A 230,686-nucleotide genomic window follows, 5' to 3' on the forward strand; every position below is an offset into this window, starting at 1 on the left:
ACACCATCACCATGTTCAACGACCCGGCCAACGGCGCCACGGCAGCGGGCTGCCCGACGCCCTGCATGCCCACCCTGGACAGCCAGTGGGCGCCGAACCTCGACCGGTTCGACCTGGCCCCGATCAGGGTCGGCTGATCCTCCGATGACGGCCCGGGACGGGTCTCGGCTGCGGCCGGGCCCGTCCCGGGTCGCGGCGCGACCGGCACCCGGCCGCTCAGGAATCTGCTGCGGATTCGGGTGGCGGTGTCCTGGTCGGTCGGCGCCGGCGCCGACCGACCAGGACACCGAGCAGGTTCAGCCCGAGCGCGTACGCCCCGGCGCCCACCAGCAGGGCGATCCCGGCGCTGCTTCCCCCGTCGCCGACCAGCAGCGGGGGATCGGACCACACGTCCAGCGCCAGGCCGGCGAGCGCGACCGCCGTGCCCGCCGCGATCGGTGGGACCGCCCACAACAGCCAGGACGGCCCGCCGAACTCGTCGTCCTGGGCCAGTCCGACCTGCATCGCGGCGTACCAGATCAATCCGAGCAGGATCAGCAGCGCGCCGCGCTGGCTGGTCCGGCGGCCGGCCAGCAGGATCCCCAGGCCGACCCCGGCGGCGGCGAGCAGCGGATAACCGGCAAGCTCGTGCAGGAGCACCCGGACCAGCACCGGGTCGTCGTACGCCGGGCCGACGCGGTGGCCGGCCTCCCGTGCCCGGGCGAGCGGGTACGCCACCAGCACGGTGACCCCGGCCAGCAGCACCCCGAGCGGCGCCGCGACCGCCAGGGCGGTCGCCTGGGAATGGCGGCGGGCCAGGGCGGCGCCGGCCAACAGGGCCAGCAGTTGTCCGCCGAGCACCCCCGACGTGTACCGGAAGATCCGGGTGGCGTGCAACGATTCCTGCTGCTGCGCGTCACCCTGCGGGTCGTAGTTGACCCAGAACTCGTAGAGTTCGTCGTTGATTGGCATGGAGATCCAGGCCAGCAGGGCCATCACCGGAATCGACCAGACCACCGGATGCGTCAGCACGCTGCGCGGCGTAGGCATCCCGGGACGCGACTGCCTCGTCAGCATCCCACCAGTCTCGCCCACGAAGCCCCCCCGGCGGCAAGCGACCGTGGCGGCGGTGTGGGCCTGACGCCAAGCCGGTCCGCGCGCAACGACAATGGACCGGCGCGCACGCGGGCTTGCATCTCAAGCCGCTTGAGATCGCATAGTGGGCGTCGTGGACACGAACGAGTTGTACGTCATCGGGGATGTCGCCCGGCGGACCGGCCTCAGCGTCAGTGCCATCCGGTACTACGCGGACGCCGGTGTCGTCACGCCGGCCGCCAGCACCCCGGCCGGCCACCGCCGGTACGACGTGTCGGCCATCGCCCGGCTGGAACTGGTGCGGACGCTACGGGAACTCGGCGCCGGCCTGGACGAGATCCGGCGGGTGCTGGCCGGCGAGGCGACGCTGCGCGAACTGGCCGACACCCACCTGGCCCTGCTGTCCCGGCAGGAGGCACGGCTGCGCAGCCGCCGCGCCGTGCTGTCGGCCATCCTGCGTCAGGGCTCCACGGCCGAGCAGGTCACGTTGATGCACAAGCTGGCCGGCATGCCGGACGAGGAGCGCGACCGGCTGATCGACGAGTTCTGGACCGAGGTTTCCGCTGGCTGGGAGCCGCCGGAGCGGATGGTCGAGTGGTGGCGGGCGGCCCGGCCGCAGCTGCCCGAACATCCCACCGCGGCCCAACTGGAGGCGTGGATCGAGCTGGCCGAGTTGGCCCAGGACACCGAGGTCCGGCAGGCCGTGCGCCGTGAGCTGTACGAGGCCTGCAACACCGGAGTCGGCCCGCTGATGAGTTCGTCGTCGATGCTGGACAGCTTCGAGGCGGGCACGCCGATCGGCCAGGCGGCGATGGACGCGGCGCGGGAGCAGGTGCCGCCGGACTCGCCGCAGGGTCGGGAGATCGCCGACCGGTGGATCGGGTGGCTGACCGGCATCTTCGCGACACCGGACAGCCCCGGGATACCGGACACGCCCGAGTTCCGGATCCAGACCGCCGACCACATGTTGGCGGGCGCGGAATGGGACCGCACGCCGCCGGATCCGGAGGGACCGTTCGACCGGTACATGGCCCTGGTCTGCGCCGTCAACGACGCGTCACCGGAGCGGTTCCCGTACGAGTGGCTGGCCGCGGCACTGCGGGCGTCCGCCATTCCTGCTCGCTAGCCCCGCCACGTCGATCCGCACCGGCGGCGACCCGGTGGAGGACGCCGTCGGGCTGCCGGTCGACGTCGCGGTCGAGCCGGTGCGAAGCCCGGGTCAGTGCCCGCCGCGGCGAGCGCCCGGCCGCGCCCGGGCGGAAAAGGCCGCCGCACCGGATCGCGTCGGTGCGGATCGGGTCGAGGTGGTCGGTGCCGCCTTGCCGCCGCGTCGGCCCCGCCCGCCGTGGGCAGGCTGCGCCTCGGACCGGGACCCGGTGCCCTGCGTTCCGCGGCGCGATCCGGTGGCCTGAGCTTCGCGGCGCGATCCGGTGGCCGGCGCCGATCGGCGGGAGTCGGTGGCCGGTGGCGCCGGCTGGGGGACCAGCGTGCGTTCTCCCGGGGCGAGTTCGCGGAGCAGGGCGTCGCCCGGGCGCAGCCGGGTGGTGGTCGCCTTGATGCCCGCCTTGCGGGTCAGTTCCCGTACCTCGGGCACCTGCCCGTCGGTCATCAGCGTGACGACGGTGCCCGCCGCGCCGGCCCGGGCGGTACGGCCCGAGCGGTGCAGGTACGCCTTGTGCTCCACCGGCGGGTCGGCGTGCACGACGAGGGCCACGTCGTCGACGTGGATGCCCCGCGCCGCGATGTCGGTGGCGACCAGCGTGTGTGCCTGCCCGTCGGAGAACGCCTGCAGGTTCCTGGTGCGCGCGGCCTGGGCCAGGTTGCCATGCAGTTCGACGGCGGTCACCCCGGCCGCGACCAGCCGGCGGGTGAGCGTTTTGGCCCCCCGCTTGGTGCGTGTGAACACCACCGTGCGGCCCGGCGCGGCGGTCAGTTCGACCAGCACGGCGAACCGGTCGTCGGTGTGGACGTGCAGCACATGGTGCGCCATCGCGGTGACCGGCGACAGCGTCGAGTCGACGCTGTGCACGGCCGGATCGGTGAGGAACCGCCGCACCAGGACATCGACGCCCGCGTCCAGGGTGGCGGAGAAGAGCAGCCGCTGCCCGCCACGCGGGGTCTGCTCCAGCAGCCGCCGTACGGTGGGCAGGAAGCCGAGGTCGGCCATGTGGTCGGCCTCGTCGAGCACGGTGATCTCGACGGCGTCCAGGTGGGCGTGGCCCGAGTCGACATGGTCGGCGAGCCGGCCCGGGCAGGCCACCAGCACGTCGACTCCGGCGCGCAGCCCGGCGATCTGGGGCCGGGCGGCGACGCCACCGAAGATCGTCATCGTGCGTAGCGACAGCGCCTGTGCCAGCGGCGCCATCACGCTGTCGATCTGGGCGGCCAGCTCCCGGGTGGGGGCGAGGATCAGCGCCCGGGGACGCCCGGCCCGCCGGGGCGTGGCGGTGGCGGCCAGGCGGGTCAGCACCGCCAGCACGAAGGCGTAGGTCTTGCCCGAACCGGTGCGCCCCCGGCCGAGCACGTCCCGCCCGGCGAGCGCGTCGGGCAGGGTCGCGGCCTGGATGGGGAAGGGCCGCTGCACCCCGGTCGCGGCCAGCACGCGGTTCAGCGCGTCGGGCACGCCGAGGTCGGCGAAGGTGATGGTGTCGGACGAGATGGTCTGGCGTGGGCGGCGTGCCGCCATGGAGGCTCCGAACGTCGAAGGGACGTCCCGCCCGGCGCTGACCGTTTTCGGCCGCGGCGCGTGGCGTGGGACATCGAACCCGGCCGCCATGCTGGGCGGGCCGTGCCGCCAGTCTACTCGAACCCGCTGCCGGATCACGGTGCCCGCCGGTCTGGGGTGACCAGGCATCGGCGCCGACCGATCAGGGCGTCACCACCTGCCACCGACTCTGCTCGTCCATCCAGGCCCGGGCCAGGATCTCCGCCGACTGTCGGCCGGGGCACGGGTAGATCTTGGATCGGCCGGCATCGCCGCCGGCTCGGGCCTCCACCTCCCACGACTCGCCATCCGTTCGGATGTACACGTCGCGACGCCCTCGCACGGTGCGGTTGCCATTCCACCAGTGGCGCTCGGTTTTCACCCCCCGACCGTATAGCACCAGCTCCGAGGAGGGAATATTAGCGATCTTGGTGGCATCAGTTCCGGCCGGGCAGCGACACCGACAGCTGCTGCGGCCGGTGGTCGGAGGCGCCACGCCCGTCGCCGAAGTGGTACGAGTGCACCCGCACCTGGGGCGAGACGAACGCCCAGTCGAGCCGCCACCCATACGGCCAGCCGGGACGATGTGCCCAGCTCGCCGGGTAGAGCGACGGCATGGCGTAACTGGCGTCGCGCAGCCCGTCCGGCAGCTTACGCAGGTCACCCATTGCCGGTGTGGTGTTCAGGTCCCCGGCGAGCAGCACCGGGTGCGGATTGTCGCGGACGTCACGGGCCAGCGCCCGCCACTGCGGCTCCCGCTGGGCGTGCTGCCCACGCATGATCCGGTAGAAGTCGCCGTCGAGCAGGCCGTGCTCGGGCGAGATCTGTACCGGCAGGTGCACGTTGTACGCCGACAGCACCCGCCCACCGCCGACGTCCAGGTCGGTACGGAGCGTCTTGTAGCGCCACTCGTCGCCGGCCTCGGCGACCGCCGGCGGTAGCCCGACCGGCTCCACCGGCACCTGCCGCAGCACCGGTACGCGGGAGAGGGTCACCAGCTCACCGAGGACCACCACCTGGAACCCGGGGAACTCGGCGCGTAGCCGGTCGAGGGTCGCCTCGGTCGGCCGACCCCGCTCGTACCAGTACTCCTGCAACAGGTAGACGTCGGCGTCGGCGTCCCGCAGGACCCGGTACAACTCCTCGGTCTCGCCGCCGGAGTCCCAGTAGCCGGTGTTCCAGGAGAACACCCGCAGCGCGTCGACCGGTGGCTCACCGTCCCCGCCCTGCCACCAGCGGATGTTCACGCCGCTGAGTCCGGCGCCGAGCAGCAGCCCGACGGCGGCGAGCAGCGCCACGGTGCGGCGCCGCCGGCTCACCGCCGCGCCGACGCCCAGCACCAGGGGCACCAGGAGGAAGGCCGGCGGTGGCACGGTGTCCACCGCGAGCCAGAGCCACCACCGGCCGCTGAGGACCAGGTGCGCGGCGGTGAACGCGAGCCAGAGCGCGGCGCCGCCGACCAGGACCGCCGCCGGCCAGCGCCGCCGCGCCGGTGGGGCGGGCGACGTCTGGTCGGCGGCGGTGTCAGCCGGGGCGGCTGTCGTCACGCCGACTTCCACTGGCGGTTGCCGTCGACCGGGAACGAGGCGTCGTAGAGCTGCCGGAACGGCCGGGACAGCAGCCACTGCACCGCGCCGGTGGCCACCCCGGCCGTGATCGTCACGTTGACCACGAACTGCAGCCCGGCGAAGCCGACCAGGGACAGCAGCCCGTGACGGCGCAGGACGAATCGGTACATCCCGGCGTCGAAGGCCAGTGAGGCGGCGAGCAACCCGGCCGGCAGGACCAGCCCGGCGGGGCCGACCAGGACCGGCAGCGCCAGCGCCGGCAGGCTGAAGAAGGCGGCGAGACTGCCCCAGGCGCGGGAGGCGGTCTCGAAGCCCTTGCCGAAGCGCCGGGCCCGCGCGTACAGCGGAATTCTGAGCCGTCCCCGGTGGAACAGCTTGCGCAGCAGCCCGCGCAACTCGTGGTCGTGGTCGTGTCGCCCGCGCACCTCGGAGGTGAGCAGCATCCGGTACCGCCGGGTCAGCCGGTAGCCGTAGTCGACCTCCTCGGTCTGCCGCAGGGCCGGGTTGAACGGCCCGATCTCGTCGTACACGGCCCGTCTGATCATGCACACGGCGGGGAAGAGGAACGACACGTCGCCTTCCGAGCTGATCGACCAGTAGTGGTACTGGAGCCCACGGTAGCGGGAGACCACGGTGTCGTGGAGCAACGGCTCGGCGTCCTGGATGCCGCAGACCGCACCGATGGCGGCATCCGCCTGGAGGATCCGTACCGCGTTGGCGATCGCGTCCGGCGCCAGCGCCAGGTCGGAGTCGACGTAGCAGATCAGCTCGCCCTGGGTGTGCGCGGCGCCGACGTTGCGGGCGGTGCCGCAGCCGCCGTTCGCGCCGGTGCTGACCACGCGGACGCCGAGCGCCTCGGCCACCGCGACGGACTGGTCGGTGCTGCAGTCGTCGACCATCAGCAACTCGATGTTCGGGTAGGTCTGGTCGAGGATCGACCGCAGGCAGAGATCCAGGGACTCGGCGTAGTTGTAGTTGGGCACGATCACCGAGACCAGGGGAAGGGCGTTCATCGGGTGGCGACCTCCGGGCGGTCGTAGAGCCGACGGAATCGGCGTGAGGTCAGCCAGGCGACCACGCCGGAGGCCGCGGCGACCGCGATGACCAGGTTCAGGAAGAAGTGCATCGCAACGAAGTAGACCAGAAACACCCAGCCACGTTCGGCCCGGACGAACCGGTACATCGGCAGATCACCGGCGACGAAGGCGGCGAACGCGGCCAGCGGCACCAGCAGGAACGCCGGGCCGAGCAGCACCGGCAGTACGAGGGCGAGCAGGGCCAGTCCGGCGGCGATGCTGACCCAGGCGCGGGGGCCGCTGCGCAGCCCGCCGGGGAACTCCGGCTTGCTCGCGTACATCGGGATGTGCAGAGCCGTACGGGTGAACACCTTGCGGACCAGCACCCCGAGTTCGTGGTCGTGGTCGTGCACGCCGCGCACCCGGGGGGAGAGCAGGATCTCGTAACGCTGCGCGAGCCGCATGCCGTAGTCGGCGTTCTCGGTCTCCCGCAGTCGGGGGTTGAAGGGGCCGATCTCGTGGAACACCCGGGCCGGGATGGCCAGCAGCGCGGTGTACAGCGTCATGATCCGGCCCTCGTCGGCGATCAGCCAGTAGGACTGCTGGAGGCAGCGGTACTCCTCCAGCAGGCTGTCCCGGATCAGCGGCACCGGGTCGTAGTTGCCGCAGACCGCGCCGATCGCCGGGTCGGCGGTGAGCAGGTCGACCGCGTTGGCGACCGCGTCGGGGCGGGCCGCCACGTCGGAGTCGACGAAGAACAGGATCTCGCCCGACGCGACCGCCGCACCAAGGTTGCGGGCCGCGGCCGGGCCGCTGTTGCTCGGCGTACGCACGACCCGTGCCCCGTGGGCCTCGGCGACCGTGACCGAGTCGTCGGTGCTGCAGTCGTCCACCACGATGATTTCCAGTTGCGGGTACGTCTGCGCCCGCAGGGAGTCGAGGCAGAGGTGCAGCGCGCGGGCGTAGTTGTAGTTCGGCACGATGACCGACACCAGGGGAGGGCTCATCTTTCCGTCCAGGTCAGCAGGTGTGGATAACGGGCGTTGATCTGTGCCACGGCCAGCACGACACCGACCAGGACGGCGCACCCGACGATCGTCCGGTCGCGCAGCAGGATCCGGATCGGGTCGCCGCCGGTACGCAGCACGAGTACCGCCTGCAGGTACCGGAACGCGGCCAGCAGCCCGAGCGGTACGACGAGCACCAGGACGATCGGCGGGTAGGCGTCGATCGGCGCGTCGATGTGCAGGTAGAGCAGGAAGGTGGTGCCGGTCAGGGTCGTGGTGAGGCCGAGCAGGTGGTCGGCGAGCAGCAGGTTGTATCCGTGCAGGGCGGGTCGGTGCGGGGTACCCAGGGCGGCCAGTTCGTGTCGGCGTTTGCCGAGGATGAGTACCAGGCAGCCGCTGAACACCGCGGTCAGCAGCAGGCTGGAGGGCACCGTTTCGGTGGCGGCGTAGCCCTGTAGGACCCGCAGCACGAAGCCGGTGGAGACCACGCAGACGTCCAGCAGCGGCAGGTGCTTGAGCCAGCGGCTGTAGGCGGTGCTCAGGGCCAGGTAGGCGAGCAGCGGCCACCAGTCCATCGCCGGACCGCCGACGGTCAGTGCGACCAGCACGGCGGCGAGCAGGCCCGCGTACGCCCAGGCCACCGGGACCGGGACGTGCCCGGCGGCGATCGGGCGGTGTCGTTTCTGCGGATGGGCCCGGTCCAGGTGACGGTCGGCGATGTCGTTGACGACGTAGATCACCGAGGAGGCGAGCGTGAAGGCGGCCACCGCCCAGGCGCACCGCCACAGCGCCGTGGTGGTCCAGACCGGGGTGTCCACCAGGGCCAGCGGCACGGCGAACAGGTTCTTGACGACATGGCCCGGTCGGGCGAGGGCGAGCAGGTGGCGCAGCAGCAGCGGCAGGCGTGCGACGCGTTTGGGGGTGACCGGGGCGATCGGCTCCACCACGGTCTCGGCGGCGGTCATCGTGGCCCCGTCAGAAGAAGATTCTCGTGGCGGCCAGGGCACCCTGCCGCCAGGGGTCACGGCTGGTCCGGCCGTCGCGGGCCGGTTGGTCGCGGAGCCGCTCGACCCGCCACCATTCGTAGGTACGCAGGATGGCGTCCTGGTTGGACAGTTTCGGGCGGAAACCCAGCCGGTGCCGGGCCTTGTCGATGCTGACGTACGAGTCGGCCATCAGCTTGTGCAGCAGCCGGCCGTAGACGGGGGAGAGGCGGCTGCGTTCCAGCAGGCTGAGTGCGGCGAGCGCCGGCCGGGCGGGCAGCGAGACCACCCGCCGGCCGTGGCCGGCGGCATCCAGGACGGCCTGGAAATCCTCCCGCAGGGTGCCGAAGCGCTCGGCGGCGAGGTTGTACGTGTCGTTGGCGACGTCGTCGGGGGCATGCAGGACGGTGACCACCGCGTCCACGAGGTCGTCCACGGCGAACATCTGGATCCGGACGTCGCCACGCCCGAGGACCGGGAAGTTGCGGCCCTCCTCGGCCCACTCGAAGAGCATGGCGAACAGGCCCATCCGTCCGGGGCCGAGGAAGGTCTTGGGGCGCAGCACCGCCACCGGCAGGCCGTCGGCGCGGTGCCGCTCGGCGATCTCCTCGGCGGCGGCCTTGGCCGCGCTGTAGGTGTCGACCGGTCTGCGCGGATGCTCCTCCGGGGTGGGCACCTGTTTCGGCAGCCCGTAGACGGCCGTCGAGGAGACGTGCAGGACCCGGGCCACCCGGGCCCGTCGCGCCGCGTCGAACACGCTGCGCGTCCCGTCGACGGTGATCGACCGGATCTGGTCGGCGGGGTAGCTGGGCAGCGCCGCCGCGCAGTGGATCACGACGCTGGCGTCGGCGAAGGCCCGGTCCAGCAGACTGCCGTCGCGGATGTCCCCGACGTGGCTGACCGTGGTCTCGGGCCGGAGGTCGACGCCGTGGACCTGGTGGCCGTCGGCGGCGAGGCGTTCGGCGAGCCGGGAGCCGAGCATCCCGGCGGCGCCGGTGATCGTGATCACCACAGCGACCCCACCTTCTGCGCGACGAACCGGGTGACCAGCCGGGTCAGCCCCTGGCCGAGCACCTCGTCGAGGGCGTCCACCGCGCGCTGCGCGTCGGCCGGCTCGGTGACCAGCGAGGGGCCGATGACCAGCGGGTTGAGGCCGTTGAGCGTGTAGTAGGTGAAGATGTCGTGGTCCCGGTAGAGCGCGTTGATGACGGCGCAGGTCACCAGCTTCGCCTTGAACCGGGGGTCGCGGGCCATCCCCGCCGGGGCGAGCCGGGCCACCAGGTCGAGGATCTTCGGCCCGCCGTCGATGTGTACGCCCCAGAGCGCCCCGGCACCGGCCACCCGACCGACCGCCTCCGGGTGTTCCTTGGCCAGCCGGTTGAGGGCGGGTTCGAGGACCCGCTCCAGTGCCCGCGCCCGCGCCGGGTAGTCGTCCTCCACCACGATGTTGATGGCCTCGATGGCGGTGACGCACTCCTCGCCCATGCCGTAGTAGGTGGTGCTGGTGCTCTGGAGCAGCGCGTCGGTGAGGTTGTCGTACGCCCGGCGGAACACCGGCTTGCGAGCCACGAAGGCCGATATGGACGACTTGCCGCCGCCGAAGGATTTGCTCGTGGTGAGCACGTCCGGTATCAGATCCGGATAGCGCATGAAGTAGAAGAGGCTGCCCGTCTTGCCCCAACCGGTGTAGATCTCGTCGAAGATGAGCACGATGTCGTGCCGGTCGCACAGATCGCGTACCCCACGAAGGAAATCTTCGTCGCACCACTGAATGGTGGAGGCGCTGAACGGTTCGACGATGAGGGCATACACGTCGCCCGGATGCTGCTCGATAGCCGACCGGACGGAATCCAGATCCCCGTACGTGAATGGGACGATTCCCGGAATTGTCGGAAAGTTGAAGTGTGGCTGTCCGGTGAGTCCACCGGAACCGAGCAACTTCCCGTGGAAACCGCAGTCCGCGCGAAGGATGGTTCCGCGGCGACCGCCGTGGTATTTGTACGCGAGCTTCACCGCGCCCTCGACCGCCTCGGCCCCGGAGTTGGGCAAAAACGACATGGAGAGGTCGCCGGGCAACAGCTGGGCCAGGTTGTGGCCGAGCGCCGCGAGATAGGGAGAAAAGTACGTCTTGTGTACTTCCATCCGCCGGCGCTCGGCGAACCGTTGCCGGGCCGCCACGATCCGTGGATGGTTGTGGCCGTGGTTGAGTACCCCGACCCCGCCGGTGAGGTCGAGGATGCGTCGGCCGTCCCGTAGGACCAGGTAGGCGCCCTCGGCGCTGTCCACCAAATCCCGGCCGAACCCGAACGACGTCATCAGATTGACCTGGCTCGCGTTCACGTACTGCCGATAGAGGTCGTGCACCTCACGAACGGTGAACCGCTCGCATTCCTCGATACTGACGAGATTGGGCATGTCGCGACGCTATCTATTGGCCCGCGATCTTTCCTGAACCGGCGCTGGACGCAACCTTGACTACGCAAGGCAACCCTTGCGTGGCGGGGTGCCGCTCGATAGCTTGGTCAAGGCGCAACACAATTGCTGCCGGTCAATTCCTTCGCGCATTATCCAACCCCCCGTTGAGGTGCTCGTCATGCCGCCGACGGTGTCGGTCATCGTTCCCACCCACAACAGCTCGAAGACCCTGGGGGCGTGCCTCGAGGCGATCCACCGGCAACGACACCCGGTGACCGAGGTCATCGTCGTCGACGACGCCAGCACCGACGACACCCGCGCGGTCGCCCAACGGTTTCCGTGCCGGCTGCTGGTCACCGACCGCAACGCCGGGCCCGCCGCTGCCCGCAACCGTGGCATCCAGGCCAGCACCGGCGAGCTGATCTTCTTCCTCGACTCCGACTGCGCACCGGAACCGGACGCGTTGGGCAACGCCCTCGCCATCCTCCGCGACCAACCGGACGTCGCCTGCGTACACGGCATCTACGCGCTCGAACCACTGATCGACGACGGCCCCGTCGAGGCGTACCGGCTGGTGCACGGGCACTACTGGCGGCTGCGCAACGTCGGGCGGGTACGCACCACCCTCTTCGCGGTCTGCCTCATCCGGCGCGAGGTGTTCACCACGGTCGGCCTCTTCGACGAGAAGCTGCGCGCCTCCGAGGACGTCGAACTCGGCGACCGGATGGGCGACCGGTACGGCATCGTCCTAACCGACACGGTGGTCTGCCGGCACGACGACGACAGCCGGCTCGGCGCACTGCTGCGCAAGCAGTTCCGCCGCTCACAGCTGCTGATCCCGGTGGCCCTGGCCGAACGCGGGCCGGCCGGGATCCGCGCCAACACCATGGCCGGCCTGCTCACCGCGACGCTGGTGCCGGCAGCCCTGCCGACGGCGCTGCTCACCGGCGGCTGGCCGGTGCTGTCCCTGCTGTTCTTCGGGCTGTTCATGGTCGCCGAACCCGGCCTGCTGCGGTTCGTCCTGCGTCGGCGGGGGCCCGCGTTCACCGGCTTCTTCTTCGGCGTGCACCTGCTGGTCCAGCTCGCCGTCGTCACCGGAGCCGTGGTGGGCGGCTTGCGTCACCTCGCCGACCGTGACTTCGGACCGACCCGGGCGACCACCGCGAAGACGTCCCGATGAACGGCCGACGAGGACCTGCCCGGCTCTGTTCGCACCTGCACGCCCAGGCACTGCACTACCTGCTCTTCGCCTACCGTGGTGGGCAGGCGCTGCGCCGCCGTCCCACGCCCGGCGGCCCGCACTGGCCCGCCTTCGGCCTGGCCGGCGAGGAGATCGCGCTCACCGTCGACGACGGCCCGCACCCGAGGTGGACCCCGCCGCTGCTCGACCTGCTGGACCGGCACGGCGTACGGGCCACCTTCTTCCTCATCGGTGACCGGGTGCGGGAGCGGCCGGACCTGGCCCGCCAGGTGCAGGCCGCCGGTCACCTGATCGGAAACCACTCGATGTCGCATCCGCAGCCGTTCGCCGCGCTCACCCGGCACGAACTCCGGACGCAGATCGAGCACACCCAACGTGAGATCGAAGACGCCGTCGGGGTCACCCCGCGGCTGTTCCGCGCGCCCGGCGGCAACTGGTCGCCGACGGTCCTGCGGACCACCGCCGCACTCGGCCTCACCCCGGTCGACTGGACGGTCAATCCCAGCGACTGGCGTAGTCCCGGCGTCCCCCGGATCGTTCGGACCCTGTCGCGGACCCGGCCCGGGCAGATCGTGCTCTGTCACGACGGCGGCGGTGACCGCTCGCAGACCATCGCGGCCCTGGCCGAGGTGCTGCCGCGACTGACCGCGCGTGGGCTGCGCTTCGTCACCGTCGCGGACCAGCGGTAGCCGCCGTGGACGCCGCCATGGCCTCCTGGGCACGTCGGACGCCGATCACACGTCAATCCGTCGACTCACCGGTCCCGCCGATCCGCCCCCGACGCCGTGGGTGCCCGGAGCCCGGACAGAGCCGTCGAGAAAGTGCCGAGCCGGGTCGTGACACCCCGGCCGAGCTGGGTGGGAGAGACACCTGATGGCGCAAGATGAACTGTCCATACTGCTCCTGGGGCCGGTGCGGGCCTGCCGGGGCGACACTCTGCTGTACCTGGGCACGCCTCGGCAACGGGAAGTCCTCGCGGTGTTGGCGATGCGCAGCGGCATGGTGATGTCGGTCGCCCAGATCGTCGAGGCGATCTGGGTCGGCCGGCGGCCCGACTCGGTGGAGAACATGGTGCACACCTATATCGGCCGGCTGCGCCGAGCGCTCGAACCGCCCGGCCACCGGCCGGCCCTGGCCCGGGTGCTCCGCTCCACCCGACCGGGTTACACCCTCGACATCCCGGCCGACGCGGTGGACACCATCCGCTTCGAACAGGACGTGCGGGGCGCCCGCGCCGCCCGCTCCCAGGCGGACCTGCCCCGGTCGCTCTACCTGTTCCAGCGGGGTCTCACCCGCTGGTCCGGTCGGGCGTTGCACGAGGCCACCGGGCCGCTGGCCGAGGCCGAACGCATCCGGCTGGCCGAGCTGCGCCAGGACGTGCTGGAGGAGATGACCGGGGTCCGGCTCCTGCTCGGTGACATCGAGAACGTGGTCGCCGAACTGCGCTGGATGCTGGCCGAGCACCCGATGCGGGAGCGGCTGTGGGAGCTGCTGCTCATCGCGCTCGGGCAGACCTCCCGGCGGGCGGAGGCGCTCACCGCCTTCCAGGACGCCCGGACCACACTGGCCGACCGGCTCGGCGTGGAACCGGGACACCGCCTCCAGGATCTGCACCGCCGGCTGCTGCGCAGCGAACCGGTGACGGTGTGGCCGTGGTGGGAGCGGCGGGTCCCGGTCTGAGTGGCGGTCACGGCCCGGCGACGGCGGCGGGGGTGAGGACGAAGAAGGCACCGGGGCCGGCCTCGCCGGCCTCCGGCGGCTGCCAGGTGGTGACGTCGAGCCCGCAGCCCCGGATCACCGCCACGAACTCCCGGGACCGCTGCACGTCGTAGATCTGCACGAGGATCCGGCCCCGGGTGGTGAGCAGCCCCGGCAACCGGCGCAGCAGATCCGCCGCCTCCGCCACCGAGAGGTAGTAGATGACCTCGCGCAGCAGGATGGCGTCGTACCGGTCCGGTGGGACGTATGTCCGGATGTCGGCCACCGCGTACGACGCGTCCGCCCGGTCGAGCGACCGGGCCGTCTCGATCGCCCGGCGGCTGATGTCCACCCCGTGGTAGTGCCGGTACCGGCCGCGCGAGAGGGCGAGGTTGGCGCTGGTGCCACAGCCCAGGTCGAGGATCCTCGGGTGCGGTGCCCACGTCTCGATCAGGGACAGCGGCACGCCGCCGTCGCCGGTCTCGTCGAGGTAGCCCCAGAGACCCAGCGCGTACTGGACGTCCCAGAGGGCCGCGTTCAGCCGTGGGCTGCGCCGCACCAGCGCCCGGACGGGCGCGCCGACCCGACCCGCCATCGTCCTCAGCTTCGACACGATGTCACCGACCTCTCTCTGCCGCCGTGGCGATCCGGCGGTCGTAAATGCTGGCGGGGCCCGGTCAGCCGACCGGTGTCGGCCGCTCGACCGGGTCTTGTCGCGGCCCGGCGTCGACGCGCCGGTCGAGCCGGCGCCGACGGGTGTGCAGGTACTGGGCCAGCAGCAGGCCACCGCCGCCGACGGCCACCTCGCTGAGGGCGCAGACCAGCCGGCTGATCAGCACCACCGGGGTGGCCACGGCCACCGGCAGCACGGTGGCCAGCCCGATCATCAGCACCGCCTCGCGTACCCCCAGGCCGTCCGGGGCGACCACCACCGCCAGGCCGGCGACGGTGGCGGCGGCGAACCCCGCCACGCAGATCAGGTACGACCGCACGGGCGGTGCGCCGGCGGCCACCGCGAGCAGCCACAGGTGATGCCCGGAGACGACCCAGGACAGTGACTGGGCGGCGATGGCCCGCCGCAGGCCGGACGGGGAGGCGGCGACCTGCGGTGGCGGGCGGCGCAGCAACCGGGCCGCCCAGGCGAGCCCACGGTTGAACAGCTCCGGGCGGACCACCAGCACGACCAGCGGGACCGTGGCGAGCAGCAGCCACCAGGTGGCGCCGGACAGCAGCGCCGGCCCGGCCGCCAACGCGACCGTCATCCCGGTCATCGCCACCACCGCCCAGCTGAGCAGGAACACCCCGGCCAGCCGGACCGGCCCCACCTCGATCTCCTTGCCCATCCGCAGCAGCACCGGCAGGGCGACGAAGCGGCCGGGGACGAACTTGGCCAGGAACCCCACGAAGAACAGCCGGTACGCGGTCCACCGGTCGACCGGCGCACCGAGGTCGACGAAGAGCGCCCGCCAGGAGGCCAGCCCCAACAGCAACCCGATGGCGTTGATCAGCAGGGCGCCGACCAGCGCGGCTCCCACCCGCCACGGGTCGAGTTGGCCGGCCAACTCCGCCACCGGCGCCCAGTCCTGGGCGCGTACGAACAGCACCAGGCCGACGGTCAGGGCGACCACGAAGACGACGGTGAACGCGCGGTTGACCAGCCGCCACCAGCGGCCCTTCATCGGCGCGACGCCACGGTGACCGGCCGGGACCCCACCGCGCGGACCCGCCGCAGCAGCGCGCCGGACACCCCCAGCCCCATCCCGACGAACTCCGTCAGGTGAGTCAGCCACCGCAGGCCGGCGGCGTAGAGCAGGAAGCGCGGGCCACGGTGCCGCAACGCGAACGCCAGCAACTCCCGGTCCGCCACGATGGCGGCGCCGACCAGGGTCACCGGCAGGGCGGCCAGCCAGGGTGACAGCAGGATCAGCGGCGCGGTGCCCACGGTCAGCCCACTGGAGACCATGCCGACCACCGACCCGAGGTCGACCCGGTGCGGGGTCCGCGCCTCGCCGCCCGCACCGGCGGCCGGACGTTCCCAGCGCCCGGCGACGACCGCACCGGCGTACGTCACCGCGCGGCGGAACAACTCCGACAGGTACGGCCGCAGCCGGTCCACGTCGTCGTGGCGACCGACCATCTCGGCGCTGACCCGGATCGCGTAGCGCTGCGGCAGCCGGGTGCCGAACTCCACGTCCTCGGCGTCGCGTAGCCGCTCGTCGAAGCCGCCGACCAGGTCGAAGACCGCCTTGGGCACGGCGGTGAGCGCGAACATCGTGGTCGTCGTCAGCCCGGCCGCCCGACGTCGCCAGAAGTGCTCGAACAACGTCTTGTACGCCTCGACCGGGCCGTCGTCGTAGAGCGGGCGCAGATCGTAGATGCCCTGCACGACACCGCAGTCCGGGTACGCGGCGAGGGTGCGGACCGCGACCGCCAGGGCGTCGGGTGCCAGGGCGATGTCCGAGTCGACGAAGAACAACACGTCACCGGTCGCCTGGGCGGCACCGGCGTTGCGGGCCGCCGACACTCCCCGGTTGACCGGGAAGGCCAGCACGGTACAGGGGAACTCGGCCGCGATCCGCCGGGACCGGTCGGTGCTCGCGTCGTCGACGACGATCACCTCGGCCGGCGGTACGGTCTGGGCGTAGACCGCCGACAGACAGTCGCGCAGGGTCCGTTCCTTGTTGTAGTTGGGCACCACCACCGACACCCTCACCGGACCCACCCCTCGGTACCGTCGCCGCCGGCCCGTCCGCCGCTCGGGCGCAGCGCCAGCCAGCCCAGCGCCGCGAACCCGACCAGCACGTACAGGTTGGTGTGCAGCAACTCCACGCCCCGGAAGTGCAGATCGGTGCCGCGCAGCCCGATGAGGGTCCAGGCGGCGCTGGCCACGAAGCCGACCCAGAGCAGCGCGCCGGCACCGACGGCGACCCGGTCCCCGGCCCGCCGGCCGCGCACCACCAGCAGCACCAGGGCGGGTACGCACCACACCCAGTGGTGGTGCCAGGAGACCGGCGACACGAGTAGGCCGGTCGTCGCGCAGGCCAGCACGCCGAGAAACTGGTCACCGGCGCGGACACAGCGGACCGCGACCACGATCCCGGCCAACGCCGTCAGCACCGCCAGCGGCAGCCAGACGGCACGTACGTCGGCGGTGTCGCCGAGCCGGGCCAGCGCGCCGTGCAGCGACTGGTTCAGCACAGTTCGGGGGTCGCCGGTGACCCGGGCGGTGTCGAGTAGCCCGCCACCCCAGAACCGGACCGAGTCGACGGGCCGCCACGCGTAGCCGAGCCCGGCGGTGGCGAGAAACCCGGCCGTCGCCACCCCGGCCGCGCGCCACCGGCGTAGGCAGAGCAGGTACCCCACGAAGATCAGCGGAGTCAGCTTGATCCCGGCGGCGATGCCCACCCCCAGCCCACGCCAGCGGCTGTCCGGGTCGCCGGTCAGGTCCAGCAACACGATCAGCATCAGGAAGATGCCCACCTGGCCGACCTGGAGGTGACCGGCGACCGGGAAGACCGGCAGCACCGCGATCGTGCCGAGCAGAACGGCAGCGGCGCCGGTACCCGCGCCAGCGGCCCGCAGCGCCGCGCGCACCACGGCCGCCAGCGCGACGACCGTGGCCATCGACCAGATCCCGATGCCGGTCGTGGCGCTGACGTAGGCCAGCGGTTGCAGGAGCAGGGCGGCGAACGGCGGGTACGTGAAGCCCAGCACGATACCGTCCGCACCCTGGTGGGTGGCGTCGTAGAGCCGCCCGTCGCCACCGGCGGCGGCGATCGCGGCCGTCCGGTAGACGGCGAGGTCTCCCCAGAACCGGCCGGTGCTCCGGTGTACGACGACCGTGGCGGCGGCCACCAGGCCCGCGAGCACCAGCAGCGCGGTGGCGGGTAGTGCCGTGCGGAGCCGGCGATCCGGCCGAGGACCCGCCGCCGGCGAGAGGACCGTCACCGAATTCCCCCTTCGAAGGTCGGTGGGCAGACGGTAACAATCGATATGTCAATGCTTCCTGGAACTGACCTGGATTACCCACGGCCAGGGCCGACGGCGCCGATCCGGGCAGAGCGAGGTACAGCTCGCCGTTGCGGTGACATGGCGGTGTCCCGGGCGTCGCAAGTCCACCACTCCGCCGAAGCGGAGTTGATCAACCGGCGGGCGGTCGGCCATGTGGACGGCGTGCTCTCGTCGACCCGTCGCGCTGAGCGCTGGCGGGCGGGTCGCCTCCGCTGGCTCGCCGACTACGCGCCATAGAGTGACGTGCGTCAATTGAGTCAAAGCTGTGACGGCTTTGCGTCAAAGCGCTGGTTGCAGGGCAAATTGTGGCGACCGAATGATGCGTACGCCCAGGTCGTGGCGTGTTGTTGAGGTGCCCGTGATCCGACACGCTCTTTTCATTGCGATCAACGATTGTCAATCAATATGCTTCGAGTCGCTCCGTTGTGGAGACCAAGGACTAGGGAGGTCCTCTTGAAATTAACCCTGCGTTGGACTGCGATGGCTGGACTATCGGCAGCGCTAGTCCTGGGGGGCGCACCGGCCGCCAATGCAAATCCCACGACAATCGAGAACAACGGCAACACCAGCACCGTCGCGCGTACCAGTGACGGTCGCGCGATCACCAACGACAAGATTGCCAAGGAGGTCGCCGAGTTCTGGACGCCGGAGCGGATGGCCTCCGCCGTCGACCTGACCTTCGCCCGGCCCGGCGGAGCCGTCGAGTCGCCGAGCCGCGCGCCGAAGCCCACCGGGCCGGCGGGCACGGTCGCGCCCATGGCGCCGCGGGCGGCGGTGACCGGCGATGACGTCAGCACGCTGGTCAACGAGTCGCTGGCGGTCGGCAAGGTCTACTTCACCATGCCCAACGGTGCCACCGCCTCCTGCTCGGCCAGTACGGTCGCCAGCGGCAAGCGGCGGCTCGTGGTGACCGCTGGCCACTGCGTGCACCAGGGTGCCGGTGGACAGTGGTACAGCAACTGGCAGTTCGTCCCGCGGTACCGCAACGGCGCCCGGCCGTTCGGCACCTTCGTGGCGTCCAGCCTGAACACCCGCACCGCGTGGATCAACAGCAGCAGCTACGCCGAGGACATGGGCATCGCCGTCATGAACAACGGCGGCTCCTGGGGACTCAAGGTCGTCGACACGGTCGGCGGTCACGGCCTGCGCTGGAACTGGGGATACAGCGTTTCGGTGACGGCGCTCGGCTACCCGTCGAATCTCGGCGGCGGGGAAAGCCAGTACTACTGCCAAGGCACCACCTGGAATGCCGGCGGCCAGCAGATCCGAATGTGGTGCAACATGACCTACGGTTCCAGTGGCGGACCCTGGCTCCAGGAATACAACGACGCAACCGGTTACGGGTTCATTAACAGTGTCGTGAGTCACGGCGACAATCCGGGTAACGGTCAATTCGACGGCCCGTACTTCGACGACGACATCAAGAGCCTCTACGACTTCGCGGAAGCTATTTCCCCCGCGTAGGGCGGCGTGTGCGAGAGCCCTGGCCGAACGGCCAGGGCTCTTCACGCATTCCGACGAACACCGGAGCCCTCGGCCTGCGGAGGGTAACCGTGTGTGGGCGGGGTTGCGGCCGTCCGCCGGCAGACATCCAGGCCGATCGAACTGTCGTCCGGGTGCTGGTAGGTTGCCCGACATGGATCATGAAGCGGCGGGTGGGTTCACGGGGGTATCGGTGGATCTGCCGGTGGCCGCCGGCCGACGCCGGTATCCCGCCGCCAGCCGATGATGGTCGCGGCAACAGGTCTCAGCCAGTCGGCGGGGGCCTGGTGGGAGTGGGTGGCGATCCTCGGCGCGGGCTTCTGGGCCGGGATGATCAACGTCGTGGTGGGATCGGGCACCCTGGTCTCCTTCCCCGTTCTCCTGCTGTGTGGCTACCCACCGCTGGTCGCGAACATCTCCAACACCATCGGCCTGGTCGGCGGAAGCCTCTCCGGCACCATCGGGTACCGGCGTGAACTGCGCCAGAACCGCAGCCTGGCGCGGATCCTGCTACCCGCCTCCATCGTCGGCGGGGTCGGCGGTTCGCTCGCCCTGCTCGTGCTGCCGGCCGAGGCATTCGACACCATCGTGCCCGTGCTCATCGCCGGCGGAGTCCTGATGGTCGTGGCCGGGCCGCTCGTGCAACGCCGAGCGGCGCGCCACGCCGACCCGGCAGGTCGGGCGAGCACGATCTCCACCGGCCGCCTGGGCGGCATCGTCGGCGGCGTCCTCGTACTCGGGATCTACGGTGGCTACTTCGGCGCCGCCCAGGGCATCCTCGTCGTCGGGCTGTTGAGCATTCTCACGACCGAATCCATGCAGTCACTCAACGCCCTCAAGAACCTGCTGGTGATGACGGTCAACCTGATCGCCGCGATCGTGTTCATGCTGGTGGCGTGGAACTCGATCGACTGGCTCGCGGTCGCGCTCATCGCCAGCGGCGCCACCGTCGGCGGTATCGTCGGCGCCCGCGTCGGCAGGCGGCTGCCGTCGACCCTCCTGCGCGCCCTCATCGTCGTCATCGGCACCGCCGCGATCGTCAACCTGCTGTTTCTCCGCTGACGGCACACCGGCACCGAGCCGGCGGGGCACCGAGCCGGCTACCCCTGAGCCCGTTCGGCGCGCTGCCCAGCACGCAGGAACGTCAGGTAACAGCGTGCCACCCGGTCGCCCATCCGGGTGCGGATGCGCTCGGCAACGGCGTCGAGCAGCGGCTCACGGACGTCGCGGTCGAGCCGGCGATATGGCGAGGTCGAGCGAAGCAGATCGGCGAAGCCGTCCCCGTCGAACCACTGAGTGGTCGGGTACCAGCGAACGATGGTGGGGCCGAACAGGTCGCCGGACGCCTCGGCCAGTCCCCGACCCTCGTCGGTGCGGCGTACCTCGTCCGCACGTGGTGGATGCCCCCAGTCGGGGTTCCCGGGAGAGAAGTGCTCGTGGAGATCGGCGGTCTCGGCGTACACCTCCGGCTCTCCCGGCCGGCGGACGACGACGTGGCCGAGCAGCGCCAGCCAGCCGCCAGGACGCAGCACCTCGTACGCTCGCCGCCACCCTGTCGACGGGTCGACCCAGTGCCAGGCCGACGCGGCCACCAGGACGTCGAAGCGCGCACCGTGGTCGTCCCAGTCCTCGAACCTAGCCGTCTCGACGGTGACGTTGTCGAAGGCGGCGAGCCGTTGGCGAGCGAGTGCGGCCATGCCCGCGCCCGGTTCGACGGCGGTCACCGAACACCCCAGCGCCGCCAGCGACCGCGTCGCCTGACCGGTACCGCAGCCCACCTCCAGCACCGGCGAGCCATCGTCCACACCGGTGACGGCGACGAGGTCCGCGAACAGCTCGTCGGGGTATCCCGGCCGGACTCGGTCGTAGAGCTCCGGCACCTCGTTGAAAACCCGACCGAGGTCACGTCGATCCGAGCGGCCGGTCATGGCGCCATCCTGCCCGACACCGTCGCCGACGTGCGGGCCGTTCCACGAGCAGGGACGGCCGCGCGAGCACGGTCGGGTCATCCGGTCACAGGCCGGCCGCGGCGTCGTACCGGCGGCGTAGGTCGGCCATCTCCGAGGGGGCCAGCGCCTCCTTGAGCGCCGGCTCGGCGAACTTGGGCGGGAACATCTCCCGCAGCCGGTCGACGAACCGGACGTCCTCGGTCGCCTCGACCACCTGGATGCCCATCGGCTCGGTGGACATGTCGATGATCACCGGGCCGGCCAGCTTGACCGCCCAGTCCCAGGTGCGCTTCTGCTCGGCGACACCGCAGAGGTGGAAGCCGTACACCGTCCGCACGTCGGCGAGCGTGCTGGCCTCGGACGGTTCGTAACCGTAGACGTGGACCCCGCAGATCACCGCCGGCTTCGTCTGCTCACCGTTTACCGCCTGCTGAGGGCTGTGTCCCGCGTGGTTGTGCTGCTCCGGGTCGGCCTGTTCGAGCGTTACCCGCATCCGGGTCATGATCTGCTCCTGTAGATCCGCCGGCTCGGCCTCCCCGCCGGCCGAGTTGACCAGTACGGCCGTGCCGGTCGAGACCACCACCAGGATCGCCGCCACCCACACGTAGCGGTTCCGGTACCACCCCGCGATGCCTGCTCGGGAAACCATGATCGCTTCTCACCTCGTCGCCGGTTCTGGTGCGTTGGTAGACCCCATCGGACGCCCCGGCCAGCCCTGAATGGAATTGCCGGGGGGACACGTACGGCGGTGACACTGCCCAGGGAAGATGCGCCCGCCGTCGTGGCGATGGCCCGGCGATCCGGCGCGCGAACGCCTACCAAGCGGCGCGCTGCCGGCACTGCGATGCTCCCGTGCTTGCCGTTTCCCAGCACGGTTGCCCCCGTGCTGCGGCGATATGAGCCATTCCAGCACGCCTGGACCCGCTTCGGCAACATCGACGGCCCTCAGCGTGACGCCCCGGGTCGACGCCGCCCCGGCTGCCGGCACGGACCGGTTCCGCGTGACGGCGAGCGGTGGCATTGACACGCGCCGTCGTCCATTCCATGGTCGATGGATTCGTCTCTCCGTCGAAGGGCCGCAGGATGGTCAAGAACGAGCACGGGTACGTCGTCGTCGGGGCGGGGCCCGCCGGTGTTCAACTGAGCTACTACCTTCAGCAGCACGGTGCCGATTACCTGACGCTCGAAAGTGGCGACGCGCCGGGCGGGTTCTTCCAGCGGTTTCCCCGTCACCGCCGGCTCATCTCGCTGAACAAGGTGCACACCGACAGCAGCGATCCGGAGATCCGGCTGCGCTGGGACTGGAACTCGCTGCTCAACGACTCCCCGGAACTGCTGTTCCCGAACTTCAGCCAGGAGTACCTGCCGGCGGCCGACGACCTGGTGCGCTACCTCGCCGAGTTCCAACGGGTCCACCAGCTCAACATCCAGTTCGGCACGACGGTCGAGCGGATCACCCGGACCGACGACGGTTTCCGGCTGCGTACCAGCCGGGGTGAGGTGCGGGCGCGATGCCTCGTCGTCGCGACCGGCTGGGGCCAGCCGTTCGTGCCGGCCATCGCCGGCATCGAACACGCCATCGGGTACGAGGACATGGAGATCGAACCCACGGCGTACGACGGCAAGCGGGTCCTGATCATCGGCAAGGGCAACAGCGCCTTCGAGACCGCCTCGGCCATCCTCGGCCGGGCGTCCATGGTGCACCTGGCCAGCCGGCAGCCCCTGCGCCTGGCATGGAACACCAAACACCCCGGGGACGTACGCGGTCAGTACGGCGCGATCCTCGACAGCTACCAGTTCAAGACGCTGCACTCGGTGCTCGACTGCACCATCGACGAGATCCGGCCGGTCGACGGGCGGTTCCAGGTGTCGATCACGTACACCCACGCGCAGGGTGAGACCGCCGTGCTCGACTACCACACGGTGCTGCGGTGCACCGGCTTCCGGATGGACACCTCGATGTTCGACGAGACGTGCCGGCCCGAGATGGTGCGGGACGGTCGGATGCCCGGGTTACGCCCCGACTGGCAGTCCACAAACGTCGACGGCCTGTACTTCGCCGGCACCATCGCCCAGGCCCGGGACGTCAAACACGCGTCGTCGCCGTTCATCGACGGCTTCCGGTACAACCTGCGCACCTTCACCCGGATGCTGCGGGAACGGTACGACGACGTGCCGTTGGCGTACGCGACGGCCCCGGCCGACGCCGGGACGCTGACCAAGCTGATGCTCGACCGGGTCAACTGGAGTTCGGCACTGTGGACCCAGTTCGAATACCTCTGTGACGTCTTCGTACGCGACGACGCGACCGGCGTCTTCCACCACTACGAGGACCTGCCGGAGGACTACGCGGTGCAACGCTTCGCGTCCGCCACCCAGTGGTACACGCTCGCGCTGCGGTGGGGCCGCGACGACTACGGTGACGTCTTCGCCATCGAGCGGCACCCGACCCCCGACCGGGCCAAGGAGAGCGCCTTCATCCACCCGGTGATCCGGCGCTACCGGGGCGCGGAACTGGTCGCCGAACAGCACCTGTTGGAGGATCTGCTGGCCGAGTGGCGGCGCCCCGACCGGCACGTCGAGCCGCTGGTGGAGTTCCTGACCAAGGACCTCAACGACGGATCATGACCTCGTCGAGGGGCTTGCGGGTCAGGTCGGGGACCTGGGCGTCCGGCGTGGGATAGCCGACCGGCATCACCACGTACGGGCGCTCCTCCGGCGGGCGCTCACACACCTCGTTGAGGAACCGCATCGGGTTGGGCGTGTGGGTCAGCGTGACCAGACCGGCGTGGTGCAGCGCGGTGATCAGTAGGCCGACCGCGATGCCGACGGACTCCTTGACGTAGTACGGCTTCGGGCTGTGCGGCCCCTGGTGTACCTCGAACACGACGATGACGGCCGGTGCGGTCTCCAGGAACGGCTTCCGCCAGTCGGTGCCGAGCCCGGCGATCGCATCGAGCCACTCCGCTGAGGCCCGGCGGTCGTAGAACGCGCGCTCCTCGGCCTCCGCCGCCTCGCGTAGCCGCCGCTTGCGGGCCGGGTCGGTCAGCACGACGAACCGCCACGGCTGGACGTTGGCACCACTGGGTGCGGTCGAGGCGGCCCGGATCGCGGCCTCGATCACCCCGTCGGGCACCGGATCGCTGGCGAAGTCACGTACGGAGCGGCGCTGCGCCATCCGTTCCGCGAACGCCTCCGCCTCGCGCACCATGTCCGCCGGCGGCCTGCGGTCATGCCGGATCGGGACCTTCGGTAGCAGGTCGACGTCGGTCACCTGGGCCTCCCCTGAGCAGGTGTGCCGGTTGCCGCGCGGCGGACTGCCGGTCGCTGCGTTCGGCTCCTCCAGCATCGCGGAGGCCGGGGCGCGGCGTCGTTACGCAGGTGTGCTTTGTTCGCGCGCGGGCAGGTCAGGCGCGGTGTGCACGGCAATCTCGTCGACCACGTCGGCGAGCCGCCCACGCACCGCCGCGGCGGCCCGCTGGCGGGTCGCCCCGTCGCCGTCGGTGCTGAGCCGCGCCAGCCAGTCCTCGACCCGCGCGCGGTCGCCCGCCTCGTCCAGGGCTGGCCGGGCGAGCCCGACCAGTCGTTCGGCGAGCGCGGCAGCGGGCAGCGGTCGGCCGGTGGCGACGTCGACGCCGTGGCCACCCATCCCGTCGCGGGCGGCCCGCCAGTACGCCAACCGCAGCAGCTCCGGAACCAGCCTCGGCCCCTCGTCACCCCGGTCGACGGCCTCACCGGCGACGACCACCAGCGCCCGCACCAGGGCGGCCAGCGCCACCGACTCGGCGGCGGTGACCGGCACGTCGGCCACCCGTACCTCGAGCGTGGGGTGGTTCGCCGACAGCCGGAGATCCCAGAAGATCGTGCCGTGGTCGACCAGCGCGCCCGCCTCCAGCAACATGTCGACGTGGTCGTCGTACTGCTGCGCGGAGGTCAGGAACGGCGGGGCGCCGGCCACCGGCCAGCGGCCCCACGTCACGCTGCGCCAGCTCGCGTACCCGGTGTCGCGCTCGTACCAGAAGGGCGAGTTGGCGGTCAGGGCGAGCAACGCCGGCAGGTGTGGGCGCAGATGGTTGCCGATCAGCACGGCCCGGTCCCGGTCGGGCTGCTGCACGTGGACGTGCACGGCGCAGATCGCGAGTTCGTCGTGCAGGCCACGGAAGGTGGCGTTGCCCCGGTCCTGGCGCGGCCCTTCGGTGATGGGCGGCGGCACCGCCCGGCCGACCACCGGTGAACCGCTGGCGATCACCCGCAGGCCCGCCGACCGGGCGGCGGCCTGGACCACCCGGCGGCCCTCGGCCAACTGCGCTCCGAGATCGTCCAGGCTCTGACACGGGTCGGTACGGGTCTCGACGTGCAGCTTGGTGATCTCGCCGCCCACCCGGCTGCCGAGGGCTGGGCGGGCCCGGTCGACGACGGTGGCCGCCTCCGGCACGACCTCGCCCCGATCGGCGTCGACCACGAGGAATTCCTCCTCGACGCCGAGCAGGGGAATGGCTGAACCCGGGCGCTGTCCGATAGTCATGCCGCCGCCGACCCCTCGCTGCCGGTCCTCTGCCGGCGCTGAGCACGTTACGGGATCCGGCCGACGGCCCGCGCCCCCGAACACTCCATCGAGGACAGCGTGTCGACGAGTCCGGCCAGAAGTGCCGTCCGTTCCGGCATCCGGTCGAGGCAGACGTACTCGTCGGCGGAGTGCGCTCCGCCGCCGACCGCCCCCAGCCCGTCGAGGGTCGGTACGCCGAGCGCGGCGGTGAAGTTGCCGTCCGAGGCACCGGCGGCGTACGCGCCGACGAGGTTCGGGATGCCGAGCTGTCGGGCGGTCGACTGGGCCAGTTCCAGCAGCGGTCGGGCGAGTTCGGCGGACATGGGGTAGCGGTTGATCCCACCCCGCACCGCCAGCGTCGCCTCGGACAGGTGCGGCTCCAGACCGCGGATGGCGTGGTCGACGCGTTCGAGTTCGTCCCTGGTCCAGGCCCGGACGTCGACGGCCAGGACGGCACTGTCGGGCACCGTGTTCGTGGTGGTTCCCGCGGAGAGCAGGGTCGGGGTGACCGAGGTGCCACCGTTGCCCGCCGCGCCGAGCGCGCCGAGCGCGAGAACCTGGTGGGCGACCTCGACCGTGGCGTTGACCCCACGCTGCGGTTCGACGCCGGCGTGGGCGGCGCGACCCTGGACGGTGAGGCGGTACACCGAGCCGCCCTTCCTGGCCACCTTGACGTGTCCTTCCGGGGTGGCCGCCTCGCAGACGAGAACCGCGGCCGAACGCCGCGCCTCACATTCGATGAGTGGCCGGGACGTGCCGGATCCGCTCTCCTCGTCACAGGTGAGCAGCACCCCGACCATCGAGGTGTCCTCGATCAGGCGCAGCGCGGTGAACATCTGCACGATGCCGGCCTTCATGTCGCACACGCCCGGCCCCGTCGCGACGTCCCCGCGTACGGTGAAGGGTCTGGATCGGATCGTGTCGACCGGGAAGACGGTGTCGAAGTGGCCGAGCAGCAGCACCCGCTGGTTGGCTGCCGGCCAGAGCAGGTGCGGTAGGCCGTCGAGCACGACCCGCTGGGCGGGGCGGCCGAGCACCTCCTGTCCCCAGCCGGCGAGCAGGTCGGCACAGGACGTGAGGTGGGGCACCGAGCCCGGTGCCGACTCGCACGCCACGAGCGTGCCCAGCCGGTCGACCATGTCTGCCTGGAGCTTTCCCGCAGCGTGGCGCAGACGACGTGCGTGGTCCATCGATCCCTCCGACTTCACGGGTGACGGGCCTGGCCAGGCATGTCCATCGACCATCGCAGAGGAATCGGGGCGTAGTCACCCTTGTCCGTGCTAAGTGCTCAGTCAGCCGGCTCGGCTTCCGGCACCCGGATCGCCGCGCCGTAGCCGAGCTCGATGACCCGACGTGCCGACTCGGCGTAGGCGTCCCGACCAGCCGGCGCGAAGGTGCCGAGCCCGTCGACGTACCGGTTGTACATGCAGAAGGCGGCGGCGATCAGGACGGTGTCGTGGATCTCCAGGTCGGTGGCGCCCGCCGCGCGGGCGTCGGCGACCAGGTCGCTGGTGACGTGCCGGCCACTGACCTGTACCGCACCGGCGATGCGCAGCAGCGCCCGGAGCTTGGCCGAGATCGGCGCGGTGTCGAGATCCGCGCGCACCTGGTCGACGAGGTCGTAACCCTCGTCGAGCTGTGCGGCGGCGAACGCCGAGTGCGACGCGCAGCAGAAGTTGCACTCGTTGCGCCCGGACACGTACGCGGCGATCAGCTCCCGCTCCCCGGCGGAGAGCGAGTGCGGGGCGCGCAGCAGTACCTCGGCCAGTTCGTTGAGCGGCTTCGCCGTCTCGGGGCGGTAGCGCATCGGGCCGGTGATGCCGGGGAACTGCTTCTCGTCGATCCCGAGATCGATGTGCGCCATGCCCGTCCTGCCTCTCGGTCGTCAGTGTCGGTGGGGCGTGACCGCCGCCGCGCAGCCACGATCACATCCCCCGGCCGGTCGCGCTTCTTCATCCGTGCGCGTTGTGTCGCTAGATAGCTGCTTGCCTCCGTACGTTCCAGGGCTGTGGTGGACGACGGCCAGTGCCTGCCGATCGAGCGAGCGGGGCGCGGTGCGGCCCGTTGACTGCCCTGAGCAGAATGCCTCGCCACCGGCCGCGCACCGTGGGCAGGCTGTCGGAATGGCATCGGGCTTCCGTGGTGAGGTGGCAACGTACTACGCGCGGCACCGGCGCGGTTATCCGCCCGAGGTGCTCGACGCCCTCGCCACGGCGTTCGGCCTCGGCGGGGACGACACGGTGATCGACCTCGGCTGCGGCACCGGCCAGTTGAGTATTCCGCTCGCCGCCCGGGTGCGGGCCGTCGTCGGCGTGGACCCGGAGCCGGACATGCTGGCCCTGGCTCGCCAGGCTGCCGTCGATGCCGCGACCACCAACACCGCCTGGGTACTCGGCGCCGACCGGGATGTGCCCACGCTGGGCCACCTGCTCGGGGAACGGACGATCGGCGCGCTGACCGTCGCGGTCGCCATCCACTTCATGGATCGTGACGCGCTGTTCCGCACGATCCGGCCGCTGGTACGGCCCGGCGGTGGCGTCGCCGTGATCACCAACGGCGTACCCCTGTGGTCGCAGGACACCCGGTGGTCCGAGGCCCTGCGCGGATGCCTGGAACGGCTGGTCGGGCGGCCCGTCACGGCGACCTGCGACACCGACGCGGCCGGCCGTCGGCGCAACCGGAACGCCCTCGTCCGCGCCGGCTACCGGTACGCCGAGTCGGTGGTGCAGTACGACGCGCCGCTCACCATCGAGGACATGGTTGGCGGCGTCTTCTCCGCCATCCCGGCCGAGCTGCTGCCCTCGGCGGCGGACCGGGCCACGTTCACCGCCGAGGTACGCGACGCCCTGGACGGACGCGACGCGGTCACCGAGCGGGTCCGGGTCTGGCTACAGTTCGGCACCGCCCACGTTCCGGCGCGGTGAGCGCCGACCGGCCAGCTGCGCGGCGAACGGGGTCGACCTGCGCGCCCAGCCGCCGGACGTACCGTCGCCGTTTGGGACCGCCGCGCCGCGTCGCCCGGGTGCGGGCGACGCGGCGGCGGGGGTCAGTGGCCGACCCGGAAGGTGGCGTCCTCACGCCCGGTCGCGTCGGTGATCTGGTGCAGGTAGAGCCGGTTGGCCTGGTGACGGAGGTGGCGGTTCGGGAAGTTGTGCGACCGGAACGACGACCAGCCGGCGTTGGCGAGGCCGGCCACCCGGTGGAAGGTCGCGTCGGCGCGGAAACCGGCGGTGTTGTCGTTGGCCGCCAGCACCACGGCGTAGTTGGCGTGCCGCAGGTACCGTCCGGGCTGGTTGACCGACTCGAACGAGATACCCGCCGGGTCGGCGAGGCCCGGCACGAGCCGCCATTGGGAGTCCTGGTACGGGTCGAAGGGCATGGCCTGGACGCGCGCCACTCCGCCGTCGTGGCGCAGGTAGGAGCCGGGCAGGTTCCACGACTTCAACCGGTTCCACTGGGTCGTGCCGCCGTAGCGGTTGAGCAGGTTCGTGCGGTCGGTAGCGGAGATCGGGTGGATCGAGTTGTGCTTGGCGTTCAACGGAGGCGTGTAGTTGCGCTGGCTGACCGGGCTCCAGTTGCCGGTGACGATGTCGCCCTGCCAGGCCAGGAAGACGCTGTTGGGGCAGAACGTGTCGCCCCACAGCCACCAGGTCGACGAGGTCAGCGACCGCACCAGCGTCGGTGCCTCGATGCACCCGCCACCGGTGCCGTTGGTGTAGCGGACGAAGCTGCCCGGGTTCAGCGACGTCGACCGGGCGCCGTACAGCGTCGAGGGCGAGTTGCTCTTGTAGTACAGGTAGTTCATCCCGTTGACGCCGGTCACCACGTGGGAGTCGATGACGCCGTTCGGTCCACCGTCGAACAGCACGACCGGGGTGGTCACGTTGATGAAGTTCGTCGTGTAGACCACCATGATCACCGAGTAGTTGTAGCCGGTGGGCACGGTCGAGAAGGTGATCGCGTACTGGTTGCGGCCGGCGTCCCAGTAGATCGAGGGCGCCCAGGTGAAGGAGTTCGGGTTCGGCCAGTTGACGTTCACCAGCCGGTCGGCGGACCAGTTCACCAGGTCCCGGGACGTCCAGATGTGGATGTTCGGGTTCGCGGCGAAGAAGTTGCCACCGACCGGGATGTCGGTGGCGGCGACCACCCAGGTCCCGTCGTTGAGCCGGAACAGGAAGGGGTCGCGGATGCCCCGGGTGCCGACCGTCGGCGTCAGGATCGGCTGGTTGTTGTTGAGCGGCGTCCACTCCAGCGCGTCGGAACTGACCGCCAGGTGCACCGCGTTGACGTTGCCGGCGCCGCTGAGTGACTCCTTGAAGTAGGCCATTACGTACGCCGAGTCGGCGGCCAGCGCGGGGGCGGGTGCGACGACCGCGGCCAGCGCCGTCAACAGCGTGGTCAGCACTGCCGCGACCGATGCACGCAGTGTCCTCGGCCCTGGCCGGGGGATCGGTGTGCGGACTGGTCCGGGCATGGACGACTCCTCTCTCGCCCGGCGGTGTCCACCACGTGGACGAACCAGCGGACCGGGGCGGGATGGTGGCGAGTGTGAGCGATAACATAAACGTGCGTCAAGATTTAACGCCGTTGTTCAGGCCGGGACATCGCGCTGTGCGTGGCGGACCTGACCGGCCGGCGGGAGGCGCGGTCGAGGCCAACTACCGCCCCGCGTACGACATCCTGGTCCGGCCGACGGACAGCGTCCTGCCGCTGAACAGCAGCGCAACCTGGTGCAGGCCGGTCAACTCGCCGGATTGCGGGGGTGGGATCGGTGTCGAGGAGTGGCGGGAGATCCAGCGCCTGCCGGAGGTGTCGGTCGCCGCGCCGGTGGCCGGCTCGACCCCGACCGGACCTGAACCGATGTGCCGACCGGGATGGCGTACGCGCCCCCGGTCGGCACGCGTCAGCGGTGCAGGTACGCCTCGATCCGGGCGAACGCCCCGGCCCATGCCTTCTCGGCGAAGAAGTCCCGCAGCTCCGGGGCGGGGAAACCGGTCTGCACGACGGTGACGAGGGTGCCGTCGCCGTCGGCTGCGAAGGTGACCTCGATGTGGGTGGTCATGGTCGAACCGTCCGGACTGCTGCCGACCGACTCGGTGACCAACCGGTGCGGGCGTTCGATCACCAGGAAGGTCTGCGTCTCGCGGAACAGGTGGTCGCGGCTCGGCCCCCAGACCGCCGTCTGGGTGCCGCCGACGCGCAGGTCACTCTCGATCTCCACGATGCCGGGCTGCTCGTCGAGGATGCTGAACCAGATCTTCTGCTGCGCCGGATCCGTGTAGGCGTCGAAGACCTCCTCGGGGGAGGCCGGCAGGTGCCGGCTGAGGCGCAGTTGCAGGTCGGATGTCTCGGTCACTGCTCGATTCCCTTCCGCAGGGTGAAGTAGGCGTCGAGACCGTCGAGGCGACGCTCCCAGAGCCGCTGGTAGAAGCTGATCCATGCCATCGCGTCGTCCAGTCGCTCGGTGCCCAGCCGGCAGCGCCGTGACCGGCCGACCTTCTCGGTGACCACCAGACCCGCCTCCTCCAGCACCCGGACGTGTTTCGTCATCCCGGTGAGGGAGATGGCGAACGGCTCGGCCAGGTCGCTGATGGTGGCGGGTGCGGTGCCGAGCCGGGCGAGCACCTGGCGGCGGGTCGGGTCGGCCAGCGCCGAGAAGATCCGGTCGAGACGCGCGTCTTGCTGAACCATGTGGTTCACCGTAGCAATAGTGAACCATCTGGTTCAACGATTTGGGTCCCGGGATGTTCGGGGCGGCCGATGGCGGGGCGGCGAAACCGCGCCGCTTGCCCGATAGTGGGTCCAGCCAGCCCCCGGCCCGAGAACGAGAGGTGCCATGACCACCCAGCTGAGTGAGCTTCTGGCCAGCACGCTGCAAACTGGCCGGCTGCCCGGCCTGCACGCGACCGCGGTGGTCCAGGGCGGCCAGACCCTGCTGGAGTACTACGGCACCGGCCTGGACTTCGCCTGGGGCGATTCGCTCGGCGTCATCGAGTTCGCGCCCCGCACGCTGCACGACGTGCGGTCGGTCACCAAGAGCGTGACCGCCCTGCTGTACGGCATCGCGCTCGGCGAGGGCCGGGTTCCCGACCTCGGCGAGCCGTTGCTGCGCCACTTCCCGGCGTACGCCGATCTGGCCGTCGAACCCGACCGGGCCCGGCTCACCGTCGAGCACGCGCTGACCATGACGCTCGGCCTGCGGTGGCGCGAGGACCTGCCGTACGACAGCCCGGCGAACGCCGAGATCGCGATGGAGTTGGCGCCGGACCGGTACCGGTACGTGCTGGAGCAGCCGATCCTGGAACCACCCGGCACCCGATGGGGATACTGCGGTGGCGCCACCGCGCTGCTCGGTGGACTGATCGCGCAGGGCACGGGCCGGCGCTTGCCCGACTACGCCGAAGCGGTGCTGTTCGCGCCGCTGGGCATGACCGGCTTCGACTGGATGACCGGCACCGACGGGGTGGCCTCGGCCGCGTCCGGGCTGCGGCTGGCCCCCCGCGACCTGGCCCGGATCGGCGAGCTGGTGCTCGCCCGGGGCGCCTGGCAGGGCCGCCGGGTCGTCCCGGCCGACTGGATCGACGCGATGCTGGTGCCGCGTACCCGGACCACCTGGGGCGCCGGCTACGGCTATCACTGGTACCTCGAAACCGGCACCGGCCACCGGGTCGTCGCCGCCGTGGGCAACGGCGGGCAACGCCTGTTCGTCCTGCCCGAGTTGGACCTCAGTGTGGCGGTGACCGCCGGCAACTACGACGACCCCGAGCACTGGCGGACCCCGGCGACGCTGCTGGAACAGGTGATCCTGCCCGCGCTGAGCTGACCCGTGACGGGTCGCGTCGGGTCAGCGCTGCACCCGGGCCCCGGCGCCGCGCATCAGCGCCTCGACCTCCTTGCGGTTGGCCATCGAGGTGTCGCCGGGGGTGGTCATGGCCAGCGCGCCGTGGGCGGCACCGTACTCCACGGCGGTGGCCAGGTCGTGCTGCGCCAGCAGTCCGTAGATCAACCCGGAGGCGAAGCTGTCGCCGCCGCCCACCCGGTCCATGATCTCCAGGCCGGGGCGGTGCGTCGCCTCGACGAATCCGCCGGCCGCCCAGGCGATGGCACCCCAGTCGTTGACGGTCGCGCTGCGTACGGTGCGCAGCGTGGTGGCCACCACCCGGAAGTTGTCGAACTCCTTGGTGACCTCGTCGATCATCCGCTGGAAGTTGGTCACCTCCAGTTCGGAGAGGCTGGCGTCGGTGTCGGGCACCTCGAAGCCGAGCGAGGCGGTGAAGTCCTCCTCGTTGCCGATCATGACGTCGACGTACCGGGCGAGCCGCCGGTTGACCTCCTGTGCGCGGGCCTGCCCGCCGACCGCCTTCCAGAGGCTGGGCCGGTAGTTGAGGTCGTACGAGATGATCGTGCCGTGCCGGCGGGCGGCGACCATGGCCGCCTCGATGGTCTCCGGCGTGGTCTCCGACAGCGCGGCGTAGATGCCGCCGGTGTGCAGCCAGCGCACCCCGAGGTCGCCGAAGAGGTGATCCCAGTCGACGTCGTCGGCGCGTAGTTGGCTCGCGGCGGTGTGGCCCCGGTCGGAGGTGCCGACGGCGCCGCGTACGCCGAAACCTCGCTCGGTGAAGTTCAGACCGTTGCGTACGCTGCGACCGAGGCCGTCGTACGCCATCCAGCGGATGAACGACGGGTCGACGCCGCCCTGAAGGATCAGGTCCTCCAGCAGCCGTCCCACCTCGTTGTCGGCGAACGCGGTGACGATGGCGGTCCGCAGCCCGAAGCAGCGGCGCAGTCCCCGGGCCACGTTGTACTCACCGCCGCCCTCCCAGGCCCGGAAGGTGCGGGCGGTGCGCACCCGTCCCTCACCGGGGTCGAGGCGCAGCATCACCTCGCCGAGCGAGACGAGGTCGTACCGGCACTGGTCGGCGGGGCGCAGGTCGAGAATGGGCATCGCGGATCAGATCTCCCGGGCGGCGGTCACGGCGGCGGCGGTCAGCGTGGTCACGTCGTCCCACCGGCCCTCGGCGAGCAGGCTGGGAGCGACCATCCAGGTCCCGCCGACGGCGAGGACCGCGGGCAGGCTCAGGTAGTCGCGCAGGTTGTCGGTGTTCACGCCCCCGGTGGGGATGAACCGTACGGACCGGAACGGCGCGGCCAACGCCTTGATCATGGTGGTTCCGCCGAGCTGCCCGGCGGGGAAGAACTTGACCGTGTCCAGGCCGGCGTCGATGGCCATCTGGATCTCGGTCGGGGTGGCGGCGCCCGGGAAGACGGGGACGCCGACCTGCTGGCAGTGGGCGACCACGCGCGGGCTGAAGCCGGGGCTGACGATGAACCGGGCGCCGGCCGCGACGGCCTCGTCCACCTGGGCCGGCGTCAGTACGGTGCCGGCGCCGACGAAGAGGTCCGGGTCCTCGGACATGACCCGGATGGCGTCGGCGGCGGCGTCGGTGCGGAAGGTCACCTCGACGCTGCGCAGGCCACCGGCGGTCAGTGCGGCGCCGAGCGGGGCGGCGTCGCGGGCGTCGTCGAGCACCACGACCGGAAGGATCCGGCCCGCGGCGATGGTCTCCGACACACCGGCCGGCTGTTCAGAAGGATGAACGGCAGTCACATACGTGACCCTACTGCTGATCCCGGCGATGTCAATCCCGCTACAGTGACGCCATGACATCCGCCGAGGGGTTCCAGCCGGTCAAGTCGGCCGGGCGCACGCTGGAGGTGCTGGAGACCCTCGCCGCCTCCGGCGGCCGGCGATCCCTCGGCGACCTCGCCCGGGACCTGGGCATCCCGAAGAGCAGCCTGCACGGCATCCTGCGCACGATGATGCAGCGCGGCTGGGTGGAGGCCGACGACACCGGCACCCGGTTCGGGTTGGGCGTACGCGCCCTCCAGGTCGGCGCCGCGTACCTGGACACCGACGACGCGGTCGGGCTGCTCGCCGGCGTCCTGGACGACCTGTCCGGGCAGTTCGGTGAGACCGTGCACCTCGGCCGCCTCGACGGGGCGCACGTGGTCTACACCGCCAAGCGGGAGTCCATGCACCCGCTGCGGCTGTACAGCGCCATCGGGCGACGCCTGCCGGCACACGCCACCGCGCTGGGCAAGGTGCTGCTCGCCGAGCGCGCCGACGAGACGGTCGAGACGATCATCGGGACCTCCCCGGCGCCGCTGACCCGGCACACCATCACCGACCTCGCGGCCCTGCACGCCGACCTGGCCGTCAGTCGGGACCGGGGATACGCCGTCGACCACGAGGAGAACACCGAGGGCATCGTCTGCTTCGCGGTCGCCGTGCCGCTGCACACTCCCGCCGTGGACGCGATCAGCCTCTCCATCCCGGTGGCCCGCCTCGACGGGCACCTCGAAGAGCGCGTGGTGGCGGCGCTGCGCCGCGCGGTCGACCAGGTCCGCGCCGCGCGCGGTCTGCTCACCGTCAGCTGACCGGCGCAGCGCGGGCGGGCCGGTGGGCCGGTGGGCTGGTGATTGTCCTCACGATCAGCCCTCCTCGGGCGAGGGAAAACGCCCCTGACCTCCCTATGCTTGGCTTCGATGATCGTTTCGGGCCGGTCCGGCGTCAGCGGGTGGGCCCTGGGTGACGCGGGGGAGGAAGTGGCGAGCGATGACCGGTTCCACGCGGATCTGGGACGGCATGTCCATCCCCGCACCCGGCAGCTACGAGCTTGACGCCGCGCACAAGCGGGTCGGGTTCGTCGCCCGGCACATGATGGTCAGCCCGGTACGCGGCGAGTTCCGTACGGCGAGCGCCCACATCACGGTCGCGGAGAATCCCCTGGAGTCCTCGATCGTGGCGAGCATCCGGGCGGACAGCATCGACACCGCCAACGTCGACCGCGACGTTCACCTGCGCAGCGCCGACTTCCTCGACGTCCAGCGGTATCCGACCCTGGAGTACCGCAGCACCGGCATCGCCGCCCTCGACCAGACCGACCCGATCTTCTACTGGGCCAAGCTGAAGAACCACCGGCTCGGTCGCCGGGCGGTGCTGGACGAGCCGTCGCCGCCGGCGCACCCGGCGACCACGCGGTTCGTGCTGGCCGGCGAGCTGACCGTCAAGGGGCTCACCCGTCCGGTGGACCTACAGGTCGAGTTCGGCGGGGCCCGGCGCGATCCGTACGGGCAGGACATCTTCGGGTTCAGCGCCACGGCGGAGATCAACCGCGAGGACTACGGCCTGGTCTGGAACGTGGCCCTGGACAGCGGCGGCGTCCTGGTCGGCCGCAACATCCGCATCGAGATCGCCGGCGAGGCCATCCGGCAGGGGTAGGCCCCATCGGTCTTCACCTCGGGTTCACGGCCTTTTCCGGCGCTAAGACACTCATTGATCACGATGTCTGCGACAATCCGTCTGTCGCAGGCCACGCCCATCAGCCGGGCCACCCCCACCCGCCGTGGTCGGCGACAGTCAGGAGTCGACCCAATGGCTCGCCTACCCAGGGCCGCCCTCACCACGGCGGTCGCCGTCGTCCTGTCCATCGTGCTGGTCCCACCGCCGGCCCACGCCACCCCGCCCAACATCCCCTCGTACAGCACGGCGGTGAGCCGACTCAACGCGCTCACCGTCGCCGCCGAGTCGCACCAGTCCAGCTACAACCGGGATCTCTTCCCGCACTGGATCACGATCACCGGCACCTGCAACGCCCGGGAGCAGGTCCTCAAGCGCGACGGCACCAACGTCGTCGTCGACGCGAGCTGCTACCCGACCTCCGGGTCCTGGTACAGCCCGTACGACGGCCTGACCCGCACCAGCCCCTCGCAGATCGACATCGACCACATGGTGCCGCTCGCCGAGGCGTGGCGCTCCGGGGCCTGGGCCTGGAGCACCGCGCAGCGGCAGACCTACGCCAACGACCTCGGCGGCCCCGAGCTGTGGGCGGTCACCAGCACGGTGAACCAGTCCAAGGGCGACAAGGACCCGGCCGCGTGGAAGCCGCCGCGCGCGGCGTTCCACTGCACCTACGCCCGCGCCTGGATCCAGGTGAAGTGGTACTACGGGCTCTCCGTGGACAGCGCGGAGAAGTCGGCCCTCAGCTCGATGCTCGGCACCTGCTGAGCCGTACCGACCCGGACTGCCCGGGGGTGGCACCGATCGGCGCCACCCCCGGCGTCTGTCCCGCACGACTGACCCGGGGCGCGGCCCGGTAGGTCAGCGTCGCCAGGCCGCCCAGAGTTCGGCGTACCGGCCACCGGCCTCGACGAGGTCGTCCGGGCGGCCGAGTTCGACGATGCGGCCGCGCGACATCACCGCGACCCGGTCACAGGCATGGGCCTGGGTGAGCCGGTGGGCCACGACGATCGCGGTGCGGCCACGGATCACCGCCTGGCTGGCCAGCTCCAACTGGTGGGCGCCCGCACTGCCGGCCTCCGCGCTCGCCTCGTCCAGCACGACGATCGGCGGGTCGAGCAGGGCTATCCGGGCCAGCGCCAACTGCTGGGCCTGGCCGGGTGTGATCGGATGCTCGCCGTCGCCGACCCTGGTCGCCAGTCCGGCCGGCAACGCGGCGACCCAGCCGTCCGCGTCGACCAGGCGCAACGCGGCGTGCAACTGCTCGTCGGTGGCGTGCGGAGCGGCCAGCCGCAGGTCGTCGGCGAGGGTGCCGGCGAAGACGTGCACCTCCTGGGTGACCACGCCGACGGTGCGGCGCAGGTCGTCGGGGCCGAGGTCGCCGATCAACCGGCCACCGAGCCACACCGCGCCGTCGGCGGCCGGGAACACCCCGCCGAGGATGGCCGCGAGGGTCGTCTTGCCGGCGCCGCTCTCGCCCACGATCGCCAACGACTCACCTTCGGCGATCTCGATCGTCACGTCGTGTACGACCGTCGGACCGTCGGCGTAGCGGTGCCACACCGACTTGGCGGTGATGCCGGCCGGCGCCCGGGTGGCCAGCTCACCGGCCCGCCCCGCCGGTACGTCCACCTCGGTGACGCCGACCAGGCGGGCGAGCGCCGCGCCGGCCGACTGGATGTCGTTGAACGACATCAGCAGCATGCCGAGCGGGCCGAAGAGGCGGTGGAACAGCAGCGCGGCGGCGGTCACCTCGCCGACACTGCTGTCCCCGGAGCGGACCAGCAGAAACCCGGTGAACAGGACGGCGGTCAGCCCGATCGCCTCGGCGTAGTTCATCATGTTCGCGAACCAGAGGAACCCGCGTACCGCCCGGAGCCGGGCGTCGGCCGCGTCGCGTGAGGCCCGCTCCACCCGCTGGCTCTGCCGCTGCTGCATGCCGTACGCGTGCACCGTCCGGACTCCGCCGAAGGTGGTCAGCAGGTGTTGGGTACGGACCGCGGCGGCCTGCCGTTCGGCGGCGTAGAGCCGTTTCGCCCGGGGGGTGAACCGGCGCAGACTCAGCGCGTACACCGGGACGATGACCAGGAACGCGACGGCGATGCGCCAGTCCAGCGCCGCGAAGCCGGCGACGGTGACCACGACGGTCACCAGCGCGATGAAGACCCCCGCGGCCAGCCGGATCGAGTCGGTCACCTGTTCCACGTCCTCGGTGACGCGCGCGGCGACGTCGCCGGAACCGGCGTTCTCCAGCCGCGCCGAGTCCATCCGCAGCGCGTGGTCGAGGACCTCCTCCCGCAGGTCGGCGCAGGCCCGCATGCCCCACTCGGTGACCAGCCAACGGGACGCGCCGGTCAGCACCGCGGCGGCGAATCCCGCGCCGAGGATCCAGGCCGAGGTCAGCAGCAACGACCGGGTGGTGCCGGCGGCGACCACCAGGTCGACCAGCCGGCCGAGCAACAGCGGTACGACGACCGCGGCGGCGCTGGCCGCCAGCGACGCCGCGACCGAGGCCCAGCCGAGCATCGGGTGGCGCCGCAACGAGCGCCAGAAGGAGACCAGGGTGGCCCGGCCGGTGGCGACCGGAAGGATGGTGGACGTCGGGTCGCTCATCGCAGCACCACCTCGGCGTACGCGGATCGGGCGAGCAGGTCGCGGTGGCGTCCGACGGCCGCGACCCGGCCGGCGTGCACGAAGACGACCCGGTCGCAGCGGTCGAGCAGCGGTGCGCTGGTGGTGACCAGGACGGTGGCCCGCGCGTCGCCGGTGCGGTGCTCGCGTACCCCCTCGGCGATGGCGTGCTCGGTGACCGCGTCGACCGCCGTGGTGGGATCGCGCAGCACGGTGATCGGCCGGTCGGCGAGCAGCGCCCGGGCCAGGGCGAGGCGCTGCCGCTGACCACCGGACAGGTCCAGCCCTCGGTCCAGCAGCTCCCGGTCCAGCCCTTCGTCGCCGTCGGCGAGCACGTCCACGCAGGCGGCGGCGATGCTCCGGCGTACCGCCGCGTCGTCGTGGTCGTCTCCGGTGTGCAGCACCTCGCGCAGCGTCGCGCCGAACAGGTCCACCGCGTGCGGCTCGACGAGCACGATCCGGCGCAGCGCGGCGACGTCGAGGTCGCGTACCGGCGTGTCGGCCAACGTCACCTCGCCCCGGTCGGGGTGCCGCCCCCCGGCCAGCAGTTCGGTGATGCCGTCGGCGGTGACCGTCTGCTCGGTGACGACACCGAGCAACTCGCCGGGACGTACGGTGAGGCTGACGCCGTCCAGGCCCGGGGCGTGCACGTCGTCGAGGACCAGCGCGCCCGGCCGCGCCGCCGCGCCGCCGGACGGGGCCGGCTCGGGTGCGGCGAGCACCTCGGCCACCCGGGCCGCGCTGGCCCGGGCGGTCGCCAGCCGGAAGACGCAGTCGGCGAGGTTGAGCACCGGGTCGCTGATGAACGTCGCCAATCCGACGATGGTGATGAGTTCACCGACGGTGATCCGCCCCTGTAGGGCGAACCAGCCGGCCAACGCCGCCACCACCGTGACCAGCAGGCCGGTGGTGAACGTCGACACGCCGACGAAGGTGGCGCCGGCCCGGACCGCGCCGAGGTTGGCCCGCAGCGACGTACGGCTGGCCGCCCGGTAGCGGCGGGCGGCCTCGTCGACCCCGCCGAACCCGCGCAGCGGCCGGAGCCCGCGCAGCAGGTCGGACGCGGTCGCGGCGGCCCGACCGATGGCCTGTTGCTGTGCCGAGGTGTGCCGCTCCACCACCGGCCCGAGGGCGTTGAGCCCGAGCACCAGCAGCGGAACGCCCACCACCAGCCCGAGCCCGAGCGACCAGTCGATGCGCAGCAGCACCACCGTCGCCACGGTCAGGCCGATCAGCGCGGACACCATCCGGCTGCCCAGCTCCAGCATTTCGGCGGCGGCCTGGGTGTCGGAGGTCGCGATCGACAGCAACTCCCCGTTCTGGCGGTTGGTCCGGATTCCCCGTCCGGTGAGCACCCGCCTGACCACCTGCATCCGCAGGCTGTGCGACTCCTGGACCACCGCCTTGGACAGGAACCAGAACCCGAACCGCCAGCCCATGGTGAGCGCGACGAAGAGGGCGAAGATCCCCAGCACCGACCAGGCCATCGCCGTGGTCGACCCGGTTCCCACGGCCTGGTCGATGACCACGCCGATGGCCACCGGTACGAGCGCCTCGCACACCTGGTGCAGTGACCAGAATCCGGCGCACAACGCCGTGTCGCGGCGTTGGCGCCGGAACATGCCGCCGATCAGGCGGCCGGTCGGTGCCGGTGCAGGGGAGTCCGTCATCCGCGCCTCGCTTCTGAAGTTAGGCAAGCCTAACTTGTCGCGCCGGCAAGCTGAACGGGTGGTGGCGACCGCGACGACGCCCCGAACGGCACGCCGCCCGTCCGGTGACGACCGGACGGGCGACGTCGGCTGCCTTGCCGAGGTCAGCAGAGCCCGTTGCAACCGCCGGGGTTCGGTGGCGGCCCGCTCAGCCACGGCTGCGGCTGGCCGGGTACGTGCTCCGGCTGTGCCCCGGTGATCCGTGGCTCGGAGAAGACCGTGTTGTACGCGTTGGCGGTGTCGTCGACGTAGATGATGCCGGTCAGCTTGTTCTCCGGAATGGTGCCGTCGGCGTACTTCGGCGTCCAGTTGCGGACCGGCGTGATGTTCGTGCCGACGATCCGGGTGAACCCGTCGCTGCCGGTGAGGATGGACACCGCGTCACCGGTGTAGTCGGGGTCGACATAACCGTGATCACCCTCGGGATCGCCGTGTCCGCTGCCGTCGTCACCCCCGTCGTCGCCGTGTCCGCCGCCGGAGGAGTCGTCATCCCCGGAGTCGTAGTACATGTTGACGCCGTCGTCGCAGCTGCCGCTCGCGTCGCAGGTGGTGATGGTCTGGTTGCCGGAGGTGTGCGTCGAACTGTTGTAGATGACCGACTCCGTCCTGATGGTGCCGACCTCCTTGCCGTCCTCGTCGTAGACGTGGTAGATCGTCTCCAACCAGGTGTCCAGCTTCCCGTTCGTCGAGTGGGTCTTCGACGTGGTCTCGCTGACCAGGCGTCCGTGCGGGTCCCAGACCGTGGTGGTCTCCTCGATGTAGCGGTCGCCGTCCTTGCCCCGCTCCTCGTACTGGTGCAGGACGGTGTTGCCGCGCGAGTCGTCGGCGTTGAAGTGCTCCCGCACCGAACCGCCCGGCACCAGGTCGACGACGTCGCGGGACCCGTCGGCGTAGTGCAGCCGGTAGTCGAAGTCGTCGAACCAGCCGCCCTTCTCGGTCTTCACGACGCCGCCGTACGCGGCGGGGCTCTGCCCCGTCACGCCGGGGTCGTACTCGACGAAGTGCGAGTCGAACGGAGTCAGCAGGCTGCCGGTCAGCGAGTCGCCGACGGACTGCGAGATCTTGCCACGGCCGATCGCGACGCCGTCCCGCCGCACCGACAGCTTCAACTCGTCGAACTGCTTGAGGTCGATGCCCAGCCGGGTGTAGGTGTCCTGCCGGACCGGCATCGCGAAGACACCGATGGCCGGCAGGTTCGTCGTCTCCTCCTTGAGCTTGAGAATCTCCGCCGGGAAGGCGAGGAAGCTGCCGCGTCCGTACGAGAAGGACGGCAACTTGTTGACCGAGGCCAGCTCGACCGCCACCTGAAGGCTCGGCGTGCTCTGTGGGTCGTGGGGGTCGGTGCCGGCGGCCAACTCGTCGGCGTCGCTGAAACCGTCCTTGTCGCTGTCGACCACCCGCCAGGACAGGTAACAGCCGGTCGGGTCACAGATCCGGGCGTACGACAGCCGGGACCGCTCCGGCGCCTCCGTCGGCTTGTCGGCGGAAGCGGCGGTGCCGGTGGCGGTCAACGCGAGCGGTATGGCGAACAGTGGAGCGACGAGCATCGCCACTCTCTTGCGATTACGGAGGATCATGAGCCGTACCGTCGCACCCGCCGGGCCCGGCCCAGGTCACTGAGTCGGCAACCAGTCCGATCCCACCGTCGACCTGGGAAAGACCCCAGCTAGGGTGTGCCTGCTGAACCCGCCCGACGAAGGTGACGGACGTGGAGATCGACCGGCATGCCCATGGGCCGGAGGACGCCGACCGGCTGCTCGCCGCCGCCGACCGCGCCGGTGACCCGGTGACCGCCGCGCGACTGGTGGCCGAGGCATTCGTCGCGGTGTCCCGTACCGCCGACGCGGCCACCCTGCCGCCGATGGTCCGGCGACTGGCGATGCTGCGGGCCCGGTCGGCATTCCCGCAGGTCGAGCGCGAGCGCCGGCACCGCGAGGTCGAGTTCGTGTACCACGCCATCGCCTGCGCGGTCGGCGCCCGCACCGGCCGCCGGCTCGCCCGGCCCGAGCCGACCCACCAACGGCTGGCCGACCCGGACGAGGCGTTGCGCCTGTTCACCGCCGCCGGGCTGCACGACGACCCGCTGTACGTGGAGTGCGCGATGATCGCGATGCTCAGCGCGCAGCGACCCGACCAGGTCCGGCCGAACTTCGCCCACCTGGTCGAACCGTGGCTGGCGGACGGCATCGTGGACCCGGCCCGCCGGGCGCGACTGACCACCATGCTGGGCATGGGCGACGCCTGGTCCGGTGACCTGCTGCGCGGCCGGGCCACGCTGCGCCGCGCGTACGGGTATGCCGTCGCGGCCGGGCGGCTCGACCTACAGGCCGAGATCGTCTCCTGGCTGGCCAAGTGTGAGGCGCTCTGCGGCGACCTCGCGGAGTCCCGGCGCCGGCTGACCGAGGCGCGGGTGCTCGCGGCCCGCTCCGGCTCCGCCTGGGTGGGGTTCCACATCGCCGAGTGCGCCGCCGCACTGCACCTGGCCAGCGGCGACATCGACGCCTGGGTCGGCGTCATCGGGCGCCTCGTCGGCTCGGCGGTCGGCGCCAACTCGGGGCTGGTCTTCGAGCACCGCTGGGAGTTGGCCACGTACCACGCGCTGCGCGGTGATGCCGGCGCCGCGCGGTCGGTCATCGAGTCCATTGCGGATCCACCGCTGGACTGGCCCGGCGCACCGGCGCTGCCCGCCTGGCGGGCGTGGATCGCCGACCCGGACGATCCGGCGGCGATGGCCTGGCTCGAACGGGCCCTGTCCGGGCTCAACCGGCCGGTGGAACGGCTGTCGCGGGCCCGGCTGGCCTGGTTGCTCGGCGCGCGGCACGCCCACGCCGGCCGCCGGGCCGACGCGATCCGGTTGCTGGAACTGGCCAGCAGCGAGTACGCGGCGACCGGCGCCGCCGGGCTGCTCGCCCGCGTCGCCGTCGACCTGCACGCGATCGCGGAACCGTTCGCCGCCGCCAGCGGGCCGCCGAAGCGCGCGGGCGACGTCCCCGACCCGGCCGGCGCCGACCCGGCACCGGTGACGTCCTCCGGTCCTACCGGCTCGTCGGGGCCCGCCGGTGTCGCGCTGACCGCCACCGAACGCCGGGTCGCCGCCGCCGTCGCCGAGGGACTGAGCAACCAGGAGGTGGCCGGGCGGCTGTCGGTGTCGGCCAAGACGATCGAGTTCCACCTCGGCAACATCTACCGCAAGCTCGGCGTACGCAACCGCACCGAACTCGTCCGCCACCTGTTGCGCTGACCGCAGCGTGCCGATCGGTCGTCGCGCCGAACGCCGCTACGGGGCCAGCACGAACGCCACCACGACCGCCGCGACCAGCGCCAGCGCGGCCAGCACCGCGAAGGCGATCTTGGCTCTGCTGTACGGGCGATCGCCGATGACCTCGCCGGTGCGGGCGTTGACCAGCACCTGGTACGAGCGTCCGTGGTGCAGGTACGCGGCGATCCACACCGGCAGCAGGAGCAGCTTGTACGTGACGTCCGAGTAGCTGGTGTCCACGGCGCTGACCCGCTGTTCGTCACCGCCGATGTCGGACCGGCAGTCCTGCTCGATTGCCTGTGCCATCCGGGTCTTCGCCGTGGCCAGTCCCGCCTCCGGCTCGGTGTCGTAGCGCAACGCGTGGTACCCGGCCAGGTAGTCCCCGTCGTAGGCGACCGCCTCGGTCAGTGGCCACGGGGCCAACTGGTCCAGTTGGTCGGCCGGCAGGTGCGTCGTGGCGGGTACGAGCACGTCGTCGAAGTCCCGGCGGACCGTGCCGTTCGCCGGGTGCCACCGGGTGTGCCGCACCTGCCGGGTGCGGACCTCCGCCTTGCCGTTCACCGTCACCGTGTACGTCTCGGCGACGTAGTAGTGCTCGCCGCGCTGGCCCTGGTAGTCCGAGACGGTCCGCGCGTCGAACGTCCAGTGCGGCAGGTACGTGCCCCTGAGCGTCTCCGCCTCGCTGACCTTCTTCAGGCTGTTCGGGGCGAACCAGCGGCTCCGGCACCAGGTGCTCAGCGCGGTGCGTACGCCGGACCGGTCCACGGTGAACGGCAGCACCGCCTCCGGCGCGATGAGTTCACCCGCCGCGTGCTGCGCCACCAGGGGAGCGGCGCAGAACTGGCAGCGCTGGGCGAGGGCGTCGCTCTCGGTCCGGGCGCCGCAGCCCGGACAGCCGAACACGTACGCGCCGACGCTGGCGGCCGGCTTGCGGGGCAGGGTGGCCAGCTGGGCGTACGCGTGTTCGCGTACCTCACGTCCGGCGGCGGCGATCTGCTGCCGGTGCCCGCAGTAGGGGCAGTGCAGCACCGTCGTGCCGGGTGCGTACTGCACCCGGGCACCGCAACCCCCGCAGCCGTACGACGGCGTGTCAGTCATCGGCGTACCTTCCGATCCGGTGCCGGGGTCACTGGGGCGGCAGCGGCGGCGGCACGCTGGCCAGCACCGACGCCAGCTCCGGCAGTTGCCCGGCCGGCTGCCACTGCGCCATGCCGGCCCGCCAGACCAGCGTGTCCGGGCCCAGCGCGCCGGCACCCACCTGCGCGGCCAACCCACCGAGGTCGAACGGGCCCTGCCGCTGCCCGGCGACGCCGATGAACCACTGCGTCTGGTTCGGTAGCGGCGGCGGCTCGGCACCGCCCGGCGCCGTGGTGGCTGCCGTCTCGCCCGCCATGGACCTGGCCATCTGCTGGCCCATCGCCATGCCCATCCCCAGCCCGACGCCGGCACCCGCCTCGCCGCCCGGGTTCTTCGCGGCCTCCTCCAGGGCGGTGGCCGCCTGGTACCGGGTGAAGCGGTCCAGGTCGCCGACCGCGCCCATGCCGGTCCGCTTGTCCAGGGCCCGCTCCACCTCCGGCGGCACCGAGACGTTCTCGATGACGAACTTCGGGATGGCGATGCCGACCTCGGCGAGTTCGGCGGTCAGCACGTCGGCCAGCTGGCGCCCGATCGCGTCCTGGTGGGCCGCCAGGTCCAGCAGCGGCACCCCGGCCGTGGCCAGCGCGTTGCCGAGCCGGCCCACGATGAGCTGACGCAGGTACTCCTGGACCTCTTCGGTGCGGAACTGCGGATCGGTGCCGACCAGCTCCCGCAGCAGCCGCTGCGCGTCCACCACCCGGGCCGCGTACGCGCCGAACGCCCGCAGCCGGACCACCCCGAACTCGGCGTCGCGCAGGATCACCGGGTTCTGGGTGCCCCACTTCATCTCGGTGAACTGGCGGGTGTTGACGAAGTACACCTCGGCCTTGAACGGCGAGTTGAAGCCGTACTTCCAGCCCTTGAGGGTGGACAGGATCGGCAGGTTGCGGGTTTCGAGCGGGTACGTGCCGGGCGGGAAGGCGTCGGCGATCTGCCCCTCGTTGACGAACACCGCCGTCTGGGACTCGCGGACGACCAACTTGGCGCCCATCTTGATCTCGTTCTGGTAGCGGGGGAAGCGCCAGACGATCGTGTCCCGGCTGTCGTCCAGCCATTCGACGATGTCCACGAACTCGCCCCGGAGCCGGTCCATCAGCCCCATCGCGTCCCCCCAATGCCGAGATCATCTACGTGGCGGCGACGATAGCAACCCCGCGCCAGCTGCGGCTCCACCTGCCGTGCGGCGGGGTGACCCGCTCGGCGGAACCCGGGGCCCCCGAGTGGTGAGGGTGATCACCCGATATTCTCGCGCCGCTGCTGCGGGAGGAGATTCACATGTGGCCATTCAAGCGGCGCCGGCCGGAGCCGGTGCTGGTCGTCGACCCGTCGTACGGTGACCCGCGATCGCAGGCGTTGATCGACGCGCTGGGCGCGCGGGACTGGCGTACGGCCCGGGACATCTTCGACGCCGCGCCCGACCCGGACGGCCGGGCCTTCCTGATGGAAGCCGCGGGCACGGTCGACGGCGTGCAGGACTGGATCGGCGAGTGGATCGCCGCCGAACCGCACTCGACGCTTCCGGTGCTGGTACGGGGCTGCCACGCGGTCCACTGGGCGTGGGAGGCCCGGGGCGCGAAGCGTGCCGAGTACACCAAGCAGGAGCAGTTTCGGGAGTTCGCCCGGCGGTTGCGCATCGCCGAGAACTCGTTGGACGAGGTGGTCGACCGCGATCCGGACGACGTGACCGCGCGGACCTGGCTGGTCACCTCCTCCCGGGGGCGGCAGGTCGACGCCGACGAGGCCCGCGCCCGCTTCGACGAGGTGGTCAAGCGGCATCCGACCCACCTGGTGGCGCACGAGCAGCGGTTGCAGTACCTGTGCCCGAAATGGTTCGGCAGCGAGGACGAGATGTTCACCTTCGCCCGCCAGGCCACCGCGTCCGCCCCGGACGGCAGCCTGCTTCCGGAACTGCTGGCCGTCGCGCACATCGAGAAGTGGCTGCGCGAGCCGGCGGAGGACAGGTACATGATCGGCGACGAGGTGGCCGAGGACCTGCTGGCGGCGGCCGAGAAGTCGATCTTCCATCCGTCGTTCCAGCCCGGTCTCGGCTGGGTGCCCCGGGCGAGCGTGTTCGCGCTGGCCTTCGAGTTGGCCCACGAGTTCGAAGCCGCGGCGCGGGTCTTCGAGCTGCTCGGTGACCGGGTCAGCGAGTGGCCCTGGATGTACGTGGGCGACCCGGTCGAGTCCTTCGTCCGATCCCGGGACTGGGTGTACGAGAACCTCTAGGCGAACCGCGCCGGGTCGCCCGCGCCGATGCGGACGATCTCCGGCTCGCCGTCGGAGAAGTCGACCACGGTGGTCGGTTCGGTGCCGCAGTCACCCGCGTCGACCACCGCGTCCACGGCGTGATCGAGCCGTTCCTTGATCTCCCAGCCCTGGGTCAGCGGCTCGTCGTCGCCGGGCAGCAGCAGCGTGCTCGACAGCAGCGGCTCACCCAGCTCGTCGAGCAGGGCCTGGGTGACCGGATGCGCGGGGATGCGTACGCCCACGGTGCGCTTGCGGGGGTGCAGCAGCCGGCGCGGCACCTCCCGGGTGGCCGGGAGGATGAAGGTGTAGCTGCCCGGGGTGGCCGCCTTCACCGCGCGGAAGACCGCGTTGTCGAGCTGCACGAACTGGCCGAGTTGGGCGAAGTCGCGGCACACCAGGGTGAAGTGGTGGCCGCTGTCGAGCTGCCGGATCTCGCGGATGCGGTCCATGCCGTCCTTGTTGCCGAGCTGGCTGCCCAGGGCGAAGCACGAGTCCGTCGGGTAGGCGATCAGCCCGTCCCGGCGCAGGAGGTCGACGACCTGCCCGATGGTGCGCGGCTGCGGGTTGTCCGGGTGCACGTCGAAGTACCTGGCCATGGGCGGAAGCTTAGATCGCGTACGCGGCTGTCGCCTTGCCGACAGTGCCGCACGTCCGTAAAGGTCGACGCTCATCGTTGTCTGTATGGGCGTGCGTGGCTACCCAGACCTGCTCCGGTACCCCGTGATGCCGACCCCGGTACGGGTCACCGTGCTCGTCTTCGGCTTGCTGTCGCTGCTGTTCGCCCTGGCGACCGGGCACCGGCTGCTGACCGAGGGCGGCTCGCTGGGGGCCGCGGTCTTCTTCGCCGTGCTGGCCGTCGGGTGTCTGCTGGTGGCCGCCAGCCTGATCACCCGCCGCCCGTGGGCACCCTATCCGGCGTACGCCCTGGCGGGCCTGCTGGCCGCCGCCTCGCTCGGCCTCTTCGGCGCCATCACCTGCGTCGGGCTGGGCCTGCTGGCCTGGGTGCTCTGGGCGCTGAACACCCGAGCCTCCCGCGACTGGTTCGGCGGCCGGCGTCGGCTGCGCTGAGCCCAAGCCCTCACTCGGGTTAAAAAGGGGCCCCTATACCGCGCCCGGCGTTAACTAGGGGCCCTTCCTTGCTCGGGGTCAGGCGGCTGGGGTCGGGTTCTCGTCCTCGCTGTCCGGGTCGGCGGCCTCCTCGGCGGGCGGGTCGGCCTTCGGGTTGACCCAGGAGAACTCGATCTCGATCGAGAACTCGTCCTTGCCCTCCTGCTCGATCTCCAGCTCGCAGTGCACCTGGTCGGCGACGGCGATGGTGCCCGCCGCACCGTAGAAGACCTGGCCGGTCTCCAACTGGCTGGCCACCTGACGCAGCCAGGCGGCCAGATCCGCCCGCGACACGGTCCGCTCGTCCTCGTAGATATCCATGCCGTCATGCTGACATTCGCCGCGCGGGTGGCGTCCACAGGGTTGCCGACCGGAGCGGGGGAGAGTCAGGACCGTGCGCCCGCCGTCACCTCGCGCCGCCGCACCACCGCGATCATCGCCGTGCCGGCGGCCATCACCACACCGGCCATCAGCAGCGCCAGCGCGCCACTGACCCGCAGGGTGAGAATCGCGGCGGCCAACGCGCCCAGTCCCATCGCGACGATCGCCGCGAACCGGCGCAGCCACGCCGCCCCGGCGCCGCCGGCCACCCGGCTGTCGGTGGAGAGGTTCACCATCGTCATGGTCACCACCACTGTGGAGAGATCCCGGATGCCGATGTGCTTGACCGCCGCGGCCTGCGCGCCGAGCACCAGGGCGAGCAGCCCGGTGGTGACCAGCATCGCGATCGCGCCCGGTGCGCCGGTGCCGAGCCAGATCCCGGCCAGCAGCAGCGTCAGCACGCTCCCGGTGACCAGGACGGCCAGCCCGGACCGGGGCAGCTTCGCCGGGTCCGACGCGTGGCGGGTCAGTCGGGCGGCCAGCACCGCGCCGAGCATGAAGGCCAGCAGCGCCACCAGGTTGTTCAGGACCGGCAGGCCGGAGACGCCGGCCAGGCCGAAGCCGATGAACAGGACATTTCCCGTCATGTTGCCGGTGAATACCCGGTCCAGGGCGAGGTAGCTGACGCCGTCGATCGCCCCCGTCGCCACGGTCAGCACCAGCAGTGGCACCTCGTACGTCTTGGTCATGACCCTTCCGAACCGGCCGTGAGCTGGGCGATCATCCCGCGAGAGTCTACGCAGCGGCGCCCGGCGGGACCCCGCGAACCGCACCGGACGTACGGCCCGGCGGACCACACCCCCGCCGGGCCGTACGTCGCCGAGGCCCTACCGGACCGTCGCCGGTTCTCGATCCGTCGCCTCGCTCGGCGTCGTGACCGGCACCCCGGTTTCCGGCGCCTCGGTGTCGCGGGGCGCCTCGGTGTCGCGGGCCAGGTCCTCGCGCAGCAGCGCCTCGGTGTCCACGCTCGTCGGGTTCGCCAGCACGTAGGCCAGGCGTTCCCGGTCCAACTCGCCGGTCCACCGGGCGATGACCAGGGTGCCGATGCCGTTGCCGGTCAGGTTCGTCAGCGCCCGTCCCTCGGACATGAACCGGTCGATCCCGACGATCAACGCCAGGCCCACCATCGGAATGATGTGGTCGAAGGCCGCGATCGAGGCGGCCAGCGTCACCAGTCCGGCGCCGGAGACGCCCGCGGCTCCGTTGGACGAGACGAGCATGAACAGCAGCAGGGCGATCTGGGTGCCCAGCGGCACGTTGATGTCGAAGGCCTGGGCGATGAAGATCGCGCCCATCGTCATGTAGATCGCGGTGCCGTCGAGGTTGAAGGAGTAGCCGGTCGGGATGGTCAGGCCCACGACGTGCTTGGGCGTACCCGCCGCCTCCATCTTGACCATCATCCGGGGCAGCACCGTCTCCGACGAGGAGGTGCCGAGCACGATCAGCAACTCGTCCTTGATGTAGCGCAGGTACTGGAAGATCTTGAACCCGGCGAGCCGGCAGATCGGGCCGAGGAACAGCAGGATGAACACCAGGCAGGTCAGCCAGAACGCGCCCATGAAGGCGGCCAGGCTGCCGAGGATCTTGCTGCCGTGCTCGCCGATCGTGAAGGCGATGCCGCCGAAGGCGCCCACCGGGGCGACCCACATGACCAGCTTGATGACTCCGAACATGGTCTTGGCCACCGTGTCGAGGGCGGCCACCGCGCGTCGGCCCCGTTGACCGAGCATGGTCAGCGCGACACCGACCAGGATCGCCAGCAGCAGCACCTGGAGCAGTTGCCCGTCCACGAACGCGGACATGAACGAGGTCGGCACCAGCCCCAGGATGAAGTCCTGGATGCCGCTGCCGGCGGCGGCGTTCGCGTTGGCGATGGTGTCGTCGGCGGCGGAGCCGTCGAAGCTGTTCAGGTCGTACCCGAGCCCCTTGCCGGGCTGGAGCAGGTTGATGGTGAGCAACCCGAGGCCGAGCGCCACGACCGTGGTCAGGTTGAAGTAGACCACCGTACGCAGGGCCAGCCCACCGACCTTGGCGAGGTTGCCCAGGCCGGCGATCCCGACGACGACGGTGGCGAAGATGGTCGGCGCGATGACCACCTTGACGAGGTTGATGAACAGCGTCGCCAGCCAGCGCAGCTGCGCGCCCACCTCGGGCAGGGTGATGCCCACGACGATGCCGAGGCCGATGCCGACCAGCACCCAGAAGTACAGGTGCTGCCAGAGCCGTTTACGCCGGGTGGGCGCCGGTGCGGTGGGCGGCGCGGGCAGTTCGGGGGTGGTGGTGTTGGGCATTCTGTCCCTCCTTGGGCCGTGAGGTGAGTCACGGTGGGAGACAGCCTGGCGGCGGGTGACCGCCGTCACCCATCACGCCGGTGATTTCTTGACGTTGCCTTGGCATTGCCTGACGTTTCGTCAACGCTTCCTGGCGTTGCGTGTGGGTTTCCCCGCGCCGGCCGGGCCGGTATATTCGCCGGCCATGGCCGCGCCAGCTTCCCTGCCGACGTCGGCGTTCGCCCTGCCCGCGCCCACTCGGCGGGCGGTGCTCGGCGCGGGGCTGGGGGCGCTGGTGGCGCTGACCGGATGCACCGGCCGGGTGCCCCGGGCGCCGGAACCGTTGCGGCTGGCGACCGGGCCCCCCGGCGCGGTCTACCGCGAGATCGGGCAGGCGTACGCCGACATCCTCCGGCGCGCCTGGCCCGCCCGTACCGTCGAGGTGCTGCACACGGCGGCGGCCGTCGAGAACGCCCGGCTGATCGACGGCAGGGACGCCGAGCTGGCCTTCGTCAACTGCGACGTGGCCGTCGAACACCCCGAGATCCGGGCCCTGAGCCGGGTTTTCGACTCGGTCGTGCACGTGGTGGTGCCGGCGGACTCCTCGATCCACTCGGCGACGGACCTGCACGGTCGGGCCGTCGCGGGCGGTCTGGCGGAGTCCGGCACCCGGTTCGTCGTCACCCGGCTCGCCGAACTGCTCGGGCTCCGCCTGGACTTCCACGCGCTGTCCCAGGCCGACTCGGTGGCGGCCCTGCGCGCCGGGCGGGTCGACGCCGTGGTGAGCCTGACCGGGATGCCGACGCCGGCGGTGTCGCAACTGGCGGCCGGTGGCGACGTGCGGTTGCTGGACCTGACCGACGAGGTCGCCACCATGGCCGCCGAGCACCCACTCGACTACTTCCCGGTCACCATCCCGGCGACGATGTATCCACCGATGGCCTCGGTGGTCACCCTCGCCGTGCCGACCCTGCTCGTCGCCCACGCCTCGATGGCGGCCGACCTGGCGCGGTACCTGACCGGCCTGCTGTTCGACCACGCCGAAGAGCTGTCCGGGGTACGCCCCGAGGCGAGCCAGATCAACCCGCGGACGGGTGCCGCCACCGCGCCGGTGGCCCTGCACCCGGGTGCCCGGGACTGGTTCCGCGCCGCCAAGCCGTGACCACCCACGGTCAGGAGTCCGCCAGCGGCAGGTCGAGTACCACGGTGAGCCCTCCGCCGGGCGTTTCGCGAAGCGTCAGCCGACCGCCGACATCCGTGACGACCTGCGCCACGATGTTCAGGCCCAGCCCGGTGCCGGGCAGGTTCTGGACCCGGGGGGAGCGCCAGAAGCGACCGGTGGCGAGCTGATGTTCCTCGCCGCTCAGGCCGACACCGTCGTCGGCGACGGTCAGCGTGTAACGCCCGGCCTCGGACACCCGCCCGCGCAGTTCGATCCGCTGCGGAGCGGCCAACCGCAGCGCGTTGCCGAGCAGTTCGCCGAGCACCATCGCGAGGCCGCCGGACGGCTCGATCACCTCGGCGTCCGCGACGTCGACCACCAGGGTGACGTCGCGTTCGGCGCACTCGACGCGCCACCGTTGCGCCCGGCGTTCGAGCAACTGCGCGACGGACGACGCCCGTACCGGGGCGGCCTGGAGGCTGCTCGCCGTCAGCAGCCCGCCGACCAACGCCGACATCCGGTCCATGTCGGCGAGCGCGTCGCGGTAGGCCAGTTCCGCCTCGGCGCCGCCGTCCAGGTACGGCCGCAGGTTCTCCACCGCGATCCGGGCCGAGGCGAGCGGGTTACGCAACTGGTGGGAGGCGTCGGTGACGAACTGCTGCTGGCGTTCCAGGGTGGTGGCGACGGTGTCGACCATCCGGTTGAAGGTCTGGCTCAGCCCGCGCAACTCGGGCGGCCCGGCGTCGGCGACCGCCCGTGACCGCAGGTCGCCGCGGGCCACCGCGTCGGCGGAATGGGCCAGGTGCGCGACGGGTCTGAGCAGCCAGCGCGACATCGGCCAGAGCAGGTAGAGCGCGACCGCCATGAACGCGGTCAGCGCGGCGGCGAGGATGCCCCAGTCCCGCCAGGTCGCCGTGCGTACGGCGCCGGTCGGTACCTCCATGACGATGGCGGCGATCACCTGCGAGTCGCGGCCCGCCGGTGCGGCCAGCGTGATGGTGTCCGGACCCCAGGGCCACACCGTCGCCCCGAAACTGGTCGTCTGCCCGGACAGCACTCCGTCGAGCAGCCGGTCGCCCTGCGCCGTCGGTGGTGTCCCGTCGGCGGAGTAGAGCAGCGTCCGTTCCCGGTCGAGCAGCCACAGCGGGGTGTCGAACAGTTCGGCGTAGTGGTCGAACTCGGCGCCGAGCCGACGCATGTCACCGTCGGCGAGTTCGTCGAGCGCGGCTGCGGAGAACCGCGCCGCGTCGTTGGTCCGATCGTTGACCAGGTGCGCCGTACGCCGGCCGGCGATGGCCGACGCGGCCGGCACGCTGATCGCGAGGAACAGCACGGCGAGCAGCGGCATCGAGATCAGCAGCAGGCGTCGACGCATCAGCCGGCCTCGTCGAAGCGGTACCCCACGCCCCGCACGGTGGCCACCCGAGCGAGTTCGCCGAGCTTGGCGCGCAACGCCGCCATGTGGGTGTCGAGCGTACGGGAGTTCAGCGGCGACACCGATCCCCACACCTGGTCGAGCAGGTGTTCGCGGGTGACCACCGAATCCCTCTGCTCGGCCAGGATGACCAGAATCTGGCACTCCTTGGCGGTCAACGCGATGTCGACCGTCTCGTCGTGTTCGTGGCGTACCCGCCGCCCCACCGGATCGATGACCAGGGCACCGGCGTGCAGGTCGGGCAGCCCACCGGGGGGCAGGACCCGGCGCAGCTGCCGGGTCCGGCGGGCGACGGCCTCGATCCGGGCCATCAGTTCGGCCAGGCTGAACGGCTTGACCACGTAGTCGTCCGCGCCGGCCCGCAGCCCGATCACCCGGTCCCGTTCCTCGCCGCGCGCGGTCACGATCAGGATCGCGGTGCTCGGGTGCTGCCGGAGCCGGCGGACCACCTCGGCGCCGTGGCCGTCGGGCAGCGTCATGTCGACAAGCGCGATCTCCGGCACCTGCTCGTCGATCCGCTCCATCGCCTCGACCACCCCGGCGGCCCGGGCCACCTTGTAGCCCTCGCGGGTCAACGCCCTGCTCAGACCGCGCGCGACACCGTCGTCGTCCTCGCACACCAGCACCCGCATCCGGCTCACGATAGTCGCAGGTCGCGCCCGGCTGCGGTGGGCCGGACCGGCGAACCCGCAGGCCAACCAGCATCCGGCGACCCGTCGCCGCCGGACCGAGCGGCCCGCCGCCGCTGGCGGTGCGGACCGGTCAGCGTCGGTGACGGCGGGTGGCGATCGCCCGGCGGGTGGGCCGGCGGACCACGGCGATCCGGTCGCCACGGGTGCGTACGGACGTCCGGCCGCCCCGCCCACGCCGCACGATCAGGTCGACCGTGTGCCCACCGACCTGCACGCCCTCCAGCACGAGGTCGGGTAGCCAGGCGGGCAGGTGCGGGTCGACGAAGATCGTCCGCAACGGCGCGGCGGGACGCAGCGCCAGCAGGGCCTGGATCAGTGCGATGACCGAGCTGGCCGACCAGGCCTGTGGCGAACAGGCGCTCGGGTAGACCCCGGGGTGGGGATGGGCCTCGTCCCGGGGCAGCCCACTGAGCACCTCCGGCAGGCGGTGTTCGGCGAAGAGGGCGGACGCGGTGAACATCCCCTCGGCGAGCCGGTGCAGGTGTTCCCAGCAGCCGTAGCGGGCGAGCCCGATGCCGATGGTGCCCGCCTCGACCGGCCAGACGCTGCCCCGGTGGTAACTGAACGGGTTGTACGCCGGATGTGCGGCGGAGAGCGTACGGACCCCCCAGCCGCTGAACATGTCCGGCGCGAGCAGCCGGTCCGCGACCACCGGCGCGATCCGGGGCGGCACGATCCCGGTGGCGAGCAGATGGCCGTCGTTGGAGTTGACCGAGCGTACCGGCCGCTTGTCCGGCCCGAGCGCCATCGCGTAACAGCCCTGTTCGGGTAGCCAGAAGGCGCGGTGGAAGCGGCGGCGCAGCGCGGCCGCCCGGGCGGCCAGGCGGGCAGCGACCGCGGGACGACCGGCCACGGCGTACGTCCCGGCCGCGTGCCGCAGCGCGGCGTACCAGTACGCCTGGACCTCGCTGGTCGCGATCGGGTTCGGCACCACCGTGCCGTGCTCGTCGACGATGGCGGTGTCCGAGTCCTTCCAACCCTGGTTCTTCAGGCCGGCCGCGGACCGGCGGTGGTATTCGAGGAATCCGTCGTGGTCGAGGTCGCCGTAGCGTTCGATCCAGGACAGGGCACGGTCGGCGGCGGGCAGCAACTCCCGTACCGTGTCGAGATCCCCCGTCCAGGCGTAGTACTGGCCGAGGAAGACCAGGAAGTCCGGCGCGGTCGACCAGTCGCCGTGATAGTGGGCGAACGGGTCGATGTCGAGCTCGGACAGCGGCCCCCGGCGGGCCTCGTGCAGCGGTTTGCCGGGCTCCTCGTCGCGCCAGTCGTCGATCCGCCGCCCGAAGTGTCGGGCATTGAGCCGGAGGCTGTCGGCCAGCATCGTCGGCCCGGCGAGCAGCGCCTGCCACGACGCGGTCATCGTGTCCCGCCCGAAGATCTCCTGGTAGATGGGCAGGCCGGCGATCGGCGCGGTGGGGCCGGCCGGCTCGCCCAGGGGAAGCCCGGCCAGGTCCTCGCGGGCGCAGCGCCACGCCGCCGTGACGTCGAAGTTGGTGCTGGTGAGCCGGGCGAGTTCGGTGGTGAGCTGGCGGCGCGCCAACCCGGCGGCGTCACCGGGTTCGGTGAAGCTCGCCGGTGGCGCGATGAGTCGTTCACCGTCGAAGACCGGCTCGACGGCGAGTTCGACCTGGCTGCGTCCGCCCGGCGCCAGCGCCACCTCGACGGTGAACCCGCCGTCGGCGTACCGGATCGGTGCCTCGGCCCGGACCCGGATCGCCACCGCCCGGTCGAGCCCGTCGCACCGGTACGTCAGGCGTAGCTCCTGACCGGCGGGATCCCATCGGGCGTCGACCGCGCCGGACTGGACCCGGCGGCCGGTCTCGGCCTCGCTCGTGTCGGCGAAGTCGGCGGCGAGCTGGACCTGTAGGCGCAGGTCCAGGCGCTGGTCGGCGTAACTGAACAGGGTCAGCCGGCTGCGCAGCCCGGCCGCCACGAAACGTTCGACCGACAGGTACGCCGCCCGTGACGGCAGCGTCTCTCCGTCGCCGAGTTCGGCGTAGGAGAGCTGGGCGTGTCCCTGCACGGTCGCCGTGCTGAACGGCACCGGCTCCCGGCCGTCGACGGTGATCCGCTCGGTGCTGAGCACCCGCGTGTTGCGGGCGAAGAAGCCCTGCGGGCCGGCCCCGGTGATGCGACCGCGTACGTCGGTGACCAGGGTGCTCCAGCCGCTGGCCACGTAGAGCAGGTCCGGGCGGACGCGCAGATTCCGCACGCGGCTCATCCGAACCCCCTGACCAGCGGTGCGGCGCCACGCGAGCGGCTGGCCGGTGGCGTCGGTCGGCGGTTGTTACCCCCGTCGGGCCCCGATACACCCCACCCGACCGCCGGGGCGGTCAGTCCCGGGGCTGGCCGATGTTGACCAGCCACCCGATGCCGAACCGGTCGACGCACATGCCGAACTCGTCGCCCCACACCTGCTTGTCCAGCGGCACCGTCACCATGCCGCCGTCGGCGAGCCTGGCCCAGTAGCCGCGCAGTGCGTCGGCGTCGTCGCCGCTGATGCTGATCGACACGTTGTTGCCGGGCACATGTTCCATCCCGGGCGCGGTGTCCGAGGCCATCAGCGTGTAGCCGGCCGGGCTCTCCAGCATCGAGTGCATGATCTTGTCGGCCAGCGCGGGATCGTCCGTGCCGAACTCGCCGAACGTGCTCACCGCGAGGTCGCCACCGAACACGTGCTGGTAGAACTCCATCGCCTCCCGGGCGTTGCCGGCGAAGCTCAGATACGGGTTGAGTCGAGACGCCATGACACCTTCCTCAGTCCAGTCCAGGATCATCGTGACCAACGACCGGACGGCCCGTGACGACATTCTTCGCCCGGATCGAGGTGCGCCGGGCCCTGGTCGCCGGGCTGGCCGGTCGGGTGATCGAGGTGGGTGCCGGCAACGGGCGGATGTTCCCGCACTACCGGGCGGGACACCGCCACGGCGATCACCTCCGCTGGCTTCGACGTCGAGCAACTGCACCGGTTCCGCTTTCCCGAAACCGGCCCGGCCGGGCCGGCGGCCCCGCACATCGGGGGTCGCGCGCGGAATCCGGCGGACCCGGATCCGCGCTGACCGGCCAGCCGTCGCCGGCACCGTCGGGTACGGGACGCCGGGGCCAACCGTTCGCCTGATTGCGCCCGGTTGTGTGGGTGCTCATGCTCGGGCCAGTCGGGACGCTTGTGGTGCGGGGGTCGGGGATGGGCAGGACCGTCATGGTGAGCGTCGTCGGTGGGCTGGTCTGCCTGCTGGCGGTCCTCGTGATCGGTGCGGCGGTGCTGGCGTACAACCGGTTGGTCCGCCAACGTAACCAGGTGCAGGCGTCCTGGGCGCAGATCGACGTCCAGCTCAAACGCCGCTACGACCTGATTCCCAACCTGGTGGAGACGGTCCGTGGCTACGCGGCACACGAACGCGCCACGTTGGACGCCGTCGCCACGGCACGCAGCGGTGCCATCGCCGCGGCCGGTGTCCCCGGGGTGGCCGACCGGGCCGACGCGGAGAACACCCTCACCCAGGCGCTCGGCCGACTCTTCGCGCTCGCCGAGGCGTACCCGGACCTCAAGGCGAACCAGAACTTCGCGGCGTTGCAGGGCGAGCTGGCCCGGACCGAAGACAAGATCGCGTACGCCCGGCAGTTCTACAACAGCGCCGTGCAGACCTTCAACACCAGCGTGCAGTCCATCCCCACCAACCTGATCGCGGGCATCGGCGGGTTCCGGCCGATGGACTTCTTCCAGGCACTGGAGGGTGAACGCGCCGCCGTCCAGGTGCGGTACTGACGGCGGGAGCACGCGATGGATCCCCGGTTGCTTCTCGACCTGGCGGTGGGCGGGTCCGCACTCGCCGGGTGGTTCGCCGCCTACGGCGTCGTCCGGCTGGCCACCCGGCCGGCCAGCCCGACCCCCGCGCCGGCCACCATGGACCTCGGCGACGAACCGCCCGCTCTGGTCAGCCTGCTGGTCAACCGCTGGTCGCTCACCGAGGACGCCGCCGAGTCGACGCTGCTCGACCTCGCCGCCCGCGGCTTCGTGGAGCTGCGTCAGCCGGGCGACGACCCGATGCAGACCACCCTGCACCTGCCCCCGTCGCCGCCGGACGCGGCCGGGCTGCGGCCGTACGAGCGCCTGGTGCTCGACCGGGTGCGCGGCCTGGCGGTGCACGGAGTGCTGCCGCTGAGCGCCCTGACCTTCCGCAACGAGGCCCAGGCGAAGTCCTGGAACAAGCGGCTGCGCGCCCAGGTGGTGGCGGACGCGCGGGCGGCCGGACTGTCCCGGCGGCGCTTCGGTCCCAAGGTGACCACGGTGCTGTCCGCCGCCGCGCTGCTCGCCGGGGTGGTCGTCGGGCTCGCCGCCGCGCACTACGGCAGCTGGCACGCCGAGGAGGACAATCCGGGCCTCGCCGCCGGGTTCGTCACCTTCGCCGTGCTGTCCGTCATCGCCGGTGCGACGCCCGGCGAGCGGGACACCCCGCGGGGTCGTCAGGTGGCGGCGAGGTGGCTCGGGGTACGCGACTGGTTGCGCGGGCACGAGCAGTTCGACGAACTGCCGCCGGCCTCGGTGGCGATCTGGGACCGGTACCTGGGCTACGGCGCGGCCGTCGGCGCCACCCGGCTGGCCAGCGCCGTCCTCGACCTCGGCATGGGCGACCGGTCGCTGGTCTGGTCGTCGTACGGCGGCACCTGGCACCGGGTCCGGGTCCGCTACCCGCGTCTCCCGCGCTACGGCCGTACGCTGCCGAGACTGCTGCTCAGCGCGGCGATCAGCGGTGCGGTGGGCTTCTTCCTGCTGAAACTCTTCGGCCCGTCGGCCGATCTCTTCCCGACCAGCGACGACCCGGCCACCCGGATCGTCGCCCTGGTCGCCGCCGGCATCGTCGCCGGGGCGGTGCTGCTGCTGGCCTTCGGCGGGTACACGTTGGTGCGCGGCGTCGCGGACCTGGCCACCGAGCGCACCATCACCGGTGAGGTGCTCTGGGTGCAGGTGTGGAAGTCGACCGCCCAGGGGGAGAACCGGCCGGCCAGGCCCTGGCTGCACTATCTGGCGGTGGACGACGGCAGCGGCGAACGGACCACCGCCTGGGGGCTGCCCAGCCAGTGGGCCGGCGACTGCCACCACGGGGACACCGTGACCATCCGGGTACGGCCCTGGTCGCGGCGGGTGGTCCAGGTCGCGGTGGTCGGGCACGGCCGCCCACGGAGCCTGACCGAACCGGTCGTGCCGGAGGCCACGGGCCCGCGGGTCGCCCGTGCCGGCGCACCGACACCGGAGTCGCTGTTCACCACCGAGGAGATCGGGCAGGCTTTGGGCCTGCCGGTGGGCGCCGCCGAGGCGGTCGACCTGCCGGGCCCGCTGGTCGGCGTCCAGTTCCGCGCGGCCGGCGACGGCAGCCCGGTGCTGATGATCCAGGCGGTGTCCGGTGCGGCGGGGCAGTGGATCTGGCGACTCAACGCCCGAGGGCAGGAACTTCCCGGAATCGGCGACGGTGCGTACCTGGCCGGCGAGCGGGCCGTGCTCCGGCTCGGCGACCGTACGGTCCTGCTGACGCTGCTCGGCGTCGCCCGGGCCAGGACCGCCCACCTGCCGTGGCTGCTGGCCCAGGGCGCGCTGCGGGCATCGGCGAACCGCGACCAGGCGACCACCTGACCCGTGTGCGTCACCGGCGTTCGGCAGGCGTCGATCCGCACAGTGCCGCGCCGCGTGGCGTCTGCCAGTAGAGCACCTCCCGGCCTGAGCGGCGCTTGGTCACCATGCCCGAGTCGAGCAGCACCCGCAGGTGGTCGCCGACCGAGCCCAGGGACAGTCCGGTAACCGAGGCCAACTGCGAGGTGCTCAGCGGTGTGGTCAGCCGGACGAGGACGGCCGCCCGGTTCGCCCCGATCAGCCGGTCCAGTCCCGCCGGCACCGGTGTGGTGGTGTCGGCGAGGATGCCACTGGCCGGATAGACCATGCCGAACCGGGTGGGCTGGTCCCACAGCACCCAGCCACGCACGCAGTGAGCCGGGACGAACACCAGCTGTTCGGCCCCGTCCAGCGCCAGCGGTGCCGCCGGGTAGTCGTTCACCTGTAGGTAGCCGTCGCCCAACCACCGCACGCCGCGGTTGAAGTCGGCGACGGCGCCCACCCAGCCTGCGGTGCTCAGCCGGGCGGTGCGGGCCACGATGTCGGCCCGCAGTCGTCGCTCCCGGTCCGGCCACTCCGGCTGCACCGTGTGCGCCCAGACCCAGTCGAGCAGAAACACCGCCTGCTCGGCCAGCCCGTCGGCCCGCAGGACGTCCGCGAGGGGACCGGGCCGGGTCGCCCGAAGGTCGTCGCGGATCTGGTCGTCGCAACGGCGGGCGACGACCGCCAGTTCCTCGGCGAAGCTGGGCGCGACGGTCGCGGGGGCCAGGGTGAGAAAATCCGCGGTCCATCGTGGTCGGAACGACGCCGCGAGCAACGCCCGGAGCACCGGGCGTTGCGCCAGCATCTGTTGGTACGCCCCGAGGTAGGGCAGTCGCCAGGTGTGCTGCCAGGGGTGACGTGGGCTGTGCAGGGCCCGCAGCGCGGCGACGGTTTCGGTCATCGGCGAGACGACGAACCGGCTGCGTGCCAGCAGGTCCACCGGTATCCGCCAGACCGACATGTTTCGCCTCCAGCCGTAACTCTACGGGTACGCGCCGATGCCCGAGAGGATCGTGCGGTGAGGACGTACTCGGACCTTTTCGCCGTTGCCGAATTCCGCAATCTGTTCGTGGCCAACTGCGCCGGCATCGCCGCCCACACCACCTCGGCGCTGGCCCTCGGTTCGCTGACCTACGCCGCGACCGGCTCCGCTCTGCTCACCGCGCTGAGCATGTTCGGCGCGCCGCTGGCGGGCGTACTTGGCAGCCTGACCCTGCTCTCGGCTGCGGACAGCCTGCCGCCGCGCCGGGCGTTGACCCTCGTCGCGTCGGTGGCGCTTGTTGGTGCCGCCCTACAGGCGGTTCCCGGGCTGCCGTTGTGGGCACGGTTCGCCGTCATCCTGCTCGTCGCGTACGCCGGTTCGGTCACCGGCGGCGCCCGGTTGGCACTGATCAACGACATCCTGCCCGCCGGTGGGTACGTGTTGGGCCGCTCGGCGATGAACGTCAGCGTCGGTGTCATGCAGATCGCCGGTTTCGGGGCGGGCGGCGTACTGCTGGTCTGGCTGAGCCCGTACCAGGTCTTCCTGGTGGCCACCGCACTGCGGGCGGTGGCGCTCGTGGTGACCCGGTTCGGCCTGGTGGAACGGCCGGCACGGGCGGACGCCGGCACCTCCGCCCGCCGTACGCTGCGGGTCAACGGGCAGCTGTGGAGGGACCCGGGATGCCGGTCGCTCTATCTCAACCTGTGGCTGCCCAGCGGTCTGGTGGTCGGCTGTGAGGCGCTGTTCCTGCCGTACGCGGGGGAGCGGGCCGGATTTCTCTTCGCGGCCGGCGCCCTCGGCATGCTCGTCGGTGACGTGCTGGTCGGACGGTTCCTCTCGCCGGCTGCGCGGGACCGGTGGGTGCTGCCGCTGCGGTTGCTTCTTCCCCTGCCGTACCTGGTCTTTCTGGTGCGTCCGGAGTTGCCGCTCGCGATGGTGATCGCCCTGGTCGCCTCGGTGGGTTTCGCGGCCTCGTTGCCGTTGCAGGAGCGGCTGATCGCGCGGGCGCCGGTCGAGTCACGTGGCCAGGCGCTCGGTCTGCAACACAACGGGATGATGACCGGGCAGGCGGTGTTCGCCGCCGTCGCCGGAATGCTGGCCGATCTTCTTCCGACGCACTGGGTGGTGGTGGTGCTGGCCGGCCTTTCGCTGACCACGACGTTGCTGCTCACCCCGGGATTACGCGGTACCCGGCCGGGACCGGCGACGGTGCCGACGGCGGTCGCCGCGTCGACCGGGCGTTGACCGGTGTGGCCAGAGGCTTTGTGTCGGTGAATTGAGGTTGAGGATGGCGAGCGTATTGACTTTTGCCGCTTGTGGCAAAAGATAGATACGCCTGGACCAAAGCTGTGTCGTCGTGAGGATGATCAGATGCGTCGTCTCCCTCGGACCCCGATGCGTGTCACCTCCGGCCTGCTCGCGCTGGTCCTCGCCACGGCGGTCGCGGTGCTCGCCGCCGCACCACCGGCGGCGGCCCACGGCGGCCTGGCGATGTCCACACCGGCGGCCGACGCCACGGTGACCGAGCCACTGACGGCGGTGCAGCTCTACTTCACCGAGCAGGTGGTGCCGAACGCGTACTTCGCGGTCACCGCGCCGGGCGGCACCCGGGTCGACAACGGCTGGAACCACGGGGCGCCCCGGCAACTGGACCAGCCGGTGCGGGAGTACTTCCTGGTCGACGGCATGTTCCAGCCCCGCGAGTACACGACGGGCTTCCCGGCCGTGGTGAACCTGGCGCACCTGCCGGCGGCGGGGCAGTACACGGTCAGCTACCTCTCGGTGGCCTCCGACGGCGAACTGGTACGCGGCACCATGAGCTTCCGCTACACCGGGCCGGTGACCCCGGCGCCGGCAGGGTGGAGCCCGCCGACCGGGCAACCGGACCCGGCGCTGCTGGCCGCCGCCGAGCAGCACGGGCACGATGGCGGGTCGTCCTCGGCATCCGCCGCACCGCCGGCCTCGGCACCACCGGCGGCCGCTCCGGTGCCGGCCCGCGACGGCGGCCCCGGCGCCGGCACCTGGACCGCCGTCGCGGTGGCGATCGCGCTCGCCCTGACCGGTCTGCTCGCCTGGCGCCGACCGGCCACCGTGGCCCGGCTGCTCGGTCGACCCGGGGCTGCGGCCGGAAACGGTCGCCGCTCCGGCGCGGCCACCCGCAACGCGACGAGGAAGAACGCGGCGCCGCGCTCCGGCGGCGGCACCCGCACCGGCTCCGGCGCCCGTCGGGCTGCCACCGGTGCGGGCCAGAGCACGACGGCGTCGGGTCCGGCGGCGAAGGGTAAGGCCGGCAGTGCGGGCGCGGACGGCCGGCGGCGTACGGCGGCCGTGCCGGCAGCCCGTCGCGGCGGCGCGGCGGTCACCGCGAGCGTGGCCCCGGCGGCCCCGGCATCGACTGCCGGCCCGGCGGCGGCGTCGACCGCCGGCCCCGAGGCGGTGTCGTCGGGCGGTGTCGCCACCGCCGAGGCGATCCCGTTGCCCGCCATGACGGACGCGGGCGAGCCGGCACCGGCCGAGCGGTCGAGCAACACCCGGCTGGCGCTGCTCGTCGGTGGGCTGGTGATCGCTCTGCTGGCGGGGTTCGGGCTCGGCCGGCTGGGCGCCGCCGAGCAGCCGGGCGCCATCGGCGCGCCGCCGAGCGGGGCGAGCGGGGCCGGCGCGCCGGTCGCCGGGTCGGCCGGCGACGGACACCAGCACCCGCCGGGCACCAGTGCGCACGCGCACACCGGCGACGGCTCGGACCAGACGCAGGCCACCGGCGCCTGGGTCAGCGCCGCCGGGTACACCCTGCAACCGGTGCAGCGGTCCCAGCCGCCCGGCGTACCGGTGGACTACCAGTTCCGCATCGTCGACGGCAACCGGCAGGCGGCGACGGATTTCGCGGTGGTCCACGAGAAGCCGTTGCACCTCATCGTGGTGGGTCGTGACCTCAGCGGCTACCAGCATCTGCATCCGACCATGACCGCCGACGGGCGCTGGAGCGTACCGCTGGAACTGCCCCGGGCCGGTGACTACCGCATCTATGCCGACTTCACCGTCACCACGGCCGACGGCCGGCAGTTGCCGCTGGTGCTCGGCGTCGACCATCACGTGCCGGGCGTCTACACGCCGGCACAGCTGCCCGCGCCGACGCCGCAGGCCACCGCCGGGCCGTTCACCGTGTCGATCGAGGGTACGCCGACAATCGGGCTGAGCGCCCCGGTCGTGCTACGGGTCGCCGGGGCCGCCGGCTCGGCCGAGCTGGAGCGCTACCTCGGCGCGTACGGGCACCTGGTCGTGGTGCGTGAGGGCGACCTGGGCTACGTGCACGTGCACCCGGAGCCGGATCTGGTCGACGGGGCGGTGAAGTTCTGGCTGACCGTGCCGAGCGCCGGCCGATACCGGGCGTTCTTCGACTTCCAGGTCGACGGGAAGGTGCACACCGCCGAGTACACGATCGACCTGGGCTGACCGTCCGGTCGCTGTGCCGGGTGGCGCGGGGTCGGCGCCGCTGCCATGCAGGTCCGCCGGCTGGGAGCGATCACATCGGACTAACCGGGAGATGTTGCTTGGAGATTTCAACGAAGTATCGGCATGGGTCTTGACGATCGTTGTTAACGCTAACAGCATTAAGGTCCCGTCACGCTCGCGTCTGGAGCTCGCTATGCAAGTGTCCGTCGCCGCCGTCTCCGACCCCCGCCCCGCGTCCGGACCGTCCCGCCTCGCCACCCCACTTCACGTCGCCGTCCGCACCGCGACCCGCCTCGCCACCGCGTTGCGGCCACGTCGTCGCGGCCTCGCGATGGCCACCGCCGGCGCGCTGCTCGGCGCCGCTTTCGTTGCACCCGGTGCGGCGGCGCACGCCGCCGAGCCCTGGTCGCCCCGATCGTCGTACACCTCGACGGATCGTGGTGACGGCACCTACACCGTGCCGTTGCTCCGCTCCGACGTGCCGGACATCAGCGTGGAGCGGGTGCCGGCGGCCGAGAACGACGAGGGCCGCGACCTCTACTACATGATCAGCACCACCATGCACCTGAGCCCGGGTGCGCCCATCATGAAGTCGTACGACCTGGTCAACTGGGAGATCGTCAACTACGTCTTCGACCGGGCGAGCATCGGCGACTCGTTCTCGCTGCGCAACGGCCAGAACTCGTACGGCCAGGGCCAGTGGGCGTCGTCGCTGCGCTACCACGACGGCATGTTCTACGTCGCCTTCAACACCAACAACCTCAACGGCGCGTACATCTACCGCACCGACGACATCGAGAACGGCGCGTGGCAGCGTACGGCCCTGGGCCGGGGGCTGCACGACCCCTCGCTCTTCTTCGACCACGACGGTACGCCGTACATCTTCTATGGCAACGCGAACATCAGCGCGGTACGGCTGAACTCCGACCTGACCGCCATCGTGCAGGACTACCCGAACGTCTTCACCGCGAGCAACTACGCGGGACAGCCCTTCATCGGCGGCCTCTTCGAGGGCGCGCAGTTCTACTACATCGACGGCTACTACTACGCGGTGATCATCACCTGGCCCTCCGGCCAGGGTCGCCAGGTGGTCATGCTCCGGTCGCCGGAATTGCTCGGGCGGTACACCTCGGCCGGCGGGGTGAACACCTACGAGGCCCGGGGCGTGCTCAACTCCAACGGCTTCGCGCAGGGCAGTCTGGTGCCGATCTCCCGGGAGGGCGGCCAGACCGACTGGTACGGCATGTTCTTCCGGGACACCTTCCCGATCGGCCGCATCCCGGCGCTGATCCCCGCCACCTGGTCCAACGGCTGGCCGACATTCGGCAACAACGGCGTCGTACCGGTGGAGGGCCCGTTCGCCAAGCCGATCGCGTTGAGTCCGGCCGAGGAGCGGTTCGAGCGGCAGAAGAGCATCGTCGTCTCGGACGACTTCGCCAACGACGCGCCGCACAAGGCGTACCTGGACGAGCAGTGGACGATCCCGGCGGCGCCCGACATCGACGAGTCGCTGCTCGGTGTCGAACTGCTGGACAACTCCGGATTCGAGTCCGGCGCGCTGTCGCCGTGGGCCGCGCAGTTCGGTGCGACGCTCGCGCTGGACACCGCCGACCCGGCCGGTGGATCGGCGGCGCTGAAGGTCAGCGACCGCACCCTCAACGGCTCCGGGCCCAACCAGTACCTCAACGGCAAGATGCAGCACGGCGTCACCTACACCGTCTCCGCGAAGATCAAGTACACCTCGGGTCCGAGTAGCGTACGGTTCAACCTCGCCGCCGACTGGGGCTCGGGCGTGCAGGTGATGACCTTCGGCAACGTCCCGGCGGGGCAGTGGACCACCGTCACCGGCCAGTACACCGTGCCGGCCACGGCGAACCTGAACAACTTCAAGTTCGCGGTGGAGACGCCGTGGGCCAACCCGCAGCCGCCGTCGTCGAGCGTGGAGTACCTGATCGACGACGTGTCGATCGTCGGGCAGCGGCCCACCATCGAGCACCCGACCGAGGCCGAGATCAGGCCGAACGGGTCGCGGCTGGACATGGCCTGGGAGTGGAACCACGCGCCGGACAACCGCTACTGGTCGCTCACCGACCGGGAGGGCTGGCTGCGGCTGACCACCGGCAAGGTGGTCACCGGCAACTACATCTACACGAAGCTGTCCAACCGGTCGGAGTTGGCCTGGTTCGAGGAGGCCCGCAACACGCTCTCGCAGCGCACCTTTGGGCCCCGACAGTCGGCCGAGACCAAGATGGACATCTCGCGGATGAAGGACGGCGACGTCGCCGGCCTGGCCGCGTACAACCGGGGCTTCTCGTACGTGGCGGTCAAGCGCGTCGGTGGGGTGAACACGATCGGCGTGGTCAACCGCGGTCAGCCGTTCGCGGTCGACCTCGACCAGGCGACGCTGGAGAACTTCCTGCCGGGCACCACGGCCTCGCTGGGCGCCGCGACCGAGGTCCACGTCAAGGCGGACCTCGACTTCGCCTCGCCGACCGGGCAGCTCTGGACGACGTTCTACTACAGCCTCGACGGGCTGACCTGGACGCAACTGGGCAACCGGGTCGGACCGCAGACGCTGGACGGCAGCCTCGCCCACTTCATGGGCCACCGGGTCGGCCTGTTCAACTACGCGACCCAGCAGACCGGCGGGCAGGTCGACTTCGACCACTACCTGCTCAGTGACACGCTGACCGCGCAGAACCGGCCACTGAACACCGGCGAACTCGACGCGGCCATCGCGTACGCGGCAACGTTGCACGAGTCGGAATACCCGGCCGACGCCTGGGCCGCGATGCGGGCCGCGCTCGCGGCGGCGACGTCGGCGCGGGCCGGTGAGTTCGGCACCCAGAACCAGATCGACGCGCCGGAACGGGCGTTGAGCTTCCACCTGGCCCGGCTCGGCGTGCTCATGACGGACTCGCCCGAGGTGCCGTTCACCGCGACCGCGCAGGCGCGGTGCATCGGCGGCACGGCGTACCTGGCGGTGCAGGCGCGCAACGACCACGACGCGCCGGTGCGGGTCGTGCTGGAGACGGCGTTCGGCGAGCGGTCGGTGGCGAACGTCGCGCCGGGTGCCAACGCGTTCCAGCAGTTCAACGCCCGCGCCGCTTCGGTTCCGGCCGGCACGGCGACCGTCCGGGTCACCGGGACGATCGACGGCAAGGACGTGACGACCGCCCGCAGTGCCGAATATCCCGCCGTCAACTGCGCCGCCGATCCCCGTCAGGCGCAGTGAGCCGACATGACGACGCATTCGCGAAGGAAGGTCGGGCAGCGGAGATGACAGATGGCTCTCGATGGCGGCGCAACCTCGCGCTGTCGTCCACCGCGACACTGGTGGCCGTGGGCTTGGTTTCGGGGGGTGGCGGCCCGGTAGCCGCCGCCCCGGGCGACACCGCCGCGACCGGGCTCGCGGCGCAGGCACTGGATCTGATCACGATTCCCAACGCCGACGACGTCCGGGGCAACGTGACACTGCCGACGGCGGTGGCGGACGCGGTGGTCGAGTGGACCTCGTCGGATCCGGACGTCGTGTCCGACGAGGCGAACGGGGCCATCGCGGCGGGCGTGGTGACACGACCACCCGTCGGGGCTGAACCGGCGACGGTGACCTTGACGGCCTGCGCCACCGTCGGCGACAGCGAGGCGTGCCGCGCGTTCGCGCTCACGGTGCGCCCCGCGGTGGAACTCGCCCCGTTCTCCCGTTACGGCATGGCGAACTTCGCCCGGTCCAACAACCACGCGGGGCAGCAGATCTACATGGCCACGAGCGTCGGCAACGACGCGACCCGCTGGGTGGCCGTCAACAACGGTGAGATCGTCCTGCAGTCCACCAAGGGCATGCACGCCGTGCGTGACCCCTCGATCGTCCGGGCACCGGAGGGGGACAAGTTCTACCTCGTCGCCACGGACCTGAACGTCAACGGCAACGCGTACGGGTGGCGGGGCTGGGACTGGGCGCAGAGTGGTGCCAGCCGCTACATCGAGGTCTGGGAGTCCACCGACCTGCGTACCTGGTCGGAGCAGCGACACGTGCTGGTGGCTCCGCCGGAGGCCGGAATGACCTTCGCTCCGGAGGCCATCTGGGATCCGTCCATCGGGGCCTATGTCGTGTACTGGACGTCGTCGATGTACCCGACGGGTTCCTACTTCACGACCGACCGCAACGACCCGAACGGCCGGTATCCGCTGACCCGGAACCAGACCCTCTACACCACGACCCGTGACTTCGTCACGTTCACCCCGGCCCGGACGATGAGCAACCGGCCCAACCACGGGACGCTCGACGCCGTCATCGTCAAGGACGAGGCGGACGGCTCGTACCACCGGTTGGTCACCGACCGCACGTCCACCGGCCCCGGGACCACGAAGTACGTACCCTCCTGTCCCTCCGAGGACATCTACCAGGAGCGGGCTACGTCGATTCTCGCCCCGGAGGACGACTGGGAACTCGTCGCGAGCTGCATCACCCACTCGACGATGAACACCCGGTACGCCGAGGCACCGCTGCTGGTGCCGGCGAACCCCGGCGACGAGCGCGGGTCGGGCTACTACATGTACGTCGACCAGCAGTGGGCCGGCGCACCATCGGGCAACTACATGGAGCAGCAGCTCCATCCGTACTGGACGGATGACCTCTCGTCGGGTGAGTGGACGCCCATCGACTGGGGGCAGAAGCCGAACTACAACCTGGCGCTCGGCGTCATCCGGCACGGCAGCGTCTTCGCGTTGACCCAGGCGGAACACGCCGCCCTGCGCGGCGCGGACCTGTCGTCGGTATCGGTGCTGACACCCCCGACCAGGACCACCTACTCCGTCGGCGAGGCCCTCGACCTCACCGGCCTGGTGGTCACGGCCGACTACACCGACGGGGTACGCGACGAGGAGCTGTTGCGGGGCCACGGCGGGTACTCGGTGTCGGGGTACGACCCGACCATCCCCGGCGAGCAGACGGTCACCGTGTCGTACACGGTGGTCGACGTGACGAAGACCGCGTCGTTCACGGTCGACGTCGTCGGTCCGCAGGTGCCGGTCACCGTCACCGCCCAGGCCCGGTGCGTCGCCGGTAAGGCGTACCTGGCGGTGCAGGTGCGCAACGACCACGACGCGCCGGTGGACGTCGTGCTGGCCACGGCGTACGGCGAGCGGTCGGTGGTGGCCGTCGCGCCGGGCGCCAACGCGTTCCAGCAGTTCGCCACCCGGGCCGCGTCGGTGCCGGCCGGTACGGCGACCGTCCGGGCCACCGGAACGGTCGACGGCCACGACGTGACGACCATCCGCACCACGGATTACCTCGCCGCCTCCTGCGGCGGATGACAACCCATCTGATCTGCCCCGGGGCCGTTTCCCACGCCGGCCCCGGGGCGCCGATGAACTCCCCTGCCCATCACCACACCAAGGAGGACATCTCGTGACACAGCGTCGACGAAGTGCGACCCGTCGTCGGGTCGCCGCGATCGCGACGGCCGGCGTCATGCTGGCCGGATTCGTCTCGGCGGCACCCGTCCAGGCCGCCGACACGAATCTGATCGTCAACGGCGGGTTCGAGGACGGTCTGGCCAACTGGTTCGTCAACAACGGCAACGCGACCGACGGCGCCACGCTCTCACCCACCACCGACGCCTACTCCGGATCGAGCGCGGTGCTGGTCACCAACCGGGCGACGACCGGATCCGGGCCGATGCAGGACCTCTCCGGCAAGGTGCAGGCGGGACAGACCTACACCCTCAGCGCCCGGGTCAAGTACGAGAACCCGAACTCGCCCGCGACGAAGCAGTTCTTCGCCACCATGCACTACGGCGGGTCGACCTACACCAACCTGGTCAGCGTGACCGCGAACCGGGGCCAGTGGGCGCAGTTCAATGGTCAGTTCACCATCCCGGCGAGCCAGAGCGTCACCTCGGCGCGCCTCTTCTTCGAGACGCCGTGGACGAGCAACCCGTCGTCGGACCCGAACCTGCACCTGATGGACTTCAAGCTCGACGACGTGTCGGTGGTCGGCGCCGCCCCACCCCCGCCGCCGTCGAAGACCATCGAGGTGGTCGGCAAGCTGCCCGGCGAGCACAACCCGTTGATCGGGCACAAGTTCGGCGCCGACGGGTACGGCTTCGTGCACGACGGCCGGGTGTACATGTACATGACCAACGACACCCAGGGCTACGCGCCCGACCCGGTCACCGGGATCTCACCGGGCATCAACTACGGCCACATCAACCAGATCACGGTGATCTCCACGACGGACATGGTGAACTGGACGGACCACGGTGAGGTCCAGGTCGCCGGCCCGAACGGCGTGGCGCCGTTCACCGCCAACTCGTGGGCGCCCGGCATGGCCAAGAAGGTGGTCAACGGCCAGGAGAAGTTCTTCCTCTACTACGCCAACGGCGGCGGTTCCAGCAACGTGATCACCGGTGCCTCGCCGGTCGGCCCGTGGACCAGCGAGCGCACCAGCACCCTGATCGACGGTCGTACCCCTGGCACCGAGGGCGTCGCCTGGCGGTTCGACCCGGCGCCGCTGGTGGACGAGGACGGCGAGGCGTACCTCTACTTCGGTGGCGGTCCGGCGTCGACCAGCATGCCGGCGGTCGAGCGGTTCAACAACCCGAAGAACCTGCGCTCGATCAAGCTCGGCGACGACATGGTGTCGACCGTGGGCAGCGCGGCCGTGGTGGACGCCCCGGTCGCCTTCGAGGCGGCCCAGGTGTTCAAGCGTGAGGGCAAGTACTACCTCTCCTACTCCTCGCACTTCGGCGGCAGTGACTTCGGTGGCCCGCAGACGCCGCTGCCCGGCTACCCCGGCGGCGGCCAGATCGGCTACATGATCTCCGACGACCCGATGGTCTGGCCCAAGGAGACCTACGCCGGTGTGCTCTTCCCGAACCAGTCGCAGTTCTTCGGCGCCGGCACCGGCGGCAACAACCATCAGTCGGTCTTCGAGTACGAGGGCAAGTACTACTTCACGTACCACGGTCCGACGCTGAACAAGCGGATCAACGGCAACACCACCCAGGGCTACCGCAGCCCGCACATCCAGGAGCTGGCCTTCAACCCGGACGGCACCATCCAGCAGGTGGTCGGCACCTACGCGGGCGTGAACCAGGTCCGGGAGTTCGACCCGTACCGGGTGTTCGAGGCGGAGACCTTCGGCTGGAGCAAGGGCATCGCGACCGCCAAGATCGACGGTGGCTCCGCCGAGTTCGGTGGCTCCGCGCCGAACCTGGTGGTGCGGGACATCGACAACGGCGACTGGACCGCGCTGTCGTCGGTGAACTTCGGTGCCGGTGCCGGTAGCGTGACCGCGAAGGTGCGCCCGTTGGTGGCCGGTGGCCAGATCCAGGTCCGGCTCGACGAGGTCACCGGGCCGGTGGTGGCGACCATCCCGGTCGACGCAACGACCGGCGAGTGGACGGAACTCACCGCCCAGCTCGACGGCGTCTCCGGCGTGCACGACGTCTACTTCACCTACGCCGGTCCGGCCGGCGCGGACCTCTTCGAGATCGACACCTGGGAGTTCACGGCCGCCGCCGCCGAGCTGCCGGTGACGGCCACCGTGCAGACCCGCTGCCTCGGCGGGAACACCTACCTGGCGGTGCAGGCCCGCAACGACCACGACGCGCCGGTCGACGTCGAGCTGGACACCGCGTACGGCAAGCGGTCGTTCTCCGCCGTGGCGCCCGGGGCGAACGCGTACCAGCAGTTCAACACGCGGACCGCGACGGTGGCGGGCGGCTCGGCGACGGTCCGGGTCAGCGGCTCGATCGACGGCCGGGACGTGACGACCACCCACACCGTGCAGTACTCGGGCGCCAACTGCGGCGCCTGACACCCATCTCGCGCAGAAACGGAGCAACGTATGGAGACAGGGAAACGCACCCGACTGATCGCGGCCGGCGCCGCCGGCGCCCTGCTGGTCGGCTCGGTGGCGCTCGCCGGACCGGCCCTGGCCGAGCCGGGTGACAGCGCGGGTGTCGAGGTGACGGTCGACATCGAGGAGATCAAGGAACCGGGTGTGCTGGCGATGTCGATCGCCGGTGATTCGGTGGCGTTGGCCGAGGACGGCTCGACGCTGCTGGTGCGTCAGTTCGTGGGCACGTTGCCGACGGTGACGGTCACCGACACCCGGACGGCCGATGAGGTGCCGGCGGGTGCGGCGTGGGCGGTGCTGGGTAGTGCGACCGACTTCACCGGTGATGCCGGTCAGGCGTCGATCGGTGCCGGGCACCTGGGTTGGAAGCCGAAGCTGATCGATGGTGGTGACACCGGTCTGGTCAGTGAGGGTGAAGAGGTGGTGACGGTGTTGGACGAGCCGACGCAGCCGGGTAACAACGTGGGTCTGGTGGATCAGGAGTTGCTGGTCTCCACGTTCGATTCGGGTGCGGTGGCTGGTGACGCGTACACGGTGAACGCGGATCTGTTCCTGCGTACGCCGGGCGATGTGGCGGCGGGTGCGTACACCTCGACGCTGACGCTGTCCCTGTTCGAGTGAACACTGGTGGGGGTCGCCGCCCGGCGGCCCCCACCACAGTCGGATCCGTTGGCAGATCGACGCAACCAACCCGGGGCCGGCAACGTCAGATCCGGCATGAGAACCTCACGCTACGGGCGACTGGCCGTCGTACCCATGCTGTTGCTGACGTCAGCGGCCTGCGGCCAGCAGGCCGGCGCCACCGGTGCCGGGGACTCCGGCGCTCCCGAGAAGTCCTACTCCGCCGACACCGTGGTGTTCCGGATGGATCACACCGGCGGGTTCACCACGCCCGCCATGCTGGCCACCCGCCTGCCCGCCATCAGCGTCTACGGCGACGGCCGGGTGATCACCCAGGGGCCGGTCACCATGGCCTATCCCGGCCCGGCGTTGCCCAACCTCCAGGTCGGCAAGATCAGCGTCGGCGAGCTGGAAAACCTGATCAAGACGGCCCGGGAGGCCGGCGTGGGCAGCGTGACCGACCTGGGCAGCCCGCCGGTCGCCGACGTGACCTCGACCCGGTTCACCGTCTTCGACGGGACCAAGTCGGAGCAGTTGGAGGTGTACGCGCTCGAGGTGGGTACCGGTGACCTCGGCCCGGGCGCCGACCAGGGGGTGACCGCCGAGCAGCAGGCCGCCCGGGAGAAACTGCGCGCCTTCGCCGAGTCACTGACCGGCGAGTCGGGCCCGCTCGGAACGGCACACCTCGACACCCAGGCGTACGTGCCGACCGCGGTCGCCGCCGTCGCCGAGGCGTACGTCGCCAACGACGAGACCCTCAAGCAGGCCGAGGTGGCCTGGCCGGGCCCGGCGTTGCCCGGCGCCGAGCTGAACAAGGACCTGGGCCTGAGCTGTGTGACGTTCACCGGTGAGCAGGCCCAGCAGGTGCTGGCCGCGGCCGGGGACGCCAACGCGGCGACCCCGTGGGCCTCGGAGGGCAAGCGCTGGACGGTCACCCTGCGACCGCTGCTGCCCGACGAGAGTGACTGCGGCGACCTCGCCAGCCGCCGCTGACGCGAAGCGGGCGGTCGGGCCGCAGCCCGACCGCCCGACCGCCGAGCGGCTGGACCGCCCCGACTAAGCTGCCCCGCGATGAACCCGCCGTCGCGCATCCTGATCTACGGGATCCACGGGTCCGGCAAGTCCACCCTCGCCGAACTGCTCGCCGAGCGGCTCGGGCTGCCCTGGCACCCGGTCGACGACCTGCTCTGGGAGCCGGGCTGGGTGGAGGTGCCGGTGGCCGTGCAACGCGGCCGGATCGAGGCGATCTGCCGGCGTGAACGCTGGATCCTCGACGGCGCCTACCACGGCTGGCGGGACGTGCCGCTGTCCCGCGCCGACCTGGTGATCTGCCTGGACTATCCGCGCGGGCTGTCCTTCCGGCGACTGCTGCGACGCACCATGCGTCGGCTGTCCACCCGGGAGGTGATCTGCAACGGCAACCACGAGTCGTGGGGCAGCGTGCTGTCCTGGGACTCCGTACTGCGCTGGCACCTCACCGACTACGGCCCGGAACGACGGCGGATGCGCGCCTGGCACGCCGACCCGTCCGGGCCGCCGGTGCTGCTGTTCGATGCTCCGGCCGCCCTCGACCGCTGGCTCGCCGAGCTGTCCCGCTGAGCGCTCGGCCCGCCGGCCGGAAAGTCGGTGCGAGCGGAAAATCTCACAAGATGGGCGATCCGGTGTCCAGATAGGCTGGCCGACATCCCCGGTCCGACCGCCGGAACGGGACCGGTCAGCGCCAACGGCCTGCGGCGAACCGGAAGGCAGCTCGCGTACGCGCACCGCGACCGGTGAGGTGTTGGTGAAGTTCCGGGTTCTCGGCGTCCTGGCGGTCCACGACGATGCCGGGCTGCCGGTGGCGGTGCCGCCGGGACACCCCAGCCGGCTGCTGACCGGGCTTCTGCTGCGGGCCGGGCACCGGGTGCCGATCGAGGAACTGGCCGACCTGCTCTGGGAGGCCGACCCGCCGAAGTCCCACCGGGCCAACCTTCAGACACACGTGTCCCGGCTGCGCCGGCTGCTGCCCGGTGTGTCGATCCGGCGAGAGGTTGCCGGATACCGCATCGAGGTCGACCCGGCGGACATCGACGCGCACCTGTTCGGTCGGGAGGTCGACGCGGGGCTGCGCGCCGCCGACCGGGGCGAATACGTCCGGGCCGAGGCCCACCTCCGCCAGGCGCTCGCGAGGTGTCACGGGCCGCCGCTGGTGGCGTCGGGTGTCGGCGCCTTCGCCGCGGACCTGGCCCGACTGGCCGAACTCAGGCTCGTCGCCGAGGAGGCGCTGCTCGGCGTCGAAGTCGGCGGAGGACGGCACCGCGCCGCGATCGTCCGGGCCCGCGCCCTCGTCCAGGAGCACCCACTGCGCGAACCGATGTGGGCCCTGCTGATGGAGGCCCTGGCCCGCGATGGACGGTTCGCCGAGGCGCTCGACACGTTCCACCAGGTACGCGGAATCCTCCGCGACGAACTGGGCACCGCCCCCGGCCAACGGCTGACCGCGATCCACCGGGCGGTACTCCAGGGCAAGCCGCCCGCCGACCGTCGGACGACGGCCCGGCCGCCGGCCGGCGCCGACCCGGTGTGCCAGGTGCCGTTGGCCACCGCGGACTTCACCGGCCAGGACAAGGCCCTCAGCGATCTCGTCACGAGACTGACGCCGACCGACCGGCCCGCACCACCCATCGTGGTGGTCTCCGGGCCACCCGGGGTCGGCAAGACCACGCTGGCGGTGCACGCCGCGCACGCCCTGCGCGCCGATTATCCCGACGGGGCGCTGTTCATCCGGCTCTCCGGCGCGACTCGACAGGCCCGCGCACCCGGCGAGGTGCTGCTCGACCTCATCCAGGGCATCGGCGGCTCCACCAGTCCCGGCCGCGACAACGTCGAGACCCGGTCGGCCGCCTGGCGGGCGCTGGCAGCCGACCGGCGCCTGCTGGTGGTGCTCGATGACGCGGCCACCGGCAACGAGCTGTTGCCGTTGCTGCCCGGGACCGCCGGTTGCGCGGTGCTGGTCACCAGCCGACGCCGGATCACCGATCTACCCGGTGCCGGCCTGCTGCTGGTCCAGCCACTGACCGACGAACAGGGCCTGGTGATGCTGCGCCGCATCGTCGGGGTGGACCGGGTCGCCGCCGATGCGGCGGCGGCCGAGCGGATCCGTGACTACTGCGCCAACCTGCCGCTCGCGCTCCGGATCGCCGGTGCGCGGCTGGCCGCCCGACCTGACCTGTCGCTGGCCGACTTCGCCGAGCGGCTTGCCGACGAACGCCGCCGGCTCGACGAACTGTCCACCAGCGACCACGCGGTGCGGGGCAGCCTCCGACTCAGCTACCAGGACCTGGACCCGACCGCCCGGCAGTTGCTGCGACGGCTTGCGGTGCTCGGCACCCGGGAGGTGCCCGCCGCGGCCCTGGCGCTCCTCGCCGGCACCGACGCGGTGCGGGCGGACGCCGCCGTGGAACATCTGGTCGGCGCGAATCTGCTCGACACCACGACCACCGGCCAGGGCGAGCCGCGCTACCGGCTGCACGACCTGCTGCGTACCTTCGGGCGGGAGCGCGCCGTGCTGGAGGAGCCGGCAGCGGATCTCGACCTGGCCCTGAAGGGACTGGTCGCCGCCGCCGCCACGGCCGCGCGGGCGGCCACCGCCCGACTGCCGTACCCCTCGTTCAACCCGGCACCGCCGCAGGCCACCGCCGGTACGACACCGCCCGCGGTGCTGTTGCGCCAGGTCCGCAAGGACCCGCGCACCTGGCTGCGGACCGAGCGCAGCAACCTGGTCGCCGCCTGCCGGTACGCGGCTGCCCGTGGTTGGCTCGACCTCGCCGTCGGCCTTGCCGCCGCGCTCAACAGCCACCTCTGGACCGAGGGGCGTCTCGACGAACTGGCTCAGGTGCACCGGGCGGTCCGGCTGGCCGCCACGCGCCTCGGTGACCAGGAGCATCTGGCCTGGTCGGTGTTCATGAACGCGCGGCTGGCGGGGATGCGCGGCGAACTCGACGTGGCGCGGCGGGGATTCCGAGACGCCCGCGACCGGGCGGCCGGACGGTCGATGCCCCAGTTGGTGGGGCACTCGCTGGCGGCATCCAGCCTCTACCGGGCAGAGGGACGGGCCGGCGACGAGACCAGCGTGCGGTACGGAAGGCTCGCGGTGGCCGTCTTCCGGCGGATCGGTGACCGCGCCGGGGAGGTCGAGGCGCTGCGCGCCACCGCGCTCGCCCTGAATCGCCCCGACCGTCCCGGGGCGGCCCTGGCCGTGCTCGACGACGCGCTGCCGATCATCGACCGGCTGGACGACCCGATGGCCCGGGCCATGCTGCTCAACGCTCGGGCGGGGATCCTGACCGTCGCCGGCCGGTACGCCGAGGGCGCCCGGGACTGCCGGCGTTGCATCGACCTGCTGCGTGGCATCGGTGAACGGGTGTTGCGGGCGTACGCGCACAGCCAACTCGGCTACCTGCTGCTCGGCCTTGACCGGGTCGACGAGGCGGTGCCCGAGTTCGCCACCGCGCTCGACCTCGGGGTGGAGTTCGGCGACCAGACGCTGATCACCTGTATGGAGCGGAATCTGGCGCTCAACCTGTGTCGGCTCGGCCTGGACCGGCAGGCCGCCGATGTGGTCGGCCGGTGCGCGGAGACGCTGCGGCGACTGGGCAACCTCGGGCGGGCTTCGCTGACCCTGCGGCTGCTGGCGGTGGTACACGAGCGGCTCGGTGACCGGGCCGGCGCCACGGCGGCGCGGCTGGTGGCCGACCGCACGGCGGCGGCCGACCTGTTCAACGACGAGCGGCTCGCCCTGCTGCGCCGGCTCGTCGAAGGCCCGATCGGTGAACCGGCATAGCGCGGTGCGGGCGTCCGCCCCCTGGACACCCGCACCGCCGGAGCGGGCCCCGAGGGGCCCGGCCGGTACCGCTACCCGCAGTTGCCCAGCGTGGTCCGGCCGCCGCTGGCGAGGGTGCCGTTGCCGCCGGTCGGCGTGCTCCAGATCCAACCGAAGTAGGTGACGCAGCGGCCGGAGGCGAACCGGATGACGTTCGCGTAGTGCGAGAAGTCGCCGGCGTCGTCGTAGGTCACGATGCTGCCGTTGGCCTGCTGCACCCCGATCTGGGCCCGGGTCCGGGTGGGCGTGCCGTGGTACGAGGTCTTGCGGGTCACCACGCAGTTGTTGCCGTTGCTGCTGTTGTAGGCGAGGTGCACGTAGCCGTAGACCGTTCCGGACGGCGTGGTCACCGCCCGGGTTCCGTCGCTGACGATGCCGTACCCGGAACCGCAGGCCGCCGCGATCGCCTCCGCCTGTGAGTGGGCCGACGCGGGCGAGGCGGACAGGGTAACCATTCCGGCCACCGCCATGGCGAGCGCGCCCGCCGTGGCGAGCAGTCTGCGGCCGGTCAGGGAAAGTACTCGATTCACCGGAATCCTCCGTCCTGGTAGCGGGGCCGTCCCGCGTGGTGACGAGGTTCCCGGGGTCGCCAACAGTGCGGCCACATTCTGACCACATCGGCCCACACCGGGACCGGGCACGACCGCCCCGGGCCGCTGCGGTCACCGTCAGCGGCGGGTCACAGCCCCTGCTCACGGGCCATGCTGATCGCCTGCGCCCGGTCGGCGACCTGGAGTTTGGCGAAGATGTTGGAGACGTGGTTGCGGACGGTCTTGGTGCTCAACCCGAGCCGGGCCGCGATCTGCGGATTGGTCAGGTGTTGCGCGATCAACGTGAGGATCTCCCGCTCCCGGGCGGTGAGGTCGGGAAACGCCGGCTCGTTGTGGGCGAGCCCGGCGAAGTAGCCCATCAGCCGGGTGGCGATGGCGGGCCCGAAGATCGCCTCGCCGTCGGCCACCACCCGTACCGAGCGGATGATCTCCAGCCGGCGGGCGCCCTTGAGGACGTAGCCGCGCGCCCCGGCCCGTAGGGCGGCGAAGACCGAGTCGTCGTCGTCCGCCATGGACAGGATCAGCACCCGTACGTGCGGGCTCATCCGGACCAGCCGCTCGGTGGCCGCGATGCCGCCCATGCCGGGCATGGTCAGGTCGAGCAGCACCACGTCGGGCTGGAGGCGCCCCAGCACGGCCAGCGCCTCCTCACCACTGGCGGCCTCGCCACACACCTCGATGTCGGCGCTGGTGGCCAGCAACGCCCGCAGCCCCGCCCGGAACGGCGCGTGGTCGTCAACCAGCAGTACGCGGATCTGATCCATCGGATTCCTTCGTGCCGGTGAGCAGGGTCGCGGTCACCCGGGTACCGGTGTCCGGCGCCGAGCTGACGACACAGGAGCCGCCGAGTTCCTCGGCCCGCTCCCGCATCGAGTGCATGCCGACGCCGTCGGGCTGGCCCGGCCGGCGGCCCCGCCCGTCGTCGCGTACCTCAAGGTGTAACCGCCCGTCGGCGGCCCACAGCCGCAGCTCGACGGTGCTGGCGTGGGCGTGCCGGCGGGCGTTGTTCAGCGCCTCCACCGCGATCCGGTACGCGGCGACCTCGGCGGCAGCCGACAGCGCGGGCAGCGCCGCCGGGGCGTCGACGAGCACCCGTGGCCCGTCGGCCGGTCCGGCCGCGATGTGCGACCGCAGCGCCGCGGCCAGGTCCATGGTGTCCAGCGCGGGCGGTCGCAGGCCGTTGACCAGGCGGCGTACGTCGGCCACGGCGGTGCGGGCGTCGACCACGATCTCCTCCAGTAGCCGCCGGGTCGACTCACCCGGCCCGAGTTCCTGGGCCGCCTCGGCGCGCATGGTCAGCCCGGCCAGCGTCGGCCCGAGGCCGTCGTGCAGGTCCCGGCGCAGCCGGCGGCGTTCCTCCTCGCGGGCCAGCACCAACTGCTCGCGGGAGCGTTGCAGGTCGGCGGCGAGGGACTGGGCCCGGTCGAGGGCCCGGACCGCCTGCACGGCGACGCCGATGTGCCGGGCCAGGTCGCGCAGGAGCCGCAGTTCCCGGGCGCCGAGGGTGTGCTCCCCGGCCCGTGGGCCGAGCAGCAGGTGACCGACCGGTTCGCCGGCCGCCAGCGGCAGCCGTACCGGCTCGGCGGGTGGGACACCGAGCCGGTACGACCGGCCGTCCACGGTCGCGATCTCCACGTACGACAGTTGCAGCGCCTCGCGTACGGTCGCGGTGCTGGTGGCGAGTACGGCGGCGGCGTCCTGGGTCTGTTCCAGCCGCTGCCCGAGCCGGGCCAGGACCGCGTACGGGTCGTCCCGCTCGCCGTACACCAGCAGGTTGACCCGCCGTTGCAGCCAGTGCCGCAGCGGTGCGACGAGCAGCGCGGCCACCGCCGCACCGACGAACGACACCGGCAGGCTGGCCGAGGTGTCGAAGCCGGCCCCGAGCAGGCCGACGACCAGCACGTAGGTGCCCCCGACGGCGGTCGACAGGGCGACGAACACAGCGGTCCGACTGATCAGCAGGTCGATGTCGAACAGCCGGTGCTGCCGGATGGCGATGCCGATCGCGATCGGGATCAGCGCGCCGCTGATCCCGCCGGCCAGATCCCAGAACACGCTGCCGTACGGGAACAGGCCGGGCCGCCCGTCGGTCAGCCCGGCCACCAGTCGGGCGGCCACCACCGCGACCGCGAGCGCCACCGCGTACCCGAGCCACTTGACCTGCTGGCGGCGCACGCCCCGGGCCCGGCGGGCCTGCCAGACGAGCGCCGCGCCCGCCGCCACGAAGACCAGCGCGCTGGTCAGCGTGGCCGCACCGGCGGCCAGGTCGGCCACCGGCTGCCAGCCCGCGACACCCAGTGGATTGACCGCGCCGACCGGGGCGACCTGCTCGTTGGCGCCGGGCCGCAGCGCGCCGGTGACCATCGCCGCCGCGCCGGTGACCAGCACCGCCCAGATCGCCGGCCGCCATCTCGGCGACGGCGGCCGGCCGTCGGGGAAGAACACCGGGATCAGCGCCAGCGCCGCGTTGCCCGGCACCCAGAGCCAGTTCTGCGGCCAGGCCAGGGCGGCGGCCAGCGGCAGCGAGCCGGGCTCGACGATCACGCCGTGCGCCGCGTACTGACCGCACGCCTCCTGTAGGGCGAAGCAGAAACCACTGGTGAGGGCCAACCAGCCGATCGGGTGGTCCGGGCGACGCGCGGCGATGGTGGCGCCGACGACCGCGCTGGTGACCACCAGGAACAGATGCGTGACGTCGTTGACGGTGGCGCGGTTGAGCACGGCCAGCCCCACCGCGCCGACGGTCAGCAGCAGCGTGGTGACGCACACCGGCCACGCCGCCCGGCGCACCCAGGCCAGGCGGACGTGGTGGCCCGGGTGCGTCGCTACGTCGGCCGGTTCGCTGGCCGTGTGGTGGCTGGTCATCGCGCCGCCGACACTAGACGCCCCACCCGGCCCGGCGGATCGGACGACCGGCCCGGCACCTCGAACGTCACGCCGAGCCGGCCGCCGTGGCCCCGGCAGTTGCACGGTCAGTCCCGCCCGCGCTCCGGACGCTGACCGAACGCCAGTGCCAGCCCGGCCACGATCGTCCAGATTCCGGCCGGCACCAACGCGATGTACTGCACCGGCGTCAGCTGGGTGGCGGCGATCAACACGGCGATGACCACGCTGAACACCGCGAACCACCGGCTGACCGAGCCGTGCCGCAGCCCGCCGACCGCGATCGCACCGGCGCTGAGTCCGATCCCGCCCCACAGCCAGGTCATGGTGGCGACGATGGTCAGCTGCGGGGCGATGACGTCGGGGTCGTACTGCTCGGCCGCGCCGAGGGCGAAGAACAGTTCCGTCGAGATGCCGCCGCCGATGAGCAGCCCGACCAGCACCAGCCCGACGCCGGTCGCGGCCAGCGTCGGCACCAGACTGTCGGCCGGTTCCTGCGCGGCCAGGTACCGCCGCAGGCCGGCCGCGAAGACCGCCAGGCAGACGATGACGACCACGGTCACCACCTGGTGTGCCCAGACGTGGCCGGTGCGGTCGGCCAGGGCGGCGACGTAGCCGGCGTTGTCGGCGCGGAACTGCTCGGCGGGCGCGGTCAGCGTGGCCGTGGCGAAGATGCCGACCAGACCGACCAGCCCGCCGACCGTGCCGGCGAGCGCCCAGGCCCGTCTCGGCCGTACGGACTCCGTCGGCGCACTCCCGGTCGGGCCGGCCGGCATCGTGGCGGGGTACATGGTGGTTTACCTCCTCGGTCGGTGAACGGTTCGGGACCGACCCTGCCGCCCGGCCGACCCGGAGCACCCGGGTCACCCGGTCCCGACCGGTCGGGATCTGGGCCGGGACAGCCGTCCCCGCCGTCGGCCGGCTTCGTGGTCGGCGGCGGCCCGCCGAGCCGGCCGGACCGGGCGCGGTGCTGGCTGCCGGTGGTGGGTGGAGGATCCCGGCCCGGCGGGACGGGCGTCCCTGGTGACCGGGACCGGCTGCCGGCTCTACTGCTCCGGGGCGACACCGACCCGGTGTCGCCCCGGCCACTGCGGCGAAGGGAACGACAGCGATGACCCGACCCTGCCACCCGGACCGGGGTGTCGACCCGCCACGAGGACGGGTCCGATGGCGACGACCGGTGGCGGTGCTGCTCTGCGTCGCGGTCGTCGGCACCGCCTGTACCTCCGATCGCGACGACCCGACGCCGACCGGATCGGTCGACCGGGCGGCCATCGAGTCGGTCGCCGGTACGCTCCCGGCCGACCCGGTCGAGGCGGCCGAACGACTCGTCGGCGTGATCCACGCCGAGGACCCGGGGCGGTCCGCCGCCGCCACCGCCGAACTGCTGCGCCGCTCCGGGCACCCGATCGTGTCCGCGAAGGGACCGGTGGTGGCCCTGCCCGACCAGGTGACGCTCTACGACGCGCCGGTCTACGCCGAGCTGATCCCGTTGCTGGCCACCGCGACCCGGGCGCAGGACCGGTACACCGTGGACCAACTCGGCAGCCTGCTCCAGGCGGTCGGGCTGACCCCGAAGAAGCTGACGTTCGCCCAGCTGACCACGGCCGTCGCCGGATGGGCCAAGGAGCCCGACGACCACCCGATCTTCGTCTCCGCGGCGGCCGGGGTACGGGCCCTGTCGGCCCACCGCGACCAGGTGCTGTTTTCCGGTGCCGATCCGACGACGACCCACCTCGACCCGTTGCAGACGATCCTGCTGCTCGGGCACGCGACCAGCCGGCTGGCCGAGGTGCTACCGGAGGAGCGGGCGCAGGCCGCCGCCCGGCCGGGCCTGGTCGACCGGCTGCTCGGCGGCGGTGTCGCGTACGCCGGGTCCGACGACGGGCCGTGCCAGGCCATCACCCGCCGGACCAAGCCGCCCCAGGACCCGGTGGCCAAGGGGATCATCGACTCGTCGAAGGGCTACCTCAAGGACGGGCTCGTCAAGCTTTTCCCCAAGGAGACCCAGGACCGGATCGGCCGGGCGGACGAGGTGTGGGGCAAGTCGAGCGCGGCGGCGAGCGCGATCCTGCTGTTGTTGGGTGCCCGGCTGTCGCTGACCGCCGACAAGACCAGCACCCACTTCAAGCACACCGCGGGTAGCCGGGCCGAGCACATCACAATGACCGCCAAGGCGAGCTTCGACCTCGAAGCCGACAAGGACCTGTTGGAGTGCTACTCGCTGGCCGGGGTCACCATCCCACCGGCCGGCCCGTTGAAGGACTTCACCATCCGCTGGAACAGCGTCCAACCGCAGGCCCACACCATCCAGAAGGGCGGCATGCAGTTGCTGCGGGCGGTGTCGGCGGACAGCAGGAAGGCGACCCGTGGGGTGAAGACCGGCAGCGACGGCACGGCCACCCTGGAGGTCAAGCCGCCGGTGGAGGATCCGGACGGCGAGGGGGAGAAGCTGACCGGGTACGCCACCTACCTCGCCTCGCTGGACCGGGAGAGCCTTCCGTTCGAGCTCGGTGACGCGTACGGCCTGCTCAGCAACCCGGTCGGGTTCGGTGTGGGAAAGAACTTCGACCTGCTGCGTGACGTGCTGGTCAAGGTGGGTCTGCCGGAGCAGAGCATCACCCTTGAGGTGACCTACCACGGTGTGGACATCGTGCTGGCCCAGGGCGAGAACGAGGTCGACCTGATCCTGGCGAAGCTGCCCAGGGTCTACGTCGACCTGGTCAGCTGTGCCGGCGTCGGTGGGCCGTTCAAGGGCACCGCCGGCTACGACGGCGCGCGGAGCGGCCAACTGTTGCAGATGGCCGGCGCGGCGGCCGGGGTACGGGTGCCGAAGGACTTCTCCGGCAAGAAGAACCAGATCAGCGTCCTGCCGCTGCCCGACCATCCCGGGCCACATCCGTTCTTCATCATGAAGGGCGAGGGTGGCAGCCAGTTCCTCGACGGCGTCCTGCGCTTCTACCCGTTCCTCAACACCCGGGCGGTGGTGCTCGCCGACTACCGGATCGGCCGGCCGGTCGGCGACGTCGAGATCCTGCTCGCCGGAGACACCTACCCGTTCAGCAAGCTCTCCTGGCCCGTCGTGCGGGTCACCGCCGACCCGCGCTGCCCCAAGGTGAGGTACTTCCATGACGAGACGTGAGTCGTGCCGGCGGGCGGTGACGGCGACCGGCCTGGTCGCGCTGCTCGCCCTGGCCGCCTGCACCGGTGGCACCGGCCCACCGGCCGAAGGCCCGGTCCCGCCGGGCGCCGCCGCCGTCCCGCCGGGCGCCGCCGTCGGGCCGGACGCCTTTCCGGGCCTGTACGTCACCGGGGACGTGGTGCCGGTGTCCGCGTCGGCGAGTCAGGTCACGCTGGCCAGCGGGCGCTCCTGTCCGGAGCTGTCCGCGATGCTGGCCGCTGGCCAGTGGCGTACGGTCGACCGGCTGTCCTTCGGCAAGCTGGGGGAGCGGGAGGTCGCGCTGCTCGCCGGCTTCGGCGGGATTCCGGGTGACCTGCTGAGCCGGGGCGACCGGCTGGTGTTCGCCGGCTTGACGGGCGGTTCCGCCTGCACGGCGACGGTCAGCGAGACGGCAACGGGGGAGATCACCGTGGCCGGGGCCGGACTGCCCGGCAGGTCGCCGGGCTGGGTGGCGACCACCCGCTGCTACCGGTCGAAGTCCGACGGCACGCTGACCGTCAGCTTCTACTTCGACACCGACGGCAAGGTGGGTGGGCAGGGACAGATCGCGTTGACCCGGGACGCCGACCGGTACGCGGTGGCCGACGATGCCTCGGCGTCGACGCTGACCCTGCTGCGGCACGACAGCCGGTTCCTCGGTGCCATGTCCGCGGCGTACGCCGATCCACGGCGGCGACCGGCCGGGCTGCGTCAACTCGTCCCCGGCGACGCGTTCACCGGCACCGCCGAGGTACGGGACGGGTCGGCCGGCGTGATCGGGCTGGCCGGGCTGGAGGCCGAGGACGGCGGTCGCGGGGCGATCGAGGTGTCGCTGCCCTTCTCCTGCCCGGCGGTGATCGAGATCAGGTGATCCGGCGGTCACAGTGACCTGATCGACGGTCGGTTCCGGGGGGTACCGACCGTCGATCACCCTGCTGGCCGACATTTCTTCTTGACTCATTCCAGAAAAGCGGCAAGACTGCACGGCGTGCCTACGCCCGTGGACCTCGAACAGCTGCTGCGTACTGCGGCGCTGCGCGTGACCCGTCCCCGGGTGGCGGTGCTGAACGCGGTGTACGCGCAGCCACACGCCGACACCGACTCGATCATCACGGCGGTCCGTCGGGAACTGCCCGGAGTGTCCCGCCAGGCGGTGTACGACGTACTCCGGGCGCTGACGGCCGCGGCCCTGCTGCGGCGCATCGAGCCCCCCGGCTCGGTGGCCCGCTACGAGTCGCGGGTCGGTGACAACCATCACCACGCCGTGTGCCGGTCGTGTGGCCTGATCGCCGACGTGGACTGCGCCGTCGGTGCGGCACCCTGCCTCACCGCGTCCGACGACAACCGCTTCACGCTCGACGAGGCCGAGGTCATCTACTGGGGCCTGTGCCCTGGCTGTTCCACCGTCCACAGTTCCTGAACCGCCCTTTCCCGCAATCCTGGAAGGATCCCCGTGGCTGAGAAGCACGACGCAGTCGTAGGAGACATGCAATCGGAGGAGAGCGAGGGTCGCTGCCCGGTCACGTCCGCGCGTGCCCCGCACCCCACCCAGGGCGGGGGAAACCGCGAGTGGTGGCCCAACCGACTGAACGTGAAGATCCTCGCCAAGAACCCGGCCGTGGCCAACCCGCTCGGCGCCGAGTTCGACTACGCCGAGGCGTTCAAGAGCCTGGACCTGCCGGCCGTGAAGCGGGACATCGCCGAGGTGCTGACCACCTCGCAGGACTGGTGGCCGGCCGACTACGGTCACTACGGCCCGTTCATCATCCGGATGGCGTGGCACAGCGCGGGCACCTACCGCATCAGTGACGGCCGTGGTGGCGCCGGCGCCGGCCAGCAGCGCTTCGCCCCGCTGAACAGCTGGCCGGACAACGCCAACCTGGACAAGGCCCGTCGCCTGCTGTGGCCGGTCAAGAAGAAGTACGGCAAGAACCTCTCCTGGGCCGACCTGATGATCCTCGCCGGCAACGTGGCGCTGGAGTCGATGGGCTTCGAGACCTTCGGCTTCGCCGGTGGCCGGGCGGACGTCTGGGAGCCCGACGAGGACGTCTACTGGGGCCCCGAGTCGACCTGGCTCGGTGACGAGCGCTACACCGGTGACCGGGAGCTGGAGAACCCGCTCGCCGCGGTCCAGATGGGCCTCATCTACGTCAACCCCGAGGGCCCGCACGGCAGCGGCGACCCGCTCGCGGCCGCCCGCGACATCCGTGAGACGTTCCGCCGGATGGCGATGAACGACGAGGAGACCGTCGCCCTGATCGCCGGTGGGCACACCTTCGGCAAGACCCACGGCGCGGCCGACCCGAACAAGTACGTCGGCCCCGAGCCCGAGGGCGCCTCGCTGGAGGAGCAGGGACTGGGCTGGCGGAACACGTTCGGCACCGGCAGCGGCGGCGACACCATCACCAGCGGCCTCGAAGGTGCCTGGACGAACACCCCGGTCGCCTGGGACAACAGCTTCTTCGAGATCCTCTTCGGCTACGAGTGGGAGCAGACCCGCAGCCCTGCCGGAGCGATCCAGTGGAAGCCGAAGGACGGCGCCGGCGCCGGCACGGTCCCCGACGCCCACGACCCGACGCGCAGCCACGCCCCGACGATGCTCACCACCGACCTGTCGCTGCGGGTCGACCCGGTCTACGAGCAGATCTCCCGGCGGTTCCTGGCGAACCCGGCCGAGTTCGCCGACGCCTTCGCCCGGGCCTGGTTCAAGCTGACCCACCGCGACATGGGGCCGATCCAGCGCTACCTCGGCCCGGAGGTCCCCGCCGAGACGCTGATCTGGCAGGACCCGCTCCCGGCGGTGACGCACGAACTGGTCGACGCCGAGGACATCGCCGCCCTCAAGGGCCGGATCCTCGACTCCGGGCTGTCCGTGGCCCAGCTGGTCGCCACCGCCTGGGCGTCGGCGTCGACGTTCCGGGGCAGCGACAAGCGGGGCGGCGCCAACGGCGCTCGGATCCGCCTCGAACCGCAGAACGGCTGGGAGGTCAACAACCCGGACGAACTGGCCCGGGTGCTGCACACCCTGGAAGGCATCCAGGCGTCGTTCAACGCCGCCCAGACCGGCGGCAAGCAGGTCTCGCTGGCCGACCTGATCGTGCTCGCCGGCTCGGTCGGCGTCGAGCAGGCCGCCCGTGCTGCCGGCGTCGACGTCGAGGTGCCGTTCACCGCCGGCCGTACCGACGCGTCGCAGGAACAGACCGACGTGGAGTCCTTCGCCGCGATGGAGCCCACCGCCGACGGGTTCCGCAACTACCTCGGCAAGGGCAACCGGCTGCCGGCCGAGTTCCTCCTGCTCGACAAGGCGAACCTGCTGACCCTCAGCGCGCCCGAGATGACGGTCCTGGTCGGCGGTCTGCGGGTTCTCGGCGCGAACCACGAGCAGTCGCAGCTCGGTGTGTTGACCGCGACCCCCGGGGTGCTCACCAACGACTTCTTCGTCAACCTGCTCGACCTGGGTACGGCGTGGAAGGCGACCTCCGAGGACGCGAACACCTTCGAGGGTCGTGACCTCGCCACCGGTGAGGTCCGGTGGACCGGCAGCCGCGCGGACCTGGTCTTCGGCTCGAACTCCGAGCTGCGCGCCCTGGCCGAGGTCTACGCCAGCGACGACGCGCGGGAGAAGTTCGTGCACGACTTCGTCGCCGCGTGGGTCAAGGTGATGGAACTGGACCGGTTCGACCTGGCCTGATCCAACCTCGACGTCCAGGCCGGCCGGCACCCGGCCGGCCTGGACGTCGCTGTGGGTCCGGTGGGCAGGCCGCTGTGGGCGGTGCTGTGCTGGGCGTCGCTGTGGGTCCGGCGGGCGTGCCGCTGATTGGCCGTTGCTGTGGGCAGGCGGCTGTGGGTCGGCGCCGTGCTGTTTTCCGCTGTGGGCCGACCGGGGCACGTCGCTGTGGGTCAGCCCGTGCTGTTCCCCGCCTTTGGGCCGGCCTGGCCGTGGTGCTCGCTGGTGACCGGGGATCAGCCGGGGAAGGCGGCTCGGCGGCGGTCGTGCCCGCCGGGTGCGGCGCGGGCGCCCAATTCGGGTAGGGGCTCCAGCCAGGCCAGGTGACCGTCGGCGACGGCGATGGTCCGGCTACCGGTGGCGTCGGTGGCGGTCAGCCCGATGCCGGGCCGGCCGGAGGGCGCGACGCGCTGATCGTCCTCCAGCGCGAGATGCAGCATCGGCCCGTCCGCCGCGAACGCGGCGATCGCCGCGTCGAAGCCCGGCCGCTGTTCGACGGGCACATGGATGCGGGTCGCGGTGTGTACGACCAGGCGCGGCAGTCCGGGTGGGAGGCTCGCCGCGACATCGGCGCCGAGGTCGACGATGTCGCCGCGCAGTACCCGTGGCGGATCGTCGGCCACCACCCGCATCGCCGCCTCCAACAGCGCCGCCTGGTGCGCGTTCTCCGGCCACACCAGCGCACGTAGCCAGGCCCGGTCGTCGGCGTCGGTGAGGTCGGGCGGATCGAGGTCGACGCCCACGACGTCGGCGATGACCGGCAACCGGGCGAGGTCGGGCAGCAGGTGGGCGTCCGGCACGTCGGCGCGGATGTGCACCCCGGAGTCGGCCGCGCCGAAGGTGGTGCCGCCCACGGTGAAGGCGTATCGGTCGGCCCGCAGGTTCAGGCCGGCGCTGCAGCCCACCTCGATGACGCAGACCGGTGCCCGCGTCGCGCCGCGCAGCAGCGCCAACCCGAGCCGGGTCACCAGGCAACGCTGTACGTGGTTGGTCTGCACCAGCCGGGTGGCCAGGATCGCCGCGATCTGGTCGGCGTACGCGGCGCAGAACCGGGCGAAGGCCCGTCCGGTGTGCTCGTCGACCGGTCGGGCGCGGTCGCCGACCACCGAGGGGTAGTACTCGGCGAGTGGATCGGTCGTACCGGCGAGCAGCAGATAGTGGACGGCACCGAAGAGCGCGAACGTCGGCTGCTGGCCCGGCCGAGTCCGCGCCGCCAGTTCGACCAGCGCCGGCTCGTCCGCCACCACGGCAAGCAGGTGGCGGTACAACGGCGAACTGTCGAACCCACGCGCCTCCCGAAACGCCCCCACCACCGTCCCTTGGCTCCCCATCCAGCGAACTCTATCCGAGCATCCCTGTAGATCTTGGTGCGAAAGGGCCCTCGCAGGGGCACTTTCGTACCAACATCCACGCATCCCGCGGCGGGAGCCGCGCAGATCCAGGTGTCGCGCTAGGAAGGGAGGCGGTCGTGAGGGGGGATGGCGCAGCAGTACTCGATGACGCCAGCAGGAATTGATGACGCCAACAGCGTTGGCGGCGTACGACGCTGTCCACGGGGCGGGGTGCCCGTGGACAGCGTCGCTGCTCGTGCCTAGAGGTTCTGCTTGTTGAGCAGCCTGTTCGGGGTGCCGGAGAGGCTGCCGCCGACCACACCGGTGGTGGCGTTGTTCACGATCCAGTTGTGCACGGTGGCCTGGCTGGCGTCGCCGTACGTCGCCTTGTAGAGCGCGGCGACCCCGGCCGCGTGCGGGGTGGCCATCGACGTGCCGTTCAGGCTGGCGGTGGTGGAGGTGGGGTAGGTGGAGACGATGGCCGAGCCGGGGGCGTAGATGTCGACGCACGTGCCGATGGAGGAGTAGCTGGCGCGGGCGTCGGTGTTGGTGGTGGCGGCGACCACGAGTGCCGCGGTGAGGTTGCGCGGCAGCCGGTCGCAGGAGTTGCCGCCGGTGTTGCCGGCGGAGGCGGCCAGGAAGACGCCGCTGTTCATCATGTTGGTCAGCGCGGTGGCCAGGGTGGAGCTGTAGGTGTAGTTCCAGGAGGCGTTGGCCACGGCGGGCTTGCTCGCGTTGCGGGTCACCCAGTCGACCGCGCCGACGGCGGCGGAGAGGGTGCCGCCACCGGAGCAGTTCAGCCACTTCACGCCGTACAGTCGGACGTTCTTGGCCACCCCGTGGCTGGTGCCGCCGATGGTGCCGGCCACGTGCGTGCCGTGGCCGTTGCAGTCGGTGTTGTTGCTGTCGATCGAGTTGTACGCGAACGTGGCCCGGCCGCCGAAGTCCGGATGGTTGGCCTGGATGCCGCTGTCGATGACGTAGGCGTGCACCCCGCTGCCCGTCGAGTTGTAGGTGTAGCTGCGCGACAGGGGCAGGTTCGTCTGGTCGATCCGGTCCAGGCCCCAGGAGGGCGGGTTGCTCTGGGTCGCGTCGATCACGTCGTACTGGATCACGTCGCGTTCGATGCTCAGCACGTTGGCGTTGTGCGACAGTTCGGCGACCTGCGCGGCGGTGAGCCGGGCCGCGAATCCGTTCACCGCGCGACTGAAGTAGGCGGTGGGGGTGGTACGCAGCGCCCGGTTCGGTGCGCTCGCGTCGGTGCCTGGCTTCATGGTGACGACGTACGCCCCGGGGATGACGGTGACGTCGCTGGCGGCCTGCGGCGTGGTGATCGGCAGGGCGGCGGCCCGGTAGGGGCCGCCCGCGGCCATCGCCGGCTGCGGCAGGGTGAGCAGGGCGGCGACGACGGTGGTCGCGGTGATGCCGGCGGCGACCGCGACGCGGCGCAGGCGCGGTGGGCGTGCTTGTGACACGAAGCCTCCTCGGGGGTGGATCATCCGATGTGGATGATCGATGGCGCTGAGGGGAGGCTATATAGATGTCGAAAAACATATAAGCCGGCTGATGTTACAGATTGGTGTCACCTGCCCGGCGGTAGGTGTTACAGCGGTGGCGTGGGTCGGCCGCCGGGTGTGGTGGGTCGGGCCTCACCTTCGGCTGCGACTGCCGCCTCGCCGCCGGTCCCGGCCGAGCCGCCGATCCCGAGCGGTCGGTTCGTCGGCGAGCCGTGACGCCCGTCGGCTGAGCGTGTCGACCTGCCCGCGCAGCCGGCGTACGGCGGTCTCGTCGGTCGCCGGCACCGCCGTGACCTCGTCGAGCAGCTGCGTGTAGTCGCTGGCCAGCCGCAGGTAGGCCGGACGGGCGTCGGCACCGGACCGGCCCCCGAACCGCTGGTCCAGGTCGACGATCTGTTGGGCGAGCGCGGCGGTGGCGGCGGTGAGTGCGGCCCGGCCGTCGGCGTACCCGGCGCGGCGGGCCTGCCGGGCGTCGGCCAGCCGACCGGCCCGGCGCCCGATCAGCCAGAGCACCGTCGCGCCGGTGACCACACCGCCGACGGCCGCACCGGCCAGCAGGTACCGGGGCAGCGACGGGCTGACCGTACGGGCCCCGTCGGGCACGGTGCCGGCCCGCACCAACAGGTCGTAGTTGAGGGTGACCACCTTCAGCGCCTCCAGCGGCTGGTCGACGAAGGCGTCGATGCCCCGGCTGATCGTCGTCTCCATCACCATCGCCCGGCCCAGGTCCCGGTTGTCCCGTTGCGGAAAGCGGGAACAGCCGTAGGTGTCCCACTCCGGCCCGGCCCGGCTGACGGCCAGCACGAGGGTGCCCGACGCGGCCCGCGTGGTCTGCGCGCACGCGGCCCGCAGGTCGTCGCCGGACGCCATCAGCAGGACGACCAGCCGACGGTTGCCGATGATCCGCTCGGCGGCGGGCCGGTCCAGGTCGATCCCGGGTGCGACGTACACCGACGACGCGCGCACCTCACGGGCGATCGGACCGTCGAGGATCCCGCCGGACCACAACGCCCATCCGGCCAGCACCAGGCAGGCCAGCACGGCGCCCACGAAGGTGGTGCCGATCAGGTCGGCGAGCAGACGACGCAGCGTGGACATCACGACAACCTGCCCTGGAGGTAGTTGGCCGGTCGGTAGCTGGGGATGCCCACCACCGAGGCGGCCTCGTCCAACTCGGCCGTCGCGTCGTCGAGCAACTGCCACACGTGCCGCGCGGGCAGGCCCTCGTCCACCGCCGCACGGGCGGCCTGGAGCTTGCCGATGCCCCGGGTCAGGGCGGGATTGCTGCGGGCGTCGGTCAGCAACGACACCTCGACGGCGAGCGCGGTGAGCCCGGCCAGCCGGGCCGCCCCGGCACCCAGCCGTGGCTCGCCCGCAGCACCGAGAACCCCGGAGCGGCGCAGCGAGCGGGCCGACAACACCAGGAACCCGGCCACGCAGCCGGTGAAGATCCAGGGCAGCGCCGGCAGCGCCACCCGCAGCGGATCCAGCGGCCGGTACGGCAGCGGCCGGTCGAACAGGCCCGCGTACCGGATGTCGGTGACCTTGCCCAGGTACGCGCCGAGCACGTTGCGCTGCGGGTAGTCGAACCGGCTGAGCCGGTCACCGAACTGCGCGTAGAAACTCGCCCCGGCCAGGTCCGCGAAATCGGCCGCCGCCGGGCCGTGGTACTCGATCCACCCGCCGTACATCACCACCACCGGACGGTCCGGTGCGAGCCGGTTCAACGCCGGACCGTACGCCGGCAGCGGCTCGCCGTGCGGCTGTGCGGGCAGGGCGACGTACCAGGCCCCGTCGGGGAAGGCCGCCCGGGCGGCCTCCTCGGGCACCCCGTCGAGCGTGGCACCGGGGGCGACGTGTGACCCGCCGGCACGCAGGTCGGCCAGGACCCCGGCCAACTCCCCATCGGACGGTTCACGCCACCGCAGGTCGTCGCGCTCGGGCGGCGCCGGTGCGTCCCGCAGTTTGGCGATCATGGTGGTCAACGGGCCGGTCACGTCGCCGGTGGCGAACTGGGCCCGCCAGCCGGCCAGGGTGTCCGGTGCGGCCAGCAACCCCCCGCCGCCGACCTGCGTGCCGATCACCCGTACGGCGGCGTTCTCGACGTCGCGTACCCGCTTGCGTTCGGCCTCGTCCAGGCCGGGCGGCGCGACCAGGATCCGGATGTCGGCGTCGCCGATCGCCTCCCGCACCCGCTGCTCGTCCCAGTACGCCACGGCGCCCGGCAGCCGCACCACCGCATCGGCGGCCACCAGCGCGCTCATCTCCTCGGTCGAGGGCACGGTGCCCTCGCCCAACTCGCCGGCCGAGCCCTCCTCGATGCGTACCGACGGCGCCGGCGACTGGCCGTAGCTGACGTCGATGCTCTGCCGCTGGGCCAGCAGGAACACCACCAGGACGACCGTGGCGACGCCGAGCAGCACCCAGCGCAACAGGGTGAGGTGGCGGGAGAGGAATCCACCCGTCACGGCCGCGCCCGCCACAGCTCGTCGGCGCTGCGCGCGTGCGCGGTCGCCGCCCGCGCCGCCGCCGTACCGCCGCGTTCGGCGGCGAGCAGCTCGGCGCGGGCCAGCAGCCGTTCGGCCTCGGGCACCCGCACCGCCGTGGCGTCCCGGCTGACCGTGGCGCTGTCGATCGCCGCCCGCGCGGTCGACCAGGCCACCCGGGTCTCCCGGGTGCGGGCGCGCAGGCGGGGCAGCAGGGTGGTCACGAAGCCGGCGGCCAGCAGCAACACGCCGCCGACCAACCAGATCAGCAGGGATGGTGACATGCGCTCCCACCGTCCGAGGGGTTCCGGTACGGCTACCTGTCTAGCCCAGGCGTGCCAGTGCGCCCACGTCAGCCCCCTGCCGGAGCCGGGCGGGCGGCGAGGTAGTCGACCAACTCGGCCCGCTCACCCGGCAACCCGTGGCGGTGAAGTTGTCGAACGGGCACCCCGTCGGGCAGCAGGCTCTCGTCGTACCCGATGGCCAGCGAGGTCAGCAGGATCAGCACCCACTCCGGTTCGGGTGTGCCGGGGTCGGCGAGCAACGCTCAGCGGGCGGTGCGTCGTACAGTTCGACCATGCCGGGAATCGTCCAACTGCTGGCCTCGCCCGCGCACCGGTTCGTGGGCCGGCCCGCCGACGGTCCGGCGCCCGCCCCGGCCGGGGAACTGGTCGAGCAGATCCAGCTCCGGGCGGAGCTGGGCATCGTGGGTGACCGCTACTTCGGCAAGCCGGCGCACCGCGAGGCGAGCGTGACGGTGATCGCGGCCGAGTCGCTGCCGCCGGGTGTCGGCCTGGCCCAGGTCCGCCGCAACATCCTGACCAGTGGCATCGCCGTCGACGACCTGGTCGGGGCGGTGCTGGTGCTGGACTCCGGGCCGGGCCCGGTGCGGCTGCGGGTGAATCGCCCGGCGCACCCGTGCGCCTGGATGGACGTCACCATCGGCCCCGGCGCCTGGCGGGGACTGCGCGGTCGGGGCGGCGTGCGCTGCACCCCACTGACCGACGGTGTGTTGCGGGTCGGCCCGGTCGACGTGCTGATCGAGCGGCCCTCGGCCCCGCCGCAGCCCTGAGGCTCGCCAGCGGATGATCCGCGGCGTCGGTGGGCCGGCCCGAGCGCGAGGCGGAAGCAGCTGCGATCGGTACGCCCGACGGCCCGCTGATCGGCGCTGGGCGTCCGAGGCTCTGGCACTATGGCGGCGTGCTGGTCTACAAGATCCTGCTGCCCAGCGAGTGGGCAGAGCTCCAGGCGGTCGGCAGGTTCGACGGCTCACCGCTCGACCGGGACAGTGGCTTCATCCACTGCTCGTCACGGGCACAACTGCCCGCCACGGCGGCCCGCTTCTTCGGCGACCAGCCGCGACTGGTGGTCGTCGCGCTCGACGCGACGCGGCTCGGCGACGCGGTGCGGTGGGAGGACGCCTCGAACGGCGAGCGGTTCCCGCACCTCTACGCGGCCCTGCCGGCCGAGGCCGTGGTCGGCGTGCACCACCTCGCTGGCGCGGCCCGGATCGACCAGGAGATCCCGTGGTCAATCCAGTGAGTTCGCTATCCCGACCGCCTCGGCCGTCGTGAACTCGCCTTCGAGGCGGTAGGTGACCCCGTCCTGCTCCCAGATCAACGTCGCCGCCGCCAACCGCGCGCTCGCCGCCCGCACCGCGCCGGACCGGTCCACGTACGTCACCGGGTGCGGGCCGCGAATCCACACCGCCTGCGCACCGTCGACCTGCGTCCACTCCGCCCCGGCCCCACCGGCCTGCTTGGAGAAGACCGGATCCAGCCGTCCGTCGAAGGCGTCCAGCCGCACCGCACCGTCGCGGTAGAGCAGCGTCGCCACCCGGTGTGCGCCCGTACCGTCCGGATCGGCGACCAACACCCGCTCGGGCGGCCCCAGCGTCGCCGGCACCCGGATCGGGAAGCGGACCGCCCGCTGCGCCTGCTCCAGTTCGGCCGTGCGCTGCGCCGGCAGCGGTGACGGGGAACCGGTCGGCAACACCGGGTCCGGTGCGGTGCTGATGGTGATCCCGGCGAAGCGCAGCAGTCCGGTCACCGCGTCGGCGAGTGCGGCCCGGCCGGGTGGCAGCACCGCGACCAGCAGCGCGGCGAGCGCCGCAGCGAGCGCGTACCGCCATCGCCGCCGACCTCCGCCGGCCCGCAGGCGCGGCGCGGCGACGGGTGCGTCGGACGTGGCGGTCAGCCGGGCGCGGACCTGGGCGGTGACGTCCGGGGGGTCGGGGGTTTCCAGCCACGCGGACAGCTCCCGCAGCTCCCGTTCCAGGTCAGCCACGGCTCAGCTCCCCGACATCGAGCAGGCCGCGCAGCTTCGTCAGGGCGCGGGAGGTACGCGACTTCACCGTGCCCCGGGCCCAGCCGAGCATGGCGACTGTCTCGTCCTCGGTCAGGTCGAGGAAGTAGCGGCAGACGATCACCTCGCGGTCCTTCTCGGGTAGCTGCCGCAGCGCCCGGACCAGGGCGGTGCGCCGTTCCTCGGCGAGTACGGCACCGACCGCCCCGTCCTCGGCGGCCTCCGAGCCGGGTGCCACCCGGGCGGCCCGCAGCACCAGGCCGGTGCGGCGGTCCCGGGAGCGGTGCAGGTTACGGGTCTCGTTCGCGACGATCGCCAGCAGCCAGGACCGGAACGACGAGTCACCGCGATAGCGGGACAGCTTCCGGTAGCCCTTCACGAACGCCTCCTGGATGACGTCCTCCGCGTCCGAACCCGCGCCGAGCAGCACCGCCGTCCGGTACGCGGACGCGGTGTGCCGGGCGACGAGGAGTTCGTACGCCTCCAGGTCGCCCGCCTGCGCTCGGGTGACGAACTCCGCGTCGTCCAGTGGTACCTCCGGTGGAATCACCCTACTGACACCGGCCGGGCCGGGCGGGTTCCATGTTTCCGCGACGGAACCAAGCCTCGGCCGACGGTGTCATCCGGGCATGATGGCGAAGACGATGATTTCGCGCCGTACCCTGCTGGCGGCCCTCGGGGGCGTGGGTGTCGCGGCGCTGGCCGGTTGCGATCCGGCCGGGAACCGGGCGGCGGCGACCTCGGCGGGGCTGTTGCCGGACCCGCTCCTGGTCGACCTCGACGGCGGGCTCGGCGTGTTGCGTGGCGCTGAGCGGCAGGTGATCCCGCAGGCCGTCGCCACCGCCGATGGAAGGATCATCCACGCCACCGTGCCGGACGGGGCCGACACCGCCTTCTGGCGGATCGACGCCGCCACCGGCACCACCTCCGAGCGGGTCCGGCTGCCGGGGCGGTGGGTGCCGCAGACCGTCTCGGCCGACGGCACGCGGGTGGCGTTGACCACCGAGGAGGTGCACGTCACCAAGGAACGCCCCGGCGGGCGCGAGGTGACGCCGGTGTTGATCGCCGACGCCGGTGGGGTGCGGCAACAGGTGCGGTTGCCCGGGAACTTCGTGCCGGAGGCGTTCACCCACGACCACACCGGCCTGTTCGTGCTGGAGTGGCTGCCGGCGCAGGCACCGGACCGGTACCGGGTCCGGGTCGTGGACCTCGACAGCGGCGTGCCGGGCCCGCTCTACACCCGGCTCAAGCAGGCGATCCCGACCGGTGCGGAGGAGGAGATGCGCGGCGACGGGCGGCAGGCGGTGCTCGCCCCGAACCGCCGGGTGCTCTACACGCTCTACACCCACCAGCCCGACCACCAGCACACCCGGGACCGGATCAGTGGACGGCCGGGCAGCGACGTGCACGCCTTCGTGCACACCCTGCACCTTCAGGAGCGGTGGGCGTACTGCGTGGACCTGCCGCACCCGTTCGGGGAGGGCCAGCCCGTCGGGCACGCGATGGCGCTCACGCCGGACGGTAGCCGCCTGCTGGTGGTCGACGTCACCTCCGGCATCGTCGCGGACATCTCCACCGAGGAGTTGACCGTACGCGAGACGGCGAAGCTGGCCAGCGGCACCGGAGCGGCGTACGCGGCGGCCGGCGGTGGACGGCTGTTCGTCGCCGCCGGCAACTCCGTCTGGGTCTCCGACCTCGCCGGCCTCGGCGGTGGCATCGCGCGTCCGGTCGCTGATCCGGTCACCGGTCTGCTGCTCAGCCCGGACGGTGGCCGGCTGTACGTGGCCCGGGCCGGCGGGGTGAGCTGGCACGACCCGGCCGGCGGCGAAGAACTCGGCCGGCTCGCCGTGCCCGGCCTGACCGGGCTGCACAGCCTGGCGGCGCCGGCCTGAGGCGGCGGCGCGGATGCGGCGAACCGGTCGACGCGGAGACGGCGGCGACGGCACGCCGGGTGGATTCCGGTATCCGACCCGGCTGATCCGGTACGGTCCGGCCATCGTACGTTAGGAGGACCGGAGGCCAGGGTCGGCTGACGGTGCGGCTCGGAACGCCGGAGTGATCTCTGGTACGAACGTAGGAGCCTGCGGGGAACCCCCGGGGTCCGCCTGCCGTGAGGTCTGCCCGCCACGACCGGGCCGCTCCTGGCCGAGAGATGAGCGCCCTGACCACCGGTAGTGACCGGTTCGCCGTAAGGAAGGACAGCCCTATGCCCTCTGCCCTGATCGCCGACAACCTGGGCCGTGCACTGGACAGCCTGGTGAACCGGGTGCCGGGTGCCCAGTTCGCGGTGGTGCTCTCGCCGGACGGCATCATGCTGGGCGCGTCCCGGGGCATCGACGACGAACTGGCGGAGCAACTGTCCAGCATGGTCTGCGGGCTTCAGGCGTTGGGCACGGCCGCCGCCCAGGTGTGCGGCGAGGGCGAACTGCACCAGGTGGTCGTACACATGTCGCGGGCGTTCCTGTTCCACGCCACCACCGGCAACGGGGCGATCCTCACGGTCGGTATCGACGGCGAGGCCGAGGTCGGTGACATGGCGTACGAAGTCGCCATGTTCGTCGCCCAGGCCGGTGACCACCTGCCGGTCTACCTGGAACCGGCCGTGACCGACGCCTAGCGGGCGGGGCGGGCCCGGCTCACCCGTCGTACGGTGGGGCCGGGTTGACCACCTGCCACAGTTCGGCCGGCAGGTGCGCGATGACGTCGTCGTACTCGCCGGGCGTGGCGGTCGTGCGGATGGTGTCGAGCACCGCGCGGATGCCCGCCTCGGCCAGTTCCGGGTCGACGTCGGCCCGTCCGCCGACCCGCTGCACGAACACGTCGAGCCCGAAGCGCTCGGCGTCCTCGTGTGGGGCGAACGTGTACGCACGCAGCCCTTCGGGCAGTTGGTCGGCGAGGTCGCGGGCCTGGCCGCCGTCGATCCGCTCGGCCAGGGTGGTCAGTGTGGCCCGCGCGATGGCGGCCGCCTGCTCCGCTGACGCCCCGGTACGGCTCGCCACGGAGTCGATGAACTCGTTGTCGTCCACCTCGCCGCCCCCTTCTCACCACGGATGCGGCGTCTACCCACCCAGCGGCCCACCAAACGGCGGTTCAGGTCGGTGACCGCAGGCGTGCAGCTTCCGGAAGTACCTTGACCTATCTAAATAGACCACTACAATCTGCGCAATGCGACGGCATTGCCGGGGGCGCCGATGATCATCACCGATTCGAGCGACGTCCATCCGGCCTGGCTGCCGCCGGAGGCGTTGCGCGCCATCGGCACCCGCCGCACCGTGGTCTGCGGGGAGGGCCTGCTCGTCGACACCGTCTTCGCCGAGGTCGACCGGGCCGCCACCTGGTACGGCGGCACGGCACGGCGGGCCGGCGGCGATCCCGGCCTGCCCGCGGTGGACCTGGTGCTCGCCCTGAGCTGCGCGCTGCCGTCCCCCCGGCCCGGCCCACCTCCCGCCGAATCCGACCCGGACGGGTCGTCGGCCGCGATCGACGCCGTGCGGGCCGAACTCGGTGCGGCCGGGGCGGGTCCCCTCGGCGCCGAGGGCTTCGCGGTGGCCCGCCACGGTGCGGTGACCGTGGTGCTGGCCGATACGCCGGCCGGGCTGCTGTACGGACTCTTCGACCTGGTCCGGCTCGGTGAGTCGGGCTTCGGCCCGGCCCACCCGGCGCGGGTGCGTCGCCCGGCCATGGCCCGGCGGATGCTCGACCACTGGGACAACGTCGACGTGCACCCGGTGATGGGGCAGGTCGAGCGCGGTTACGCCGGTGGCTCGATCTTCTGGCAGGCCGGTCGGCCCCGGCGTGACGAGGCCCGGGTCACCGCGTACGCGCGGCTGCTGGCCGCCTGTGGGATCAACGCGGTGTCGGTGAACAACGTCAACGTGCACGCCACCGAGGCGCGGCTGCTGACCGAGCGGCTCGACGACGTCGCCGAGATCGCGGACCTGCTGCGTCCGTACGGCATCCGGGTGCACCTGGCGGTCACCTTCGCCGCCCCCGTCGTCCTCGGTGGCCTGCCCACCGCCGACCCGCTCGACCCTGCGGTGCGCGCCTGGTGGGCCGAGACCACCGAGCGGGTGTACGCGCGCATCCCCGACTTCGGCGGCTACCTGGTCAAGGCCGACTCGGAGGGCCAGCCGGGTCCGTTCAGCTACGGCCGTGACCACGCCGACGGGGCGAACGTGCTGGCCGAGGCGCTGGCCCCGGGTGGTGGCGTGGTGCACTGGCGGGCCTTCGTCTACAACCACCGGCAGGACTGGCGCGACCGCTCCACCGACCGGGCCCGGGCCGCGTTCGACCACTTCTCGCCCCTCGACGGCCGGTTCCAGGACAACGTGATCGTGCAGGTCAAGCACGGTCCGTTGGATTTCCAGACCCGGGAGCCGGTCTCACCGGTGATCGCGGCGATGCCCGGCACCCGGCTGGCCGTGGAGTTCCAGGTCACCCAGGAGTACACCGGCCAGCAGAGACACGTCTGCTACCTGGCCCCCTGGTGGAGCGAGATCCTGCGGTTCGCCCCCCGGGCTGACGACGGGGCCACGGTCGCCGAGCTGGCGGCCGGCGGCGGTGGCCTGGTCGCCGTGTCCAACGTGGGCGACGACGAGTTCTGGACCGGGCACCCGTTGGCCCAGGCCAACCTGTACGCCTTCGGCCGGCTCGCCTGGGATCCGGAGCTGCGCCCGCAGGCGGTGCTCGACGAGTGGATCGACCTGACCTTCGACCCGGCCAGCTGCCCCGATCCCGAGCTGCTGCGGCGAACGCTGCACGAGATCATGGACGACTCGTGGCGTACCTACGAGCGGTACACCGCCCCGCTGGGCGTGGGCTTCATGGTCCGCCCGGGCCACCACTACGGCCCCGACGTCGACGGGTACGAGTACACCCCGTGGGGCACGTACCACTTCGCCGACCGCGACGGCGTCGGCGTGGACCGCACCCGCGCCACCGGCACCGGCTTCACCGGCCAGTACCCGGCACCCTGGTCACAGGTGTACGAGTCGCTCGACCGCTGCCCCGACGAGCTGTTGCTCTTCTTCCACCACGTGCCCTACCACCATGTGCTGCGCTCCGGCAGCACGGTCATCCAGCACATCTACGACACCCACTTCGACGGCGTACGCGAGGTCGAGGCGATGTGCCGGCGCTGGGAGTGGCTCGCCCGGCTGGTCGACCCGGCGGTGTACGCCCGGGTGACCGAGCGCCTGACCGAGCAACTGCGCTGCGCGCGGGAGTGGCGCGACCAGGTCAACGCCTACTTCCACCGTAAGTCCGGGGTGCCCGACGCCCACGGCCGGCCGCTGCACTGACCGGCCGTGAGTGTCAGCGGCGCGTGGCGAGCACCACGCCGGTCAGGCAGAGCGCGCCGCCCAGCAGGGCGAGCGGTACCGGAACCTCACCCAGCACCGTCCAGGACAGCGCGACGGTCACCGGCGGCACCAGATAGGTCGCCGCGGTGGTGCGGCCGGCAGTCCAGCGGGAGAGCACGTAACCCCAGGTGAGGAAGCCGATCGCGGTCGGGAACACGCCCAGGTACAGCAGGCCGAGGCTGGCCGCTGGTGGGGCGGCGGCGAGTTCCCGGAGCAGCGTGGGCGCGAACGGCAGCAGGGCCAGGGTGCCGGCCAGCGCGCCGAGCCAGGTCATCGTCACCGCGTCCACCCGGGCCAGCAGGCGCTTCTGGAGGAGTACGCCGAAGGCGTACAACACGGCGGAGAGCACCGCGAGTGCGACGCCGAGCTGGTCGGCGTGGCCGGTGAAGCCGCCGGCGGCGATCAGGGTCACGCCCACGAAGGCGACCGCCACCCCGACGCCGAGGCGGCCGGTGAGCCGCTCACCCAGCACGAGGATGGCGGCCACCGCGACCAGGATGGGTGCGATCGCCACGAGCAGGGCCGCCGTTCCGGCGTCGACCAGCCGTTCGGCGGCGTTGAGCGCCACGTTGTACCCGCCGAACCAGGCCACGCCCCACACGGCGATGAGCCCCAGGGTCCGGCCACCGGGCCGTCCGGTGCGGCCGGGCGTGGTGCCGTCGACGGCCGGTGTGGCGGGCCGTTGGCGGTGGCGTCGGGCACCGGCGGTGAGCGCCACGAACACGCTCAGCGCGAGGCACGCCGCCACCATCCGGCCCAGTGCCATGGCACCGGGGGAGTAGTCGTGCCCGGCGAATCGGATGCCGACGAACGCCGACGCCCACAACAGCACCGTGGTCCCAGCGGCGGCCACGACCGGCCAGGAGTAATCCCGCCCGGCCGGCTCGGTTGGTCTGGCCGGCTCGGCTCGCTCGGCTGGCTCGGCCCGTTCCGGTGCGCGGCGGCCGGTGTCCGCGACGGCGGGGGCCCGGGTGGGCGCGGCGACCCGGATGGGGGTGGCGACCCGGATGGGGGCGGTGATGTCCGGACAGGTCATAGGGTGATTCTCATCCGGCCGACACTTCAGTACCAGCGACTCTTTCTTCACGACGATTAAGTCGCGCTTTATAGTTGCGGTGTGCTCGACGTTCACCGCCTCCGGGTCTTCCGTTCCGTCGTGGCCTCCGGGTCGGTCCAGGCGGCCGCCGCCAACCTGGGCTACACCCCTTCCGCCGTCAGCCAGCACCTCAGCGCACTGCAACGCGAAACCGGCCTCGCCCTGTTCGCCCGGGCCGGGCGCGGTATGCGGCCCACCGCCGCCGGGCACGCCCTCGCCGCCGAGGCGGACCGGGTGCTCGCCCGCGTCGGCGAGGCCGAGTCGCTGATCGCGGACCTGCGAGCAGGTCGTACCGGCGCGCTGTCCATCGCGTACTTCGCCTCGGTCGGCGCCGCCTGGATGCCCCACGTGGTGCGCCGGGTCACCGCCGCGCATCCGGGCGTCCGGCTCGACCTGGAACTGCGCGAACACATCCCCAACAGCCGGGAGGAACGCGCCGACGTCCAGGTGGTGGTCGCGCCCACCGGCTTCGACCCGGGTTCGGGCTTCACCGCCCACCATCTCGTCGACGACCCCTACGTCGCCGTGCTGCCGGCCGGGCACCGCTTCGCCGACCAGCAGGAGGTGGACCTGGCCGCGCTGGCCGACGAACGCTGGGTCGACAACGACTTCACCCGCGGCTGGTGCCGGGCCAACCTGATCGAGGCCTGCACCGCTGCCGGCTTCAATCCGACCTTCGGCGTCGAGGCACACGACTACCCGACGGCACTCGCCTTCGTCGACGCCGGCATCGGTCCCACGGTGCTCCCCGCACTCGGCGCGGTCCGGCTACCCGACGGCGTGACCCGGGTCCGGGTGGTCCGTCCCACGCCGGTCCGGTCGATCCACCTGCTGGTGCACGACGCGGTCGAGCACACTCCGGCGGTGCGTACGGCGATCGCCGCGCTGCGCGAGGCCGCCGCTGCCGGGCCCGGCCCGACGTCCCACACCGGCTCGGGCCACTGCCCGGGGTCGTAGTCCCCGCCGACCGGCACCTTGCCGGTGGCCGGTCGGCTCACGCGGTGAACTCCCGTCGGATCGCGGTGATCATCGGCTCGCCGCCACGGACCAGCGCCAACGCCAGCACCGAACCCAGCGCGGCGAGTGCGGCCTCCGAGGCGACCAGGGTGAGCACCGTCGCCGCGACCAGCAGCAACCCGGTGCCGACCGGCACCACCGGGGTACGCAGCACGAAGTACCCGGCCAACCGGAGCACGTCGCGCAGCCGGAAGGCGAACAACGAGGTGATCACCAGCGCGTTGACCCCGACCAGCGCCACCCCGGCGGCGACCAGCACCAGCGGCACGGCCCACCAGCGGGACAGCCCGATCGCCGGCAGGTTGACCAGGTTGATCGCGAGGATCGCCAGCCACATCAGCATCGGCACCCAGACCAGCAGCGACCCGACCAGGTTCACCCGGTAGCCGCGCCAGAACAGCCGGGCCGGGTGCAACTCGGTCAGGTCGAGGCGCTGATGGTGCAGCGCGTACAGGGCGGCGGACAGCGCCGGGCCGAGCGGCACCGCACAGACGGCGACCAACGGCAGGTTGCTCGCGTGCCGTTCCAGCGCGAACAGCGCGACCAGGCCGGGCGCCGCGCTGACCAGCAGCAGCACCTCGACCACCAGCAGCGTGTAGACCAGCGCGGCGACCCGCGACAGCGGACCCGCGCCGAACTCGCGCCGGGTCGCCGTACTCACGGTGCCCCCGCCCCGATGTGTCCGTCCGGATCCGGGTCGAGGCCGAGCAGGCGGCGCTCGTCGGACCAGGGTGGCGTCTCGTCGGTCACCGGGGTCAGCTCGGCCAGGGTCACCTCGTGCCGGGAGAGGTGCAGGTCGAGGTCGACCCGGCCACCGTGCACCGGCAGCGACCGGTGCCGGCGGGCCGGTTCGGCGGCCTCCCGCAGCAGGTCGAGTTGTCGGGGCGTCGGTGAGGCCGGCCGGCCCAGCTCGCACCACGCCCGCCGTACGTTGCCCACCTCCTCGCTCACCGAGGTGCGCAGCAGGAAGGCGGTGCGGGCCACCGGAACCGGCAGCGACAGCCGTACGGTGTGCCGGTCGACCGGGTCGGCGCCGGTGACGTCGACCGGCGCCCAGGCCAGCACGCTGATCCGGCCGGTGTCGTCGCGGGTGACCAGGTGGTCCGGGCCGCGGGCGAGCACCTGGTCGCCGAGGCGGCTCAGGAACGCGTACAGGTGGTAGGCGGGTTTCTTGAGCTGACGGTGGGTGAGCAGGCCGAAGCCGCCGTGCAACAGGGTGCTCGGGATGCCCTGCTCCTCGAAGACGTCGCTGAACGTCCAGTACGCGAACGAGTCGACCAGGTCACCGCCGGTGGCCAGCACCGGGGCGAGGTAGGCGGCGTGGAACGCGGTGTCGTGGATCGGGTTGTCCGGCCGGTAGGAGGAGTTGAACTCGGTGATGTGCACCGGCAACTCCGCCAGCGGGGTGCCGGCGAGCTGCCGGCGTGGGCTGGCGAACTGCTCCAGCAACCGGTCCGCCGGGGCCAGGGTCTGGTGCACACCGAACGGCACGTGCTGCGCCGGCCCGGAGGTGTACGCGTGCCGGCTGACGAAGTCGATCGGCACCGACCGGCCGGTGACGTACTCGGCGAACCGGGGCAGCCAGTCGTCCCCGGCACCGGGGGACAGCGCCGGCCCGCCGACCTGGAGTTCGGCGTCCACCTCCTTGACGGCGTGCGCGCTCACCTCGTACAGCCGGTGGTAGGCGTCGGCGTCCGCGCCCTGCCAGAAGTCGGTGAGGTCCGGTTCGTTCCACACCTCGATGGGCCAGCCGCGCACCTCGGCCAGCCCGTACCGGTCGACCAGGTGACCCACGGTGGCCCGGACCAACGCGGCCCACTCGGTGTGCGAACGCGGTGGCGTGACGTTGCCGCGCCACCAGAACACCGTCTGCTCGCCACTGGCCAGCCCGGACGGCATGAAACCCAGCTCCACGAACGGCCGGACGCCCAGTTCCAGGTACGCGTCGACGACCTGGTCGAGGTAGGTGAAGGCGTGCCGGACGTGCCGCTCACCCCGGTACTCGTACGGCCGGTGCACGCCGACGCCGTCGCTGAACAGACCGTGCCCACGGATGTGCCGGAAGCCGATCTCGCGTTGCAGCAGGGCCAGCGAGTCCTGGTAGTCACGGCGTAACGCCAGGTCGAACCGGCCGGTGCCGACGGCGAACCGCCACGCGTCGGACAGCCGGCCGCAGGGGTCGTCGGCAACGGTGATGCGCATCGTCGTCCTCATCCCTCGGCGCCGGGTTCGTCAGGGGGTGGCCGGTCCGGTCGCGCCGACACGACCGGACCGGCCGGACATCAGTTGTGCTCGTCCCGGTAGCGCTCGTACGCCTTGTTCACCGTGTCCAGGTAGGCGTCCATGTTCTTGCTCTTCAGCTCGTTGACGTAGGCGTCCCACTGGCCGAAGTCACGCTGACCGAGGGCGAACTGCAAGGTCGCCTGGTACACGTGGTCCTTCAGCGGCGTCTCCCAGAGCGACACCTGCTCCCGCTCCTCGTCGCTGAGCGGGAACGGCGGCGGCGGTGACTTCGGCGTACGGGCATTCATCACCTGCTGGAACTCCTGCTCCTCGGGGGAGAAGAACGCCTGCACCAGCTCGGGCTTGCCGCCGTAGGCGAAGACCCCGTTGGCGAAGCCGAAGTCCTTCTGGAGGTGCTTGGGCGCCCCCGGGTTGAGGCCGATCATGTCGACGTCCGCAGCGAGGGTGGCCTTGCCGGCGGCGTCCTTGACGAAGGTGGTGCCCTCCACGCCCCACCTGGCGAACTCCTGGCCCGCGTCGGAATACCAGAGCCAGTCGACGAACTGCATCATGGCCACGAAGTTCTTGCTGTCCCGGGCCTTCGAGGAGATCATCATGCCGTTCTCCAGCCGGCTGGCCGGGTTGATCTCACCGGCCGGGCCGATCGGCAGCGGGATCTTGGCGATCTTCGCCTTCGGGTTGGTCGCGGCCAGGTCCGGCCGGTAGTCGTTGACCACGGCCTGGGCGTTGGCGCCGATCACGAACGACTTGCTGTTGGCCAGCTTCTGCCGGGCCGCGTCGTCGGTCTGGGTGAAGCTCTCCGGGTCCAGCAGCTTCTCGGCGACCAGCTTGTTGAGGTACTGCAACAGCTGCTTGTACTGCTCGGTGGCGCCGGTGTACTCGAACTTCTGCGTACCGGCGTTCCAGCTCACGTGCTGGAAGTTCCAGCCCGCGCCCTCCAGGCCGTACGAGACGGCCAGCAGGTTGAGCAGGTTGCCGGCCGGGTTCGGCTGGCTCCACCGGTCGGAGAACGGGTAGACGTCCGGATAGGCCGCCTTCATCGCCTTGAGCACGGTGTAGAGCTCGTCCCAGGTCTTCGGGACCGCCAGGTTCAACTCTTCGAGGATGTCGGTGCGGACCGCCAGCGAATAGTCGTGCCAGGGCTTCTCGTGCAGACCGGGCAGCAGGTAGAACTTGCCGTCCTGCTGGCGCAGCGTGTCCATCTCAGGCTTCAGGTTCCACTTCTCGATCTTGTCCTTGAGGTTCGGCATCAGGTCGAGGTAGTCGCTGACCGGCAGGATCGCCCCCGAGGAGACGTAGGCGTGCACGTCCGGCGGGTAGGTCTTCGGGATGAGCAACGGCGCGTCGCCAGCACCGATCAGCAGGCTCCGCTTCTGGTTGTAGTCGCTGAGCGGCACGGCCACCGGCTCCAGCGTGACGTTGGTCCGCGACTTCAGCTCCGACCAGAACAGCCAGTCGTTCTTCAGCGGGTAGTTCGGGTGGTTGTTGTAGAGGACGGAGAAGGACACCGGCTCGGTGGCCTTGAACTGCGAGCCGATGGCGTAGTTCTCCATCGCGCCGACCCGGTTCTCCGAAAGATCCTGGGAGTCGGCGGAGTCGTCGCTACAGGCGACCAGGCTGGCGGCGGCGAGCAGGGCGGCAGCGGCTGTCGCCACGTGGCGCCACGATCTGCGGAACATGGCGGTCCTTTCCAGGTGGTGGTGGGGACGGGGGAACACGCTGGCTATCCCTTGACCGCGCCGAGCATGATGCCGCGGACGAAGTACCGCTGGACGAAGGGATAGACCAGCAGGATCGGCAGGGTGGTGAGCACGATGGTCACGGCCTTGAGGGTCGCCTCGGCCTGCACCTCGTTGGCCTCGGCGATGGCGCCGACGTTCTCCGCACCGGTGGCCCCGGCGATCAGGTTGCGCAGGTAGACGGTGACCGGCCACAGTTCCTGCCGGTCCAGGTAGAGGAACGCGGCGAACCACGAGTTCCAGAACGCCACCGCGTAGAACAGCACCATCGTGGCGACGATGGCCTTCGACAGTGGCAGCACGATCCGCCACAGGATGCCGTACGTGCTGAGCCCGTCGACGGCGCCGGCCTCCTCCAACTCGCCCGGCAGGCTCTCGAAGAACGCCTTCATCACCAGCAGGTTGAACACGTTTATCGCGTTCGGCAGCGCGATCGCCCACACGCTGTTCTTCAGGCCCAGGCTGGTGACCAGCACGTAGTTGGGGATCAGCCCGCCGGAGAAGAACATCGTGAACACGGCGATGCCGACCAGCACGCCCCGCCCCTTGAGCTGCTTCTTCGACAACACGTACGCGTAGCAGGTGGTCATCACGATCGAGATGACCGTCGCGGTGACCGTGTACACCACCGTGTTGCGGTAGTTCGTCCAGAACAGCGAATCGGAGAGCACCAACCGGTAGGTGTCCAGCGTGAACCCGCGCGGCACCAGGTTCACCTGGCCGGCGATGATGTACGCCTCGTGGCTCATCGACCGGGCCACGATGTTGACGAACGGGTACAGCGTCACCACCACGACGATGGTCAGGATGACCGCGTTGACCACCTGGAACACCCGGTAGCCCCGGGTCTGCTGGATGCCCCGGCGCCGGCCGGGACGCGGTGCCGTCTCGGCTGGCCGGGCGGCCTCGACGCTCACCACAGGCTCGTCCCCACCGTACGGCGGGCGATCAGGTTCGCCGACAGCACCAGGATCAGCCCGATCACCGCCTCGAACAGCCCGATCGCGGCGGCGTAGCTGAAGTTGCTGGACGCGAAGCCCATCCGGAACAGGTACGTGGAGATGACGTCGGCGGTCGGATAGGTCAGCGGGTTGTACAACAGCAGGATCTTCTCGAAGCCGACCGCCATGAACGTGCCGATGTTGAGGATCAGCAGCGTCACCATGGTCGGCCGGATGCCGGGCAGCGTCACGTGCCAGGTCTGCCGCCACCGGTTGGCACCGTCGATGCGGGACGCCTCGTACAGGTCGTCGTCGATGGTGGTGAGCGCGGCCAGGTAGAGGATCGTGCCCCAGCCGACGGTCTGCCAGACCTCGGAGGAGACGTAGATGGTCCGGAACCACTCGGGTTGTTGCAGGAACGGGATCGCCTCGCCGCCGCCCGCGCGGACCAACTGGTTGACCGTGCCGTCCATGGAGAGCAGCTGCATGACCATGGCCGCCACGATCACGATGGACAGGAAGTGCGGCAGGTACGACACCGACTGCACGAACCGCTTGAGCTTGCGGGCGCGTACCTCGTTGAGCAGCAGCGCCAGCACGATCGGCAGCGGGAAGCAGAACAGCAGCGTCAGCGCACCCAGTACCAGGGTGTTGGTGAAGACGTTCCAGAACGTCGGGTCGGCGAGGAACATCTTGAAGTACCGCAGCCCGACCCAGTACTCGCCGAAGATGTTGCCGCCGGGCTGGAACCGGCGGAAGGCGATGACGTTGCCGAGCATCGGCAGGTACCGGAAGATCAGGAAGAACAGCAGCGGCAGGATCGCCAGCGAGTACAACTGCCAGTCCCGGCGCAGCGCCCGGCGCCAGGTCCGGCGGGGTGCCCGGGGTGCGCCGGGTGGCCGCCGCGCTGGCGGTGCCGGTGGTGCCAGCGCTGGCGGCGGTGCCGCCGTACTCATCGCCGGTCCTCCGCCACGGGGCGCACCGTCGCCCGGGACACCAGCTCGCGATCGTGGCCGACCTCGCGTTCGTCGCCGACCAGCCGCAGCGCCAGCCGCGCGACGAACTCGTCGCTGGAGCGGCCGAGGCGAAGCTCCACCGCACCGGGCTCCACGATGCGTCGGCCGTGCACGCCGACGAACGAGGTGACGTCGGCCGGTACGTCGAAGGTGACCCGCGCCGCCCGGCCCGGCTCCACCGGCACCCGCGCGTAGCCGACCAGGCGGACCACCGGTCTCGTGGTCTGCGCCACCGGGTCGTGCAGGTAGAGCTGGACCACCTCGCTGCCGGCCCGTGACCCGGTGTTGCGGATCGTCACGCCGACCGTCACCTCCCCGTCGACCGGCCAGCGCACCGGCTCGGCGGAGGCGCCGGGCGGGTCGCCCGTAAGCTCGGCGTCTGTCCAGTCGAAGCTGGTGTAGCTCAGCCCGTGGCCGAACGGGAACGCGGACGTGGGATCCACCGACGACACCTGGGTGCGACGTCCGAGGATGGGGGAGAGGTAGGTGGCGGGCAGCCCACCGGCGTGCCGGGGCACGCTGACCGGCAGCCGTCCGGACGGATTCACCGCACCGGTGAGCACCTCGGCCAGCGCCTGCCCGCCGAGCTGACCGGGGAAGAACGCCTGCACGATCGTGGCGGCGGCGTCCACCTCCGGGCCGAGCGCGTACGGGCGGCCGGAGAGCACCACCAGTACCACCGGGGTGCCGGTGGCCAGCACCGCGCGTACCAGTTCGGCCTGCACCCCGGGTAGCCGCAGGTCGGCCGCGTCGCAGCCCTCGCCGGAGGTGCCCCGGCCGAACATGCCGGCGCGGTCGCCGACCGCGAGCACGCACACGTCGGCGTCGCTGGCCGCCGCGACGGCGGCGGCGATTCCGGAGGTGTCGTCGCCGGTGATGGTGGTACCGGGTACGTGGGTGAGGCGCGGGTGCAGTCGTTGCAACGCCGCGCGCAGCGACGGGATCTCCACCCCGACCCCGTGCTCCGGGTACTGCACCCCGACGTGCAGCGGGAACGAGTAACAGCCGAGCATCGCCATCGGGTCGTCGGCGACCGGGCCGACCAGCGCGACGTGCTGGTCGGCGGCGAGCGGCAACAGCGCGTCGCGATTGCGCAGCAGGATCACCGACTGGCGGGCCAGCCGCAGCGCCACCTGCCGGTTCTCGTCGTCGTCCAGGCACAGCTCGTCGACACCGGTCGGCAGCTCCCGCCAGTCGCCGTCGAGCAGACCCAGCTCGATCTTCTGGATCAGCACCCGGCGCAGGGCCCGGTCGACCAACTCCTCGTCGACCGCGCCACGACGTACGGCGGCGACCAGCGGTGCGCCGTAGGCGTCCATGGTGGGCAGTTCGACGTCGATGCCGGCGCGCAGCGCGAGCCCGGCCGCGGCGCTGGCGTCGGCGGCGACACCGTGCAGGGTCTGGAGGAAGCGGACGGCGAAGTAGTCCGCGACCAGCGTGCCGGTGAAGCCCCACTGCTCCCGCAGCAGCCGGGTCAGCAGGCCCTCGTCGGCGGCCACCGGTACGCCGTCGATCTCGGCGTAGGAGTGCATGACCGACCGTGCCCCGCCCAGCCGCAGCGCCATCTCGAACGGAGGCAGGATCACGTCGCCCAGCTCGCGGTGGCCCATCGACGTCGGGGCCAGGTTCCGGCCGCCCCGGGAGGCCGAGTAGCCGGCGAAGTGCTTCAGGGTGGCCACCACGCCGGCCCGCTCCAGGCCGCGTACGTAGGCCGCACCGGTGGTGCCGACCAGGTACGGGTCCTCGCCGATCGTCTCCTCGGTCCGTCCCCACCGGTAGTCGCGGGTCACGTCGAGCACCGGGGCCAGTCCCTGGTGTACGCCAACCGCCCGCATGGACCGGCCGATCCGGCCGGCCATCTCCTCGACCAGGGCGGGGTCGAAGGCCGCACCCCAGCACAGCGGCGCGGGGAAGACGGTGGCCCGCCAGGCGGCGAAGCCGGTCAGGCACTCCTCGTGGACCTGGGCCGGGATGCCGAACCGGCTGGCCGCCACGATCTGTGCCTGGGAGGCGGCAAGGGACCGCGCGCCACCGGCCGGGTCGACCGGCGCGGTGCCGAACGGCCTGGTCAGCTGCCCCAGACCGGCCCGGATCGCGTCCGGCCAGGGCGGGGTGTGCTCGACCATGTCGGTCTGGTGCGGCGCGACGCCGTCGCCGGAGGCGTCGGCGCCGACCCAGAGGCCCACCAACTGCGCGACCTTCTCTTCCAGCGACATCAGTGGGATGAGTGCCTCGGCCCGTTCCTCGGGCCGCAGCGCCGGATCACGCCAGCGCTCGGCATCCGATGACGCCGGTCGATCGTCGACGGGTAGCTGACTTGTCATGCGAACCCCTCCGGCCGCGCCCGGGAGGTCGTCCCGACGGCTCCACCTGCCGTCGCGGAGCACGGCGATCATCGAAAATTTCGGAAACCCGTATGACACCTGTGTCGGGAACCTAAGTGCGTCGATGAAGCCATGTCAAGGACTGGAAATCCACTGTCCACGGTGGCACGGTGGTGCGGGTAAGCGATTGCCTGTCGATCCTGGCCGTCGCCGATGTCATCGACCGACGTCATCGGCGATCGGTTGCGGTGCAGTTGAGATCCCGAAATTTTCGGGCCGGTTACAGAGGAGCCGATGACTGGGAACCGCTCGCCGGCGGAGCTCGGCGCCACGACGATCGCGACCATCGCGCAGGAGGTCGGCGTCTCCTCGGCGACGGTGTCCAAGGTCCTCAACGGCCGGTCGGACGTCGCGGCCGCCACCCGGGCCCGGGTCGAGGCCAGCCTGGAGCGGCACCGCTACCGCCGCCGGACCCGGCGTACGGCCGGCGACGGCCAGATCGACCTGGTGTTCCACGAGTTCGGCTCGGAGTGGGCGCTGGAGATCATTCGCGGGGTCGAGGCGGTCACCACGGCCGACGGACTGAACGTGGTGCTCTCGCAGCTCGACGGTGCGCGCCGACCGCCGCAGCCCTGGGTGGACGCGATGATCGCCCGGCGGCCACTCGGCGTGCTGCTGGTGATGTGCAACCTGACCGACCAGCAGCGGCGGCAACTGCGCCGACAGGCCATCCCGGTCGTGGTGGTCGACACCGACAGCGCGAGCGCGGCCTCGGGTCCGACCGTCGGGTCGAACAACTGGAATGGTGGCCTGCTCGCCACCCGGCACCTGTTGGATCTCGGCCACCGCCGGATCGCGATCGTCTCCGGGCCGCAGGACGTGCTCTGCGCCCGGGCCCGCACCGCGGGCTACCGCTGCGCCCACGAGGAACTCGGCGTGCCGGTCGATCCCCACCTGGTCCGCTCGGGAAACTTCCACCTCGACGCCGGCTACACCCACGGCATCGAGTTGCTGAGTCGCCCGGACCGGCCGACCGCCGTCTTCGCCGGTTCCGACCTGCAGGCGATGGGGGTGCTCCGGGCCGCCCGGCAGCTCGGTCTGGACGTACCAGCCGACGTGTCCGTGGTCGGCTACGACAACCTGCCGGTCTCCGCCTGGATCGGCCCGGCGTTGACCACGGTGCACCAGCCGTTGCGGGACATGGCCGGCACGGCGACCCAGATGCTGCTCGACCTCGCGCGTGGCGTCGCCCTACCCACCAGCCGGATCGACCTGGTCGCCGAACTGGTGGTACGCGAGAGCACCGCCCCGCCCCGGCGGCGCTGAGCAGAGAAGGTGCGAGGAGCGCATGCCCCTGTTCGACCTGCCCCTGGACCAGCTTCGGCAGTACGCCCCCACGGTGGCCGAACCCGGCGACTTCGACGCCTTCTGGCGTACCACACTGGGCGCGGCGGCAGCCGTGCCGGTGCTGGTCGACGTGCGTCCCGAGCCGACCGACCTGCGCCTGCTCGACACCTGGGACGTGACCTTCGCCGGGTTCGCCGGTGACCCGGTCCGGGCCTGGTACACCCGGCCGGCCGGGGTGGCCGACCCGTTGCCGGTGGTGGTCGAGTACGTCGGCTACGGTCGCGGCCGGGGCCTGCCGCACGAACGGCTGACCTGGCCCGTGGCCGGGTACGCACACCTGCTGGTGGACGCCCGGGGCCAGTCCGGCCAGTACGGCGTGGGCGACACGGCCGACCCGCACGGCAGCGCGCCGGGTGGGCCCTCGCCGGTCACCCGTGGCATCCTCTCGCCGGAGGGGTACTACTACCGTCGCCTCATCACCGACGCGGTACGGGCCGTCCAGGCGGCCCGGGCCCTACCGGCGGTCGATCCCCGGCGGGTGGTCGTCGCCGGCAACAGCCAGGGCGGCGGGCTGGCCCTCGCGGTCGCCGGGCTGGTGCCGGATCTCGCCGCCGTCGTCGCCACCGCGCCGTTCCTCTGCCACATCCAGCGCGCCATCGAGATCACCGACGTCGGCGTGTACGGCGAGATCGTCAACTATCTCGCGGTCAACCGGGAGGCCGAGGCGGCGGTACGACACACCCTCTCGTACGTCGACGCGGTGCACTTCGCCCGGCGGGCCAACGCCCCGGTGCATCTCGGCATCGGGCTGCGCGACATGGTCTGCCCACCGAGCACCGGGTTCGCCGCCTTCAACCAGTACGGTGTCGCCAGTGGGGGACCGATACCGGCGCGGACGGTGCACGTCTACCCGTTCAACGGTCACGAGCACGGCGACGCGGTCCACGTACGACGTCAGCTGGGTTGGCTCGCCGGGCTGCTCGGTGCGCCGACCGACGCACCTCGGCCGGCCGGGGCGACGATCACCGGCTGATCTGTCGGCGGGGCCGGGACCGAAACTTCCGGTCGCTGCGGTCCGGGTCAACTGAGCTGTCGGCTGTGGTTTACTGCGGATCGAGGCCGGTGCGGCTGAGTCCGCCTCGGTCCACAGAAGACAGTCGGGCACGTTGAGCTTACGGATGTGTTTCGATACTGTTTTCGATAGAACAGCCTCGATCTACTCATGGTGGCCGGCTGAGTGCGCCGGCCCGCGCGGCATCCGGGCGACCGCGCGGGCGACGGAAGGGTCGCCGTGTTGGGCAGTAGTCGGGGCCGGCTCCCATCAGCACGGCTTCGTCGAAAGGCTCATGCCATGAACAACGCCTTCGCCCGCGCCAGCGGGCGCCCGGCGACCCGACTGCGATCGCGCACCGCGCTGGTCTCGGCCGTGGTCGGTCTCGCCCTCGTCGCCACCAGCGTGGTGGTGGCCTCCAGCGCCAGCGCAGCGACCACCCTGGGTGCCTCTGCGGCGGAGAAGGGCCGCTACTTCGGAGCCGCGGTGGCGGCGAACAAGCTCTCCGACTCCACCTACGTCGGCATCCTCAACCGCGAATTCAACTCGGTCACCCCCGAGAACGAGATGAAGATCGACGCGACCGAGCCGCAGCAGGGCGTCTTCAACTTCACCAACGCGGACCGGATCGTCAACCACGCCACCTCGCGCGGCATGTCGGTACGCGGCCACACCCTGGCCTGGCACTCCCAGCAGCCCGGCTGGATGCAGAACATGTCCGGCACCGCGCTGCGCAACGCGATGCTCAACCACGTCACCCGGGTCGCCAGCTACTACCGTGGCAAGATCCACTCCTGGGACGTGGTGAACGAGGCGTTCGCCGACGGCAGCAGCGGCGCCCGGCGCGACTCCAACCTCCAGCGCACCGGCAACGACTGGATCGAGGCGGCCTTCCGCGCGGCCCGCGCCGCCGACCCGGGCGCCAAGCTCTGCTACAACGACTACAACACCGACGACTGGACCCACGCCAAGACCCAGGCCGTCTACCGGCTGGTGCAGGACTTCAAGCAGCGCGGCGTGCCGATCGACTGCGTCGGCCTCCAGTCGCACTTCAACCCCAACTCGCCGTACCCGAGCAACTACCGCACCACGCTGTCCAGCTTCGCCGCCCTCGGGGTGGACGTGCAGATCACCGAGCTGGACATCGAGGGCTCCGGCACCGCGCAGGCCGAGACGTACCGCCGGGTGGTCACCGACTGCCTCGCGGTCGCCCGCTGCACCGGCATCACCGTGTGGGGGATCCGCGACACCGACTCGTGGCGCTCCGGCGGCACCCCGCTGCTCTTCGACGGCAGCGGCAACAAGAAGCCGGCCTACAACGCCACCCTGGAGGCGCTGAACGCCGGTGGCACCACCCCGCCGCCCACCACTCCGCCGCCGACGACCCCGCCGCCCACCACTCCGCCGCCGACCACTCCGCCGCCCACCACTCCGCCGCCCGGCGGTGCCGGCTGCACCGCGTCCATCTCGCTGAACTCCTGGACCGGTGGGTTCGTCGCCACCGTCCGCGTCACCGCCGGCTCCACCAGGCTCAACGGCTGGTCGGTGGCGATCGCGATACCGGGCGGCAGCACGGTGACCAACACCTGGAACGCCCAGGCCAGTGGCAGCAGCGGCAACGTGACGTTCCGCAACGTCAGCTACAACGGCAGCGTCAACCCCGGAACCACGACCGAGTTCGGGTTCCAGGGCAACGGTGTCGGCCCCACCGCCACCCCCACCTGCACCGCCAGCTGATTTGAAAGGAAGGGCCCCTTCCTAACGCCTCGTGCATAGGAAGGGGCCCCTGTTAACGCGGCGGACCGCTCAGCAGCGGCTGATCGTCGAGTTGCTCAGCACCACGCCGCTGATGGTCAGGTTGGTCGTGCAGGGGCTCTCCAGGATCCGGCTGTTGACCAGGGTGAAGTTGCGCAGCGCGATGTCCCGGTTGCCGGGGAACTCGGTACGCGCGGCCAGCCGCACCTCGCCGCCGCCGCTGATCGTGCCGCCCCCGGCGGCGATGTCCACCCCGGCGCAGTTCTCGATGAGGATGGCGTTGTTGCCGGTGTTGGCGAGGTCGACCCGGTTGACCGCCAGACCACCGGACTCCGAGACGCAGAAGATTCCCCGGCCACCGCCGCGCGCCCGTACGGTTCCGACCCGGATGTTGGTCGGGTAGCCGGAGCCGACCCGGCCGGCCCGGTTGGCGATCCGGAACGCCGCGTACCCGGTGCCGGTCCCGGCGTTCTCGGCGTCGACCGTGGTCACCGTGGCGTTGATGGTCTCGTTGAGCAGCAGCCCCGATCCACCCACGTTGCGCGCGGTGACGTTGCCGACGGTCAGCCCGTCCACGCCGTAGGTCTCCACCCCGTGGCTGCCGGCCCCGGAGACGTACACGTTGTCGATCCGGACGTTGCGGCTCCACTGACTGGTGTCGCCCCGGTTGTCGATCCGTATCCCCAGCCCGCCGGAGAGTCGCAGGTCGAGTTGGCCGAGTACGACGTTGGTAACGTTGCGCAGGAAGACGCCGTACAGGGGCGAGCCGGTGACGCTGAGATTCTGCACCTCGACCTGGGTCGTGCCGCGCGAGTAGATCGGCGCCTGGTCACCGCTGCCGGTGCCGGTCACGTTGATGGTGCCGCACACGTCGATCGTGGTGTAGCTGGGCAGTGAGATGCGGGATCCCGCGCTGATGGAACCGGAGCCGCGGACGACGACCCGCTGCTTGCTGGTCCGGCCGGCGGCGAGGCTGTCCACCGCGGCCTGCACGGCCGCGCGCATGTCGCCGCCGGTGTACACCGTGCGGCTGCCGTTGCGGGCGGTCCAGGTGCCGCCGCCCCACACCGCCTCGGCGTGGAACGTGCCGCCGCCGCAACCGCTGGCACCGCCGAGGGCGACCAGCCGCCACTGCTGGTTCGCGCCGTTGAGGTCCTGGTACTGCGAGATCATCGCGCCGTCGGCGGTGGACCAGCCCCACAGGTCGAGCGCCTTGTTGGAGTGCCGGTTGACGAACCGGACGTGGCCGCCGTCGGAGTCGGCGAGCCGGAAGTGCTGGCGGGTGTTGCCGCTGGTCGCGGCGTTCTGCACGAGCTGTACGCCGTCGGTGGCGTTCGGCAGTTCGAGGACCTTGCCGCTGTGCACCGAGCGGATCTGGTAGTAGCCCCCGCCGACGTCGACGAAGCGCCACTGCTGCGCGGCGGTGTCGTTGCGGGTGAACTGGTTGATCGGGGCGTGGTCGGCAGTGGACCAGTTCCACAGGTCCATCGCCTTGCCGCTGTGCCGGTTGACGAAGACGTACGTGGCAGCCGGGTCGACGGTGGCGGCCTGCGCCGCCGGCGCGGCGACCGTCGCACCGGCGGCGAGCAGGGTCAGCGTGGTGCCGGCAACCAGCCAGCGGCGAGTTCTTCGTGGCGTCGTGCTGGACAGCATGCGAGCTTCCTCTCGGTACCTGGATCAGGTGGTGGAGTGGTCGGGGCAAGCGCTTGCCCCGACCGGCAGAGTCAGACGCCGACCGCGCGACGCCGACCCCGCGCGGCGTCAACCCCGCGCGGCGTCGACCCCGCGCGGCGGCAGGCCGGCGCGGCAGGCAGGCCGCGCGGCCTCGGCCCTCACGGCGGCGGGCGTCCGGGGCCGGGGAACCGTGCCGGTGCCCGCGCGGCACGCAGCCACGCGAGCACCGGCACCGGGTACGCCGGCTCAGCCGGCGCGGTCCCGGTCAGGCGATCGAGCAGGGGGTGCCGTTGAGGGTGAACGAGGCCGGTCTGGCGGTGTTGCCGGTGTGGTTGGCCTGGAACCCGATGCTGGTCGAGGCGTTCGGCGCGATGCTGCCGTTGTAGGAGACGTTACGTGCGGTCACCGCGCCGGAGGTCGGGGAGTACGTCGCGTTCCAGCCGCTGGTGATGGTCTGCCCGGCGGGCAGCGTGAAGGCGAGACTCCAGCCGTTGACGGCCGTGGCGCCGGTGTTGGTGATGGTCAGCGAGGCGGTCAGCCCGGTGTTCCAGGCGTTCACCACGTACCCGACCCGGCAGCCCGTGCCCGGCGGCAGCGTCGGGGTCGGCGGGGCGGTGGGGGTGGGCGTCGCCGTCGGGGTGGGCGTCGGCGGCGGGCTGGTCGGTGCCGTGCTGTCCAGGCCGAAGAAGCGGATGGCCTGGGCGGCGTCGACCGGCAGGTTGTGCGAGACACCCTGCATGCTGATCGCCTCGACCGGCGCCTGCCCGCCGGAGCCGCCGTAACGGGTGCGGGTGTAGCCGGCCTGCGGGCTGTCGGTGAAGGTGGGGGTCTGGCTCAGGCCGTGCACGTTGGTCCACTGCTTGACCTGCTCGCCGAAGTTCGGATAGCGCAGCACGTCGTCGTTGGTGCCGTGCCAGGTCTGCATCCGGGGGCGCGGGCCGGAGTAACCCGGGTACGCGTTACGGACCAGGTCACCCCACTGCTGCGGGGTACGCACAAGCTGCCCGTTGGCGCACTCGCTGTTCCACTCCGAGCCGTTGGTGGTGGCGAAGCAGCCGAACGGTACGCCCGAGAAGGCGGCGCCGGCGGCGAAGACGTCGGGGTAGAGCCCGAGCATCACGTTGGTCATCATCGCCCCGGACGACACACCGGTGGCGAAGATCCGGGCCGGGTCGACGGAGTAGCGGGCCCGGACATGATCGACCATCGACATGATGCCCACCGGGTCGCTGCCGCCGCCACGACGCAGTGCCTGTGGCGAGGAGACGTCGAAGCACTGGCTGCTGCGGGTCACCGACGGGTAGACCACGAGGTAGCCGTACCGGTCGGCCAGGGCCGCGAACTGGGTACCGGAGTGCAGGGCCGGGCCGGTGCCGGTGCAGTAGTGCAGTGCGACCAGCAACCCCGGCCGGGGTGCGACCCGATCCGGTACGTAGAGGTACATGCGTAGGTTGCTGGGGTTGGTGCCGAAGTTCGTCACCTCGGTCAGCGTCGCCGCCGACGCCGGGGCCGGCACCGACAGCGCGGCCAGCGCCGCGAGTGCGACGGCCGCCACGGCGGCCCAGCACAGTTTGATCGCCTTCTTCATGGAGCGTGCTCCCTCGGGACGGGAGTGGACAGGGCGGTGTTCCGATCGAGGGCTGCCCGGTGCCCGATCTCGTCCGGCTCAGGAACATCGATGATTATCAGTGTCGGAGGGCCGCGGTGACAAGCCGCCGACCCGCGTCGCGGGGGGCAGCCGGCACCGGCCGGTTCCCCTATCCTCGGTCCATGCGGGACCGACGGGTCGTACTGCTCTGGGCCGCGTTCACGCTGACCGCCCTGGTGTCCGTCGCGCTCGTGTTGAGACGCCCGGACCGCCTGTCGGACCTGCACATCTACTACGGCGCGCTGGCCGACCTGCGGGCCGGCCGACCCCTCTACGAGTACGCGGCGGCCAACGGCGGGCCGTTCACCTACCCGCCGTTCGCCGCCCTGGTGCTCTGGCCGATCACCGCCCTACCGCTCGGCGTGGCCGAGGCGATCTGGTTGGCGGCGACCTGCCTGGCCGCCATCGCCATCGCCGTGCCGGTCGGCCTTACCCTCGCCACCGGGGTTCCCGGCCGGCGGCTGGCGGTCCCAGCGGTGGCCGCCGTGCTGATGCTCTCCGCCCCGGTGCAGAGCAACCTGCGCTTCGGCCAGGTGAGCATCTTCATCGTGCTGATGGCGTTGCTCGACGCCATCGGCCGACCGTCGCGCGCCCGGGGAGTGCTGGTCGGCGTGGCGGCGGCGATCAAACTCACCCCGCTGTTGTTCGTGGCGTACTTCCTGGTGTGCGGCCGGTACCGGGACGCCGCCCGCGCGCTGGCCACCTTCGCCGGCTGCGCCGCCCTGGCCCTGCTCGTGCTGCCGCAGGAGAGCCTCACCTACTGGGCGGGCACGGTGGCGCAGACCTCCCGGATCGGCAACCTGGCGTCGCTGGGCAACCAGTCCGTGCACGGCATGCTGCTGCGCCTGGGCGTGGACCAGGGCACCCTGCCGGTGATCTGGGCGGCGCTGGTGGCCGGCATCTGCGCGGTGGCGTTGCTGCGGGCGCGGCAACTGGCCGGCCAGGGTCGACCCGGCCATGCCGCGGTGCTCGTCGGCTGCGCCACCGTGGTCGCCTCCCCGGTCTCCTGGACCCACCACCAGGTGTGGTCGGTGCTGGCGGCGATGCTGCTGGTCGGTGCCGCCGGGGTGGCCCAGCGGGTGGCCGGCGCCGCGCTGCTGGTGACCATGGTGCTCTCGCTGGGGGTGGCACTCGGGCCGATCTCGATGCGGCCCGGGGTGCAGTTCCTGCTGGAGAACGCCCGCACGCTCGGCGTGTGCGCACTGTGCCTGGCCGGCTTCGGCGCCGTCGCGGTCGCCGCCGGCCGACCGGACCGTCGTGCGGTCGCCGCGCGGGCCTGGCTGCGGGTGGGCGTCGCCGTCGCGGGCGTGCTGGCGTTCTTCGCCGTGCAGCCGCTGCCCGCCGGAGCGGATCCCACCTTCAAGACGTACCGGATGCAGGACGTGGTCAACCCGCGCTACTTCTTCGTCTGCCGGGACGCGGCACAGTGCGCCCGCTACCAGACGGCAGCCCCGGTCACCTTCGACACCCGCACCGAGAAGACCAAGGTACGCGTCAACGGCGTGGTCTCCGACCAGGTGCAACGCCTGGAATACCACTCCGCGCCCGGCGGTCCGCCGCGCGCCATCGCGCTGCTGGCGGCCTATCCGGGCGTACGCACCTTCTCGTTCCGTTCGGCGACCATGAACCACGGCCGGCTGGTGGCGTACGGCGCTGACGGGCGGGAACTCGCCACGTACGACGACGAACTCGCCGCCGCCCTGCGTGCCCGACGCCCCTGAGCCGGCACCGTCACTGTTCGTCGTCGACGACCTCGGTCTCACCGTCGTGGGAGAAGTGCACCGCCAGGTGCTCGTCGGGTTGCGGGGCCTGCGCCGGGTTGTGGTGCGGGTCGCCGTCCGGGGAGAACAGCACCGGGTCGACCTTCGCGCTCTTCTCCTGATCTTCCTCCGGTTCGGTCACCGACCCGCTCCTCACCTCGTGGCCCGCTGGCACCTCGACGCTACGGTCGCGCTCACCGGCGCCGCCCCGGCGGGCGTGCGCACCACCCGAACGGGGGCGCCGTCAGGGCCGTAGCAGGACCGGTCCCGCGTCGATCCGGGTCCGGAACAGCGCGTACGGCTTGCGCCGCAGATCCCGCCCCCGGTTGAAGGGCGGTTGCCGGTGCACCTGGTTGGCGATGACGTACAGGTGCCGGTCGCTCGCCACGCTCAGCGTGTCGGGCCACAGCAGGCGCGGATCGTGGACGACCGTCTCGTACTCGCCGTCGGGGCGCCGCCGCAGCACCGCGTTGTGCTCGTAGTTGGTGAGGTAGAGCCGGCCCGCGTCGTCGGATTCCAGCCCGTCGGCGCCGCCGCCCTTGTCGCCCTCGTCGCGCACGGTCGCGGCCACCTCGTCCTCGCCGACCGTGGGGTAGGCCAGCGCGTCCGTGGCGACGCTGTACCAGCGGCGCGAGGCGAGCGCGCAGTAGTACAGCCGGGAGCCGTCGGCGGAGATGGCGATGCCGTCCGCGCCCACGCCCACCGGCTGGGGCGGCCCCTGCGGCGGCCGGACCAGGAACGGGCGGCCCTCGACCACCGGACGGAAGTTCGCCAGCGGCTCCGCCTTGGTGGACGGGTGGTCGTTCAGTCGGCGCCACGAGGTGCCGCTGGCCAGGTCCACCACGATGATCCCGTTCGGGGCGCCGTCGGCGGAGTCGGTGACGTACGCCAGCCCTGCCGCCCCTCGGCGCAGGTCGAACCGCACGTCGTTGAGGTACGACGTGGGCAGCGCCACCTCGGGCGGGAAGGTGATCACCTGTGCGACGGTGTCGGTGCTGAGATCGATCCGTACCAGCTTGGGCCCGCCGGGGACGGTGGGCTCGAACATCGGGCTGCCGGTGTCGAGCACCCAGAGCCGGTCGGCGGGGTCGACCACCACGCTCTGCACCGACACGAAGGCCGACGTGTCGGCGTTACCGGAAGGGGAGTTCCAGCGCAGGTCGGGATAGGGCACCTCGCGGCCACGACGCAACTCGACCACGGTCGCCGGCACCTCGTCGCCCCAGCGGGGAAAGTTGACGAAGATCCGGCCGCGGTGCGAGACGGTCACCCCGGTCGGCATCGCCCCCCGGAACCGGTGTACGACCTCCAGCGTGCCGACTGGTTCGTCGGTGGGCAGTCCGGTCCGCATCCCTCGGCCCTCCTGTCGCGTACGGTCACAGCTCCATCTCTCGTAGTCATCGTCCCAGATCAGTGGGGGTGCTCCGGCCCGGCGGTCACACATCCGACCCCGCCAGCAGCCGGAAGTCGATTCGTCACCCAACCGTCATGTGTCCGCGCGGTGCCCGCCACCTGGCCGGTGGAGGGTGGGTGCCCGATCGCTACGACGTGGGAAGGAGCCCGCCATGGCCGTCGTCCTGGACGCCCACCTGGTCACCCTGACCTGTGACAACTGCGGTGACAGCGTCGTCGGCGCCCGCCCGCGCGCCGACGGCGAGGCGGTCTGGGCCCTGCTGTCCGAGCACGGCTGGGGCGGCTCTCCGCTGGCCGACGGGCCACACCGGTGCGCCCACTGCATCCGGCTCGGCCCGGCCCCCGGCGCGCTGCCCGGCGGCATCCTCGGCATCGACCATCTCGGTGGCGTGACCGTGGTGACCGTGGCCGGCGACGTGGACCTCGACACCGGGGACACCCTGCGGATGGCCCTGCGGCACGCGGCCGACATGGGCGGTCACGTGCTGGTCGACCTCGGCCGGACGGACCTGATCGACTCCACCGCCCTCGGTCTGCTGGTCCGCGCCCACCACGACGCCGCCGACCGGGGCGCGCGGCTCTGCGTCGCGGTGACCTCGCCGCTGATCCGCCAGGTCCTGCGGGTCACCCGCCTGGACGACCTGCTGTCCGTCGCCGACAGCCGCGCGGACGCCCTCGCCCGTTTGGCCGACCGGGGCGTCGCGGCCACCATCGTCGCGTCCTGAGTCACCCGACACTCCGGACCCCGGCGGCCCCGCGCCGACCAGCCGTGCCACAAGCGGTGGTAGCCGGCTGGCGCGCTGCCGAGGGCCCGACTGGAGCAGATAACGTCCGACCCGCCCGCGCCACCGGTGCCGGGCGATGCGGGCGGGTCGGAACTCAGCGGCGGCCGCGCCGGTGACCGGCGAGCCGCAGGGCGTTGCAGACGTCCAACACACCCTCGACATCCCAGGCCAACTCGCCGGCGGCCCGCCGGGTCTCGGCGCCCGCGACCAGGCCGGTGAGGATCACGACCCGGTTCTGCACCATCACCGTGATCTGCTGCCGGCGGGTGGTCCAGTCGGCGCTCAGTCGTTGGGCGACCAGCGCGGCGATGCGGACGTCCTCGTCATGGCCCTGGGGCTCGTCCCACAGCGCGCGGAAGGAGTGATCGTCGGGCATTGGCCAGGGCCACGGCATCACCACAGCGGTCTCCTTCGTCGTCGAGGCCGGCAACCCGACGCGCCGTCCCGATCGATCACCACCTTGCGCAAGGACCTTGGAGTCGACCGCACGGTTGGATGACAGTTGCGTGACAGATCACCGCCACCCGGCGGTCACCGCGGGGCGGAGGTCGGCGGCGGGTCGTCATCGACGCGGTCGACGGCCGGCAGCCAGAGCACGAACGTGCTGCCCGTACCCGGGTGGGAGAAGACCACCGCCTGCCCGCCGTGCGACTCGACGATCTGCCGGACGATGGCCAGGCCCAACCCGGTCCGCCGATCGCCGGAGCCGCCCCGACCGGCCTCGCCGCGCCAGAACCGGTCGAACACCCGGGCCCGGTCGTCCTCGGCGATGCCCGGTCCCTCGTCCACCACGGCCAACCACAGCCAGCCGCCGTCCCGCCCGGTCGCCAGCTCGATCGCCCCACCGGGCGGGGAGAGTCGTACGGCGTTGGACAGCAGGTTGCCCACCGCCCGGCGCAACGCGTCCGGGTCACCGATGAGGACGAGATCGGTGCCGAGCGCGTACCGCAGGCGCAGCCCTCGCCCGGCGGCCAGCGCGGCGAAGTCCTCGCCCGCCTCCTGGGCCACGGTGCTCAGCTCGACGTCGGTGTCGGCCATCGCGTCGGCGTCCCGGCGGGCGGTGGCCAGCAGATCCTCGACCAGCCGGGACATCCGGGTGGTGGCCCGGTCGACCGTCGCCACGGCGGCGGCCCGCTCCTGGTCGGTGGCCTCCGGCGAGGTCAGCGACGCGTCCAGGTTGGCCCGGATGATCGCCAACGGGCTGCGCAACTCGTGTGAGGCGTCGTCGATGAGCTGGCGCTGCGCGCGAAAGGCATGGTCGAGCCGGTCCAGCATCGAGTCGATCGTGTCGCCGAGGTCGCGCAGCTCGTCGCGGGGACCGGTCAGCCGGATCCGGCGGGACAGGTCGGTGGCCTGGATCTCCCGCGCGGTGCGGGCGATCGCGCCCACCGGTCGCAGGGCCCGGCCGGACAGCACCCAGCCGATGCCGAGACTGGCCACGAAGAGCCCGCCGAGGGCGATCAGCGAATAGTCCCGAACGGTCTGCAACAGCCGCAGGTTCACCTCGTCCTCGATCTGCTGCACCTCGGCCACCTCGATGGTGGTGCCGGTCGGCACCGTACGACCGTCGCTCTTGAGCTTGACCAGATGCGCCTCGTACCGTTGCGTGATCGGCTTCGGATCGACCGCCCGGTCCACCGCCACATAGGCCACCACCAGGCCCGCGCCGGCCAGCGCGAACAGCAGCGTCGAGTAGAGCACCGTCAGCCGGAACCGGATCGACCGGAAGACACTCACACCGTCACCTCGCTCACGCCGCCTCACGTAGCCGGTACCCACGCCCGATGACCGTCTCGATCGGCGGCTGGTCGCCGTCACCGGTGAGCTTGCGACGCAGCGTACCCACGGTGACCCGGACCGTCTCGGTGAACGGATCCGCGTTGGCGTCCCAGACGTGTTCCAGCAGTTCCTCGGCCGGCACCACCTGACCGGGGCGGGTCATCAGATACTCCAGCACCCCGAACTCCTTGCGGGTCAGGTGCAACCGCCGGGCGCCCCGCCGCGCCTCCTGACGCGCCACGTCCAGGGTCAGCGCGCCGACGGTGAGCACCGCCGAGGTGCCGCCGGTGTCCCGCCGTAGCAGCGCCCGTACCCGCGCCAGCAGCTCGGCCAGCGCGAACGGCTTCACCAGGTAGTCGTCCGCGCCCTCGTCGAGGCCACGGACCCGGTCACCCAGCGCACCACGGGCGGTCAGCATCAGCACCCGCAGATCCGACCCGGCGGCCACCTCCACCTCGCCGGTGCGGATCGCCCGGCACACCACGAACCCGTCGACGTCGGGCAGGTTGAGATCCAACAACATCAGGTCGTACGCGTTGACCCGCAGCAGTTCGTACGCCGCCGCCGCGTCGCCCGCGACGTCCACGGCGTAACCGGCCCGGACCAGCCCGACGCGCAGCGCGCCCGCCAGGTCCTCCTCGTCCTCCACCACGAGCAGCCGCACGTTCCCGTCATCCCCTCGCGATCAGTCGCTGAGCCACCTGTGCCGCGCGCTCGATCGGCACCGCGAAGCCGATGCCGATGTTGCCGCTTCCCTCCAGTGTCGCGATGGCGGTGTTGACCCCGACCACCTCGCCCCGGCCGTTCACCAGCGGCCCACCCGAGTTGCCCGGGTTGATCGACGCATCGGTCTGCACCGCCGCCTGCCGGGCGCCGCCCCCGAGGCGCACCGGCCGGTCCAGCGCGCTGACGATCCCGGCGGTGACCGTACCGGAGAGCCCCAACGGCGAACCAACGGCGAGCACCGGCTCACCGACCCGGGTCTGCCCGGACGGCGCCAGCGCCAGCGGACGCAGCCCGCTGCCCGGATCGACCCGCAACACAGCGATGTCGGTACCCGGATCACGGCCCACCAACCGGGCGCTGAGCCGCCGACCGTCCTGCCCGACGACGTCGACCGCGCCGCCGCGCGCCACCACGTGATCGTTGGTGATCACGTGCCCCCGGTCGTCGATCAGGAAACCGGATCCGGAGGCGCCCCGCCCACCGGAGGACACCTGCACCGACACCACCCCGGCCAACACCAGGTCGGCGGCGGCGACCAGGTCGCCGGTGGCCGGCGCCGGCGAGCCGGCCGGTGGCGCTCCCGCCGAGGCTGGCGCATCGTCGCGGGCGGCGAGATGCCCGGCGGCGCCGCCGGTCCCCGCCGAAACCGCCACCAGGGTCAGCCCGACCAGCAACAACCGAGGCCAGCGCGACGGCTCGTCACCGCTCGTCGCGGCCGGCCCGCCCGGCGGTTCGGCGGTCCCGACGGCGTGTCCGGGGCCGTGCGGCAGTGCGTCGGTCGGGCGAGACTCCTCGGGAGAAAGGGTGGGGGAGACGAACCGCGGCCCACGCGGCTCGCCGAGGCCCCCAATCGTGCTCGGCATGGCGATGTCCCTCCTGGATGGACGTACGGCGAACGGCGGAGCCCGATCCGGCCGGCGGGGTCGGGCGCGGACGGCGCAGCCCGGTGCGGACGGCGGGGCCTGGTGCGACGGCGAAGGTCAGGGCAGGCGGGAGAACCAGAACATCGAGGCGGCGGCGGCCAGCAGGGCCAACACCAGGCCGGCGCCGATGAACCGGGCCGACACGTCCTGCCGCTCCAGCCGGTAGCCGACCGACGAGCCGATGTCGGCGTACGCCTCGCGCAGCTCGGCGCTGCTGCCCGCCTCGTAGTAGCCGCCGCCGGCCTGCTCGGCGACGGCGCGCAGGGTCTCCCCGTCGACCGGGACCCGCTGACCACCACCGATCCGACCATCGGCGGTGCCGAACGAGATGGTGTCGACGGGTACGCCCGCCTCCACCGCGTCGGCGGCGGCCGTCGCCGGACTCCGCCCGGAGGTGTTCGCCCCGTCGGAGAGCACCACCACCCGGGCCGGCGGCGGCTCCTCGGCGGCCCGCGCGTCCAGACTTCTGATCGACTCCAGCGCGGCGTGGATCGCCTCGCCGATCGCGGTGCCCTGGAGACCGGTGATCCCCTCGTCGAGGCGGTCGATGCCGGCCGTCACCGCCTCCCGATCACCGCCCGGGGCGACCATCACCGAGGCGCTGCCGGCGAACGCCACCAGCCCGACGTTGAACTCCTCCGGCAGTTCCGCCACGAACTCGCGGGCCGCGTCCTTGGCCGCGATCAGCCGGTCCGGCGGCACGTCGTCGGCGAGCATCGAGCGGGACACGTCCACCGCCACGATGACGGTGGCCCGCTCGCGCGGCACGCGTACCTCGTCGGTCGGTCGGGCGAAGCCCACCACCAGCAGGGCCAGCATGGCGATGAACAGGCCGGCCGGCACATGCCGCCGCCACGCCGGCCGGGCCGGCGCCACCTTGTCCAACAACCGCAGGTTGGTGAACCGGACCGCGTACCGGCTGTGCCGTCGCTGCATGATCAGATAGCCGACGACCAGGGCGGCCACCCCGACCAGCAGCCACAACCGTTGCGGAGATTCCCAGATCACGCTGCACCTCCAGCCGGTCGGGTGGCTCGGGCGAGCCGTCGTTGGGCGTGGACGTGTCGGACGATGTCGGCGATCCAGTCCCGGTCGGTGCTCAACGGCAGGTGCGCCGCACCGGCCCGGCGCAACGCCCGGGCCACGGCCAGCCGCTGGGCGGCAGCCGCCGCCGCGTACCGCTCGCGCAGCCGGCGACTGCCGGTGGACACCTCGCGCCGCCGGCCGCTCTCCGGGTCGACGAGCGTGATCAGGCCGACGTCCGGCAGCTCCAGCTCACGCGGATCGCGGACCTCGACCGCCAGCACCTGGTGCCGGGCGGCCAACCGGCGCAGCGCCCGTTCCCAGTCCGGCGGCGGTGCGTCCGCGCCGGCCACACCCTCGTCCGGCAGCCCGTCGAGGAAGTCGGAGACCACCACGGCGAGTCCCCGGCGGCCGGCGGAACGGCGCAGACCGTCGATCGCGTCGGCCAGCGGCACCGGCTGCGTCGCCGGCCGCCCCCGGGGCACCTCCATCAGCGCCCGCAGCAGGCCGAGCAGGTGGTGCCGGCCGGTGCGGGCGGGAAACCGGCGTACCCCGGCGTCGCCGAGCAGGTGCGCGCCCAGCCGGTTGCCGGTGCCGGCGGTGAGGAAACCCACGGCGGCCACCGCCGCCACCGCCAGCTCTCGTTTCTCCAGCTCGGCGGTGCCGAAGTCCATGCTGGGCGTCGCGTCCACGAGCGTCCAGGTGGTCAACTCCCGGTCGGCCTCGACGGTACGCACGTGCGGCACCGCGGTACGCGCCGTCACCGACCAGTCCATCCGCCGTACCTCGTCCTCACCGGCCCGGTACTCCCGGCTGCCGGCCGGCTCGCTGCCCGCTCCGGGCAGCAGGCCCAGATGCTGCCCGTGCAGCAGCCCGTCGAGGCGGCGGGTGATGGTCAGCTCCAGCCGGCGCAGCCGACGCTGCGGGGCGAGCCGCCCGATGCTCGTCGCGTTCTGGTTCACGCCGCCGCCCCCAGACCGGGCCCCTGCTGCTCCTGCGCAGGCGCGATCTGCGGCGGCGGCACCGCCTCCACGATCCGCCGCACCAGCTCACCGGCGTCCACGTCGTCGGCGACCGCGTCGAAGGAGAGCACCAACCGGTGGGTGAGCACGTCAGCGGCGATCTCCCGGACGTCGGCGGGAAGGACGTAGTCGCGACCACGCAGCAGGGCCAGCGCCCGTGCCGCGGCGACCAGGCCGAGCGTGGCCCGAGGGCTGGCACCGTACGCGAGCTGCTCCGCCACGTCGGCCAGCCCGAACCGGCGCGGGTCCCGGGTGGCCAACACCAGCCGTACGACGTACTCGGCCAGCGCATGATGGACGAACACCTCCCGGGCCTGGGCCTGGAGCGCCACCAGCCGGGCCGGGTCCAACACCGGCCGGGCGGCCGGGCTGCTGGTGCCCATCCGATAGAGGATGCCCAACTCCTCGTCGTCCGTCGGGTAGTCGACCACCACCTTCATCAGGAACCGGTCACGTTGCGCCTCCGGGAGCTGGTACACCCCCTCCGACTCGATCGGGTTCTGGGTGGCCAGCACCAGGAATGGCGTCGGCACCGGATAGGTACGCCCACCGATCGACACGTGCCCCTCGGCCATCACCTCCAGCAGCGCCGACTGCACCTTCGCCGGAGCCCGGTTGATCTCGTCGGTGAGCACCAGGTTGGCCATCACCGGCCCCAGCTCCACGTCGAAGCTCTCCGTCGACGGCCGATAGATCCGGGTGCCGAGAATGTCCGACGGCACCAGGTCAGGGGTGAATTGGATCCGGGCGAAGCTGCCACCCACCGCCGTGGCCAGGGTCTCGGCGGCGAGCGTCTTCGCCACCCCGGGCACCCCCTCCAGCAGGCAGTGCCCCCGGGCCAGCAACGCGGTCAACAGCCGCTCCACCAGCCGGTCCTGCCCGACGATGACCCGCTTCACCTCGAACAGCGTCTGTTCCAACAGTCGGGCCGCCCCGGCGTGCTCGCCGATGACGTCGAACTCGCGTATGTCGGTCGTCGTCACGCACTCGCTCCTCGGTCGCGTTCCACTTCGGAGCGGGTACCCGACCCACGGGTGAGGCCGGGTACCCGCTCGTGACCCATTGGGCCAGAGCAACCCGAAAGACAACCGAACGACGAACCCCTCCGGCCCGGCCCTTTGATCAACTCGGCTTCGGCGTGATGGGCAGCATGTGGACGTGGCCGGCTGCTGCGGTAGCGGCTCTGGGGGCCTGGAGTGGGGTTCGTGGGTGCTGTCGAGCTGACAGCACAGACGAGTCACGGTCCTATGCTCGACCTGCCAGTTGCTCGCGACCTGGTCGGCGCGAGCCGGGCACCGCTCGCTCGCTATGCTGGCGCGGTGACTGTGGCCGATGACATTGTCCGTAGCCGGTACGTCAGTCTGACCACCTACCGTAAGGACGGCACTCCGGTAGCCACGCCGGTCTGGCATGTACCGCGCGGTGCTGAACTCTGGATCGTGACCGAAGCGGGCTCGGGCAAGGTCAAGCGGATCCGGAAGAACCCACAAGTGCTCGTGCAGCCCTGCTCGTTCCGCGGGACGGTGGCGCCGGATGCGCCGAGCGTGACGGGATCGGCCCGTTTGCTGGACGACGACGGGACGGCGCTTGCCCGCAAGCTGTTGGCCCGCCGATACGTCATGTCACGGGTCGGGAACTGGTTCGCTCGCCTGCTGCGGCTACGCCGCCCGCCGATGATCGGCATCATCGTGTCGCTCTGATCGACCCGCCTCTCCGGCACCGCTTCCGTCTGCGGATGTTGGACAGTTTCCGTTAGCAGCTAACGGAAACTGTCCAACATCCACGTCCCATGTCCCCATTCAAGTGAGATTCGGGCCGCGGCCCGGCCCATTCGCGACCCGCGGTGCATCCCCGTCCTGTGGTATCCGGCGATGGTGACAGACCTTTCGGCCGTTGCTGTCGGAGCGGCCCGACGTGCGCGAAGCCGCCGCTGATCCGCCAGGTGCGCGCCGGGCTCGATGAGGAGCAACTGGATCGTGACGTTCGGCAGCCGACTCACCTTGACCAGGCGGTGAGCTGCTCACGCAGCACGCCCGTGCCGCCGGTTTCGGTTCGCAGCGACGGCTTGTAGCACGATGGCGGGCAGCCACAGCGGTGTCGGCTTCCGGTTAGGCCGGTGCGTCAGGGCGTCTCGGTCTGCTCGGGTTACCAGCGCGCCCGGTACCCGCAACTGCTGAATGCCCTGCCCGGCCTGCTCGACGCCACCCACGGCACCCGGAGTCTGCTGGTCGCCACCTACCGGATCACCGCCGCACTGCTGGTCAAGCTCGATCATCCCGAACTCGCCTGGCTCGCCGCCGACCGCGCGGTCGCCGCCGGCCACGGCACGACGCTCACCGCGACCGGCACCATCGCCGTGGCCGAGGCCCTCCGCGCACTCGGGCACCACCGGCTCGCGCTATCCGCCGCCCTCACGGTCGCGGACACCACCGACGACCACACCGTACGCGGAAGCTTGTTCCTCCAAGCCGGCCTTGCGGCGGCGGGTGACGGCGACCGACGCAACGCCCGCGATCTGCTCGAACACGCGGCTGCCCTCGCCGATCGCCAGGTCGACGGCACCGATCCGCACCACACCGGCTTCGGGCCGGTCGCCGTGGCGCTGGCAAGGTCCCTCGCCGCCCACCGGCTCGGCGACACCATCGAGGCGGTACGCCGACACGAACACGCCGTGCGCGGCGACGGGTGGGGGCGGCTGCCGCCGGAACAGCGCGCTGCTGCGCTCGCCGATGCCGCCCGCGCCTACCTCGACACCGGCGACCCGGCCGCAGCCGGTCGCGCACTACTCGACGCCGACCGCACCGCACCCGCCGAGGTCCGCAGCCGCCCCGTCGCCCGTACCCTCCTCGCCGAGGTCATCCAACGCGGCCCGCACCGGCCGACCTAGCCCGACTGGCCACCACCATCGCCCTGATCCCCCACACCCCCCAAGTTGACCAAGTACCTCCCGCCCCCCCGCCTCCCGCCCCCGCCCTCCCGGCCCGCCCTCCCACACCGATCATTGAGTTGCGCTCGCCGGTCCATATCGATGCGCCCACCTTTGTCACGCCCACACCTCCACGTTCGCGCGAGGCGCAACCCAGCATCGCGGGATGATCAAGAAGTTTTGGTCGTTCATGCCGCGGTGGCCTGACCAAAACTCCTTGATCAACGCGTCGGGGCAGGGCGGGGTGAGGTGCTGGTCCGGCGTGCCGCGTGCCGGGCACATCCACACAGACCACCGTCACGTCCGCCGGAGCCCATCAAGATCCGCGCAACTTCGGTGAAGTTGCTGCCTTGGAGGTACCTGGAGGCAGCAACTTCGGTGAAGTTGCGTGGATCTTGCGCTCGCCGGGTCAAGCGGGCGTCCGGCATGCCGTGCCGGGGGCCGACGTGCCCGACGTGCCCCGCGTGCCCGACGTGCCCGGCGAGCCGCGCGTGCGCCGAGGGTGCGGGCCCGGCGTGCCGCGCGTGCGTCGGGGGTGCGGGCCCGGCGTGCCGCGTGTGTGTCGAGGGTGCGGGGGCCCGGCGTGTCGCGTGTGTGCCGGGTCGGGGGGTTGGCGGGGGGTCAGGGGCGGTTGCGTTGGGTGCGGTAGTGGCGGATCAGGGCGGCGGTGGAGGAGTCCAGGGTGGTCAGGTCGGGCTGGTCGGCGGTGAGGAGGGGGGCTAGGTGGTTGGCCATGACCTTGCCGAGTTCGACGCCCCACTGGTCGAAGGGGTTGATGTCCCAGATGGCGCCCTCGGTGAGGACGATGTGCTCGTAGAGGGCGACCAGTTGGCCGAGGGTGGCGGGGGTGAGGCGGTCGGCCACGATCGAGGTGGTGGGGTGGTTGCCGGCCATCACCCGGTGCGGCACGAGTTCCGCCGGGGTGCCTTCGGCGGCGACCTGCTCGGCGGTGCGGCCGAAGGCCAGTGCCGCGGTCTGGGCGAAGAAGTTCGACATGAACAGGTCGTGCATGTCGCCGATGTCGTGGTTGGGTTCGCTGAACGCGATGAAGTCCGCCGGGACCAGCCGGGTGCCCTGGTGCAAGAGCTGGTAGAAGGCGTGTTGACCGTTGGTGCCGGGCTCGCCCCAGAAGATCTCCCCGGTGTCGTACGAGACCGGCTGGCCGTCGGTGCGTACGGACTTGCCGTTGCTCTCCATGGTCAACTGCTGGAGGTACGCCGGGAACCGGTGCAGGTACTGCGAGTACGGCAGCACGGCGTGGGTCTGCGCGCCGAGGAAGTTGGTGTACCAGACGTTGAGCAGGCCGAGCAGGACCGGCGCGTTGCGGGCCGGTGGTGCGGTGCGGAAGTGCTCGTCGACGGCGTGGTAGCCGGCCAGCAACTCGTCGAAGCGGGCCGGTCCGATGGAGAGCATGACCGCCAGCCCCACCGCCGAGGGCAGCGAGTACCGGCCGCCCACCCAGTCCCAGAAGCCGAACATGTTGGCCGGGTCGATGCCGAAGTCGGCCACCCGCTGGGCGTTGGTGCTGACCGCGACGAAGTGCTTGGCCACCGCCTGCTCGTCGGCGTCGAGCCCGGCCAGCAGCCAGCGCCGCGCCTGGTGCGCGTTGGCCAGGGTTTCCTGGGTGGAGAAGGTCTTCGACACCACCACGAACAGGGTGGTCGCCGGGTCCAGGTCGGCGGTGGTGTCGTGGATGTCGGTCGGGTCGATGTTCGACACGAAGCGGCAGCTGATGCCCGCGTCGCGGTACGCCTTCAGCGCCTCGTACGCCATCACCGGCCCCAGGTCGGAACCACCGATGCCGATGTTGACCACGGTGCGGATCCGCTCGCCGGTGTGCCCGCGCCACTGACCTGCGCGCACCTGCTCGGCGAACTCGGCCATCCGCCGCAGTACGGCGTGCACGTCGGCCACCACGTCCTGGCCGTCCACGGTCAGCGTGGCGTCCTGCGGTAGCCGCAGCGCGGTGTGCAGCACGGCCCGGTCCTCGGTGCCGTTGATGTGGCTGCCGGCGAACATCGCGGCGATCCGGTCGGCCAGCCCGACCCGCTCGGCCAGCGCGGTCAGCAACGCCACCGTCTCGTCGGTGACCAGGTTCTTGCTGTAGTCGACGTAGAGGTCGCCCACCTCGACGGTCAACCGTTCGCCCCGTCCGGGGTCGGTGGCGAACAGGTCCCGCAGATGCGTCGCGCGGATCTCGTCGGCGTGCTTGCGCAGGGCCTGCCACTCGTCGGTGGTGGTGACGTCCGCAGCCATCGGATCGATCGTCTCCTCGCAGGGTCGGCACGCCGCCGGCATCGTCCGGCCGGCGGGTGAGACCAGCCTGCCACACGAAGATCGGCGCGCGAGCCGGACGCCGGTGACTGGTCACCGTCGGCGGCCGGCCGGTCACGGCGGTGGCCGGCGGGTCATCCGAAGTGGTGGCCGCCCCGGGCCCGGTGACGTGGCCGGCGCGGCGGCAGGGCATGGTGGAGTCATGACGACGCCGGCCCCGAGTGCACCCATCGCCGCCTCCGCGACCACCCCGTCCGCCGCCCCCGTACGGCAGACGCTGCTGGTGCTCGGCGCCAGCGGCGACCTGACCGGACGGCTGCTGCTGCCCGGGTTGGGCCGGTTGCTGGCCACCGGCGCGGTGCCCGAACTGCGGCTGATCGGCTGCGGAATGGACGACTGGGACGACGAGCGCTGGCGCCGCCGGGTGGCGGAGTCCTTCGCCTCGGTCCACGCCGACGGGCCGCACGAGACCGAGGTGCTGCGCGCCAGCCGGTACGCCCGCGCGGACGTGACCAGTGAGGACGACCTGCGGCGGCTGTTGCGCGACTGCGCGGGACCGCTGGTGATCTTCTTCGCGTTGCCGCCCCTGGTGACCGCCCGCTCGGCGGCGGCGCTGGCCCGGATCGGCCTGCCGCCCGGTACCCGGCTGATGCTGGAGAAGCCGTTCGGCGTGGACCGGGTGTCGGCCCGTTCGCTCAACGCGCTGCTGGCCACCCTGGTGCCGGAGGAGCAGGTCCACCGGATCGACCACTTCCTCGGCAAGTCGACGGTGCTGAATCTGCTCGGCCTGCGGTTCGCCAACCGGATCTTCGAGCCGGTGCTCAACTCCACGCATGTGGCCTGCGTGGACATCGTCTTCGACGAGACCCTGGGGCTGGAGGGCCGGGCCGGCTACTACGACGGTGCCGGCGCGCTGGTGGACATGGTGCAGAGCCACCTGCTCCAGGTGCTCGCCCTGCTCGCCATGGACCCACCGCCGACGCTGCGGGCGCAGGAGCTGCGGGGCCGCAAGGCCCAGGTGTTGCGGGCCACCCGGCTGTGGCGCGACGACCCGGCGGCGGCCAGCCGGCGGGCCCGGTACACGGCGGGTGAGGTCGACGGGCGACAGCTGCCGAACTACGTCGACGAGCCGGGAGTCGATCCGGCCCGCCACACGGAGACGCTCGCCGAGCTGGTGCTGACCGTGGACACCTGGCGCTGGGCCGGGGTGCCGTTCCGGCTGCGCTCCGGCAAGGCGACGGCCGGCGTACGCAAGGAAGCGATCATCACCTTCAAGCAGCCGGCCCGGGTGCCCGAGGGGCTGACCGGCTACGAGCATCCGGACCGGTTGCGGATCGGTTTCGGGCCGGACCGGCTCGGTCTCGACCTGAACATCAACGGCCCGGGCGATCCCTTCGACCTGGATCAGGTCCGGTTGACGGCGGATTTCGGCCCGGGTGACCTGCCGGCGTACGGCGAGGTGTTGCGGGGCGCGTTCGAGGGGGATCCGACCCTGTCGGTGCGGGGCGACGTCGCCGAGGAGTGTTGGCGCATCGTCGAGCCGGTGCTGGCGGCCTGGAAGGCGGACGCGGTGCCGTTGCAGGAGTATCCGGCGGGGTCCGTCGGGCCGGACGACTCCCTGCTCGGCCCGGTGACCGGATGACGGCCGCCCCGAGAGCACTTCACCTTGGGTGATTGACTGATCTCTCTCAGCTACTTTTCAGCTTGCGCTGCTAGCTTCCGGGCACGACGGGATCCATCATGGACGGCGCTGATCCCGTTACGGCACAACGGTTTGGCGTGGAACTTTCACGTCCGGGCCGGGAATCGCCCCCACCCGCTGTCGAGGGAGAAGCTCGTGGTGTTCAAGAAGATGCTGGGTGCGTTCGGGATCGGGGCGCCCAGCGTCGACACGGTCCTGTCCAATCCGAGCACCCGGCCGGGGCTGATGCTCGCCGGGCAGGTGAACCTGACCGGTGGCAGCCAGGACGTGGAGATCGATCATGTGGCCGTCGGTCTGGTCACCCGGGTCGAGGTCGACGGCGCGGAGGTCGAGCACGAGGCGGCGGTGGAGTTCCACCGGGTCATGGTGGCCGGTGGCCTGCGCCTGGCGCAGGGGCAGCAGCTGACCCTGCCGTTCCAGTTTCCGGTGCCGGTGCAGACGCCGGTGACCGACATCTACGGGCAGCGCCTGCCCGGCATGTCCCTGGGCCTGCGTACCGAGGTGGCCATCCGGGGCGCGGTCGACAAGGGCGACCTGGACCCGGTGTACGTGCACCCGCTGCCGGTGCAGGAGCGGATCCTTGCCGCGTTCGGTCAACTCGGCTTCCAGTTCAAGGGCGCCGACCTGGAGCACGGGCAGATCGCCGGGGCGCACCAGGCGCTGCCGTTCTACCAGGAGATCGAGTACTTCGCCGCACCCCAGTACGCCCATGAGGTGAGCGAGGTCGAGCTGACGTTCCTCGCCGACGAGCAGGGTGTCGACATCGTCCTGGAGTTCGATCGCCCGGGCGGCCTCTTCACCGCCGGCCACGACTCGTACGGCCGGTACCGCGTGCCGCACGCCGAGGCGGATCGCGTGGACTGGGCCGCCGAGGTCGACCGGTGGATCCGCGAGGCGCTGGAGCAGCGCCGCGCCCTGTACCCCGGCCAGCCGGCTTACGCCCAGCCCGGCTACGCCCAGCCGGGTTACGCCCAGCCCGGCTATGGGCAGCCCGGCTATGGCCAGCCGGGTTATGGGCAGCCGGGCTATGGCCAGCCGGGTTATGGGCAGCCGGGTTACGGCCAGTTCGGGGCGCCGGGTGGGTATCCGCCGCACCAGCCGGCGTACGGCCACCACCAGGAGCAGCCCGAGCAGCGTGGGCCGGGGATGGGCGCGCTGGCCGCCGGGGTGGTCGGTGGCGCGGCGCTCGGCTTCGCCGGCGGGATGATCGCCGACGAGGTCTTCGACTCCTTCGGTGGCGACGACGGTGCCGAGGCCGAGGGCGGGGGCGACGAGGAGTAGTCCGGGCGGCTGGCCGCCCGACCGGATCGACAGGCCGGAACAGGGCGGCCAGCGGGCCGGAGCGCTCGGCCGTGCGTGGCGGCCACCACATTCCGCCTTCTTGCCATAACTTTGCAACTACGTAAGTATGGCGGGGCGACGGTCCAAGATCGTACGGCCTGGCCCGCACCGTCGTCGGCCGGGCCCGAGGTGTGCGTACGGGCTGGTCGTCGCGTGTCGTCGTCGTCAGCCGCGAGGAGCCGCCCCGCCATGCCCCGACCGCCTCGTCTCGGGCTGGCCGTCAGCGCCGCCGTGCTGCTCGCCCTGACCGCCTGCTCCGCACCGACCGCCAACCCGGGCACCGGCAACGGCCCGCTGGTGGTGGCGACCGCGGGGGAGCCGGACACCCTCAACCCGGTCCTGAACTACGGCGTCGACGGCGGCTCGCTGATCTTCGACGGGCTGGTCGCCCGGGACGAGCGCAACCAACTCGTACCCGCCCTCGCCGAGGAACTGCCCAGCGTCTCGCCGGACGGCCAGACCGTCACCGCGCGGCTGCGCCCGGACGTGCTCTTCCACGACGGCACCCCGCTGACCGCCCAGGACGTCGTCTTCACCTACCGGGCGGTGCTCGACGAGAAGGTCGACTCCACCCTGCGCTCCGACCTGGACATGCTCGCCTCGGTCGACGCGCCGGACGAGGCCACCGTGGTCTTCACCCTCCGGTACGCGTACGCCCCGTTCCTCCAGCGGCTCACCCTCGGCATCGTGCCGGCCGGCGCGCTGGCCGGTCAGGACATCAACAAGGCCCCCTTCAACCGGCAGCCGATCGGCACCGGACCGTACCGGGTCGCCTCGTGGACCCCGGGCGACCGGCTGGTGCTGGCCGCCAACGACCGGTACTGGGCCGGCCGCCCCGCCAACAACGGCGTGGTGGTCGCCTTCGTACCCGACGACAACGTCCGTGCCCAGCGCACCCGCGCGGGCGAGTTCGACGCCGCCGAACTGCCGCCCAAGCTGGCCACCGGCTTCGACGCCCAACCCGGCTACCGGGTGCACCGGGCGCCCACCGCCGACTACCGGGGCGTCATGCTGCCGATGGGCAACCCGGTCACCGGCGACGTGGCCGTGCGACGCGCCCTCCACGCCGCCGTCGACCGGGCCGCGATGGTCGACGGCGTGCTCGGCGGGGCCGGCGAGCCGGCGTACGGGCCGGTGCCGCCGTCGTCGGAGTTCGCCGATCCCGCCGTGGCCGGCACCCCGACCGCCGACCCGGCCACCGCGACCGCGACGCTGGACGCCGCCGGCTGGCGACCCGGCCCGGACGGCATCCGGGTCAAGGACGGCACCCGGGCCGCCTTCAGCCTGATGTACCCGGCCGCCGACAGCCTGCGCAAGGAACTCGCCCTCGCGGTCACCGCCGACGCGAAGAAGATCGGCATCGCCATCACCCCCGAGGGGCTCACCTGGGACGCCATCACTCCCCGGATGAAGTCGGACGCACTGATCATGGGTTACGGCACGCCGTACGACCCGGACTTCGTCTCGTACAAGCTGTTCCACTCCGACTTCGCCGGGCAGGGCTTCTTCAACCCCGGGTCGTACGCCTCCCAGGTGACCGACCGGGCGTTGCGCGACGGCCGGGCCGAGGCCGACCCGGCGCGGCGCCGGGCCGCCTACGCGACCTTCCAGCAGCAGTTGGCCACCGACGTGCCGTGGGTGTTCCTCACCTACCTGGAGCACACCTACGTGCTGCGGGACTCGGTGGACGGTGTCGTGGCCCGGGTCGAGCCGCACGAGCACGACGTGGCCAACAGCATCTGGTGGAACATCCACACCTGGACCCGGCGATCGTGACCGAGCGGATCCGGCGCCGACGGCTGGCCGGAGCCGGTGGCGTGGTACGCCGCCGGCTGCTGGTGGCCGTCCCGGTGCTCGTCGCCACCAGCGCCGGCATGTTCGCCCTCGGCGCCGCCTCGCCGATCGACCCGGCCCAGCAGTACGCCGGTGCCGCGGCCTTCACCACCAGCGAGGAGAACCTCGCCCAGATCCGGGCCAACTGGGGCGTCGACGACCCGCTGCCGGTGCAGTACGCCCGCTGGGTGGGCAACCTGCTCCGGGGCGACCTGGGCTGGTCGACCAGCCGGCACGAGCCGGTGGTCGACGTGTTGGCCGCCCGGGCCGGCTGGACCCTGCTGCTGGTCGGCGCCGCCCTGGCCGTGGTCCTGGTGGCCAGCCTGCTGCTGGGCACCCTGGCCGCCTACCGGCGGGGCGGCTGGTTCGACCGGGGGTTGCGGGCGAGCGCGTACGCCGTCCAGTCGGTGCCGGTGTTCTGGCTCGGCCTGGCCGCGATCGCGGTGTTCGCGCTCAGCCTCGGCTGGCTGCCGGCCGGCGGCCTGACCGACATCACCGCCACCGGCACCGACCCGGCCGACGTGGCCCGGCACCTGATCCTGCCGGTCGGGGTGCTGGCCCTGTCCCAGGTGCCGTGGTTCGTGCTGTTCATCCGCGACTCGGTCGCCGACAGCCTGCGCGACGACCACGTGCTGGCCGCGCGGGCCCGTGGCCTGCCCGGGCGCACCGTCCTGTTCGGCCACGCGCTGCGCACCGGACTGCTGCCGTTCATCACCCTGATCGGCACCCACCTGCCGGAGATCGTGGGCGGCGCGGTGCTGGTGGAGACCGTGTTCTCGCTGCCCGGCCTGGGCGCGGTGACCGTGCAGGCCGCGCTGGGCAGCGACTTCCCGCTGCTGGCGGCGACCACGCTGGCCACCACCGTCGTGGTGCTGACCGCGAACCTCGCCACCGACCTCGCGTACGCCGCCGCCGATCCCCGGGTACGCCTCGAATGAGCGCCGCCGTCCTCGCCCGGGTCCGCCGGCTGCCCCGCCCCCGTCCGGGGCGCGTCGGCGCCACCGTCGCCGGCACCGTCCTCGCCGCCGCCGTACTCGCCTGTCTGTTCGCTCCGGTGCTCTGGCCACTGGACCAGAGCGCGGTCGACCTGTCCCAGACCCGGCTGGCCCCGTCCCTGTTGCACCCGGCCGGTACCGACGACCTCGGCCGCGACGTGGCCCACCGCAGCCTCTACGGGCTGCGCGTCTCGCTGCTGGTCGGGGTGGTCGCCGCGCTCGTCGCCGCGGTGATCGGCGGGGCCGTCGGTGCGCTCGCCGGCACCCTCGGCGGTGTGGTGGACCGGGTCCTGATGCGGCTGGTGGACACCATCGCGGCGCTGCCGCATCTGCTGCTCGGCATCTTCATCGTCGCGATGCTGCGGCCCAGCCTCGGTGCGGTGGTGCTCTCCATCGGGCTCACCCACTGGCTGTCCACCGCCCGCATCGTCCGGTCCGAGTTGCTGAGCCTGCGGCACCGGCCGTTCATCGACGCGGCCGTCTCCGGGGGTGCCGGGCGGCTCCGGGTACTCACCCGGCACCTGTTGCCGCACGTGCTGCCCCGGCTGGCGCTCGCCATCACGCTGATGATCCCGCACGCGGTGTGGCACGAGACCGCCCTGTCCTTCCTCGGTCTCGGCCTGCCCCCACATCTCGCCTCCCTCGGCAACATGATCAACGACGGTCGGGCCTCCCTGCTCACCGGTGCCTGGTGGGCCAGTCTCACCCCGGGCCTGGCGCTGATCGTGGTCACGCTCGCGTTGGCCACCCTCACCGCCCGCTGGCGGGACCGCCTCGACCCCCGGGTACGCGCGGAGTTGCAGCTGTGACCAGCATCGACCTCGACCACGACGGCCCGCTGCTGGCCGTCGCCGGGCTCACCGTCCGGTTCCGACTGCCCGACGCCGTCGTGCACGCCGTCACCGACCTGCACCTGAGCGTCCGTCCCGGTGAGCTGGTCGCGGTCGTCGGCGAATCGGGCTGCGGCAAGTCCGTCCTCGCCCACGCCCTGCTCGGCCTGCTGCCCCGCAACGCCACGGTCACCGGCAGCGCCCTGCTGCGCACCGGGGCGGGGATTCGGCGGCCACCGCCGCTCGACCTGCTCGCCTGCGCGCCACGACAACTGGCCCGGCAGGTTCGCGGGCGGGCCGTCGGGCTGGTGCCGCAGAGCCCGGCGACCGCGCTGACCCCGGTACGGACCGGACGCCGGCTGCTGGTGGAGACGCTGCGGGCGCACGGCCACACCCGGGCTGACGCGCCGACCGCCGCCGACCGGCTCGCCGCCGACGTCGGACTGAACCCGGCCGACCTCGACCGGTACCCGCACGAGTTGTCCGGTGGCATGGCACAGCGGCTGGCCACCGCGTTGGCGCTGGCGCCCGACCCACCGCTGTTGCTGGCCGACGAGCCGACCACCGGCCTGGACCGGCCGCTCGTCGACCACACCCTCGACCTGCTGCGCCGCCGGTGCGACGCCGGAGCGGCCGTACTGCTGATCACCCACGACCTGGTCGCGGCGCAGCGGGTGGCCGACACCGTGGCCGTCATGTACGCCAGCCGCATCGTCGAGCACGCCCCGACCGAGGCGCTGTTCAGCGCGCCCGAGCACCCGTACAGCGCGGCGCTGCTCGACGCCCTGCCACAGCGGGCGTTCCGGCCCGTGCCGGGGCATCCGCCGATGCTCACCGATCTCCCGGCCGGCTGCGCGTTCGCCGCCCGTTGTGACCGGGCCACCGAAGCCTGCCGGGTGCAGCCGGCGTTCGCCGCTGGCCGGGCCGCCTGTCACCACCCACTGGAGCACAGCCAGGTCCACGCCGAGGTGCCGGCGTGACCCGCCCCGGTCTGGCGGCCGGCGTGACCCGCCCCGGTCTGGCCGCCTGCCAGGTCAGCGCGAGCTACGGCACGCAGCGTGTGCTCGACGCCGTCGACCTGCACATCGCCCCAGGTGAGACGGTCGGCCTGCATGGCCCGTCCGGCAGCGGCAAGTCCACGATGGCCCGGCTGCTGGCGTTGCTGCACCGACCGGACGGTGGTCACGTCAGCATCGACGGCACGCCGGTGACCGGCATCCGCCATCAGGTGCCGGTGGCGGTGCGTACCCGGGTGGCGATCCTGTTCCAGAGCCCCCGCGCCGCCACCGACCCGCGACTCACGCTGGCCGACCTGATCGCCGAACCGATGCGCGCGATCGGCACCCCACCGGAGCAGGTTCGGGCGCGTACGGCCGAACTCGCCGACACCGTCGGGCTCACCGCCGACCTGTTGACCCGTCGCCCGCACGCGGTCAGCGACGGCCAGTTGCAACGGGCCTGCCTGGCCCGGTCGCTGGTGCACCGGCCCGGGTACCTGCTCTGCGACGAGGCGACCGCCATGCTGGACGCCTCCACCCAGGCGCACGTCGCGGCGGTCGTCGGGGAGTTCCAGCGCCGGCACGACGCCGGGGTGCTGGTGATCAGCCACGACGCCGCCCTGCTGGCCCGCTGGGCCGACCGCGTCGTCGAGCTGCCCTGACCACCGCTGCCCGGGTGATGGACGGCGGCGGCCCCGGGGACACCCCCCGGGGCCGCCGTGTCAGGCGTCAGCTGGTCGGGAAGTTGTCCGGGGTACGGATGCGCTCCCGCATGAAGACACCCGAGGTGGTGAGCACCGAGTTGCCGGTGTAGCTGGTGCCGTTGCAGGTGCCGGGTCGCAGCGCGGCGCTGCCCTCCGCCTTGTCGGAGAAGGTCCAGTTCGCGTAGCCGATCTTCAGCCGGTCCAGCAGGTCCAGCCACTGGGTGCTGCTGGTCAGGTCGGCCGCGCCGTCACCGGTGTAGTCCACCGTGCCGAACTCGGTGACGAACAGCGGCAGCCGGGCCGCCGCCCGCTCGACCTCGGCCCGGTAGTTGTCCCGGTGCGACGCGGCGTAGAAGTGGAAGGCGTACATGATGTTGCTGGCGTTCACCGGGTTGTTGGCGATCTCGGTGTGGTTGGACCCCTCGGAGACGCCCAGCGAGGACCAGGCCCGGGTACCGACGATGACGACCGCGTCCGGGTCGTTGGCCCGGATCACCGGGATGACCTGCTCGGCGTAGTTCTTGATGGTCGACCAGCTCACCCCGTTCGGCTCGTTGGCGATCTCGTAGATCACGTTGTTCTTCGCGGCGTGCCGGGCGGAGACGGCGGCGAAGAAGGTCTTGGCCCGCTCCAGGTTGAACATCGGGTCACCCGGAGTGAGCAGGTGGAAATCGATCATCGCGTACATGCCGCGCCGGGTGGCCTCCTCGACCAGGTTGTTGACCCGGTTGGTGAAGCCGGCGGGGTCGGTTTCGTAGCCCTGTTCCTGCACGTACATGGCGATCCGGAACAGGTCGGCACGCCAGTCGATGGCCAGCGCGTCGAGGGAGGCCGGGTTGTAGCAGTTGCCGAACCACTGGATGCCGTGCGTGCTCATGCCGCGCAACTGGATCGGCCGGCCGTACTGGTTGCACAGGTTGACTCCGCAGACCCGCAGCTGTCCGTTGATGCCCACCGGGGTCTGCCCGCCCGGCGAAGGCGGAGTGGTCGGCGGAGTGGTCGGCGGCGTCGTCGGCGGAGTGGTGGGGGGCGTGACCGAGCCGGTGCAGACCGTGCCGTTGAGGGTGAACGAGGTCGGCGAGGGGTTGCTGCCGGTGAAGCTGCCGTTGAAGCCGATGTTGGTGCTGGCGCCGGTGGCCAGGGCGCCGTTCCAGCTCACGCTGCGCGCCGTGACCGCGCTGCCGCTCTGGCTCCAGGTCGCCGACCAGCCCTGGGTGACCCGTTGGCCGCTGTTCGGGAAGGTGAACCCGAGGGTCCAGTCGTTGACCGCGTCACCCAGGTTGGTGATGGTCACGCTCGCGGTGAACCCGCCGGACCAGCTGTTCGTCGTGTAGCTCACGGAACAGCCGGTCGCGGCCATCGCGTTGGGGGCGGGCAGCGACGCGAGCGTGCCGAGGGTCAGCGCACCGATGGCGCCGGCCGCGACCAGCAGACGCCGTGGGCGGGACGGGGGATGCTTCATGGTGGACCGTCGCAATCTGCTCGTGGTGGTGGGTACGGCGGCGCCGGCGACCCCGGAACGGATTTCCGGGAGCGCTCCCACGGAGCCTACGGTGACCCGAAACAGTCACGCAATATTTCCATCCATCGAAGTATCGATAATGCGGACGCCCCGGAACCGCGTTCCGGGGCGTCCGATCGGCGTACCCCGTCAGGTCTCGTCGGCGGCGCGCCGCCGGTCCGCCTCGGCGTCGGCGGCGCCCACCGGGGTCGGGTCGGTGTCCCGCCGCGCGCCGCTCAGGTCGACGTCGGCGCCGGCCCGAGCGGCGTCGGCCGCCGCGTCGTCCGCGCCCACCAGCTCGCCCGCGCCCGCCTCGCCGTCGTCCTCGACCAGCTTGCCCGCCGCGGTGACCGCGATCGGGGTGTACCTGGGATCGGTCGTCATCTCGTCCTCCTCCTCGCCGGTGTCCCGTCAGGTACCCGCCGGGCGCTCCGACCACACGGGACGAGCGATGGACGGCCGTCGGCGCCGGCCGCGTCGCCACCCTGGCGGATCGGCCGCCGGCTTCCGGCTGGTTGTCCTATGGCAAACACCACACTGCGTCCGGCCGCTGTGCCCCATTCGTCCGTACGGATGGCCTTCGGTGTAGCGCCCCGCGCCGGATCCGGTACCGACGGTGGTGGATGTGGCGTCCGGCGTGCCCACGGTACGGAATCCCGTCGGCGAGACCCGCGCGCTGGTTTGCACCGGTCACTACCCTGGCCTTGATCATGTGCCAGTGAACCTCTCGACTTTGACAAGGGCCACACATGAGTGACAGTTACCCGCCGTACGGGGGGCAGCCGGATCCGAACGCTGCCGCGTGGGGCACCCCGCCCGGATCCCCGGTCGGCCAGCCACTTCCGCCCGGTTCCCCGGTCGGTCAACCGCTTCCGCCCGGTTCCCCGGTCGGTCAACCGCTTCCGCCCGGCTCGCCGGTCGGCCAGTCCGGGTACCCGCCGCAGTTCGGGGCGCCGGTCCCGCCGCCACCGCCGCCGTACGGTGCCCCGGCGCCGAAGTCCTCGAAGACCGGGCTCTGGCTGGGGCTGGGCATCGGCGCCGCGGTGATGGCGGTGCTGGTCGCCTGCGGCGGCACCATCGGCTACTTCATGCTCGCCGCTGACGACGACGAGTCGACCCCGGTGGCAACCGGACCGAGCAGCCCGCCCACCGGCCCCGACGCCCCGGACGCTCCCTCCGCGGCGCCCCCGGCCGAGCCACAGTCTGACAACAACAACGCGATCACCGCCCGCAACTCCAGCGACATGTCGGCGGTGTGCGAGGGCAGCCCCATCCTCAACGCCGCGCCGTACACGGCGGCGAAGGACGCCAAGGTCTACACCTTCGCCAACTCACCCGACCGTCCCCAGTCCTGGCTGAGCAAGTCGGCCGGCTACAACAAGCCGTACTACGCCAAGACCGCGGACTGGGCCACCGTCTCGGTGGTCGGCTGCCTCGCCTTCGAGCAGGGCAGCGAGGGCGAGGCACGCAAGTGCGAGTACAACGACCGCGACGACAAGAAGGTCACCGTCGACTACGTCTCCTCGCGCTACACGCTGACCTTCCACGCCGCCAAGACCGGCGAGAAGATCGGTGACGGTGGACGGATCAACGCTCCGGCGGTCCGTTGCCCGAGCTTCATCTCCTACAACAAGGAGACCATGAAGGCGTACGCCCAGCCGGACAGCGGCGCCATCGAGCTGGCGCTGGACAAGTTCACCTCCTGAGCTGGCGTGACGCGGCGGGGGTCCGGTAACGGACCCCCGCCGCCCCGCGAGGAGTCTCGGCCCCGCCACGGTCGTTACCGCCGGCCCCGCCACGTCGGCGGGAGCGTCAGCCGACCCCTGCTCGCCGGACCGGGCGGTCCAGTCGACCCCTGCTCGCCGGACCCGACAGTCTTGCCGGTGGCTGGCAGGCTGGGCGCCATGGGGAACATCGTCGTGCAGTTGCCCGCCCTGATCGGTGTGCTGGTCGGCACCGTGGGGACGATCGTGGCCACGTCGCTCGCCGACCGCGCCCGGTGGCGTCGGCGCCAGACGGTGCGCTGGGACGAGCGGCGGCTCGACGCGTACGCCGAGTTCGCCCGCGTGCTCAAGGAGGTGCACACCATCGCCAGCCGGCTGATCGGCGGCTACCTCGACCGGGACCAGGAACTCGCCGCGCTGACCGAGGCCAGTTTCCGGCACACCATCGCCTGGGAGAACGTACTGCTGCTCGGCGATGCTCCGACGGTGGCCGCCGCCCGGGCCTGGCGCGACGCGGTCTGGGAGATCGAGCGCCGCGCGCGCGGCGGTTCCCCCGTGGACGAGTTGCCCGACCTGCTGCATCGCGCCAACGAGGCACGGGACGAGTTCTACGGCGCGGCGCGCGGCGGCCTCGGCGTCGGCGGCGGCTCGGTCGCCCAGGCCACCCTGCTATCGAGCCGGCTCCGGCCAACCCACACCAGCCCACCGACCCAACGCTGACCCGCTGGCGAGTCCGCTCTGCCCGAGCCACACCAGCCGGCCCACGCAATGCCGACCCGCTGTGAGCCGGGCTTCGTGGCGCGCAACGCCGGCTGGCGCGATGCTGACCTGCTGGGGAGTCGGCTCGGCCCGCGCCACACCGGCCGGCTGCCGCACTGCTGACCCGCTGGCGGGTTGGGCTCCATCCCGCGCCACGCCGGCTGGCTGGCTGGTGCTGAAGCGGTCAGGCTCGGTGGGCGGGCTGGTCGAGGATGGCGCTGAACCGCTCCTCGGCCAGGTCGAGCTGGTCGAGGATGTGCTCGCGTACCGGCCCGGACAGGGGAGTGTCGGGGCGGGTGACCAGGTCACGGAAGACCGGCACCAGGGGCCGGTACTTGCGAGCCAACGCCTCGACCTTCGGCCCGACCGAGTGGATGACGCCGACCCCGTTGTCGGTGAAGTCGGAAACCTTGATCACCCGCGCCCACGGCTCCCGGTCCAGGCTGGCCACGATGTGCTCGCGGTACTGCTCGTTACGGTCGCGGTCCGGATCCCACGGTGGATTCGTCACGGCCGCGACCAGCCCCGCCACCCGGGTACCGAACCGCTCGGCGAGCACCGCCAACGCCGCCGCGATCTGGTCCTCGTGGCCTGCCTCGCCGGCCAGTTGCGCCGGATGGTCCTCCACCGCGTCGTGCAACAGTCCGGCGACGATCACGTCGACATCGCGTACCTGATAGTGGTGCATCATCCGGATCGCCACCCGGAGCAGGTGGTTGAGGTACGGCTCCCGGGATCGCCGGTCGTCGCGGTGCAGCCCGGCGGCCAACTCCAACGCCTCGCCGAGCCGGCGCCGGGCGTCAGCGTCGAACGCCTCGCACTCCAGCCGGAACCTCTCCCGCAGACCGACCTCGCCGTGGATCTCGGTGATGGCGTGTATCGGCATGGTGGCCAGATATGGCGGCAACTCCATCCGTCTCTTATATCCCACCCCACCCCCCACCCCTCCGTCCCCCGGGCCCCGTGTTGCCGCGCCCGGATTTGTGGCAGCGGTGGCGGTCGACATCCCGACGGCGGGGTGCCATCACGGCGAGTTGATCCGGGTTCTGCCGGGAGTGTTCGTCGCGGCGCCGTTGTTGGCGGAGCGACCGGGGGAGGCGCCCGCACTCGGTCGACTCGAACCGGCCGTGGCCCGCCGCGCGGCCTGTGCCTGGGTGCGGGGCCGGGCGGCGTTCAGTCACCTCACCGCGCTCGACCTGTGGGGGCTGCGTCGCCAGTCGACCGGTGACCCGCTGCATCCTGAGCGCGCCGATCGACAGCGGCCTGCGCTGGCCCCGGGTACGCGCCGGACCGTCATGCCCTTGCCGTGCGGGCGGTGAGGTCGAGGGCGGCGCGGATCGGGTCGTTGGCCCAGTGGGTGGCGAACACGTCGTGCCGGCGCCAGCCGGCGCGGGCGAGCGTGCGTTGCCGCTCCACGTGGGCGGCGACCCCGTCGGGATGTACCCCGCAGATCACCGCGACCGCCTCGGTGTCGTCGCCGACGCAGAGATCGATCCGCCAGCGGCCGACCGGATATCCGGCCCGGACCGGCAGCCCGAGCCGTCCGAGTTCGACGGCGAGGGCGCGAGTCCACGGGTCCGGTGCGGGGCTCTCCGGTTCCACCGACAGTGCCGGCGGTTGCCCGGCGTACCGCAGATAGTCGCCGATGATGCCCTCGGGCGCGGACAGCGACGTGACCACGGTGACATGGTTGCGGGCCCGGGTGACCAGGACGTTGAAGAGGTTCGGCTCGGCCAGGAACCGGTGCCGTGCCGGCGGGTCGTCGTCGGCCAGGCCCAGCGAGGCGAGCACCACGTCCGCCTCGCTGCCCTGGAAGGCGTGCACCGTCCCGGTACGAAGGCCCAGCCGTTCGATCTCGTCGACGTCGTACGTCGACAGCAGCGCCGTCTCGATCGCGTCCGCCTGCGCCCGGAACGGGCTGATCACCGCGATGCCACCGGCGGGTGGTCGGGTGGCCAGCGTCCGGACCAGGTCGAGTACGGCGTCCACCTCGGCCTGGTTGACGCCGTCGGTCACGGCGGCCCCGGCGACGGTCACCACGTCGATGGCGTCCTTGCGGTCGTTGCGCGGATGTCGGGTGACCAGTTCCAGCCGGTCGCGGTAGAACCGGCGGGCGGAGAACCCGATCAGGTGCGGGGCGGACCGGTAGTGCTCGCCGAGCCAGGTGACCGGTGCCGCGCCGGCCGCCACGTCGAAGGCGCTGGACCGGCGTACGTCGAGCCGGTCCGCCAGGTGGGCGAGGCCGTGCCGGTGCAGCGTGGCGGTCACGTCGGCGTCGGAGACGAAGGAGACGAACCGCAACTGCCGTGGATCGCCGGCGACCAACGCGCGCCGCGCCCGGGCCAGCACCGCGGCGGCCCGGAGCTGGTCGACGTGCGCGGCCTCGTCCAACACCACCAGGTCGAACATGCCGGCCACCGGCGGTAGGAGATCCTCCACATCGGCCACCGTGCCCACCCAGAGCGGCAGCGCCCGGACCAGGGCGTCGGCGTCCAGGCCGGCGAGCAGTTCTCGGCGACGGTTGCGTCCGGCCCGCAGGGCCGTGGCCAGGCCACCGGCGGCGCGACGGGCGTCCCCGGTCCAGCGTCGTGCGCTGGTGGCCTGGTGCCGCAGGGCCGTGCCGACCGCCTCCGCCAGCGCGGCGTCGGCCTCGGTCAGCGCCGGCCAGGCGGCGGTCAGATCCGTTCCGCCACTCGTCGCCAGGGCAGCCGTCGCCCGTACCGCCTCGGCGGCGTCCACCGCCGCCCGCAGCCGTGCCATCGCGATCTGCGGTGCGGCGCCGGTGAGCCGGCGCAGCCGCCGGGCGGCATGCGACCGGCGTAGTCGCCGCCACCAGCCGGTGCCGTCGCGGTCCACCTGCCCGATAGCGGCCCGGATCGCGGCGAGGTCGGTGCCCGGCTTGAAGACCGCCGGGGCGTCGTGGCTCAGGGCGGGCAGCAGCGGTTGCCAGCCGGGCAGGGTGGCGGCGATCCGCTCCTGCTCCAGGGCGGCGGCGATGCCGGCCCGGACGGCGGCGACCCGGTGCTGGGCCGCTGTCACGGCGGCCTCGTCGGCGCGCAACTGGGCGTCGCTCGCGCCGGCCGGCACCCCGGCGGCGAGTTCGGTGGCCACCGCGTCGCGTCGTTCGGCGTCCCCGAAGAGCACCGGGGGTGGCCCCGGATGCCGACGCAGCAGTTCGCCCAACACCTCGGCGGCGTGCACCGACTGCGTCGCCACCAGCACCGAGCCGCCCCGGGCCACGGTGTCGAGCGCGGCGGCGACCAGGGCGTGGCTCTTGCCGTTGCCCGGTGCACCGGAGACCACCACCACGGGCTCGGTCCGGGTCCGGCGGATCACGTCCCGCTGGGCGGCGTTCAGCGGCAGCGGCGACAGCACGTCGTCGTCATCGCCCCCGTCGCCGTCGGCGGGTGCGCCGGCCGTCGCGGAGCTGCCCAGGTAGAGCCCGCTCAGCGCGGTGTCCGTCAACCCGGGGCGGCCCGCCCAGTTCAGCAGGGTGTCCCGCAGCCGGCCGGCGTACACGTCTCGGGTCACGTAGAGCGCCGCCGCGGCGACGCCGGTGAGAACCGCGTCGTCGACGCTGCCGGGCGGCCGTGCGACGACCCGGTCGACCTTCAGGCCGGCGGCCTCGGCCGCCGCGATCAGCCAGGCGGTGGTGCCGGGCGCGGTCAGCCAGCCGGGCCCGGCGAGCCCGGGTGCGGCCTCCAGTTGGGCGGCGAGGTCGCGGTCGGAGATCAGGGCGGTCAGTTCGAGGTCTCCGGCGGGTACGACCCGGTAGCCGCGCCGGCCGCGTTCCAGGCGTACCGGCTGGGCCAGCAGCGGCAGCCGGACCCGGCGTCGGCCGCCGTCGAGATCCGCGCTGCCGACCACGAAGGCCAGTCCACGGCGCAGGATGCGCTCGTCGCGGTGCAGCGCGTCCAGGGCGGCCAGGCGGTCCAGCCGGGCGCCGCGTGGACCCCGGTCCGGCTCCGGTAACCAGACCAGGGGCCGGCCGGTGCCGGACACGTCGAGGACCCGCTCAGCACCGGCCGGGGCCAGGTCGGCGAGCGCGGTGAGGATGATCGCCGGGTCCATCGTCCGCAGATTCTGCCGTACGCCGCAGCGCCGTCCCATCGGACGTAGCTGCTCCCGCCGGACGTAGCCCACCCCCGTCGGGCGTAGCCCACCCCCGTCGGGCGTAGCCCCTGCCCACCTTTGCTCTGCTTCAACCGACGCAACGCGATCGCCTGCGAACCGGTGCGTGGGTTGAAGCAGAGCAAAGGGCGCAAGGGTGGGGGCCGTCGGGTGTCGACGGCCCCCACTGGTGCGGCGTGCCGGCCGGCTTGGTCGGCGCGCGGGTGTTAACTCGCGTAGGTCTCGAACTCGGCGATCCTCGGGGTACCCGACGAACTGGTGATGTCGAAGGTGATCTTCCGCAGCGAGGTGGCGGTGAAGCTGATCACGCCCGCCGTGCTGCCGGTGGCCAGGACCGCGCCGGTGTCATGGTTGATTACCCGCCAGGACCGGACGTTGCCGACCGAGCCGGACGCCTCGCGGATGTTGATTTTGGCTACTCGGGTGGCCGTGCCCCACTTGATCGAGATCTGGCCGGTCGCGCCGGACGGGGACCAGGCGGTGCTCATGTTGCCGTCCCGCACGTCGCCGTAGCTCGTGCCACTGGCCTTGCTGGAGCCGTCGGAGTCGGCGCCGAGGCTCAGGTTGGTGCCGCTCGGCTGGCTCGGCGTCGGCGTGGGGTTGCTCGTCGGCGGCGGGGTCGTGCTGGTCGGCCCCGGCGTCGGGCTGCTCGTCGGGTTCGTCGGCGTGCAGTTGCCGTTCGACCTCCGGATGCCCTTGTTGGCGCCGGCGGTCTGGCTGACGATGTTCGGTACGCAGCTGGCCGCGTCGAGGCTGTAGGCGTACGGGATGCTGACGCTGGTGTTGGACGTGGGGTTCGGGCCGGCGGGGTTGTTGTCGCTGCTGCGGCTGGACCAGGTGACGTTGTCGAAGGTGTTGCCGCTGACCTGCCAGTAGCCCGCCTGGTTGGTGTAGAAGGTGCCCAGGACGTCCTTGGAGTTGCGGAAGTAGTTGTTGTCCACCTTGGCGCGGGCCCCGGCACGGGAGTTGATGCCGGATTCGCGGATGCTCACGTAGTGGTTGTTGAAGATGTGCGCCGTGCCGCCGCGCAGCAGCGGTACCCGGGAGTCGAGGTTCTCGTACAGGTTGTGGTGGAACGTGATGAAGTCGTTGGACAGGTCGGTCTCGCTGGATCCGATCAGCCCGCCACGCCCGGAGTTGCGCAGGATGCTGTACGACAACGTGACGTACTGGGTGTTGTTCTTCATGTCGAACAGGCCGTCGAAGCCCTCCGACTCGCCACCCGAGGCTTCCAGCGTGACGTGATCGACCCAGACGTTACGGACGTTGGCCTCCATGCCGATGGCGTCGCCGCCGTTGGAGACGGGAGAGCCCGACTTCTTGACGTTCCGGACGGTCACGTTCTGGATCACGATGTTGCTGGCTTCGCGGATGTGGATGCCGATCTGGTCGAAGAGGGCTCCGTTGCCGACACCGAGGATCGTGACGTTGCTGATCTGCTTGAGTTCGATCACGTCGGCGGCGGTGTTGCAGCTGCCGCCGGAGACCTTGGTGGTGTTGCCGTGGTTGATGGTTCCCTCGACCTGGATGATGATCGGGGTGCTGCTGCTGGCCCGGTTGCACAGGGCGGCGTGGATCTGCGTACCGGTGGTGGCGCGTACCGTCTGCCCGCCGTTGCCGCCGGTGGTCCCACCGTTGCGGCTCGCGAAGCCGGTGGCGGTGCCGACGGCCGCCGACGCCTGCGGGGTCGTGACGGCCACGCAGACGGCCGCTCCGGTGGCCGTGGTGGCCAGCGCCGCCAGGAGCCGCAGTGCGACTTTTCGTCTCATTCCTGTTCACCTTCCTTGCCATAGTTGGTGGTGGTTCTTGCAAGGAGGGGCCCCTGTTAACGCCTCCTGTAGAGGAGGGGCCCCTTCTTAACAGCAGCGGTGCGCCGGGCCGGCTACAGCGGCAGGCGGTCGGCGCCGGCGAGTGGGCCGACGACCAGCGGCACCAGCGGTGCCGGCAGCACCGGACCGTGCCGCAGCGTGGGCGTCCAGCCGGCGTCCGGGCTCAGGTCGGGGTCGTGTGCCGCGTTGTACGCGCCGACCAGGTCGACCGGTCGCGGTAGCCCGCCCGCCGGCTTGACCCAGTTGCCCCGGGTGGTGACTGCGGTGCCGCCCCAGTCGTAGAGCAGGTCGGCGGCGGTGATGCCGGCGCCGAGCGTGAAGTGGTTGTTCTCCGCGTACACCGCGGACTGCACGCCGACGCCGATGGCGTACTCGAAGCCGTCGCCGCCCAGCCGGTAGGCGTTGTTGTAGAGGTCGACCTGACCGAAGCGGACCCGGGGCAGCCGTTGCAGCGACCCGTCGAACAGGTTGTGGTGCAGGGTGACGTTGAGCCGGCCGACGTCCGGGCCGACGGTGTTGGACGAGCCGATCAGCATCAGCTTGTCCCGCCCGTCGAACCGGTTCCAGGAGGCGGTGACCAGGCTGGCGGTGTGGGTGATGTCCAGCGACCCGTCGTGCACCTGGTAGGGACGTCCGAAGTGGACGGGCTGGGCGCTGTCCGGGTTGTCGCCGTCGGTGAAGGTGTTGTGGTCGACCCAGACGTTCTCGCTGCGGCGCACCGAGACCTGGTCGTACTGGGAGTTCCAGTTACCGGTGTCGCCGTCGGTGGGGGACCAGGCGGGGAAGCAGTCCCGGGCGTCGTCGAAGGTGATGTTGCGGACGATCACGTTCGAGGCCCGGTCGATCATCAGGGTGAGGCCGGTCAGCCGCGCCCCGCGCAGCCCGACGATTGTGGTGTTCGAGCCGACGTTGATCTGCGTGTGCCGGGTCTGGTTGGTCACCGACCGGACCCGCGCCTCCTCCACCGGCCCGCTCGGCGCCACCCGACCCCACACCGCCGGGTCGTACGCGGCCAGGTACGCCTCCAGCGAGTACCCGGGTGCGGCCAGGTCCGTGCAGTCGAGCAGCTTGCCGTCGGCGCCCTCGAACCCGTCGATGGTGCCCCTGACGTACACGATCTTGGGTGTGGTGTTGCCGGCGTTGGTGGCGTTGTCGCCACCGAGCGCGGCGACCAGCTCGGCTCGGGTGCTGACCACGTGGACCTGGTCGGCGGTCGCGGTCGAGCCGCCGGTGGTGCCCGGCCCGGCGGCGGCCCAGCCGTCGCCGGCCGGCAGCGCCTGCCGGCCGAGCTGGCGGGCCAGTGCGGACAACGCCCCCACACCGCGCTCCTGGGCGGGCGAGGACAGCGCCGGGGTGCCGGTCCTGGCCGATGCGTGGGCGGGGGCGGGGGCAGCGGTCAAGGTGAGTGTGATCAATGCCGCGCTGGCGGCGATTCTGCGCATTGCGTGGTCCGTTCCTTCGTTTGTGTTTCTCGTTTGTAACGAAGGTTACGGATAGCGTTTTATGGCGGTCAATATTATTGATATGCAGGTTTGTTGCAGTAAATGTGATCGGCCGGCATTGCCCCGACCTGTCCCGGTCGGGAAACTGCTGCTCATCGCCGCTGCGCCAGTCCAGCTCGGACCGACGATTTGTAGCCCGGTTGCGGTACCTCCTATTCCGATGTCATCCGCTCCGCCGGTGCGGGCGGGTCCGGCGCGGGGGTCTGCCAGGGCGCGACGGCCCACGCCACCCCCGACTCGGATGGCAGTTCGCCGTGCTCGGCGGCCCGGCGCAGCACCTCGTTGACGCCCCGGATGCGCAGCACCCGCTGCGCGCCCTCGCCGACCGCGTCGACCAGGCCGCCGCCGAGCAGCGTCGGCTCGGGCGCCGCCTGTAGCGCGGTCAGCACCGCCGTGAACGGGGCGGTCCGGGCCAGCGGTGCGATCAGCGCAACCCGGTGGTCGGCCCGATGGGCGAGCAGGTTCTCCAGCAGCCCCCGCCGGCCGGGCACCTCGCGCGGGCCCGGATCGCCGGGCAACGACAGCCGGTCGGTCGGGTACTCCAGCACCGCCCGGCCGGCACTGCCGGTGACGATCACTTCCCCGGCGACGAAGTCCTCCCCGGCCAGGGTCACCGCGGCCACGATCGGTGGACCGACCGCCGGTCGCAGCCGTAGCACCGCCGTGTCGTCGACCTCGATCGGTCGCACCCGGTACCGCTCCACCTCGATGCGGGCCGGATCCACCGGGTGGCCGGTGACCGCCTCGGCGACCGCCAGGCACTGCATGACCGCATGTGCCAACGGGTTGGCCAGCGCGCCGTCGAGCACCGGCCGGCCGTCGAGGTGACGCCGGCCGGCCCATGGGGCGCGGGCGTAGTACGCGTCCGGCCGTTGCCAGGCCGCGACGGTCGCGATGCCGGTGACCGTACCGAGCCGGCCCGCGCTCACCGCGTCGGTGAGCGCGGTGAGTGCCGCCGAGCCGAGCGCCTGGAACCCGACCTGCGCCACCCGGCCGGTGCTGGCCAACGCGTCGGCCAGTTCCTCGTGTTCGGTGCTGGACAGCACCGGTGGCTTCTCCAGCAGCAGGTCGGCACCGGCGGCCACCGCGTCCCGGGCGATCGACAGATGGGTGTGCGGTGGGGTGCAGATCACCACCACGTCCGGCGCGACCTCGGCGAGCATCGTCCGGTGGTCGGTGAAGACCCGGGTGCCGGCCGGCACCGGCGCGGCCGGCTCCTCCTCGATCGGCCGGGGATCGACCAGGGCGACCAGCCGCAGCCGCCCCGCGACGTGCAGCGGGCCGATCACCCGCCGGTGCCAGCGACCGTGCCCGTTGGCCCCGATCAGTGCCACGCGTGCGGTGTTAATAGGGGGCCCTTCCTCTACACCAGGCGTTAATAAGGTGCCCTTCCTTACGTTCATGCCGCGCTGGTGAGGGTTGCGCGGGTGCCGTGGCGGGTGAGGTCGGCGAGCCAGGCGGTCACGTCGGCGCGGACCGTCTCGTCGGCGGCCACCTCGGGCGGCACGACCTCGTCGAGGGCGAACACCGCCGCCACCGTGTCGGCGGGGGACGCGGCGCCGGCCAGGGCGGTCCGGATGCGGTCCGCGAGCGGGTCGTCCAGGGGCAGCGTACGGCCGTCGTCGGCGGTGCCCTGGGCGAACCGGATCCAGGCGGCGACGACCAGCGCCGCCCAGCGTGCCGAACGGCCGGCGGCCCGCAGGTCGGCGACGGTGTGCAGGATCCGCTGCGGCAGCTTCTGCGAGCCGTCCATCGCCACCTGGAGCGTGCGGTGCCGGATGGCCGGGTTGCCGAAGCGTGCCAGCACCTGTTCGCCGTAGGCCACCACGTCGACGTCGTCCGGCGGGGTGAAGCTGGCCGCCACGTCCTCGGCGATCAGCCGGCGCAGCACGGTGGCCAGGTGGGGCAGCGCGAGGGCGTCCGCGATCGTCTCGCAACCGGCCAGCGCGCCGAGGTACGCGGCGGCCGAGTGCACCCCGTTGAGCGTACGCAGTTTCAGCCGCTCCCACGGCCCGGCGTCGGCGCAGAGCACCGCGCCGGCCTGTTCCCAGGCCGGCCGGCCGCCGGGAAAGTCGTCCTCGATGACCCACTGGGTGTACGGCTCGGCCGCCACTGCCGCGAGATCCTCGACCCCGAGCGCCCGCCGGGCCGCCGACAGGGTTTCCGCCGTGCTGGCCGGGACGATCCGGTCCACCATCGTGCCCGGGAAGCCGACCTGCGCGCCGACCCAGTCGACGGCCGGTTGCGGTGCGCCCGCGTACGCCAGGGCGTGGCTGACCAGGCCGCGTAGCCGGCGGCCGTTGGCGGGCAGGTTGTCGCAGCTGACCAGGGCGATCGGCCCGGCGTCGGCGGCGGCCCGGGCCAGCAGTCCGCGCACCAGCAACCCCGGCACGGTGGCCGGCGGTCGGTCGGTGGTCAGGTCGGCCACCAGCGCCGGATCCGGGCGCAGCGTCCCGCCGGCCGGGTCGAGCTGGTACGCCTTCTCCGTCACCGTGAGCGTGACCACCCGGATCGCCGGGTCGGCCAGCAGCGCCACCACCGCCTGCGGGTCGGCCGTGGCCAGCCGCACCCCGGCCAGCGCCCCGATCACCCGGGTGTGCTGGTCGGCCGCCGACAGGGTGCTGACGCTGAACAGGTTGTCCTGCGCGGTCAGCACCCGGACCAGTTCGGCGTTGCGCGGTGCCACCCCGACGACGCCCCAGTCCCCGCCGGCCCGGGCCACCGCCTGCTCGGTGTAGACCGCCTGGTGGGCCCGGTGGAACGCGCCGAGTCCCAGGTGGACCATGCCGACCGGCACGGTGCCGGGGCGCACCAGTGGACGGGCGTCGATTGGCAGTCGGCGCAGCGCCCCGAGGTCGAGCCGGGACGCGCCCACGGTCACCGCCATGCCGGGCCGTCCGGGAAGCCGAAGGTGGCGATCGACTCGGGGTGCATGGTGGCGCTGTACCCGGGCTCGGTCGGCAGCAGGTATCGCCCGTCGCGGGTGCGTACCGGGTCGACGAAGTGTTCGTGCAGGTGGTCGACGTACTCCACCATCCGGCCGTCGAGGCTGGTGCCCACCCGCAGGTAGTCGAAGATCGCCAGGTGCTGGACGTACTCGCAGAGCCCGACCCCACCGGCGTGCGGGCAGATCGGCACCCCGAACTTCGCGGCCAGCAGGATCTCGGCGAGCACCTCGTTGACCCCGCCGACCCGGCAGGCGTCGATCTGCATCACGCCGATCGCCTCGGCCTGCAACAACTGCTTGAAGATGACCTTGTTGGCGGCCACCTCGCCGGTGGCCACCCGGCACCGCCCGCCGGTCAGCTCGGTCACCGCGCGGGCGATCCGGGCGTGGCCGAGGATGTCGTCGGCGTGCGTCGGCTCCTCGATCCAGTACGGGTCGACCTCGGCCAGCGCCGTCATGTTGGTGATCGCCTCGTCGACGTCCCACACCTGGTTGGCGTCCATCATCAGCAGCGCGTCCGGGCCGATCTCCGCCCGGATGATCCGGGCCCGCCGCAGGTCGTCGGCGGGCGGCCCGCCGACCTTCATCTTCATCGCCCGCCAGCCCTGCGCGTACGCCGCGCGGGTCAGTGCCCGCACCTTGTCGTCGGGGTAACCCAGCCAACCCACCGACGTGGTGTACGACGGGAAACCATCGCGCTCCAGCACGGCCAGCCGGTCGGCGAGCCCGTCGCGTCCCTTGTCCAGGATGGCGGTCGCCTCGTCGGCGGTGAGCGCGTCGGTGATGTGCCGGAAGTCGACGTTGGCCACCAGCTCCTCGGTGGACAACTCGGCCAGGTAGCGCCACATCGGCTTGCCGGCGAGCTTGGCCCGCAGATCCCACACCGCGTTGACCAGCGCGCCGGTGGCCATGTGGATGACCCCCTTCTCCGGGCCCAGCCAGCGCAGTTGGACGTCGGCGACGAGGGAGCGCCAGAAGACCACCGGCTCGGCGGTGATCTCGGCGACGGTACGACCGACCACGTGGTGGGCCAGGGCGCGTACCGCCGCGCAGGTGATCTCGTTGCCGCGGCCGTTGGTGAAGGTGAACCCGGCGCCGGTCGGACCGTCGTCGGTGCTCAGCTCGACGTAGGTGGCCGAGTAGTCACCCCGGTTGATCGCGTCGGAGCCGTCGCCGCTGGCGGCGGTGGGAAACCGCACGTCGTGCACGGTGACGTCGGTGATGGTGGTCATGAGAACTCTCCGAACTTGAAGACCTTCTTCGGCAGCCGGTACGCGAGGTCGACGATGGTCTCGGCGGCCTCGTCCATGGGCAGCCGGTGCTCGGCGACCAGCCGGGCCAGGAATCCGGCGTCGATGCGGCGGGCCACGTCGTGGCGGACCGGGATGGAGCAGAACGCGCGGGTGTCGTCGACGAACCCGGCGGTGTTGTAGAAGCCGGCGGTCTCGGTGACGGTCTCCCGGAACCGGCGCAGCACCTCGGGGGAGTCCAGGAACCACCAGGGCGCACCGAGCAGCAGGGCGGCGTACCCGCCCGCGAGGGGGGCCAGTTCCCGGGTGAAGGTGTCCTCGTCCAGGGTGTAGAGCACCACCCGCAGCCGGGGGTCGTTGCCGTAGGCGTCCAGCAGCGGCGCCAGCGCGTGCACGTACTCGGTGACCTGCGGGACGTCGCCGCCGACGTCGCGGCCGTGCCGGGCGTACAGCCACCGATTGTGGTTGCGGACCGCGCCGGGGTGCAGCTGCATGACCAGCCCGTCGTCCAGCGACATCCGGGCGAACTCCAGCAGCATGTGCGCCTGGAACGCCTCGGTGTCACCCGGTTCGGCCCGGCCCCGGCGGGCCCGGTCGAACAGCGCCGCCGCGTCCGCGCCGAGATCGACGGTACGGGCGGTGAGGTGCCCGTGGTCCGACGAGGTGGCCCCGGCGGCGATGAACGCCTCCCGGCGCGAGCGCAGCGCGGCCAGGTAGCCGGCGTACGTGCCGGTGTCCTCGCCGGTGATCTCGCCGAGCCGGTCGACGTTGGCCGCCCAGTCCCCGAACTCCAGGTCGACCACGTTGTCCGGGCGGAACGTGGTGACCACGCGGCCGCCCGGCCCGCCCCACCCGTCGGCGGCGAGCTTGGCGTGTCGGCCCAGGTCGTCCAGGGGCGACTCGGTGGTGGCCAGCACCTCGATGTTGAACCGCTCGAACAGCGCCCGGGGCCGGAAGTCGGGTTCGGCGAGCCGGGCGGCGAGGGCGTCGTACACCTCGTCGGCGGTCTGCGGCGACAGCCGGGTGTCGACGCCGAACACCTCGGTGAAGGTCTGTTCCAGCCACAGCCGCGACGGGGTGCCCCGGAACAGGTGCCAGTGCTCGGCGAAGCGGCGCCAGATCCGTCGCCCGTCGGTCTGCACCGGGGTGCCGTCGCGGGTGGGTACCCCCAGTTCGGCCGGGAGCACGCCCTGGCTGAACAGCATCCGGGTCAGGTAGTGGTCGGGCACGATGAGCAGCTGTGCCGGGTCGGGGAACGGCTGGTCCTCGGCCAGTAGTGCCGGGTCGACGTGCCCGTGCGGTGAGATGATCGGCAACCGCGCCACCAGCGCGTACAGCTCCCGGGCCAGTGCGCGTTGGCTCGGTTCGGCGGGTAGGAGCAGGTCTGGTCGGGTCGAGGTGGGCACGGGGTGCGACTCCTGGGGTAGAGGTCAGTCGAGGGTGAGCAGGTCGGCGACCCGTACGGGGGCGCCGGTGTCGAAGGACCGGTTCGCGGCCAGGCCGGTGAGCAGGGCCAACGCGCCGTCACGGGCGCTGGCCGCGCGGTGCAGCGGGTCGGGTACGCCGCCGAAGATCACCTGGGTCATCCGGGCGTCGGCTCCGCCGTGGCCGTGTCGGGTGTACCCGTCGACCTCGATGCGTCGTGGCGGGGACCAGAAGGGGCGCAGGGTCAGCGTGGCCGAGCCACCCTCGGCGGCGGCCTGGTCGCCGTGCAGGGCGGCGCCCTTGAGCGCGCCGGCCGCGGCGGGGCTGACGTACTCGCTCTCGCTGACCTCCAGTTCGAGGCGGCCCCGGCTGCCGTTGACCATCACCCGGTAGCCCTCCCAGGGCGCGTACGCGGTGAGGTGGTAGGTCATGGTGGCGCCGGTGGAGTAGGTGGCCAGCACCGCCATGTCGTCCTCGATGCTGACGCCGGGGGCGAAGACGTTGCGGTCGCGGTGGTAGCCGTCGGCGGACTCGGCGTCGAGGTACAGCTCACGCAGCCGGGGGTGCTCGGCCAGGTGCAGCGCGAACGGGTCGTCGGCGGCGTCGGGGGAGGCGTGCGCCCGGTCGTAGTCGCGGGCGTAGCCGTGCCGAAGTCCGTTCTCGCCGTAGAAGAACAGCCGACCGGCGGCGTACACCTGCACGGGTGTGGCGGAAAGCCACCAGTTGACCAGGTCGAAGTGATGGCTGGCCTTGTGCACCATCAGCCCGCCGGAGCTGGCCTTGTCGCGGTGCCAGCGGCGGAAGTAGTCGGCGCCGTGGCGGACGTCGAGCAGCCATTCGAAGTGCACCGAGCCGATCTCGCCGACCGCACCGTCGGCGAGCAGCCGCCGCAACTGCTCGTGCAACGGGTTGTAGCGGTAGTTGAAGGCGACGGTGACGCGCCGGCCGGTGCGCCGCACCGCGTCGAGGATGCGTTGGCAGCGCCGGGTGTCGGTGGTCATCGGCTTCTCGGTGACCACGTCGCAGCCGGCGTCCAGGGCGGCCACCACGTACTCGTCGTGGGTGACGTCCACCGAGGTGACCAGGACGACGTCGACTCGTTCCTTGGCCAGCATCGCGGTGAAGTCGCCAGCGTGGTACGTGGGTACGCGCGGGTGGCCGAGTTCGGCGAGCCACCGGTTGTGGGCGTCCATCCGGGCCTGGTTGACGTCGGCGAAGGCGACCAGTTCGGCGGTGTCGGCGTGGTCGCGGACCAGTGCGCGGACGAACATCTCGGCGCGGGCGCCGGTGCCGACCACGGCGTACCGGGCCGGCCTGCCGGGTTGCGGTGACACGGACCGATCCTCCTCGATCTCTGTGCAAACCTTTGCAGTGAAGTAACCACGCTCGATCGCTCGACGTCAACGGCGAGCCAGCAATCGGCGGCTTTTGCGGTAATTGATGAGTATTGGAGCGCATGGTGAGTGCTGCGCCGAAACGCAGCTGTAACCATCCGCCGTTGACACTGGAGCAACCGTTTGCATTAATTGGCGGCACCCGTGACCGCCGACACATCGACGAAGGGGGCCGCAGTGCCAGTCACGATCCGGGACGTCGCGCGGGCCTCCGGCGTACACATCTCCACCGTCTCCCGCACCTTCTCCGCACCCCACCTGGTCAACCCGGAGACGCGGGTACGGGTGCTCGCCTGCGCCGAGGATCTGGGCTATCGGCCCAACCGGGCCGCCCGCGCCCTCATCACCGGCCGTACGCACAACATCGGGCTGATCATCGCCGACATCGCCAACCCGTTCTTCCCGCCGCTGATCAAGGCGGCGGAAAGTCAGGCCCGGCACCGCGATTACCACGTCTTCGTGGCCGACACCAACGAGGACGCCGCCGCCGAGGAGGAACTCGTCCACGCCCTGGCCAAGCAGGTCGACGGGGTGCTGCTGTGCAGCCCACGGATGAGCAACAGCCTGATCGAGCAGCTCAGCCGGGAGGTTCCGCTGGTGGTGGTCAACCGCCAGTTGGCCGGTCTGCCGTGCGTGCTGATGGACGTCGGTCAGGGCGCCCGGTCGGCCATCGAGCACCTGGCCGGCCTGGGGCACCGGGAGATCGCCCTGCTCGGCGGGCCGCGTGGTTCCTGGACCAGCCGGGAACTCCGGCGGGCCGCCGGAGTGGCGGCCCGGGCGGCCGGCGCGGACCTGACCGTGCTCGGTCCCAACCCGCCCACCGAGCACGGTGGCCTGGCCCAGGCGGAGCAGGTTCGCCGGGCCGGGGTGACCGCCGTGCTCGCCTACAACGATCTGATGGCGATCGGCCTCCTGGAGGGGCTCGACGCACTCGGGGTCGCGGTGCCGGGGGAGGTGAGTGTCGTCGGGGTCGACGACATCTCACTGAGCCGGCTCACCCGCCCCAAGCTGACGACGGTGGCCACCCCGACCGCGGCCGCCGGCCGGACGGCCGTCGACATGTTGCTGCAACAGGACACCGATCTCCCGCGCACCGGGCGGGCCAGCGGTGCCGCCGCCGTGGCAGTCGGCGTCCGTCGCACCACCGCACAGGTAATGCTCCAGACCGAGTTGGTCATCCGCGACTCCACCGGACCGGGACCCTACGCCGGCCGGGAACGTTCCGGAGCCACTGCCGCAGGCCCGGGCCCGCATCGCCGTGCGGACCCGGGCGGCCCGAGAGTGGCCGCCGGTGACGTCGTCGCCTCCTAACGCCAAGGAGTGAGCGCACATGCACCCCGCAACGCACCCCACCAGCGCGCCCGACGGGCGCACCTACCGTACCCCCCTGCTGCGCCGCCGGTTGCTGCGCGGCCTGCTCGCCGCAGTGGTGGCCCTGCCCCTGGTCGGCGCCGCCGCGGCCTGCGGCGACGACGGCGCGTCCGACGGCAAGACCAAGATCTCCATCTTCTGGTGGGGCGGTGACGCCCGGGCCCAGCTCACCGCGCAGGCGCTGGAGCTCTACACCAAGAAGAACCCGGACGTCACCTTCGAGACGACCTGGCAGGCCAACCAGGGCTACTTCGACAAGCTGGCCACCCTCACCGCCGGTGGCAACCCACCGGACATCTTCCAGATCGACGACAACTTCCTCGCCGAGTACGCCGCCCGCAACGTGACCCTGGACCTGAAGAAGTACCAGGACGCAGGCGACCTCGACACCACCAAGTTCCCGCCCAGCCTGCTCCAGTACGGCGTGGTCGACGGCAAGCTCGCCGGCCTGGCCGCCGGGGAGAACACCCAGGGCCTGGTCTACAACAAGACCCTGCTGACCAAGAACGGACTGCCCGAGCCGACCACGGGGATGAGCTGGGAGGAGCACATCGCCTGGGCCGAGCAGGTCAGCAAGAAGGCCGGCGTCCCCGGCACCCAGGACCCGAGCGCGGACTACAAGGCGTTCTGGGTGTGGCTGCGCCAGCAGGGCAAGGACCTCTACGCCGGCAGCGACCTCGGCTTCACCGTCGAGGACGTGACCAAGTGGTTCGAGCTGTGGAAGGGTGCCCGGGACTCCGGCGCCACCCCGACGCCCGACGTCATCCACGAGGGCAACGCCACCGACATCACCAAGCAGCTGGTGGTGACCGGCAAGTCGGCGACCTCCTGGGTCTGGGTCAACCAGATGCCGGAGCTGAAGAAGAACACCTCCGACGAGCTGGGCGTCATCGCCTACCCAGGTGACCCGAGCGCCCAGTGGGCCCGCGCCTCGATGTACTGGTCGGTCTTCCGGGGCAGCAAGAACGCCGACCTCGCCGTCGACGTGATCAACTTCCTGGCCAACGACCCGGAGGCGGTCAAGCTGCTCGGCACCGACCGGGGCCTGCCGTCCAACATGGACCTGCGCCGGGTGGTCAGCGACGACACCACCGACCCGGCGATGAAGCAGTCCATCGAGGTCGAGAACAAGCTGGCCGAGACCTTCGGCGAGTCGCCGCAGGTGCCGATCAAGGGCCACAGCAAGGTACGCGCCGAGCTGACCAAGGCCGCCGAGAACGCGCAGTACGGCCGGGCCACCCCCGCCGAGGCAGCCGCCCAGTTCGTCGAGGCATGCAAGGCGGCCATCGCCTCCTGATCCGCCGCGATACCCGGAGAGGAGCAGTTCGTGGCCCTGACCACGGCGCCCGACCCGACCCGCCGCGGCACCGGATCCGTCCGACCCCCCGCCACCCGGCGCGGGACCGGACGGATCCGGCACGCGGAAGGTCTGGCCGGCTACGTCTTCCTGTCGCCCTGGCTCATCGGTCTGATGGGCATCACGGCGATACCCATGCTGTTGTCCCTGTACCTCAGCTTCACCAACTACGACATCCTCACCCCGTGGTCGGAGGTCGAGTGGGTCGGGCTGGCCAACTACGAACGGATGTTCACCAGCGATCCGTCGTGGTGGCACTCGGTACGCGTCACGCTCAGCTTCGCCCTGATCGCCGTACCGCTGAAACTGGCCGCGGCGCTCGGCGTGGCCCTGCTGCTCAACCGCGCCTGGCGCGGGGTCGGGCTGCTCCGCGGCCTGTTCTACCTGCCGTCGCTGCTCGGCGGCAGCGTGGCGCTGGCCATCGTCTGGGTCAACATGTTCAACCGGGAGGGGGCGTTCAACTCCTTCCTCGCCCTGTTCGGCATCGAGGGCAAGCCCTGGGTCAACGACCCGGACTGGGCCCTGGAGACCCTGATGGTGCTGGCCATCTGGCAGTTCGGTGCCCCGATGGTGATCTTCCTGGCCGGGCTCAAGCAGGTGCCGACCGAGCTGTACGAGGCCGCCTCGGTCGACGGGGCCGGCAAGTTCCGCAAGTTCGTCAACGTGACCCTGCCGATGCTCTCCCCGGTGATCTTCTTCAACCTGGTGCTGGAGACCATCAACGGTTTCCAGGGCTTCACCGCCGCGTTCGTGCTCAGCAACGGCACCGGCGGGCCGGTCGACTCGACCCTGATGTACACGCTCAACCTCTACATCACCGGCTTCACCGACCTGGAGATGGGCTACGCCTCCGCGATGGCCTGGGTCTTCCTGATCGCCATCGCGCTGATCACGGTGGTCTTCTTCAGCACCGGCCGGTTCTGGGTGCACTACTCCGACGGGGAGGACCGCTGATGGTGGCGAGCACCGTGGCCCCGCCCGTGGCGTCCCGCCCGCAACGCTCGCGCAGCCGCTCCTGGCTGCGGCTGGTCGTGCTGCTGGCCATCGTCGCGGTCGTGCTCTACCCGCTGATCTGGATGATCGGCACCTCCGTCAAGTCACAGGAGGAGATCGTCAACAACATCGGCCTGCTGCCGGAGAAGTTCACCCCGGGCAACTACACCGCCGGGTGGAGCAACTTCGACGTCAGCTTCGGCCGGTTCTTCGTCAACAGCGCGATGGTCAGCCTGCTCACCGTCGTCGGCAACGCGGTGAGCTGCCTGCTGGCCGCGTACGCCTTCGCCCGGTTGAAGTTCCGGCTGCGCGGAATGTGGTTCGCCGTCATGATCGGCACCCTGCTGCTGCCGAGTCACGTGCTGATCGTGCCGCAGTACATCCTCTTCCGCAGTCTCGGGCTGGTCGGCGGCGACTGGCCGTACCTGCCGCTGTTGATCCCGCAGTTCCTGGCCACCGAGGCGTTCTTCGTCTTCCTCATGGTGCAGTTCATGCGCGGCATCCCGCGCGAACTGGACGAGGCGGCCCGGATCGACGGCGCGGGCGCCTTCGGCATCTTCCGGCACGTCATCCTGCCGCTGAGCCGGCCCGCCCTGGTCACCACGGCGATCTTCTCGTTCATCTGGACCTGGAACGAGTTCTTCCGGCAACTGGTCTTCCTGTCCAACCTGAGCGACTACACCGTACCGGTGGCGCTGACCCTGTTCATCGACTCGACCAGCCAGAGCGCGGTCGGCCCGATGTTCGCCATGGCGGTGCTCTCCCTGCTGCCGGTGTTCGTGTTCTTCGTCGCCTTCCAGCGGATGCTCGTCGAGGGGATCAACACCAGTGGAATCAAGGGCTGAACAGCCGGCGCCGGGCCGCGACTGGCGCGACACCGTACGCGACGGGGCCGACCTGGCGCTGGTGGGCATCCTGACCGTGCTCGCCGCGGCACCGGTGTTGACCGCCGGCGCCGCGGTCGGCACCGCCAGCGCGGCCGTGCACGACTGGCTCGGCACCGGCAGTTGGCCCACCGCCCGGCGGACGCTGTCCCGGTTCGGCCGGGGGCTGCTGCCCGGTCTGCCGGTCACCCTGCTCGGCCTCGGCGGCGTCGGGCTGCTCGCCACCAACCTGGCCGTGCTGGCCACCGGTCGGGTGCCGGGCGGTGCGGTCGGGTTGACCGTCACCATCATGGTGGCGGCGGTCCTGCTCGGCTACGCCGCCGCGATCGTGGTCGAGGTGGGCCGCACGGGCGGCACCGGGTGGCGGTCGGCGGCCTCCCGCGCCGCCCGCGCCTGCCTCGACCACCCCGCGACCGCTGCCGCGCTGGCCGGGACCGTCGTGGTCGCCGTGCTGCTCGGCGTGCTGGTCACCCCGGTCGCGGTGCCGATCCTCGCCGGGTACGCGCTGGCCGCCGTGCACGCCGTCGCCCGCCGCCGGCCGGTCACCCGGGCGGAACTGTCGTGAGCGCGCTCGACCCGGCGGGCCCGCAGCCCGGCACCGGGACGGTCGACGAGGCACCGTCGTCCGCCGACGCGCACCTGCTGGTCGGCCGTACGCCGGTGGCCCGCTACGTGCTCGCCCCCGACCTCGACGCCAAGCACGGGCCCCGGCCGTACCTGCATCCGGTGCGGACCCTGGCCGGCACCCCGGTCACCGACGCGCTGCCGGACGACCACGTCTGGCACCTCGGGGCGTCGCTCGCGGTGCAGGATGTCAACGGCACCAACCTCTGGGGCGGACGCACCTACGTCCGCGACGTCGGATACACCTGGCGCGGCGACCACGGGCGGATCGTCCACACCGGATGGGAACACCGGACACCCGACCGACTCGACCACCGGCTGCACTGGTGCGACCCGGGCGGCACCGTGCTGCTCACCGAGCGGCGTACCCTCACCGCCGCGGCCGTCTCCGGCCACCCGGACGCCTGGCGGCTCACGATCGACAGCACCCTCACCGCGCCGGCCGGGCGGGACGTCGTGCTGGGCAGCCCGGCCACCAACGGGCGCCCCGGCGGTGCCGGTTACGGCGGGTTCTTCTGGCGGGCCCTGGCCGCCGAGCCGCCCGAGGTGTTCGCCGGTGCGCGGCACGGCGAGGAGGCGGTCAACGGCGGTGACCAGCCGTGGGTGGCGCTGCGCGGGCGGGCGCCGGAGGGTGGGGCGTACACCCTGGTCTTCAGCGGTCTCGGGCCGGGGGACCGGTGGTTCGTCCGGACCACGATGTACCCCGGGGTGTGCGTGGCGTTCGCCTTCGCGCAGACCGCGACCATCCCCGCTGGCACCAGCCGGCACGGCCGCTACCAGGTGGTCGTCGCCGACGGCACCCTCGCCCCCGACACCGCCGCGGCGGTGGCGACGCCGGCCGGGTAGCCGGCACCGCGCCGGCGGGCGCCGGCGGTCAACCGGCGCCGAGGCAGACGAACGCCGCGGCGGTGGCCCGGGCGGTGTCGTCGCCGGCCGCGACGAACGCCTGCTGGGCGTCGGCGAGGGCCGGCGCCGGTCGGGCGCCGGCCCGCATCCGTCGATGCAGGTCCAGCATGAGAGCGGTGGTGGGTTCGGCCGGCACCGGTAGCACGGTGGCGATCAGGCACCGGGTGCCCCGCGCCAGCAGCACCGCGGCGAAGCCCATGATCTCGTCACCCGGACGGACGCCGTTCAGCCCCGACTCGCAGGCGGAGAGCACCACGCAGGCGGGTGGGTGGGTGATCCGTTCCCACTCGTAGGCGAACAGCGGCCCGTCCGCGAGTTCCAGGGTGGAGAACTGGGGATTGTCCGCGCGGAACGTGCCGTGCGCCGCGATGTGCACCATCCCGGCCCGGTCCATTGCCGAGGTCAGCGCGGCGACCGTGGCGTCCGGGCCGGCGAGCACCCGGGCGCCCGGCAGCACCTGGGCGAGCCGGCCCACCTCGGCCTGCCCGGCCGGCAGGCGCGGACCGCTGGCCAGCACCGGTGGCCCGGTCCACGACTCGCGTCGCTCCGCGCCGAGCCAGACGGTGGCCGACGGGGCGACCGTCACGGCCCGACCGGCGCAGGTCGGCAACCCGGCCCAGCCGACGGCGTGCAAGGCGCCGACCGGGACGAGCACCAGGTCGCGGTCGGCCAGCCGCCGCCGCAACGGCTCGAAGAGTTGGCGGTCGAGGGCCACGGCGGCGTGTTCGGCGCCGGCCCGCGCGGCGGCCGAGTCGCCGCTGACGATCTGCCGGCGCAACCCGAACCGGTGCCACCGGGCCAGCCGGGCCGCCTCGTCGAGCGGACCCAGCTCGTGCAGGCTGGTCCGGCCGTCGCGCAGCAGCACCGCCCGCAGCCGGTCGCCGTGTGCCACCAACTCGACCAGGACCCGGGTGCCGAGCCGGTCGGCCAGCCCGCCCACGCTCGGCGGGGCGACCACCTTGGCCCCGCCGGGCACCCGCCGGGCCAGGTCACGGATGCGTTGTTCGAGCCGGGTCTGCCGCTCACGCAGGCTGCGTGCCGGCCGTCCGGCCAGCACCGCGTCCTCCAGCAGGCTGCTGACCAGCCGGAGTTCGGCGAGGGCGGCGACCAGGTCGGGGTCGTCGGGCGGGAGCGCCGGGCGCATCCGCAGCGTGTTGGCCCGCCATCGTTCGGCCCAGGCCAGCACCTGGGCCGGCGCGCCGGCCCGGACCGCGATGTCCAGCCCTTCGGCCGCCAACTCCTGCCCGTGGACCCCGCTGTGCGCCCGTAGTTCGGTGGCGCCCAGTGAGGTGCGGTGCCGGTCGAGTACGGCCAGGCCGCGCCGGAGCGCTCGGGCCGCGCCGGTCTCGTCGCCGCCGAGCCGGCGGGACAGCGCGAGGGCGTACCAACCTCGCGCGCGTCGTGGGGCGGTACCGCGACCCCGGGTGCGGGCGGCCCGCGCGAACAGCCGCACCGCCTGGCCGGTCCGCCCCAACTCGGTCGCCAGCAGGCCGGCATCGACGCGGGTGGTCAGCGCGGGGTCGGGCCAGCCGGTGGCGTCGAGCTGGTCGGCGGTACGCACCAGGGCCCGCAACAGCGCGGCGGAGCGGGTGCCCCGGCGGTACTCGGCGCGCAGCTCGACGTGGCGGGCGAAGGCGGCCCAGGTGCGGCGGCCCTGGCGGCGGAACCGGGTACGCGCCGCCGCGGCGGCCCGGGTGGCGGTGTCCAGGTCACCGGCGAGCAGCGCGGCCCGCGCCTGGGCCAGCAGCGCCTCGGCGAGATCGGAGGCCAGGCCCCGGCTGCGCAGTTCCCCGATGGCGGTGGCCGCGACCTGCACCGCCTCGTCGACCAGCGGCACCGACAGCAGCAGTTCGAGGCGGTCGAGCAGCAACGCCGGCCGGGGCACGGCCAGCCGCTGGTACTCCTCGCCGACGGCGGCGAAGCAGCGCAGTGCCGCCGCGACATCGCCGCGCAGGCCGGCGGCGATCCCGCCGTTCCAGCGGGCGTCGGCCGCCGCCAGATCCAGCCCGAGGCCGTCGAACACGGCCGCCGCCCGGGCCAGGTCGTCGGTGCCGTCGGCGGTACCCCGGTGGGCATTGAGCAGGCCACGGTTGTTCCGGGCCCGGGCTTCCAGCAGGGCGTCGCCCTCGCGTTGGGCGATGTCGATGGCGTGGCCGTAGTCGCGCACCGCCTCGTCGTACAGCCCCCGGTAGTGCAGCACCACCCCCCGCTGCATCCGGGCACGTCCGGCGTCCGCGCCGGTCAACTCGGGCAGCGCGGCGGTCACCGCGCCCAGCGCCGCCGCCGTACGACCGGAGTTGGCCAGCACGTAGCCGAGACTCATCCGGGCCAGCGCCCGGGTCCGGGCGGTCCTGGCGGTGCGGACCGCCCGGCGCAGGTGGCGCAGCGCGCCGGGCAGCTCGTTGAGTTCCCGCAGGGCCAGGCCGATGGCCCGGTCGGCGGTGGCGCGCTCGTCGTGATCGGCGGGGTGCGTGGCGAGCACCTGGGTGGCGATCGTGATCGCATCGCGCGGACAGCGCTGGACGAGGTCGAGTGCCGCCTGGGCGGCTCCGGCACCGGTACCGGTGCTGTCGGGCATAGTCAAAGATTTCACCATCCATGGCCGACCGTCAATGTCGACTAATGGCCTCGCCGAGAACTCGGGGAATGGTCTTTCGCCTCATTGACATGCACCGATTGATTGGAAGAATTGGTGAGGTCCGCGGGAATTCCGCCGCGCCGGCCACCGGTGAGCGTGCCCGCTCCCGCGCAGTTGGAGGATCCGTGCGTCCTGACCACCCCACCCCGCCACGCCCCACCGGCCGGCCGTCCCGTCGCCGACTGCTCGCCGCATCCGCCCTGGCCGCGGCGGCACTCCCGCTCGGCGCCGGGCTGCGTCCGGCGCCCGCGCGCGGCGACACCGACCCCGCTGACGACCAGGCATACCAGCTCGCATTCGCACAAACGCTGAATGCCGATCGCAACGTGCGGCGGTACCTCGCCACCGGCCGGGAAATTCTCTACCGGCCCCGGCAGTTGCTCGCCGCCGCCGGCGACGCCCGGCGGGTCGCGGCCTGGCTGGCGAACAGCGGACAACCGGTGACGATCGCGGACACCTTCGCCGGTGTCACCCGGTTGCAGTTCGCCGCGGAGACCGACATCCCCACCACCGTGACGAGGCTGCGCGACCCCCGACAGTGGCCCGGTCAGTCGGTGCCTCTGGTGCAACCGCATCACGTGCTGCTCGGCCTGGGCAACATCATGGGCAACCCCGGTACGCCACCCCGGTCGTCCGCCGCCCTGACGCCACCGGACCCGACCCGGCTCGGCGAGGGGGCGGGGGTGACGGTGGGCATCTGCGACACCGGCATCTGGCGGCAGGCCGGCGTCTGCCACCCGGACTGGCTGGGCGGCGCGTACCTGCCGGAGCTCGACGACGAGGATCCGCTCTACCTGCACACCGACGTGCTCGCCGCGCAGGGCGGTCACGGCACCTTCGTCGCCGGGGTGGTCCGGCAGGCCGCGCCAGGCGTACGCGTCGACCCGGAGGCGGCCCTGGCTCCCACCGGCATCGGCGACGAGGCCATGCTGGTGGCCGCCCTGGGTCGACTGGAGCCGCAGGCGTCCGTGGTGAACCTCTCGCTGGGCGGGTTCACCCTCGACGACCAGCCCTCGTTGCCACTGGCCAACGCCGTGGCCGGATTGCCGTCCAGCACCGCCGTGGTGGCGGCGGCGGGCAACGCCGGCACCGACCGGCCGGTCTGGCCGGCCGCCCTGAACCGGGTCGTGGGGGTCGCCGCGGTCGGTGCGGACCACACCGGCGTGGTGCCGGCGGCGTACAGCGGATTCGGGCCATGGGTCGACGCCTGCGCCCTCGGCCGACGCGACAGCACGTACGTCGAGGGCCGGCTGCCGCTGCCCGGCCGGCCGACCCGGCTCTTCCACGGCTTCGCCTCCTGGGCCGGCACCTCGTTCGCCGCGGCTCACGTCTCCGGCCGGCTCGCCGCCCTGATGACCGCCGGTGACCTGAGCGCCGACGCGGCCCGGCTGGCCTTGCTGGCGGCGCCGCGCTGGCACCCCGACTACGGGGTGTTCGTCGGATGAGCGCCCGGAGCGCCTCGTGGTGACCGAGCACAGCACGACGGCCCTGGTAACCGCCGCCGCGCGCGGCGACGAGTCGGCCTGGGCGGAGCTGGTTCGCCGGTACACCCCGCTGGTCTACTCGGTGATCCGCAGCCACGATCTGGGCGGTGCCGACGCGGCCGACGTCAACCAGACCGTCTGGCTGCGGCTGGTGGAACACCTCGACCAGGTACGCAAGCCGGAGGCGCTGGCCGCCTGGCTGGCCGTCACCACCCGACGCGAGTGTTACCGGATGTCCCGCCTGGGTCGGCGTACCCAGCCCGTCGACCCGTCCGACGGCGCCCTCGACGGGTACGACGGCAGTTCGGCGGCGCCCGACGAGGATCTGCTGCGTACCGAGCGGCGGCAGGCACTGCGGGAGGGCTTCGCCCAGCTTCCGCCTCGGTGCCAGGAGTTGCTGTCGTTGCTGACGGCCGATCCGCCGCTGAGCTACCGGGAGGCCGCCGATCGGCTCGGCGTACCGATCGGCAGCATCGGGCCGACCCAGGCCCGATGCCTGCGCCGGTTGCGGGACTGTCCGGCCCTCGCCCCGTACCTTGGTCTGCGCCCGAGCAACGGGACGAAGGGGGGTGACCGCGATGGAGCCGTGGCCGCCGGTCGATGACGCCGGGCTGGGCGCGGAACTGCGCGCGGCGCTCTGGGACGCCGGGGAGGTGCCCGAGGAGCACCTGAGGGCAGCCCGGGCGGCCTTCGCCTGGCGGACGGTGGACGCCGAGTTGACCCTCGCCGAGTTGGTCTTCGACTCGGCCTGCGAGGCGGGAGCGGCCGGCCCCACCCGCTCGGCCGGGTCCGCCCGGAACCTGTCCTTCCGGGGCGGACCGATCATGTTGGAGATCGAGGTGAGTGCCGCGGGAATCGTCGGGCAGCTCTGCCCGGCCGACGGCGGTCGGATCAGTGCCCGGACCGCGAACGGCACCTACGACGAGACCTCGGTCGACGCCGTGGGACTCTTCTCGCTCGGTGTCCCGCCGCCCGGCCCGGTCCAACTGCACGCCCGGGCCGGCGGGGTCACCGTGGTCACCGACTGGGTCTGCCTGCGCTGACACCGCGGGGGCCGCCGACCGGCGACCCCCGCGACACCCCCTCCTGGAATTAGCGCAGCGTGGAACTGATCTGGTACTGCACCCCGCCCAGGTCGGCCACCTTGGTTCCGCTGGTGTCCGGGCCGAACTGGATCACCTTGAACGGCCACAGCCGGTTGCTGGCTCGTTCGGCGGAGAACTGCAACGAGAACTCCAACCGCTCACCGGGGTTGAGCCGCAGGTTGCCCAGGCTGGCCCACTTCGGTTCGACGATCTCCACCTGCGTCCGGCCGATCGGTCGGACCCCGGTGCCGACACCGCCACCGGCGCGCCACCGCTCGAACAGCACCGGGCCGAGGTCGACGACCACTCGGGCACCGATCTCCTGGAGCGGCTCGGCCGCCGCGAAGAGCACCTCGTTGGTCGACGGTACGGTCAGCGAGTTGCCGATGGCGAAGGGCCGGACCACCGGGCCGCCGCCGGCGGTGAGCTGGACCGAGTCGACGTTGCGCCAGGCGATGTTGTTGTTGTAGCGGGTGTTGGTGCTGATGTCCGGGCCCTCGAAGGTCATCGGGTCGGAGTCGGACACCCAGCGGGCGAGCAGGCAGAAGTGTCCCGGCCCGGGCACGCCGGTCCACGGGATGGTGACCGTGGTGACGCCCGCGGCGGCGACCACGCTGACCGCGCCGATCTGGGTCCAGTGGGTCGGCCAGACCGCACCGCCACCGGGCGTGGTCCGGTAGAGATGGAGCACACCGGTGCTGGTGCCCGTGCCGTACGGGCCCGGGTTACGCAGCTTGACGAAGACGTAGTTGGTGGCGCCGACGATCGGGTTCTGGCTGACGGCGCACTCCACGGCCGTCGGGCAGACCTTGATGTCGGGGCTGGCCCAGAGCGGGTTGAACGAGTGCGGCTGGTCGCCGACATCGTCGGCGACGTCCTTGATGTAGGCGTCGGTGCGGGCCGCCGCGGCGGCGCGGTCCGTTCCCTGCCCGATCGGCGCGGCGGCGGCGCTGGCCGCCAGCAGGCCGGTCAGCGCCGCTCCCACGAACCCGACCCACACGGCCCGGCGGAGCCGTCTCCCTACACTGCTCATGGCAGGTCTCTCCCATCGACGGAGCGTTGGCCGACCCCGGCTGTTTCCCGCCGGTGTCGACGCGGTTACGCCTTGTAGGAGCCGGCGGTGGCCCGGGAAATACCGTCGACGGGGAAGCGCACCGTCAGATGGTGCGAGAAGCGGCAAACGGTGGTCAGGCGTCCAGGGGGCGGCAGGAGGCCCGGACCACCAGTTCGGTGGGCAGCCGGATGTGGATGTCGCGCTCGACGCCGGCGATCAGGTCGACGAGCAGGCGCAACGCCTCGGCGCCCATCCGCTGTATCGGTTGCATGATCGTCGTCAGCGGCGGGTTGACCAACGCCGACTCCGGCACGTTGTCGAAGCCGATCACGGACAGATCGTCGGGCACCGACAGGCCCATGCGCCGGGCGACGTCGATCGTGGAGATCGCCGACAGGTCGTTACCGGCGAAGACCGCGGTCGGCCGGTCGGGAAGGGCGAGCAGTTCGCCGGCCGTGCTGGCGGTGCTCTCGATGCGGAATCCGCCGACCCGGACCAGCCGCTCGTCCACCGACACGCCCGCGTCGGCCATGGCCTGCCGGAAGCCCGCCTCGCGCAGCCGGGACGACTCCAGGTCGGCGCGTCCGCTGATGTGCCCGATCCGGCGGTGGCCGAGCGACAGCAGGTAGTTGGTCGCCAGTACGGCACCGGCGAAGTTGTCGGAGTCGACGGTGGGTAGACCGGACGGGCCGGTGTGCGGGTCGACGGCGACGACGTGGAAGCCCTGTTTGGTCTCCACCACGGTCGGGGTGACGATCACGGCTCCGTCGATGAGCGTGCCGGACAGCCGCGCCAGGGACCGCCGTTCCCAGCCGACGGCCGCACCGGCCCCGTCGCCGCTGGAGTAGGCGAGCAACTGGTAGCCGGTGCCGGTGACCTCCGAGGAGGCGCCCTTGAGCAGCTCGGTGGAGAACGGTTCGAACTCGGCCACCAGGATGCCCAACACGTTCGTCCGATGGCTGCGCAGGCTCTGCGCTCCCAGGCTGGCCTCGTAGCCGAGCTGGTGGATGACCTGCTGGACGCGCTCTACGGTCGCCTGTGCCACGCCGTACCTACCATTCACCACCTTGGATACGGTTGCCACGGAGACGCCGGCCGCGCGGGCCACGTCCGACATGTTGACACGCTGCGGGAACGCCACGCCGACGATGATAGAGGGCGGCCCGGGCGCCGTCAGCGGCGATTCGAAAACGTTATCGACACCGATTGACACTCGGTTACACGGCTGTAAAACTCGCCGGCAGGCCGAGCACCGCGACTGACTAGTCGAGGAGATAACGATGGCTATAACGCGCCGCGCACGCACCGTCCTAGCGCTGTCCATCACCACCGCCCTGCTTGCCGCCGGATGTAGCGGCGGCGAGTCCGACGCACCACCCGAGAGCGAGCTGTTCAAGAACCCGGTGACCCTGACCTGGTGGCACAACGCCTCCCAGGACGGGCCCGGCAAGGAGTACTGGGCGAAGGTCGCCAAGGACTTCAACGCCCTGCATCCCACCGTCACCATCGAGATCGAGGGGATCGAGACCAACCAGCTCCAGCGCACCCGGCTGCCCGCCGCGCTGCTGAGCAACGACCCGCCGGACATCTTCCAGGCCTGGGGTGGCGGTGAGATCCGCGAGCAGGTCGAGGCCGACTACCTCAAGGACATCACCGAACAGGCGAAGGGCGAGGTTGCCAACATCGGCAGCTCCGCCGAGATCTGGGCGGTGAACGGCAAGCAGTACGGTCTGCCGTACCGGATGGGCATCGAGGGCATCTGGTACAACAAGGACATGTTCGAGCGGGCCGGCATCGCGGCCCCGCCGACCACGTTCGACGAACTCAACGAGGCCGTCACCAAGCTCAAGGCGATCAACGTCGTGCCGATCGCAGTCGGCGCCGGTGACAAGTGGCCGGCCGCCCACTGGTGGTACAACTTCGCCCTGCGGGCCTGCTCCGTCGACACGCTGAAGAAGGCCTCTACCGACCTGGACTTCGAAGACCCGTGCTTCGTCAAGGCCGGCGAGGACCTGAAGTCCTTCATCGACACCAAGCCGTTCCAGAACAACTTCATCGCCACCCCCGGGCAGAACGACCCGACCAGCGCCAACGGCATGCTCGCCAACGGCAAGGCCGCGATGGAGCTGATGGGTGACTGGAACAAGGGCACCCTGGACACGGTGGCCGAGGACACCGAGGCGCTGAACAAGTTCATCGGCTGGTTCCCGGTCCCGGCGATCAGCGGTTCGGCCGGCGACCCGAAGGCGGCCCTCGGCGGTGGCGACGGATTCGCCTGCGCCAAGAACGCCCCGGCCGAGTGCGTCGAGTTCCTCAAGTACATCGTCAGCCCCGAGGTGCAGAAGGGCTACGCCGAGACCGGCACCGGCCTGCCCGTCGCCAAGGGCGCCGAGTCCGGTGTCCAGGACCCCGCCCTACGGTCCATCCTGGAGGCCACCACCGGTGCGACCTACGTGCAGCTCTGGCTGGACACCGCCTTCGGCAGCACCGTCGGCAACGCGATGAACGACGCGATCGTCGCCATCTTCGCCGGCAACGGTACGCCGCAGCAGGTCGTCGACGCGATGAAGTCGGCCGCCCGCAAGTGACCTCGACCAACCAGACCCTGAACCCCGCCGGCGGCGTACCCGCGTCGCCGGCGGGGCTCCGGCCCGCCGGGCGTACGTCCAATCGGGCCGCCGAGACCCGACGCAAGTGGTACGAGATCATCGGACTCACCACCCCGGCGATCGTCGTGTACGTGATGTTCGTGCTGGTCCCGATGGGCTTCGCCTTCTACTACAGCCTGTTCCGCTGGCGTGGAGTCGGACCGCCCACCGAGTACATCGGCTTCGACAACTACGTCATGGCCTTCCAGGACCCGATCTTCCTCGACGCGCTGCGCAACAACGCGATCATCGTCTTCGGGTCGCTGGCCATCCAGGGCCCCATCGCACTGGGCGTGGCCCTGCTGCTCAACCGCAACTTCCGCGGCCGTACGGTGTTCCGCCTGCTGGCGTTCGTGCCGTACGTGCTCGCCGAGGTCACCGTCGGCATCATGTGGAAGCTGATCCTGACCGACGGCGGCACCTTCGACGCGCTGCTGCGCTCGATCGGGCTGGGCGGTCTGGTCCAGCCATGGCTGGCCGACCTGGACCTCGTCATCTGGACGCTGCTGTTCGTGCTCACCTGGAAGTACGTCGGCTTCGCGATCATCCTGCTGCTGGCCGGGCTGTCCAACGTGCCCCAGGAGCTGAACGAGGCCGCCGCGATCGACGGGGCGAGTTGGTGGCAGATCCAGCGCCACGTCACGCTGCCGCTGCTGGGTCCGACGATCCGGATCTGGATGTTCCTGTCCATGATCGGCTCGTTGCAGGTCTTCGACGTGATCTGGGTGACCTCGGTGCCGGCCGTACGCTCGCTCGGCGCGTCGGCCACCATGGCGACGTACATGGTGGACAACGGCTTCTTCGCCCGGCTGTGGGGCTACGGCAACGCGGTCGCGGTGATCCTGTTCGCCATCTCGTTCGTCGCGGCGCTGCTGTTCCAGCGCTTCCTGCTCCGCCGGGACATCGAGGGCGCCATCACCAGAAGGGCAAACCGACCGTGACCGCGAACACCGTCCTGTCGCCGTCCGCCAAGCGCCGTCCGGTGTCCTGGGGCAACCCGCTGACCTACGCGCTGGCGCTCGCGGTCGCGGCCGTGTCGATCACGCCGGTGGTCTACGTGATCATCGGCGGCTTCCGCACCACCCCGCAGATCGTGGCGAACCCGGCCGGCCTGCCCGACCCGTGGGTCGTCGACAACTACGTCCGGGTGCTGACCCAGAGCGACTTCTGGCGGCAGGCGTTCAACAGCGCCGTGGTCTCCCTGGGCACCACGCTCGGCGTGGTGGCCCTGGGGGTCTGCGCCGCGTTCGTGCTCGCCCGGTACACCTTCCGCGGGCGTGAGGTGCTCTACACCTTCTTCACCCTCGGCCTGCTGTTCCCGGCCGGCGCGGCGATCCTGCCGCTCTACCTCATGCTGCGCGATCTCAACCTGATCAACTCGTACTACGCGGTGATCCTCCCGCAGGTCGCCTTCTCGCTGCCGCTGACGATCGTCATCCTGCGACCGTTCCTGTCCGCCATCCCCCGTGAGCTGGAGGACGCGGCGGCGATCGACGGCACCGGCCGGCTCGGCTTCCTTTGGCGCATCATGCTGCCGCTGTCGCGGCCGGCGTTGGTCACCGTCGGGATCCTCGCGTTCGTCACGAGCTGGAACGCCTTCCTCCTGCCGCTGCTCGTCCTCGGCGACGCCAGCCTGCACACCCTGCCGCTGGGCGTGCAGAACTTCTCCAGCCAGTACACCTCCGACACGGCCGGCATCCTCGCCTTCACCTCGCTGGCGATGCTGCCCGCCCTGCTTTTTTTCACCTTCGCCGAGAAACAGATCGTCGGGGGCCTGCAAGGTGCGGTCAAGGGCTGAGCGGCAGCCGCACGAGCACAGAATGGAAGGCACAGCATGACTGAGGTCCGTCAGGTGGTGGGCGCGTCGGCGCCGACTCAAACAGATCCGCGCCACGACCGGCCGGACGGGCGGGACGGGCCGGACGGCGAGTCGCGCGTACGTGACCTGCTCGGTCGGATGACGATCGAGGAGAAGGTCGCGCAGCTCGTCGGGTTCTGGGAGAAGGAGGAGGGCGAGGCCGTCGCCCCGTTGCAGGGCGAGTTCGCCGACGTCGGCAGGTTGGAGACCTTCTCCCGCAACGGGTTGGGTCACCTCACCCGGGCGTACGGCACCCGTCCGGTCGACGCCGCGGCCCGCGCCGGTTGGCTGTGGAAGTTCCAGTCGAAACTGGTCACCGGCACCCGGCTCGGCATCCCGGCGATCGTGCACGAGGAGTGCCTCACCGGGTTGTCGGCCTGGAAGGCGGCGACCTTTCCCACCCCGTTGGCGTGGGGTGCGGCGTTCGATCCCGACCTGGTCACCGAGATGGCCGCCGCGATCGGAACCTCGATGCGGGCCCTCGGCATCCATCAGGGACTCGCCCCGGTGCTGGACGTGATCCGTGACCCGCGCTGGGGTCGGGTCGACGAGTGCATCGCCGAGGACCCGTACCTGGTCGGCACCCTCGGCACGTCGTACGTGCGTGGCCTGCAATCCCAGGGGGTGCACGCCACCCTGAAGCACTTCGTCGGCTACTCCGCCTCGCGGGCCGGGCGCAACTTCGCTCCGGTGCACGCCGGCCCCCGGGAGATCGCCGATGTGCTGCTCCTGCCGTTCGAGATGGCGGTGCTGGACGGCGACGTCCGTTCGGTCATGCACTCGTACGCCGAGATCGACGGCGTACCGGTCGCCGCCGATGCGTCCCTGCTGACCGGTGTGCTGCGGGACCGGTGGGGCTTCGACGGCACGGTGGTGGCCGACTACTTCGGGGTGGCGTTTCTCAACCTGCTGCACCACGTCGCGGGCGACCACGCCGAGGCGGCCGTGCAGGCGCTCACCGCCGGGGTGGACATCGAGCTGCCGACCGGCGACGCCTACCTGACCCTGGTCGAGTCGGTGCGCGGCGGCCGGGTCGACGAGGCGCTGGTCGACCGCGCCGTGCTCCGGGTGCTGCGGCAGAAGCTCGAACTGGGCCTGCTCGACGCCACCTTCGGCGACGAGCCGGCCGAGCAGGTCGACCTCGACTCGCCCGAGCATCGGGCGATCGCCCGCCGGCTGGCGGAGAAGTCCGTCGTCCTGGTCGCCAACCAGGGCGTGCTGCCACTGCCGGCGGGGCGGCGGGTGGCGGTCGTCGGCCCGAACGCCGACCGGGAGGCCGCGCTGTTCGGCTGCTACTCGTTCCTCAACCACGTCCTCGCCCAGCACCCCGGCGTGGAGACCGGCATCGAGGTGCCCACCGTGCTCGACGCGCTGCGCGGCGAGTTCGGCGCCGGGCAGGTCAGCTGGGCGCGGGGCTGCGACGTGGACACCGAGGACCGTTCCGGCTTCGCCGAGGCGGTGGCCACGGCCTCCGCCGCGGACGTCGCCGTACTTGTCGTCGGCGACCACGCCGGCCTGTTCGGACGCGGCACCGTCGGCGAGGGCTGCGACCGCGACGACCTGGAGCTGCCCGGGGTGCAGCGCGAACTCGTCGAGGCGGTGGCGGCCACCGGTACGCCGGTCGTCCTGGTGCTGCTCACCGGGCGGCCGTACGCGCTGGGCTGGGCACTGTCCCGGTGCGCGGCGGTGGTGCAGGCGTTCTTCCCGGGTGAGGAGGGGGCCGGGGCGATCGCCGGTGTGCTCTCCGGGCGGGTCAACCCGTCGGGTCGGCTGCCGGTCACGCTGCCCGGCTCGGCGGGGGCGCAGCCGTACTCGTACCTGCATCCCACGCTGGGGGAGGGCAGCGAGGTGACGAACCTGCCCGCGACGCCGGTGGCGCCCTTCGGCCACGGCCTGTCGTACACCACGTTCGCGTACGCCGACCTGACGGTGCCGGCCACGGTGCCGACCGACGGCACGGTGCAGGTGAGCGTCCGGGTCACCAACACCGGCCCGGTCGCCGGCGAGGAGGTGGTCCAGCTCTACGGCCGCGACCTGGTGGCCTCGGTGACCCGGCCGGTGGCGCAACTGCTCGGCTACCACCGGCTCCACCTGGAGCCGGGTCAGTCGGTCACGGTCGAGTTGTCCGTGCCCACCACCCGCCTGGCCTTCTCCGACCGTACGCTCACCCGGGTCGTGGAGCCCGGTGACGTCGACCTCTGGGTCGGCACCAGCGCCCACCGCGCGGCCCAGGCCCGCACCACCCTGGTCGGCGGCCTCGCCCCGGTGACCAACACCTCCCCCCGCTGGACCACCTCGCAGCTGCGCTGATCGTGGTCGCGTTACCGCCCCCGGTGCGGGGTTGAACAACCGCACCGGGGGCGGGAACTCGGCGGGGTCAGGGGCGCCGTTTCGGTTTCGCGCCCACCTTCGGGGCCAGTGACCTCGGGGGCACGGCGTCGTCGGCGCCGGCTTTCGAGGTGGCGGCTTTCGGGGTGGCGGCTTTCGGGGTGGTGGCTTTCGGGGTGGCGGTGCCGTTGGCGGGTGGGGGTGGGTACTTGCGTAGTACCCAGGTCTGCTGGCCCAGTGAGAACAGGTTCGTGGTGACCCAGTAGATGATCACACCGATCGGGAAGATCAGACCGGAGACGAGCAGCGACAGCGGGATGCCGTAGAGCATCAGCCGCTGCACCATCTTCTGCTGCGGGTCATCGGCCCACCCGGTCCGCAGGATCATCTGCCGGCTGCTCAGGTAGGTCGTCGCGATCATCACGACGATCAGGATCGCGGCGACCACCCGGACCGTGACCCCGCCGGCGCCGAGCAGGGCCAACTCCTGCTCGGTGGAGCGGAAACTGGCCGCGATGGGCGCGCCGAACAGCGTCGCCGACGAGGCGCTGTCGAACTGGGTGACCGACCAGCCGTACAACGTCTTCATGTGCTCCGGCATGGTCGGCTTGAGGTGCCGCAGCACGTGGAACAGGCCCAGGAAGACGGGAATCTGCACCAGCATCGGCAGGCAGCCCATCAGCGGGTTGGCCTTCTCCGTCCGGTACAGCTCGACGAGTTCTCTCTGTAGGGTCTCCCGGTCACCCTTGTGCTTCTCCTGAAGCGCCTTGGTCTGCGGCTGCAATGCCTGCATCGCCCGCTGCGACTTGATCTGTTTGACGAAGACCGGGAAGAGCAGCGCCCGCACGGTGAGCACCAGGAAGACGATGCCGAGCACCCAGGACCAGTTGGTGCCCAGCATCGGCGCGTCGCCGAAGACGAGCTGCCAGGCGGCGTGCCAGAACAGCAGGATCACGGAGATGCCGCCGTAGATCGCCGCCATCAGTGGGCTGAACAGAGTGCTCACCGGCGGACTCCGGCCAGCGAACAGTCGGCGGAGAACCCGCCATGAATCGACAAATTGGACATGATGCACCCCTCGGATACGACCGGTGACTGAGAACAGGCAGGAGACAGTCAGGTGCGGTCGCCGTCGAGCGGCAGGAGACGAGGAGGCTCAGGCGACCGCGAGGGTCGCCGTCGGGGCCCTGGGCCGGGCCCGGCCGGCCGCGTCCGGATCACGGTGGCGGGGTACGCCGGTGCGTCCCGAGCGTTCGCGCATCATCCGGCGGGTGACCCGCAGCTCGGGTGCGGTGACCACCCGGTAGAGCAGGTTCGAGGCGGCGAGCACGACGGTCAGCAGGACGCCGGTCGCCGCCGCGGTGCCGGAGAACATGCCGGTGGCACCCGCGTCGGCCAACACACCGACGAGGTACCAGAGCATGCCGAGCCCGATCACGCCACAACCATAGCCGGCCGGCGCGACCCCTGGGGTGCCGAAGTCCCGGCCGCACTACCGGTGCGGGTCGGTCTCGGCGCGCAGGGCGGCGGTGGCGCGGATCGCCTTGACGATCGCCGGGATCGCACCGATCAACAGCACCAGCGCCCAGACGATCGCGACCACCGCGAAGACGAGCGCGCCCACGTCGTCGAGGATGCTCACCACGATCACCGGCACCAGGCGGTGCAGGAACTCCAGCAGCACCGTGCAGAGCAGGCTGGTCCCGATCAGCAGCACCAGGCCCTTGTTCTGGAGGAACTTGGGCTGGGCCAGCAGCAGCAGAGCGGCCCAGGCGAGCTTGAGCAGCAGTACCAGGCCGAGCAGGACGGACGCGTCGCCGACCGGGAAGAAGCCCCAGAGCGCCAGGTAGGCCAGCGTGCCGAACGGCGGTGCCAGGAAGAGCGAAACCATGATCGTCAGCTCGACGAAGGCGAAGACCAGGGCCAGGAACGCCACGATGATCAGGACGATCGAGAAGATCAGCGTGGCGACGCCCTGGATCCGCCCGTGGATCCGTTCGGGCAGCACCAGTCCCAGGCAGAACAGCCCGGTGGTCCACAGCGCCGCCGCGTCGACCAGCGCCAGATAGCCGGTGCCCCGTCCGGACGGCTCGCTGACCCCGCTCACGTCGGCGACCTCGACACCGAGGTCGGCGGCGCCGCCGGCCAGTGCCGGGCCGGCGTCCGCCCCGCCCAGCAGCAGCCCGGCGCCGACCTCGACGCCGACCGCCAGCACCAGGGCGAGCATCGCCAGCAGCAGGAACGGCTTGCGTAAGGCACCCATCAGCGACCTCCTCGCCTCACTGTCCGGCGACCGTGACCAGGCAGCCGTCGGGGCAGCGCACCGTCACCGTGACCGGCCGGTCCACCGCGATCCGGGCGACCGCACCGGTGCCGTCCTCGGCCGGGGTGACCGTGTCGGCCACGCTGAACTCGGCGTCACCCGGTGCCGGCGCCTCGACCCTGAACTCGTCCGGGCTACGCAGGATCAGCGTCCGCAGCTCACCCGGGTCGGCGACCCGCAGCTCGCAGTCGCCGACCACCGCCAGTTGGCCGGGCGCCTCGGCACACCCCGCCTCGACGCTGGCCGGGTCGACCGCGCTCCGTCCGCCACCGGCCCGCCCCAGCAGCTCCACCAGCGGGTGCCGCCCTCCCGGCCGCCCCGGGTCGTCCCGACCCGTACCCCCCGCCACCGCCACCGCGAACAACACCACCAGCAGCACCCCGAGCCCCACCAACAACACCTTCTGCCGCCCACTCACGCCAACCCCTCCCTCACGCCGTCTCCTGCCAAGCCCCGCCCTATCCCCGTTGATCAAGAGGTTTGCGTCGGGTTCGGCCGCCGTCCCTGACGCAAACCTCTTGATCAACCAGGGCTAGAGCTGGGGGAGTTCGGTGAAGCGGATGGTGTCCAGGCCAGCGAAGTAGCTGGTGGTGCTTTGGGTTTTGCCGATCGCGACCAGGGTGATCTCGTGGGGGCCCGCGTCCAGGCGTACCTGCGCCACGTCGACCCAGTCGGTGACCTGCACCTTCGAGCTGAAGCCGATGAACGGGTCACCTACCTGCCGGCCATCGATCAGGAACACGATGTTGGCGTAGTCGGGCGCGGTGGTCAGTACGGCGGAGAACTGCCAGGTCGCCTCGGTCGGCAGTTCCACCGCCACGGTCACCCGGTCGTTGATCGCCCGGCCGAGGAAGAAGAGTTGGGTGTCCTGCGACCAGGTCACCTCGCAGCAGTTTCCCTGCGCCGCCACGGTCGCCTGCGAGTTCGACGGCGACTCGACCCGGGCGGCGGGGACCAGGGTCTCCGCCTCGATGGTCACCACCTGTGGCATCGGTGGAGGATCGTCGTCGCGGGTCACCAGGAACACCACCGTGGCCGAGACGACCAGCACCAACGCCGCCGCGGCGGCGATCCAGGCCCAGGGCGTACGCTTCGGCGGCGCCACCGCCCGCACCTCGTAGGTGACCCGGCCGCTGGAGCGGGAACTCTCCTCCGGCGCGGTGTTCGCCGAGTAGGCGAACCCGGTCATGTCGTAACGCCGGGGCGGAGTTCCCGCCGGCACGGCCAGGCGTACCAGGAACGACACCGAGCCCTGCGCGGGCACCACCCGCTGCGGTTCGGTGACGGTGAACCAGGCCCGCTGCGATCCCTCGCCGGGCGCCACGTCGAATACCACCGTGTCCGGCGCGAGACCCGGGTTGGAGACGGTGAACGTCAGCTCCCCGGCGTTGCGCACGTCCAAGGTGAACTGCTCGGCGGCGGCGACGACGGTCCATTCGGTGGTCATGACGGTCCCTCCGGAGCGATGTCGGCAGAGTCGGAAACGGCCGGGATGGGACCGGCAGTGGCAGGTCCGGCCGGGGTGGGAGCGGCCACGGTGGGCGGCACGGTTGCCCGGCCGACCGCGCGGTCCGGCGCAGTGGTCTCGACGCTGATCTCGGCGGTGACTGCCGCCGGCTTCTCCGCCTCGACGATGCGACCGATCAGGGCGACCTGGCCGGCGGCGGCCGGAGGCACCCGGACCACCACGTGGAAGGGCCGGTCGGCCGGCTCGTCGAGGACGAAACCGGTGACCCCGGTGGCCAGTTCCAGGGCGGTACGCAGGCCGTCCGGGGTGCCCCGCCAGGCCGCCAGCTCGGCACCGTGCGCCACCAGGTCCCGCAGCCGGCTCAGCGGCAGCGGCAGCGAGACGTCCCGCCGGGGTACGGCGACCAGATGGTCCATCGCCACCCACCGGGCCAGGTAGGCCACCATCGCCCCGGGCGCCCGGTACGGCGCGAACAGGGCGTCGACCTCGGCCAGTACCGCCTCGTCCGGGGTGTGCAGCCCCTCCATCACGTCCAGCAGCGCCCACAGCACGCTGCCCGGCACGCAGGCCCGCTGGTACGCCGCGGGCAGCAGCCGCTCAATGCCCGCTCGACGCATCCTGCCGCACCACCTCTATGTCGTGCTCGCCGGAGCAGAGCAACCAGGTATCCGGAACGGTCACCACGTCGGCGGTGGCCTGGTTGGCGCTGGCCGACCAGTCCACCGCGTCGGCGCTACGGAACACGCCCCGCTCGCCGCCGGTCAGCATCAGCCGCTGCGCCCCGGCGGTGGCGGCGACCGCGTCGACCGGCACGAACCGGGTCCGGTCGCGCAGTGGCAGCCCACAGTTGACCGACACCGACGTCCACTGTGGCTGCCCGGCCAGGGTGTCCAGCCGCAGCACCCCGCCGCTCTGCGTGGCCGCCAGCGCCAGGGTGCCGCTGAAGGCCAGTCCCCGGCAGGTGCCACCGATCCAGCCCGCCTGCACCGCCTGCCACTTCACGTCGGACTCGAACAGTCGGGCCCGGAAACAGCCCTGCCCGGGCTTCTTCGGATCCGGTTCACCGGCGCCACTCCACAGCAGGGTGGCCGGGCCGTCGTACTGCACGGCGAGCACCCGGTTGTCGACGTTGGCCAGGCCGACGTGCGTGAAGCTGCCCGGGCGGCCGGCGTTGCCCGACAGGTACACCCCGAACCCGGCCTGGGCCGCGACCGCCACCCCGGGGGTACCGCGCTCGGAGACGAACGCCCGCACCGCGTAGAAGCCCCGGTCGGCGTCGGCCGGATCGACCAGGATCTGCAACGGCACCGCGCCGGGCAGCAGCGACACCTCGTACAGGCCGGTGTCGGTGGCGACCAGCAGCGCGCCCGCGCCGTCCCGGTCGATCCAGGCCAGGTCGCTGATCCGCGAGTCCAGGTCGGCCAGCAGCGACCAGGTTTCCCCCAGGTCGGTGCTCAGGTGCACCCGGGAGCCACCGCCGGCGCGTACGGTGGCCACCGCCACCGAGCCGGGCCGGGACACGATGCCCGGTCGCACCGGTGCGGGGGCGGGCGCCACCCGCTGCACCGTCTCCCCGTCGAAGCGGCCGACCGGTTCCCAGCCGGCCGCCGCGTTGGTGGAGCGGAACAGCACCGCAGCACTGCCGGCGTACCAGGTGTTCGGTTGGTACTCGTCGGCGGCCAGCGTACGCACCTGGTTGTCCGGGGCCTCGTCCACCACGAACCGCACCGACTCGACGTAGCGCACCCCCGGTTCGGCGTGCTCCAACAGCCGGTACACGTTGGATGCCCGCAGCGGCTCGCCGAACGCCCAGCCGGTCGGGTTGAGCGCGGTGGGCAGGGGACTCAGGGTCTGGTGCAGCCGGTCGTGGATGCGCCGGCGGACCGCGTCGACGTCCTCCTCCCGGCGGACCACCACCCGGGCCCGGATCGACACCGCCTTGTACCGGGCCCAACTCGCCCGGCAGTTGGTGCCGAGTGAGCGGCGCCGCTCCAGGTCCGCCTCGACCCGCAGCCGGGTCTCCTCCACCTCGTGCTCGCGCAGCACCTGCACCGGCAGGCCACCGCCGGGCCGCGCCTCGTCCGGCACGTACGGCACCAGCACCACCTCCACCTCGCCCGGGCGGGCGAAGCTGTAGACGGCGGCCCGGGTGAACGCGCGGGCCCGGGCCACCCCGCTGGCGGCGGTGGCCAGCACCTCGAAGTCGCGGGCGGTCACCGCACGCTGCTGGGCGAAGAAGGCGTACGGCCCGCGCAGCAGCACCGACTCCATCGCCTCCATGTCCCGGCCGCCGACCGCCGGCAGCGGGTTGACCACTTTCACCCCGGGCAGCGGGTCACGCAGGCTGGTCAGTGCGCCGGCCGCCACGTTGCCGGCCGGTCCGCCGCCGGCGCGATACCAGAGCCGCACCTGCCGTCCGGCCGGCGGCACCGCCGCGACCGGGCCGTCGCCGAAGTGCAGCGACCCGTCGCCCGGGTCGACGGTGCGCAGGTCCAACGCCGGGGCGAAGGTGACCGTGCCCGAGCAGCGGTCCACCAGGTACGCCTTGTCCTGCGGGCCGAGCCCGGCGAAGCTGTCCACCGGCCGCCAGATCTCGAAGGTACGACCCTCGTGTTCCCGGGCCGCCGCGCCCAGTTCCACCGTCCCGGCGGGCACCTCCACGCCGAGCAGCAGGTCCAATGCCTCGGCGGTACGCGCCAGCGGCGCCCGCGCCGCGCGGAGCACCTGCCCGGGCGCCCCGGTGCCCACGCCCAACAGCTCCGCCTCGACCGGCTCGCAGTGGTGCATCCGGACGGTCACCTCGCGCTGCCCGGCGGCCAGCGCCGCCGGTTCACAGGTGACGAAGACGACCGGCCGTGGGTCCGCGCCCCGGGCGGCGGCCACCCGGGTACCGGCCGGGATCCGCAGCGGCGCGTCGTCCGGACCGGTCCGGGTGAACCGCACGTCCGCCCAGGCCGCCGCCGGGGCGTGCCGGGTCACCCCGAGCAGGTTCAGGAAGGAGACGTACGCCTTCTCCGGCAACTGGTTCAGCCGGTAGATCATCACCTCGGTGAGGTGCGCGAACGCCTCCAGCAGGGCGATACCGGGGTCGTGCGCGGACAGGTCGGTCCAGCCCGGACAGGACTGCCGGATCCGCTCGCGGGCCTCGGTGACCAGGTCGAGGAAGGTCCGGTCGTCCAGGTGTGGCACGGGTAGGGTCATCGCGCCTCCTCTGCGTCGGTGCCGGGTTCGGCCGTCGGCCCTGCGGCTGGTTCGTCGTCGGTGGGCAGCAGGTCGACCGAGAAGACCAACTGGCCCGGTGTGAGGCTGGCCCGGATCCGGTAGTCGAGCCGGATCACCAGCCGCCACGCGTCGTCCGGGTCCGGCCCGGCGTCGACGTCGAGCACGTCGATGCGGGGCTCCCAGCGGGCGATGGCCGCGCGTACGTAGTGGATGGCCAGGCCGGCGGTGGTGTCGTCGTTCGGCGCGAAGACCAACCGGTGCAGGCGTGAGCCGTAGCCGGGCCGCATCAACCGCTCCCCGGGGGTGGTGGAGAGCAGCAGGAACAGTGCCTGGCGTACGGTCTCGTCGCCGTCGGTCATGGCCAGCCCACCGGCCGCGGTGAGCCCGAGCCCGCCGCCCTGACCGGGGTCGAAGCCGGCACCGACGAACCTGATCGCCCTCACCGGTCGGCCCCCACGAACCGCTGCCGGGGATCGCGTACCCGGTAGGTGAACTGGCCGGGCGGGCTGCCGTCGGTGAACCCCTCCAGGTGCGACAGCACGATGCGCCGACCGTCGACTCGCACCCAGTCGCTGTAGCCGACCCGCACCGGTTCGGTCTTGGTGCAGGGTTTCACCGTGGCGCCGTAGTTGGGGCACGCCACGATCTCCCGGCCCTTCGGGTCGTCGGCGACCAGTGCCGGGACGCCGGCCACCGTCACCCACTGCTGTGAGGGCTGGTTGCGGACCCGACCGTCGTGGTCGCATCTGATCACCGAGTCGCGGTGGATCCAGCGCATCAGCCGCCTCCTTCGTGGTGCGCGCGGGCGAGCGTGCGAGCCTGCTCGGCGGCGGTGTCCGGGTCCTCGACCGTCTCGGCGTGCAGGAAGTCGACGCTGCGGGCCCGCACGACCATCGCCCGGCCCGGAGCGGAGAGCACCAGGTCGGTGGCGGCGTGCAGGGTGGCCAACTGCGGGGTCAGCTCCAGCCAGCTGCCGGCGTCGGTGCTCAACCGCAGGCTGCGCGCCACGTCGTCGATGACCACCTGCTGCCCGCCGGCGGTCCGCAGCGACCAGCGCCGGGCCCGCCCGTCGTCGATTCCGGCGTCGTACGGCTCGACCGCGCCGAAGAGCGACCCGAGTACGACGCCGGAGGCGGGTTCACCGCCGGGCAGCGCCACCAGCACGCTGTCCTGCGGATCGGGCAGCGCCACCAGGCCCTTGCCCCGGCCGGCTCCCGGGCAGAGCACCCCGAGCCAGCCGGCGTCGGCACCGCCGTAGGCGGGCAACTCCACCCGCACCCGACCCAGCCCGTCGGGGTCCGCCACGTCGGTGACGGTGCCGAGAGTGATCACTGCCGGTGCGGGTGGCCCGGTCGGGGGAGCCGGCGGCGGGACGGTGGAGAAGCGGGTCAGATGCCCGTTGGCGTCGAGGGTGTGCACCACCTCGGTGAGCACGTACGTGCCCGCCACCGCCTCGGCCACTCCGGTCAGGCGGACCCGGCGTCCGGGCCGCAGCGCCGGATCACCTTCGGCCGTACCTTCGGCGGTGACCAGGGCGGCGGCCCGGACGTCCAGGCGGGCCTGGGCGAGCGCGGCCAGCTCGTCGTCGCTGCGGCCCGGCTGGTCGAGCGCGGTGCGGGTGCCGTCCGCGCCGACGTCGGCCGGATCCGGTTCCACCGCCGTACGCCGCCCGCAGCGGGGCGTCGCGGCGCTCTGCGCGATCGGTTCGGCGCGCTGCGGGTGCCAGCCCAACGCGCTGCTCTCGCCGGCGGCGGCGTCGGCGTTGACCGACAGCCGCAGGTCGTGCACGTCGTGGCCGAGTTCGAGGGGGATCGGCTCGCCGTGCCCGTGCAGGGTCACCAGGCGCAGCACGTCGCCGTGGACGGCCAGGTGCAGCCCGGCCCGGCCGGTCACCGCCAGCAACAGGTCGAGATCGCTGGGACGATGGTGGGCCAACCGGTCCAGCCGTGGCCCGTCGGTCTCCGCGTCGACCCTGAGCCCGAGGTCGGCGCAGAGTTCACCGGCCAGTTCGGCGGCGGTGACCGACTCGAAGACCCGCAGCCGTTGCCGCTTCCGCAGCCGGTGCAGGGCGTCGTAGGCCCGGACCCTCAGCGTGGCGGCGCCGTCGGCGGCGTACTCGACCTCGACGGCGGTGACCTCACCGCTGAACAGCGTCTCCGGCTGACCGTCGAGGCGGACGTCGAGGCTCGCGCCGAGCCGCACCGGTCCGGTCAGGGCCGCCGTGCCGGGGCCGGCGGCCAGCACCGCCTCGCACTGGGTCGGGCGGTTCAGTCGGGCGGCCACCCGCACCGCGCGCACCTGACCGGTCAGCGCGTCGGGCAGCGCGACGCCGTCGAGCAGCACGATCAGCGCCCGGGGCGCGGCCCCGGTCATGGCGTACTCCCGGCGGTCGCGGGCAGTGGTGGCACGGCCAGCGGGGTGCCGGCGGGCACCGCGAGCGGATCGGTGATCCGGTTGTGCTCGGCGAGCAGCCGCCAGCGCAGCGGTGAGCCGAGTGCGTCGTGGGCGAGCAGGTCGAAACGTACGCCGGAGGAGTCGGCGGCACCGCTGCCGTCGCCGGCGGCGACCACGGCCGCGCCCGGCGCGACGGCCGGTGTCTGTGCGGCGGCCAGTTCCTCGGCGAACCCCTCCCGGGCCTGGTCGGCGTCCTCCGTGACCCGGACCAGCTTCAGCCGCAGCCAGGAGCGGCGCGGTGAACCGGTGGCGGTGAACGCGTCGAACCGTTCCGCCACGGCGACGATCACCCCGGGCACGTTCCAGGTCTTGCCCCAGACCAGCCGGACCAGCGGCGGCCGGACCCAGCCGTGTTCCACCGCCGAGTTCTCCGCGAGCAGCCACAACGGCCGGGTGAGTTCCCGTACGTCGGCCGGCCGGACCTGGCCCTCGGCGAAGTCGGTGTCGAAGAGCAGGTCGAGGACGAGTTCGGTGCGTCCGCCACCGGTGAACACCAACGGGTCGTCGGCCCGGCCGGCGCCGGTGAGCTGGGTGCTGGCGCTGCCCCGGTGACGCACCCCGGCGAGCCGGGTCACCTGGACGCTCTCCGGGTTGAGCAGGCAGTCGATCCGCTCGCCGGTGGCGTCGATGAGGAAGGCCACCCGTTCCATCAGTCACCCGCCTGTTCCCGGTCGAGCCGACGCCGGTGCTCCGCGTCGTCGCCGGTCGACTCGGCCACCGACCACAGGGGACGGTCGTCGGGCAGCCTCGGCCACGGGTCGTCGTCCCGCGACCGGCGAGCCGACCGACCCGGCAGGTCGAGGTCCGGCCACGGCGTGCCACCACGGGACATCCGCCCGACCTCAGCCGGCACCCCACCCCCGGACATCCCGCCGACCCCGGCCGGCATCCCACCCCCGGACATCCCCCCGACCCCGGCCGGTAGGCCAGCAATGGGCATGTCCCCGACGCTGGCCGGCGCGCCACCGCCGGGCATTCGCCCGACACCAGCCGGCACCCCACCACCGGGCCAGAGCCCGTCCCCGGCCGAGGGCCAGCCGCCGCCCCTGCCCGGATGGGCGCCCCCAGGCTGGCGTGCGGTCGGGGTACGACCGCCGGGCTCGAACCCCGCTGGGGATCTCGACTGCTCGTGGCCGGTGACGATGCGGCTACCGGCCGTCCAGGGCCCGCGCTCCACGGCAGGCCCACGGTGGGCCGACGTCGGCCGGCCGGCCGGGTGACCCTCGGCCGTGCTGCCGGTCCCGGTCGTGCGCTGCCCCGGGCCAGGCCCGTCCGAGCCGGCAACCTGCGGGCGTGGCCCGGCCAGCCCCGGGTCCGCCACGGCCCGCAGCCGGACCCGGGCCGACAGCCGGTCCTGCTCGGCCGATCGCCGGACCCGCCGCCCCGCCGCCGCCCCGAACCGGTCCGGCAGCGAGTCTCCGTGCCAGCTGTCGACTACCCCGGCCGGCGCTCCGCCCTCGGCGTCGACCGCCGACCGTCGCGCCGTACCGTCGGTCGAAGCGTCCACCGCGCCGGCCCGCCGGCCCCGTGCAGCCGCGTCGACAGCCGGTCGGTACGCGGCGTCGCCCCGACCGGCGAACGTCGGCTCGCCGGCCCCCGCCGTGGTGCTCCCGCCGCCCCCGGGTGCCGTCGCGCCGCCGGTCGCCATCGGCGTGCCGACCCCACCTGCTGTCGTGCTGCCGAGCCCGGACCGGGTCGCACCGGCGTCCGGCGGGGCCACCGCACCGGGCGCGTGCGGGTGGACCTCCGGTACACCTTCGACACCGCTTTGCTCTGCTTCACCCCACGCAACGCCGGGTGTCCGATAACCGGACGGTGGCCGTTGCGCCGGTTGAAGCAGAGCAAAGGCGGCGGTGGGGACACTGGCGGGTGGCGGGAGCGGGTCGGTGGCGACACCGGCGGGTGGCGGGAGCGGGTCGGTGGGGACACCGGCGGGTGGCGGGAGCGGGTCGGTGGTCGCCGGGTCAGTGCGTGGATCGACGTCCCCGCCGCCGCCCGACCCGCGCCGGGGCAGCGTGCCGTCGGCGGGCGGTGGCGCGTCGATGTCGAGGTCGCGCAACAGGCCGGGGGCGTGTGCCTCGACCACCCGCAGCCAGTGTTCCGGCGGCCGGCCCGGCCGCCGTTCCGTACCGCCAGTCCCGCCGGCCAACCCGACCGCGCCGCCGGCCGGTTCGCGGCCGGCAGGTCCCCGGCTGGCCGGTTCGTGGCCGACAGGTGTACGGCCGGCCGGGGAGGTCTCCGGTACGCCGGCGAAGCGGTCGACGGTCCGTGCCGCGGATCGGAGTTGGCCGGCCAGCCAGCTAAGCGGTCGTCGGCGCGGCACCACCGGCCTCCAGTTCCAGGCTTTCGTAACGCAGGGTCAGTGCCGCGATGGCGAGCTCCTGGCTGAGGGTGTTCAGGTGCGCGCCGCGCCAGTTCGTCGGCCACGCGTTGATCAGGTTCCAGCGCAGCACCTCGGCGGTGCCGGCGGCGTCGAGCAGCACCACCGAGACGTTGCGACGGTTCACCGTGCCGCGGGCGACCGCGTGTACCCAGTCCCACAACTCCCGGGACGAGGTGAGGCCGAAGTGCAGGGTGACCGGGCCGTACTCGACCTGGCCGGGGATCATCCGGATCCGGTCGTTGCCCTGCTCCCGGTAGGCGACCGCCGGGATGTTCACCTCCAGGCCGCTGACCTCGGTGAAGTGGCCGTTCGTGATGCCGTTGACCAACAGCTTGAAGTTGTACGCGCGGTACGGGTCGACCGGGGCGCCCGGCTGCGGAGTGGCCGTGGTGGGCATGTCAGCCTCCAATCGTCTCGGTCTCGGTGCCGCCGGCCCACTGGCTCAGCTTGAACACCACGAATTCCGCCGGCTTGACCACGGCGATGCCGATGTGGGCGACCACCATGCCGGCGTCGCGGACGTCGGCCGGGTTGGTCTCCTCGTCGCACTTGACGAAGAACGCCTCCTCGGGCGTACGCCCCAGCAGTGCTCCGTCGCGCCACACCCGGGTGAGGAAGGCGCCGATGTCGCGGCGGATCGAGCGCCACAGGGTGAAGTCGTTCGGCTCGAACACCATCCAACGGGTGCCGTTGGCGATCGCCTGCTCGATGGCGATGGAGAGCCGGCGGACGTTCAGGTAACGCCACTCGCTGGCCTCGGCGGCGAGGGTACGCGCACCCCAGACCCGGATGCCCTCGCCGGGGAAGTAGCGGATGACGTTCACGCCCTTGGGGTTGAGCACGTCGTGCTCGGCCCGGGTGACCAGTTGGCCCAGGTCGACGGCGCCGCGTACCGGCTCGTTCGCCGGTGCCTTGTGCACGCCACGCAGGGCGTCGGTGCGGGCCCAGATGCCGGCGACGTGCCCGCTCGGCGGGGTGAGCACCAGTTCGCCGGAGAGCGGGTCGCGCACCCGCAGCCAGGGATAGTAGAGCGCGCCGAAGTCGGACTGCCGGGGCCGGTGCGCCACCGGGCCACCACCAGATCCGCCCCCCGAGCCGGAGCCGGCGGCCGGGTCGGTGTCGCTCGGCTTGGCCGGGCGGGTCGAACCGGGTGTGGCGACCCGGGTCAGCGTGGAGATGTCGTCGATGTCGGGCGGCGGATCGCAGATCGCGACCATGGCGCGGGTCCGTTCGGCCAGGCTCAGCAGTGCCTCGTGGGCGACCGGGTCGTGGAATCCGGGTGCGGCCACGATGGAGATCTCGTCGACCGCCTCCAGCAGGTCCAGGCCGGCGCGCTTGCGACCGGTGCCGGTGACCGAGCCACCCTCACCGACGTTGACCACCCAACACCGGGTGCCGCCGTTGTCGAGGAAACCGAAGACGGCCCGGGCCAGCGGGGTGCTCTCCAACTGGTCGCCGTCGGCGTACAGGCGCAGGAAGTCGGTCCAGTTGTTCACGGCGAGGGCCTCGTTGAGGTGGGCGTTGCGGTCGGGCGCGACGCCCACGAAGGCGGCGGTGCTGGTACCGGCCGGTCCGATCGGTCGGGCGGCACCGGGCACCTCCTCGACGTAGATGCCGGGCGAGAAGTAGGTGGGCATCGGTCCTCCCGAGGTCGGGTCGGCGGATCAGCGGGCCGGCGGGGCGCAGACGATGACGATGTCGGGCTCGGTCGGGTCGACCTCGGCGGTGAGCACCTGCCCCCGGCCGGTGAGCCGGAGCCGGACCGGACGGGGCTGTTCGGGGTCGTGGGGCACGCCGACGATGCGGAACCGGCCGGCGGGATCGGTCCGGGTCGCGTACGGCTGACCGACGACCTCGACCCGCATCGCCGCGAGCGGCTGCTCGGCCGGGCCGACGACCCGGCCGTCGAAGGTCAGCATGTCCAGTTGTCGCAGCCGCAGCGGATGCAGTACCGGCGCGGCCGGCTGGCTCGGCCGGGTGACCTGAACCGGCACGTCGATCAGGAGTGCGGGCCGGGGCGGGGTGCCGAAGGCCGTCCACAGTGCGGGGTCACCGGCCTCCAGCGTGAGTGTGTGACCGGTCGCTGCGGTGGCCGCGACGAGTACCCGGTCCAGCGCCGCGAGGGCGTTCGGCCCGCCCGCGGCGAGCAGGTAGCGGACGGTGAAGCGGTAGGGCTCGAACCCGCCGCTGCCCCGGGTCTGCCGGACCGGCCGTAGCTCCAGTGGCCAGAGGGTCAGGCCGGCGGGATCGGTGTCCGGTCCGGGCGGGCCGACCGGGACGGCGGCACCCGCCGCCCCGGCCAGCCACGCCGCCAGGTCGGCGGTGGCGTCCTCGATCGGACCGCGTGCGGTCATCGCGGCGGCGTCCCCTGGATCCGGTACGCGATGGCCTCGTTCCACACGTGCGGGTAGACGCCGATCTCGAAGTACCGGGTGAAGCGGTTGATCGGCGCACCCGTGTGGTCGTGGTAGAGCAGCCACACCGGCGCGATGGTGAACAACACGTAGTTGGCCACGACCAGCGGGATGTAGAGCGGACCGAGCAGGCGGGCCTGGAAGATGTGGACGTCCTCGTGCCGCTGGATGCCGGGGCCGGAACCGGCGCAGACGGTGCCGAGCGTGGTGGCGTACCGGGGCGAGACCCCCTCCAGCACGTTGACCCGGCAACTGTGCTGGGAGGTGGCCCGATCCAGTGAGTGACCGAACAGCAGGTGTACGGCGAGGTAGACCGCGCCGACCAGGGTGTTCGGCAGACTCCAGGTGTGGTCGACCACGAACAGGAACACCCCGCGCGGGTCGGGTCCGTACGCCCCGGCGGAGGTGATCGCCCAGCCGAAGACGCCGCCGACCAGCAGGCCGAGGGCGGCGCCGACGAGCAGCCCGATGGTGCCGCCGGCGAGTTGGCCGAGCACCGCGCCGGCGGCGACGTGTACGGCGGCGCTGATGATGCCGAAGACCATGACGCTGCTCCGTTCAGGCCCAGGAGCGGATGAAGCGGGGCTCGTTGCCCTGCGCCAGTTGGGTCGGCGTCGCCTGCCGGTTGCCGGGCGGCAGTTGGTTGATGCCGAGCGCGGCGGAGAAGATGACCAGTCCGTTGAAGAACGCGATGAGCCACTTCTCGGGGCCGGCGTCGGTGGCGACGGCCGCGGTGACGTACGACAGCGCGAGCGCGATGCCCAGGGCGATCCATTTGCGCGCCTTGTCGGCGCTGGGGCCGATCAGGCCGCCGATGACGTTGGTGGTGAGCAGCGTGGCGGCGCTCGCGCCGGTGAGGCTGCCCAGCGCGGCCCAGGTGAAGAGATCGTTCATCGCCGATCTCCCTTCGGTTCTGCGATGGTGCGGGGTGGGGAGGACGGTGTCGCCCGTCCCATTCGGACGGTGACGGCCGGCGGATCAGCCGGCGCCCGGCGGACCGGGAATCGTGGTGCTCGGCGTGCCCGGACCACCTGGGGCCGGGCCGCTTGTGGTCGAGTCGGTTGCGGTCGGGCTGGCGGCCGAGCGGGGTCGGCGCAGCAGCAGTACGACGAGTAGTGCGATGAGCAGCAGCACCACCGTGCCGGCGGCGATGAGCAGCCACGGCGGGCCGCCACCGGTGTCGTCGGCGTTCGCGGCGGCGGACGGCCGGGGTGGTGCCTCGGCCACGGCCCGCAGTTCGGCGGGCTTCGGCTGGTTGGGGTCGACCCGCCAGGTCACCGTCCGGTCGTTGACCTGGCCGCCGGCGTTGACGTCGAGCACGCGGCCGGGGAAGGTCACGGCGATCTCGAAAGACATCAACAACATGAACCTGGCTTGGTTTTCCGGATCCTGCTCGGCCACTTTTCCGCCGTACTTCTTCGGGTCCAGCGGAAGTGTGAATACATAGCGGTCGTTCGCCCGGACGATGCTCAGGCTTTCGCTGTCGAATTGATCGAGAGGTACATTCCGGTAGTTGATCTGGAAACCGAAGTGGGTGGCGGTCTCGTACCGTGTCTCGGGGCCCGGCGGCAGTGCGGGGATGTTCTGCCGAAGGTCGGCGAAGCCTTCCTCGACCGTCTTGTTGTTCAAGGTCAAGACCTTGCGCTCGGCGGTCAGCAGGAGCTGCCCGCTGACCGTGTCGTCGGCCTTGACGGTCAGGCCGACGTTGAGTTGCATGCAGCCGGAAAGGGCCGCCAACAGGACGAGACACACCGCGCCGCGAAGGGTCTTGATGTGCCCGAGCCCAGTTCTCATGGGCCCAGTGTGTGCGCTCGCCGTCCGACCCATCAGTCAGCGATCAGTCAGATGCAAGTCGCCGATCTTACCGGTGCACAGTCACATTCAGCCGAGGTTGGAAATGGTGGGAATGGCTATTCTGAAGGGTTGACCGAATGCCGCCCGGTTCGCGGGCACATCGGCCGGCGACGCTCAGGCGCTCTCGCGCAGCACCAGTGCCGACGGAAACACCGTCAGGGGCGGTACCGGGCGCTGCTCCAGCACCATGGTCGCCGCCGCCGTGGCGATCCGCCGTACCGGATGGCTCGCCGTGGTCAGCGCGGTCACCGAGGCCAGCGGGATGTCGTCGAACCCGGTCACCGCGACGTCGCCGGGCACCTGCACGCCGTCGGCGCGTAGCTGCCCGATCACCCCCAGCGCGGTCGCGTCGCTGATCCCGACGATCGCGTCGGTGTCCGGCCAGCGGCGCAGCACCTCCCGGGCCGCCGCGCGACCGCGCGCCGCGCTGAAGTCACCGACCACCTCCCGGGCCGGCAGGCCGGCCTGCCGCAGCAGCCCCCGGTACGCCTCCACCGAGCGGGTGGCACAGGTCAGCCAGGGGGGACCGGTCACCATCGCGATCCGCCGGTGGCCGGTGGCGTACAGGTGACGGACGATGGCCGCGGTGCCACCGCCGTTGTCGATGTCCACCGACGGCACCGAGGCCGAGCCGATCCCGATCGACGCCGTCCGGCCGCGTAGCCGGCGCGGCACCAGGCCGAGCATCGCGTCGGTGGTGTTGACCAGCAGCAGGCCGGCCACGCCCCGGTCGTCGGCCAGCCGGGTGAGCCGTCCCGGCTCGTCCAGCGGCACCCACTCGACCGTAACCCCGAGCCCGTACGGGGCACAGACCTGCGCCGAGGTGCTGACCACCTGGTTGATGTAGCTGTCGTCGAGCACCGACGGCGTGGCTCCGGCCACCGCCACCAGCAGTCGGACGCCGGCGCCACGTACCAGCGCCCGGGCTGCCGCGTTGGGCACGTAACCGAGCCGGTCGGCGGCGGTACGGACCCGGTCCCGGGCGACCGGGGAGGTGAACCCGTTGCCGGCGATGACCCGCGACGCCGTCGACCGGGACACCCCGGCCGCGCGGGCGACGTCGTCGAGGGTGGCCGGCCGGCGTGCCGTCGTCATGATGTACTCCCGTTGCCTGTCCGGCGCTCCGGTGCGTGGCGCCTACCCGAATCATGCCCCGCCGGCTGGCCGTCGGTAAGGACCGGGACAGGATTGTGCTGGTAGCGCTCCCAGGTGTGTGATCGTGGCGAGGACCAGCCCCAGGAGAGGAACCGAACGTACGTGGATCCCATCGCCACCACCCCCACGGCACCACCGACCGGCTTCGGGCCGCCCCGAGCGGTGCTGGCCGCCCGCAACGGTGTGGCGGTGGTGTTCGCGCTCAACGGGCTGGCGGTGGCCACCTGGTTCGCCCGGGTGCCGGCGATCCGCGACGGGCTCGGCCTCAGCCCCGGCCGTCTCGGGCTGCTGCTGCTCGCCATGTCCATCGGTGCGATCGTCGCCATGCCCACCGCAGGGCTGGTCACCCAGCGCCTCGGCGCGGCCCGTGCGGTGGCACTGGCCACCCTGTTTGTCGCGCTCGGGCTGACCGTCGCCGGGGTGTCGGCCGGCGTCGCCGGTTCGCTGCCCGGGGTGGCGTTGGGGTTGTTCGCCCTCGGGTACGGCTCCGGCAGTTGCGATGTGGCGATGAACATCGAGGGAGCGACCGTCGAGCGTCGGCTCGGGCGTACCGTGATGCCCCGCTTCCACGCCGCGTGGAGTCTCGGGTCGGTGGCCGGTGCCGGACTCGGCGCGGGCGCGGCCCGGCTGGGTGTGCCGGTCGGCGTGCACCTCAGCGTCCTGGCCGTGGTGGTGCTCGCCGGCACCCTGCTCGGGGCGCGGGCGTTCCTGGCCGCCGAGCCCGGCGCGGAGCCCGGCACCCCGGCCGGCCGGCGCCGGCGCCTGCTCGCCGCCTGGCGGGAGCCACGCACCCTGCTCATCGGCCTGTTGGTGCTGGCGGCGGCGTTCGCCGAGGGCAGCGCGAACGACTGGCTCGCGGTCGCCTTCATCGACGGGTACGGCTTCAGTGAGGCGGCCGGCGCGGCGGTCTTCGGCGTCTTCGTGGTCGGCATGACGTTGGGCCGCACCCTCGGCACGGTGGCGCTGGACCGGTGGGGGAGGGGGCCGGTGCTGACCAGCACCATCCTGCTCGCCGTCGTCGGTGCCGGCCTGGCGGTGCTCGCCGGTTCCGGCCCGGTCGCGGTGGTCGGTGTGGCGCTCTGGGGCATCGGTGCCTCGCTCGGCTTCCCGGTCGGCATGAGCGCCGCCGCCGACGAGGCCGAGCACGCCCACGTACGGGTCAGCGTCGTCGCGGTGATCGGCTACACCGCGTTCCTCGCCGGGCCGCCCCTGCTCGGCCTGCTCGGCGACCACGTCGGCACGCTACAGGCGCTGCTGGTCGTCCCGCTGCTGCTGTTGCCGACCCTGGCGCTGGTCCCCGCCGCCCGCCCGCCGGCCCGCTGAGTCGAGATCTTGGTACGAAAGCGGCGTCCAAAGGGCGCTTTCGTACCAAGATCGCTCGGTCAGCGGGCGGGCGGCGGCCCGGCTGCCGGTCAGCTGGGTACCGTCGTGGTGGGTGCCGCCGGCAGCGATGACATGATGGTTGTCCCGAGGGCCGGGGACGCCCGGTGGACGGACCAGGAGTCAGGTGGAACCGCAGCGCACCGCAGCGCACGAGATGTTCGACGCCGACGTCGCGTCGAACCGGCTCGGGATCGAGCTGATCACCGCCACCGGCGGTGCGGCGGTGGCCCGCATGCGGATCACGGCAGAGATGGTCAACGGGCACCGGATCGCCCACGGCGGCTTCGTGTTCCTGCTGGCCGACACCGCCTTCGCGCTGGCCTGCAACAGCCACGGCCCGGTCACCGTAGCCGCCGGCGGCGAGATCACTTTCATCCGCCCGGCGCACGAGGGTGACCTGCTGCTCGCCCGGGCCACCGAACGCACCCGGTACGGGCGCAGCGGGATCTACGACGTCACGGTGACCCGCGAGGACGGGGAGGTGGTCGCCGAGTTCCGTGGCCACAGCCGCGCCCTGCGCCCGGGTGCGAACCGTGCCGACGGATCGGCGCCACAGGAGTGCCGACCGACCGGCGACCGGGGCTGACCCGCCGGGCCGGGACCGGCCTGCCGCGCGCCGGGACCGGGCTGACCTGCTGGTCGGGCAGGATGTCCGGATGGCACACGTCGCGCTCTTTCACTCCGTGTACGGGCTGCGCCCGGCCGTGCTGGCCGCCGCCGACCGGCTGCGCGCCGCCGGGCACGAGGTGCACGCCCCCGACCTGTACGGGATGCCGGCCGTCGACAGCGTCGAGGAGGGCTTCGCCCTGCTCGACCGGATCGGCCAGCAGACCGTCCTCGACCGGGCCCGCGCGGCGCTCGACTGGCTCCCGCCGGACACCGTGCTCGCGGGATTCTCGATGGGTGCCGGGGTGGCCGGTGCGCTGCTCGCGCACCGCCCCGACACCGCCGGCCTGCTGTTGTTGCACGGCACCGGCGGCTCCCCGGAGGCGGTCCGGCCCGGCCTGCGAGTCCAGCTGCACCTGGCCGATCCGGATGCCTACGACCCGCCCGAGGAGGTCGCGCAGTGGCAGCGGGAGCTGACCGCCGCCGGCGCCGACCTCGTGGTGCACCACTACCCGGGGGCGGGGCACCTGTTCACCGACCCGACCGTGGCCGACCATGACCCGGTCGCCGCCGACCTCACCTGGAACCGGGTCCTGGCCTTCCTGGCGGGCCCCTGATTCGCCGGTGTGAACCGGTGACCTCGTCGCGGTCGGATCGGCCGCCGTCGGTCGGCGTCCGCGGGACACGACCGGCTGTGGCGACCGCTTGTCGACTGAGGGCCGGCCGGCCGGGCGTACCTCGACCGGACCGACCTCGACCGGACCGACCTCGACCGGGTCGTCGAGGGCGGGGACGGTGCCGGCCCGGCGGGCGAACGCGGCCCGCAGCGCCCGGGGCAGCCGGGCGATGGCCACCTCGCGCAGCACCGGATCGGTGAATCGATGCCCGCCCGTGGGCGGCGCGACGAGCAGGCCCGCCGTGGTCAGGGCGGCCAGCGCCCACTCCGCCTGCCCCGCCGACCAGCCCAGGGCGTACGCCAGCCGCGTCGCCGAGCAGGGGGCGGGTACGGCGGCGGCGGCCATCAGGGCGGCCCGGAGCGGAGCGTCGAGGCGGTCCAACCGGGCGTCGACGACCCGGCGGACACTCTCCGGCACCGGCGGCAGGGTGGCGGCGTCGCCGTCGAGCGCACGGACGTACGCCACGGCGTACCCGGGGTTGCCGCCGACGACGGGAATCAGGTGCCGCACCAGCGCGCTCGGCCGCCCGTTGCGGCGCAACAGCCGGCGCAGCAACCGGCCGGTGGTCACCGCGTCGAGCGGACGCAACGGCACCCGGGCCGCCCCCGGGACCGGCCCGGCGAACTCCTCGGTGGCGGTCGCGACCAGCACCAGCGGCAGGCCGTCGGCGGTGGCCCGGTCGACCAGCAGGTCCAGTTGGCGGCGGAGCGCCGGTGCGGCGCGATCGAGATCGTCGACGGCCACCACCACCGGTTGCCGCCGGGCCAGGCCCAGCAGCACCTCCCGCCAACCGACGGTGGGGCCGGCAGCGGTCGGGTCGGCCGGGCCGGTCGCCGGGTCCGTCGTCGGCCGGCGCTCCGGCGGCCGCTGCCCGCGCCGGGGGATGGCCGGCCGGGGGCTGTCGGTGCCGGCGCCGCCGGCGAGTCCGCGTACCAGCTCCGCCCCGGGGGCGAGGGGGTCGTCCGGGGACGGCGGACAGGCCGCCAGACACCAGCGCACCGGCATACCGTCCACTGTGGGGGTGCTCCGGCTCAGCTCGCGCAGCAAGCGGCTGCGGCCGGCCCCGGGCGGGCCGGTCAGTAGCAGGCGTCGGGGACCGTGTCCGCGTACCGCCTCGGCCAGCTGTTCCCGGGCGGCGGCCAACTCGCGGCGGCGGCCGACCAGCGGGTCGTCCGTCCGGGGTGGTGGGGGACGCAGCAGGCCGGTGGCGTGCCAGACGTCGACCGGCGCGTGCTTGCCGGCCACCGTCACGCCGGGGATCCGCTGTTGCGCGATCAGCCCGGCGACGGCCCGGTGCGTGGTCGCGCAGAGCGCCACCTCGCCGGGCGGCGCGTACTCCTGCAACCGGGCGGCCAGCGTGATGACCGCGCCGCTGGCCACGCCGTGCCCGCCGTCGTGGTTCACCCGGAGGTCGACCACCGCCTCGCCGGTGGCCACGCCGACCCGTACCCGCAACCCGGGTGCCACGGCCAGCGGCCGGCGGTCGAGGGCCCGCTGGATCTCCAGGCCGGCCCGCACCGCCCGGTACGCCTGCCACCCGTCCCCGCTACGGGCGCCGAACAGCGCCATCACGGCGTCGCCGACGTACTTCTCCACCGCGCCGTCCCAGCGGCGCAGCACCCGGGCGACGGTGCCGAAGTAGACCCGTTGCAGGGTCCGGACGTCTTCCGGATCCAGCCGGTCGACCAGCCGGGTCGAGCCGACGATGTCGACGAAGAGTACGGTGACGATCCGCCGCTCCTCGGTCACCGACCAGCGCATCCGGCTGGCCGGCCCGCGAGCGGGGACGACGGTGGACATGGACATGGAGACGCACCCGCCTCTCCCCCCGTGAGTGTCGACGTTGCCCGGAGACTGTCATTCCCCGGTCTGATGGCGGATCGGCAGAACGACGTATGTCGGCCGAGCGCAACCGGTTGGTCGCATTGTCGACGCGAGGAGTAGGACAGGCGTGCGGCGGCGGTAGAACGGGGAGGGCGCCTGTGACTAGGCTGCGAGCCATGGCCAGCGACGTGGGCAGCACACCGCTAGTCGGTCGGGCCGACCTGGTGGCGGCGGTGCGTGCCACGCTGCTCGACGATGTGGCGCCGGGAAGCACGGCCGCCGTCTTCCTCACCGGCGAGAGCGGGGTGGGTAAGACCCGGCTGCTCCGCGAACTCGGCCAACGGCTGGGCGACGCGGGTGCCCTGGTGCTCACCGGCTCCTGTCTGGACATCGGGGACGCCTCACCCCTGCACCCGCTGCGCCAGGCGCTGCGGCGGCTGGACGCCGACCTGGCACCGGCCGCCGCCGCCTCGGTCCGCGCGTTGCTGGCCGTGTTCGCCGAGGACGCGACGGGGCCGGACGGCGCGGGCGCGCTGTTGGAGCGGGTCTCCCGAGGGCTGAGCGTGATCGCCGGGGGCCGCCCGGTGGTGCTGGTCCTCGACGACCTGCAATGGGTCGACCGGACCACCCGTCAACTGTTGCTGTACCTGCTGGCCGGCCTCGGCGACCTGCAACTGTCGGTGCTCGCGGCGGTGCGTTCGGAGTCCCTGCAGGGGGCGCATCCGTTGCGTCGGGTGCTCACCGAGCTGCGTCGGCTGCGGTCGGTGCAGGTGCTCGACCTCGCCCCGCTGGACCGGGCCGCCGCCGAGCAACTCGCCGCGGCGGTGGTGGGCCGCCCGCTGGTCGCCGAGGCGGTCGAGCAGTTGTGCCAGCGCAGCGGCGGCAACCCGTTCGTCATCGAGGAACTCTCGCGGGACCTGCGCGACGGCCGCGACGGCCTCTCCGACACCCTGCGTGAGGTCTTCCTGGCCCGGGTGGACGCGTTGCCGCAGCCGGCGCACCGGGTCGTGCACGCGGTCGCCGCCGGGGTGGAACCGGTCGAGCACTGGCTGCTCGCCCAGGTGGTCGGGCTGCCCGAACAGGACCTGCTGGACGCGGTCCGCGCGACCGTCTCGCACCGGCTGGTGTCCGGCTCGCACGACGGCTACCGGTTGCGGCACCGGCTCGTCGCCGAGGTGCTGGAGAACGAGCTGCTGCCCGCCGAGCGGGCCGTGCTGCACCGCCGCTACGCCGAGGCGCTGACGTCGGCGCCGGGGGAGTTGCACCAGGCCCGGCTGGCCCACCACTGGCGGTTGGCCGGCGAGCCGGAGCGGGCGCTGCCGGCGGCGGTGGCCGCGGCCGAGGAGGCCGAGCGGCTGTACGGCTACGCGGAGGCGCACCGGCACTGGTCGGTCGCCGTCGAGCTGGCCGAGGGGCTGCCCGGCGCGGACCGAGCGGCGCTGCTGGGGCACGCGGCCGAGGCCGCCCACCACTGTGGCGAGTATGCCCGCGCGCTGGCCCTGCTGGAGGAACTGGCCGGCACCGACACCGACCATCCGGTCTGCGAGCTGCACATCCGTCGGGCCCGTTACCTGGCCGCTGCCGGCCGCTCGGCGCTGGCCGAGGCGGAGTACCAGCATGCGCTGGACGCCGCCGACTGCACCCCGCGACAGCGGGCCACGGCTGCGGCCCACCTGGCCGAGCTGTTGCTCCAACTGGGCCGGTACGCCGAGGCCGGCCAGCGGGCCCGGGAGGCGCTGACCCTGGCCGAGCAGGCCGACGACGCCACCACGGAGGTGGTACTGGCCAGCATGGCGCTCGGCTTCTCCGAGGCGTACCGCCAGGATCCGGACGCCGGTCTGGCCGTGCTGCGGCGCGCGTTGGCGACCGCCGAACGTGCCGGCCGCCCGGAGGACGTCGCCCTCGCCTACCTGCACCTGGCCGAGCTGCTCACCGGGCCGCTGAACATCCTGGAGGAGGGGGTGGTGGTGGCCCGCCGGGGCGCCGAGCGGGTGGCCGAGCTGGGGCTGGGTCGTAGCTACGAGACCCGCCTGCTGGCCATCGCCACCAACGGCCTGTTCCGGGTGGGGCAGTGGGCCGAGGCGGAGAAGGTGGTCGCGGCGGCACTGCGGCACCGCCCGTCCGGCACCGACGCGGTCGAGCTGCTGTTGGCCCGGTGCCGGCTCTCGGTGGGCTACGGCGACGTCCAGGCGGCCGACCGGGACCTCGACGCGGTGGCGACCATGCTGGCCGGCGGTGGTGCCCGGCATGTCATTCCGCTGCTCACCCTGCGGGCCGGGCTGGCGATGTGGCAGGGGCGCCACGAGGTGGCCCGGCACGCGGTGCAGCGGGGGTTGACCGAGACCCGCTCCGACGACCTGGTCATCCTCGCCGTGCTCGTCTGGCACGGGCTGCGGGCCGAGGCGGAGGCGAAGGCCAGCCGTACCGTCGCCGTCGACGACAAGGCGGTGCGGCGGTTGCGGCAGATCGCCGATCGGGTGGCGGCCAAGAGCGAGCGCGCGGCCCGGCCGGTACGCGACGTGGTGGACGGCTATCTGGCGCTCTGCGCGGCCGAGGTGAGTCGGCTCGACGTGGCCGATCCGGAGTTGTGGGGGCGGGCCGCCGCGGAGTGGGACCATCGCAACCATCCTTATCCGGCGGCGTACTCCCGACTGCGTCAGGCCGAGGCGTTGCTGGCCCGGCGGCGGCGTACCGCCACCGCCGGCAAGCTGCTCCGGCAGGCGTACCAGATGGCCCAGGGGTTGGGTGCGGTGCCGTTGACCGACGAGATCCGTACCCTCGCCGGCCGCGCCCGGGTGGTGCTGGAGGACCGTGGCCCGCTGGGGGCGACCGCGCCGGCCCCGGCCGGCGGCGAGGAACTCGCCGCGCTGACCGCCCGCGAGCGTGAGGTGCTGGCCGCGGTGGCCGAGGGGCTGACCAACCGGGAGATCGGCCAGCGGTTGTTCATCAGCGAGCGGACCATCGGCGTCCACGTCTCGCACATCTTCGACAAGCTCCAGGTGCGGACCCGGGTCCAGGCCAGCGCCATCTTCCTACGTAGTCGCGCGTAGGTGTCGGATACGTAGTTCTACTGATGTCGACGCCGTGGTCCGCCTGAGAGGCTGAGCCCGGCGCCGCAACGGCACCACGGCGTCGGCGAGCAGGGTGGAGGGCGACATGAGCGAGCGGGTCTGGGGGCCGGTGCACGGGGACATCGTCGACCTGCTCGCCGACCACCCGACGGACGTGCCGGCCGTGGTGGACCACCTGACCAAGTTGCAGGACATGCTGGTCCGGTTGCCACCGCTGCTGGACAGTTGCCCGCTGGCCGATTTCAACAAGCTGTACCTGACCATCACCACCAGCGTGCTGGACGGGCTGTACGCCGACCGTTTCGTCGACCCGGTCTTCCTGTCCCGACTCGATGTGGAGTTCGCCGCCCGCTACTTCGACGCGTTGCGGCTGTGGACCGACTCCAGCCCCAGCACCCCGAAGGCCTGGTCCTGTCTGTTCGAGCGGATGCGCGGCCCGGACGCCCGCCCGCTGCCCTCGGCCGCGGCCGGAGTCAACGCGCACATCAACTTCGACCTGCCGTTCGCGCTGGTCACCACCTTCGACCACCTGGAGTCCGAGCCGGTCGACGGCAGTGACCAACACCGCGACTACCTGGAGATCAACAAGATCTTCGCCGACAAGATCCCCGGCCTGCGCCGGGGCTACCTGGAGCGGTGGCAGCTGCTCATCGACATGCTCAACGGAGAGATCGACGACTGGTACCAGGGCGAACTGATCGGCTACACCCGGGATGTCGCCTGGCGTAACGCACAGCGGATCTGGCGGTGCCGGCACGACCCGCACCGACACGAACTCGAGCGCAAGCGGCTCGACGAGACGGCCGCGGCGCTCGGTCGGTTGCTGCTGTCGCCCTTGGGGGCGTTCCTGCAGTAGCCGGGACGGGGGGTCCCCGCGTCCCGTCGACGGGCGGAGCGCGGGGGCGGTCCGACCCGCCCGGGCGGCATCGCCCGGATGCACCACGGGGGAGAGCAGGGGCCGGCCGGCCCGGGGGGTGTCGGCCGGCCTCTTGCGGGTACGCCGCGGCCATGACCTCTGTGTCCCGGCGCCGTCCCGCCCCCCGACCCCGACCCCGCCCTGCTGCCCCACGTCGTCCCGCGCGTCCCGGAGACCGTGTCGGCCGGAGATCCCGGGGATGACGGCGGCCCGCTTCGGCTTCCGGTTCGATCCGTCCTGGCGCCCCGTGCTGGCCCTGCTCGGCGTCCGGCCGTCGACCGCCTGGGTGCTGGTCGACGCGAACGACCTGGCCGTGCGGTTCGGGCCCTGGCGGCTGCGGACCACCCGGGACAACGTGGCGGGTGTGGAGACCACCGGTCCGTACCGCTGGTGGCGGGCGATCGGCACGCGAGTGTCGGCGTCGGATGTCGGTATCACCTTCGGCACCAGCACCGCCGGTGGACTCTGCGTACGTTTCGTGCGACCGGTGCCGGCCCTGCTGCCCGGCGGGTGGCCCCGCCACCCCGGCTTGACGGTGACCGTCGCTGATCCCGACGCCCTGGCCCGTGCCCTGACGGTGCCGCCCCGGGATGGTGCCGACCGGCTTTGACCGTTTCGGCGAGGCGGTGTTCGACGACCGCCTACGGTCGGGGCAGGAGTGGGGGAGGACGGGGCGGGACATGGGGGACGGGGCCAGAGCGCGACGGGGCCGGGAGCGCCGTGGCAAGGCGTCCGGCACTCCCGAGCCCGCGCTGCGTGCCGCCCGTGACCCCACCCGGCCGGGCGAGCGGGCGGGCCGGCACATCGCCGTACCCGAGCAGGTGGCGGTGCGGCCACCCGGGCCGGCGGCGCCGGAGAGTCGGCTGCGTCGGTGGCTCTTCGTGCACCAGGTGCAGCCGGTCGGCCCGGAGACCGCCGAGGGGCAGGCCCGGTCGCACGCCTGGTGGCGGGTGATGTGCCTGACCGGCGTGGACTACTTCTCCACCCTGTCGTACCTGCCGGGCATCGCGGTGCTGGCCGCCGGGGCGCTCTCGCCGGTGGCGACCCTGCTGATCGTGGCGCTGACCCTGTTCGGCATGCTGCCGATGTACCGCCGGGTGGCCGGGGACAGCCCTCACGGCCAGGGCTCGGTGGCGATGCTGGAACGGCTGCTGCCGTTCTGGCGGGGCAAGATCTTCGTGCTGGTCCTGCTCGGCTTCGTGGCCACTTCGTGGATCATCACGATCACCCTCTCCTCGGCCGACGCGACCGTGCACATGTTGCAGAATCCGTACCTGCCGGCGGCGTTCGGTGGGACCACCGTCGCGGTCGTGGTGACCGTGGTGCTGCTGCTGATCCTGGGTGGGGTGTTCCTGCTCGGCTTCCGCGAGGCCGTCGCGGTGGCCGTACCCCTGGTCGCCGTCTTCCTGGCCCTGAACGCGGTGATCGTGGTGGTCTCCCTGGTCGAGATCGCCGGTGATCCGGGGCGGCTGGCCGACTGGACCGGGGCGCTGACCGTGGACGGTGGACCGGGGCAGTTGGCGTTGACCGCGGCGCTGGCGTTTCCGCTGCTGGTGCTGGGACTCTCCGGGTTCGAGACCGGGGTGAGCATGATGCCGCTGGTCGCCGGGGAGGGGCCGGACGCGCGGTCCCGGCTGGCCGCCCGGATCCGCAACACCCGGCGGTTGCTCACCGCCGCCGCGTTGATCATGTCGGTCTACCTGCTCTCGACCACCTTCGTCACCACGCTGCTCATCCCGCCCGAGCAGTTCGCCCCGGGCGGGGCGGCCAACGGACGGGCGCTGGCCTACCTCGCCCACGAGCAGGTCGGCGAGGCGTTCGGCACCGTCTACGACCTCAGCAGCGTGCTCATCCTCTGGTTCGCCGGGGCCTCGGCGATGGCTGGGCTGATCAACATCGTGCCGCGTTATCTGCCGTCCTACGGCATGGCGCCCGAGTGGGCGCGGGCGGTCCGACCGGTGGTCATCGTCTACACGCTGATCTGCGTCGGGCTGACCGTCGTCTTCCGGGCCGACGTCGACGCGCAGGCCGGGGCGTACGCCACCGGGATCCTGGCCATGATGGTCTCCGCCGCGGTGGCGGTGACGATCGCCGCGGTCGGCCGCCGGCAGCGCGGTGTCGCCGTCGGCTTCACCGTGCTCACCCTGGTCCTGCTGTACGCGCTGGTCGAGAACGTGCTGACCAAGCCCGACGGGATCGCCATCTCGGGCCTGTTCATCCTCGGCATCATCGCGGTCTCGCTGGTGTCCCGGGTCAGCCGGACCACGGAACTGCGCGCGGAGCGGGTGGAGTTCGACGAGCCGGCCCGGCGGTTCATCGCCGATTCGGTGGCCCATGACGGCCGGCTGCACGTGATCGCCCACAAGCGGCGCAGCGGCGCCGTCAAGGAGTACACCATCAAGGAGCGGGCGCAGCGCGGGCAGAATCCGGTGCCGGGCGCCACCGACGTGCTGTTTCTGGAGATCGACGTGGTCGATCCGTCGGGGTTCCGGCACGTGCTGCGGGTACGCGGTGTCGAGGTGGGCGGTTACCGGGTGCTGCGCGCCAACAGTCCGGCGGCGCCCAACGCGATCGCCGCGATCCTGCTGGCGCTGCGGGACGCCACCGGAGTGCGTCCGCACGCGCACTTCGAGTGGTCGGAGGGCAACCCGATCGCGCATCTGTTGCGGTACCTGATCCTGGGCCGGGGCGACACGCCGCCGGTGGTGCGGGAGATCCTGCGCAAGTCCGAGCCCGATCCCGCCCGCCGCCCGGGGATCCACGTCGGCGGTTGAGCCGGCGGGTCCGCCCGGCGTCCCGGATCGGCAGGGGACATGAAGGCGAAAGGCGTACTTATTCACTTATGCCGGATTTCGGGCTTTAATCGCCGTACGTTGCCTCTGGTGGCTGCCGCGACGTCAGCCGCCCCGCGCCCGATTCGGTGCGGCACTGTTTTCGCACACACGAGAGGCAGGAAACCCTCATGTCCACGTACCAAGGGAGCCGAAAACCGACCCGATCCGGGCGGCGGTCGCGGTGGTGCCTGGCCGGTGGGCTGGCGGCCGGCAGTCTGGTGGCCGCGGTAGCGGGCCTCAGCGGGGTCGCCGCGTCGGCGACCGCCCGCGATCTGCCGACGCCGAGCCCGGCCCAGCCCGCCGTGCTCTCCTCCGACGCGCCCCGCACCGACGGGGAACCGGCGGGTGGAAACGGCTGGCAACGCCCCGAAGGCGAGCAACGCCTTGACCGCGAGCAACGCCCCGAAGGCGAGCAACGCGGCGACACCGCAGGCGGCCCGCGCGACGAGCCGAGCGGCCGGACGTCCAGCGGCAACGGGCTCCCGTCCCAGCACAAGGCCGTGTCCGTGCCCTGCGACTCCGCGCAACTCGTCGCCGCGCTGGTCCGGGCCAACGCCCAGGGTGGTGGCATCCTGCGGTTGGCGGAGGAGTGCACCTACACCCTGACCCACGCCTTCCAGCAGGTCGACGAGTACGACGGCGGGATCCGGGACGCGCGGGAGGCCGCGGACGCCGCCGAGACCCCGGGCGACGCCGAGGCGCCCGCGCGCAACGCGGCCGACGACACCGCCGGCCTACCGGTGATCTACCACGCGATCACCATCGAGGGCTCCGGCGCGACCATCGCGCGCGGGGCGCAGGCCGAGGACTTCCGCTTCTTCACCGTGCGGGACGGCGGTGAGCTGACCCTGCGTGACGTGACGCTGCTCAACGGCCGGTCGAAGGTGGAGGGCGGCAGCATCCACATCGTGCACGGCGCCACGGCGGTCGTCGAGCGGGTGACCGTCGCCAACAGCACGTCGGTGTCGGCGGAGGGTGGCGGTGGTGGCATCTTCAACGACGGCAACCTGCGGATCAGCGACAGCATCCTGGTCGGCAACCGGGCCGCCGGCACCCAGGGCAAGGGCGGGGGCCTGCTCAACGGCGGGGTCATGGTCATGTACCGGACCGAGTTCCGGCACAACAGCGCCGTCAGCTACGGCGGCGGGCTGGCCAACTTCCGGGCCGCCGGGGACGTCTACTCCTCCACCTTCGTGCGCAACAACGCCGGTCAGGGCGGCGGGCTGGCCAGCTTCTCGGCCCGTACCAAGGTCTCCGACAGCCTGGTCGCCGGCAACAGCGCCGAGACCGGCGGTGGCCTGGCCAACTCCGACGCGGTGCTGGTGTTGCAGCAGTTGACGATTCGGGACAATGTCGCCACGGTCGCCGGCGGCGGCATCTCCACCGTGCAGGGGCTCCTGCCGATCGACGACAGCGTGATCCGCGACAACACCTCGCGCGGCCACGGCGGTGGGGTCTACGCCGACAAGTCCAACCTGCTCGTCCGCGGCAGCGACGTGAAGGGCAACGAGGCGGTCGGCAAGACCTCGCAGGGCGCCGGTCTGTACGTGACCGCCGGATCCACCTCGCTGTACCGCAGCGAGGTGACCGGCAACCGGTCGACGGTGCTGGCCGGCGGCGTCCACGCCGAGCGAGCGCGGGTCAAGGTCGACGAGGGCAGCGTCCTCATCGAGAACAGCCCCGCCAACTGCCTGGGCAGCAAGGTCACCGTGGCGCACTGCTTCCGCTGAGCGGGTGCCCCGACACACCAGGTGCGTCCGGCCTCTCACCGCCCGGTCTCTGCCGACCGGGACGTACGGGGCCGGACGCACCGTCGTCGTGCTGGATCACTGGGAGGGCTCGGGCAACTCGCAGTCGACCTTCGGGTTGGCGCCGACGTAGTTCAACGGGCCGGCGGCGATGGTCACCAGGATCGTGCCGACCTCGGCGCAGTTGGCCTCCTCGTTGCTGTAGTAGCCGCGCTGGCCGGCGGCGACTGCGCCGATGACGAGCCAGAGCACCACGAGGACTCCGAATATCGACGTACCGCGCATGGTTTCCTCCACGGTCGCAGGTGAGAGCAGGGTGTCCCGCCATGTACCCAACCGCGCCGCTCGGCTAACGACGGCCGCCGTCGGCTACGACGGTGGCGACGGCGCCTCGGGTGGCCGACCGCGGCTGCGCAGGTAGTCGGCCACCGCCACCCCGGCCAGCACCAGTACGGCGGCGAGCGAGGCGACCAGGGGGGACAGGAACAGCACCGCGGGTGCGACGGTGAGCAGGGCCAGGATGCCGCCCGGGCGTGACGGTGACACCCGGTTGAACACCTCCCGTTCGAAGCAGGCCCGGCCGAGGAGGAACAGCGCCGGCCCACCCAGGATGATCGCCGCCCAGGAGGGCGGGGTACGCGCGGGCACGGCGTGCAGCACCAGCTTGAATCCGGCGGCGGTGACGACCACCCCGGCGACCATGAGCAGGTGGGTGTACGGCGCGGTGTTCAGAAACCGGCTCGGATTCCGCGCGACCTGAATGGCGATGGGCAGCAGTTCCCCCGACTTGTGTACGTAGATTCGCCACAGCAGCAGGGTGGTGGTGAAGGCGAGCACCAGGGCGCCGGTCGACTCCGTCCGGCCGTGGTCGGTGCTGTAGGCCATGCCGATGACCAGGATCGTGTCGCCCAGCGCGATCGTGAAGAACTGCTGGTACCGCTCCGAGAGATGCTCGGCCGTGACGTTGCGCAGCGCCGTGGGCACCATGCCCAGCCCGGGCACCGGGTAGGCCAGCCGGAGGCCCAGGTAGTCGACGCCCAGGGCGAGCAGCCAGAGCACCAACCGGGCGTCGCCGGAGACGTACGCCCCGACGATCCACGGCACGGCCGACACCGCGAACCAGCAGAAGATCCGGGTCGCCCGCCGTTGGATCTGCGGGTGACGGCGCATCGTGGGCATCAGGAACAGGCCACGTCCCAGGTGGATGACGACGTACGCCGCGGCGAAGACCAGCCCCCGGTCGCCGAACGCCTTGGGGATCGCGGTGGTCATCAGCAGTACGCCGAACATCACCGCGAGGATCAGCGCCTTGATCGCGGGACGTTCGGGGTCGTACAGGTCGGTGACCAGGGTGGTGATGGCCCACGTCCACCAGACGGCGGCCAGCAGGATCAGGGCCTGGGTGGCCTGGACCCAACTGATCTCCTTGGCCAGGTCCTGCGAGATGAGTGCCAGGGCGACGACGTAGACGAGGTCGAAGAAGAGTTCCAGCAGGGTCACCCGGGCGGGTGTCGCCGCACTGCGGGCGAGTGACGGTGACGAGCGTGCTGGCTCCGGCTGCAACGGCACGGACGGCTCCCGGCTGCCGACTACTGTGCGCGGACCGGCTGTGCCGGCATCGGAAACGCTAGTCGGGTCGCCGTCGCCAGGGGGGCGTTATCGCCACCGCCGACCGCAACGGGTGCGGTACGCACACCGCCGGCGTGGCGACGCTCCAGTCGGGCGCCGCCGCACCGGCGGTGCGGTACTACTCAGGCAGTCTCGCCGGGCTGGCTGGCCAGGATCTTTGCCTGCTGTGGCCAGGTCACCAGGCTGGCGGTGGCCCGCAGCCCGGCACCCCGGATGGTCTCCCGCAGCGTGGTCTCGTCCAGCTCTGCCAGCTGCTGGTAGGTCCGGATGCCGGCACCGTGCAGCGCGGCGGCCATCTTCGGCCCGACACCCTGAATCCGCCGGAAGTCGTCGGCTGCCTCGACGACCGAAGTCGCCGGGGCGGCGTCGGTGCTCGGGCTGGACGCGGCGGGGCTGGGCTTCGCGGCGACGCTCGGGCTGGACTTGGTGGCAGCCTTACGCCGCACCGGCGGGGTGGCCACCGCCGGGCGGACCCCCGGCTCGTCCTCGTCCGCCTGCTCCGCCGGTCCTTCCAGGACGGCCGCCGACGGTTCGGCGCCGCTGCCAACCGTCGTGCCGACCGGCTCCGCGACCTCCGTCGTGCCGACCGGCTCAGCGACCTCCGTCGTGCCGACCGGCTCCGCGACCTCCGGCGTGCTGGCCGGTTCCGCGACTGCCGGCGTGCTGGCCGGCTCCGCGATCTCGGGCGTCGTGCTGGGGGTGTCCACGACCGCGGCCGGCGTTTCGACGGGTGCGGCGGTGGGGGTCGCCGTCGGATCGGTGCCCGTCGAGACCGGGGTGTCGGCGGTGGCGTCCGGCGTTGCGGCGACCGGCTCGGTGGCCACGGCGGACGCCGGCTCGGCCGGCACCGGCGCGGGCTGGTCGGCCGGGCTCGGCGATGCGGTCTCGGCGCGCTGGTTCGGCACCGGCCCGGGCGCCTGCGTGGTGGCGCGGTTCGTCGAGGCGGGCGGTTCGTCGCGCCGGCTGCGCAGCACCAGCCAGCCCGCCGCCAGCCCGGCCAGCAGGACCACGAGCAGTATCAGCCAGCTGCCGAAAGAGTCCATTACGGCAAACCTCCCTGAAGTTCACGTCCGGATCGTCGCGAGAAAAACTCGCCGCAGCTTCGCATACCCGCGAGCCGGGCGACAGGCAGGCCAGGTAACAGTCGATACGGGCACACCACGGGCTACCGCCGGTGCCCACGGCGGAACGGACGGTGTGGACCGGGCCGGTACGCCGATGACCCTGGCGCCGTTGCGGGCGCCAGGGTCATCGGTGTTACGCGGTCGCGTCCCGGGCTCAGTCCTCCTCGCCCCGATAGGTGTAGAAGTCGTCGACGAACTTGCGTCGCAGCCGGGGTACCTGGCTGGTGACCCGGAAGTATCCCCGGGCGCCGAGCAGGGCGAGCCGGCCGAACACCGGCTTGTACATCCGGTCGTCGCCGCTGGTGCCGCTACGGCCCAACGAGTCGGCCACCCGGGCGAAGCCGTACGGCACCATCGCCGCCTCGTAGTCGGCCACCGCCTGTACCAGCGTCTTCTCGCCGGCGGCGGCGAGAATCAGCTGACGGCGGAGCAGGTTCGCGTCCCGTAGCGCGGTGTTGGCCCCCACCCCGCGACCCGGCGTCATGGTGTGGATGGCGTCGCCGAGCAGGGTGACCGTACTGCTGAGCCAGGGCGGCACCGGCTCCGAGGTGGAGACCCGGATCGGCAGGGCGCTGTGCGGGTCGGCCCGGCTGAGCAACTCCCGCAGGTGCGGGTGCCAGTTCGCGGTCAGGTCCAACGCCACCTGGATCAACTCCGAACCCCGGCGATGCATCACGTCGGCGGGGAAACGTCGCGCGGTGCTCCAGACCACCAGGTTGATGTTGTCGCGGGTGCTGTCGTGGTGCCGCCCCGGCCAGTCGGCGAGCAACGCCGCCTCGGCCGGCGCGACGTTCGGCTTGAGCCGACCGTCGGCGTCCCACTTGAACTCCATCACGTGCAGCACACCCATCACCCCGCCGGTGCCGAAGATCAGCGAGATGCCCCGCTGTACCGCCGGTGGCAGCAGGGCCCGGGTGTGCTCGGTGAGCGGAATCCGGGTGGCGATGTTGATCGTGCCGGCGTCCCGGATGACCGCGTGTGGCAGGTACTGACGGCGTACCGCGGAATGGGTGCCGTCCGCCGCCACCAGCAGGTCGCCGGTGGCGGTGCTGCCGTCGGCGAAGTGGGCGGTCACCGTCGCGTCGTCGTTGCGCTCGTACCGGGTGAAGGTCCGGTCGAAGCGCACCACGTCCTCCATGCCGGTCAGCAGCACCTGGCGCAGCGTCATCCGGGCGACCGACCGTTCGGTGTCGACCGGATGGGTGTCCGGGCGGAGCGGGAACGAGGCGGTCTGGTGCAGCTTCTGGTTCAACACGTTGAAGTAGCGCGGCGAACGGGCACAGGTGGCCAGGTAGATCTCGAACAGTTCCGGCGGAAGACAGTCGCGCAGGGCTCGGCTGCCGGTCGGGCCGATGCCCACGCGGTAGCCGAGGAGCCCGTCCGCCCGGTGGCGATGTCGTTCGTACACCTCGACGCCGATGCCGGCGCGACGAAGCCCGTGCGCCAGGCAGAGTCCGCCGGTGCCCGCGCCGATGATCAGGACGTGCGGTGTCCGGGTGGCCATGGTGCCGTCCGGGTCAGCTGGCCGCGCGCGGTGCCGGAACCTCCGCGACGTCCCATCGGTAGAAGCAGTTGGCGATCGCGTCGCGCGGTGAGCGCCAGGTCGGCAGGTACGGCGAGGTGTGCGCCGACAGCCGCTCGTTGACCTGACGGTAGAGCGGGTGGTTGCGGGCCGTCGCGAGGGCGTCGGCACCGACGTCGTCGGTCTCCATCAGGTGTACGCACAGGTCGTGCAGGCAGTACAGGGACCGGTGGCGTACTCCGGTCAGACCGGGCAACTCGGTCGCGTCGGACTCGGCGAAGATCTGCGCCACCCGACCCTCCGCGCCCGGGATGATCCTGCTCACGATTACCAGTCGGCTGCTCATCGGACCCCTCTCACCTGTGGTCGCGCGCCCGGACCCGTCGCCGCAGCGCCGCTGCCACCCTGCCGTCGGCGCTGTCACCTGGCCGTCAACGCGGACGGTCGATCCGGTGACGTCGGGCCGGCTGGTCAGGTGCTCGGGTGGCTGCTTCGGATGCTCGGGTGCCGGCGCGGGCCGACGGCCGCCTGGCTGGCCCGGCGGATCGGCTCCAGGGTGTCGTCCAGTAGCGCGCTCATCGCCGGGGACGGCTCCAGTCGCAGCTCGCGCAGCAGCAGGTCACGGTAGACGTAGAAGGCGTGTACCGCCTCGAAGGCGTTGCCCTCGGCGAGGTGGATCCGCACGACGAGCCGGTGGGGCGTCTCCCGCAGCGGCTCGGCGGCCATCGCCTCCAGCGCCGCGTCCAGCGCCTCCCCGTGCCGCCCGGCGGCCAGGTGCTGACCGGCCACCTGTTCCAGCATGTGCAACCTGAGCTGGCGTAACCGTTCCCGGTCGGCCAACACCCATTCGTCGTACCAGCCGGGCAGCAGGTCGTGTCGTCCGGCGGCGAGTGCCTTCGCGGCGTCCTGCGGTGTCTGGCCGTCACGGACCCGGGCGGCGGTGTCGACAAGTCTGTCGACGTCGACCTGTACCGCCGCGTCCAGGCGAACCGTGTCGGCGTTCGTGGTCAACGGGCAGCACGGGTCCTGACGCAGCCGCCACAGCGCGGTCCGTAACGACGACAGCGCACGCTCCTCGGTGGTCTCCGGCCACAGCAGGCCGGCCAGTTGGGTACGGGTCGTCGCCGGGCGGAGTCCGATCAGCGCGATGACCCGTTGCAGACCACGCGGCACCACCACCGCAGTGCCATCGTGCGTCAGCCGGAAACCGCCGAGCAGATGTAGTCGGACCTCGGTGTCCCGGCGCTTGCCGGTGGTCGGCGTGGGTGGATCGGCGGCCACGGGCACCCCCTGCGCAACAGTTTGTCTGCGGGCATGGCCGGGTCCCGGCGTGGCCGCCGGGACGCCACTGTCGTCTGCGGACATCGCGCACGGCGTGCGCGCAGCCGCGTCGGGCCGCCGTGAAGGTTATCAATCACAGTTACTCTGGGTCAATGCTCGTGTCGGTAACGTAACTCGTGCCTCAACCATGAGATCGCCTCTGAACTGGCAAGTTATCGCCGCGCTGTGGTTCGGGGGCGCTCAGCCGAGCCACAGCTTGCGTCAACACAGCGTCACCGAACCTCGGGGCGGTGCAGGGCGTCGGTGACGCTGCGGTGACGGCCACCTCCGCATCGTGTCGTGAGTCGACCGGGACACCGGGTGGGGCCGACAGCGGCCCATGGGGAGGCACAGCATGGACCGAACGCTGATCGTGGCGAAGGTGGTCCCGACCGCCGAGGACGCGGTCGCCGAGATCTTCGCCGAGTCCGACACGACCGAGCTGCCACGCCTGGTCGGCGTCCAGCACCGGTCGCTGTACCGGCTGCACGACCTGTACGTACACCTGCTGGAGACCGACTCGTCGGGTGACGGCGCGGTCGAGGCCGCGCGGGAACATCCGGAGTTCCGGCGGATCAGCAGCCGGCTAGGCCCGTACATCACGCCGTACCTGCCGGACTGGCGCTCACCTCGGGACGCGATGGCCCGCTGCTTCTACCGCTTTGACGCCGACCCGAGGAGGGAACGATGACCGTCACCGATGGCCGCTCGCTGACCGAGGAGATCACCGACATCCTGGTGACCAACTGCGGGCTGGATCCGGATGCCGCCGCCCGCGAGCCGGCGGCCTCCCTGGAAGAGCTGGGGATGGACTCCCTCGCGTTGCTCGAACTGACGGCCGTGGTCGCCGACCGGTGGCGGGTCCGCATCCCCGAGCAGGCCGCCCAGTTGAGCATCCCCGCCGTGGCCGACCTGGTCGCCCGCCGCGCCGATCCGCCCGGTCACACCGAGAACAGCATCGTCATCGCCGCACCGCTGGAGTTGGTCTGGTCGGTCACCAACGACGTGGCCGGCTGGCCGGCGCTGTTCACCGAGTACGCCCGGGCGGAGATCCTCGGCCGTGACGGCGACACCGTCCGGTTCCGGCTCACCATGCACCCCGACGAGAACGGGGTGGCCTGGAGCTGGGTCAGCGAGCGCACCCCCGACCGGGCCACCCGGCAGGTGCGGGCCCGCCGGGTGGAGACCGGCCCGTTCGAGTACATGCGGATCCACTGGACCTACACCGAGGAACCGGACGGGATCCGGATGACCTGGGTGCAGGACTTCGCCATGAAGCCGACCGCGCCGGTGGACAACGCCGGGATGACCGAGCGGATCAACACCAACAGCCAGGTGCAACTGGCCGTGATCAAGGAGCATCTCGAACGGCTGGCCAGCGCCCAGCCGGCCGCGGTGGCGACCGGAGGCGACGATGCGTGACCTGGCCCTGGTGGCGGCGCGGGACGTGCCCGCCGATCGCCGACGCGGAGGCGAACTTCGGGTCCTGCTCGGTCCGCGTACCGTCGGCAGCACCTCCGGCTTCATGGGCGTGGCCACCATGGCGCCGGGGGAGCGGATCGCGGAACACTACCACCCGTACAGCGAGGAGTTTCTCTACGTCGCCCGGGGTGCGATCACCGTCGACCTCGACGACGAGCCGGTCGCGCTGACCGCCGGTGAGGCACTCTTCGTGGCCCGCAACGTCCGGCACCGGCTGCGCAACACCGGCGACACCGCCGCCGAGGTGGTCTTCCACCTCGGACCGCTGGCCCCCCGTCCGGAACTCGGCCACGTCGACACCGAACTGGTCGAACAGCGGGACGGGTCGTGACCGGCCGGCGTACGGTGGTGACCGGCATCGGGGTGGTCGCCCCCGGCGGCGTCACCCGGGACCGGTTCTGGAAGACCATCACCGAGGGGCGGACCGCCACCCGCCGGATCAGCTTCTTCGACCCGGCACCGTTCCGCTCCCAGATCGCCGCCGAGTGCGACTTCGACCCGGACGCCGCCGGCCTCACCCCCGCCCAGCGGCAACGCGCCGACCGGTACGTGCAGTTCGCGCTGGCCTGCGCCGCCGAGGCGATCGCCGACAGCGGCCTCGACCTCACCGACGCCGAGCGCGACCACGCCGGCGTGGTGCTCGGCACCGCGGTCGGCGGCACCATGGCCCTGGAACAGGAGTACGTGACGGTCAGCGACAGTGGCCGGCACTGGCTGGTCGACGCCGCGCTCGGCGGTCCGTACCTCTACCAGGCGCTGGTGCCGAGCAGCCTGGCCGCCGACGTGGCCTGTGCGCACGGCCTGCACGGCCCGGCCCAGGTGGTCTCCACCGGTTGCACCTCCGGCATCGACGCCATCGGCTACGCCCACCAGCTCATCGCCGACGGCGAGGCGGACATCGTGCTCGCCGGGGCCGCCGACTCGCCGATCTCCCCGGTCACCGTCGCCTCCTTCGACGCGATCAAGGCCACCAGCCCGGACAACGACGACCCGGCGCACGCCTCCCGCCCCTTCGACGCCGACCGGCACGGCTTCGTGCTGGCCGAGGGCGCGGCGGTGCTGGTGCTGGAGGAGGCCGAGCACGCGCGCCGCCGTGGCGCGCACGTCTACTGCGAGGTGGCCGGCTACGCCAGCCGCAGCAACGGCTACCACATGACCGGGCTGCGCCCCGACGGCGTGGAGATGGGCCTGGCCATCACCGACGCGCTGGGCCAGGCCCGACTCGCCCCGCAGGACGTCTCCTACATCAGCGCGCACGGCTCCGGCACCCGGCAGAACGACCGGCACGAGACGGCCGCGTTCAAGCGGGCGCTCGGACCGGCCGCGTACGGGGTGCCGATCAGCTCCATCAAGTCGATGGTCGGGCATTCGCTGGGCGCCATCGGTTCCATCGAGATGGCCGCCTGCGCGCTGGCCATCGAGTTCGGGGTGGTGCCGCCCACCGCCAACTGGACCACCCGGGATCCGGAATGCGACCTGGACTACGTGCCGAACGAGGCCCGGGAGGTCCCGGTGGACGTGGCGTTGTCGGTCGGCAGCGGCTTCGGCGGCTTCCAGTCGGCGATGCTGTTCCGCCGTCTGGCCCGGCAGGTGCCGGCGTGACCGAGCAGCGGCGCCGGGCGGTGGTGACCGGGATCGGCGTGGTCGCGCCCAGCGGCGTCGGCAAGCAGGCGCACTGGCGCACGGTGCTGGCCGGCCAGCGCCGTACCGGCCCGATCACCCTGTTCGACGCTGCCGGCTACCCGACCCGGCTCGGCGGTGAGGTGCCGGACTTCGACCCGGCCCGGTACACCGACAACCGGGTCCTGGTGCAGACCGACCGCTGGACCCACCTCGGGTTCGCGGCCACCCGGCTGGCGTTGGCGGACGCCGGCCTGCCGGAGCGCCCGGCCGACCCGTACGGCTGGGCGGTCACCCTGGCCAGTTCCACCGGGGGGAACCTGTTCGGGCAGCGGGAGTTGCAACGGCTCTGGTCGTCGCCGTCCCGCACGGTCGGGGCGTACCAGTCGATCGCCTGGTTCTACGCGGCCAGCGTCGGACAACTGTCCATCGGGCACCAGGCGAAGGGCCCGTGCGGGGTGCTGGTCACCGAGTCGGCCGGCGGCCTGGACAGCCTGGCCCACGCCGTACGCACCATCCGGCGCGGCGCGTCCGTGGTGCTCGCCGGGGCCACCGAGTGCCCGCTGAGCCCGTACGCGCTGGCCTGCCAGTTGCGTTCGGGACTGCTCAGCGCGTCGACCGACCCGCACCGGGCGTACCAGCCGTTCGACGCCTCCGCCAGCGGCTACCTACCCGCCGAGGGCGGTGCGGTCTTCGTCGTCGAGGAGTACGAGCACGCACGGGCCCGGGGCGTACGCGGCTACGGCGAGGTGACCGGCTGGGGCGCCACCCACGACGCGGCACACACCACGGCCGACAGCGCCGGTGACCCGCAGCAGTACGCCCGGGCGATGCGGTTGGCGCTGGGCCGCGCCGGGGTCGAGCCGCAGGAGGTGGACCTGGTGGTGCCGGACGCGCTCGGGGTGGCCCGCTACGACCGCGCCGAGGCCAGCGCGCTGCGCGCGGTCTTCACCGGTACGGCACCGCCGGTGAGTACCCACAAGGCGCTGACCGGACGGGCGCACCAGGGCGGTTCGGCGCTGGACGTGGCCACCGCGCTGCTCGCCTTCGCCCACGACACGCTGCCGCCCTCGGCCGGCCCGGAGCAGGTCGCCGACGGCTGCGAACTGGACTTCCTGCGCGAACGCCGACGTCCGCGTTCCCGGATCGCGATGGTCTGCGCGCGGGGCTTCGACGGTTTCAACAGCGCGCTGGTGCTGCGCGGCACGGCGCCGGCCGGAAAGGACGAATCATGACGCGAGGACGGGTCGTCTTCCTCGTCCGGGTGCCCAGCGAACGCACCGACGACTTCCTGCGGGCGTACGAGGCCGTCCGGCACCTGGTCGCCGACGGGGTGCCGGGTCACCTGGTCGACCAGGTGTGCCGCTCGGCCACCGATCCGGAACAGTGGCTGATCACCAGCGAGTGGGCCGACCTGAGCGATTTCGAGGCGTGGGAACGCAGCCCGGAGCACCGGGAGTTGGTCCGGCCGATGCGGGAGTGCTTCACCGACGCCCGCTCGCTGCGCTTCCACGTCCACGCCCAGACCCCGGTCCCCGCCTGACCACCCACGTCGGCCCGCTCGACACCTGGTCGAGCGGGCCGCGGCGGTCAGGTCCTCAGCCGATGATCCACTTCTGGCCGCTGCACGTCGTCGCGTTGGCGTAGTGGAAGCCGGTCTCCAGGGTGCTGTAGGCGGGGTTGAGGCAGACGTTCTTCACCGGGTTCTTGATGGTGCCGTCCGGTAGGAAAATCCAGTCCTGATCCGGGCCGCCATTGCAGGTCACGGCACCCATGCCGTAGACGTCCGGCAGCCTGGGTTCTGCACCGCCCACCGTCAGGCAGACCTCGTCGGTGCGCAGCGTGGTGCCGCTCTGGAACCACTTCGGGGAGGTGGCGCTGCACGTGATCAACCTAATGGGGTAGTTGACGTAGCCGATCCCGCCCGGCGGGCGCAGGCAACGGCCGTTCGACTCGTTCTTGACCGGGCCGAACGCGCCACCGCCGTTGCCGCGCTGGACCCAGTGGTGATCCTGGGCGCTGCCGCAGGTGTCCATCCGCACCTGGTTGGGGGTGCTGGACGGCGAGGCGACGCAGAGGTTCGACGCCCGGTTCCTCAGCTGGCTGCGCACCGACGCCGTGTTGATCTGCCACTGCTGGTTCGTCGAGGCGTCGCAGGTCGACTGCTTGACGCCGCTGAGCGCCGTGGTTTCCCCGTAGAGGCACCGGCCCGTCCTGGTGTTCTTGAGTTGGAACGAGCCGTCGGGTCGCCGCAGCATCGTCCAGAGTTGTTCCTGGGCGGTGCCACTGCACGTGGCCGTGGTGGCCGCGGAGCCGTTGGTGGTGCCGGTCGCCAGCAGACACAGGCCACGGGCGCCGTTCATGATCGGCATCGCCTTGTCCGCCAGCCAGTTCGGAGCGGTGGCGATGGACGAGGTGATCCAGTTCCCGAGATCGTCGAGCCGGGCCTCCACCGCCGTCCGGCGGGTCTCCGTCTCGCCGATGCATCCACCCTGCCAGGAGCGGTCGTGCAGGGCGACGACCTCGATCGTGCTGCCGTTCTCTCGCACCAGTGGTCCGCCCGCGTCACCCTTGCACAGGGTTGCCCCACTGGCGCTGCCGTCGATGGTCAACGCTGCAGTGTCGACCGACGCGACGGTGAAGGTGCCGCTGTGCAGCCGGTTCGGGAACCATTCGGTGGTGGTGCGGCCGTAGCCGAGGGCCTGGAGTTGCTCGCCCGCCACTGCGGCGGCGCCGATCCGGGCGAGCTCGCCCACCGTCACCGGCTGCGCCAGCCGGACCAGTGTCACGTTGCGGGTGGGGTGTGGCAGCACGCTCAGCGCGGTGCGTACCTGCCCGGCGCTGCTGCTGAGGTCGATCCGTCCGACGGTCACCGTGGTGGACGGTGGCGCGTAACCCGCGGTGGGCGGTTGCCCCGGCGCGGTCAGGCAGTCGGCGGCGGTGAGCACCCAGTGCGGGTTCACGATTACCCCGGTGCAGGACCGGTCCGCGGCCACGTCGATCTTCGCGATGAAGGAATGGGACGTACCGGTGACGGGTTGGCCGCCACCGATCGCCTGCGCTGGCAGGTCGCCGAGCATGCTCAGGGCAAGGGTGGCACCGAACACCACCGCAAGCCCACGGACTGACCGCATCTTGTCTCCGATCTGACGCCGACCAGCCCAGCACATCGCTGATGGTCGGACTTCCTAGTCCGGCGATGATTTTTTTGCCACGCCGCGGCCCAGATCCGCACTGCCGGCAGCGGGCCGGATAACCGGTGGCGGATTCACTCTATGGGCTGTTTCCTCGACACGATGTCCCGCAGGCGCAAAAGCCTCAAAAAGGACCGGACGGTGTCGCTTGTGCTGCCGGACCGGGTTCAGTAGCATGAGTCGGCATCGATGTTGGGATCGGTTCTTTGCAACGGGGGTTCTGAATGTTCTCAACAGTTTCTGGAGCGTGCTCGCCGCCGCCCACCTGCGGATTCCCTGGCGCTGACCTGCCTACCTAGGCTTGTGGGCCGCCTCATCGTCACCGCAGTAGCCACGCTCGCGCGCCGCTGGCGCGCTGGGCTGGGATTCGCCGGCTGCCGTCAATAGCGGCCGGACCTGTGGCTCTTCTTCCGTAAGCGTCGACGCCGGTGTGGTGTGCGTCGGTGGCTTTCAATTGTGCGGGGGATACGTGACCTATTGCTGTGCTCAAGAACTGGCGGTGCCGGTGCGGGGTAACCGCCCGCCGAAGCGCCGATTGGTCGCGGTGCTGGCAACCCTGGCCATTTCCGTTCCGGCGTTATTCGCGCCGGTTCCGGCGGCGGCCCGCGAAACAGCGGAGAGCGCAGGACGGCGGTGACGTTGCTGCAGTCGGGTAAGCCGAATGTGGCCAGAGCGGCTGAGGCGGCCCTGCTCGGTACCGCCGCCGACGTGCACCAGTTCGTGACGACCGGCCGCTTCGAGGCGAAGCACCATGACGACCGCGAGCGCGTCGGCAACTGATGAGCGGTGGCGGGGCCCGGACCGTGGCCCGGATGGAGCGCAGAGGTACCTGGAGGACGACACCGTGTTCGGCCGAGTAGCCCGGTACGTGGGTGGCGCCGTCATGGCGTGGATCGTCTTCACCGTGCAGGGTGCCCTCGCCTACCTTGCCCTGCTGGCGTACGCCCTGATCACCGACACGCCGTCCGGTGGACCGCTGGCGGGTCCGTTCATGGTGCTGATCGCTGCGGTGCTCGGGGCCGCCCTGATTCCGCTCCTCTATGCGCCGACCCTGCTGGTGGTCGAGTTGGCCAGCCGAAAAGTGGGCCCGGTCGCCCGGCTGCTGCTGGCCGGATCGGTCCTGACAGTCACGATCGGGATCCTCGTCGCGGTGGTCGCGATCGCCGCGCAGGCGTCCGTGCCGGCGGCGCTGATGGCCTGGCTGATCGGTGCGGTCTCCGTGATTCTGCCGGCCAGCGCCGCCGGGGCGATCGTGTACGGCGGATCGGCGCTGGCCAACGTGCTGGCCCGGCTCCGAGTGGGCGGACAGCCCACCTCCAGCTGAGAAAAGCCCTCTTGACGGAAACCGTCCGGCTGGAGAAGGGCGCCTGGCGGGGGTGTCGGGGTGGGCGCGGACCCGAGCCAGGGCCTGGCCACCCTGCTGGAGATCCGCCTCGCGCCGTAGCCGGCCGCCTGCCACGGGGTGGCCGCCCGAACGTACCGCTGAGGGCGGGTGCGGGCTGCCCCTTGCCGGGCCAGCGCCGAAACTCGGCAGGTAGGGACAGCGCGTCGGTATCGTCGTACGTTTGCTGCGACAGCAAGCACGTTGAGGCCACCGTCTCGGAGCCGATAGGGGACGCCGTGGGACCGATGCCGAGCCCGCCGCCGGTCTGCCTGGCCGACTTCGCCGACCTCGCCCGGACGGTGCTGCCGCCGCAGGTCTGGGACTACATCGACGGCGGCAGCGGCACCGAGACCACGCTGTCCGCAAACCGCACCGCGCTCGATCGGGTCGGTGTGCTGCCCCGGGTGCTGACCGGGGTGGCCACGGCCAGCCTGCGCACCCGGCTACTCGGGCGCCAGTACGCGATGCCGGTCGGCGTGGCGCCGATGGCGTACCAGCGGGTGGCGCACCCGGACGGTGAGGTGGCGCTGGCCGGGGCGGCCCGGGACGCCGAGGTGCCCTACCTGGCCAGCATCCTGGGCAGTACGCCCATCGAGCAGGTCATCGCCACCGGAGCCGAGGTGTGGTTCCAGTTGTACTGGCTGCGTGACCGAGGGCTGGTGGCCGATCTGCTGGCCCGGGTCCGCGAGGCGGGTTGCCGGGCCCTGGTGGTCACCGTGGACGTGCCGGTGCTCGGCCGGCGGCTGCGGGATCTCCGCAACGCCTTCCGGCTGCCACCGGAGATCATCGCGGCGAACCTGCCCGGCGGCCGCGACGACCTGGCCCACGGCGGCACGCCCGGGGTGACCCCGGTGGCGGTGCACGGTGGCGTCGCGTTCGCGCCGGCGCTGTCCTGGGCGGACCTGCGGTGGCTGGGTGAGCAGTGTGACCTGCCCCTGGTGGTCAAGGGCATCCTCGACCCGGCCGATGCGGTGCGGGCGGTCGACGCCGGAGCCCGGGCCGTGGTGGTCTCCAACCACGGCGGGCGGCAACTCGACGGTGTCCCGGCCAGCGCCACCATGCTGCCCGAGGTGGTCGCCGCCGTCGGCGACCGGTGCGAGGTGCTGCTCGACAGCGGTGTGCGCAGCGGCGTCGACGTGCTGCGTGCGCTGGCCCTCGGAGCACAGGCCGTGCTGGTCGGCCGACCGATGCTCTGGGCCCTGGCCGTCGGTGGGCGGGCCGGGGCGCGGACCGGGTTGGCGTTGCTCGCCGACGAACTGCGTGACGCGCTGGCGCTGGCCGGTTGCGCCGACCCGACGGCGGCCCGGGAACTGCGAACCGTGTCGATGGGCTGAGTGGCGCCCGGGGTGGGAGCCCGGGGTGCCGAGTGGACCGTGGTCGAGCTGTGGGAGCGTGCCAACGACCTCGACCGTTCGGCTGAGCTGCGGAACCTGTACGGACCGAACCGCCGCTTGGACCCCTCGACAAATCCACTCAAGGGTTGTGGGACGGCCCTGCTACCGCAATATTGCTCTGATCAACTCCCCTGATGCCGTCCAGCCGGCCAGCGGCAGCCCCGAGGTGATTGGAGATCGAGTGTCCACTCAGAACTCCGGCTGGCCGGCGTTGCCGGCGCCTGGCCGCCCGTCAGGTGCTCAGAGGACCCTCTGGTGACCGTGGTGCGCCATCGCCGTAACCAGCGGACGGGACTCGGGATCGGCACCGCGGCCGTCGACCTTTCCGGCCCGCCGTTGGTGCCGGCGAGCGAGAGCCGGGGCGGCACCATCCGCAACCGGCTGGTCGGCATCATCGCCCTGCCGGTGGTGGCCGTCCTGCTGCTGCTCGGCTACGTCACCGTCATCGAGGTCTCGGAGTATCGGGCGGTCAAGACAGCCAGCGAGTCGGTGTCGCTCGCGCTCGCCGTTCAGGACCTGACCGAGGAACTCCAGACCGAGCGGGGGATCACCGCCGGTCTGCTCGGCGGTAACGCCGGGTTCCGTAACGAGATCGAGCCGGCCCGGGAGCGGGTGGACCAGCGGCGTCAGGCGGTCGAAGCGGCGATCTCCGGCGGTGGTCCGCTGGCCGACCGGGTCACCGCGGCCCTGCGGGAACTCGACGGGCTCGCCGTGGTGCGCTCCGCCACCGACGGTGGCAGTGCCGCTCGCGCCGCGACCTTCGACTTCTTCACCGAGCGAATCGCCGCACTCAACAGCGTCGACTTCGGCCTTGACGCGGCGGACGACCCGGAGCTGCACCGCCAGGTGTCCACCTTGGACGCGCTGAGCCGGATCAAGGAAAGTACCGCCCAGCAGCGGGCGTTCCTCAACGGGGTGTACTCCGCCGGCGGGTTCGCCCAGGGCGAGTTCCTCCAGTTCGCCGAGATGCGCGCGACCCGGCAGGCGGCGCTGGCCGACTTCGCCGAGTACGCCACGGCCGACCAGAAGGCGGCCAACGACTGGGTGCTGGACACCGGCGCCGCCCGGGTGGCCGGCTACTTCGAGCAGGTCGCGCTCAATTCGGCCGACGGCCGGCGGTTGCAGGTCAACCCGCAGTCCTGGTGGTCGGCGCTGACCACCGTGCTGGACGGGATGCGCCAGTTGCAGCAGCATGTCGGCGCGGAGATCGAGGCGCTGGCCGCAGAGCGACAGCGCGAGTCCACCGGGCGACTCGTCGCGGTCGGCGTGCTGGTCACGCTCTTCCTGTCCGGGGCGGTGGCGCTGCTGGTGCTGGCCTCCCGGTCGATCACCCGCCCGTTGGCGTTGTTGGCCGCCGAGGCCCACGAACTCGCGACCAACCGGCTGCCCGCCGCAGTACGCCGGTTGCAGGACGGCGACGACCGGAGTACGCCGGAGGCGCCCACCCCGGTCCAGGTGCCGTCGAGGTCCAGCGTCGAGATCCGCTCGGTGGCCGGCGCCCTCGACCAGGTGCAGGAGGTGGCCTTCCGGCTCGCCACCGAACAGGCCATGTTGCGCCGCAGCACCACCGACTCGCTGGCCAACCTCGGCCGGCGCAACCAGAACCTGCTCCGTCGCCAGTTGGGCTTCATCACCAGCCTCGAACGGGAGGAGACCGACCCCGCCGGGCTCGCCAACCTCTTCGAGCTGGACCACCTGGCCACCCGCATGCGCCGTAACGCGGAGAGCCTGCTGGTGCTGGTGGGCGCCAGCGGGCCACGGCAGTGGGCGAACCCCCTCGCGATCGCCGACGTGATCCGGGCGGCCATCTCCGAGGTCGAGGAGTACCGCCGGGTCCAGCTGCGCCGCATCGACGACGCCTGGGTGGTCGGCGCCAGCGTCAGCGCGGTGGCCCACATGCTCGCGGAACTGGTCGAGAACGGCCTGACCTTCTCACCGCCGGACTCCGATGTGGAGATCCAGGGTCGCCGCCATGGCGACGGCTACCTCATCGCCATCACCGACCAGGGCCTCGGCATGTCGCCGGAGGACCTGGCCCAGGCCAACGCCCGGCTGCGCGGCGAGATCGACTTCGTCTCCGCGCCCACCCGCTACCTCGGGCATCACGTGGTGGGGCAACTCGCCCAGGATCTCGGCATCGACGTCCAACTGGCACCGTCCCCGGTCACCGGGGTCACCGCCCGGGTGGTCCTGCCGCACAGCCTGCTCAGCCGGCCGAACGCCATCGCCCCACAGGACGACCCGGCGGGTGGTGAGCCGGTTGCCGTATCCAGCTCCGTCGGGAGCCGGACGGAGCCGGGCACACTGGCCCCGGCCAGCCCGCCGCGGCAGATCGGCACCCGGGCGGCGGCAGCGAAGGAGACCACCGCCCACCCGCTTGCGGCCGGCGTCGACATGCCGGCCGGTCCACTGGCGGCCATCCCGGGCCCGTCGACGGTCGGCCGGCCGGCCACCATCCCCGGCGAACTGGCCACCGCCGTCCCGGTGGAGGAGCGGACCACCAACGGCTTGCGTAAGCGGCTGCCCCGTGACCGGCGGACCGTCGTGTCCGCGCCGGCGTCCGCGCGGGCCGTGCCCGACGAGCGCCCGGCCGCTCTGGACGATTCGCCGACGAACATCCGGGACCGGCTGACCGCCCTGCGGGCCGGCACGTTACGCGGCCAGATCGAGAGGTCGGCGCCCGTGACCGGGCCCGGCGACGACACCGCGACCGAGCCCTGGGGGACCCGAAATGGTTGACGTGCAAACCGATCCGCACCAGTTGAACTGGCTGCTGGCGAACTTCGTCCGACAGACCGACGGCGTACGGGACAGCGTGGCGGTCTCCTCCGACGGCCTGCTCATCGCGGTGTCGGCCGGTCTGGACCGGGGTGCCGGGGACCAGTTGGCCGCGATCGTGTCCAGCATGGCCAGCCTGGCCCGCACCGCCTCCCGCAAGTACGACTTCGACGGGCTGAAGCTCATCATGATCGAGATGAGGCGGGGCTTCCTGTTGGTCTCGGCGATCAGTGACGGTAGTTGCCTGGGGGTGCTCGCCGACGGGGACTGCGACCTGGGCCTGGTCGGGTACGAGATCTCGCTGCTCGCCGACCGGTTCGGTGCCATCCTGACCCCGGCACTGATCTCCGAGTCGCGACGGGTGCTGCCCCGGTGAGTGAGGGTGGACCGCGGCTGCCCGACCCGCGGATGATCCCCTACTGGACCCCCGCGCCGACGCCGGTCGACTCCGGTCGGGAGGTGCGGCCCGGGCCCGAGGCGGAGCCGGCGGACGAGTCGGCGGTCCGGCCCTTCCTGCTCACCGGCGGCCGCACCCGTCCGGTGCAGGACGGGCTCCGGGTGGAGACGCTGCTCTCCGCCCAGCCCGCGGCGCTCTCCGCGCCGTTGCGGTTCGAGGCCCGGCGGATCGTCGAGTTGTGTCAACGGCCCACCACCGTGGCCGACCTGGCGGTGGCGCTGCGCGTGCCGCTCGGTGTCACCCGGGTACTCGTCGCCGACCTGCTGATCGACGGCTACCTGCACCGTGCGGAGCAGGGCGAACTTTCCGTCGCGATGATCGAGAGGATCAGGGACCGTGTCCGCGCTCTCTAGCCAGCCGCCCACGCCCACCGCGGTCAAGATCGTGGTAAGTGGCGGCTTCGGAGTCGGCAAGACCACCTTCGTCGGGGCCGTCTCGGAGATCGAACCGCTGGTCACCGAGGCCGACATGACCGAGGTCTCGGTGGGTGTGGACGACGTCTCGGGAATCGCCGGCAAGACCACCACCACGGTGGCGCTGGACTTCGGTCGGATCAGTCTCGACGAGTCGCTGCTGATGTACCTGTTCGGCACTCCGGGGCAGGACCGCTTCGCCTTCCTCTGGGACGACCTGGTGGACGGCGCGCTGGGGGCGGTGGTCCTGATCGACACCCGGCGGATCGAGGACTGCTTCCCCGCCATCGACTACTTCGAGGACCATCGCATCCCGTTCCTGCTGGCGGTCAACAAGTTCGAGGCGACCCGCCGGTTCGACCTGGCCGAGGTCCGCGAGGCGCTCGGCGTCGCGGACGAGGTGGTGTTGGTGGAGTGCGACGCGCGCGAACGGGAGTCGGTCAAGCAGGTGTTGGTCGCGCTCACCGAGGTGGTGCTGGCGCAACGACTGACCCGGGCCGTCGTGTCCCGGTGACCGACAGCCGGACCAGCAACCTCCGCGGTGACGCGGAGCCGGGGCGCAACGACGATGAGGAGACAGCAACGATGCGCAGATCAGGCTGGATCAGAGCGGCGGCCCTCGCCGGTTGCGCCATGCTGGTGCTGGCCGGCTGCGCGGCCGACATCACGCCCCGGGTCGCGGCACCAGGCCCGCCGGAGCGGACGGAATGCGGCACCCTGACGCTGGCCAACCTGCCGTGGGTCGGCTACGAGGCCAACCTCGCCGTGGTCGGCTACCTGGCCGAGAACCGGCTCGACTGCACCGTGGTGGTGAAGGACCTGACCGCCGAGGAGGCCTGGGCGCAGGTCGCGGCCGGCGAGGTCGACGCCATCCTGGAGAACTGGGGTCGCGAGGCGCTGAAGAAGCGCTACATCGACGAGGAACGGACCGCCGTGGAGCACGGCATGACCGGCAACAAGGGGGTCGTCGGCTGGTACGTCACGCCGTGGCTGGTGGAGCAGTATCCGGGGATCACCAACTGGAAGAACCTCAACGACTACGCGTACCTGTTCCGTACCCCCACCTCGGACGGCAAGGGTGCGTTGCTCGGCGGCGACCCGTCCTACGAGACCAACGACCGGGCGTTGATCCGCAACCTGAAGTTGAACTTCACCGTCAGCCTCACCGGGAGCGAGGAGAAACTGATCGAGGCGTTCCGGGAGGCGGAACGCAACCGGCAGGCCGCGATCGGCTACTTCTACGCACCACAGTGGTTCCTGGCCGAGGTCAATCTGGTGCACGTCAAGCTGCCCCCGTACACCCCTGGTTGTGACTCCGACCCGGAGAAGGTGGCCTGCGACTACCAGCCGTACGACCTCGACAAGATCGCCAACCGGACGTTCGCCGAATCGGGCAACCCGGCCGCCGAGATGATCAAGAACTTCCAGTGGACCAACGCCGACCAGAACGAGGTGGCCCGCTACCTCACCGTCGACAAGCTGTCCCGCGACGAGGCCGCCAAGAAGTGGCTCGACGCGAACCCGGACGTCTGGCAGGACTGGCTACCCGTCGCCTGAACCCACCACCCTCCGGCACGCTCACCCGTCGGGTGTGGCACGCGTGCCGGAGTGCTGCTCGGCGGCGCCGTTCGATGCTGCGAGCGCCTGGTGTGCGGCGGCGAGCCGCTTCGGCGCACGGGTGTACCACGCCTCGGTGATCAGCTCGGTCAGTTCGGCCACGTCGATCCGGTCCAGCCGGACCAGGACGGCGGGGTAGCCGTCGAAGTGCGGCGTGGTGAGGAAGACGGCCGGGTCGTCGGCGAGCAGCGCCTCCTTCACGCCAAGGTCGGCCACCCGGACGCCGAGGATCGGCCCCTGCGGTGCGGCCGGTGCCAGCGCGCTCAGCTCCTTGGCGCGCAGCGGTCGTTCCCAGACGAATGGCTTGTCCTTGACCCGCCAGGCGGCGACCCCGTCGTACCAGGGTCGCTCGCTGGTCTCGGGCAGGCTGAGCGCGATCCGGCGTACGTCGTCCCAACTGGCCACGCTCCGACCATACGCGCCGACTCCGACAACGAGCCGGCGACGGCCACGCCCGAGGCAACTCGGCGCGTTCACCCGTACGCAATGTGTTACCGCCGCCGCGTCGGTGTCCTCCGTGGATGGTCATAATGGATCGCATGATTGCCTGGGAGTACGCCCTGCTGGTCCGCCGGTACCAGGGACAGGGCCGGAATTTTCACGTCACCTTCGTCTGGTACGGGCCGGACGGGTCCCGAAAGGATGTCACGGCGTACGGCGACACCGCGGTCGCGCACCTCAACCGGGTGGGCCGGGAAGGTTGGGAGCTGGTCACGGCGGCCGAGGACGTGAACAACGTGCAGGGCAGCACCGAGGTGCACCGCTACCATCTCAAGCGCCCGCTCAACTGAGGCCGCCACCCTCCGGGATCGCGTTGACGGTGCTTCCCCGGCCCGACACTCTTGGTAGACGGTTGTCGATGTATGGGCATCGACGCAGACGTGGTGCCGGGGGTAACGATGGTCAAGCGGAGGATGGCGGCGTCGCTGCTGACGCTCGCGGCGGTGGGTGCGGCACTGGTCACCGGTGCGGCACCCGCCCAGGCTGATCCGCCGGGCGGGACGCTGCGCGGCGTCTACTACGACTACCAGTTCTGTCAGTCGTACGGGCGTTCCGGCGTGGCGGAGCAGCGCTGGGACTGGTGGTACTGCGAGCAGAGCGCCAGTCCGATGAG

Annotated in this window: 201 protein-coding genes and 2 pseudogenes (2 of these 203 cut by a window edge); 91 read left to right on the forward strand and 112 right to left on the reverse strand. The window is 71.9% G+C overall.

Annotation, left to right across the window (positions count from 1 at the left end):
• Window positions 1–137, forward strand: partial view of a CBM35 domain-containing protein gene (locus E0H26_RS08445; RefSeq protein ID WP_131302910.1) — the final stretch only. The gene continues 2,632 nt to the left of window position 1, outside the view; 137 of the gene's 2,769 nt are visible here — the last part of the coding sequence; the start codon falls outside the window, past its left edge; its stop codon occupies window positions 135–137.
• A gap of 79 nt (window positions 138–216) precedes the next feature.
• On the opposite strand, the gene E0H26_RS08450 is transcribed toward E0H26_RS08445, so the two are convergent.
• A complete protein-coding gene (locus E0H26_RS08450) occupies window positions 217–1,029 on the reverse strand; it encodes a hypothetical protein (protein WP_165521785.1) in 813 nt (270 codons plus the stop codon).
• A 178-nt stretch (window positions 1,030–1,207) separates the two neighbouring features.
• On the opposite strand from E0H26_RS08450, the gene E0H26_RS08455 reads away from it, so the two are divergent.
• Window positions 1,208–2,200 carry a MerR family transcriptional regulator gene (locus tag E0H26_RS08455; RefSeq protein ID WP_131302914.1) on the forward strand — a complete coding sequence of 331 codons (993 nt, stop codon included), beginning with the start codon at window positions 1,208–1,210 and terminating at the stop codon, window positions 2,198–2,200.
• A gap of 93 nt (window positions 2,201–2,293) precedes the next feature.
• Here the strand turns inward: E0H26_RS08455 and E0H26_RS08460 are convergent, their stop codons facing one another.
• The 8 genes from E0H26_RS08460 to E0H26_RS08495 form a co-directional block, all read right to left on the reverse strand.
• The gene (locus tag E0H26_RS08460) at window positions 2,294–3,760 is read right to left on the reverse strand and encodes a DEAD/DEAH box helicase (protein WP_131302916.1); all 1,467 of its coding nucleotides are present in this window, start codon (window positions 3,758–3,760) and stop codon (window positions 2,294–2,296) included.
• A gap of 181 nt (window positions 3,761–3,941) precedes the next feature.
• The gene (locus tag E0H26_RS08465) at window positions 3,942–4,103 is read right to left on the reverse strand and encodes a hypothetical protein (RefSeq protein WP_240742067.1); all 162 of its coding nucleotides are present in this window, start codon (window positions 4,101–4,103) and stop codon (window positions 3,942–3,944) included.
• 112 nt (window positions 4,104–4,215) lie between these two features.
• Window positions 4,216–5,325, reverse strand: coding sequence for an endonuclease/exonuclease/phosphatase family protein (locus E0H26_RS08470; protein ID WP_165521786.1), 1,110 nt, complete (start codon window positions 5,323–5,325; stop codon window positions 4,216–4,218).
• Window positions 5,322–6,359, reverse strand: a complete 1,038-nt coding sequence (locus E0H26_RS08475) for a glycosyltransferase family 2 protein (protein ID WP_131302922.1) — start codon at window positions 6,357–6,359, stop codon at window positions 5,322–5,324. Before E0H26_RS08475 ends, E0H26_RS08470 begins: the two co-directional genes overlap by 4 nt.
• A complete protein-coding gene (locus E0H26_RS08480; RefSeq protein ID WP_131302924.1) occupies window positions 6,356–7,369 on the reverse strand; it encodes a glycosyltransferase family 2 protein in 1,014 nt (337 codons plus the stop codon). The genes E0H26_RS08475 and E0H26_RS08480 overlap by 4 nt, the downstream gene beginning before the upstream one ends.
• Window positions 7,366–8,334, reverse strand: coding sequence for a UbiA prenyltransferase family protein (locus E0H26_RS08485; RefSeq protein ID WP_131302926.1), 969 nt, complete (start codon window positions 8,332–8,334; stop codon window positions 7,366–7,368). The genes E0H26_RS08480 and E0H26_RS08485 overlap by 4 nt, the downstream gene beginning before the upstream one ends.
• 10 nt (window positions 8,335–8,344) lie before the next feature.
• Complete coding sequence (locus E0H26_RS08490; protein WP_131302928.1) at window positions 8,345–9,364, reverse strand: NAD-dependent epimerase/dehydratase family protein; 1,020 nt, start codon at window positions 9,362–9,364, stop codon at window positions 8,345–8,347.
• Complete coding sequence (locus E0H26_RS08495) at window positions 9,358–10,668, reverse strand: aspartate aminotransferase family protein (RefSeq protein ID WP_131303189.1); 1,311 nt, start codon at window positions 10,666–10,668, stop codon at window positions 9,358–9,360. Before E0H26_RS08495 ends, E0H26_RS08490 begins: the two co-directional genes overlap by 7 nt.
• 277 nt (window positions 10,669–10,945) lie before the next feature.
• Between E0H26_RS08495 and E0H26_RS08500 the strand changes: the two genes are divergently transcribed.
• The 3 genes from E0H26_RS08500 to E0H26_RS08510 all read left to right on the forward strand — a co-directional run bounded on the left by E0H26_RS08500 (window position 10,946) and on the right by E0H26_RS08510 (window position 13,648).
• A complete protein-coding gene (locus tag E0H26_RS08500) occupies window positions 10,946–11,947 on the forward strand; it encodes a glycosyltransferase family 2 protein (RefSeq protein ID WP_240742068.1) in 1,002 nt (333 codons plus the stop codon).
• Entirely contained in the window at window positions 11,944–12,657 is a 714-nt protein-coding gene (locus E0H26_RS08505) for a polysaccharide deacetylase family protein (protein ID WP_131302933.1), read from the forward strand. Before E0H26_RS08500 ends, E0H26_RS08505 begins: the two co-directional genes overlap by 4 nt.
• Window positions 12,658–12,841: 184 nt before the next feature.
• The gene (locus E0H26_RS08510) at window positions 12,842–13,648 is read left to right on the forward strand and encodes an AfsR/SARP family transcriptional regulator (protein ID WP_131302935.1); all 807 of its coding nucleotides are present in this window, start codon (window positions 12,842–12,844) and stop codon (window positions 13,646–13,648) included.
• 7 nt (window positions 13,649–13,655) lie between these two features.
• On the opposite strand, the gene E0H26_RS08515 is transcribed toward E0H26_RS08510, so the two are convergent.
• The 4 genes from E0H26_RS08515 to E0H26_RS08525 form a co-directional block, all read right to left on the reverse strand.
• Window positions 13,656–14,279 carry a class I SAM-dependent methyltransferase gene (locus tag E0H26_RS08515; RefSeq protein ID WP_131302937.1) on the reverse strand — a complete coding sequence of 208 codons (624 nt, stop codon included), beginning with the start codon at window positions 14,277–14,279 and terminating at the stop codon, window positions 13,656–13,658.
• A 64-nt stretch (window positions 14,280–14,343) separates the two neighbouring features.
• The gene (locus E0H26_RS29785) at window positions 14,344–15,345 is read right to left on the reverse strand and encodes a lysylphosphatidylglycerol synthase domain-containing protein (RefSeq protein ID WP_240742069.1); all 1,002 of its coding nucleotides are present in this window, start codon (window positions 15,343–15,345) and stop codon (window positions 14,344–14,346) included.
• Window positions 15,342–16,379, reverse strand: coding sequence for a glycosyltransferase family 2 protein (locus E0H26_RS29790; protein ID WP_240742070.1), 1,038 nt, complete (start codon window positions 16,377–16,379; stop codon window positions 15,342–15,344). The genes E0H26_RS29785 and E0H26_RS29790 overlap by 4 nt, the downstream gene beginning before the upstream one ends.
• On the reverse strand, window positions 16,376–17,614 hold the full coding sequence (locus tag E0H26_RS08525) for a glycosyltransferase 87 family protein (RefSeq protein ID WP_131302939.1): 1,239 nt from the start codon (window positions 17,612–17,614) through the stop codon (window positions 16,376–16,378). The genes E0H26_RS29790 and E0H26_RS08525 overlap by 4 nt, the downstream gene beginning before the upstream one ends.
• A 543-nt stretch (window positions 17,615–18,157) precedes the next feature.
• On the opposite strand from E0H26_RS08525, the gene E0H26_RS08530 reads away from it, so the two are divergent.
• Both E0H26_RS08530 and E0H26_RS08535 read left to right on the forward strand, forming a co-directional pair.
• On the forward strand, window positions 18,158–19,141 hold the full coding sequence (locus E0H26_RS08530; RefSeq protein ID WP_240742071.1) for a trypsin-like serine peptidase: 984 nt from the start codon (window positions 18,158–18,160) through the stop codon (window positions 19,139–19,141).
• Window positions 19,142–19,456: 315 nt separating this feature from the next.
• Window positions 19,457–20,221 carry a sulfite exporter TauE/SafE family protein gene (locus E0H26_RS08535; protein WP_206024958.1) on the forward strand — a complete coding sequence of 255 codons (765 nt, stop codon included), beginning with the start codon at window positions 19,457–19,459 and terminating at the stop codon, window positions 20,219–20,221.
• A 38-nt stretch (window positions 20,222–20,259) separates the two neighbouring features.
• Here E0H26_RS08535 and E0H26_RS08540 read toward each other — a convergent pair whose 3' ends face one another.
• Together E0H26_RS08540 and E0H26_RS08545 are read right to left on the reverse strand one after the other, a co-directional pair.
• Window positions 20,260–21,087, reverse strand: a complete 828-nt coding sequence (locus E0H26_RS08540) for a class I SAM-dependent methyltransferase (protein WP_131302943.1) — start codon at window positions 21,085–21,087, stop codon at window positions 20,260–20,262.
• A gap of 85 nt (window positions 21,088–21,172) precedes the next feature.
• Entirely contained in the window at window positions 21,173–21,757 is a 585-nt protein-coding gene (locus E0H26_RS08545; RefSeq protein WP_131302945.1) for a hypothetical protein, read from the reverse strand.
• Between the two features lie 434 nt (window positions 21,758–22,191).
• Here E0H26_RS08545 and E0H26_RS08550 point away from each other — a divergent pair, with 434 nt between their 5' ends.
• Window positions 22,192–23,736, forward strand: coding sequence for an NAD(P)-binding domain-containing protein (locus E0H26_RS08550; RefSeq protein ID WP_131302947.1), 1,545 nt, complete (start codon window positions 22,192–22,194; stop codon window positions 23,734–23,736).
• Here E0H26_RS08550 and E0H26_RS08555 read toward each other — a convergent pair.
• The 4 genes from E0H26_RS08555 to E0H26_RS08570 all read right to left on the reverse strand — a co-directional run bounded on the left by E0H26_RS08555 (window position 23,720) and on the right by E0H26_RS08570 (window position 27,518).
• Window positions 23,720–24,319 carry a nitroreductase family protein gene (locus E0H26_RS08555; RefSeq protein ID WP_131303191.1) on the reverse strand — a complete coding sequence of 200 codons (600 nt, stop codon included), beginning with the start codon at window positions 24,317–24,319 and terminating at the stop codon, window positions 23,720–23,722. The genes E0H26_RS08550 and E0H26_RS08555 overlap by 17 nt on opposite strands.
• Window positions 24,320–24,481: 162 nt before the next feature.
• On the reverse strand, window positions 24,482–25,633 hold the full coding sequence (locus tag E0H26_RS08560; RefSeq protein ID WP_131302949.1) for a carboxylate-amine ligase: 1,152 nt from the start codon (window positions 25,631–25,633) through the stop codon (window positions 24,482–24,484).
• Window positions 25,634–25,680: 47 nt separating this feature from the next.
• Window positions 25,681–26,844, reverse strand: a complete 1,164-nt coding sequence (locus tag E0H26_RS08565) for a M20/M25/M40 family metallo-hydrolase (RefSeq protein ID WP_131302951.1) — start codon at window positions 26,842–26,844, stop codon at window positions 25,681–25,683.
• A 98-nt stretch (window positions 26,845–26,942) separates the two neighbouring features.
• Window positions 26,943–27,518: a carboxymuconolactone decarboxylase family protein gene (locus E0H26_RS08570; protein ID WP_131302953.1), complete on the reverse strand. Its 576-nt coding sequence runs from the start codon at window positions 27,516–27,518 to the stop codon at window positions 26,943–26,945.
• A gap of 283 nt (window positions 27,519–27,801) precedes the next feature.
• Between E0H26_RS08570 and E0H26_RS08575 the strand changes: the two genes are divergently transcribed.
• Entirely contained in the window at window positions 27,802–28,578 is a 777-nt protein-coding gene (locus E0H26_RS08575) for a class I SAM-dependent methyltransferase (protein ID WP_240742072.1), read from the forward strand.
• 122 nt (window positions 28,579–28,700) lie between these two features.
• Here the strand turns inward: E0H26_RS08575 and E0H26_RS08580 are convergent, their stop codons facing one another.
• From E0H26_RS08580 to E0H26_RS08590, 3 genes are all read right to left on the reverse strand, one after another.
• The gene (locus E0H26_RS08580) at window positions 28,701–30,128 is read right to left on the reverse strand and encodes a glycoside hydrolase family 43 protein (protein WP_131302959.1); all 1,428 of its coding nucleotides are present in this window, start codon (window positions 30,126–30,128) and stop codon (window positions 28,701–28,703) included.
• A gap of 429 nt (window positions 30,129–30,557) precedes the next feature.
• Window positions 30,558–31,010, reverse strand: coding sequence for an SRPBCC family protein (locus E0H26_RS08585; RefSeq protein ID WP_240742073.1), 453 nt, complete (start codon window positions 31,008–31,010; stop codon window positions 30,558–30,560).
• Complete coding sequence (locus tag E0H26_RS08590) at window positions 31,007–31,345, reverse strand: ArsR/SmtB family transcription factor (RefSeq protein WP_131302963.1); 339 nt, start codon at window positions 31,343–31,345, stop codon at window positions 31,007–31,009. The genes E0H26_RS08585 and E0H26_RS08590 overlap by 4 nt, the downstream gene beginning before the upstream one ends.
• A 145-nt stretch (window positions 31,346–31,490) precedes the next feature.
• Between E0H26_RS08590 and E0H26_RS08595 the strand changes: the two genes are divergently transcribed.
• Window positions 31,491–32,477 carry a serine hydrolase domain-containing protein gene (locus E0H26_RS08595; protein WP_131302965.1) on the forward strand — a complete coding sequence of 329 codons (987 nt, stop codon included), beginning with the start codon at window positions 31,491–31,493 and terminating at the stop codon, window positions 32,475–32,477.
• Between the two features lie 21 nt (window positions 32,478–32,498).
• Here E0H26_RS08595 and E0H26_RS08600 read toward each other — a convergent pair whose 3' ends face one another.
• Both E0H26_RS08600 and eda read right to left on the reverse strand, forming a co-directional pair.
• Window positions 32,499–33,599: a sugar kinase gene (locus E0H26_RS08600; RefSeq protein WP_131302968.1), complete on the reverse strand. Its 1,101-nt coding sequence runs from the start codon at window positions 33,597–33,599 to the stop codon at window positions 32,499–32,501.
• Window positions 33,600–33,605: 6 nt separating this feature from the next.
• A complete protein-coding gene (gene eda / locus E0H26_RS08605) occupies window positions 33,606–34,226 on the reverse strand; it encodes a bifunctional 4-hydroxy-2-oxoglutarate aldolase/2-dehydro-3-deoxy-phosphogluconate aldolase (protein ID WP_240742074.1) in 621 nt (206 codons plus the stop codon).
• Window positions 34,227–34,315: 89 nt separating this feature from the next.
• On the opposite strand from eda, the gene E0H26_RS08610 reads away from it, so the two are divergent.
• The 3 genes from E0H26_RS08610 to E0H26_RS08620 all read left to right on the forward strand — a co-directional run bounded on the left by E0H26_RS08610 (window position 34,316) and on the right by E0H26_RS08620 (window position 36,722).
• Complete coding sequence (locus E0H26_RS08610; protein WP_131302972.1) at window positions 34,316–35,092, forward strand: IclR family transcriptional regulator; 777 nt, start codon at window positions 34,316–34,318, stop codon at window positions 35,090–35,092.
• 178 nt (window positions 35,093–35,270) lie between these two features.
• On the forward strand, window positions 35,271–35,936 hold the full coding sequence (locus E0H26_RS08615; RefSeq protein ID WP_131302974.1) for a YceI family protein: 666 nt from the start codon (window positions 35,271–35,273) through the stop codon (window positions 35,934–35,936).
• A gap of 153 nt (window positions 35,937–36,089) precedes the next feature.
• The gene (locus tag E0H26_RS08620) at window positions 36,090–36,722 is read left to right on the forward strand and encodes an HNH endonuclease family protein (protein WP_131302976.1); all 633 of its coding nucleotides are present in this window, start codon (window positions 36,090–36,092) and stop codon (window positions 36,720–36,722) included.
• Between the two features lie 93 nt (window positions 36,723–36,815).
• Here the strand turns inward: E0H26_RS08620 and E0H26_RS08625 are convergent, their stop codons facing one another.
• From E0H26_RS08625 to E0H26_RS08635, 3 genes are all read right to left on the reverse strand, one after another.
• Window positions 36,816–38,567 (reverse strand): ABC transporter ATP-binding protein, encoded by a 1,752-nt coding sequence (locus tag E0H26_RS08625; protein WP_131302978.1) that lies wholly within the window; start codon window positions 38,565–38,567, stop codon window positions 36,816–36,818.
• Window positions 38,564–40,255, reverse strand: a complete 1,692-nt coding sequence (locus E0H26_RS08630) for an ABC transporter transmembrane domain-containing protein (RefSeq protein ID WP_131302980.1) — start codon at window positions 40,253–40,255, stop codon at window positions 38,564–38,566. Before E0H26_RS08630 ends, E0H26_RS08625 begins: the two co-directional genes overlap by 4 nt.
• A gap of 143 nt (window positions 40,256–40,398) precedes the next feature.
• Window positions 40,399–41,871 carry a thrombospondin type 3 repeat-containing protein gene (locus tag E0H26_RS08635; RefSeq protein WP_131302982.1) on the reverse strand — a complete coding sequence of 491 codons (1,473 nt, stop codon included), beginning with the start codon at window positions 41,869–41,871 and terminating at the stop codon, window positions 40,399–40,401.
• Between the two features lie 131 nt (window positions 41,872–42,002).
• On the opposite strand from E0H26_RS08635, the gene E0H26_RS08640 reads away from it, so the two are divergent.
• Window positions 42,003–43,535 (forward strand): LuxR family transcriptional regulator, encoded by a 1,533-nt coding sequence (locus E0H26_RS08640; RefSeq protein ID WP_131302984.1) that lies wholly within the window; start codon window positions 42,003–42,005, stop codon window positions 43,533–43,535.
• A gap of 36 nt (window positions 43,536–43,571) precedes the next feature.
• Here E0H26_RS08640 and E0H26_RS08645 read toward each other — a convergent pair whose 3' ends face one another.
• Window positions 43,572–44,651 (reverse strand): TFIIB-type zinc ribbon-containing protein, encoded by a 1,080-nt coding sequence (locus tag E0H26_RS08645; protein WP_131302986.1) that lies wholly within the window; start codon window positions 44,649–44,651, stop codon window positions 43,572–43,574.
• Between the two features lie 28 nt (window positions 44,652–44,679).
• Window positions 44,680–45,792, reverse strand: a complete 1,113-nt coding sequence (locus E0H26_RS08650; protein ID WP_131302988.1) for an SPFH domain-containing protein — start codon at window positions 45,790–45,792, stop codon at window positions 44,680–44,682.
• 173 nt (window positions 45,793–45,965) lie between these two features.
• On the opposite strand from E0H26_RS08650, the gene E0H26_RS08655 reads away from it, so the two are divergent.
• Window positions 45,966–46,916: a DUF4034 domain-containing protein gene (locus E0H26_RS08655; RefSeq protein ID WP_131302990.1), complete on the forward strand. Its 951-nt coding sequence runs from the start codon at window positions 45,966–45,968 to the stop codon at window positions 46,914–46,916.
• Here the strand turns inward: E0H26_RS08655 and E0H26_RS08660 are convergent.
• Window positions 46,913–47,533: an L-threonylcarbamoyladenylate synthase gene (locus E0H26_RS08660; protein WP_131302992.1), complete on the reverse strand. Its 621-nt coding sequence runs from the start codon at window positions 47,531–47,533 to the stop codon at window positions 46,913–46,915. The two genes, E0H26_RS08655 and E0H26_RS08660, sit on opposite strands and share 4 nt — an antisense overlap.
• 85 nt (window positions 47,534–47,618) lie before the next feature.
• On the opposite strand from E0H26_RS08660, the gene E0H26_RS08665 reads away from it, so the two are divergent.
• The gene (locus E0H26_RS08665; protein ID WP_131302994.1) at window positions 47,619–48,005 is read left to right on the forward strand and encodes a hypothetical protein; all 387 of its coding nucleotides are present in this window, start codon (window positions 47,619–47,621) and stop codon (window positions 48,003–48,005) included.
• A 78-nt stretch (window positions 48,006–48,083) separates the two neighbouring features.
• Here E0H26_RS08665 and E0H26_RS08670 read toward each other — a convergent pair whose 3' ends face one another.
• From E0H26_RS08670 to E0H26_RS08680, 3 genes are all read right to left on the reverse strand, one after another.
• Complete coding sequence (locus E0H26_RS08670) at window positions 48,084–48,365, reverse strand: amphi-Trp domain-containing protein (protein ID WP_131302996.1); 282 nt, start codon at window positions 48,363–48,365, stop codon at window positions 48,084–48,086.
• Between the two features lie 65 nt (window positions 48,366–48,430).
• A complete protein-coding gene (locus E0H26_RS08675; protein WP_131302998.1) occupies window positions 48,431–49,114 on the reverse strand; it encodes a YoaK family protein in 684 nt (227 codons plus the stop codon).
• Between the two features lie 138 nt (window positions 49,115–49,252).
• On the reverse strand, window positions 49,253–50,716 hold the full coding sequence (locus tag E0H26_RS08680) for a cation:dicarboxylate symporter family transporter (RefSeq protein ID WP_131303000.1): 1,464 nt from the start codon (window positions 50,714–50,716) through the stop codon (window positions 49,253–49,255).
• Between the two features lie 184 nt (window positions 50,717–50,900).
• On the opposite strand from E0H26_RS08680, the gene E0H26_RS08685 reads away from it, so the two are divergent.
• Entirely contained in the window at window positions 50,901–51,857 is a 957-nt protein-coding gene (locus tag E0H26_RS08685; protein ID WP_131303002.1) for a TAXI family TRAP transporter solute-binding subunit, read from the forward strand.
• A gap of 10 nt (window positions 51,858–51,867) precedes the next feature.
• Here E0H26_RS08685 and E0H26_RS08690 read toward each other — a convergent pair whose 3' ends face one another.
• The 4 genes from E0H26_RS08690 to E0H26_RS08705 all read right to left on the reverse strand — a co-directional run bounded on the left by E0H26_RS08690 (window position 51,868) and on the right by E0H26_RS08705 (window position 56,731).
• A complete protein-coding gene (locus tag E0H26_RS08690; protein WP_131303004.1) occupies window positions 51,868–53,232 on the reverse strand; it encodes a sensor histidine kinase in 1,365 nt (454 codons plus the stop codon).
• A complete protein-coding gene (locus tag E0H26_RS08695) occupies window positions 53,232–53,924 on the reverse strand; it encodes a response regulator transcription factor (protein ID WP_131303006.1) in 693 nt (230 codons plus the stop codon). The genes E0H26_RS08690 and E0H26_RS08695 overlap by 1 nt, the downstream gene beginning before the upstream one ends.
• Window positions 53,925–54,054: 130 nt before the next feature.
• On the reverse strand, window positions 54,055–56,205 hold the full coding sequence (locus tag E0H26_RS08700) for an amylo-alpha-1,6-glucosidase (protein ID WP_131303008.1): 2,151 nt from the start codon (window positions 56,203–56,205) through the stop codon (window positions 54,055–54,057).
• Between the two features lie 112 nt (window positions 56,206–56,317).
• Window positions 56,318–56,731 (reverse strand): VOC family protein, encoded by a 414-nt coding sequence (locus tag E0H26_RS08705; protein ID WP_131303010.1) that lies wholly within the window; start codon window positions 56,729–56,731, stop codon window positions 56,318–56,320.
• Between the two features lie 437 nt (window positions 56,732–57,168).
• On the opposite strand from E0H26_RS08705, the gene E0H26_RS08715 reads away from it, so the two are divergent.
• Together E0H26_RS08715 and E0H26_RS08720 are read left to right on the forward strand one after the other, a co-directional pair.
• Window positions 57,169–57,750 (forward strand): LemA family protein, encoded by a 582-nt coding sequence (locus E0H26_RS08715; protein WP_240742075.1) that lies wholly within the window; start codon window positions 57,169–57,171, stop codon window positions 57,748–57,750.
• A gap of 15 nt (window positions 57,751–57,765) precedes the next feature.
• Window positions 57,766–59,613, forward strand: coding sequence for a DUF2207 family protein (locus E0H26_RS08720; RefSeq protein ID WP_131303014.1), 1,848 nt, complete (start codon window positions 57,766–57,768; stop codon window positions 59,611–59,613).
• Between the two features lie 10 nt (window positions 59,614–59,623).
• Here the strand turns inward: E0H26_RS08720 and E0H26_RS08725 are convergent, their stop codons facing one another.
• Window positions 59,624–60,592, reverse strand: a complete 969-nt coding sequence (locus E0H26_RS08725) for an ArsR family transcriptional regulator (RefSeq protein ID WP_131303016.1) — start codon at window positions 60,590–60,592, stop codon at window positions 59,624–59,626.
• Window positions 60,593–60,649: 57 nt separating this feature from the next.
• On the opposite strand from E0H26_RS08725, the gene E0H26_RS08730 reads away from it, so the two are divergent.
• The 9 genes from E0H26_RS08730 (at window position 60,650) to E0H26_RS08770 (ending at window position 77,370) form a co-directional block, all read left to right on the forward strand.
• Entirely contained in the window at window positions 60,650–61,858 is a 1,209-nt protein-coding gene (locus tag E0H26_RS08730) for an MFS transporter (protein ID WP_131303018.1), read from the forward strand.
• Window positions 61,859–61,984: 126 nt separating this feature from the next.
• Window positions 61,985–64,063: a copper resistance CopC family protein gene (locus tag E0H26_RS08735; RefSeq protein ID WP_131303020.1), complete on the forward strand. Its 2,079-nt coding sequence runs from the start codon at window positions 61,985–61,987 to the stop codon at window positions 64,061–64,063.
• Between the two features lie 193 nt (window positions 64,064–64,256).
• Window positions 64,257–67,298, forward strand: coding sequence for a family 43 glycosylhydrolase (locus E0H26_RS08740; RefSeq protein ID WP_240742076.1), 3,042 nt, complete (start codon window positions 64,257–64,259; stop codon window positions 67,296–67,298).
• Window positions 67,299–67,405: 107 nt separating this feature from the next.
• The gene (locus E0H26_RS08745; RefSeq protein WP_206024959.1) at window positions 67,406–69,379 is read left to right on the forward strand and encodes an immunoglobulin-like domain-containing protein; all 1,974 of its coding nucleotides are present in this window, start codon (window positions 67,406–67,408) and stop codon (window positions 69,377–69,379) included.
• 94 nt (window positions 69,380–69,473) lie between these two features.
• Window positions 69,474–71,885, forward strand: a complete 2,412-nt coding sequence (locus E0H26_RS08750) for a carbohydrate binding domain-containing protein (RefSeq protein WP_131303024.1) — start codon at window positions 69,474–69,476, stop codon at window positions 71,883–71,885.
• Window positions 71,886–71,915: 30 nt separating this feature from the next.
• A complete protein-coding gene (locus E0H26_RS08755; RefSeq protein WP_131303026.1) occupies window positions 71,916–72,548 on the forward strand; it encodes a hypothetical protein in 633 nt (210 codons plus the stop codon).
• A gap of 96 nt (window positions 72,549–72,644) precedes the next feature.
• A complete protein-coding gene (locus tag E0H26_RS08760) occupies window positions 72,645–73,541 on the forward strand; it encodes a hypothetical protein (protein WP_131303029.1) in 897 nt (298 codons plus the stop codon).
• 78 nt (window positions 73,542–73,619) lie between these two features.
• Complete coding sequence (locus tag E0H26_RS08765; RefSeq protein WP_131303031.1) at window positions 73,620–74,147, forward strand: AAA family ATPase; 528 nt, start codon at window positions 73,620–73,622, stop codon at window positions 74,145–74,147.
• Window positions 74,148–74,331: 184 nt separating this feature from the next.
• On the forward strand, window positions 74,332–77,370 hold the full coding sequence (locus E0H26_RS08770) for an AfsR/SARP family transcriptional regulator (RefSeq protein WP_165521787.1): 3,039 nt from the start codon (window positions 74,332–74,334) through the stop codon (window positions 77,368–77,370).
• A 71-nt stretch (window positions 77,371–77,441) separates the two neighbouring features.
• Here the strand turns inward: E0H26_RS08770 and E0H26_RS08775 are convergent, their stop codons facing one another.
• From E0H26_RS08775 to E0H26_RS08790, 4 genes are all read right to left on the reverse strand, one after another.
• Entirely contained in the window at window positions 77,442–77,939 is a 498-nt protein-coding gene (locus tag E0H26_RS08775; RefSeq protein WP_131303035.1) for a hypothetical protein, read from the reverse strand.
• A 149-nt stretch (window positions 77,940–78,088) separates the two neighbouring features.
• On the reverse strand, window positions 78,089–78,724 hold the full coding sequence (locus tag E0H26_RS08780; RefSeq protein ID WP_131303037.1) for a response regulator: 636 nt from the start codon (window positions 78,722–78,724) through the stop codon (window positions 78,089–78,091).
• Window positions 78,696–80,825 (reverse strand): sensor histidine kinase, encoded by a 2,130-nt coding sequence (locus tag E0H26_RS08785; RefSeq protein ID WP_131303039.1) that lies wholly within the window; start codon window positions 80,823–80,825, stop codon window positions 78,696–78,698. Before E0H26_RS08785 ends, E0H26_RS08780 begins: the two co-directional genes overlap by 29 nt.
• A gap of 107 nt (window positions 80,826–80,932) precedes the next feature.
• Window positions 80,933–81,634 (reverse strand): hypothetical protein, encoded by a 702-nt coding sequence (locus E0H26_RS08790; RefSeq protein WP_131303041.1) that lies wholly within the window; start codon window positions 81,632–81,634, stop codon window positions 80,933–80,935.
• A gap of 320 nt (window positions 81,635–81,954) precedes the next feature.
• On the opposite strand from E0H26_RS08790, the gene E0H26_RS08795 reads away from it, so the two are divergent.
• The 4 genes from E0H26_RS08795 (at window position 81,955) to katG (ending at window position 87,694) form a co-directional block, all read left to right on the forward strand.
• Entirely contained in the window at window positions 81,955–83,985 is a 2,031-nt protein-coding gene (locus tag E0H26_RS08795) for a hypothetical protein (RefSeq protein WP_131303043.1), read from the forward strand.
• A complete protein-coding gene (locus E0H26_RS08800; RefSeq protein ID WP_131303045.1) occupies window positions 83,972–84,874 on the forward strand; it encodes a hypothetical protein in 903 nt (300 codons plus the stop codon). Before E0H26_RS08795 ends, E0H26_RS08800 begins: the two co-directional genes overlap by 14 nt.
• 117 nt (window positions 84,875–84,991) lie before the next feature.
• On the forward strand, window positions 84,992–85,423 hold the full coding sequence (locus tag E0H26_RS08805) for a Fur family transcriptional regulator (RefSeq protein ID WP_131303048.1): 432 nt from the start codon (window positions 84,992–84,994) through the stop codon (window positions 85,421–85,423).
• A gap of 66 nt (window positions 85,424–85,489) precedes the next feature.
• Window positions 85,490–87,694: a catalase/peroxidase HPI gene (gene katG, locus E0H26_RS08810; RefSeq protein WP_206024961.1), complete on the forward strand. Its 2,205-nt coding sequence runs from the start codon at window positions 85,490–85,492 to the stop codon at window positions 87,692–87,694.
• 272 nt (window positions 87,695–87,966) lie between these two features.
• Here katG and E0H26_RS08815 read toward each other — a convergent pair whose 3' ends face one another.
• The 6 genes from E0H26_RS08815 to E0H26_RS29190 form a co-directional block, all read right to left on the reverse strand.
• Entirely contained in the window at window positions 87,967–89,061 is a 1,095-nt protein-coding gene (locus tag E0H26_RS08815; RefSeq protein ID WP_165521788.1) for a DUF2332 domain-containing protein, read from the reverse strand.
• 260 nt (window positions 89,062–89,321) lie between these two features.
• The gene (locus E0H26_RS08820; RefSeq protein WP_131303054.1) at window positions 89,322–90,536 is read right to left on the reverse strand and encodes a S8 family peptidase; all 1,215 of its coding nucleotides are present in this window, start codon (window positions 90,534–90,536) and stop codon (window positions 89,322–89,324) included.
• Between the two features lie 174 nt (window positions 90,537–90,710).
• Window positions 90,711–91,676 carry a hypothetical protein gene (locus E0H26_RS08825; RefSeq protein WP_240742077.1) on the reverse strand — a complete coding sequence of 322 codons (966 nt, stop codon included), beginning with the start codon at window positions 91,674–91,676 and terminating at the stop codon, window positions 90,711–90,713.
• The gene (locus tag E0H26_RS08830) at window positions 91,676–93,046 is read right to left on the reverse strand and encodes a hypothetical protein (RefSeq protein ID WP_240742078.1); all 1,371 of its coding nucleotides are present in this window, start codon (window positions 93,044–93,046) and stop codon (window positions 91,676–91,678) included. The genes E0H26_RS08825 and E0H26_RS08830 overlap by 1 nt, the downstream gene beginning before the upstream one ends.
• Window positions 93,043–93,348, reverse strand: a complete 306-nt coding sequence (locus E0H26_RS08835; protein WP_131303055.1) for a DUF6403 family protein — start codon at window positions 93,346–93,348, stop codon at window positions 93,043–93,045. Before E0H26_RS08835 ends, E0H26_RS08830 begins: the two co-directional genes overlap by 4 nt.
• 68 nt (window positions 93,349–93,416) lie before the next feature.
• Complete coding sequence (locus E0H26_RS29190) at window positions 93,417–93,572, reverse strand: hypothetical protein (protein WP_206024963.1); 156 nt, start codon at window positions 93,570–93,572, stop codon at window positions 93,417–93,419.
• A 69-nt stretch (window positions 93,573–93,641) separates the two neighbouring features.
• Here E0H26_RS29190 and E0H26_RS08840 point away from each other — a divergent pair, with 69 nt between their 5' ends.
• Window positions 93,642–94,136, forward strand: coding sequence for a molybdenum cofactor biosysynthesis protein (locus E0H26_RS08840; RefSeq protein ID WP_131303056.1), 495 nt, complete (start codon window positions 93,642–93,644; stop codon window positions 94,134–94,136).
• 128 nt (window positions 94,137–94,264) lie between these two features.
• Window positions 94,265–94,606, forward strand: coding sequence for a DUF952 domain-containing protein (locus E0H26_RS08845; protein ID WP_131303057.1), 342 nt, complete (start codon window positions 94,265–94,267; stop codon window positions 94,604–94,606).
• Here the strand turns inward: E0H26_RS08845 and E0H26_RS08850 are convergent.
• Together E0H26_RS08850 and E0H26_RS08855 are read right to left on the reverse strand one after the other, a co-directional pair.
• Window positions 94,595–95,350, reverse strand: a complete 756-nt coding sequence (locus tag E0H26_RS08850; RefSeq protein WP_131303058.1) for a hypothetical protein — start codon at window positions 95,348–95,350, stop codon at window positions 94,595–94,597. The two genes, E0H26_RS08845 and E0H26_RS08850, sit on opposite strands and share 12 nt — an antisense overlap.
• Window positions 95,343–95,918 (reverse strand): RNA polymerase sigma factor, encoded by a 576-nt coding sequence (locus tag E0H26_RS08855; protein ID WP_240742079.1) that lies wholly within the window; start codon window positions 95,916–95,918, stop codon window positions 95,343–95,345. Before E0H26_RS08855 ends, E0H26_RS08850 begins: the two co-directional genes overlap by 8 nt.
• 94 nt (window positions 95,919–96,012) lie before the next feature.
• Between E0H26_RS08855 and E0H26_RS08860 the strand changes: the two genes are divergently transcribed.
• Entirely contained in the window at window positions 96,013–97,260 is a 1,248-nt protein-coding gene (locus E0H26_RS08860; protein ID WP_131303059.1) for a YncE family protein, read from the forward strand.
• Window positions 97,261–97,574: 314 nt separating this feature from the next.
• Window positions 97,575–97,985: a roadblock/LC7 domain-containing protein gene (locus tag E0H26_RS08865; protein ID WP_131303060.1), complete on the forward strand. Its 411-nt coding sequence runs from the start codon at window positions 97,575–97,577 to the stop codon at window positions 97,983–97,985.
• A gap of 19 nt (window positions 97,986–98,004) precedes the next feature.
• Here E0H26_RS08865 and E0H26_RS08870 read toward each other — a convergent pair whose 3' ends face one another.
• A complete protein-coding gene (locus tag E0H26_RS08870) occupies window positions 98,005–98,394 on the reverse strand; it encodes a DUF2267 domain-containing protein (protein ID WP_131303061.1) in 390 nt (129 codons plus the stop codon).
• 165 nt (window positions 98,395–98,559) lie between these two features.
• Here E0H26_RS08870 and E0H26_RS08875 point away from each other — a divergent pair, with 165 nt between their 5' ends.
• Window positions 98,560–100,668 (forward strand): alpha-glucuronidase, encoded by a 2,109-nt coding sequence (locus tag E0H26_RS08875; RefSeq protein WP_131303062.1) that lies wholly within the window; start codon window positions 98,560–98,562, stop codon window positions 100,666–100,668.
• Between the two features lie 13 nt (window positions 100,669–100,681).
• Here E0H26_RS08875 and E0H26_RS08880 read toward each other — a convergent pair whose 3' ends face one another.
• Entirely contained in the window at window positions 100,682–101,764 is a 1,083-nt protein-coding gene (locus E0H26_RS08880) for a DMT family transporter (protein ID WP_131303063.1), read from the reverse strand.
• An 81-nt stretch (window positions 101,765–101,845) separates the two neighbouring features.
• Here E0H26_RS08880 and E0H26_RS08885 point away from each other — a divergent pair, with 81 nt between their 5' ends.
• A complete protein-coding gene (locus E0H26_RS08885; protein WP_131303064.1) occupies window positions 101,846–102,781 on the forward strand; it encodes a LysR family transcriptional regulator in 936 nt (311 codons plus the stop codon).
• Between the two features lie 37 nt (window positions 102,782–102,818).
• Here E0H26_RS08885 and E0H26_RS08890 read toward each other — a convergent pair whose 3' ends face one another.
• The 6 genes from E0H26_RS08890 to E0H26_RS08915 all read right to left on the reverse strand — a co-directional run bounded on the left by E0H26_RS08890 (window position 102,819) and on the right by E0H26_RS08915 (window position 111,105).
• Window positions 102,819–103,502 carry a DUF624 domain-containing protein gene (locus E0H26_RS08890; RefSeq protein WP_131303065.1) on the reverse strand — a complete coding sequence of 228 codons (684 nt, stop codon included), beginning with the start codon at window positions 103,500–103,502 and terminating at the stop codon, window positions 102,819–102,821.
• Window positions 103,499–105,043 carry a GH39 family glycosyl hydrolase gene (locus E0H26_RS08895; RefSeq protein ID WP_131303066.1) on the reverse strand — a complete coding sequence of 515 codons (1,545 nt, stop codon included), beginning with the start codon at window positions 105,041–105,043 and terminating at the stop codon, window positions 103,499–103,501. The genes E0H26_RS08890 and E0H26_RS08895 overlap by 4 nt, the downstream gene beginning before the upstream one ends.
• Window positions 105,044–105,123: 80 nt before the next feature.
• Window positions 105,124–106,740, reverse strand: a complete 1,617-nt coding sequence (locus E0H26_RS08900; protein WP_240742080.1) for an ABC transporter substrate-binding protein — start codon at window positions 106,738–106,740, stop codon at window positions 105,124–105,126.
• Window positions 106,741–106,808: 68 nt separating this feature from the next.
• On the reverse strand, window positions 106,809–107,741 hold the full coding sequence (locus E0H26_RS08905; protein ID WP_131303068.1) for a carbohydrate ABC transporter permease: 933 nt from the start codon (window positions 107,739–107,741) through the stop codon (window positions 106,809–106,811).
• Entirely contained in the window at window positions 107,738–108,721 is a 984-nt protein-coding gene (locus tag E0H26_RS08910) for an ABC transporter permease (RefSeq protein WP_131303069.1), read from the reverse strand. The genes E0H26_RS08905 and E0H26_RS08910 overlap by 4 nt, the downstream gene beginning before the upstream one ends.
• Window positions 108,718–111,105, reverse strand: a complete 2,388-nt coding sequence (locus E0H26_RS08915) for a beta-xylosidase/alpha-l-arabinosidase (RefSeq protein WP_131303070.1) — start codon at window positions 111,103–111,105, stop codon at window positions 108,718–108,720. Before E0H26_RS08915 ends, E0H26_RS08910 begins: the two co-directional genes overlap by 4 nt.
• A gap of 294 nt (window positions 111,106–111,399) precedes the next feature.
• Here E0H26_RS08915 and E0H26_RS08920 point away from each other — a divergent pair, with 294 nt between their 5' ends.
• From E0H26_RS08920 to E0H26_RS08930, 3 genes are all read left to right on the forward strand, one after another.
• Window positions 111,400–112,431, forward strand: coding sequence for a LacI family DNA-binding transcriptional regulator (locus tag E0H26_RS08920; RefSeq protein ID WP_131303071.1), 1,032 nt, complete (start codon window positions 111,400–111,402; stop codon window positions 112,429–112,431).
• Between the two features lie 22 nt (window positions 112,432–112,453).
• A complete protein-coding gene (locus E0H26_RS08925) occupies window positions 112,454–113,485 on the forward strand; it encodes an acetylxylan esterase (protein ID WP_131303072.1) in 1,032 nt (343 codons plus the stop codon).
• 318 nt (window positions 113,486–113,803) lie between these two features.
• A complete protein-coding gene (locus tag E0H26_RS08930; RefSeq protein ID WP_131303073.1) occupies window positions 113,804–115,240 on the forward strand; it encodes a glycoside hydrolase family 10 protein in 1,437 nt (478 codons plus the stop codon).
• Window positions 115,241–115,309: 69 nt separating this feature from the next.
• Here the strand turns inward: E0H26_RS08930 and E0H26_RS08935 are convergent, their stop codons facing one another.
• Entirely contained in the window at window positions 115,310–116,911 is a 1,602-nt protein-coding gene (locus E0H26_RS08935; RefSeq protein ID WP_131303074.1) for an RICIN domain-containing protein, read from the reverse strand.
• 286 nt (window positions 116,912–117,197) lie between these two features.
• On the reverse strand, window positions 117,198–118,520 hold the full coding sequence (locus E0H26_RS08940) for an extracellular catalytic domain type 1 short-chain-length polyhydroxyalkanoate depolymerase (RefSeq protein ID WP_131303075.1): 1,323 nt from the start codon (window positions 118,518–118,520) through the stop codon (window positions 117,198–117,200).
• 182 nt (window positions 118,521–118,702) lie between these two features.
• On the opposite strand from E0H26_RS08940, the gene E0H26_RS08945 reads away from it, so the two are divergent.
• Window positions 118,703–120,301: a glycosyltransferase 87 family protein gene (locus tag E0H26_RS08945; RefSeq protein WP_131303076.1), complete on the forward strand. Its 1,599-nt coding sequence runs from the start codon at window positions 118,703–118,705 to the stop codon at window positions 120,299–120,301.
• Between the two features lie 10 nt (window positions 120,302–120,311).
• Here the strand turns inward: E0H26_RS08945 and E0H26_RS29195 are convergent, their stop codons facing one another.
• Complete coding sequence (locus E0H26_RS29195) at window positions 120,312–120,482, reverse strand: hypothetical protein (RefSeq protein ID WP_165521790.1); 171 nt, start codon at window positions 120,480–120,482, stop codon at window positions 120,312–120,314.
• A gap of 102 nt (window positions 120,483–120,584) precedes the next feature.
• Window positions 120,585–121,691 (reverse strand): L-dopachrome tautomerase-related protein, encoded by a 1,107-nt coding sequence (locus E0H26_RS08950; RefSeq protein ID WP_131303077.1) that lies wholly within the window; start codon window positions 121,689–121,691, stop codon window positions 120,585–120,587.
• A gap of 214 nt (window positions 121,692–121,905) precedes the next feature.
• On the opposite strand from E0H26_RS08950, the gene E0H26_RS08955 reads away from it, so the two are divergent.
• Window positions 121,906–122,478: an STAS domain-containing protein gene (locus E0H26_RS08955; protein ID WP_131303078.1), complete on the forward strand. Its 573-nt coding sequence runs from the start codon at window positions 121,906–121,908 to the stop codon at window positions 122,476–122,478.
• A gap of 154 nt (window positions 122,479–122,632) precedes the next feature.
• Here E0H26_RS08955 and E0H26_RS08960 read toward each other — a convergent pair whose 3' ends face one another.
• The 7 genes from E0H26_RS08960 to E0H26_RS08990 all read right to left on the reverse strand — a co-directional run bounded on the left by E0H26_RS08960 (window position 122,633) and on the right by E0H26_RS08990 (window position 128,979).
• Window positions 122,633–122,932, reverse strand: coding sequence for a BON domain-containing protein (locus tag E0H26_RS08960; protein ID WP_131303196.1), 300 nt, complete (start codon window positions 122,930–122,932; stop codon window positions 122,633–122,635).
• A gap of 137 nt (window positions 122,933–123,069) precedes the next feature.
• The gene (locus E0H26_RS08965) at window positions 123,070–124,275 is read right to left on the reverse strand and encodes a sensor histidine kinase (RefSeq protein WP_131303079.1); all 1,206 of its coding nucleotides are present in this window, start codon (window positions 124,273–124,275) and stop codon (window positions 123,070–123,072) included.
• 13 nt (window positions 124,276–124,288) lie between these two features.
• Complete coding sequence (locus E0H26_RS08970) at window positions 124,289–124,981, reverse strand: response regulator transcription factor (RefSeq protein ID WP_165521791.1); 693 nt, start codon at window positions 124,979–124,981, stop codon at window positions 124,289–124,291.
• Between the two features lie 7 nt (window positions 124,982–124,988).
• Window positions 124,989–125,906 (reverse strand): S1C family serine protease, encoded by a 918-nt coding sequence (locus tag E0H26_RS08975; RefSeq protein ID WP_131303080.1) that lies wholly within the window; start codon window positions 125,904–125,906, stop codon window positions 124,989–124,991.
• A gap of 117 nt (window positions 125,907–126,023) precedes the next feature.
• Window positions 126,024–126,974, reverse strand: a complete 951-nt coding sequence (locus E0H26_RS08980; protein ID WP_131303081.1) for a VWA domain-containing protein — start codon at window positions 126,972–126,974, stop codon at window positions 126,024–126,026.
• Window positions 126,971–127,951: a DUF58 domain-containing protein gene (locus tag E0H26_RS08985; RefSeq protein WP_131303082.1), complete on the reverse strand. Its 981-nt coding sequence runs from the start codon at window positions 127,949–127,951 to the stop codon at window positions 126,971–126,973. The genes E0H26_RS08980 and E0H26_RS08985 overlap by 4 nt, the downstream gene beginning before the upstream one ends.
• Entirely contained in the window at window positions 127,948–128,979 is a 1,032-nt protein-coding gene (locus E0H26_RS08990) for an AAA family ATPase (RefSeq protein WP_420812810.1), read from the reverse strand. The genes E0H26_RS08985 and E0H26_RS08990 overlap by 4 nt, the downstream gene beginning before the upstream one ends.
• A gap of 279 nt (window positions 128,980–129,258) precedes the next feature.
• Here E0H26_RS08990 and E0H26_RS08995 point away from each other — a divergent pair, with 279 nt between their 5' ends.
• Both E0H26_RS08995 and E0H26_RS09000 read left to right on the forward strand, forming a co-directional pair.
• The gene (locus tag E0H26_RS08995) at window positions 129,259–129,711 is read left to right on the forward strand and encodes a PPOX class F420-dependent oxidoreductase (RefSeq protein ID WP_131303084.1); all 453 of its coding nucleotides are present in this window, start codon (window positions 129,259–129,261) and stop codon (window positions 129,709–129,711) included.
• Between the two features lie 416 nt (window positions 129,712–130,127).
• Complete coding sequence (locus E0H26_RS09000) at window positions 130,128–130,898, forward strand: hypothetical protein (protein ID WP_131303085.1); 771 nt, start codon at window positions 130,128–130,130, stop codon at window positions 130,896–130,898.
• 660 nt (window positions 130,899–131,558) lie between these two features.
• Here the strand turns inward: E0H26_RS09000 and pgi are convergent.
• The gene (gene pgi, locus E0H26_RS09005; RefSeq protein WP_131303086.1) at window positions 131,559–133,193 is read right to left on the reverse strand and encodes a glucose-6-phosphate isomerase; all 1,635 of its coding nucleotides are present in this window, start codon (window positions 133,191–133,193) and stop codon (window positions 131,559–131,561) included.
• Window positions 133,194–133,413: 220 nt separating this feature from the next.
• Between pgi and E0H26_RS09010 the strand changes: the two genes are divergently transcribed.
• The 7 genes from E0H26_RS09010 (at window position 133,414) to E0H26_RS09040 (ending at window position 141,572) form a co-directional block, all read left to right on the forward strand.
• Entirely contained in the window at window positions 133,414–134,853 is a 1,440-nt protein-coding gene (locus tag E0H26_RS09010; RefSeq protein WP_131303087.1) for a glucose-6-phosphate dehydrogenase, read from the forward strand.
• A 195-nt stretch (window positions 134,854–135,048) separates the two neighbouring features.
• The gene (locus E0H26_RS09015) at window positions 135,049–136,194 is read left to right on the forward strand and encodes a sporulation protein (protein WP_131303088.1); all 1,146 of its coding nucleotides are present in this window, start codon (window positions 135,049–135,051) and stop codon (window positions 136,192–136,194) included.
• A gap of 249 nt (window positions 136,195–136,443) precedes the next feature.
• On the forward strand, window positions 136,444–138,030 hold the full coding sequence (locus E0H26_RS09020) for an ABC transporter substrate-binding protein (protein WP_131303089.1): 1,587 nt from the start codon (window positions 136,444–136,446) through the stop codon (window positions 138,028–138,030).
• Entirely contained in the window at window positions 137,997–139,025 is a 1,029-nt protein-coding gene (locus E0H26_RS09025; protein WP_206024967.1) for an ABC transporter permease, read from the forward strand. The genes E0H26_RS09020 and E0H26_RS09025 overlap by 34 nt, the downstream gene beginning before the upstream one ends.
• Window positions 139,022–139,891 carry an ABC transporter permease gene (locus E0H26_RS09030; protein WP_131303090.1) on the forward strand — a complete coding sequence of 290 codons (870 nt, stop codon included), beginning with the start codon at window positions 139,022–139,024 and terminating at the stop codon, window positions 139,889–139,891. Before E0H26_RS09025 ends, E0H26_RS09030 begins: the two co-directional genes overlap by 4 nt.
• The gene (locus E0H26_RS09035) at window positions 139,888–140,892 is read left to right on the forward strand and encodes an ABC transporter ATP-binding protein (protein ID WP_240742081.1); all 1,005 of its coding nucleotides are present in this window, start codon (window positions 139,888–139,890) and stop codon (window positions 140,890–140,892) included. The genes E0H26_RS09030 and E0H26_RS09035 overlap by 4 nt, the downstream gene beginning before the upstream one ends.
• Entirely contained in the window at window positions 140,889–141,572 is a 684-nt protein-coding gene (locus E0H26_RS09040) for an ABC transporter ATP-binding protein (protein WP_240742082.1), read from the forward strand. Before E0H26_RS09035 ends, E0H26_RS09040 begins: the two co-directional genes overlap by 4 nt.
• 67 nt (window positions 141,573–141,639) lie before the next feature.
• Here the strand turns inward: E0H26_RS09040 and E0H26_RS09045 are convergent, their stop codons facing one another.
• Both E0H26_RS09045 and E0H26_RS09050 read right to left on the reverse strand, forming a co-directional pair.
• On the reverse strand, window positions 141,640–143,076 hold the full coding sequence (locus E0H26_RS09045) for a cellulase family glycosylhydrolase (RefSeq protein ID WP_131303201.1): 1,437 nt from the start codon (window positions 143,074–143,076) through the stop codon (window positions 141,640–141,642).
• 189 nt (window positions 143,077–143,265) lie between these two features.
• Window positions 143,266–143,499: a hypothetical protein gene (locus E0H26_RS09050; RefSeq protein ID WP_131303091.1), complete on the reverse strand. Its 234-nt coding sequence runs from the start codon at window positions 143,497–143,499 to the stop codon at window positions 143,266–143,268.
• A 365-nt stretch (window positions 143,500–143,864) separates the two neighbouring features.
• Here E0H26_RS09050 and E0H26_RS09055 point away from each other — a divergent pair, with 365 nt between their 5' ends.
• Both E0H26_RS09055 and E0H26_RS09060 read left to right on the forward strand, forming a co-directional pair.
• The gene (locus tag E0H26_RS09055) at window positions 143,865–144,821 is read left to right on the forward strand and encodes a hypothetical protein (protein ID WP_131303092.1); all 957 of its coding nucleotides are present in this window, start codon (window positions 143,865–143,867) and stop codon (window positions 144,819–144,821) included.
• Between the two features lie 198 nt (window positions 144,822–145,019).
• Window positions 145,020–145,559, forward strand: a complete 540-nt coding sequence (locus E0H26_RS09060) for a hypothetical protein (RefSeq protein WP_131303093.1) — start codon at window positions 145,020–145,022, stop codon at window positions 145,557–145,559.
• 223 nt (window positions 145,560–145,782) lie between these two features.
• Here the strand turns inward: E0H26_RS09060 and E0H26_RS09065 are convergent, their stop codons facing one another.
• From E0H26_RS09065 to E0H26_RS09105, 9 genes are all read right to left on the reverse strand, one after another.
• Entirely contained in the window at window positions 145,783–146,511 is a 729-nt protein-coding gene (locus E0H26_RS09065) for an HD domain-containing protein (RefSeq protein ID WP_131303094.1), read from the reverse strand.
• A 380-nt stretch (window positions 146,512–146,891) separates the two neighbouring features.
• A complete protein-coding gene (locus E0H26_RS09070) occupies window positions 146,892–149,741 on the reverse strand; it encodes an AAA domain-containing protein (protein ID WP_240742083.1) in 2,850 nt (949 codons plus the stop codon).
• Between the two features lie 194 nt (window positions 149,742–149,935).
• Complete coding sequence (locus tag E0H26_RS09075) at window positions 149,936–151,498, reverse strand: pectate lyase family protein (protein ID WP_131303095.1); 1,563 nt, start codon at window positions 151,496–151,498, stop codon at window positions 149,936–149,938.
• Between the two features lie 113 nt (window positions 151,499–151,611).
• Complete coding sequence (locus E0H26_RS09080; RefSeq protein ID WP_131303096.1) at window positions 151,612–153,000, reverse strand: pectate lyase family protein; 1,389 nt, start codon at window positions 152,998–153,000, stop codon at window positions 151,612–151,614.
• A gap of 212 nt (window positions 153,001–153,212) precedes the next feature.
• Window positions 153,213–154,463, reverse strand: a complete 1,251-nt coding sequence (locus E0H26_RS09085; protein ID WP_131303097.1) for a Gfo/Idh/MocA family protein — start codon at window positions 154,461–154,463, stop codon at window positions 153,213–153,215.
• Complete coding sequence (locus E0H26_RS09090) at window positions 154,460–155,947, reverse strand: mannitol dehydrogenase family protein (protein ID WP_131303098.1); 1,488 nt, start codon at window positions 155,945–155,947, stop codon at window positions 154,460–154,462. The genes E0H26_RS09085 and E0H26_RS09090 overlap by 4 nt, the downstream gene beginning before the upstream one ends.
• Window positions 155,938–157,239, reverse strand: coding sequence for an enolase C-terminal domain-like protein (locus E0H26_RS09095; protein WP_131303099.1), 1,302 nt, complete (start codon window positions 157,237–157,239; stop codon window positions 155,938–155,940). Before E0H26_RS09095 ends, E0H26_RS09090 begins: the two co-directional genes overlap by 10 nt.
• Window positions 157,236–158,663: a glucuronate isomerase gene (gene uxaC / locus E0H26_RS09100; RefSeq protein ID WP_131303100.1), complete on the reverse strand. Its 1,428-nt coding sequence runs from the start codon at window positions 158,661–158,663 to the stop codon at window positions 157,236–157,238. Before uxaC ends, E0H26_RS09095 begins: the two co-directional genes overlap by 4 nt.
• A gap of 24 nt (window positions 158,664–158,687) precedes the next feature.
• Window positions 158,688–160,016: a Gfo/Idh/MocA family protein gene (locus tag E0H26_RS09105; RefSeq protein ID WP_131303101.1), complete on the reverse strand. Its 1,329-nt coding sequence runs from the start codon at window positions 160,014–160,016 to the stop codon at window positions 158,688–158,690.
• Between the two features lie 237 nt (window positions 160,017–160,253).
• On the opposite strand from E0H26_RS09105, the gene E0H26_RS09110 reads away from it, so the two are divergent.
• Genes E0H26_RS09110 through E0H26_RS09135 form a run of 6 tightly spaced genes read left to right on the forward strand, consistent with a single transcriptional unit; the run spans window position 160,254 to window position 166,151 of the window.
• Window positions 160,254–161,387: a LacI family DNA-binding transcriptional regulator gene (locus tag E0H26_RS09110; RefSeq protein WP_131303102.1), complete on the forward strand. Its 1,134-nt coding sequence runs from the start codon at window positions 160,254–160,256 to the stop codon at window positions 161,385–161,387.
• A gap of 19 nt (window positions 161,388–161,406) precedes the next feature.
• Window positions 161,407–162,744 (forward strand): ABC transporter substrate-binding protein, encoded by a 1,338-nt coding sequence (locus E0H26_RS09115; protein ID WP_131303103.1) that lies wholly within the window; start codon window positions 161,407–161,409, stop codon window positions 162,742–162,744.
• A 30-nt stretch (window positions 162,745–162,774) separates the two neighbouring features.
• Window positions 162,775–163,758 carry a carbohydrate ABC transporter permease gene (locus E0H26_RS09120; RefSeq protein WP_131303104.1) on the forward strand — a complete coding sequence of 328 codons (984 nt, stop codon included), beginning with the start codon at window positions 162,775–162,777 and terminating at the stop codon, window positions 163,756–163,758.
• A complete protein-coding gene (locus tag E0H26_RS09125; RefSeq protein ID WP_131303105.1) occupies window positions 163,758–164,642 on the forward strand; it encodes a carbohydrate ABC transporter permease in 885 nt (294 codons plus the stop codon). The genes E0H26_RS09120 and E0H26_RS09125 overlap by 1 nt, the downstream gene beginning before the upstream one ends.
• On the forward strand, window positions 164,626–165,246 hold the full coding sequence (locus tag E0H26_RS09130; RefSeq protein ID WP_131303106.1) for a hypothetical protein: 621 nt from the start codon (window positions 164,626–164,628) through the stop codon (window positions 165,244–165,246). The genes E0H26_RS09125 and E0H26_RS09130 overlap by 17 nt, the downstream gene beginning before the upstream one ends.
• Window positions 165,243–166,151: a DUF6807 domain-containing protein gene (locus E0H26_RS09135; RefSeq protein WP_206024969.1), complete on the forward strand. Its 909-nt coding sequence runs from the start codon at window positions 165,243–165,245 to the stop codon at window positions 166,149–166,151. Before E0H26_RS09130 ends, E0H26_RS09135 begins: the two co-directional genes overlap by 4 nt.
• A 28-nt stretch (window positions 166,152–166,179) precedes the next feature.
• Here E0H26_RS09135 and E0H26_RS09140 read toward each other — a convergent pair whose 3' ends face one another.
• Window positions 166,180–168,789 (reverse strand): CHAT domain-containing protein, encoded by a 2,610-nt coding sequence (locus tag E0H26_RS09140; RefSeq protein WP_165521792.1) that lies wholly within the window; start codon window positions 168,787–168,789, stop codon window positions 166,180–166,182.
• 185 nt (window positions 168,790–168,974) lie between these two features.
• Between E0H26_RS09140 and E0H26_RS09145 the strand changes: the two genes are divergently transcribed.
• Genes E0H26_RS09145 through E0H26_RS09155 form a run of 3 tightly spaced genes read left to right on the forward strand, consistent with a single transcriptional unit; the run spans window position 168,975 to window position 171,376 of the window.
• Window positions 168,975–170,294 (forward strand): S8 family peptidase, encoded by a 1,320-nt coding sequence (locus E0H26_RS09145; protein WP_240742084.1) that lies wholly within the window; start codon window positions 168,975–168,977, stop codon window positions 170,292–170,294.
• Between the two features lie 19 nt (window positions 170,295–170,313).
• A complete protein-coding gene (locus tag E0H26_RS09150) occupies window positions 170,314–170,937 on the forward strand; it encodes an RNA polymerase sigma factor (protein WP_131303109.1) in 624 nt (207 codons plus the stop codon).
• Complete coding sequence (locus E0H26_RS09155; protein ID WP_131303110.1) at window positions 170,912–171,376, forward strand: hypothetical protein; 465 nt, start codon at window positions 170,912–170,914, stop codon at window positions 171,374–171,376. Before E0H26_RS09150 ends, E0H26_RS09155 begins: the two co-directional genes overlap by 26 nt.
• A gap of 49 nt (window positions 171,377–171,425) precedes the next feature.
• On the opposite strand, the gene E0H26_RS09160 is transcribed toward E0H26_RS09155, so the two are convergent.
• The gene (locus E0H26_RS09160; RefSeq protein WP_131303111.1) at window positions 171,426–172,451 is read right to left on the reverse strand and encodes a hypothetical protein; all 1,026 of its coding nucleotides are present in this window, start codon (window positions 172,449–172,451) and stop codon (window positions 171,426–171,428) included.
• Window positions 172,452–172,605: 154 nt separating this feature from the next.
• Window positions 172,606–173,613: a LacI family DNA-binding transcriptional regulator gene (locus E0H26_RS09165; protein ID WP_131303112.1), complete on the reverse strand. Its 1,008-nt coding sequence runs from the start codon at window positions 173,611–173,613 to the stop codon at window positions 172,606–172,608.
• Between the two features lie 139 nt (window positions 173,614–173,752).
• On the opposite strand from E0H26_RS09165, the gene E0H26_RS09170 reads away from it, so the two are divergent.
• From E0H26_RS09170 to E0H26_RS09185, 4 genes are read left to right on the forward strand one after another with little or no spacing between them, the layout of a single operon-like run.
• Window positions 173,753–175,060 (forward strand): ABC transporter substrate-binding protein, encoded by a 1,308-nt coding sequence (locus tag E0H26_RS09170; protein ID WP_131303113.1) that lies wholly within the window; start codon window positions 173,753–173,755, stop codon window positions 175,058–175,060.
• On the forward strand, window positions 175,057–176,061 hold the full coding sequence (locus E0H26_RS09175; RefSeq protein ID WP_131303114.1) for a carbohydrate ABC transporter permease: 1,005 nt from the start codon (window positions 175,057–175,059) through the stop codon (window positions 176,059–176,061). The genes E0H26_RS09170 and E0H26_RS09175 overlap by 4 nt, the downstream gene beginning before the upstream one ends.
• A complete protein-coding gene (locus tag E0H26_RS09180) occupies window positions 176,058–176,918 on the forward strand; it encodes a carbohydrate ABC transporter permease (RefSeq protein ID WP_131303115.1) in 861 nt (286 codons plus the stop codon). Before E0H26_RS09175 ends, E0H26_RS09180 begins: the two co-directional genes overlap by 4 nt.
• Window positions 176,919–176,954: 36 nt before the next feature.
• Window positions 176,955–179,288, forward strand: a complete 2,334-nt coding sequence (locus E0H26_RS09185; protein WP_131303116.1) for a beta-xylosidase/alpha-l-arabinosidase — start codon at window positions 176,955–176,957, stop codon at window positions 179,286–179,288.
• A 67-nt stretch (window positions 179,289–179,355) separates the two neighbouring features.
• Here the strand turns inward: E0H26_RS09185 and yidC are convergent, their stop codons facing one another.
• The 19 genes from yidC to E0H26_RS09280 form a co-directional block, all read right to left on the reverse strand.
• The gene (yidC, locus tag E0H26_RS09190) at window positions 179,356–180,288 is read right to left on the reverse strand and encodes a membrane protein insertase YidC (protein WP_131303204.1); all 933 of its coding nucleotides are present in this window, start codon (window positions 180,286–180,288) and stop codon (window positions 179,356–179,358) included.
• A 174-nt stretch (window positions 180,289–180,462) separates the two neighbouring features.
• Complete coding sequence (locus E0H26_RS09195) at window positions 180,463–180,744, reverse strand: DUF6412 domain-containing protein (RefSeq protein ID WP_131303117.1); 282 nt, start codon at window positions 180,742–180,744, stop codon at window positions 180,463–180,465.
• Between the two features lie 54 nt (window positions 180,745–180,798).
• Complete coding sequence (locus E0H26_RS09200) at window positions 180,799–181,569, reverse strand: hypothetical protein (protein WP_131303118.1); 771 nt, start codon at window positions 181,567–181,569, stop codon at window positions 180,799–180,801.
• A gap of 16 nt (window positions 181,570–181,585) precedes the next feature.
• Window positions 181,586–182,047, reverse strand: coding sequence for a hypothetical protein (locus tag E0H26_RS29200; protein WP_165521793.1), 462 nt, complete (start codon window positions 182,045–182,047; stop codon window positions 181,586–181,588).
• Between the two features lie 114 nt (window positions 182,048–182,161).
• Window positions 182,162–183,076, reverse strand: coding sequence for a hypothetical protein (locus E0H26_RS09210; protein ID WP_131303119.1), 915 nt, complete (start codon window positions 183,074–183,076; stop codon window positions 182,162–182,164).
• Window positions 183,073–183,714 carry a phage tail protein gene (locus tag E0H26_RS09215; RefSeq protein ID WP_131303120.1) on the reverse strand — a complete coding sequence of 214 codons (642 nt, stop codon included), beginning with the start codon at window positions 183,712–183,714 and terminating at the stop codon, window positions 183,073–183,075. The genes E0H26_RS09210 and E0H26_RS09215 overlap by 4 nt, the downstream gene beginning before the upstream one ends.
• Window positions 183,695–186,298: a putative baseplate assembly protein gene (locus tag E0H26_RS09220; RefSeq protein ID WP_131303121.1), complete on the reverse strand. Its 2,604-nt coding sequence runs from the start codon at window positions 186,296–186,298 to the stop codon at window positions 183,695–183,697. Before E0H26_RS09220 ends, E0H26_RS09215 begins: the two co-directional genes overlap by 20 nt.
• The gene (locus E0H26_RS09225; RefSeq protein ID WP_131303122.1) at window positions 186,295–186,762 is read right to left on the reverse strand and encodes a GPW/gp25 family protein; all 468 of its coding nucleotides are present in this window, start codon (window positions 186,760–186,762) and stop codon (window positions 186,295–186,297) included. Before E0H26_RS09225 ends, E0H26_RS09220 begins: the two co-directional genes overlap by 4 nt.
• Window positions 186,759–187,097, reverse strand: coding sequence for a hypothetical protein (locus E0H26_RS09230; RefSeq protein WP_131303123.1), 339 nt, complete (start codon window positions 187,095–187,097; stop codon window positions 186,759–186,761). Before E0H26_RS09230 ends, E0H26_RS09225 begins: the two co-directional genes overlap by 4 nt.
• Window positions 187,097–188,692: a phage baseplate assembly protein V gene (locus tag E0H26_RS09235; protein WP_131303124.1), complete on the reverse strand. Its 1,596-nt coding sequence runs from the start codon at window positions 188,690–188,692 to the stop codon at window positions 187,097–187,099. Before E0H26_RS09235 ends, E0H26_RS09230 begins: the two co-directional genes overlap by 1 nt.
• Window positions 188,689–189,423: a CIS tube protein gene (locus E0H26_RS09240; protein WP_131303125.1), complete on the reverse strand. Its 735-nt coding sequence runs from the start codon at window positions 189,421–189,423 to the stop codon at window positions 188,689–188,691. Before E0H26_RS09240 ends, E0H26_RS09235 begins: the two co-directional genes overlap by 4 nt.
• Window positions 189,423–191,096 (reverse strand): hypothetical protein, encoded by a 1,674-nt coding sequence (locus E0H26_RS09245; protein WP_131303126.1) that lies wholly within the window; start codon window positions 191,094–191,096, stop codon window positions 189,423–189,425. The genes E0H26_RS09240 and E0H26_RS09245 overlap by 1 nt, the downstream gene beginning before the upstream one ends.
• On the reverse strand, window positions 191,074–191,553 hold the full coding sequence (locus E0H26_RS09250; RefSeq protein ID WP_131303127.1) for a phage tail protein: 480 nt from the start codon (window positions 191,551–191,553) through the stop codon (window positions 191,074–191,076). Before E0H26_RS09250 ends, E0H26_RS09245 begins: the two co-directional genes overlap by 23 nt.
• Window position 191,554: 1 nt before the next feature.
• Entirely contained in the window at window positions 191,555–192,793 is a 1,239-nt protein-coding gene (locus tag E0H26_RS09255; protein ID WP_131303128.1) for a phage tail sheath family protein, read from the reverse strand.
• A 27-nt stretch (window positions 192,794–192,820) separates the two neighbouring features.
• Complete coding sequence (locus E0H26_RS09260; protein WP_131303129.1) at window positions 192,821–193,510, reverse strand: carboxypeptidase-like regulatory domain-containing protein; 690 nt, start codon at window positions 193,508–193,510, stop codon at window positions 192,821–192,823.
• Window positions 193,507–194,115 (reverse strand): glycine zipper family protein, encoded by a 609-nt coding sequence (locus E0H26_RS09265; RefSeq protein WP_131303130.1) that lies wholly within the window; start codon window positions 194,113–194,115, stop codon window positions 193,507–193,509. Before E0H26_RS09265 ends, E0H26_RS09260 begins: the two co-directional genes overlap by 4 nt.
• Before the next feature lie 13 nt (window positions 194,116–194,128).
• Window positions 194,129–194,464, reverse strand: coding sequence for a hypothetical protein (locus E0H26_RS09270; RefSeq protein ID WP_131303131.1), 336 nt, complete (start codon window positions 194,462–194,464; stop codon window positions 194,129–194,131).
• Between the two features lie 84 nt (window positions 194,465–194,548).
• The gene (locus tag E0H26_RS09275) at window positions 194,549–195,364 is read right to left on the reverse strand and encodes an LppM family (lipo)protein (protein WP_131303132.1); all 816 of its coding nucleotides are present in this window, start codon (window positions 195,362–195,364) and stop codon (window positions 194,549–194,551) included.
• 174 nt (window positions 195,365–195,538) lie between these two features.
• Window positions 195,539–196,519 (reverse strand): LacI family DNA-binding transcriptional regulator, encoded by a 981-nt coding sequence (locus E0H26_RS09280; RefSeq protein WP_131303133.1) that lies wholly within the window; start codon window positions 196,517–196,519, stop codon window positions 195,539–195,541.
• Between the two features lie 162 nt (window positions 196,520–196,681).
• On the opposite strand from E0H26_RS09280, the gene E0H26_RS09285 reads away from it, so the two are divergent.
• From E0H26_RS09285 to E0H26_RS29205, 3 genes and pseudogenes are all read left to right on the forward strand, one after another.
• Window positions 196,682–197,902, forward strand: a complete 1,221-nt coding sequence (locus E0H26_RS09285) for an MFS transporter (protein WP_420812808.1) — start codon at window positions 196,682–196,684, stop codon at window positions 197,900–197,902.
• A 214-nt stretch (window positions 197,903–198,116) separates the two neighbouring features.
• Window positions 198,117–198,479 (forward strand): annotated as a pseudogene (gene paaI / locus E0H26_RS09290) (hydroxyphenylacetyl-CoA thioesterase PaaI); the annotation flags it as partial.
• A 139-nt stretch (window positions 198,480–198,618) separates the two neighbouring features.
• Window positions 198,619–199,185, forward strand: coding sequence for a dienelactone hydrolase family protein (locus E0H26_RS29205; RefSeq protein WP_165521801.1), 567 nt, complete (start codon window positions 198,619–198,621; stop codon window positions 199,183–199,185).
• Between the two features lie 714 nt (window positions 199,186–199,899).
• Here the strand turns inward: E0H26_RS29205 and E0H26_RS29795 are convergent.
• Window positions 199,900–201,051: pseudogene (locus E0H26_RS29795) on the reverse strand (adenylate/guanylate cyclase domain-containing protein); the annotation flags it as partial.
• A 194-nt stretch (window positions 201,052–201,245) separates the two neighbouring features.
• Here E0H26_RS29795 and E0H26_RS09300 point away from each other — a divergent pair.
• From E0H26_RS09300 to E0H26_RS09320, 5 genes are all read left to right on the forward strand, one after another.
• Complete coding sequence (locus E0H26_RS09300; RefSeq protein WP_131303135.1) at window positions 201,246–204,119, forward strand: helix-turn-helix transcriptional regulator; 2,874 nt, start codon at window positions 201,246–201,248, stop codon at window positions 204,117–204,119.
• Between the two features lie 106 nt (window positions 204,120–204,225).
• Window positions 204,226–204,996 carry a DUF5995 family protein gene (locus E0H26_RS09305; RefSeq protein WP_131303136.1) on the forward strand — a complete coding sequence of 257 codons (771 nt, stop codon included), beginning with the start codon at window positions 204,226–204,228 and terminating at the stop codon, window positions 204,994–204,996.
• 259 nt (window positions 204,997–205,255) lie between these two features.
• Complete coding sequence (locus E0H26_RS09310; RefSeq protein ID WP_131303137.1) at window positions 205,256–205,666, forward strand: hypothetical protein; 411 nt, start codon at window positions 205,256–205,258, stop codon at window positions 205,664–205,666.
• Window positions 205,667–205,736: 70 nt separating this feature from the next.
• Window positions 205,737–207,830, forward strand: a complete 2,094-nt coding sequence (locus E0H26_RS09315) for an APC family permease (protein WP_206024971.1) — start codon at window positions 205,737–205,739, stop codon at window positions 207,828–207,830.
• Window positions 207,831–208,018: 188 nt separating this feature from the next.
• Window positions 208,019–209,620 carry a right-handed parallel beta-helix repeat-containing protein gene (locus tag E0H26_RS09320; RefSeq protein ID WP_131303138.1) on the forward strand — a complete coding sequence of 534 codons (1,602 nt, stop codon included), beginning with the start codon at window positions 208,019–208,021 and terminating at the stop codon, window positions 209,618–209,620.
• A gap of 96 nt (window positions 209,621–209,716) precedes the next feature.
• On the opposite strand, the gene E0H26_RS09325 is transcribed toward E0H26_RS09320, so the two are convergent.
• From E0H26_RS09325 to E0H26_RS09350, 6 genes are all read right to left on the reverse strand, one after another.
• A complete protein-coding gene (locus E0H26_RS09325; protein ID WP_131303139.1) occupies window positions 209,717–209,923 on the reverse strand; it encodes a hypothetical protein in 207 nt (68 codons plus the stop codon).
• Window positions 209,924–210,007: 84 nt separating this feature from the next.
• Complete coding sequence (locus E0H26_RS09330; protein WP_131303140.1) at window positions 210,008–211,207, reverse strand: low temperature requirement protein A; 1,200 nt, start codon at window positions 211,205–211,207, stop codon at window positions 210,008–210,010.
• Between the two features lie 182 nt (window positions 211,208–211,389).
• Window positions 211,390–212,310 (reverse strand): helix-hairpin-helix domain-containing protein, encoded by a 921-nt coding sequence (locus E0H26_RS09335; protein WP_131303141.1) that lies wholly within the window; start codon window positions 212,308–212,310, stop codon window positions 211,390–211,392.
• Between the two features lie 235 nt (window positions 212,311–212,545).
• A complete protein-coding gene (locus E0H26_RS09340) occupies window positions 212,546–213,895 on the reverse strand; it encodes an FAD-dependent oxidoreductase (RefSeq protein ID WP_131303142.1) in 1,350 nt (449 codons plus the stop codon).
• 13 nt (window positions 213,896–213,908) lie between these two features.
• Complete coding sequence (locus tag E0H26_RS09345; protein ID WP_131303143.1) at window positions 213,909–214,259, reverse strand: TcmI family type II polyketide cyclase; 351 nt, start codon at window positions 214,257–214,259, stop codon at window positions 213,909–213,911.
• Window positions 214,260–214,384: 125 nt separating this feature from the next.
• A complete protein-coding gene (locus E0H26_RS09350) occupies window positions 214,385–215,194 on the reverse strand; it encodes an AfsR/SARP family transcriptional regulator (RefSeq protein ID WP_131303144.1) in 810 nt (269 codons plus the stop codon).
• A gap of 394 nt (window positions 215,195–215,588) precedes the next feature.
• Here E0H26_RS09350 and E0H26_RS09355 point away from each other — a divergent pair, with 394 nt between their 5' ends.
• The 6 genes from E0H26_RS09355 to E0H26_RS09380 are packed head-to-tail and all read left to right on the forward strand — an operon-like array spanning window position 215,589 to window position 219,878.
• Window positions 215,589–215,924 (forward strand): TcmI family type II polyketide cyclase, encoded by a 336-nt coding sequence (locus tag E0H26_RS09355; protein WP_131303145.1) that lies wholly within the window; start codon window positions 215,589–215,591, stop codon window positions 215,922–215,924.
• Complete coding sequence (locus E0H26_RS09360; protein WP_131303146.1) at window positions 215,921–216,655, forward strand: SRPBCC family protein; 735 nt, start codon at window positions 215,921–215,923, stop codon at window positions 216,653–216,655. Before E0H26_RS09355 ends, E0H26_RS09360 begins: the two co-directional genes overlap by 4 nt.
• The gene (locus E0H26_RS09365; protein WP_131303147.1) at window positions 216,648–217,046 is read left to right on the forward strand and encodes a cupin domain-containing protein; all 399 of its coding nucleotides are present in this window, start codon (window positions 216,648–216,650) and stop codon (window positions 217,044–217,046) included. The genes E0H26_RS09360 and E0H26_RS09365 overlap by 8 nt, the downstream gene beginning before the upstream one ends.
• Window positions 217,043–218,317, forward strand: coding sequence for a beta-ketoacyl-[acyl-carrier-protein] synthase family protein (locus E0H26_RS09370; protein ID WP_131303148.1), 1,275 nt, complete (start codon window positions 217,043–217,045; stop codon window positions 218,315–218,317). Before E0H26_RS09365 ends, E0H26_RS09370 begins: the two co-directional genes overlap by 4 nt.
• The gene (locus tag E0H26_RS09375; RefSeq protein WP_131303149.1) at window positions 218,314–219,570 is read left to right on the forward strand and encodes a beta-ketoacyl synthase N-terminal-like domain-containing protein; all 1,257 of its coding nucleotides are present in this window, start codon (window positions 218,314–218,316) and stop codon (window positions 219,568–219,570) included. Before E0H26_RS09370 ends, E0H26_RS09375 begins: the two co-directional genes overlap by 4 nt.
• The gene (locus E0H26_RS09380) at window positions 219,567–219,878 is read left to right on the forward strand and encodes an antibiotic biosynthesis monooxygenase family protein (protein WP_131303150.1); all 312 of its coding nucleotides are present in this window, start codon (window positions 219,567–219,569) and stop codon (window positions 219,876–219,878) included. Before E0H26_RS09375 ends, E0H26_RS09380 begins: the two co-directional genes overlap by 4 nt.
• A gap of 55 nt (window positions 219,879–219,933) precedes the next feature.
• On the opposite strand, the gene E0H26_RS09385 is transcribed toward E0H26_RS09380, so the two are convergent.
• Window positions 219,934–221,469, reverse strand: a complete 1,536-nt coding sequence (locus E0H26_RS09385) for a ricin-type beta-trefoil lectin domain protein (protein WP_165521794.1) — start codon at window positions 221,467–221,469, stop codon at window positions 219,934–219,936.
• Between the two features lie 693 nt (window positions 221,470–222,162).
• Here E0H26_RS09385 and E0H26_RS29215 point away from each other — a divergent pair.
• The 8 genes from E0H26_RS29215 to E0H26_RS09425 all read left to right on the forward strand — a co-directional run bounded on the left by E0H26_RS29215 (window position 222,163) and on the right by E0H26_RS09425 (window position 229,512).
• Window positions 222,163–222,309, forward strand: coding sequence for an ALF repeat-containing protein (locus E0H26_RS29215; protein WP_165521795.1), 147 nt, complete (start codon window positions 222,163–222,165; stop codon window positions 222,307–222,309).
• A 64-nt stretch (window positions 222,310–222,373) separates the two neighbouring features.
• The gene (locus tag E0H26_RS09395; RefSeq protein ID WP_131303153.1) at window positions 222,374–222,853 is read left to right on the forward strand and encodes a hypothetical protein; all 480 of its coding nucleotides are present in this window, start codon (window positions 222,374–222,376) and stop codon (window positions 222,851–222,853) included.
• Between the two features lie 305 nt (window positions 222,854–223,158).
• Window positions 223,159–224,247, forward strand: coding sequence for an alpha-hydroxy acid oxidase (locus E0H26_RS09400; protein ID WP_131303208.1), 1,089 nt, complete (start codon window positions 223,159–223,161; stop codon window positions 224,245–224,247).
• Window positions 224,248–224,643: 396 nt separating this feature from the next.
• Window positions 224,644–227,046, forward strand: a complete 2,403-nt coding sequence (locus E0H26_RS09405) for a sensor histidine kinase (RefSeq protein WP_420812811.1) — start codon at window positions 224,644–224,646, stop codon at window positions 227,044–227,046.
• Complete coding sequence (locus E0H26_RS09410) at window positions 227,039–227,461, forward strand: roadblock/LC7 domain-containing protein (RefSeq protein WP_131303155.1); 423 nt, start codon at window positions 227,039–227,041, stop codon at window positions 227,459–227,461. The genes E0H26_RS09405 and E0H26_RS09410 overlap by 8 nt, the downstream gene beginning before the upstream one ends.
• Window positions 227,458–227,895 carry a DUF742 domain-containing protein gene (locus tag E0H26_RS09415; protein WP_131303156.1) on the forward strand — a complete coding sequence of 146 codons (438 nt, stop codon included), beginning with the start codon at window positions 227,458–227,460 and terminating at the stop codon, window positions 227,893–227,895. The genes E0H26_RS09410 and E0H26_RS09415 overlap by 4 nt, the downstream gene beginning before the upstream one ends.
• On the forward strand, window positions 227,879–228,469 hold the full coding sequence (locus tag E0H26_RS09420; protein ID WP_131303157.1) for a GTP-binding protein: 591 nt from the start codon (window positions 227,879–227,881) through the stop codon (window positions 228,467–228,469). The genes E0H26_RS09415 and E0H26_RS09420 overlap by 17 nt, the downstream gene beginning before the upstream one ends.
• 71 nt (window positions 228,470–228,540) lie before the next feature.
• Window positions 228,541–229,512: an ABC transporter substrate-binding protein gene (locus E0H26_RS09425; RefSeq protein WP_131303158.1), complete on the forward strand. Its 972-nt coding sequence runs from the start codon at window positions 228,541–228,543 to the stop codon at window positions 229,510–229,512.
• Between the two features lie 21 nt (window positions 229,513–229,533).
• Here E0H26_RS09425 and E0H26_RS09430 read toward each other — a convergent pair whose 3' ends face one another.
• Window positions 229,534–229,977, reverse strand: a complete 444-nt coding sequence (locus E0H26_RS09430; RefSeq protein WP_131303159.1) for an MmcQ/YjbR family DNA-binding protein — start codon at window positions 229,975–229,977, stop codon at window positions 229,534–229,536.
• A gap of 125 nt (window positions 229,978–230,102) precedes the next feature.
• Between E0H26_RS09430 and E0H26_RS09435 the strand changes: the two genes are divergently transcribed.
• Window positions 230,103–230,363, forward strand: coding sequence for a hypothetical protein (locus E0H26_RS09435; protein ID WP_131303160.1), 261 nt, complete (start codon window positions 230,103–230,105; stop codon window positions 230,361–230,363).
• A gap of 72 nt (window positions 230,364–230,435) precedes the next feature.
• Window positions 230,436–230,686 carry the 5' portion of a hypothetical protein gene (locus E0H26_RS09440; protein WP_131303161.1) on the forward strand. It continues 37 nt past the right edge of the window, so only the first 251 of its 288 coding nucleotides appear in the window; the start codon lies at window positions 230,436–230,438; its stop codon lies off the right edge, out of view.

It is taken from the genome of Micromonospora zingiberis, assembly GCF_004331455.1.
In the GTDB taxonomy this organism is placed as follows: domain Bacteria; phylum Actinomycetota; class Actinomycetes; order Mycobacteriales; family Micromonosporaceae; genus Micromonospora; species Micromonospora zingiberis.

Coding starts and splice junctions, on each gene's coding strand:
- E0H26_RS08800 (WP_131303045.1), top strand. CDS start 83,972: ATGACGAGACGTGAGTCGTGCCGGCGGGCGGTGACGGCGACCGGCCTG.
- E0H26_RS08720 (WP_131303014.1), top strand. CDS start 57,766: ATGGATCCCCGGTTGCTTCTCGACCTGGCGGTGGGCGGGTCCGCACTC.
- E0H26_RS08615 (WP_131302974.1), top strand. CDS start 35,271: ATGACCGGTTCCACGCGGATCTGGGACGGCATGTCCATCCCCGCACCC.
- E0H26_RS09340 (WP_131303142.1), bottom strand. CDS start 213,895: ATGGCCACCCGGACACCGCACGTCCTGATCATCGGCGCGGGCACCGGC.
- E0H26_RS09080 (WP_131303096.1), bottom strand. CDS start 153,000: ATGCGCAGAATCGCCGCCAGCGCGGCATTGATCACACTCACCTTGACC.
- E0H26_RS08935 (WP_131303074.1), bottom strand. CDS start 116,911: ATGCTGTCCAGCACGACGCCACGAAGAACTCGCCGCTGGCTGGTTGCC.
- E0H26_RS08825 (WP_240742077.1), bottom strand. CDS start 91,676: ATGTCCACGCTGCGTCGTCTGCTCGCCGACCTGATCGGCACCACCTTC.
- E0H26_RS08645 (WP_131302986.1), bottom strand. CDS start 44,651: ATGACTGACACGCCGTCGTACGGCTGCGGGGGTTGCGGTGCCCGGGTG.
- E0H26_RS08925 (WP_131303072.1), top strand. CDS start 112,454: ATGCCCCTGTTCGACCTGCCCCTGGACCAGCTTCGGCAGTACGCCCCC.
- E0H26_RS08915 (WP_131303070.1), bottom strand. CDS start 111,105: ATGACAAGTCAGCTACCCGTCGACGATCGACCGGCGTCATCGGATGCC.
- E0H26_RS08510 (WP_131302935.1), top strand. CDS start 12,842: ATGGCGCAAGATGAACTGTCCATACTGCTCCTGGGGCCGGTGCGGGCC.
- E0H26_RS08685 (WP_131303002.1), top strand. CDS start 50,901: ATGGCCGCGCCAGCTTCCCTGCCGACGTCGGCGTTCGCCCTGCCCGCG.
- E0H26_RS08785 (WP_131303039.1), bottom strand. CDS start 80,825: ATGACCAGCCACCACACGGCCAGCGAACCGGCCGACGTAGCGACGCAC.
- E0H26_RS08740 (WP_240742076.1), top strand. CDS start 64,257: ATGCAAGTGTCCGTCGCCGCCGTCTCCGACCCCCGCCCCGCGTCCGGA.
- E0H26_RS08950 (WP_131303077.1), bottom strand. CDS start 121,691: ATGCGGACCGGACTGCCCACCGACGAACCAGTCGGCACGCTGGAGGTC.
- E0H26_RS09240 (WP_131303125.1), bottom strand. CDS start 189,423: ATGGAACGGGTGGCCTTCCTCATCGACGCCACCGGCGAGCGGATCGAC.
- E0H26_RS29785 (WP_240742069.1), bottom strand. CDS start 15,345: ATGAAGGGCCGCTGGTGGCGGCTGGTCAACCGCGCGTTCACCGTCGTC.
- E0H26_RS09255 (WP_131303128.1), bottom strand. CDS start 192,793: ATGCCCACCTACTTCTCGCCCGGCATCTACGTCGAGGAGGTGCCCGGT.
- E0H26_RS09325 (WP_131303139.1), bottom strand. CDS start 209,923: ATGCGCGGTACGTCGATATTCGGAGTCCTCGTGGTGCTCTGGCTCGTC.
- E0H26_RS08705 (WP_131303010.1), bottom strand. CDS start 56,731: ATGGCGTCTCGACTCAACCCGTATCTGAGCTTCGCCGGCAACGCCCGG.
- E0H26_RS08930 (WP_131303073.1), top strand. CDS start 113,804: ATGAACAACGCCTTCGCCCGCGCCAGCGGGCGCCCGGCGACCCGACTG.
- E0H26_RS09385 (WP_165521794.1), bottom strand. CDS start 221,469: ATGCGGTCAGTCCGTGGGCTTGCGGTGGTGTTCGGTGCCACCCTTGCC.
- E0H26_RS29205 (WP_165521801.1), top strand. CDS start 198,619: ATGGCACACGTCGCGCTCTTTCACTCCGTGTACGGGCTGCGCCCGGCC.
- E0H26_RS08635 (WP_131302982.1), bottom strand. CDS start 41,871: ATGATCCTCCGTAATCGCAAGAGAGTGGCGATGCTCGTCGCTCCACTG.
- E0H26_RS08500 (WP_240742068.1), top strand. CDS start 10,946: ATGCCGCCGACGGTGTCGGTCATCGTTCCCACCCACAACAGCTCGAAG.
- E0H26_RS08955 (WP_131303078.1), top strand. CDS start 121,906: ATGGCCGTCGTCCTGGACGCCCACCTGGTCACCCTGACCTGTGACAAC.
- E0H26_RS08940 (WP_131303075.1), bottom strand. CDS start 118,520: ATGAAGAAGGCGATCAAACTGTGCTGGGCCGCCGTGGCGGCCGTCGCA.
- E0H26_RS08975 (WP_131303080.1), bottom strand. CDS start 125,906: ATGCCGAGCACGATTGGGGGCCTCGGCGAGCCGCGTGGGCCGCGGTTC.
- E0H26_RS09425 (WP_131303158.1), top strand. CDS start 228,541: ATGCGCAGATCAGGCTGGATCAGAGCGGCGGCCCTCGCCGGTTGCGCC.
- E0H26_RS08780 (WP_131303037.1), bottom strand. CDS start 78,724: ATGGATCAGATCCGCGTACTGCTGGTTGACGACCACGCGCCGTTCCGG.
- E0H26_RS08690 (WP_131303004.1), bottom strand. CDS start 53,232: ATGCGTCGACGCCTGCTGCTGATCTCGATGCCGCTGCTCGCCGTGCTG.
- E0H26_RS09090 (WP_131303098.1), bottom strand. CDS start 155,947: ATGGCGGTGACCGTGGGCGCGTCCCGGCTCGACCTCGGGGCGCTGCGC.
- E0H26_RS09320 (WP_131303138.1), top strand. CDS start 208,019: ATGTCCACGTACCAAGGGAGCCGAAAACCGACCCGATCCGGGCGGCGG.
- E0H26_RS08680 (WP_131303000.1), bottom strand. CDS start 50,716: ATGCCCAACACCACCACCCCCGAACTGCCCGCGCCGCCCACCGCACCG.
- E0H26_RS08815 (WP_165521788.1), bottom strand. CDS start 89,061: ATGGGGAGCCAAGGGACGGTGGTGGGGGCGTTTCGGGAGGCGCGTGGG.
- E0H26_RS08695 (WP_131303006.1), bottom strand. CDS start 53,924: ATGCGGGTGCTGGTGTGCGAGGACGACGACGGTGTCGCGCGCGGTCTG.
- E0H26_RS08895 (WP_131303066.1), bottom strand. CDS start 105,043: ATGCGCATCACCGTTGCCGACGACCCCTGCGGCCGGCTGTCCGACGCG.
- E0H26_RS08995 (WP_131303084.1), top strand. CDS start 129,259: ATGCTCGACCTGCCAGTTGCTCGCGACCTGGTCGGCGCGAGCCGGGCA.
- E0H26_RS08550 (WP_131302947.1), top strand. CDS start 22,192: ATGGTCAAGAACGAGCACGGGTACGTCGTCGTCGGGGCGGGGCCCGCC.
- E0H26_RS08715 (WP_240742075.1), top strand. CDS start 57,169: ATGGGCAGGACCGTCATGGTGAGCGTCGTCGGTGGGCTGGTCTGCCTG.
- E0H26_RS09335 (WP_131303141.1), bottom strand. CDS start 212,310: ATGGACTCTTTCGGCAGCTGGCTGATACTGCTCGTGGTCCTGCTGGCC.
- E0H26_RS09045 (WP_131303201.1), bottom strand. CDS start 143,076: ATGAAGCATCCCCCGTCCCGCCCACGGCGTCTGCTGGTCGCGGCCGGC.
- E0H26_RS08610 (WP_131302972.1), top strand. CDS start 34,316: ATGACATCCGCCGAGGGGTTCCAGCCGGTCAAGTCGGCCGGGCGCACG.
- yidC (WP_131303204.1), bottom strand. CDS start 180,288: ATGGCGGCGATCTACGGCGGCATCTCCGTGATCCTGCTGTTCTGGCAC.
- E0H26_RS09355 (WP_131303145.1), top strand. CDS start 215,589: ATGGACCGAACGCTGATCGTGGCGAAGGTGGTCCCGACCGCCGAGGAC.
- E0H26_RS08835 (WP_131303055.1), bottom strand. CDS start 93,348: ATGTCACCATCCCTGCTGATCTGGTTGGTCGGCGGCGTGTTGCTGCTG.
- E0H26_RS09315 (WP_206024971.1), top strand. CDS start 205,737: ATGGGGGACGGGGCCAGAGCGCGACGGGGCCGGGAGCGCCGTGGCAAG.
- E0H26_RS08620 (WP_131302976.1), top strand. CDS start 36,090: ATGGCTCGCCTACCCAGGGCCGCCCTCACCACGGCGGTCGCCGTCGTC.
- E0H26_RS08480 (WP_131302924.1), bottom strand. CDS start 7,369: ATGAGCCCTCCCCTGGTGTCGGTCATCGTGCCGAACTACAACTACGCC.
- E0H26_RS09280 (WP_131303133.1), bottom strand. CDS start 196,519: ATGACGACGGCACGCCGGCCGGCCACCCTCGACGACGTCGCCCGCGCG.
- E0H26_RS08860 (WP_131303059.1), top strand. CDS start 96,013: ATGATTTCGCGCCGTACCCTGCTGGCGGCCCTCGGGGGCGTGGGTGTC.
- E0H26_RS08795 (WP_131303043.1), top strand. CDS start 81,955: ATGACCCGACCCTGCCACCCGGACCGGGGTGTCGACCCGCCACGAGGA.
- E0H26_RS09020 (WP_131303089.1), top strand. CDS start 136,444: ATGCCCCGACCGCCTCGTCTCGGGCTGGCCGTCAGCGCCGCCGTGCTG.
- E0H26_RS08760 (WP_131303029.1), top strand. CDS start 72,645: ATGAGAACCTCACGCTACGGGCGACTGGCCGTCGTACCCATGCTGTTG.
- E0H26_RS09210 (WP_131303119.1), bottom strand. CDS start 183,076: ATGACCACCGAATGGACCGTCGTCGCCGCCGCCGAGCAGTTCACCTTG.
- E0H26_RS08765 (WP_131303031.1), top strand. CDS start 73,620: ATGAACCCGCCGTCGCGCATCCTGATCTACGGGATCCACGGGTCCGGC.
- E0H26_RS08755 (WP_131303026.1), top strand. CDS start 71,916: ATGGAGACAGGGAAACGCACCCGACTGATCGCGGCCGGCGCCGCCGGC.
- E0H26_RS09065 (WP_131303094.1), bottom strand. CDS start 146,511: ATGGAGTTGCCGCCATATCTGGCCACCATGCCGATACACGCCATCACC.
- E0H26_RS09220 (WP_131303121.1), bottom strand. CDS start 186,298: ATGACCCTACCCGTGCCACACCTGGACGACCGGACCTTCCTCGACCTG.
- E0H26_RS09185 (WP_131303116.1), top strand. CDS start 176,955: ATGACTGAGGTCCGTCAGGTGGTGGGCGCGTCGGCGCCGACTCAAACA.
- katG (WP_206024961.1), top strand. CDS start 85,490: ATGCAATCGGAGGAGAGCGAGGGTCGCTGCCCGGTCACGTCCGCGCGT.
- E0H26_RS08655 (WP_131302990.1), top strand. CDS start 45,966: ATGTGGCCATTCAAGCGGCGCCGGCCGGAGCCGGTGCTGGTCGTCGAC.
- E0H26_RS09345 (WP_131303143.1), bottom strand. CDS start 214,259: ATGAGCAGCCGACTGGTAATCGTGAGCAGGATCATCCCGGGCGCGGAG.
- E0H26_RS08545 (WP_131302945.1), bottom strand. CDS start 21,757: ATGGTTTCCCGAGCAGGCATCGCGGGGTGGTACCGGAACCGCTACGTG.
- E0H26_RS08790 (WP_131303041.1), bottom strand. CDS start 81,634: ATGTACCCCGCCACGATGCCGGCCGGCCCGACCGGGAGTGCGCCGACG.
- E0H26_RS09155 (WP_131303110.1), top strand. CDS start 170,912: ATGGAGCCGTGGCCGCCGGTCGATGACGCCGGGCTGGGCGCGGAACTG.
- E0H26_RS09170 (WP_131303113.1), top strand. CDS start 173,753: ATGGCTATAACGCGCCGCGCACGCACCGTCCTAGCGCTGTCCATCACC.
- E0H26_RS08670 (WP_131302996.1), bottom strand. CDS start 48,365: ATGGATATCTACGAGGACGAGCGGACCGTGTCGCGGGCGGATCTGGCC.
- E0H26_RS08530 (WP_240742071.1), top strand. CDS start 18,158: ATGGCTGGACTATCGGCAGCGCTAGTCCTGGGGGGCGCACCGGCCGCC.
- E0H26_RS08725 (WP_131303016.1), bottom strand. CDS start 60,592: ATGTCGGTCTGGCGGATACCGGTGGACCTGCTGGCACGCAGCCGGTTC.
- E0H26_RS09250 (WP_131303127.1), bottom strand. CDS start 191,553: ATGCCCACCACGGCCACTCCGCAGCCGGGCGCCCCGGTCGACCCGTAC.
- E0H26_RS08590 (WP_131302963.1), bottom strand. CDS start 31,345: ATGGTTCAGCAAGACGCGCGTCTCGACCGGATCTTCTCGGCGCTGGCC.
- E0H26_RS08495 (WP_131303189.1), bottom strand. CDS start 10,668: ATGACGTCGTTCGGGTTCGGCCGGGATTTGGTGGACAGCGCCGAGGGC.
- E0H26_RS08485 (WP_131302926.1), bottom strand. CDS start 8,334: ATGACCGCCGCCGAGACCGTGGTGGAGCCGATCGCCCCGGTCACCCCC.
- E0H26_RS08865 (WP_131303060.1), top strand. CDS start 97,575: ATGCCCTCTGCCCTGATCGCCGACAACCTGGGCCGTGCACTGGACAGC.
- E0H26_RS08665 (WP_131302994.1), top strand. CDS start 47,619: ATGGGCGTGCGTGGCTACCCAGACCTGCTCCGGTACCCCGTGATGCCG.
- E0H26_RS09235 (WP_131303124.1), bottom strand. CDS start 188,692: ATGACCGGGGCCGCGCCCCGGGCGCTGATCGTGCTGCTCGACGGCGTC.
- E0H26_RS08630 (WP_131302980.1), bottom strand. CDS start 40,255: ATGACGGACTCCCCTGCACCGGCACCGACCGGCCGCCTGATCGGCGGC.
- pgi (WP_131303086.1), bottom strand. CDS start 133,193: ATGGCTGCGGACGTCACCACCACCGACGAGTGGCAGGCCCTGCGCAAG.
- E0H26_RS08540 (WP_131302943.1), bottom strand. CDS start 21,087: ATGACCGGCCGCTCGGATCGACGTGACCTCGGTCGGGTTTTCAACGAG.
- E0H26_RS09300 (WP_131303135.1), top strand. CDS start 201,246: ATGGCCAGCGACGTGGGCAGCACACCGCTAGTCGGTCGGGCCGACCTG.
- E0H26_RS08625 (WP_131302978.1), bottom strand. CDS start 38,567: ATGAGCGACCCGACGTCCACCATCCTTCCGGTCGCCACCGGCCGGGCC.
- E0H26_RS08505 (WP_131302933.1), top strand. CDS start 11,944: ATGAACGGCCGACGAGGACCTGCCCGGCTCTGTTCGCACCTGCACGCC.
- E0H26_RS09115 (WP_131303103.1), top strand. CDS start 161,407: ATGCACCCCGCAACGCACCCCACCAGCGCGCCCGACGGGCGCACCTAC.
- E0H26_RS09215 (WP_131303120.1), bottom strand. CDS start 183,714: ATGCGTCGAGCGGGCATTGAGCGGCTGCTGCCCGCGGCGTACCAGCGG.
- E0H26_RS08660 (WP_131302992.1), bottom strand. CDS start 47,533: ATGGCCAGGTACTTCGACGTGCACCCGGACAACCCGCAGCCGCGCACC.
- E0H26_RS09055 (WP_131303092.1), top strand. CDS start 143,865: ATGAGTGACAGTTACCCGCCGTACGGGGGGCAGCCGGATCCGAACGCT.
- E0H26_RS08460 (WP_131302916.1), bottom strand. CDS start 3,760: ATGGCGGCACGCCGCCCACGCCAGACCATCTCGTCCGACACCATCACC.
- E0H26_RS08840 (WP_131303056.1), top strand. CDS start 93,642: ATGCCGGGAATCGTCCAACTGCTGGCCTCGCCCGCGCACCGGTTCGTG.
- E0H26_RS09050 (WP_131303091.1), bottom strand. CDS start 143,499: ATGACGACCGATCCCAGGTACACCCCGATCGCGGTCACCGCGGCGGGC.
- E0H26_RS08675 (WP_131302998.1), bottom strand. CDS start 49,114: ATGACCAAGACGTACGAGGTGCCACTGCTGGTGCTGACCGTGGCGACG.
- E0H26_RS08650 (WP_131302988.1), bottom strand. CDS start 45,792: ATGGGGCTGATGGACCGGCTCCGGGGCGAGTTCGTGGACATCGTCGAA.
- E0H26_RS09365 (WP_131303147.1), top strand. CDS start 216,648: ATGCGTGACCTGGCCCTGGTGGCGGCGCGGGACGTGCCCGCCGATCGC.
- E0H26_RS09270 (WP_131303131.1), bottom strand. CDS start 194,464: ATGAACGATCTCTTCACCTGGGCCGCGCTGGGCAGCCTCACCGGCGCG.
- E0H26_RS09095 (WP_131303099.1), bottom strand. CDS start 157,239: ATGACCACCATCACCGACGTCACCGTGCACGACGTGCGGTTTCCCACC.
- E0H26_RS08945 (WP_131303076.1), top strand. CDS start 118,703: ATGCGGGACCGACGGGTCGTACTGCTCTGGGCCGCGTTCACGCTGACC.
- E0H26_RS09260 (WP_131303129.1), bottom strand. CDS start 193,510: ATGACCGCACGCGGTCCGATCGAGGACGCCACCGCCGACCTGGCGGCG.
- E0H26_RS08880 (WP_131303063.1), bottom strand. CDS start 101,764: ATGACCTGTCCGGACATCACCGCCCCCATCCGGGTCGCCACCCCCATC.
- E0H26_RS08600 (WP_131302968.1), bottom strand. CDS start 33,599: ATGCCCATTCTCGACCTGCGCCCCGCCGACCAGTGCCGGTACGACCTC.
- E0H26_RS09140 (WP_165521792.1), bottom strand. CDS start 168,789: ATGCCCGACAGCACCGGTACCGGTGCCGGAGCCGCCCAGGCGGCACTC.
- E0H26_RS09010 (WP_131303087.1), top strand. CDS start 133,414: ATGACGACGCCGGCCCCGAGTGCACCCATCGCCGCCTCCGCGACCACC.
- E0H26_RS09435 (WP_131303160.1), top strand. CDS start 230,103: ATGGATCGCATGATTGCCTGGGAGTACGCCCTGCTGGTCCGCCGGTAC.
- E0H26_RS08560 (WP_131302949.1), bottom strand. CDS start 25,633: ATGACTATCGGACAGCGCCCGGGTTCAGCCATTCCCCTGCTCGGCGTC.
- E0H26_RS09075 (WP_131303095.1), bottom strand. CDS start 151,498: ATGAGACGAAAAGTCGCACTGCGGCTCCTGGCGGCGCTGGCCACCACG.
- E0H26_RS09160 (WP_131303111.1), bottom strand. CDS start 172,451: ATGAGCAGTGTAGGGAGACGGCTCCGCCGGGCCGTGTGGGTCGGGTTC.
- E0H26_RS09410 (WP_131303155.1), top strand. CDS start 227,039: ATGGTTGACGTGCAAACCGATCCGCACCAGTTGAACTGGCTGCTGGCG.
- E0H26_RS08920 (WP_131303071.1), top strand. CDS start 111,400: ATGACTGGGAACCGCTCGCCGGCGGAGCTCGGCGCCACGACGATCGCG.
- E0H26_RS09400 (WP_131303208.1), top strand. CDS start 223,159: ATGCCGAGCCCGCCGCCGGTCTGCCTGGCCGACTTCGCCGACCTCGCC.
- E0H26_RS08875 (WP_131303062.1), top strand. CDS start 98,560: ATGATCATCACCGATTCGAGCGACGTCCATCCGGCCTGGCTGCCGCCG.
- E0H26_RS09305 (WP_131303136.1), top strand. CDS start 204,226: ATGAGCGAGCGGGTCTGGGGGCCGGTGCACGGGGACATCGTCGACCTG.
- E0H26_RS08595 (WP_131302965.1), top strand. CDS start 31,491: ATGACCACCCAGCTGAGTGAGCTTCTGGCCAGCACGCTGCAAACTGGC.
- E0H26_RS08910 (WP_131303069.1), bottom strand. CDS start 108,721: ATGAGTACGGCGGCACCGCCGCCAGCGCTGGCACCACCGGCACCGCCA.
- E0H26_RS08565 (WP_131302951.1), bottom strand. CDS start 26,844: ATGGACCACGCACGTCGTCTGCGCCACGCTGCGGGAAAGCTCCAGGCA.
- E0H26_RS08960 (WP_131303196.1), bottom strand. CDS start 122,932: ATGCCGTGGCCCTGGCCAATGCCCGACGATCACTCCTTCCGCGCGCTG.
- E0H26_RS09030 (WP_131303090.1), top strand. CDS start 139,022: ATGAGCGCCGCCGTCCTCGCCCGGGTCCGCCGGCTGCCCCGCCCCCGT.
- E0H26_RS09265 (WP_131303130.1), bottom strand. CDS start 194,115: ATGGTCTTCGGCATCATCAGCGCCGCCGTACACGTCGCCGCCGGCGCG.
- E0H26_RS08570 (WP_131302953.1), bottom strand. CDS start 27,518: ATGGCGCACATCGATCTCGGGATCGACGAGAAGCAGTTCCCCGGCATC.
- E0H26_RS08700 (WP_131303008.1), bottom strand. CDS start 56,205: ATGAGCCGCGTGCGGAATCTGCGCGTCCGCCCGGACCTGCTCTACGTG.
- E0H26_RS09200 (WP_131303118.1), bottom strand. CDS start 181,569: ATGGGTGCCTTACGCAAGCCGTTCCTGCTGCTGGCGATGCTCGCCCTG.
- E0H26_RS08580 (WP_131302959.1), bottom strand. CDS start 30,128: ATGCCCGGACCAGTCCGCACACCGATCCCCCGGCCAGGGCCGAGGACA.
- E0H26_RS09125 (WP_131303105.1), top strand. CDS start 163,758: ATGGTGGCGAGCACCGTGGCCCCGCCCGTGGCGTCCCGCCCGCAACGC.
- E0H26_RS08450 (WP_165521785.1), bottom strand. CDS start 1,029: ATGCCTACGCCGCGCAGCGTGCTGACGCATCCGGTGGTCTGGTCGATT.
- E0H26_RS08735 (WP_131303020.1), top strand. CDS start 61,985: ATGCGTCGTCTCCCTCGGACCCCGATGCGTGTCACCTCCGGCCTGCTC.
- E0H26_RS08475 (WP_131302922.1), bottom strand. CDS start 6,359: ATGAACGCCCTTCCCCTGGTCTCGGTGATCGTGCCCAACTACAACTAC.
- E0H26_RS09380 (WP_131303150.1), top strand. CDS start 219,567: ATGACGCGAGGACGGGTCGTCTTCCTCGTCCGGGTGCCCAGCGAACGC.
- E0H26_RS08555 (WP_131303191.1), bottom strand. CDS start 24,319: ATGGTGCGCGAGGCGGAGGCGTTCGCGGAACGGATGGCGCAGCGCCGC.
- E0H26_RS09230 (WP_131303123.1), bottom strand. CDS start 187,097: ATGCGCTGGATCCACCGCGACTCGGTGATCAGATGCGACCACGACGGT.
- E0H26_RS09360 (WP_131303146.1), top strand. CDS start 215,921: ATGACCGTCACCGATGGCCGCTCGCTGACCGAGGAGATCACCGACATC.
- E0H26_RS09060 (WP_131303093.1), top strand. CDS start 145,020: ATGGGGAACATCGTCGTGCAGTTGCCCGCCCTGATCGGTGTGCTGGTC.
- E0H26_RS09310 (WP_131303137.1), top strand. CDS start 205,256: ATGACGGCGGCCCGCTTCGGCTTCCGGTTCGATCCGTCCTGGCGCCCC.
- E0H26_RS09085 (WP_131303097.1), bottom strand. CDS start 154,463: ATGAACGTAAGGAAGGGCACCTTATTAACGCCTGGTGTAGAGGAAGGG.
- E0H26_RS09275 (WP_131303132.1), bottom strand. CDS start 195,364: ATGAGAACTGGGCTCGGGCACATCAAGACCCTTCGCGGCGCGGTGTGT.